Source organism: Nocardia niwae NBRC 108934 = DSM 45340 (assembly GCF_001613465.1).
In the GTDB taxonomy this organism is placed as follows: domain Bacteria; phylum Actinomycetota; class Actinomycetes; order Mycobacteriales; family Mycobacteriaceae; genus Nocardia; species Nocardia niwae.
This window is the reverse complement of sequence record NZ_BDCK01000023.1, coordinates 56277-280922: the sequence shown is the minus strand read 5'-3', so window position 1 is coordinate 280922 and position 224646 is coordinate 56277. Positions and strand designations below refer to the sequence as shown.

General features: G+C 69.4%; 220 protein-coding genes and 1 pseudogene (1 of these 221 cut by a window edge). 129 read left to right on the top strand and 92 right to left on the bottom strand.

Annotation, left to right across the window (positions count from 1 at the left end; translation table 11 throughout):
- Window positions 1-369: 369 nt before the first annotated feature.
- Both NNI01S_RS16275 and NNI01S_RS16270 read right to left on the bottom strand, forming a co-directional pair.
- On the bottom strand, window positions 370-771 hold the full coding sequence (locus tag NNI01S_RS16275) for a nuclear transport factor 2 family protein (protein WP_063020931.1): 402 nt from the start codon (window positions 769-771) through the stop codon (window positions 370-372).
- Window positions 772-836: 65 nt separating this feature from the next.
- On the bottom strand, window positions 837-1805 hold the full coding sequence (locus tag NNI01S_RS16270; RefSeq protein WP_063020930.1) for a helix-turn-helix transcriptional regulator: 969 nt from the start codon (window positions 1803-1805) through the stop codon (window positions 837-839).
- 54 nt (window positions 1806-1859) lie between these two features.
- On the opposite strand from NNI01S_RS16270, the gene NNI01S_RS16265 reads away from it, so the two are divergent.
- The 6 genes from NNI01S_RS16265 (at window position 1860) to NNI01S_RS16240 (ending at window position 9503) form a co-directional block, all read left to right on the top strand.
- On the top strand, window positions 1860-4160 hold the full coding sequence (locus tag NNI01S_RS16265) for an ATP-binding cassette domain-containing protein (protein ID WP_218019212.1): 2301 nt from the start codon (window positions 1860-1862) through the stop codon (window positions 4158-4160).
- Window positions 4161-4263: 103 nt separating this feature from the next.
- A complete protein-coding gene (locus NNI01S_RS16260) occupies window positions 4264-5142 on the top strand; it encodes a glycoside hydrolase family protein (RefSeq protein WP_218019211.1) in 879 nt (292 codons plus the stop codon).
- Between the two features lie 113 nt (window positions 5143-5255).
- A complete protein-coding gene (locus NNI01S_RS16255) occupies window positions 5256-6668 on the top strand; it encodes an L-fucose/L-arabinose isomerase family protein (protein WP_063020929.1) in 1413 nt (470 codons plus the stop codon).
- Between the two features lie 2 nt (window positions 6669-6670).
- Window positions 6671-8152, top strand: a complete 1482-nt coding sequence (locus NNI01S_RS16250) for an FGGY-family carbohydrate kinase (protein ID WP_063020928.1) — start codon at window positions 6671-6673, stop codon at window positions 8150-8152.
- 56 nt (window positions 8153-8208) lie between these two features.
- On the top strand, window positions 8209-8496 hold the full coding sequence (locus NNI01S_RS16245) for a hypothetical protein (protein WP_157114822.1): 288 nt from the start codon (window positions 8209-8211) through the stop codon (window positions 8494-8496).
- Window positions 8493-9503 carry a glycoside hydrolase family 172 protein gene (locus NNI01S_RS16240; RefSeq protein ID WP_063020926.1) on the top strand — a complete coding sequence of 337 codons (1011 nt, stop codon included), beginning with the start codon at window positions 8493-8495 and terminating at the stop codon, window positions 9501-9503. Before NNI01S_RS16245 ends, NNI01S_RS16240 begins: the two co-directional genes overlap by 4 nt.
- Here the strand turns inward: NNI01S_RS16240 and NNI01S_RS16235 are convergent.
- Entirely contained in the window at window positions 9494-9982 is a 489-nt protein-coding gene (locus NNI01S_RS16235) for a hypothetical protein (RefSeq protein ID WP_063020925.1), read from the bottom strand. The genes NNI01S_RS16240 and NNI01S_RS16235 overlap by 10 nt on opposite strands.
- A 77-nt stretch (window positions 9983-10059) precedes the next feature.
- Here NNI01S_RS16235 and NNI01S_RS34560 point away from each other — a divergent pair, with 77 nt between their 5' ends.
- From NNI01S_RS34560 to NNI01S_RS16225, 3 genes are all read left to right on the top strand, one after another.
- Window positions 10060-10206: a hypothetical protein gene (locus tag NNI01S_RS34560; protein WP_157114821.1), complete on the top strand. Its 147-nt coding sequence runs from the start codon at window positions 10060-10062 to the stop codon at window positions 10204-10206.
- The gene (gene xylB, locus NNI01S_RS16230; protein WP_063020924.1) at window positions 10203-11612 is read left to right on the top strand and encodes a xylulokinase; all 1410 of its coding nucleotides are present in this window, start codon (window positions 10203-10205) and stop codon (window positions 11610-11612) included. The genes NNI01S_RS34560 and xylB overlap by 4 nt, the downstream gene beginning before the upstream one ends.
- A gap of 118 nt (window positions 11613-11730) precedes the next feature.
- Window positions 11731-12360: a maleylpyruvate isomerase family mycothiol-dependent enzyme gene (locus tag NNI01S_RS16225; RefSeq protein WP_063020923.1), complete on the top strand. Its 630-nt coding sequence runs from the start codon at window positions 11731-11733 to the stop codon at window positions 12358-12360.
- A 19-nt stretch (window positions 12361-12379) separates the two neighbouring features.
- Here NNI01S_RS16225 and NNI01S_RS16220 read toward each other — a convergent pair whose 3' ends face one another.
- Window positions 12380-13165, bottom strand: a complete 786-nt coding sequence (locus tag NNI01S_RS16220; protein WP_063020922.1) for a helix-turn-helix domain-containing protein — start codon at window positions 13163-13165, stop codon at window positions 12380-12382.
- A gap of 87 nt (window positions 13166-13252) precedes the next feature.
- Here NNI01S_RS16220 and NNI01S_RS16215 point away from each other — a divergent pair, with 87 nt between their 5' ends.
- Both NNI01S_RS16215 and NNI01S_RS16210 read left to right on the top strand, forming a co-directional pair.
- Complete coding sequence (locus NNI01S_RS16215; RefSeq protein WP_063020921.1) at window positions 13253-13636, top strand: nuclear transport factor 2 family protein; 384 nt, start codon at window positions 13253-13255, stop codon at window positions 13634-13636.
- A 158-nt stretch (window positions 13637-13794) separates the two neighbouring features.
- On the top strand, window positions 13795-14139 hold the full coding sequence (locus tag NNI01S_RS16210) for a mycothiol transferase (RefSeq protein WP_063020920.1): 345 nt from the start codon (window positions 13795-13797) through the stop codon (window positions 14137-14139).
- An 82-nt stretch (window positions 14140-14221) separates the two neighbouring features.
- Here NNI01S_RS16210 and NNI01S_RS16205 read toward each other — a convergent pair whose 3' ends face one another.
- Window positions 14222-15892, bottom strand: coding sequence for a 2-isopropylmalate synthase (locus tag NNI01S_RS16205; RefSeq protein ID WP_063020965.1), 1671 nt, complete (start codon window positions 15890-15892; stop codon window positions 14222-14224).
- Window positions 15893-16148: 256 nt separating this feature from the next.
- On the opposite strand from NNI01S_RS16205, the gene NNI01S_RS16200 reads away from it, so the two are divergent.
- From NNI01S_RS16200 to NNI01S_RS16190, 3 genes are all read left to right on the top strand, one after another.
- Window positions 16149-16820, top strand: a complete 672-nt coding sequence (locus tag NNI01S_RS16200) for a FadR/GntR family transcriptional regulator (RefSeq protein WP_063020919.1) — start codon at window positions 16149-16151, stop codon at window positions 16818-16820.
- Window positions 16817-17623 (top strand): ABC transporter ATP-binding protein, encoded by an 807-nt coding sequence (locus NNI01S_RS16195; protein ID WP_063020918.1) that lies wholly within the window; start codon window positions 16817-16819, stop codon window positions 17621-17623. Before NNI01S_RS16200 ends, NNI01S_RS16195 begins: the two co-directional genes overlap by 4 nt.
- Before the next feature lie 128 nt (window positions 17624-17751).
- Window positions 17752-18249, top strand: coding sequence for a hypothetical protein (locus NNI01S_RS16190; RefSeq protein ID WP_063020917.1), 498 nt, complete (start codon window positions 17752-17754; stop codon window positions 18247-18249).
- Window positions 18250-18453: 204 nt separating this feature from the next.
- Here the strand turns inward: NNI01S_RS16190 and NNI01S_RS16185 are convergent, their stop codons facing one another.
- The gene (locus tag NNI01S_RS16185) at window positions 18454-18954 is read right to left on the bottom strand and encodes a hypothetical protein (RefSeq protein ID WP_063020916.1); all 501 of its coding nucleotides are present in this window, start codon (window positions 18952-18954) and stop codon (window positions 18454-18456) included.
- On the bottom strand, window positions 18951-19316 hold the full coding sequence (locus NNI01S_RS16180; protein ID WP_063020915.1) for a hypothetical protein: 366 nt from the start codon (window positions 19314-19316) through the stop codon (window positions 18951-18953). Before NNI01S_RS16180 ends, NNI01S_RS16185 begins: the two co-directional genes overlap by 4 nt.
- Window positions 19317-19337: 21 nt before the next feature.
- On the opposite strand from NNI01S_RS16180, the gene NNI01S_RS16175 reads away from it, so the two are divergent.
- Entirely contained in the window at window positions 19338-19931 is a 594-nt protein-coding gene (locus NNI01S_RS16175; protein ID WP_063020914.1) for a TetR/AcrR family transcriptional regulator, read from the top strand.
- A 10-nt stretch (window positions 19932-19941) separates the two neighbouring features.
- On the opposite strand, the gene NNI01S_RS16170 is transcribed toward NNI01S_RS16175, so the two are convergent.
- Window positions 19942-20592, bottom strand: coding sequence for an HAD family hydrolase (locus NNI01S_RS16170; RefSeq protein WP_063020913.1), 651 nt, complete (start codon window positions 20590-20592; stop codon window positions 19942-19944).
- Between the two features lie 199 nt (window positions 20593-20791).
- Between NNI01S_RS16170 and NNI01S_RS16165 the strand changes: the two genes are divergently transcribed.
- On the top strand, window positions 20792-21469 hold the full coding sequence (locus tag NNI01S_RS16165) for a PaaI family thioesterase (RefSeq protein ID WP_063020912.1): 678 nt from the start codon (window positions 20792-20794) through the stop codon (window positions 21467-21469).
- 232 nt (window positions 21470-21701) lie between these two features.
- Here the strand turns inward: NNI01S_RS16165 and NNI01S_RS16160 are convergent, their stop codons facing one another.
- Genes NNI01S_RS16160 through NNI01S_RS16150 form a run of 3 tightly spaced genes read right to left on the bottom strand, consistent with a single transcriptional unit; the run spans window position 21702 to window position 24814 of the window.
- The gene (locus tag NNI01S_RS16160; protein WP_063020911.1) at window positions 21702-22871 is read right to left on the bottom strand and encodes a sulfotransferase family protein; all 1170 of its coding nucleotides are present in this window, start codon (window positions 22869-22871) and stop codon (window positions 21702-21704) included.
- A 3-nt stretch (window positions 22872-22874) separates the two neighbouring features.
- Window positions 22875-23651: an SDR family oxidoreductase gene (locus tag NNI01S_RS16155; protein ID WP_063020910.1), complete on the bottom strand. Its 777-nt coding sequence runs from the start codon at window positions 23649-23651 to the stop codon at window positions 22875-22877.
- Window positions 23651-24814: a hypothetical protein gene (locus NNI01S_RS16150; RefSeq protein ID WP_063020964.1), complete on the bottom strand. Its 1164-nt coding sequence runs from the start codon at window positions 24812-24814 to the stop codon at window positions 23651-23653. Before NNI01S_RS16150 ends, NNI01S_RS16155 begins: the two co-directional genes overlap by 1 nt.
- Window positions 24815-24898: 84 nt before the next feature.
- Here NNI01S_RS16150 and NNI01S_RS16145 point away from each other — a divergent pair, with 84 nt between their 5' ends.
- Genes NNI01S_RS16145 through cysC form a run of 3 tightly spaced genes read left to right on the top strand, consistent with a single transcriptional unit; the run spans window position 24899 to window position 28575 of the window.
- Window positions 24899-25798: a helix-turn-helix domain-containing protein gene (locus NNI01S_RS16145; protein WP_063020909.1), complete on the top strand. Its 900-nt coding sequence runs from the start codon at window positions 24899-24901 to the stop codon at window positions 25796-25798.
- A 9-nt stretch (window positions 25799-25807) separates the two neighbouring features.
- Window positions 25808-26740: a sulfate adenylyltransferase subunit CysD gene (gene cysD / locus NNI01S_RS16140; RefSeq protein WP_063020908.1), complete on the top strand. Its 933-nt coding sequence runs from the start codon at window positions 25808-25810 to the stop codon at window positions 26738-26740.
- Complete coding sequence (gene cysC / locus NNI01S_RS16135; RefSeq protein ID WP_063020907.1) at window positions 26740-28575, top strand: adenylyl-sulfate kinase; 1836 nt, start codon at window positions 26740-26742, stop codon at window positions 28573-28575. The genes cysD and cysC overlap by 1 nt, the downstream gene beginning before the upstream one ends.
- A gap of 195 nt (window positions 28576-28770) precedes the next feature.
- Here the strand turns inward: cysC and NNI01S_RS16130 are convergent, their stop codons facing one another.
- Complete coding sequence (locus NNI01S_RS16130) at window positions 28771-29196, bottom strand: GNAT family N-acetyltransferase (protein ID WP_245676183.1); 426 nt, start codon at window positions 29194-29196, stop codon at window positions 28771-28773.
- 791 nt (window positions 29197-29987) lie between these two features.
- Between NNI01S_RS16130 and NNI01S_RS16125 the strand changes: the two genes are divergently transcribed.
- Window positions 29988-30497: a helix-turn-helix domain-containing protein gene (locus tag NNI01S_RS16125; protein WP_063020905.1), complete on the top strand. Its 510-nt coding sequence runs from the start codon at window positions 29988-29990 to the stop codon at window positions 30495-30497.
- Between the two features lie 20 nt (window positions 30498-30517).
- Here NNI01S_RS16125 and NNI01S_RS16120 read toward each other — a convergent pair whose 3' ends face one another.
- The 4 genes from NNI01S_RS16120 to NNI01S_RS16105 form a co-directional block, all read right to left on the bottom strand.
- Window positions 30518-31504 carry an FAD-dependent monooxygenase gene (locus tag NNI01S_RS16120; protein WP_084488833.1) on the bottom strand — a complete coding sequence of 329 codons (987 nt, stop codon included), beginning with the start codon at window positions 31502-31504 and terminating at the stop codon, window positions 30518-30520.
- A 4-nt stretch (window positions 31505-31508) separates the two neighbouring features.
- On the bottom strand, window positions 31509-32645 hold the full coding sequence (locus NNI01S_RS16115) for a hypothetical protein (protein ID WP_063020903.1): 1137 nt from the start codon (window positions 32643-32645) through the stop codon (window positions 31509-31511).
- Window positions 32642-33196, bottom strand: coding sequence for a M48 family metalloprotease (locus NNI01S_RS16110; protein ID WP_157114820.1), 555 nt, complete (start codon window positions 33194-33196; stop codon window positions 32642-32644). Before NNI01S_RS16110 ends, NNI01S_RS16115 begins: the two co-directional genes overlap by 4 nt.
- A gap of 278 nt (window positions 33197-33474) precedes the next feature.
- Window positions 33475-34416, bottom strand: coding sequence for a LysR family transcriptional regulator (locus tag NNI01S_RS16105; protein WP_063020901.1), 942 nt, complete (start codon window positions 34414-34416; stop codon window positions 33475-33477).
- Window positions 34417-34491: 75 nt separating this feature from the next.
- Here NNI01S_RS16105 and NNI01S_RS16100 point away from each other — a divergent pair, with 75 nt between their 5' ends.
- Together NNI01S_RS16100 and NNI01S_RS16095 are read left to right on the top strand one after the other, a co-directional pair.
- The gene (locus NNI01S_RS16100) at window positions 34492-36024 is read left to right on the top strand and encodes an MFS transporter (protein ID WP_063020963.1); all 1533 of its coding nucleotides are present in this window, start codon (window positions 34492-34494) and stop codon (window positions 36022-36024) included.
- A gap of 114 nt (window positions 36025-36138) precedes the next feature.
- Window positions 36139-36759, top strand: a complete 621-nt coding sequence (locus tag NNI01S_RS16095; RefSeq protein WP_084488832.1) for an NAD-dependent epimerase/dehydratase family protein — start codon at window positions 36139-36141, stop codon at window positions 36757-36759.
- A gap of 21 nt (window positions 36760-36780) precedes the next feature.
- Here NNI01S_RS16095 and NNI01S_RS16090 read toward each other — a convergent pair whose 3' ends face one another.
- Window positions 36781-37545: a metalloregulator ArsR/SmtB family transcription factor gene (locus NNI01S_RS16090; RefSeq protein WP_063020900.1), complete on the bottom strand. Its 765-nt coding sequence runs from the start codon at window positions 37543-37545 to the stop codon at window positions 36781-36783.
- A 63-nt stretch (window positions 37546-37608) separates the two neighbouring features.
- Between NNI01S_RS16090 and NNI01S_RS16085 the strand changes: the two genes are divergently transcribed.
- Complete coding sequence (locus NNI01S_RS16085) at window positions 37609-38082, top strand: SRPBCC family protein (RefSeq protein ID WP_063020899.1); 474 nt, start codon at window positions 37609-37611, stop codon at window positions 38080-38082.
- Window positions 38083-38348: 266 nt separating this feature from the next.
- On the opposite strand, the gene NNI01S_RS35715 is transcribed toward NNI01S_RS16085, so the two are convergent.
- Window positions 38349-38993 (bottom strand): NUDIX hydrolase, encoded by a 645-nt coding sequence (locus NNI01S_RS35715; RefSeq protein WP_218019210.1) that lies wholly within the window; start codon window positions 38991-38993, stop codon window positions 38349-38351.
- A 104-nt stretch (window positions 38994-39097) separates the two neighbouring features.
- Window positions 39098-40255, bottom strand: a complete 1158-nt coding sequence (locus NNI01S_RS16080) for an epoxide hydrolase family protein (protein WP_063020898.1) — start codon at window positions 40253-40255, stop codon at window positions 39098-39100.
- 259 nt (window positions 40256-40514) lie between these two features.
- Between NNI01S_RS16080 and NNI01S_RS16075 the strand changes: the two genes are divergently transcribed.
- The 12 genes and pseudogenes from NNI01S_RS16075 (at window position 40515) to NNI01S_RS16025 (ending at window position 55699) form a co-directional block, all read left to right on the top strand.
- The gene (locus NNI01S_RS16075) at window positions 40515-43490 is read left to right on the top strand and encodes a helix-turn-helix transcriptional regulator (RefSeq protein WP_063020897.1); all 2976 of its coding nucleotides are present in this window, start codon (window positions 40515-40517) and stop codon (window positions 43488-43490) included.
- A gap of 67 nt (window positions 43491-43557) precedes the next feature.
- Window positions 43558-43715, top strand: a pseudogene (locus NNI01S_RS36540) (cysteine synthase family protein); the annotation flags it as partial.
- A 300-nt stretch (window positions 43716-44015) separates the two neighbouring features.
- Window positions 44016-45809, top strand: a complete 1794-nt coding sequence (locus tag NNI01S_RS16070) for an acyl-CoA dehydrogenase (RefSeq protein ID WP_063020896.1) — start codon at window positions 44016-44018, stop codon at window positions 45807-45809.
- A 46-nt stretch (window positions 45810-45855) separates the two neighbouring features.
- On the top strand, window positions 45856-46467 hold the full coding sequence (locus NNI01S_RS16065; RefSeq protein WP_245676181.1) for a QsdR family transcriptional regulator: 612 nt from the start codon (window positions 45856-45858) through the stop codon (window positions 46465-46467).
- Window positions 46464-47459, top strand: coding sequence for a 1-aminocyclopropane-1-carboxylate deaminase/D-cysteine desulfhydrase (locus NNI01S_RS16060; RefSeq protein ID WP_063020894.1), 996 nt, complete (start codon window positions 46464-46466; stop codon window positions 47457-47459). Before NNI01S_RS16065 ends, NNI01S_RS16060 begins: the two co-directional genes overlap by 4 nt.
- A 236-nt stretch (window positions 47460-47695) precedes the next feature.
- Window positions 47696-48451, top strand: coding sequence for a GntR family transcriptional regulator (locus tag NNI01S_RS16055; RefSeq protein WP_063020893.1), 756 nt, complete (start codon window positions 47696-47698; stop codon window positions 48449-48451).
- Window positions 48452-48679 carry a 4Fe-4S dicluster domain-containing protein gene (locus NNI01S_RS16050; RefSeq protein WP_039797742.1) on the top strand — a complete coding sequence of 76 codons (228 nt, stop codon included), beginning with the start codon at window positions 48452-48454 and terminating at the stop codon, window positions 48677-48679.
- 12 nt (window positions 48680-48691) lie between these two features.
- Entirely contained in the window at window positions 48692-50119 is a 1428-nt protein-coding gene (locus NNI01S_RS16045; RefSeq protein ID WP_063020892.1) for an ABC transporter substrate-binding protein, read from the top strand.
- Complete coding sequence (locus NNI01S_RS16040; protein ID WP_084488829.1) at window positions 50116-50973, top strand: ABC transporter permease; 858 nt, start codon at window positions 50116-50118, stop codon at window positions 50971-50973. The genes NNI01S_RS16045 and NNI01S_RS16040 overlap by 4 nt, the downstream gene beginning before the upstream one ends.
- Complete coding sequence (locus tag NNI01S_RS16035) at window positions 50970-51710, top strand: ABC transporter ATP-binding protein (protein WP_063020891.1); 741 nt, start codon at window positions 50970-50972, stop codon at window positions 51708-51710. Before NNI01S_RS16040 ends, NNI01S_RS16035 begins: the two co-directional genes overlap by 4 nt.
- Window positions 51707-54415, top strand: coding sequence for a fumarate reductase/succinate dehydrogenase flavoprotein subunit (locus NNI01S_RS16030; RefSeq protein WP_063020890.1), 2709 nt, complete (start codon window positions 51707-51709; stop codon window positions 54413-54415). The genes NNI01S_RS16035 and NNI01S_RS16030 overlap by 4 nt, the downstream gene beginning before the upstream one ends.
- Before the next feature lie 150 nt (window positions 54416-54565).
- On the top strand, window positions 54566-55699 hold the full coding sequence (locus tag NNI01S_RS16025) for a MarP family serine protease (RefSeq protein ID WP_245676198.1): 1134 nt from the start codon (window positions 54566-54568) through the stop codon (window positions 55697-55699).
- A gap of 6 nt (window positions 55700-55705) precedes the next feature.
- Here the strand turns inward: NNI01S_RS16025 and NNI01S_RS16020 are convergent, their stop codons facing one another.
- From NNI01S_RS16020 to NNI01S_RS16010, 3 genes are all read right to left on the bottom strand, one after another.
- Window positions 55706-56290 carry an NAD-dependent epimerase/dehydratase family protein gene (locus tag NNI01S_RS16020; RefSeq protein ID WP_063020888.1) on the bottom strand — a complete coding sequence of 195 codons (585 nt, stop codon included), beginning with the start codon at window positions 56288-56290 and terminating at the stop codon, window positions 55706-55708.
- A gap of 537 nt (window positions 56291-56827) precedes the next feature.
- Window positions 56828-57316: a GNAT family N-acetyltransferase gene (locus tag NNI01S_RS16015; protein WP_218019209.1), complete on the bottom strand. Its 489-nt coding sequence runs from the start codon at window positions 57314-57316 to the stop codon at window positions 56828-56830.
- A 52-nt stretch (window positions 57317-57368) separates the two neighbouring features.
- On the bottom strand, window positions 57369-59066 hold the full coding sequence (locus tag NNI01S_RS16010; protein WP_063020886.1) for a GMC family oxidoreductase N-terminal domain-containing protein: 1698 nt from the start codon (window positions 59064-59066) through the stop codon (window positions 57369-57371).
- Between the two features lie 189 nt (window positions 59067-59255).
- Here NNI01S_RS16010 and NNI01S_RS16005 point away from each other — a divergent pair, with 189 nt between their 5' ends.
- The 6 genes from NNI01S_RS16005 (at window position 59256) to NNI01S_RS15975 (ending at window position 63692) form a co-directional block, all read left to right on the top strand.
- Window positions 59256-59885 (top strand): VOC family protein, encoded by a 630-nt coding sequence (locus NNI01S_RS16005; protein ID WP_063020961.1) that lies wholly within the window; start codon window positions 59256-59258, stop codon window positions 59883-59885.
- Between the two features lie 192 nt (window positions 59886-60077).
- Window positions 60078-60716, top strand: coding sequence for an SgcJ/EcaC family oxidoreductase (locus tag NNI01S_RS33615; RefSeq protein WP_084488828.1), 639 nt, complete (start codon window positions 60078-60080; stop codon window positions 60714-60716).
- On the top strand, window positions 60713-61153 hold the full coding sequence (locus tag NNI01S_RS35710) for an SDR family NAD(P)-dependent oxidoreductase (protein ID WP_084488827.1): 441 nt from the start codon (window positions 60713-60715) through the stop codon (window positions 61151-61153). Before NNI01S_RS33615 ends, NNI01S_RS35710 begins: the two co-directional genes overlap by 4 nt.
- Entirely contained in the window at window positions 61150-61590 is a 441-nt protein-coding gene (locus NNI01S_RS15985) for an SgcJ/EcaC family oxidoreductase (RefSeq protein ID WP_063020885.1), read from the top strand. Before NNI01S_RS35710 ends, NNI01S_RS15985 begins: the two co-directional genes overlap by 4 nt.
- Window positions 61590-62213 (top strand): NAD(P)-dependent oxidoreductase, encoded by a 624-nt coding sequence (locus NNI01S_RS15980; RefSeq protein ID WP_063020884.1) that lies wholly within the window; start codon window positions 61590-61592, stop codon window positions 62211-62213. The genes NNI01S_RS15985 and NNI01S_RS15980 overlap by 1 nt, the downstream gene beginning before the upstream one ends.
- A 495-nt stretch (window positions 62214-62708) precedes the next feature.
- Window positions 62709-63692, top strand: a complete 984-nt coding sequence (locus tag NNI01S_RS15975) for an alpha/beta hydrolase (protein ID WP_439956135.1) — start codon at window positions 62709-62711, stop codon at window positions 63690-63692.
- A gap of 163 nt (window positions 63693-63855) precedes the next feature.
- On the opposite strand, the gene NNI01S_RS15970 is transcribed toward NNI01S_RS15975, so the two are convergent.
- The gene (locus NNI01S_RS15970) at window positions 63856-64446 is read right to left on the bottom strand and encodes a TetR/AcrR family transcriptional regulator (protein ID WP_063020883.1); all 591 of its coding nucleotides are present in this window, start codon (window positions 64444-64446) and stop codon (window positions 63856-63858) included.
- Between the two features lie 72 nt (window positions 64447-64518).
- Here NNI01S_RS15970 and NNI01S_RS15965 point away from each other — a divergent pair, with 72 nt between their 5' ends.
- The gene (locus tag NNI01S_RS15965) at window positions 64519-65331 is read left to right on the top strand and encodes a class I SAM-dependent methyltransferase (RefSeq protein ID WP_084488826.1); all 813 of its coding nucleotides are present in this window, start codon (window positions 64519-64521) and stop codon (window positions 65329-65331) included.
- A gap of 140 nt (window positions 65332-65471) precedes the next feature.
- Window positions 65472-66227 carry a ZIP family metal transporter gene (locus NNI01S_RS15960; protein ID WP_063020881.1) on the top strand — a complete coding sequence of 252 codons (756 nt, stop codon included), beginning with the start codon at window positions 65472-65474 and terminating at the stop codon, window positions 66225-66227.
- A gap of 245 nt (window positions 66228-66472) precedes the next feature.
- Here the strand turns inward: NNI01S_RS15960 and NNI01S_RS15955 are convergent, their stop codons facing one another.
- Window positions 66473-67399 carry an AMP-binding protein gene (locus tag NNI01S_RS15955; RefSeq protein WP_063020880.1) on the bottom strand — a complete coding sequence of 309 codons (927 nt, stop codon included), beginning with the start codon at window positions 67397-67399 and terminating at the stop codon, window positions 66473-66475.
- Window positions 67400-67424: 25 nt separating this feature from the next.
- Between NNI01S_RS15955 and NNI01S_RS34540 the strand changes: the two genes are divergently transcribed.
- A complete protein-coding gene (locus NNI01S_RS34540; protein ID WP_157114817.1) occupies window positions 67425-67565 on the top strand; it encodes a hypothetical protein in 141 nt (46 codons plus the stop codon).
- Window positions 67562-68848 carry a PucR family transcriptional regulator gene (locus NNI01S_RS15950; protein WP_063020879.1) on the top strand — a complete coding sequence of 429 codons (1287 nt, stop codon included), beginning with the start codon at window positions 67562-67564 and terminating at the stop codon, window positions 68846-68848. The genes NNI01S_RS34540 and NNI01S_RS15950 overlap by 4 nt, the downstream gene beginning before the upstream one ends.
- 77 nt (window positions 68849-68925) lie before the next feature.
- On the opposite strand, the gene NNI01S_RS15945 is transcribed toward NNI01S_RS15950, so the two are convergent.
- Together NNI01S_RS15945 and NNI01S_RS15940 are read right to left on the bottom strand one after the other, a co-directional pair.
- Window positions 68926-69777, bottom strand: a complete 852-nt coding sequence (locus NNI01S_RS15945; protein WP_063020878.1) for a DMT family transporter — start codon at window positions 69775-69777, stop codon at window positions 68926-68928.
- 3 nt (window positions 69778-69780) lie between these two features.
- Window positions 69781-70299 (bottom strand): MarR family winged helix-turn-helix transcriptional regulator, encoded by a 519-nt coding sequence (locus tag NNI01S_RS15940; protein ID WP_063020877.1) that lies wholly within the window; start codon window positions 70297-70299, stop codon window positions 69781-69783.
- 186 nt (window positions 70300-70485) lie between these two features.
- Here NNI01S_RS15940 and NNI01S_RS35595 point away from each other — a divergent pair, with 186 nt between their 5' ends.
- Together NNI01S_RS35595 and lipB are read left to right on the top strand one after the other, a co-directional pair.
- A complete protein-coding gene (locus NNI01S_RS35595; protein ID WP_063020876.1) occupies window positions 70486-70974 on the top strand; it encodes a hypothetical protein in 489 nt (162 codons plus the stop codon).
- An 89-nt stretch (window positions 70975-71063) separates the two neighbouring features.
- Window positions 71064-71699, top strand: a complete 636-nt coding sequence (gene lipB, locus NNI01S_RS15930; protein WP_063020875.1) for a lipoyl(octanoyl) transferase LipB — start codon at window positions 71064-71066, stop codon at window positions 71697-71699.
- Between the two features lie 50 nt (window positions 71700-71749).
- Here lipB and NNI01S_RS15925 read toward each other — a convergent pair whose 3' ends face one another.
- Complete coding sequence (locus NNI01S_RS15925; protein ID WP_063020874.1) at window positions 71750-72490, bottom strand: oxygenase MpaB family protein; 741 nt, start codon at window positions 72488-72490, stop codon at window positions 71750-71752.
- Entirely contained in the window at window positions 72487-72648 is a 162-nt protein-coding gene (locus NNI01S_RS34535) for a hypothetical protein (RefSeq protein WP_157114816.1), read from the bottom strand. The genes NNI01S_RS15925 and NNI01S_RS34535 overlap by 4 nt, the downstream gene beginning before the upstream one ends.
- Before the next feature lie 600 nt (window positions 72649-73248).
- Between NNI01S_RS34535 and NNI01S_RS15920 the strand changes: the two genes are divergently transcribed.
- The 3 genes from NNI01S_RS15920 (at window position 73249) to NNI01S_RS15910 (ending at window position 75180) form a co-directional block, all read left to right on the top strand.
- Window positions 73249-73443 (top strand): hypothetical protein, encoded by a 195-nt coding sequence (locus NNI01S_RS15920; RefSeq protein ID WP_157114815.1) that lies wholly within the window; start codon window positions 73249-73251, stop codon window positions 73441-73443.
- 225 nt (window positions 73444-73668) lie between these two features.
- A complete protein-coding gene (locus tag NNI01S_RS15915; RefSeq protein ID WP_281180637.1) occupies window positions 73669-74634 on the top strand; it encodes a DUF5996 family protein in 966 nt (321 codons plus the stop codon).
- A 303-nt stretch (window positions 74635-74937) separates the two neighbouring features.
- Window positions 74938-75180, top strand: a complete 243-nt coding sequence (locus tag NNI01S_RS15910; protein ID WP_157114814.1) for a hypothetical protein — start codon at window positions 74938-74940, stop codon at window positions 75178-75180.
- A 71-nt stretch (window positions 75181-75251) separates the two neighbouring features.
- Here NNI01S_RS15910 and NNI01S_RS15905 read toward each other — a convergent pair whose 3' ends face one another.
- Together NNI01S_RS15905 and NNI01S_RS15900 are read right to left on the bottom strand one after the other, a co-directional pair.
- The gene (locus tag NNI01S_RS15905; protein ID WP_063020870.1) at window positions 75252-75803 is read right to left on the bottom strand and encodes a dihydrofolate reductase family protein; all 552 of its coding nucleotides are present in this window, start codon (window positions 75801-75803) and stop codon (window positions 75252-75254) included.
- A 134-nt stretch (window positions 75804-75937) separates the two neighbouring features.
- Window positions 75938-76606: an NADPH-dependent FMN reductase gene (locus tag NNI01S_RS15900; protein ID WP_084488845.1), complete on the bottom strand. Its 669-nt coding sequence runs from the start codon at window positions 76604-76606 to the stop codon at window positions 75938-75940.
- A 108-nt stretch (window positions 76607-76714) separates the two neighbouring features.
- On the opposite strand from NNI01S_RS15900, the gene NNI01S_RS15895 reads away from it, so the two are divergent.
- Complete coding sequence (locus NNI01S_RS15895) at window positions 76715-79942, top strand: AfsR/SARP family transcriptional regulator (protein WP_063020868.1); 3228 nt, start codon at window positions 76715-76717, stop codon at window positions 79940-79942.
- Between the two features lie 96 nt (window positions 79943-80038).
- Here NNI01S_RS15895 and NNI01S_RS15890 read toward each other — a convergent pair whose 3' ends face one another.
- Complete coding sequence (locus tag NNI01S_RS15890) at window positions 80039-80320, bottom strand: hypothetical protein (RefSeq protein ID WP_063020867.1); 282 nt, start codon at window positions 80318-80320, stop codon at window positions 80039-80041.
- Between the two features lie 368 nt (window positions 80321-80688).
- On the opposite strand from NNI01S_RS15890, the gene NNI01S_RS34530 reads away from it, so the two are divergent.
- Complete coding sequence (locus tag NNI01S_RS34530) at window positions 80689-80844, top strand: hypothetical protein (protein ID WP_157114813.1); 156 nt, start codon at window positions 80689-80691, stop codon at window positions 80842-80844.
- A gap of 64 nt (window positions 80845-80908) precedes the next feature.
- Here NNI01S_RS34530 and NNI01S_RS15885 read toward each other — a convergent pair whose 3' ends face one another.
- From NNI01S_RS15885 to NNI01S_RS15850, 8 genes are read right to left on the bottom strand one after another with little or no spacing between them, the layout of a single operon-like run.
- Window positions 80909-81850, bottom strand: a complete 942-nt coding sequence (locus tag NNI01S_RS15885) for an ABC transporter substrate-binding protein (protein ID WP_063020866.1) — start codon at window positions 81848-81850, stop codon at window positions 80909-80911.
- 31 nt (window positions 81851-81881) lie between these two features.
- A complete protein-coding gene (locus NNI01S_RS15880) occupies window positions 81882-82589 on the bottom strand; it encodes a class II aldolase/adducin family protein (RefSeq protein WP_063020865.1) in 708 nt (235 codons plus the stop codon).
- Window positions 82590-82602: 13 nt separating this feature from the next.
- Window positions 82603-83772 (bottom strand): LLM class flavin-dependent oxidoreductase, encoded by a 1170-nt coding sequence (locus tag NNI01S_RS15875; protein WP_063020864.1) that lies wholly within the window; start codon window positions 83770-83772, stop codon window positions 82603-82605.
- Window positions 83769-84869, bottom strand: coding sequence for an LLM class flavin-dependent oxidoreductase (locus NNI01S_RS15870; RefSeq protein ID WP_063020863.1), 1101 nt, complete (start codon window positions 84867-84869; stop codon window positions 83769-83771). Before NNI01S_RS15870 ends, NNI01S_RS15875 begins: the two co-directional genes overlap by 4 nt.
- The gene (locus tag NNI01S_RS15865) at window positions 84866-85891 is read right to left on the bottom strand and encodes an ABC transporter substrate-binding protein (RefSeq protein ID WP_063020862.1); all 1026 of its coding nucleotides are present in this window, start codon (window positions 85889-85891) and stop codon (window positions 84866-84868) included. Before NNI01S_RS15865 ends, NNI01S_RS15870 begins: the two co-directional genes overlap by 4 nt.
- Window positions 85888-86667, bottom strand: coding sequence for an ABC transporter ATP-binding protein (locus NNI01S_RS15860; RefSeq protein ID WP_063020861.1), 780 nt, complete (start codon window positions 86665-86667; stop codon window positions 85888-85890). Before NNI01S_RS15860 ends, NNI01S_RS15865 begins: the two co-directional genes overlap by 4 nt.
- Entirely contained in the window at window positions 86664-87503 is an 840-nt protein-coding gene (locus NNI01S_RS15855; protein ID WP_063020860.1) for an ABC transporter permease, read from the bottom strand. The genes NNI01S_RS15860 and NNI01S_RS15855 overlap by 4 nt, the downstream gene beginning before the upstream one ends.
- A 1-nt stretch (window position 87504) precedes the next feature.
- Window positions 87505-88539: an NrtA/SsuA/CpmA family ABC transporter substrate-binding protein gene (locus NNI01S_RS15850; protein WP_063020859.1), complete on the bottom strand. Its 1035-nt coding sequence runs from the start codon at window positions 88537-88539 to the stop codon at window positions 87505-87507.
- Window positions 88540-88783: 244 nt separating this feature from the next.
- On the opposite strand from NNI01S_RS15850, the gene NNI01S_RS15845 reads away from it, so the two are divergent.
- From NNI01S_RS15845 to NNI01S_RS15835, 3 genes are all read left to right on the top strand, one after another.
- Window positions 88784-89533: an IclR family transcriptional regulator gene (locus NNI01S_RS15845; RefSeq protein WP_063020858.1), complete on the top strand. Its 750-nt coding sequence runs from the start codon at window positions 88784-88786 to the stop codon at window positions 89531-89533.
- A 151-nt stretch (window positions 89534-89684) separates the two neighbouring features.
- Window positions 89685-90512 carry an SAM-dependent methyltransferase gene (locus NNI01S_RS15840; RefSeq protein ID WP_063020857.1) on the top strand — a complete coding sequence of 276 codons (828 nt, stop codon included), beginning with the start codon at window positions 89685-89687 and terminating at the stop codon, window positions 90510-90512.
- 75 nt (window positions 90513-90587) lie between these two features.
- Complete coding sequence (locus tag NNI01S_RS15835) at window positions 90588-90941, top strand: hypothetical protein (RefSeq protein ID WP_063020856.1); 354 nt, start codon at window positions 90588-90590, stop codon at window positions 90939-90941.
- Here NNI01S_RS15835 and curA read toward each other — a convergent pair whose 3' ends face one another.
- Complete coding sequence (curA, locus tag NNI01S_RS15830; protein WP_063020855.1) at window positions 90942-91958, bottom strand: NADPH-dependent curcumin/dihydrocurcumin reductase; 1017 nt, start codon at window positions 91956-91958, stop codon at window positions 90942-90944.
- A gap of 557 nt (window positions 91959-92515) precedes the next feature.
- Between curA and NNI01S_RS15820 the strand changes: the two genes are divergently transcribed.
- The gene (locus NNI01S_RS15820; RefSeq protein WP_063020853.1) at window positions 92516-93319 is read left to right on the top strand and encodes an LLM class flavin-dependent oxidoreductase; all 804 of its coding nucleotides are present in this window, start codon (window positions 92516-92518) and stop codon (window positions 93317-93319) included.
- Between the two features lie 11 nt (window positions 93320-93330).
- On the opposite strand, the gene NNI01S_RS15815 is transcribed toward NNI01S_RS15820, so the two are convergent.
- Window positions 93331-93954, bottom strand: coding sequence for a LysE/ArgO family amino acid transporter (locus NNI01S_RS15815; protein WP_218019208.1), 624 nt, complete (start codon window positions 93952-93954; stop codon window positions 93331-93333).
- Window positions 93955-94028: 74 nt separating this feature from the next.
- Between NNI01S_RS15815 and NNI01S_RS15810 the strand changes: the two genes are divergently transcribed.
- The 3 genes from NNI01S_RS15810 (at window position 94029) to NNI01S_RS15800 (ending at window position 97189) form a co-directional block, all read left to right on the top strand.
- On the top strand, window positions 94029-94910 hold the full coding sequence (locus tag NNI01S_RS15810; protein ID WP_063020852.1) for a LysR family transcriptional regulator ArgP: 882 nt from the start codon (window positions 94029-94031) through the stop codon (window positions 94908-94910).
- A 452-nt stretch (window positions 94911-95362) separates the two neighbouring features.
- Window positions 95363-96112 (top strand): LGFP repeat-containing protein, encoded by a 750-nt coding sequence (locus NNI01S_RS15805; protein ID WP_063020851.1) that lies wholly within the window; start codon window positions 95363-95365, stop codon window positions 96110-96112.
- Between the two features lie 66 nt (window positions 96113-96178).
- Entirely contained in the window at window positions 96179-97189 is a 1011-nt protein-coding gene (locus NNI01S_RS15800; protein ID WP_063020850.1) for a zinc-binding dehydrogenase, read from the top strand.
- Between the two features lie 557 nt (window positions 97190-97746).
- On the opposite strand, the gene NNI01S_RS15795 is transcribed toward NNI01S_RS15800, so the two are convergent.
- A complete protein-coding gene (locus tag NNI01S_RS15795; protein WP_063020849.1) occupies window positions 97747-98643 on the bottom strand; it encodes a Sco1979 family transcriptional regulator in 897 nt (298 codons plus the stop codon).
- 255 nt (window positions 98644-98898) lie between these two features.
- On the opposite strand from NNI01S_RS15795, the gene NNI01S_RS15790 reads away from it, so the two are divergent.
- From NNI01S_RS15790 to NNI01S_RS15775, 4 genes are all read left to right on the top strand, one after another.
- Window positions 98899-99732, top strand: a complete 834-nt coding sequence (locus NNI01S_RS15790) for an SAM-dependent methyltransferase (protein WP_063020848.1) — start codon at window positions 98899-98901, stop codon at window positions 99730-99732.
- 26 nt (window positions 99733-99758) lie between these two features.
- On the top strand, window positions 99759-100226 hold the full coding sequence (locus tag NNI01S_RS15785) for a hypothetical protein (RefSeq protein WP_063020847.1): 468 nt from the start codon (window positions 99759-99761) through the stop codon (window positions 100224-100226).
- A 167-nt stretch (window positions 100227-100393) separates the two neighbouring features.
- Window positions 100394-101323 (top strand): SAM-dependent methyltransferase, encoded by a 930-nt coding sequence (locus NNI01S_RS15780; protein WP_084488824.1) that lies wholly within the window; start codon window positions 100394-100396, stop codon window positions 101321-101323.
- An 8-nt stretch (window positions 101324-101331) separates the two neighbouring features.
- Window positions 101332-102036, top strand: coding sequence for a DUF6081 family protein (locus tag NNI01S_RS15775; protein WP_063020956.1), 705 nt, complete (start codon window positions 101332-101334; stop codon window positions 102034-102036).
- Window positions 102037-102133: 97 nt separating this feature from the next.
- On the opposite strand, the gene NNI01S_RS15770 is transcribed toward NNI01S_RS15775, so the two are convergent.
- On the bottom strand, window positions 102134-102328 hold the full coding sequence (locus tag NNI01S_RS15770; protein ID WP_063020846.1) for a hypothetical protein: 195 nt from the start codon (window positions 102326-102328) through the stop codon (window positions 102134-102136).
- 408 nt (window positions 102329-102736) lie between these two features.
- On the opposite strand from NNI01S_RS15770, the gene NNI01S_RS15765 reads away from it, so the two are divergent.
- Window positions 102737-103033 (top strand): hypothetical protein, encoded by a 297-nt coding sequence (locus NNI01S_RS15765; RefSeq protein ID WP_063020845.1) that lies wholly within the window; start codon window positions 102737-102739, stop codon window positions 103031-103033.
- A 349-nt stretch (window positions 103034-103382) separates the two neighbouring features.
- Window positions 103383-104888, top strand: a complete 1506-nt coding sequence (locus NNI01S_RS15760) for an AIM24 family protein (RefSeq protein ID WP_063020844.1) — start codon at window positions 103383-103385, stop codon at window positions 104886-104888.
- Between the two features lie 15 nt (window positions 104889-104903).
- Here the strand turns inward: NNI01S_RS15760 and NNI01S_RS15755 are convergent, their stop codons facing one another.
- Both NNI01S_RS15755 and NNI01S_RS15750 read right to left on the bottom strand, forming a co-directional pair.
- Entirely contained in the window at window positions 104904-106376 is a 1473-nt protein-coding gene (locus NNI01S_RS15755) for a metallophosphoesterase (protein WP_245676178.1), read from the bottom strand.
- Between the two features lie 89 nt (window positions 106377-106465).
- Window positions 106466-106978 carry a mycothiol transferase gene (locus NNI01S_RS15750; protein ID WP_063020843.1) on the bottom strand — a complete coding sequence of 171 codons (513 nt, stop codon included), beginning with the start codon at window positions 106976-106978 and terminating at the stop codon, window positions 106466-106468.
- 218 nt (window positions 106979-107196) lie between these two features.
- On the opposite strand from NNI01S_RS15750, the gene NNI01S_RS15745 reads away from it, so the two are divergent.
- From NNI01S_RS15745 to NNI01S_RS15715, 7 genes are all read left to right on the top strand, one after another.
- Entirely contained in the window at window positions 107197-107544 is a 348-nt protein-coding gene (locus tag NNI01S_RS15745) for a hypothetical protein (protein ID WP_157114812.1), read from the top strand.
- Window positions 107545-108128: 584 nt separating this feature from the next.
- Complete coding sequence (locus NNI01S_RS15740; RefSeq protein ID WP_063020842.1) at window positions 108129-108683, top strand: DUF8020 domain-containing protein; 555 nt, start codon at window positions 108129-108131, stop codon at window positions 108681-108683.
- Window positions 108684-108923: 240 nt separating this feature from the next.
- Window positions 108924-110126: a sigma-54-dependent transcriptional regulator family protein gene (locus NNI01S_RS15735; RefSeq protein ID WP_063020841.1), complete on the top strand. Its 1203-nt coding sequence runs from the start codon at window positions 108924-108926 to the stop codon at window positions 110124-110126.
- Between the two features lie 103 nt (window positions 110127-110229).
- A complete protein-coding gene (gene adh, locus NNI01S_RS15730) occupies window positions 110230-111747 on the top strand; it encodes an aldehyde dehydrogenase (protein ID WP_063020840.1) in 1518 nt (505 codons plus the stop codon).
- A complete protein-coding gene (locus NNI01S_RS15725) occupies window positions 111747-112148 on the top strand; it encodes a DUF779 domain-containing protein (RefSeq protein WP_063020839.1) in 402 nt (133 codons plus the stop codon). Before adh ends, NNI01S_RS15725 begins: the two co-directional genes overlap by 1 nt.
- A 140-nt stretch (window positions 112149-112288) precedes the next feature.
- Window positions 112289-113698: an MDR family MFS transporter gene (locus NNI01S_RS15720; protein ID WP_063020838.1), complete on the top strand. Its 1410-nt coding sequence runs from the start codon at window positions 112289-112291 to the stop codon at window positions 113696-113698.
- Window positions 113699-113832: 134 nt separating this feature from the next.
- Window positions 113833-114198, top strand: a complete 366-nt coding sequence (locus NNI01S_RS15715; protein ID WP_084488820.1) for a DUF4345 domain-containing protein — start codon at window positions 113833-113835, stop codon at window positions 114196-114198.
- Between the two features lie 13 nt (window positions 114199-114211).
- Here the strand turns inward: NNI01S_RS15715 and NNI01S_RS15710 are convergent, their stop codons facing one another.
- A complete protein-coding gene (locus tag NNI01S_RS15710; RefSeq protein ID WP_063020837.1) occupies window positions 114212-115648 on the bottom strand; it encodes an amino acid permease in 1437 nt (478 codons plus the stop codon).
- A 217-nt stretch (window positions 115649-115865) separates the two neighbouring features.
- Between NNI01S_RS15710 and NNI01S_RS15705 the strand changes: the two genes are divergently transcribed.
- Window positions 115866-117053, top strand: a complete 1188-nt coding sequence (locus NNI01S_RS15705; RefSeq protein ID WP_063020836.1) for a serine hydrolase domain-containing protein — start codon at window positions 115866-115868, stop codon at window positions 117051-117053.
- Between the two features lie 67 nt (window positions 117054-117120).
- Entirely contained in the window at window positions 117121-118113 is a 993-nt protein-coding gene (locus NNI01S_RS15700; RefSeq protein ID WP_063020835.1) for an LLM class flavin-dependent oxidoreductase, read from the top strand.
- A gap of 9 nt (window positions 118114-118122) precedes the next feature.
- Here NNI01S_RS15700 and NNI01S_RS15695 read toward each other — a convergent pair whose 3' ends face one another.
- Window positions 118123-118950 (bottom strand): NADPH-dependent oxidoreductase, encoded by an 828-nt coding sequence (locus tag NNI01S_RS15695; RefSeq protein ID WP_084488841.1) that lies wholly within the window; start codon window positions 118948-118950, stop codon window positions 118123-118125.
- 110 nt (window positions 118951-119060) lie between these two features.
- Between NNI01S_RS15695 and NNI01S_RS15690 the strand changes: the two genes are divergently transcribed.
- Window positions 119061-119816, top strand: coding sequence for a siderophore-interacting protein (locus tag NNI01S_RS15690; protein ID WP_063020834.1), 756 nt, complete (start codon window positions 119061-119063; stop codon window positions 119814-119816).
- Between the two features lie 4 nt (window positions 119817-119820).
- Here the strand turns inward: NNI01S_RS15690 and NNI01S_RS15685 are convergent, their stop codons facing one another.
- The 3 genes from NNI01S_RS15685 to NNI01S_RS15675 all read right to left on the bottom strand — a co-directional run bounded on the left by NNI01S_RS15685 (window position 119821) and on the right by NNI01S_RS15675 (window position 122854).
- Window positions 119821-120555 (bottom strand): HD domain-containing protein, encoded by a 735-nt coding sequence (locus tag NNI01S_RS15685; RefSeq protein ID WP_063020833.1) that lies wholly within the window; start codon window positions 120553-120555, stop codon window positions 119821-119823.
- 31 nt (window positions 120556-120586) lie between these two features.
- Window positions 120587-121531, bottom strand: a complete 945-nt coding sequence (locus tag NNI01S_RS15680) for a GlxA family transcriptional regulator (protein WP_063020951.1) — start codon at window positions 121529-121531, stop codon at window positions 120587-120589.
- Window positions 121532-121615: 84 nt separating this feature from the next.
- Window positions 121616-122854, bottom strand: coding sequence for a NupC/NupG family nucleoside CNT transporter (locus NNI01S_RS15675; RefSeq protein ID WP_435825061.1), 1239 nt, complete (start codon window positions 122852-122854; stop codon window positions 121616-121618).
- A gap of 101 nt (window positions 122855-122955) precedes the next feature.
- On the opposite strand from NNI01S_RS15675, the gene NNI01S_RS15670 reads away from it, so the two are divergent.
- Complete coding sequence (locus tag NNI01S_RS15670; protein WP_063020832.1) at window positions 122956-123153, top strand: hypothetical protein; 198 nt, start codon at window positions 122956-122958, stop codon at window positions 123151-123153.
- A gap of 66 nt (window positions 123154-123219) precedes the next feature.
- On the opposite strand, the gene NNI01S_RS15665 is transcribed toward NNI01S_RS15670, so the two are convergent.
- Genes NNI01S_RS15665 through NNI01S_RS15655 form a run of 3 tightly spaced genes read right to left on the bottom strand, consistent with a single transcriptional unit; the run spans window position 123220 to window position 125952 of the window.
- Window positions 123220-124269, bottom strand: a complete 1050-nt coding sequence (locus NNI01S_RS15665) for an ABC transporter substrate-binding protein (RefSeq protein ID WP_063020831.1) — start codon at window positions 124267-124269, stop codon at window positions 123220-123222.
- Between the two features lie 2 nt (window positions 124270-124271).
- Entirely contained in the window at window positions 124272-125156 is an 885-nt protein-coding gene (locus tag NNI01S_RS15660; RefSeq protein WP_084488819.1) for an ABC transporter permease, read from the bottom strand.
- A complete protein-coding gene (locus NNI01S_RS15655) occupies window positions 125146-125952 on the bottom strand; it encodes an ABC transporter ATP-binding protein (RefSeq protein ID WP_063020830.1) in 807 nt (268 codons plus the stop codon). Before NNI01S_RS15655 ends, NNI01S_RS15660 begins: the two co-directional genes overlap by 11 nt.
- Before the next feature lie 155 nt (window positions 125953-126107).
- On the opposite strand from NNI01S_RS15655, the gene NNI01S_RS15650 reads away from it, so the two are divergent.
- The 7 genes from NNI01S_RS15650 to NNI01S_RS15620 all read left to right on the top strand — a co-directional run bounded on the left by NNI01S_RS15650 (window position 126108) and on the right by NNI01S_RS15620 (window position 134257).
- Entirely contained in the window at window positions 126108-127796 is a 1689-nt protein-coding gene (locus NNI01S_RS15650; RefSeq protein ID WP_174554406.1) for an ATP-binding protein, read from the top strand.
- Entirely contained in the window at window positions 127778-128449 is a 672-nt protein-coding gene (locus NNI01S_RS15645) for a response regulator transcription factor (protein WP_063020829.1), read from the top strand. The genes NNI01S_RS15650 and NNI01S_RS15645 overlap by 19 nt, the downstream gene beginning before the upstream one ends.
- A 133-nt stretch (window positions 128450-128582) precedes the next feature.
- The gene (locus tag NNI01S_RS15640) at window positions 128583-129632 is read left to right on the top strand and encodes a Gfo/Idh/MocA family protein (RefSeq protein ID WP_063020828.1); all 1050 of its coding nucleotides are present in this window, start codon (window positions 128583-128585) and stop codon (window positions 129630-129632) included.
- A gap of 85 nt (window positions 129633-129717) precedes the next feature.
- A complete protein-coding gene (locus NNI01S_RS15635; protein WP_063020827.1) occupies window positions 129718-130617 on the top strand; it encodes a bile acid:sodium symporter family protein in 900 nt (299 codons plus the stop codon).
- Window positions 130618-130644: 27 nt separating this feature from the next.
- Window positions 130645-132321: a serine/threonine-protein kinase gene (locus NNI01S_RS15630; RefSeq protein WP_245676166.1), complete on the top strand. Its 1677-nt coding sequence runs from the start codon at window positions 130645-130647 to the stop codon at window positions 132319-132321.
- An 83-nt stretch (window positions 132322-132404) separates the two neighbouring features.
- Window positions 132405-133199 (top strand): M50 family metallopeptidase, encoded by a 795-nt coding sequence (locus NNI01S_RS15625; RefSeq protein WP_063020826.1) that lies wholly within the window; start codon window positions 132405-132407, stop codon window positions 133197-133199.
- 137 nt (window positions 133200-133336) lie between these two features.
- Window positions 133337-134257 (top strand): DUF5995 family protein, encoded by a 921-nt coding sequence (locus NNI01S_RS15620; RefSeq protein ID WP_063020825.1) that lies wholly within the window; start codon window positions 133337-133339, stop codon window positions 134255-134257.
- A gap of 22 nt (window positions 134258-134279) precedes the next feature.
- On the opposite strand, the gene NNI01S_RS15615 is transcribed toward NNI01S_RS15620, so the two are convergent.
- Window positions 134280-134753, bottom strand: coding sequence for a gluconokinase (locus NNI01S_RS15615; RefSeq protein ID WP_063020946.1), 474 nt, complete (start codon window positions 134751-134753; stop codon window positions 134280-134282).
- Between the two features lie 343 nt (window positions 134754-135096).
- On the opposite strand from NNI01S_RS15615, the gene NNI01S_RS15610 reads away from it, so the two are divergent.
- Window positions 135097-136293 carry a PucR family transcriptional regulator gene (locus NNI01S_RS15610; RefSeq protein ID WP_063020824.1) on the top strand — a complete coding sequence of 399 codons (1197 nt, stop codon included), beginning with the start codon at window positions 135097-135099 and terminating at the stop codon, window positions 136291-136293.
- A 29-nt stretch (window positions 136294-136322) separates the two neighbouring features.
- Window positions 136323-137243, top strand: coding sequence for an LLM class F420-dependent oxidoreductase (locus tag NNI01S_RS15605; RefSeq protein ID WP_063020823.1), 921 nt, complete (start codon window positions 136323-136325; stop codon window positions 137241-137243).
- 38 nt (window positions 137244-137281) lie between these two features.
- Here NNI01S_RS15605 and NNI01S_RS15600 read toward each other — a convergent pair whose 3' ends face one another.
- Window positions 137282-139255, bottom strand: a complete 1974-nt coding sequence (locus NNI01S_RS15600; RefSeq protein ID WP_245676189.1) for a CocE/NonD family hydrolase — start codon at window positions 139253-139255, stop codon at window positions 137282-137284.
- A 233-nt stretch (window positions 139256-139488) separates the two neighbouring features.
- Between NNI01S_RS15600 and NNI01S_RS15595 the strand changes: the two genes are divergently transcribed.
- The 5 genes from NNI01S_RS15595 (at window position 139489) to NNI01S_RS15575 (ending at window position 143591) form a co-directional block, all read left to right on the top strand.
- Window positions 139489-140388: a dienelactone hydrolase family protein gene (locus NNI01S_RS15595; protein WP_063020945.1), complete on the top strand. Its 900-nt coding sequence runs from the start codon at window positions 139489-139491 to the stop codon at window positions 140386-140388.
- A gap of 179 nt (window positions 140389-140567) precedes the next feature.
- Window positions 140568-141620, top strand: a complete 1053-nt coding sequence (locus tag NNI01S_RS15590) for a PQQ-dependent sugar dehydrogenase (RefSeq protein ID WP_245676165.1) — start codon at window positions 140568-140570, stop codon at window positions 141618-141620.
- Window positions 141621-141716: 96 nt separating this feature from the next.
- Complete coding sequence (locus tag NNI01S_RS15585; protein WP_063020821.1) at window positions 141717-142163, top strand: MarR family winged helix-turn-helix transcriptional regulator; 447 nt, start codon at window positions 141717-141719, stop codon at window positions 142161-142163.
- Between the two features lie 2 nt (window positions 142164-142165).
- Window positions 142166-142588 (top strand): organic hydroperoxide resistance protein, encoded by a 423-nt coding sequence (locus NNI01S_RS15580; RefSeq protein ID WP_063020820.1) that lies wholly within the window; start codon window positions 142166-142168, stop codon window positions 142586-142588.
- 16 nt (window positions 142589-142604) lie between these two features.
- Window positions 142605-143591, top strand: coding sequence for an alcohol dehydrogenase catalytic domain-containing protein (locus NNI01S_RS15575; RefSeq protein WP_063020819.1), 987 nt, complete (start codon window positions 142605-142607; stop codon window positions 143589-143591).
- Here NNI01S_RS15575 and NNI01S_RS15570 read toward each other — a convergent pair.
- Together NNI01S_RS15570 and NNI01S_RS15565 are read right to left on the bottom strand one after the other, a co-directional pair.
- Window positions 143579-145138 carry a phytoene desaturase family protein gene (locus NNI01S_RS15570; protein WP_063020818.1) on the bottom strand — a complete coding sequence of 520 codons (1560 nt, stop codon included), beginning with the start codon at window positions 145136-145138 and terminating at the stop codon, window positions 143579-143581. The genes NNI01S_RS15575 and NNI01S_RS15570 overlap by 13 nt on opposite strands.
- 195 nt (window positions 145139-145333) lie before the next feature.
- Window positions 145334-145969, bottom strand: coding sequence for a TetR/AcrR family transcriptional regulator C-terminal domain-containing protein (locus tag NNI01S_RS15565; RefSeq protein WP_063020817.1), 636 nt, complete (start codon window positions 145967-145969; stop codon window positions 145334-145336).
- A 70-nt stretch (window positions 145970-146039) separates the two neighbouring features.
- On the opposite strand from NNI01S_RS15565, the gene NNI01S_RS15560 reads away from it, so the two are divergent.
- The 3 genes from NNI01S_RS15560 (at window position 146040) to NNI01S_RS33595 (ending at window position 148813) form a co-directional block, all read left to right on the top strand.
- Window positions 146040-146996 (top strand): quinone oxidoreductase family protein, encoded by a 957-nt coding sequence (locus NNI01S_RS15560; RefSeq protein WP_063020816.1) that lies wholly within the window; start codon window positions 146040-146042, stop codon window positions 146994-146996.
- 263 nt (window positions 146997-147259) lie between these two features.
- Window positions 147260-147862 (top strand): hypothetical protein, encoded by a 603-nt coding sequence (locus NNI01S_RS15555; protein WP_063020815.1) that lies wholly within the window; start codon window positions 147260-147262, stop codon window positions 147860-147862.
- Window positions 147863-148204: 342 nt separating this feature from the next.
- The gene (locus NNI01S_RS33595; RefSeq protein ID WP_157114810.1) at window positions 148205-148813 is read left to right on the top strand and encodes a hypothetical protein; all 609 of its coding nucleotides are present in this window, start codon (window positions 148205-148207) and stop codon (window positions 148811-148813) included.
- A 253-nt stretch (window positions 148814-149066) separates the two neighbouring features.
- Here NNI01S_RS33595 and NNI01S_RS35705 read toward each other — a convergent pair whose 3' ends face one another.
- Window positions 149067-149519 (bottom strand): alcohol dehydrogenase catalytic domain-containing protein, encoded by a 453-nt coding sequence (locus NNI01S_RS35705; protein ID WP_218019207.1) that lies wholly within the window; start codon window positions 149517-149519, stop codon window positions 149067-149069.
- Here NNI01S_RS35705 and NNI01S_RS35700 point away from each other — a divergent pair.
- From NNI01S_RS35700 to NNI01S_RS15530, 4 genes are all read left to right on the top strand, one after another.
- Window positions 149514-149813 carry a helix-turn-helix transcriptional regulator gene (locus NNI01S_RS35700; protein ID WP_063020814.1) on the top strand — a complete coding sequence of 100 codons (300 nt, stop codon included), beginning with the start codon at window positions 149514-149516 and terminating at the stop codon, window positions 149811-149813. The genes NNI01S_RS35705 and NNI01S_RS35700 overlap by 6 nt on opposite strands.
- Before the next feature lie 69 nt (window positions 149814-149882).
- On the top strand, window positions 149883-150413 hold the full coding sequence (locus NNI01S_RS15540; protein WP_063020813.1) for a class IV adenylate cyclase: 531 nt from the start codon (window positions 149883-149885) through the stop codon (window positions 150411-150413).
- Window positions 150414-150690: 277 nt separating this feature from the next.
- A complete protein-coding gene (locus tag NNI01S_RS15535; RefSeq protein WP_063020812.1) occupies window positions 150691-151194 on the top strand; it encodes a hypothetical protein in 504 nt (167 codons plus the stop codon).
- Entirely contained in the window at window positions 151195-153606 is a 2412-nt protein-coding gene (locus NNI01S_RS15530; protein WP_063020811.1) for a M48 family metalloprotease, read from the top strand.
- A gap of 127 nt (window positions 153607-153733) precedes the next feature.
- On the opposite strand, the gene NNI01S_RS15525 is transcribed toward NNI01S_RS15530, so the two are convergent.
- Window positions 153734-155737, bottom strand: a complete 2004-nt coding sequence (locus tag NNI01S_RS15525; protein ID WP_063020810.1) for a serine/threonine-protein kinase — start codon at window positions 155735-155737, stop codon at window positions 153734-153736.
- 752 nt (window positions 155738-156489) lie between these two features.
- Window positions 156490-157725 (bottom strand): PucR family transcriptional regulator, encoded by a 1236-nt coding sequence (locus NNI01S_RS15520; protein WP_369689670.1) that lies wholly within the window; start codon window positions 157723-157725, stop codon window positions 156490-156492.
- A 125-nt stretch (window positions 157726-157850) separates the two neighbouring features.
- Between NNI01S_RS15520 and pruA the strand changes: the two genes are divergently transcribed.
- The 6 genes from pruA to NNI01S_RS15490 all read left to right on the top strand — a co-directional run bounded on the left by pruA (window position 157851) and on the right by NNI01S_RS15490 (window position 165537).
- Window positions 157851-159488, top strand: a complete 1638-nt coding sequence (pruA, locus tag NNI01S_RS15515; RefSeq protein WP_063020809.1) for an L-glutamate gamma-semialdehyde dehydrogenase — start codon at window positions 157851-157853, stop codon at window positions 159486-159488.
- On the top strand, window positions 159488-160447 hold the full coding sequence (locus tag NNI01S_RS15510; RefSeq protein ID WP_063020808.1) for a proline dehydrogenase family protein: 960 nt from the start codon (window positions 159488-159490) through the stop codon (window positions 160445-160447). The genes pruA and NNI01S_RS15510 overlap by 1 nt, the downstream gene beginning before the upstream one ends.
- Before the next feature lie 123 nt (window positions 160448-160570).
- Entirely contained in the window at window positions 160571-162016 is a 1446-nt protein-coding gene (locus tag NNI01S_RS15505) for an amino acid permease (RefSeq protein ID WP_157114809.1), read from the top strand.
- Between the two features lie 111 nt (window positions 162017-162127).
- Window positions 162128-163537 carry an amidase gene (locus NNI01S_RS15500; protein ID WP_063020807.1) on the top strand — a complete coding sequence of 470 codons (1410 nt, stop codon included), beginning with the start codon at window positions 162128-162130 and terminating at the stop codon, window positions 163535-163537.
- A 141-nt stretch (window positions 163538-163678) separates the two neighbouring features.
- Window positions 163679-164320, top strand: a complete 642-nt coding sequence (locus NNI01S_RS15495) for a GntR family transcriptional regulator (RefSeq protein WP_063020806.1) — start codon at window positions 163679-163681, stop codon at window positions 164318-164320.
- The gene (locus tag NNI01S_RS15490; protein ID WP_174554405.1) at window positions 164320-165537 is read left to right on the top strand and encodes an MFS transporter; all 1218 of its coding nucleotides are present in this window, start codon (window positions 164320-164322) and stop codon (window positions 165535-165537) included. Before NNI01S_RS15495 ends, NNI01S_RS15490 begins: the two co-directional genes overlap by 1 nt.
- Before the next feature lie 25 nt (window positions 165538-165562).
- Here NNI01S_RS15490 and NNI01S_RS15485 read toward each other — a convergent pair whose 3' ends face one another.
- Together NNI01S_RS15485 and NNI01S_RS15480 are read right to left on the bottom strand one after the other, a co-directional pair.
- Window positions 165563-165994: a nitroreductase/quinone reductase family protein gene (locus NNI01S_RS15485; RefSeq protein WP_063020940.1), complete on the bottom strand. Its 432-nt coding sequence runs from the start codon at window positions 165992-165994 to the stop codon at window positions 165563-165565.
- A gap of 95 nt (window positions 165995-166089) precedes the next feature.
- Window positions 166090-166497: a TIGR03668 family PPOX class F420-dependent oxidoreductase gene (locus NNI01S_RS15480; RefSeq protein ID WP_063020939.1), complete on the bottom strand. Its 408-nt coding sequence runs from the start codon at window positions 166495-166497 to the stop codon at window positions 166090-166092.
- Window positions 166498-166672: 175 nt separating this feature from the next.
- Between NNI01S_RS15480 and NNI01S_RS15475 the strand changes: the two genes are divergently transcribed.
- From NNI01S_RS15475 to NNI01S_RS15435, 9 genes are all read left to right on the top strand, one after another.
- Complete coding sequence (locus tag NNI01S_RS15475; RefSeq protein WP_157114808.1) at window positions 166673-167089, top strand: hypothetical protein; 417 nt, start codon at window positions 166673-166675, stop codon at window positions 167087-167089.
- Between the two features lie 465 nt (window positions 167090-167554).
- Window positions 167555-168988 (top strand): sensor histidine kinase, encoded by a 1434-nt coding sequence (locus tag NNI01S_RS15470; RefSeq protein WP_245676164.1) that lies wholly within the window; start codon window positions 167555-167557, stop codon window positions 168986-168988.
- Window positions 168985-169401: a roadblock/LC7 domain-containing protein gene (locus NNI01S_RS15465; protein ID WP_063020804.1), complete on the top strand. Its 417-nt coding sequence runs from the start codon at window positions 168985-168987 to the stop codon at window positions 169399-169401. Before NNI01S_RS15470 ends, NNI01S_RS15465 begins: the two co-directional genes overlap by 4 nt.
- Window positions 169398-169763 carry a DUF742 domain-containing protein gene (locus tag NNI01S_RS15460; protein ID WP_063020803.1) on the top strand — a complete coding sequence of 122 codons (366 nt, stop codon included), beginning with the start codon at window positions 169398-169400 and terminating at the stop codon, window positions 169761-169763. Before NNI01S_RS15465 ends, NNI01S_RS15460 begins: the two co-directional genes overlap by 4 nt.
- Complete coding sequence (locus NNI01S_RS15455) at window positions 169744-170388, top strand: GTP-binding protein (protein ID WP_439956134.1); 645 nt, start codon at window positions 169744-169746, stop codon at window positions 170386-170388. Before NNI01S_RS15460 ends, NNI01S_RS15455 begins: the two co-directional genes overlap by 20 nt.
- Window positions 170385-171656, top strand: coding sequence for a cytochrome P450 family protein (locus NNI01S_RS15450; protein ID WP_063020802.1), 1272 nt, complete (start codon window positions 170385-170387; stop codon window positions 171654-171656). The genes NNI01S_RS15455 and NNI01S_RS15450 overlap by 4 nt, the downstream gene beginning before the upstream one ends.
- A 41-nt stretch (window positions 171657-171697) precedes the next feature.
- Window positions 171698-172888, top strand: coding sequence for a cytochrome P450 family protein (locus NNI01S_RS15445; RefSeq protein WP_084488811.1), 1191 nt, complete (start codon window positions 171698-171700; stop codon window positions 172886-172888).
- Between the two features lie 205 nt (window positions 172889-173093).
- Window positions 173094-173942: a helix-turn-helix transcriptional regulator gene (locus NNI01S_RS15440; RefSeq protein ID WP_063020800.1), complete on the top strand. Its 849-nt coding sequence runs from the start codon at window positions 173094-173096 to the stop codon at window positions 173940-173942.
- Window positions 173943-174018: 76 nt separating this feature from the next.
- Complete coding sequence (locus NNI01S_RS15435; RefSeq protein ID WP_063020799.1) at window positions 174019-174789, top strand: glucose 1-dehydrogenase; 771 nt, start codon at window positions 174019-174021, stop codon at window positions 174787-174789.
- A 3-nt stretch (window positions 174790-174792) separates the two neighbouring features.
- Here the strand turns inward: NNI01S_RS15435 and NNI01S_RS15430 are convergent, their stop codons facing one another.
- A complete protein-coding gene (locus NNI01S_RS15430; protein ID WP_063020936.1) occupies window positions 174793-175785 on the bottom strand; it encodes an NAD-dependent epimerase/dehydratase family protein in 993 nt (330 codons plus the stop codon).
- Between the two features lie 222 nt (window positions 175786-176007).
- Here NNI01S_RS15430 and NNI01S_RS15425 point away from each other — a divergent pair, with 222 nt between their 5' ends.
- Window positions 176008-176601 carry a helix-turn-helix domain-containing protein gene (locus NNI01S_RS15425; protein ID WP_063020798.1) on the top strand — a complete coding sequence of 198 codons (594 nt, stop codon included), beginning with the start codon at window positions 176008-176010 and terminating at the stop codon, window positions 176599-176601.
- Between the two features lie 63 nt (window positions 176602-176664).
- The gene (locus tag NNI01S_RS15420) at window positions 176665-177063 is read left to right on the top strand and encodes an NUDIX hydrolase (protein ID WP_063020797.1); all 399 of its coding nucleotides are present in this window, start codon (window positions 176665-176667) and stop codon (window positions 177061-177063) included.
- Window positions 177064-177085: 22 nt separating this feature from the next.
- On the opposite strand, the gene NNI01S_RS15415 is transcribed toward NNI01S_RS15420, so the two are convergent.
- The gene (locus NNI01S_RS15415) at window positions 177086-177961 is read right to left on the bottom strand and encodes a hypothetical protein (RefSeq protein WP_063020796.1); all 876 of its coding nucleotides are present in this window, start codon (window positions 177959-177961) and stop codon (window positions 177086-177088) included.
- A gap of 376 nt (window positions 177962-178337) precedes the next feature.
- Between NNI01S_RS15415 and NNI01S_RS15410 the strand changes: the two genes are divergently transcribed.
- Window positions 178338-178859: an OmpA family protein gene (locus tag NNI01S_RS15410; protein WP_063020795.1), complete on the top strand. Its 522-nt coding sequence runs from the start codon at window positions 178338-178340 to the stop codon at window positions 178857-178859.
- A gap of 298 nt (window positions 178860-179157) precedes the next feature.
- On the opposite strand, the gene NNI01S_RS15405 is transcribed toward NNI01S_RS15410, so the two are convergent.
- Window positions 179158-179469: a DUF427 domain-containing protein gene (locus NNI01S_RS15405; protein ID WP_063020794.1), complete on the bottom strand. Its 312-nt coding sequence runs from the start codon at window positions 179467-179469 to the stop codon at window positions 179158-179160.
- A gap of 258 nt (window positions 179470-179727) precedes the next feature.
- Window positions 179728-180132: a hypothetical protein gene (locus tag NNI01S_RS33585; RefSeq protein WP_063020793.1), complete on the bottom strand. Its 405-nt coding sequence runs from the start codon at window positions 180130-180132 to the stop codon at window positions 179728-179730.
- A gap of 449 nt (window positions 180133-180581) precedes the next feature.
- Between NNI01S_RS33585 and NNI01S_RS15395 the strand changes: the two genes are divergently transcribed.
- The 4 genes from NNI01S_RS15395 (at window position 180582) to NNI01S_RS15380 (ending at window position 183610) form a co-directional block, all read left to right on the top strand.
- The gene (locus tag NNI01S_RS15395; protein ID WP_063020935.1) at window positions 180582-181742 is read left to right on the top strand and encodes a lipase family protein; all 1161 of its coding nucleotides are present in this window, start codon (window positions 180582-180584) and stop codon (window positions 181740-181742) included.
- A 111-nt stretch (window positions 181743-181853) separates the two neighbouring features.
- Entirely contained in the window at window positions 181854-182180 is a 327-nt protein-coding gene (locus tag NNI01S_RS15390; RefSeq protein WP_063020792.1) for a hypothetical protein, read from the top strand.
- A gap of 43 nt (window positions 182181-182223) precedes the next feature.
- On the top strand, window positions 182224-182466 hold the full coding sequence (locus NNI01S_RS15385; protein ID WP_063020934.1) for a hypothetical protein: 243 nt from the start codon (window positions 182224-182226) through the stop codon (window positions 182464-182466).
- Between the two features lie 82 nt (window positions 182467-182548).
- Window positions 182549-183610, top strand: coding sequence for an NAD-dependent epimerase/dehydratase family protein (locus NNI01S_RS15380; RefSeq protein ID WP_063020791.1), 1062 nt, complete (start codon window positions 182549-182551; stop codon window positions 183608-183610).
- Between the two features lie 61 nt (window positions 183611-183671).
- Here NNI01S_RS15380 and NNI01S_RS15375 read toward each other — a convergent pair whose 3' ends face one another.
- On the bottom strand, window positions 183672-184409 hold the full coding sequence (locus NNI01S_RS15375; protein ID WP_084488809.1) for an IPT/TIG domain-containing protein: 738 nt from the start codon (window positions 184407-184409) through the stop codon (window positions 183672-183674).
- Between the two features lie 134 nt (window positions 184410-184543).
- Window positions 184544-185152, bottom strand: coding sequence for a TetR/AcrR family transcriptional regulator (locus NNI01S_RS15370; protein ID WP_084488808.1), 609 nt, complete (start codon window positions 185150-185152; stop codon window positions 184544-184546).
- 64 nt (window positions 185153-185216) lie between these two features.
- On the opposite strand from NNI01S_RS15370, the gene NNI01S_RS15365 reads away from it, so the two are divergent.
- From NNI01S_RS15365 to NNI01S_RS15355, 3 genes are all read left to right on the top strand, one after another.
- Complete coding sequence (locus tag NNI01S_RS15365; RefSeq protein ID WP_063020789.1) at window positions 185217-186086, top strand: alpha/beta fold hydrolase; 870 nt, start codon at window positions 185217-185219, stop codon at window positions 186084-186086.
- Window positions 186087-186424: 338 nt separating this feature from the next.
- A complete protein-coding gene (locus NNI01S_RS15360) occupies window positions 186425-186826 on the top strand; it encodes a MerR family transcriptional regulator (protein ID WP_063020788.1) in 402 nt (133 codons plus the stop codon).
- Window positions 186823-187689 (top strand): TIGR03619 family F420-dependent LLM class oxidoreductase, encoded by an 867-nt coding sequence (locus NNI01S_RS15355; protein ID WP_063020787.1) that lies wholly within the window; start codon window positions 186823-186825, stop codon window positions 187687-187689. Before NNI01S_RS15360 ends, NNI01S_RS15355 begins: the two co-directional genes overlap by 4 nt.
- Window positions 187690-187721: 32 nt before the next feature.
- Here NNI01S_RS15355 and NNI01S_RS15350 read toward each other — a convergent pair whose 3' ends face one another.
- Both NNI01S_RS15350 and NNI01S_RS15345 read right to left on the bottom strand, forming a co-directional pair.
- Entirely contained in the window at window positions 187722-188222 is a 501-nt protein-coding gene (locus tag NNI01S_RS15350; protein WP_063020786.1) for a flavin reductase family protein, read from the bottom strand.
- Window positions 188223-188563: 341 nt separating this feature from the next.
- Complete coding sequence (locus NNI01S_RS15345; RefSeq protein ID WP_063020785.1) at window positions 188564-189892, bottom strand: MFS transporter; 1329 nt, start codon at window positions 189890-189892, stop codon at window positions 188564-188566.
- A gap of 58 nt (window positions 189893-189950) precedes the next feature.
- On the opposite strand from NNI01S_RS15345, the gene NNI01S_RS15340 reads away from it, so the two are divergent.
- Window positions 189951-190898, top strand: a complete 948-nt coding sequence (locus tag NNI01S_RS15340; protein ID WP_063020784.1) for a pyridoxamine 5'-phosphate oxidase family protein — start codon at window positions 189951-189953, stop codon at window positions 190896-190898.
- Window positions 190899-190932: 34 nt separating this feature from the next.
- Here the strand turns inward: NNI01S_RS15340 and NNI01S_RS15335 are convergent, their stop codons facing one another.
- From NNI01S_RS15335 to NNI01S_RS15295, 9 genes are all read right to left on the bottom strand, one after another.
- Window positions 190933-192162: a cytochrome P450 family protein gene (locus tag NNI01S_RS15335; RefSeq protein WP_063020783.1), complete on the bottom strand. Its 1230-nt coding sequence runs from the start codon at window positions 192160-192162 to the stop codon at window positions 190933-190935.
- Window positions 192163-192171: 9 nt separating this feature from the next.
- The gene (locus NNI01S_RS15330; RefSeq protein WP_063020782.1) at window positions 192172-193434 is read right to left on the bottom strand and encodes a cytochrome P450; all 1263 of its coding nucleotides are present in this window, start codon (window positions 193432-193434) and stop codon (window positions 192172-192174) included.
- Window positions 193435-193637: 203 nt separating this feature from the next.
- On the bottom strand, window positions 193638-194918 hold the full coding sequence (locus NNI01S_RS15325; RefSeq protein ID WP_063020781.1) for a cytochrome P450: 1281 nt from the start codon (window positions 194916-194918) through the stop codon (window positions 193638-193640).
- Window positions 194919-195174: 256 nt separating this feature from the next.
- Complete coding sequence (locus NNI01S_RS15320) at window positions 195175-196404, bottom strand: cytochrome P450 family protein (RefSeq protein WP_063020780.1); 1230 nt, start codon at window positions 196402-196404, stop codon at window positions 195175-195177.
- A gap of 13 nt (window positions 196405-196417) precedes the next feature.
- Window positions 196418-197683: a cytochrome P450 gene (locus NNI01S_RS15315; RefSeq protein ID WP_063020779.1), complete on the bottom strand. Its 1266-nt coding sequence runs from the start codon at window positions 197681-197683 to the stop codon at window positions 196418-196420.
- A gap of 2 nt (window positions 197684-197685) precedes the next feature.
- The gene (locus NNI01S_RS15310) at window positions 197686-198291 is read right to left on the bottom strand and encodes a GTP-binding protein (protein ID WP_063020778.1); all 606 of its coding nucleotides are present in this window, start codon (window positions 198289-198291) and stop codon (window positions 197686-197688) included.
- Complete coding sequence (locus NNI01S_RS15305; RefSeq protein ID WP_039805398.1) at window positions 198266-198616, bottom strand: DUF742 domain-containing protein; 351 nt, start codon at window positions 198614-198616, stop codon at window positions 198266-198268. Before NNI01S_RS15305 ends, NNI01S_RS15310 begins: the two co-directional genes overlap by 26 nt.
- Window positions 198617-198689: 73 nt before the next feature.
- Window positions 198690-199115, bottom strand: a complete 426-nt coding sequence (locus NNI01S_RS15300; protein ID WP_063020777.1) for a roadblock/LC7 domain-containing protein — start codon at window positions 199113-199115, stop codon at window positions 198690-198692.
- Window positions 199115-200467, bottom strand: a complete 1353-nt coding sequence (locus NNI01S_RS15295) for an ATP-binding protein (RefSeq protein WP_245676162.1) — start codon at window positions 200465-200467, stop codon at window positions 199115-199117. Before NNI01S_RS15295 ends, NNI01S_RS15300 begins: the two co-directional genes overlap by 1 nt.
- A gap of 636 nt (window positions 200468-201103) precedes the next feature.
- On the opposite strand from NNI01S_RS15295, the gene NNI01S_RS15290 reads away from it, so the two are divergent.
- On the top strand, window positions 201104-201535 hold the full coding sequence (locus NNI01S_RS15290; protein ID WP_063020775.1) for a type II toxin-antitoxin system Rv0910 family toxin: 432 nt from the start codon (window positions 201104-201106) through the stop codon (window positions 201533-201535).
- Window positions 201536-201544: 9 nt separating this feature from the next.
- On the opposite strand, the gene NNI01S_RS15285 is transcribed toward NNI01S_RS15290, so the two are convergent.
- The gene (locus NNI01S_RS15285; protein ID WP_063020774.1) at window positions 201545-202261 is read right to left on the bottom strand and encodes an SDR family NAD(P)-dependent oxidoreductase; all 717 of its coding nucleotides are present in this window, start codon (window positions 202259-202261) and stop codon (window positions 201545-201547) included.
- Between the two features lie 86 nt (window positions 202262-202347).
- Between NNI01S_RS15285 and NNI01S_RS15280 the strand changes: the two genes are divergently transcribed.
- Window positions 202348-202905, top strand: a complete 558-nt coding sequence (locus NNI01S_RS15280; protein ID WP_063020773.1) for a TetR/AcrR family transcriptional regulator — start codon at window positions 202348-202350, stop codon at window positions 202903-202905.
- Between the two features lie 51 nt (window positions 202906-202956).
- Here the strand turns inward: NNI01S_RS15280 and NNI01S_RS15275 are convergent, their stop codons facing one another.
- The gene (locus tag NNI01S_RS15275; protein ID WP_063020772.1) at window positions 202957-204495 is read right to left on the bottom strand and encodes a DHA2 family efflux MFS transporter permease subunit; all 1539 of its coding nucleotides are present in this window, start codon (window positions 204493-204495) and stop codon (window positions 202957-202959) included.
- Window positions 204492-205427, bottom strand: coding sequence for a 4-hydroxy-tetrahydrodipicolinate synthase (dapA, locus tag NNI01S_RS15270; protein ID WP_063020771.1), 936 nt, complete (start codon window positions 205425-205427; stop codon window positions 204492-204494). Before dapA ends, NNI01S_RS15275 begins: the two co-directional genes overlap by 4 nt.
- 71 nt (window positions 205428-205498) lie before the next feature.
- Here dapA and NNI01S_RS15265 point away from each other — a divergent pair, with 71 nt between their 5' ends.
- Complete coding sequence (locus NNI01S_RS15265) at window positions 205499-206377, top strand: LysR family transcriptional regulator (RefSeq protein ID WP_063020770.1); 879 nt, start codon at window positions 205499-205501, stop codon at window positions 206375-206377.
- A 5-nt stretch (window positions 206378-206382) separates the two neighbouring features.
- On the opposite strand, the gene NNI01S_RS15260 is transcribed toward NNI01S_RS15265, so the two are convergent.
- The gene (locus tag NNI01S_RS15260) at window positions 206383-207039 is read right to left on the bottom strand and encodes an EthD domain-containing protein (RefSeq protein ID WP_063020769.1); all 657 of its coding nucleotides are present in this window, start codon (window positions 207037-207039) and stop codon (window positions 206383-206385) included.
- Window positions 207040-207156: 117 nt separating this feature from the next.
- Here NNI01S_RS15260 and NNI01S_RS15255 point away from each other — a divergent pair, with 117 nt between their 5' ends.
- Window positions 207157-208632, top strand: coding sequence for an MFS transporter (locus tag NNI01S_RS15255; protein WP_084488807.1), 1476 nt, complete (start codon window positions 207157-207159; stop codon window positions 208630-208632).
- Here NNI01S_RS15255 and NNI01S_RS15250 read toward each other — a convergent pair.
- Together NNI01S_RS15250 and NNI01S_RS34525 are read right to left on the bottom strand one after the other, a co-directional pair.
- Window positions 208611-211331, bottom strand: coding sequence for a hypothetical protein (locus tag NNI01S_RS15250; RefSeq protein WP_063020767.1), 2721 nt, complete (start codon window positions 211329-211331; stop codon window positions 208611-208613). The two genes, NNI01S_RS15255 and NNI01S_RS15250, sit on opposite strands and share 22 nt — an antisense overlap.
- Before the next feature lie 522 nt (window positions 211332-211853).
- On the bottom strand, window positions 211854-212012 hold the full coding sequence (locus NNI01S_RS34525) for a hypothetical protein (protein WP_157114807.1): 159 nt from the start codon (window positions 212010-212012) through the stop codon (window positions 211854-211856).
- Between the two features lie 798 nt (window positions 212013-212810).
- Here NNI01S_RS34525 and NNI01S_RS15245 point away from each other — a divergent pair.
- On the top strand, window positions 212811-213887 hold the full coding sequence (locus tag NNI01S_RS15245) for a baeRF2 domain-containing protein (RefSeq protein WP_063020766.1): 1077 nt from the start codon (window positions 212811-212813) through the stop codon (window positions 213885-213887).
- Window positions 213888-213906: 19 nt separating this feature from the next.
- Here the strand turns inward: NNI01S_RS15245 and NNI01S_RS15240 are convergent, their stop codons facing one another.
- The 3 genes from NNI01S_RS15240 to NNI01S_RS15230 form a co-directional block, all read right to left on the bottom strand.
- Window positions 213907-214593 carry a PAS and ANTAR domain-containing protein gene (locus NNI01S_RS15240; RefSeq protein ID WP_063020765.1) on the bottom strand — a complete coding sequence of 229 codons (687 nt, stop codon included), beginning with the start codon at window positions 214591-214593 and terminating at the stop codon, window positions 213907-213909.
- 406 nt (window positions 214594-214999) lie between these two features.
- Window positions 215000-215254, bottom strand: coding sequence for a S1 RNA-binding domain-containing protein (locus tag NNI01S_RS15235; RefSeq protein WP_063020764.1), 255 nt, complete (start codon window positions 215252-215254; stop codon window positions 215000-215002).
- Window positions 215255-215456: 202 nt separating this feature from the next.
- Window positions 215457-216890 (bottom strand): FAD-dependent oxidoreductase, encoded by a 1434-nt coding sequence (locus NNI01S_RS15230; RefSeq protein ID WP_063020763.1) that lies wholly within the window; start codon window positions 216888-216890, stop codon window positions 215457-215459.
- Window positions 216891-217038: 148 nt separating this feature from the next.
- On the opposite strand from NNI01S_RS15230, the gene NNI01S_RS15225 reads away from it, so the two are divergent.
- On the top strand, window positions 217039-217614 hold the full coding sequence (locus NNI01S_RS15225) for a TetR/AcrR family transcriptional regulator (protein WP_063020762.1): 576 nt from the start codon (window positions 217039-217041) through the stop codon (window positions 217612-217614).
- Between the two features lie 177 nt (window positions 217615-217791).
- Here NNI01S_RS15225 and NNI01S_RS15220 read toward each other — a convergent pair whose 3' ends face one another.
- The 4 genes from NNI01S_RS15220 to NNI01S_RS15205 all read right to left on the bottom strand — a co-directional run.
- A complete protein-coding gene (locus tag NNI01S_RS15220; RefSeq protein ID WP_169812975.1) occupies window positions 217792-219375 on the bottom strand; it encodes a carboxylesterase/lipase family protein in 1584 nt (527 codons plus the stop codon).
- A gap of 420 nt (window positions 219376-219795) precedes the next feature.
- Window positions 219796-224070 (bottom strand): type I polyketide synthase, encoded by a 4275-nt coding sequence (locus tag NNI01S_RS15215; protein ID WP_063020760.1) that lies wholly within the window; start codon window positions 224068-224070, stop codon window positions 219796-219798.
- Window positions 224067-224333, bottom strand: coding sequence for an acyl carrier protein (locus tag NNI01S_RS15210; protein WP_063020759.1), 267 nt, complete (start codon window positions 224331-224333; stop codon window positions 224067-224069). The genes NNI01S_RS15215 and NNI01S_RS15210 overlap by 4 nt, the downstream gene beginning before the upstream one ends.
- Before the next feature lie 30 nt (window positions 224334-224363).
- Window positions 224364-224646, bottom strand: partial view of a fatty acyl-AMP ligase gene (locus NNI01S_RS15205; protein ID WP_063020758.1) — the final stretch only. 1385 nt of this gene lie beyond the right edge of the window; the window shows 283 of its 1668 coding nt (coding positions 1386-1668); its start codon lies off the right edge, out of view; the stop codon is at window positions 224364-224366.

The following is a 224646-nucleotide window of genomic DNA, read 5'->3' as shown; positions in this document are numbered from 1 at the left end:
CCATCGCCCCGGGTCATTCCGGAACTTTAGTGAGGCAACTTTTCCAGCTTAGCCCATTTGTTCACCCGATCAAAATCGAGCTCCCGTTCGAGCCAGTGTGATCGTCAGGCGCTCCTCGTCCTACCTCGTTTCCCGGTCCATCCGCTCGGCGTTTCCGCCTTGCTTCTCGGCTCCGGGTCGGTGTCCGTGTCGCTCTGACTTGGAATAAGTTACGCGGCGGATAACGCTTCGTCAAATCGCCTGCCCAGCGCCTCATTTCGCAGGTCAGAGGCGTGCGGGCAGCGCAACGGAGGCTCAAATGACAGAAGTGTGATTCAGACCACCACAAGATCGTTTCCTCCGCTTTGCGACGAAGGCGCCGCCCGGCGATCAGCCGCCCAGTGGAACGCGGCGCGGGACGACCTTGCGATAGGAGATTCGCCAGCCGGCGGGTTCGCGAACCACCACGTCTTCATAGGTCACGCTCCCGCAGCGGCCGTCGGCGGCGATGCCCATTCCCTTGGACAGCACCAGCACTCGATCCGTCTCGCTCGCGGTGACGAGCACATTCGTGACGTGGTGCCCGACCGGATTCGCGTCGCCGAGCGCGAGAGCCGCCTCGCGCAGAGCCGGAATGCCGCGCAATTCGCCGAGGCCGAGGGCGGTGAGGTCGTAGACGATGCCCGGGCTGAACAGCTCGTCCATGCGATCGAGTTCGCCCGCGTCCATGATGTGGCCGTGCCGGGCGATGAGGTCGGTGATGTCGAGGCGGTCTTCCACGGAGAGCGTCATGCGCAGCACCGTAGTGCCGCCTTCGACCTGGGGCGGCCGAATATCCGCAGGCTGCGGCAGTTGTTCTAGCCCGGTTTCCCCGACGCCCGAAGCAATTTGGCGCCGAGCCTGGCGAGCAGGTCTTTCATCTCGCTGGGTTCGACGATCTCGAAGTCCAGGTCCAGATGCGCGATGCGAAGGGCGGTCCACTCCAGCGAATCCGCGGAGGTGCGCAGGACACAGCTCCGCTCATCCAGCGGTTCGATCTCTTCCGCGCGCACGCGGAAGGCTTCGATCAGAGCCTCGGCAGGGGCGTCGACCCGCAGGACCACGTGGCGAACCGGCCTGGAGCGCGCCAATTGGCTGGTCACGAAACCGGCCGCGTCCTCGGCGGGCAGCACGCGGGGCGCGCAGCGAGTTCCGATCGGCCGCGGTGAGGTCAGCCGGTCCACGCGAAAGGTGCGCCAGTCTGCGCGGTCGACGTCCCAGGCCACCAGGTACCAGCGGCGCCCCGCCGAGACGAGGCTGTGCGGTTCGACCAGACGGCCGCTCTCCGCATCGGTCTTGTCGCGGTAGCGGAAGCGGACGCGTTCGCCGTCGCGCGCTGCGGCGGCCAGGGTGACCAGCACCTGGGGATCGATCGTCGGACCGGCGGCCGGTCCGCCGAGCGACACGGTGGTGGTGTCCAGCGCATCGACCCGGCGGCGCAACCGGGACGGCAGGACCTGCTGCAGTTTCACCAGCGCGCGGGCGGCCGATTCCTCGATCCCCGTGATCGCGCCCTGCGCCGCGCCGCGCAGGCCGAGAGTGATCGCGACCGCCTCCTCGTCGTCGAGCAGCAGCGGCGGCAGCGCCACGCCCGCTTCCAGACGGTATCCGCCGATCGCGCCGAGACTGGCCACCACCGGATATTCCAGCTCCCGCAGGCGCTCCACATCCCGGCGCACGGTCCGCACCGTGACGCCGAGCCGCGCGGCCAGTTCGGGGCCGCTCCATTCGCGGCGCGTCTGCAACAGCGAGAGCAGCTGGAGCAAGCGGGCGGCGGTCTGGGTCACGGATCCCAGTATGGCCGCGAAGGAGGACAGAAACCGACCTCATCGGCTCCTAGCGTGACGGTCGTGCAAGCTCATCGAGACACCATCACGATCGTCGGCGCGCGCGAGAACAACCTGCGCGACGTCTCACTGACGATCCCCAAGGGCAAGATCGTTGTCTTCACCGGCGTATCCGGATCGGGCAAGTCGTCGCTCGTCTTCGGGACCGTCGCGGTCGAGTCGCAGCGGCAGCTCAACGAGACCTTCACCTGGTTCATCCGCAACCGGCTGCCGAAATACGAGCGCCCGGAGGCGGACGCGATCGACAACCTGGCGCCCGCCGTCGTCGTGGACCAGAAGCCGATCGGCGGCAATTCCCGCTCCACGGTGGGGACGATGACCGATATCCAGTCGATCATCCGCGTGCTGTTCTCCCGGCACAGCGTGCCGAGCGCGGGCGAAGCGACCCGCTACTCGTTCAACGATCCGCTGGGCATGTGCCCCGCGTGCGGCGGCCTGGGCCAGGTGGTGCGCCCGGACCTGGACAAACTCATCGATCCCGGCAAATCACTCAACGAGGGCGCGATCACCTTCGGGCCGTTCGCGGTGGGAACGTTCCAGTGGCAGCTCTATGCCGAGTCGGGACTGTTCGATCCCGACAAACCGCTGCGGGACTTCACTCCGGAGGAGTGGCAATTGTTCTTGAACGGCAAGGGTTTCCGGGTGCCGCGCAAGAACCGCAACGGCTCGGCGGGAAACAACGCCTACGAAGGCCTGCTGGAGCGGTTCGACCGCCTGTATATCAAGCGCGATCTCGCCGCGTTGTCGGACAAGAACCGGGCGGCGGCCCGAGCGGTGGTCACCGAGGAGGTCTGCCCGGACTGCGGGGGCGCCCGGCTCAACGCCGCCGCGCTGGCGAGCCGGATCGATGGCCTCGGCATCGCCGACTACGGCAGGCTGGAGGTCACCGAGCTGATCGAGGTGCTCGCGGGCCTGGACGATCCGGTGGCTCGCCCGATCGCACAGGCGGCCGTCGCCCGTCTGCGCCGGATCGAGGAAGTCGGGCTCGGCTACCTGTCGCTCGATCGGGAGACCGCGACCTTGTCCGGTGGTGAGGCGCAACGGTTGAAGGTCGTCCGGCATCTGGGCTCCAGCCTCACCGGCATGACCTACATCTTCGACGAGCCGAGTGTCGGCATGCATCCCCGCGATGTGGGGCGGCTCAACACGCTGCTGAGCCGACTGCGGGACAAGGGGAACACCGTGCTGGTGGTGGAGCACTCCCCCGATGTCATCGCCGTCGCCGACCATGTGATCGACATGGGGCCCGGCGCCGGCGCCCACGGCGGACAAGTCGTCTTCCAGGGCACGGTCGATCAACTGCGGGTCGCCCGGACGCCCACCGGTGTGGGCTTGCGACGCGTGCGGCGGGTGAAGGAAGACGTCCGCGAGCCGACCGGTTGGCTCACCGTCACCGATGCCGACGCCTACAACCTCAAAAGTCTGACCGCACGGTTTCCGACCGGTGTGCTCACGGCGGTGACCGGCGTGGCGGGATCCGGCAAGAGCACGCTGGTGTCCGGCGCGTTCGTCACCGCGCACCCGCAGGTCATCGCGGTGAACCAGTCCGCGATCGCCGCATCACGACGTTCCAGCCCCGCCACCTATCTCGGCATCATGGACCCGCTGCGTCAGCTTTTCGCCAAGCAACACGGCGTGCGAGCGGGCTTGTTCAGTTTCAACTCGGACGGCGCCTGCGGCGAGTGCGACGGCGCGGGCGTGATCTTCACCGACCTGGCGTACATGGATCCGGTCACGACGATCTGCCAGACCTGCCACGGTCGCAGGTACCGGGCGGAAGCACTCGCCTACGAGATCCGCGGCGCGTCGATCGCCGACGTCCTGGAGATGTCCGCCGAAGCGGCGCTGGATTTCTGGGCGGAGGACGGGGACCGGCGCATCGGCACGCCGTTGCGGGCGTTGCTGGATGTCGGGCTCGGCTACCTCACCCTCGGCCGCGCGCTCTCCTCGCTGTCCGGCGGCGAGCGTCAGCGCGTCAAGCTGGCCGATCATCTCCAGCGTCGCGGCGACGCCGGGATCTACGTGCTGGACGAGCCGACCACCGGGCTGCACATGGCCGACGTCGACACTCTGGTGGGATTGCTGGACCGGCTGGTCGACGCGGGCAATACGGTGATCGTCATCGAGCACGACCTGGATGTCGTCGCGCGCGCCGACTGGGTGATCGACCTCGGACCCGACGGCGGAAAGCACGGCGGGGAAATAGTTTTCGCCGGAACCCCGGCGGCGTTGCTCGAGGATCGCCGGTCGCTGACCGCGGAGTATCTGCGGCGCAGTGTCGCGGCCCGCGTGTGACCGGCCCTGCACGAAGGAATCGCGGCGGGCGACGCAAGCAGCAGAGATCCACAGATTCGCGCAGGACCGCTCGGGGCGCAGGCTGCGACGGCATCATGAACCTATGACGATGCGGGAGGTGGTTCGGGCGGGGGCTTTCGTGCGGATCTACGACCCGAGCGCCGGTGAATCGAAATCCTGGTACATCAACGACCACACGATTGTTCGCGACGACGCCGGTCGGTGGCATCTTTTCGGCATCACCCATCCGGAGCCCGCCGACCCGTTCGACGAGACCGAGTTCGCCCACGCCGCCGCCGACCGGCTGCACGGGCCGTGGACCAAGCTCGATTGCGCTTTGCGCGTGGACCGGGACTACGGCGAAACGCATCTGTGGGCGCCCTATGTGGTCGGCGCCCCCGGGCAGTACTACATGTTCTACGCGGCGGGCGGCGCCGACCGCACCGCCGCGGCGATGAACCTGGCGACCTCACCGGACCTGTTCCACTGGACCAGATCGCCGGCCGGTCCGCTGTTCTACGACGGCTACGACGCGCGCGACCCCATGGTGGTGCGCGTGGGCGACCAGTGGGTGATGTACTACTGCGCGACCAGCGCCCCGACGGGCGGTCATCACGTCGTCGCCTACCGCACCAGCACCGATCTCGTGCACTGGGGCGAGCGGCACATCGCCTACGCGGACCCGGCGAAAGGCACCGAAGCGGGCAATACCGAATCCCCTTACGTCCTCCGATATGACGGATGGTGGTACCTGTTCATCGGCCCGCGCCCGCATTACGTCGGCACCGACGTCTTCCGCAGTGACAGTCCTTTTCGCTTCCGCATCGGAGACAAGGTCGGCCATGTCGCCGCGCACGCCGCCGAGGTGATCGGCGACGACGGCCGGTGGTGGATCACCAGCGCGGGCTGGGGTCAGGGCGGCGTCCACTTGGCGCCGCTCAACTTTCCGCAGTCACGCGTCGTCAAAACGGTTCCGCGCTAGGCGGACCGGCGCGCCCCGGCGATTTCGGCGAAACGCGTCTGCGGCCCGGTCGCGGCTGGTATCTGTTGATCGAGTCGAACTATCCGATCACCCCACCTACGGGAGGGACCGGCATGGCCCGTATCGGCGTTATCAGCATTTCCGATGGCCGCGACTATGTGCATGCGGGCATCGCCGATTTCATCGCCTCCACCGAGGACCGGCTGGTGGCCGCGCTCGAGGAGGCGGGCCACGCGGTGGTCCGCGGCGCGGCGCCGATCAGCGACAACGCGCTGGCCGGTTCGGTGGCGCGGGCGGTCGCGGCCGCGAGCGTCGATCTGACCGTTCTGCACTATGCGGTGTGGGCGTTCCCGCACTTCACCATGCTCGCGGCGGGCGCGATACCCGGGCCGCTGCTTTTGCTGTCGAATATCGACCCCGTGCAGCCGGGGATGGTGGGCATGCTGGCCGCGGGCGGCGCGTTGGATCAGATCGGCCGCAAGCACAGCAGACTGTGGGGTGACCCGTCCGATCCGGAGCTCATCGAGGCCATCGGTGTGCGCGCGCGGGCCGCGGCCGCCGTATCGGGCTTGCGCGGTTCGACATTCGGGCGCTTCGGGGGGCGGCCGATGGGCATGAACACCGCGGTGGCCAACACCGATCAGTGGCAGCGGCAGTTCGGCATCGACGTCGAGGAAATCGATCAGTGGGAGATCGTGCGGCGCGCCGAGCTGGCCGACGCAGGCGAGGCGCGGGCCGCGCGGGAATGGCTGGAGCGGCATACCGCGGGCGTGCACTACGACGGCGCGAAACTCACACCGCAGGTGCTGGAACGCCAGATCCGCTCGTATCTGGCGGTGCGCGAACTGATCGCCGAATGGCGGCTGGATTTCTCCGGGATCAAGGGGCAGCCCGAACTCACCCAGTATTTCGCCACCATGGATGTCACCGAGGCGTTCCTCAACGATCCCTACGACTGGAACGGCCCGAAGGAACCGCACGTCTGCGCCACCGAAGCCGACATGGACGGCGCGCTGACCATGCAATTGCTCAAGCGGATCGCGGGCACCCCGGTGCTGTTCGCCGACGTCCGGCATCATCACGCCGATCGCGACATCTGGGATCTGTGCAACTCCGGCCAGCACGCCACCTGGTTCGCCGCGCGCAGCGCCGATCCCGCCGAGAACCTGGCGAAGGTGCACCTGTACCCGGAGGTGTTCTTCTTTCCCGCCGGCGGCGCCTCGGTGCACCATCTGGCCGCGCCGGGACAGATGACTCTGGCGCGGCTCACCCGCCTGAACGGCGACTACCGCATGCAGCTGATGCTCGGCGAGTTCGAGGACTACGACCAGCAGACCAACGAAGCGCTGATGAAGCAGTCGACCTGGGAGTGGCCGCACGCGTTCGCCCGGCTGGACGCGCGCGCCGAGGACTTCCTGAACCGCTTCGGCGCCAACCATATCCACGCGGTGCCCGGCGACCATCGGGCCGCCGTGCGCGCGACGTGTGACCTGCTCGATGTCGCCGTGGACGAGTTCACGCGGTGACGATGTTCCTCGGCATCGACATCGGAACCTCGAGTTCCAAGGGCGTGCTCACCGATGCCCGCGGCACGATCCTCGCCAGGGCCGAGCGGCCGCACGAGGTATCCATGCCACACCCCGGCTGGGTCGAGCACGACGCGGAGACCGTGTGGTGGGCCGATTTCGTCGCGCTCGCCCGCGACTTGGTGGCGGCGGCGGGCAAGGCCACGCTCGACGGTCTCGCGGTGTCCGGCATCGGCCCGTGCCTGCTGCCCGCCGACGCGCAGGGCAGGCCGCTGCGCCCGGCCATCCTCTACGGCGTCGACACCAGGGCCGGTGCCGAGATCGCGGAACTGAACACGGAATTCGGCGCGCGGGCGGTGCTCGACCGCGCCGGATCACCACTGACCAGTCAGGCGGTCGGTCCGAAGGCGCGATGGCTGGCCCGGCACGAGCCGGACGTCGCGGCGCGCACCGCGATGCTGTTGATGGCGAGCTCTTTCCTGGTGTACCGCCTCACCGGCCGCTACGTTCTCGACCACCAATCGGCCAGTCAGTGCGTACCCCTGTACGACCTGCGCGCACGTGGGTGGGCGACGGACTGGGCCGAGCGAATCGTGCCGGGCTGGGCGCTGCCGGAGCTGGCGTGGCCCACCGAGATCGTCGGCCGGGTGAGCCCGGACGCGGCGGCCGCCACGGGACTTCCGGCGGGGCTGCCGGTCACCACCGGGACCATCGATGCCTGGGCCGAGGCGGCCAGCGTCGGCGTCCGCGCTCCGGGCGACGCGATGATCATGTACGGCACCACGATGTTCCTGGTGCAGGTGCTCACCGACCCGCGTCCGCATCCCGGTCTCTGGGGCACCTGCGGCACCTGGCCGGGCACGTACACGCTCGCCGCGGGCATGGCCACCTCCGGCGCGGTGACCGATTGGCTGCGCAAGCTCGTGGGCGGGGACTTCACCGACCTCGTCGCGGCGGCGGCCGATGTGCCCGCGGGCAGCCGAGGACTGCTCGCACTGCCGTATTTCGCCGGGGAGCGCACTCCGCTGTTCGACCCGGATGCTCGCGGCATCGTCGCTGGACTCACCTTGGGGCACGGACGGGCCGAGCTCTACCGGGCGGTTCTGGAGGGCATCGCGTACGGGGTGCGGCACAACCTGGAGGCCATGACCGAAGCCGGTGGGCGGGCGGCGCGCCTGGTCGCGGTGGGCGGCGGCACCAAAGGCGGGCTGTGGACCCGGATCGTTTCCGATGTCACCGGGCTGCCGCAGCAGTTGCCCACCGACACCGTCGGCGCGAGCCTGGGCGACGCTCTGCTCGCGGCGGAGGCCGCCGGGGTCGACACCTCCGGGTGGAATCCCGTCGTCGACACCGTGCGGCCGCATCCGGAGTGCGTCACGAAATACGAGCCGTACTACCGGCATTACCGCGATCTGTACGATCGCACGACGAATATCGCGCATTTCCTGGCGGCCGAACAGCACCGCGCGGGCGCGTCTTCCTGAGCACGGATGTCCATGCGACGATGCAGAGTTGGTTCGCGGAACGATACGAGGATTTCATGCCCACGATCACTCAGGCTTTGACCGCAGCCGCGCAGGTGACCCGCTATCCGACGCTGATGGCCTTGCGGGACGGCGTGCCGGTCTACTCCGAGGCGGGCGCTCTGGCCGCGGGCGCGCTGGAAGATCTGGTACAGCGGATTCTCTGGTTCGACATGGACCGGGTTCGCCGGGAACTGGCCCAGCGCGCCGACGACCGGCAACCGGCCGCGGCGGGCGGGGCGGAGACCGTGCGCAGAGCCGGGCTCGCGTCGACCGCGCCCCGATACGGGTGGCCGGGATTGTGACCGCGCCGGGCGGTGAACTGTGGCGGCTGGACGGCACGCGAACCCGGTCGGTCAGCGCCGAGAACCCGACGGGGGCGCCCGGCGCGGGCGCCCGGGCGACCGACGGCACCGGAGCGCATGCGGCGCGACTGCTGGGCCCGGGCTGGAAGGTCTCCCCCTCGATCGCGCTCGCGCACGGCGAAACCGTCACCCTGGCCGACGTTTCCGGCCCCGGAGTGTTCCGGCATTTCTGGTTGACCACCGAACGTTCCGTTCTGCGCGGGTTGACGCTACGGATGACCTGGGACGACGCATCAGGGCCCGCGATCGAGTCGCCGCTCGGTGACTTCTTCTGCAACGGCTGGGGCGAGACGGCCCTGCTGAGTTCGGAGATGGTGGTCGTCGCCCCCGCCGGTGGGTTGAACAGCTACTGGCCCATGCCGTTCCGGCACCGGGCGCGCATCACGCTGGAGAATCGTTGCGGGCGCGAAGTTCCGGTGTACTACCAGGCGACCTACACCGAAGAGGACGTACCGGACGACGCGGGATATCTGCACACGCGATGGACGCATACGGCCGGATTGGGGACTCCGGCCGTGCACACGATCGTCGACACGGTGCCGGGGCCGGGTCGTTATGTCGGCACCTACCTCGCCATCCGCCCCGGCGCCCCGGGATGGTGGGGCGAGGGCGAAGTGAAGTTCTTCCTCGATGGGGACACCGAGCATCCCACTATTTGCGGAACGGGTACCGAGGACTATTTCGGCGGGGCCTGGAATTTCGACCTCGACGGGACATACCGGACATATTCCACGCCCTATCTCGGGCTGCACCAGGTATTGCCGCCGGAGGAGATATACCGCCCGGAGCAGCGGTTCGGCATGTACCGCTGGCACGTGCGCGATCCCATCTGTTTCGAGCGTGAGTTGCGCGTCACCGTGCAGGCCCTCGGGTGGCAGGACGCGGCGACCTATCTGCCGCTGGAGGACGCCGAGGTGGCGACCACCGCCTGGTGGTATCAGGCCTGATCGGGGTAGCCGGCATCCGGCGGGAAGTCGGCCAGCAGTTCGTCGGCGCGTGCCAGCGCCGCGTCCATGCCCGCGGTGAGATCGTCCATCACGGTCAGGCCGTCGAGCAGTCCGGCGAGCTCGTCCTGCACGGCGCGCAGCTCCGCGATCGCCGGGTCGACCGGGAACCACGCGACCGAGTCGCGCCACCACGGATTCTCGGAGAGCCACGCCCACAGCACGTCACGCACCAGCACCGGGTCGGAGGTGTACATCTGGAAGGACTCCGTCGGTGAACCGGACCGGTGCTCCAGCTCGTAGACGCCGTCGGGCAGCAACCGGGCCCTGATTTCGTGCAGGTCGGCGCGGCTGAGCTCGAGCACGGCACGTTCGGGCCCGGCCGGTTCGTCGAGCAGGTCGCCGAGCGCGTCCTCGGTCAGTTCCGGCAGCTGCGTCCCGTCTCCCGTGCGGATACGCACGTCGGTGGGGTCGATGCTCATCGCGCCAGTCTGCCCGATACGGCGACGGAATACCCGAAATGGTCCGGTGCGCGGTGCCAGGGGGCAAGGTGGTCGGTATGGGTGTGCTCCAGACGATCGGACGGTTCGCCGGATCGCGCGGCGGGCTCGTCCTCGCGATGCGGACAGTGTCGTCCGAGGTCTCCGGCGCGCGTCTGCCAGGTATCGGCGAGGCGAGCGGGGTGCGCTCGGGGCGGGCCCGATGACGACGGTGGCGGGAGTCGACAGCTCCACCCAGGCGTGCAAGGTCGTCGTCTGCGATGCCGACAGCGGGGAAGTCCTCGCTCAGGGGCGTGCGCCGCATCCGGAGGGCACCGAGGTCGCCCCGGCGGCCTGGTGGGACGCGCTACAGACGGCGAGCACGGGGCTGTTCGAGGGGGTCGACGCGATAGCCGTCGCCGGGCAGCAGCAGGGCTTGGTCCCGTTGGACGCGGCGGGCATCCCGGTGCGGGACGCGCTGCTGTGGAACGACGTCCGCTCCGCCGACGCGGCGAAGGACTTGATCGCCGACCTCGGCGGCCCACGGGCGTGGGCCGATGCGGTCGGCAGCGTGCCGGTGGCCGGTTCGACCGTCGCCAAACTGCGCTGGCTGGCCGACCACGAGCCGGAACTCGCCGACCGCACCGCACACGTCGTGCTGCCGCACGACTACTTGACCTGGCGGCTCCGGGGCGGCGGGCCGGGACGCATGCTCGAGCCGACCACAGACCGGGGCGATGCCTCCGGTACCGCCTATTGGTCGCCCGCCGACGGCGGATATCGCGAAGACCTGCTCACCATGGCTTTTCGTGGACGTCGTCCGGCCCTGCCCCGGGTGCTCGGCCCGGACCAGCCTGCCGGGCGCACGCCGTCGGGCACACTGGTCGCCGCCGGAACCGGGGACAACGCCGGTGCCGCGCTGGGCTTGGGCATCGCCGACGGCGACGTGGTGGTCTCGCTCGGCACCAGCGGAACGGCCTACGCTCGCACCGACCGTCCCGCCGCCGACGCGTCCGGCGCGGTCGCCGGGTTCGCGGACGCCACCGGCGCGTTCCTGCCGCTGGTCTGCACGCTCAACGCCGCCCGCATCCTGACCTCGACCGCCGATCTGCTGGGCGTGGATTTGCCCACGCTGGAATCGCTGGCCGCGCAGGAGCCACCGGGCGCGGACGGCGTGGTCCTACTGCCTTATCTCGCCGGTGAACGTACACCCAACCTGCCGCATGCCGCGGGCAGCCTGCACGGGTTGCGGCCCGCGGCGATGCGCCCCGGCACGGTGGCCCGCGCCGCCTTCGAGGGGCTGCTGTGCCATCTCGCCGACGCGCTCGACCACCTCACCGAGATCGGCGGGGTGACGCCGCGGCGCGTGCTGCTCATCGGCGGCGCGGCGCGCTCGCGGCTGGTGGCCGCGATCGCCGCGCAGGTCTTCGGTGTCACGGTGACGGTGCCGGAACCAGCCGAGTACGTCGCGCTCGGCGCTGCCCGGCAAGCCGCGTGGGCGCTCAGCGGAGCGTCCCGGCCGCCGTCCTGGCCGTCCTGCTCGATGGCGGAGATTGCGCCGCCGGCCGATACGGCGACCGGACGAGAGATCCGAGCCGAGTACCGGAGGACCCGCCGAGCGCTCTACGGCTGACCACGGTCTGTGCCGCGATCTCCGCTCGGTCCGCCCGCACGCATCGCTGATTTTCGTCGCCGGGTGGCGCCTCGACGCCGTGCGGGGTTGGATCACCTCGTCGAAGAGAGGTGGACGAATGACCGATACCCAGGTGCGAAGGGCGGTGACGGCGGAACGGACGGAACTCGCCGAACTCTTGGCCGGGCTGGATGCCGCGGGCTGGGACGCGCCGACGCTGTGCGCGGGCTGGCGGGTACGCGAAGTGGTCGCGCACATCACCATGCCGTATCGCCTGTCGAATGCCCGCTTCACGCTGGGGATGCTCGCGGCGTTCGGGAATTTCAACCGCATGGCCGACCGCGCCGCCCGGGTGGACGCCGCCACGCTCAGCACCTCGGATCTGCTGAAATCATTGTGGGACAACGTCGATCACCCGTGGCGGCCGCCGGGCGGCGGACTGTCCAACGCGTTGAGCCACGATGTGATCCACGGGCTGGACATCACCGTGGCGCTGGGGCTGGAGCGCCGGGTGCCCGAGGATCGCATGCGCCTGGTACTGGACACGATCGAGCCGAGGACCGTCAAACTGTTCGGCGCCAAACTCGGCGGTGTCGAATTGCGCGCCGACGACCTGGATTTTCGCTACGGCTCCGGCACGGTGCTGTCGGGCAGCGCCCAGGACCTCCTGCTGGTGCTCTGCGGGCGCAAGCTGCCGCCCGGACATCTGACGGGGGAACCCGCCGAGCGGTTCACCATGCCGGAATGATCCGGGCAGGGCGCGGCACTCACCGGTCGGTCGCGGCCGAATCGCGCAGGTAGGCAGCCGTGTCGTCGTCGGCCGGGAAGTACGCCTCGACGGCGACCTCGTCGAGCGTGATGTCGAAGGCCGCGCCGAAGCTCGTGATCGTGCTGAAGAACGCTAGGTCCGCGTCGCGGTGGCGCAGCCGGATCGGCACCGTGATATCCGCCGGATCACTGTCCGCACGGCTCAGGGGGCCATAGGAGCGCAGTTCCTCGTGCAGCGCCGCCAATTCGGGATCCCCGGTCGCCATGACCTGGCGGGCCAGGCGCGGCAGCAGGAACGCCCGGACCTGCTCGAGGTTGCGCAGCCGGGACGCGAATCCGCCGGGGTGCAGGCCCAGCCGCATCATGTTGATCGGCGGTTCGAGCAGTGCCGGATCCACCCCGTCGAAGAACACGCCGACGCAGTCGTTGACCTGCACGAGATTCCAGCGCTGGTCGACCGCCAGCGCGGGATACGGTTCGTGCAGATGCAGCACCCGCTGCACGGCGTCCCGGGCGCGGCGTAAAGCGGGGTCGGACCAGTCGCGGCGGCGGTACTCGGGCGCGTGTCCGGCGGCGAGCAGCACGCGGTTGCGTTCGCGCAGCGGAATGTCCAGCTGTTCGGCCAAATGCAGCACCATGGAGCGGCTGGGTATCGTACGGCCGGTCTCGACGAAACTGACGTGCCGGGCGGAGACGTCCGCCTGGATGGCCAGGTCCAGCTGACTCAGCCTGCGCCGGTGCCGCCACTCGCGCAGCAGCTCGCCGACCGGTCGATCACCGTTCATCGGCCTAGTATCACGATGGCGCGGTCGCGCTCGCCATTACATGCCATGTAATCGACGCCCGGATCCGCTGCTGTCACTCTCGGCGACATGACGAACGACAGCACGGCACTGGACAACAAAGAACTGGCCCTGCGGGGCTTCCGGGAATTCGCGGCGGGCAACATCGATTTTCTGCACACGCTGCTGCACGACGAGTTCCTCGAGCACAGCCCCGGAAACCCCTCCGGTAAGGACGCTTTCATCGAGTACATCGCGCAGGCTCCTGTCGCCGGAGCGAAACTGGAGCTCGCGCGAGTGGTCGCCGACGACGAGTACGTGGTCATGCATTACCGCATGGTCATGCCGGACGAAACCGAGCCCGATCAGGCGGTGGTCGACATCTGGCGCATGGTCGACGGGAAGATCGTGGAGCACTGGGACGTCGTGCAGCCGGTGCCCGAACCCGCGCGGATCCCGCACGGCATGTTCTGACCGCGAACTCGCGCGCCCGGCCGAGCATGCGGCGTTCGGGTCGAGCGGGTGACGTGGATCGCGCCCGACCTCGAACGAACCGCGACGCCGCTGGTCGCCGACGAGCGCACCATGCTGCGGATGGCTCGACCGGCCTCGCGACACCCTGCTGTGGAAGTGTGCGGGGCTCGACGGCGACCAGCTCCGCCGCCGAGCCGTCGAGCCGTCCGCCCATGTCGCTGCTCGGCCTGGTCCGGCACATGATCGAAGTCGAGCGCGGCTGGTTCCGAGGCGCGGCAGAGTGCAAACCGGATGGGGCCTTCGACGACATCACCGACGCCGACCCGGAGGCCGCTTTCGCCGCTTTCCGAGCCGAAGTCGCCCAGGCGGGTGCGGCCGTCGCGGACCCGGCGCAACAGGCACGCGGATCTGTTGCGCGAACGCATCCTTGGGGTCACCGGCACCTGGCAACCACCCGCCCGGGGCGCGGTGCCGCGAGTTCGACCACGCCCCCTCCGACCTGATCCGGTCGAGGCGACGGGCCGCCTGCACCTCGACCGGATTCCTCGTCGCGATCAGCGCCGCCGGATCGGCCGCGTCACGCGATCATGGTCGCGCCGATCGGCCGGCGGCGCGCACGACCGCAGCCAGTGTTGCAGCCGTGGCGGAATCGGCTCGGCCGCAGGACCAGCCGGTGTGGTCGCCGCTGCGGTACTCCAAGTAGGCGATCTCGGATCGGTCGTCGTCCCGGTCGATCGACTGCCGGGTCAGCCCCAGCACCTCGATCGGGTATCCGGCTTCGGACAGCGCTTCGGTCAGCACCGCGAGCGGGCCGCCCGTGCGGCGCGCGCTGTGGGTGACTCCGTCGACGGTCAGCGTGAGCTCGGTGCTCGCCTCGTCGCCGCTGGTGCGCCAGTCTTTCAAGACCAACCACGACGGGTCGTCGAAATACACCGCCTCGAACAGGTCGAGCAGTTCGGCGGCGGTGATCTCGACTCCGGTGTCGTCGGCGAGCGCCTGCACGTGCCCGGCGAAATCGATCTGCAGGCGCCGCGGCAGGTCCATCCCGTATTCGGTGTGCAGCAGGTAGGCGATGCCGCCCTTGCCGGACTGGGAATTGACCCGGATCACCGCGTCGTAGTCGCGGCCGAGGTCGGCGGGATCGATGGGCAGATACGGCACGTGCCAATCCAGTGCGCGCTCCGCCCTGCCCGTCGCGGCGGCCCGAGCCCGATGCTCGGCCATGCCTTTCTTGATCGCGTCTTGATGGGTACCGGAGAACGCGGTGTGCACCAGGTCGCCGACGTACGGGTGACGTTCGTGAATCGGCATGCGCGTGCAGTATTCGACGGTGCGCCGGATCTCGTCGATGTCGGAGAAGTCGATCATCGGATCAATGCCCTGCGCGTGCAGATTCAGCGCCAGCGTGGCGATGTCGACGTTGCCGGTGCGCTCGCCGTTGCCGAACACGCAGCCCTCCACGCGTTGCGCACCCGCGAGCACCGCCAGTTCGGCGCACGCGATGCCGGTGCCGCGATCGTTGTGCGGGTGCACCGACAGGATGACGCTGTCGCGCCGGGCGAGATTGCGGTGCATGTACTCGATCTGGTCGGCGTAGACGTTCGGGGTGGCGACCTCGACGGTGGCGGGCAGGTTCAGGATGACCGGCCGCTGCGCGGTGGCGTCCCACAAGGTCGTCATCCGGTCGCAGATGTCGAGTACGTAGTCGGGCTCGGTCAGGTTGAACACCTCGGGCGAGAACTCGAACCGCACGTTCGGCAGGTCCCTCGCGCATTCCAGTACGGCGCGGCCGCCCTCGAGGATCAGCTCGCGCAGCGCAGCGCGATCCTTGCCGAGCACGATGTCACGCCATGCGGGCGCCGTGGCGGTGTACATGTGGATCACGACGTCGTTGGGGATGCCGCGGATCGAGGCGACGGTGCGCTCGATGAGATCGCGCCGTGCCGGGGTGAAGACGGCGATCGTCACGTCCTCGGGTGCGAGTTCGTCCTCGGCGATGAGCCGGACGAAGTCGAAGTCGGTCTGGGACGCCGACGGGTAGCCGACCTCGATCTCCTTGTAGCCCATGGCGACCAAGAGCTCGAAGAAACGTCGCTTGCGCGCCGGGTCCATCGGTTCGGCGAGCGCCTGGTTGCCGTCGCGCAGGTCGACCGGCACCCACAGGGGCGCCTGCGTGAACCTGGCTTCCGGCCATTTCCGTTGCACGAGTGGGACTGCTATGCGCTGGTGGATATCGCGGTAACGATACGAGGGCATCTGAGAGCGCCGCTGGCGATTCCAGGCCGGAGCCTGATCCGGTATGTCGCCCGCGGGAGTGTCGATGCTGGGAAAAGCGGTGTTCATGGGTCTGCTTCCTGGCCGTTGCGGCCGTCACGACAACGGTGACCGGCCACGACGAAGCCCCACGGCGGGCGGCCGGTCGTTCAGGCCCCGCCGTGGCGGCTAAGGAGAAGCATGGTGCGCATGATGGCTAGACTGTACACGACTCCTCAGACAAGTAGAGAGGTATCGAATGATCTCGCAGGTACGGCGCCATCCGCTGGCCGCGCAGGCGGCGGAGGTGCTCCTGGCCCGCATCCAGGCGGGCGAATGGCCGCTGGGGCACCGCCTGCCCGGCGAGACCACACTCGCCGCCCAGCTCGGCGTCGGACGCTCGACGCTGCGGGAAGCCATCCGAGAGCTGGCCGGAAGAGGCGTGCTGGACAGTCGCCAAGGCGCGGGCGTCTTCGTGACGGCGCTGGAGGCGACCGAGGAGTGGGACGCGGTGCTGCGCCGGGCCGGCATCGCCTCGGTGATCGAAGCGCGCATCGCGATCGAGGCCGAGGCCGCCGCGCTGGCCGCGCAGCGGCGGACCGCCGCCGACCTGCGGGCTGTTCGCCGGGCGCTGGCGGCCAGGGAGGCCAACGGCGAACCGGTGGCCGAGCACGTCGACGCGGACATGGCGTTCCACCGGGCGGTCATCGTGGCCGCCCACAACGACGTGCTGACTCAGCTGTTCGACACCTTCCTGCCCCGGTTGCGTCTGGCGATGATCGACATGCTGAAGATCCGGCCGGTGCCGTCGGAGTCCGCCGATCATGCCGCGCACGAGCGTCTGGCCGACGCGATCGCCGCCCGCGACCCCGCCGCCGCGGCGAAGTACAGCCGAGCCCATCTGACCGCTCTGAAAGAGGCTTTCACGTGACCGACCCGGTGCTCGAACTGACCGACGTGACATTCCGCCGCGACGGCAAGAAGATCATCAACGGGATCTCGCTGACCGTGCACGCAGGCGAACGCTGGGCCCTGCTGGGGCCGAACGGCGCGGGCAAGAGCACGCTGCTCGGCTTCTGCGGCGCGGTCACCTTCCCCACCTCGGGGTCGGTGCGGGTACTCGGCGCGGAACTCGGCCGCGTCGAACTGCAACGGCTGCGCCGCAGCATCGGCCAGGTCAACCCGCGCCACCCGCTGCGCTCTCCGCTGACCATCCGCGAGGTCGTGCTGACCGGCCTCACCGCGACGATCGACGTCCCGCTGCGCTGGACGCCGACACCCGGCCAGCTCGAGCGGGCCGCCGCGATGATCGACACGGTGGGCCTGACCGGGAAGGCGTCGGAGCTCTGGCCCACGCTCAGCCAGGGCGAACGCGGCCGCACACTCATCGCTCGCGCGCTGATCGCCGAGCCCCGGCTGCTGCTGTTCGACGAACCATCCACCGGCCTCGACGTCGCCGCGCGCGAACAGTTGCTCGACACCCTCGACGCCCTGGACCGGACCCACCCCGACGTCGCCTCCATCCTGGTCACCCACCATCTGGAGGAACTGCCGAGCACGACGACCCACGCACTGCTCATCGCCGGCGGTCACGCCGTGGCGTCGGGGCCGGCCCGGCAGACGATCACCACCGAGAACGTCACCGCCGCGTTCGCGCACCCGGTCGAAGTCCGCCACGACGACGGCCGCTGGACCGCACGCGCGGCACGCACACCCTCCGCGTGGCCGCGGTAGACAGCACCCCCCACTCCGCTTCCATCCGGCCCAACCGCACCACGGTGGTAACGCCGCTGTAATCGCCACACCGCAATGGCGTGTGAGCATGCAACGAAATCGTCTACCACCGAAGGGAATACGGTTACGTGTGGCAGCTCTATCGGGCAGTACTGCGCACCGACGACCACCTCGTGCTCGGCTACGTGGACCTGGGGCCGCGGCTCATGGCATACGCCAGGATCGGCCACCACCAGGTCGCAGGGATCGAACGACTGCTCGCCGAGCCCGCCCGGGTGACCTGGGCGGGACGGGACGCGCGCCGGTACGGGAACAAGGAAAACCTCTATCGCACAGTCGGTTCGGTGGCCGCACTGGTACCGCCGGAACACGGCGCCGTCGGCCGGTACCTGCTCAATCACGACCTGCGGATCTTCGTGGACAAAGCGACCGTGCTGGAGAACGAAGCCCGGCATCGCATCCACCCGTTGCCTTTGCTCACCGCCGAGCCCGTACCTGACCCCGGCCGCACGGTGGGCGACCACACTCTCCTCGGCTCCTGGGCACACGCCCTGATCTCGGTGCGCGACACCGTGCCGAAGGGCTTCGAACAACGAAAGTTCGACCTGGTCGAACGCCTCTCCTGAGCGTCGCCGCTCGGCGCCCGCGTGGACGAACTCCGACCCGGTGACCACGGTCGTTGCCGGTCAGCAGCGTCGGCGAAGGCGCGGATGACTGCGCCGGTGCGAATAGTGGCCCGGCGCTGCGATGCCCAGCACCATCAGTCAGGGCGCAGATCAGCAGGTCGATCGGCCGACGCCACCGCCGAGCGTGGCGTGCCCTGGCCAGAACTAAGCCGTCGGCGCGGCGCGGTGTTCGGCTTCGGCGAGTTCTTTCAGCGTCAGCAGTTGCTTGCGCATCATCGGCAGATCACCGAGAGCGAGCGCCGCGGCGACGAGTTTCGGTGCGTTACAGCGGATCCGGACCAGCAGCCGGGTTCCCGTGCCTTCGGGACGCACCGCGTAGGTGACGCACACCTTGTTCGCGAGCAGGGTGATGTGCCTGCCGAGCACGAAGGAGACGAGCTCGAACTGGGACATGAACCGCTGCCCCACCGCCAGTTCGGTGAGCAGCGGGTCGCGGTGGCGCGGACTGCGCTTGCCGAAGTTGTCCAGCAGGTCGTAGCTGTAGGGCGCGATGCGCAATTGACACAGCCAGGCGTAGACGAGGGCGGGCGGCGCGTCGATGCTGATCGCCCGGTCGGCCTGCAGACCGCCGGATTGCCGGTCGTCGCACGGCAGGGGCGCTTCGCGCTCGGCCTCGGTGGCGCCCCACACCGTCCCGGGGATCACGCCGCCGCCGCGATCCGGCGCAGCATCCGGCGCACCACCAGGCGGTGACCGCCCGTTCCCACGACCAGCGCACGGTAGATCCGGCCGTGGAGACCGGGAAAGTCGCCATAACTGCGGGCGCGGACGCGAGTCCGGCTCGGCCCTTGCTCGTCCAGTTCGAAGATCAGCGCGTACTTCGAGAACCAGTGCTGTCCGCGCAGCGCCAAACGGCTCGGCTCGACCACGGACTCGAAGGCGAACCCGGTCGGCGCCGTCGGCTCGTGCGGGTCGTGGCAGACGACTTTCAGCACCGCTTTCCACGCCCGGTCGCGATTCGCGTCGATGGATCTGGCATGCTCATCTATATAGGACAAACGCTCCATATAGAAGGAACGTACTAGTAGATGGCGCCACCCCGCAAGCACGACACCGACGTGATCCTCGACGCAGCACGCTCCCTGGTGCTCGCCGAGGGACCCCGCGCGGCCAGCGTGTCGGCCATCGCCGAGGCCAGCGGAGCCCCGGTCGGCACCCTGTACCACCGCTTCGGAAACCGCAACGGAGTGCTCACCGCGGCATGGCTGCGCGCGCTGCGCCGCTTCCAGGACGGCACCCTCGCCGCCGCGGACCAGCCGGACGCGGTGGAGGCGGGCGTCGGGATGGTCCGGGCGGCCCTGCGGTTCGGGCGCGAACTACCCGACGACGCCAAACTCCTGCTCGAGCTGCGTCCCAGCGACCTGCTCGACGGCGGGCCGGACGCCGAGTTCCGCGCGACCCTGGCCGCCATGAACGCGCCGCTGATCGACCACTTACGCCGCATCGCACATGCCCTGTTCGGCCGGGACGGCGAGCGGGAAATCGATGCGGTCAGCCGCGCGATCGTCGATCTCCCCTATGCGGCGCTGCGCCGTCACGCCAACGCTCCGGAGCTGCCCGCCTGGCTCGAGGACGACCTGACCACCGCCGCCCGCACCCTGCTGACCTCCTACCGTCCCTGACCCGCGCGGGTCAGCCGGTGATCAGCGCGGGAGTGAGTTCGTCGAGGCCGGAGACGACCTTCGCGGCCAGCGCAAGCGCATCCGAGGCGGGCGGGTACTCCGGACGCGGCGCCGCGATCACCCGCATCCCCGCCGCGTGGGCCGAGCGCAGGCCGTTGCTGGAGTCCTCCACGGCCACGCAGTCCGACGGACGCTGACGCAGGAACGTCGCGACCGTCAGGTAGACGTCCGGCGCCGGTTTGCCGCGATCGACCTCCTCGGTGGAGAAGGTGACGGAGAAGTACTCGATCATCCCCGTGCGGCCGAGCACAGCGTCGATGAGCTCGCGGGGCGAGGAGCTGGCCAGCCCCAGCGGCCACTGCTCGCTGATCCGCTGCACGGCCGCGATCGCACCCGGCAGCAGCGGCACGCCCCCGGCGTAGCGCTCGGCCATCCGCGCGATCACGTCTCGGGCGACGGTTTCCGGCGGCTCACCAACCCCGAGTTCGCCGCTGAGATAGGCCGACCATTCACCGGTGCTCATCCCCATCAGCCGCTGCTGGGTGTCGGGCAGCCACCGGCCGCCCTTCTCCGCGACGTACCCGCGCCGCACCTCTTCCCAGACCGGTTCGGAGTCGATCAGTACGCCGTCCATGTCGAACACGACCGCGGTGATACCCATGCGCACAGAGCCTTTCGCCAGCCGAAACGGTCAGAGGTCGCTCGCCGCCGGGTCGCGCGTCCGGCCGCAGGAACCTGTGCCGGTATCGCCAGAAGCAGGCGATATCCGGTCGCGACCCAGCCTAGGCGGTGACCATCCGTGACGACGGACACAGCACCCGCGCGGCGAGCATTCACCGGGCAACCGATAACTTGTTCTTATGAACGAACCGCAGGTCGACGACTCGCTGCCGAGCAAGGAGCACCACGAGGGCGGGTTCCGGCCGATGACCGAGCTGATCGCCGCCCACGAGGCCGCCAAGGACGACATCTCCCGCGGCGGGCCGCACTACGGACAGTTCATCGAGCAGGTGCGCGGCCTGATGGACCGCGTCCGGCTGGCCTCGCCCTCCGACGAGCTGGCGGTCGAGGCGATCGGCGTCCTGAAGGAGCTGAACGACAAGCTCGACGCCGCCCGGGTGGACGAGTGGTCCACGCCCAACTGGACCCGCTTCGACCTGCCGGCCCGCGGCAACATCACCCTGCCGCCGTTCTTCATCGACCACGTCGACCCGCAGCAGGGCGTCGACGCGCGTCTCACCTTCCGCACTTTCCACCTCGGCGGCAACAGCGCCGCTCACGGCGGCCAGATCGCGATCGCCTTCGACGACCTGCTCGGCATGGCGGCTGCGGTGCGCTCCGGCGCGGTGACCAGGACCGCGTCGCTCACCGTGGACTACCGTTCCATCACGCCGCTGAACACCGAGCTGAGGGTGCGGGCGTGGGCCGAGCGGGTGGAAGGGCGCAAGGTCTACGTGCGGGCCACCCTGCACGACGGCGACCGGCTGTGCGCGGAGGCCAAGGGCCTGTTCATCGTGCTCGAGCCCGGGCAGCCCTGACCACTGGCGACCGCGTGCCGCGCTGAGCGCCGCCGGGAATGGCGCGGGGTGCACACAGGCACGGAATGCCCATAGGGCCTGGTTGATTCGCGCTTATCACGGAGGGCCCGGTAGTCGAGCCGCTCGCGAATGCAGCGCGGCCGCGGCTGCACTCGATGCCATCTCGCGTCACATGCCCCCGCTGTCATCGCGGCGTTCGCCGGTCGCATCGCCACCGGCGAGCGCCGACTGATCACCGCCCCGGGAAATGCGCTTCCCGGTACGCGCCGAACCGGGCGTCCACCTGCTCGGCCGTCAACCCGAAATCATCGAGGGTGTAGCGGTGCGCCGGACGCGCTGCGCCCGAGGTGCTCTCCGCGTGCAACGCGGTCATCGCCGCACTCGCCTCGCCGGTCAGCGGCAACCCGAAGTGCCGGTAGATCGACTCCACCGTGCCGATCGGGTCGGCGACGAACTCGTCGTAGTCGACGTCGCAGAACTGCGCCGCGGCGTGGCGCTTGCGGTCGACGAGGAACCGTTCCGCGCCGCGCGCCCACAGATCCAGCTGCGTCGCGCCGACCACCGGACCGCGGAACTTCTCCGACCAGCCCGCCGTCGCCTGCTCGTTCAAGCTGCACACCGACGCGATGATGGTGCGCGGATCGCGGTGCATCTGGATGATCAGCGCGTCCGGATACACCTCGAAAATGGCATCCAGCGCGAACAAGTGGCTCGGGTTCTTCAGCACCCATCGCTTCTGCGCGTCCGGCAGCCCGATCAGCTGGAGATTGCGCCGGTGCCTGCGGTAGGCGGGCGTCCAATCCCGCTCGCGCAGCCACTCGGAATAGGTCGGCAGATAGGCCAGGCACTCGTAGGACACCGACATGGCCGATTGCCGCAGCAGCTGCCAGCACTCCTCGACCTGGTCGGCCGAGATGTGGTGGACGCCCATGAATTCCGGATGCTCCACGTGGTGCTTGTCGTATGCGGCTGCGAGTCGCTGGTAGACCGGGTTGCTCGCCCAGGTCTCGCGCGGCGGGCGCGGTTGCGGCATCTCGGTCAGCCACATCTCCAGCCCCTGGTGCGCGGGGTCGGCGTTGAGCAGGCGGTGCACCGCCGTCGTGCCCGAGCGCGGCAGCCCGGTCACGAAGATCGGCCGGTCGATCGCCACGTCGGCGTGCTCCGGGAACTGCCGCCAGGCGGACTCGCTGAGCAACCGGGCGATCAAAGCGCCGCGCAGGAAGGCGCGATTCACCTTGTTGCCGAACGGGGTGAGTTCGGCGTCCTTGGCATAGGACTCCAGCAGCACCCCGAGTCCCTCGCGGTAGTCGTCGGTGCCGAAATCGTCCAGCCCGACCACCTTGGTGGCGGAGGCGTGCAGGTCGTCGATGGTGCCGACGTCGTCCCTACCGATCACAGTCATCTCCTAGTGGTGGAATTCGCCGGCGTTGACGTCCAGGCACGCGCCGGTGATCGCGCGTGCCATGGCGGACGCGAAGAACACGACCGCGTCGGCGATCTCGTCGGGTTCGGGCAGCTTGCGCAGGTCGGTGGTCTTCGCGGTCTCGGCGTAGACCTCGTCGGGGGTGATCCCGCGTTGCTGCGCCAGATAGTTGAAGTACCACTTCAGGTTGTCGGCCCAGATATAGCCGGGTGCAACGGAATTCACCCGGATGCCCTTCGGCCCCAGTTCGGTGGCCAGGCTCTGGGCCAGCGCGAGCAAACTGGCCTTGGCCATCTTGTACGGCCCGAAGGTCCGCCGCGAGTGGCGCAGCACCGCTGAGTTGATCATCACCACCGAGCCCTTGGTCTCGGCGAGAGCGGGCACGAACAGCCTGGTCAGGCGCAAGGCGGCCAGGACGTTCGTCTCGAAGCCCGCGCGCACCTGGTCCAGGTCGACGTCGGCGAGGTCCACGATGGGCGGGATGGCGAAGGCGTTGTTCACCAGCGTGTCGACCTTGCCGAACGCGCTGTGCGCCGTTTCGACCAGGTTGGCCACCGCCGCCTCGTCGTTGATGTCGGTCCGCACGACCACCGCGCGCCTGCCGAGCTCGGTGATCTCCTTGGCCACCTCGGTCAGCCGCGACTCGGTCCGGGAGGCGAGCACGACGTCCGCGCCCGCCTTGGCGCTCTGCACCGCGATCGCGCGCCCGAGCCCCGGCCCGACGCCGGAGACGACGACTACTTTGTCCTGCAACAACATCAGCCGAGCATCCTCTCCGCCACGGCGACCTGGCGGGCCGCGATCCGGTCGCGCCACTGCTCCGGCGTGACCCGCGCCTGGTCGTAGAACGGCAGGCGATCCGGCAGATCCGCGACGGAGACCAGCTCCACGGTCGGGCCGTCGTCGGGTTTCATCTCCCGCGACAGCCGTTGCCAGCGGAACTGCAGGTATCCCCTGGCGTGCCCGGTGCGCTCGATCCAGTTCGCCAGACCCGGGTCGCGCTCACTGACCACCAGCCGGATCATGCCGTCCGGGTCCACCTGAGCCTGGTCGGCGGTGAGGCTGGTCTGGTGGTTGATGTAGTCAAGCGACAGGTACCACATGCTGCCGAGCTGGAAGCCCTGGTAGGGGGCGTCGGACTTGGGCACCGTGATGATCATGGCCTGGTCGTCGTCCAGGTCGTAGTGGCCGACCGAGGAGAACTGCGTGCTCAATCCGCCCGGGGTCTGCCTCGGCTCGGTGAGCGTGTTCACCGGCAGGTTCAGGTAGAACCACTCCGGGAAGGCGAGGAAGGTCTTCAACCGGGACACCAGCATCTTGCCCGCGACGCCGTACCGCTTGGTCAGCACATCCTTGGTCAGCGGCGGCGGCGCGTCACCGATGCGGTCCACTCGCTGGATGCGGATGGTGCCCGCCTTCTCGGCCGCCCAATCGCTGTGCACCTCCCGGACCACGAGCATCGCCGCGTCGGCGCCCAGGTGCACATAACCGGGGCCCGCTTCGCCCGGCCCGAAGCGGATCTCGTAGGTCCCGTCCGGCCGGATGTCGAGCTCGCGGTCGTCGAAGGCGGTGAGACTGTCGGGCACGTCCACCGGCGAGTAGTTGCCGTTGAGCACCTGGAAGCTCAGGTCACGGGTGGTGCCCCGGGTGCCGGTCACCACGTACTCCGTGTCCGGCCGCAGATAGGAGTGGTAGTAGAGGGTGTCGGGGTTGTCCAGGCCCATCTTGGTGTAGGGCCCGGTGGACATGACGAAGAACGGGAAGTCCAGCTCATAAGCCCAGGCCATCTGCAACGACGCGCGGATGCTGCCCGCCAGATAGTCGTAACCCTCGACGAGGTCCTGTTCGGTGCGGATGTGCGCGGCTCCGGTGATGATCTGCTCGGCGGCGGCGATGGCGTCCGCGAACGGCTGTGTCAGCAAGAGGCTCTCTCCGGTGTTCCAAATATGTACCACTCTGGTACATTTCGATAAGAGCAAGATTAGAACGTGTTCTAGGAGTGGTCAATGGTCAGCCGCCGGTCCGCGCCCACCGCACGCGTGGTGCAGGTCCTGGATTTCTTCGTCGAACAGCGCGGGAAACGCTTCGGCCTCTCCGAGCTCGCCCGCGAGCTCGACCTGGCCAAACCGACATGCCTGGGCATCCTCACGGAGCTGACGGCGGGCGGCTACCTGATGCGCGACGCCGAGACCCGCACCTACGGGCTCGGACCGGCACTGATCGCGGCGGGCCGGGTGGCGCAGGACAGCTTCGCCATCTCCGCGCTCGCCCGCGTCGAGCTGGAGAAACTCTCCGCGCGCTACCACACGACCTGCACCGCCTCCGCGATCGTCGGCGAGCAGATCATGGTGCTGGAGAGCACCGGCCCCGGCCTGGTGAAGGTGGGCGCGGCCTACCACTTCGCACCCCCGGTCGGCCTGATGTACGTGCTCTGGGACACCGACGGAGCGTTCGACGCCTGGCTGGCCAAGCCGCCCGCGGTGCCGCTGCGTCAGGACGAGACGCGCCTGCGCCAGGTCGTCGCCGAATGCCGCGAGCGCGGATTCCTGGTGGAGAGCATGACCACCGCGGGGCGGCGGCTGTACTCGCTACTGGCCGGCGTCGCCGACCGTGATCTGCCTCCCGAGCTGCGCGAACTGGTCGGCGAGCTGGTGACCAGCCTGGGCGAGCGGGTGTATCTCGGCGCGGATCTGCGACCCCGCAAAGAGCACGCCGTGAGCCTGCTCGCTGCGCCCACCTACGACGCCGACGGCAGGCAGAACATGGTGCTCACGATGTACGTCGGCCGCTCCATCACCGGGGCCGAGATCACCCGGCGCGGGGGCGCGCTGGTGGCGGCCGCCGACACGGTGACGACGAACTCGGGCGGACACAAACCATTGACCGACAACCGAAACGTGTTCTAGTTTTGCGGTGTGAGCCAGTACGCGAAGTCGACGGCGAGCACCTACGAGCTGCCCCATCTGGACGCGCTCGAGGCCGAGTCGGCGCACATATTCCGTGAAGTGGCAGCGACATTCGAGCGCCCGGTGTTGCTGTTCTCCGGCGGCAAGGATTCGGTGGTGATGCTGCACCTGGCGGCCAAGGCCTTCTGGCCCGCGCCGCTGCCTTTCCCGGTGCTGCACATCGACACCGGGCACAATTTCGACGAGGTGATCGCCTACCGCGACCAGACTGTCGCGCGCCTTGGCCTGCGGTTGGTGGTCGGGCGGGTGCAGGACGACATCGATGCCGGGCGGGTGACCGAGGAGACCGGGCCGCGCGCCTCCCGCAACCGCTTGCAGACCACCACACTGCTGCGCTCGATCCAGGAGGGGTCCTTCGACGCGGTCTTCGGCGGCGCGCGACGCGACGAGGAGAAGGCCCGCGCCAAGGAGCGCGTGTTCAGTTTCCGCGACGAATACGGCCAGTGGGATCCGCGCAGGCAGCGCCCCGAGCTGTGGAACCTCTACAACGGCAGGCACCGGCCCGGCGAGCACATCCGGGTGTTCCCGCTGTCGAACTGGACCGAGCTGGACATCTGGAGCTACATCGCCGCCGAAGGCATCGAGCTGCCGCCGCTGTACTACGCGCACCGCAGGCCGGTGGTGCAGCGCGACGGAATGTTGCTGGCACACACGCGTTTTCTCGAATTGCTCGATGGCGAGGAGCCGTACGAGGCCACGGTGCGGTTCCGCACGGTCGGTGACGCGACCTGCACCGGCTGCGTGGAGTCCACCGCGGCCACGCCCGCGGAGGTCGTCGCCGAGGTCGCCGCGGCGCGGGTCACCGAGCGCGGCGCCACCCGCGCCGACGACCGCATCTCCGAGGCAGGTATGGAAGACCGCAAACGCGAAGGCTACTTCTGATGACGACCACACTGTTGCGCCTGGCCACCGCGGGCAGCGTCGACGACGGCAAATCGACGCTGATCGGCAGGCTGCTGTTCGACTCCAAGACGCTGTTCACCGATCAGCTCGCCGCGGTGGAGCGCACCAGCCGCGACCGCGGCGACGACTATCCCAACCTCGCTCTGCTCACCGACGGCCTGCGCGCCGAACGCGAACAGGGCATCACGATCGACGTGGCGCATCGCTATTTCGCCACGCCGAGAAGAAAATTCATCATCGCCGACACGCCGGGGCACGTGCAGTACACCCGCAATATGGTGACCGGCGCTTCCACCGCCGACCTGGCGCTGATCCTGGTCGACGCCCGCAAGGGCGTGGTGGAGCAGACCCGCAGGCACGCGTTCCTGGCCAGTCTGCTCGGCATCCCGCACCTGGTGCTGTGCGTGAACAAGATGGATTTGGTCGACTGGTCGCAGGAACGGTTCGAGGAGATCCGCGAGGAGTTCGCGCGATTCGCGTCCAAACTGGACGTCTCCGACCTGACCTTCGTGCCGGTGTCGGCGCTGCACGGCGACAACATCGTGCACCGTGGCGCGAGCATGCCATGGTACGAGGGCACTCCCCTGCTGCACCACCTGGAAGAGGTGCACATCGCCTCGGACCGCAACCTGATCGATGCGCGCTTCCCGGTGCAGTACGTCACCCGCAGCCACGCCCAGGATTTCCGCGGGTACGCGGGCACCGTGGCGGGCGGCGTCTTCAAGCCCGGCGACGAAGTGGCGGTGCTGCCGTCCGGTTTCACCACCACGGTCGAGGCGATCTGGGGGCCGGGCGGTGCGCCGGTCGCGGAAGCCTTTCCGCCGCAAGCGGTCACCATCCAGCTCGCCGACGAGCTGGACATCTCCCGCGGCGACCTGATCTGCCGTCCGAACAACCGCCCGGCCGCGGGTCGTGATCTCGACGCGATGGTGTGCTGGTTCGCCGAGGACGCCCAGCTGACGCCCGGCGCCACCTACACCATCCGGCACAGCACCCGCGCCGCGACCGCCGAGGTGCGCTCGCTGGACTACCGGCTGGACGTCAATACGCTGCATCGCGACGAGCACGCGGAATCGTTGTCGCTCAACGAGATCGGCCGAGTCCAGCTGCGCACCCGGCAACCGTTGCTGTTCGACCCGTACCGCCGCAACCGTGCCACCGGCAGCTTCATCCTCGTCGACGACACCACCAACAACACCGTCGCCGCGGGCATGATCACCGGTCCGAGCCTGCCCTCCACCCGAGTGGTCTGGCACTCCACGGCTGTCGAACGCGACGAGCGCGCCACCCGCGGCCTGACGGTCTGGCTGACCGGCTTGTCCGGGTCCGGAAAGTCCACCGTCGCCGTGGAACTGGAGCGCAGGTTGGTCGCCGGGGGCCGCCCGGCGTTCCTCCTGGACGGCGACAACCTGCGCCACGGCCTCAACTCGGATCTCGGGTTCAGCACGGCCGACCGGGAGGAAAACGTCCGCCGCGTCGGCGAAGTGGCGAAACTGTTCGCCGAAGCCGGTGTGGTCGCCGTGGTTTCACTGATCAGCCCCTACCGCGCCGACCGCGACCGCGTCCGCGCCGCCCACGAAGCGGCAGGCATCCCCTTCCTGGAAGTCTTCGTCGACACGCCACTGTCCGTCTGCGAAGCCCGCGACCCCAAAGGCATGTACGCCAAAGCCCGCGCGGGCGAGATCCGCGGCTTCACCGGCATCGACGACCCCTACGAAGCACCCACCGAAGCCGAGATCGTCCTACGGCCCGACCACGGCGACCCGGCCTCGATGGCCGCGACGATCATCGCCCGGCTGAGTCGGTTGGACTGATCGGGCAGCGGTGACGTGTAGCGAGACCTGTGTGCGGGACGCATCCGAAATCGGTAGTCGACCGAGGTGATGCGTCCCGCTCCGGACGACGGGGCGGCAACTGACGCTGCCCCGCGTCATCCGCGCGGCCGCCGGCGGTACGGCCGCACAGCCGGGTGGTCGCGTGGACGCCTCCGGATCGGCCGTCGAATCCGGTCAGTGGTGGACCGATTCCGCGAACCAGGTGTATTCGAACTCGGGAAGTTCGAAACCTTGCTCGAAACGCGCCGTTCGCGCATCCGTACGCCGGCCGCCGCGCCGCTCGTAGAAAGCGATTGCGGCCGTGTTGGCCTGCAACACCTCGAGATAGACGGCTCGTCCCGGAAACTTGATGGCGGCCCACTCCAGTGCGTGACGCAGTAGCCGCGTGCCGATACCCGAGCGCGTGCGGCCCGGCGCGGCGTGCAGATTGTCCAACAGCACACGACCGTCGGGCGTCGGTGTCGAGTAGACGAATCCGAGCAGTTCCCCGTTCTCTTCGGCTACGAAGAGGCCGGAGGCGGAGGGGTCGGCGTCGAGCCGCCCGCGCCACACCGTCAACCGATCCGCGAGCAACGCACCGTTCAGGAAGCTCTTCGGCATGATGCCCGCGTACGCTGTGCGCCAACTGGCGGCATGCAACTCCGCGATCGATTCCGCGTCCCCGGGTCGGCCGTTTCTTATTCGCATGAGGCCAAGTCTCGTGCCGATAGGGTCACACCGCGAACGAGGCCGCCGGCTCAGCGTGGCCCTCCTTCGTGCGCGGCACTGTCACCAGGTGGCAGTCGGCGTCGGCAGGGGCGGCACGTCACACGTTGTCCGCTGGTTCAGTGAACTACGTCCACGCTGGGAACGACATAGCGAATGCGGTCGGTGTTGTGTGCCTCCGTTCCGAGGTCGACGACCGTCACGTCACCGACCTGTTCGACGAGATCCACGCCGATCTCCACCGGCACCGGATACGCCGAATCCGGTGCCAGATCGTCGGGTGCGCCGAAAATTCACACCTTGTCGATCAAGCTGTGGGTGACACCGTCGGCATCCGTGAACTCGACTTCGATGACACCCGGCTGCGTGTCCGACACCCATCGGACGGCTTTTCCCCAGATAACGGCCATTTCGAAAGTATGCCCTAGGCACCGTCGCAGCGATCGTCACCACAGGTCGCGGCCACTGTCCGCAAGCGAAATGTTAATGCCGACTTCGTGGATCGGCTATCCCCTCCACAGTCGATACACGAAGCCGGCTTTCGGTGACATCTCCGTAATCGGTTCGGATACGAGCGTAGAGCGATAGGATCTGATTGTAAAGCGCTAAGCGTCTAGCCGCTGCGCTCTGATCCTTTACCGGCGGATACCATGTTCGCACGGTGACGGGGCCGAATCGGGAGGTTGGTGGCACAGGTCGTGTCCGGCGAGGGAGATGAGATCAGCGAGGAGCCGACGGAGGACGCCGGCCCCATCGCGCGGCACCTGAATCGGGTGATCGCCGCTGCCCAGCAGCGGGATTCACGCAGCTACTCCAACAAAGACATCGCCGAGCGCTCGACCGGGCTCGGCTATCCGCTGAGCCCGGCCCAGGTCTCGCACATCCGGCTCGGACGAGTCCGCAATCCCAGTTTCCGCACCATCGAAGGGATTTCGGTGGCACTGGGCGTGGACGTGCGGGAATTCCTCGACGGCGCGGCCGCGCAGCAAGCCGACGTCGAATCGCGGCTGGCCGCGGAGCTCTCCGAGGCGGGCGTGGAGGCTATCGGTTTCCGCCTGTCCGAACTCGGCACCTTGAACGAACTCGGCAGATCGACGTTCGGCGCCATAGTCGGCAATATCCTGCGCGATCTCCAGCAGCACGAACTCTATCGCCGACCGGCCGCCCCGAAGGACGACGACAGAACCGAGGGCTGAGTGATCGGCCGTCGCTCGGGTCAGAGCCGCAGATCCGCCGCCGAGACTTTCGGAGCGGGGCCCGGCCGATAGGTCGCCTGCGCGATCGGGCGGCGAACTTCCGTATAGGACTCCAGCGCAGCGGCAATGGAGTCCGCGCTGCGCAGGGTCTTCGCCAAGACGATCGCATCCTCGATGGCGGAGGTCGCGCCGCGCCCCGCCGCGGGCGAAACGGCATGCGCCGCATCGCCGATCAGGACGGTGTCGGCGTTGTGCCAGCTCCCCTCGGGTTCGAGTTCGTACAGTGCGATCGGAACGCTCACCTCGGAACGCTCCAGCACCCGCGCCACCGGGGTGGCCCGCAGCGCGTCGAGGAACACCTCCGGATCGACCGCCGTGCCGGACGCGACGCTCCGCCTGCTGAACCAGAACGAACCATCGCGGTCGTCCCCCACATAGCCCGCTACCCCTTCGGGGTGCGACCAGAAGTGCAGGACGTGCGTCGGGAGCCCGGGCGCCACGACCGGGCAATGACCGTAGCGGATCGATTGGCCGGTGTAGGTGGGCTCTCTGGCATCACCGAGCATGCGCCGCGTGGCCGAACGAGCACCGTCCGCGCCGACCAGCAGATCACCCGTGCGCGAGCCGGGATCGACCCGCGTTCCGTATTCGCACGGGATGTCCGCTTCTTCCAAACCTTCTCGCAACAAGGCCAGGAGATCCTTGCGCCAGATGTGAGTGCTGGACCAGCGATGACCGGGCTCGGTCCGGGCGAAGGAATTCGTTCGCCCGGTGAGCGTGTCGACGGTGCTGACGCCGACGACCGGGAACCCGGCCGCTCTGACCTTTTCGCCCAGGCCGATCTGATCGAGCGCGGTCGACGCCGCGGGGCCGAGGGTGACCCACCCGCCCACCTCGGCAGTGCGCGCCGCGGTTTCATAGACCTGCACCCGCGCACCGACTTTCGCCATCGCCAGGGCCGCGCACGCCCCTCCGACACCGCATCCGATGATCTCCGCTCGAAACATCCGGTCACACCTTCGCCGTGGGCCGAGCCCATTGCCGACGCACCCGAACCATGTTCTCCCCCAGGCCGGCCGCCAAGGCCACGAGCAGTTTGCGGTCGGCGTCGAACGTATCAGCCTGGTCCACGGCCGCGCGGTGCGGTTCGCCGTACAGCACCGGCCGCTCACGGTTGGCCGCGGCGACGCGCTGGAGTTCGCGCGCGTAACCGGAGACGGTGGCAGTCGACGTCGGATCGATCTGCGGGCTGAGCAGCATCAGCGCATCACGAATGTCGACCATCATCGCCTGCCGCCATTCCATGACGGCCGCCAAGGGCTGCCGGACGCGGAAGGCGGGCATCCGCCGTTCCGGAAGAAACCGGGTGATCACGCCGACCGCGAAACGCCACAGCCGCCACAGCAACAGAACGTCACGCAATGCCGCGAGGCCGACGATCACAGCTCGTATCCGCATCACCAAGCCATACCAGGACACACCCAGGAGGAATACGAGCTGCCCGAGATAGACCTCCCACCGCCCGAGCGCGACGAGCGCTCGCGGTGGCCGTACCGATGCCGCGTAGTACCCGAGCTGGACAGTGAAAGTCACCGTGGCGGCGAGCATCGACACCGCGCCTATCGCGGCGAGCACGATTCCGTGGGCCGGTGTCCCCGAGAGCAATCGCAAATAGGCGAAGCAGTAGAAAACGATCAACATCCCGATCGGCAACGTGCTCACCTTCTCGCCGAGATTGAAGCCGACCACGGCGGGGTCGGCGAATCCGTAGGGTCTCGCGCCGGGGCCCGCGACGACCGCGCACACGGCCATGACGACGATCGACGCCGCAAGCGGGATACCCAGCGCGACCAGTATTTTCTTCGTTCGGGCGGTGTGCCGGGAGGCCAGCACGAAGAACGCGACGATGCAGGCCTTGGCTCCCACCAGCAGGACGGTCCCGACGAATTCGTAACCCATCGCGCTCAGCAACCACGGGTCCGGGCGGTTCTGGACGTACTCGCCGAAGGCATATCCGGACGCGAGGAAGAAGAAGGCGCCCACGACCGCGAGAAGAGCGACGTCCTTGTTGCGGCGGTATTGATTCGACTTCCAGATCATGGCGGCGGCGAACGCCGCGATGAGCCACCCGTGCGGTATGTAGATCACAGCCAGCCCATTCTCTCCTGCAACGGCAGTGACAGGTCTTCGGTCCGCTGTAAGGGCCGCAACGCGCGTTGCCGATCGAGCACTCTGCCCACCTCGTACCCCCACCGCGCGAGCAGGTTCGCCGTGTACTCCGCCTCCCATTCTCGCTCCGGAGACATCGCCGAATGGCGGTGCACGTTCTCGGTCTCGTAGTGCCCGGCGATGATGTGCCCGAACTCGTGCCCGATCCCGTGGTCCTGATGCCAGGCGGGTGTCGCCTTCTGATACGCGATGACGTAGGTGTCGGGCGGCGCCGAAAGCTTCAGCGTGATCGCGAAGAAGCAGTCGACCGGCAGCAACTTCTCCTGCAAAAGCACCGTCGCGCCGGTGAATTCGCAATAGCGCTCGATCAGCTGGCGCATGGTCAGCAATTCCCGCACCTTCATGCGCTGGAGCAGCAGGCGGGTGCGATGCTCGACCTCGCGAACCCGCGCGGGACTCGGGACGAAGCGAGAGTTTCCGTCCCGCGCGCTGTCGGCGGACCCCGCCGTGTCACCCGCCAAACGTCTCATGCGCCCGCGCCATACGGAACTCAACAGACCTCACACCCCGCAGCCCGCCCCACCGCCCGACTCTCGGTAACCGGTCCGTCGAACGGTACGAAAAACGATGCCGAGCGCCGCGCCTGATCGACCGTCGTGGTCACAAACCCCCGTGCCCGGCCGGTTCGGCGTTCAAAGTACCACCGCCGCGACCGGACGGCATTGATTCGAATCCCTCTGGCACGCCCTGCATTCGCGTCGATTCGGCTGTCGTGCATCGGCCGAGACTGCTCGGAGGCGACACGGTGTCACTCGGGCGTGCGAACGGCCTCCGCCGATTTCGCGCCGCCCGGCTCGCACAACGCGTCGCGAATGGTGTCGCGCAGCCAGCGCTGGGCCGGATCGGCGTCGAGCCGGGCATGCCAGAGCAGGCGCACTTCGACTTCCGGCAGGTCCGCGGCGAGGGGAAACCAGCGAATGCCCAGGGTGCTGCCGTACTGTTCGGCGAGGCGCTGCGGGACGAGTCCGACGTAACGGCTCGAGGAGACCAGAAGCGCGGCGACAGCGAAGGTCGGGACGACGGCGGCGACGTGGCGTTGCAGGCCCGCCGCGTCGAGCGCATCGTCGAGCGGGCCGCGAGCGCGTCCACGGCGGGAGGCCGAGACGTGGGGATGCCCGCACAGTTGCCGCAACGTCGGGCGACGGCGCCTGCCCAGCGGACTGTCGGCGCGGACGATGCCGACCATTCGCTCCCGGTACAGCACGGCGGTGCGGATGTCGGGAGCCGCGGCGTCACCGACGCCGATGTCGAGATCGACCGAACCGTCGCGCAGGGCCTCGGCGCTCTCGCTGCCCTCCGCGACGAAACGAAGGACCACGCCGGGGGCGAGCGCGGCCGTGGCTTCGACCGCCGTCGTCGCCAAGGTCGCGGCGACGCCGTCATTGATGCGAATGGTGAAAGTGCGCTCCAGCTCGCCGATCGCCATCTCGCGATCGGCGCTGATCAACGCGGACGCCTCGTCGAGCAGTGACCGCACCCGCGGCGCGGTGCGCAGTGCGAACGGAGTCGGAGCCATCCCACGCCCGGCGCGCACCAGGATCGGGTCGTTCATCGCCCGTCGTAACCGGCCCAGCGCCCGGCTGGTCGCGGGGATGGACAGATGCAAGCGCTCGGAAGCCGCCGTGACGCCGCCTTCCCGGAGCAGGGCGTCGAACACCCGCAGGAGGTTCAGATCCAGCTGCTCGGGCATAGTTGCATTCTACGCAAGTATCTATTGTCGAATTTGCGTGGCACGAAGTTCATCGAGATCCCTACCGTCGGGGACATGCCGTTCAATGTCATGCTCCAGGATCGCGCCGCGTCGGCGCGAGCCCCGTCCCGTCCTGCCGCACAGCGTGGTCTGCTCGCGATCATGTGCGCCTGTGTGGTGCTCGTCGTCGGGATGGTCGCCGCGATCAACCTCGCCGTCCCGATGCTCGCCTCGAGCACGCTGCATCCGTCCGCGTCGGCGCTGGTGTGGATCGTCGACACCTACGTGATCGTGTTCGCCTGCCTCGTCATCCCCGGTGGAGCCGCCGGGGACCGCTTCGGGCGCAAGGGAGTGCTGCTCACGGGTCTGGTGCTGTTCGCGGTGGGCGCGCTGATCTCGGCGACGGCACCCGGTGTGGCCCTGCTTCTGGCGGGCCGTGCGATCACGGGTGTCGGCGCCGCCGCCGTGCTGCCCAACACGCTGTCGGTCCTGCTGCACGCCGTACCTGCCGAACGCAAGGGCGCGACGATCGCCACCTGGGCGTCGATGACCGGCATCGGCGGAGTCGTCGGCAACGTCGGCGGCGGGTCGATCCTGTCGGGCGGCTCGTGGCGGTGGTTGTTCGCCGCCGCCGTGCCGATCTCGCTGGTTCTCGCCGCACTCGTGGGACGTATCGCGCCGGTGTCGGCGCGCCATGATCGCCGCCTCGATCCGCTCGGCGCGGTGCTGCTCGTCGGTGCGTCGGTCGCGCTGCTGCTCGGCATCGTCCAAGGGCCGGAGGCGGGCTGGGACAGCGTGGTCGTCATCGCCGGGTTCGCTTGCGCCGCAGTACTGTTCACCGTGTGGACGATCGTCGAACTGAAGGTCGAGCACCCCCTGCTCGATCCACGGTTGTTCCGCGTGCCCGGCCTGCGCAGCGCCTGCCTCGGCATGACGACGGTCTTCTTCGGCATGTTCGCGCTGTTCTATGTCAACGCGTCGTTCCTCCAGTACGGCAAGGGATTCGGCGTTCTGCGAACCGGACTGGGGATTGTCCCGCTGACCGTGCCGATCATCCTCGGCGCACGACACGTCGGACGCCTGTCGCAGCGTATCGGCCTCGACGCCACCACCGCTCTCGCGTTCGGGTTCGTCGGCTGCGGATTGCTCGGGCTGTCCACCGGTGACGCGCGGACGCCCTACCTCGTCTACGCCGCGTGGCTGGTCGTGACCGGAGTCGGCGTGACGCTGGCGCTTCCGACGTTGTCCGGCGCCATCGCCGGTTCGCTACCGCCGGAGCAGGCCGGAGTCGGAGCCGGATTGCAGGCCATCACGCGCGAATTCGGCAGCGCCTTGGGTATCGCGGTCATCGGCACGGTGCTCACCGCACGGTTCGTCGCCGCGCTGCCTCCGGACATCCGCGCCGACCACGATCCGCACACCATGGCCCAGGCGCTCGCCGCGACCGCACCCGACCGCGGCGACGAGGTCGTCGACGCGTTCGTCTCGGGCGCGCAGATGGGGCTGCGGGCGATCGGTGTGACCGTGCTCGTCCTCGGCGGGCTGGTCGTGCTGCAGTCGCTGCTGTCCGGGCGGAGAGTGCCGGTCGCCGTCGGTCGTCCGCGCTGATCGCACAGAGGACGCACGGTCACCCGCCCCACAGAAAACACCGGCGGTCGGATCGGACCGCCGCAGAAGCTGATCCGCGCGATCGGTCGCGGACCTCCACAAAGGCGTATCGACATGCATGTATTCGTCACCGGAGCGACCGGATGGATCGGTTCGGCCGTGGTCGACCAGTTGCTGGAGGCCGGTCACGAGGTCACCGGACTCGCCCGTTCGAGCGACTCGGCCGCGGCGCTGGAGCGGAAAGGAGCCCGGGCGCGGCGCGGCGACCTCGACGATCTCGACAGCATCCGCACCAGCGCCACGGAGGCCGACGCCGTCGTTCATCTCGCCAACACGCACGACTTCGCGAATCCCACCGAGACCAACCGGACCGAGCGCAACGCCGTGCGGGCCATCGGCGACGTTCTCGCGGGTTCGCACCGGCCGTTCGTGCTCGCCTCCGCTCTGGCCCTGCTCGCTCCCGGCCGTGTGGCCACCGAGCAGGACCGCTCACCGGCCCACGGTCTCGATTCCTTGCGCGGAGGCAGCGAGAACCTAGCGCTGGAATTCGTGGAGCGTGGCGTCGGCACGGTCGTCCCTTGTCCAGAGGGCAGTAGGCATGACGTTCACAGCAGGGACCGCGACCTACACCGATTACCCGATCACCGGGACCCGAGTGCCTCGGGAAAACACCACACGCTACCGGTCGGCGTGCGGACAACATGTGCATCACCGCGGGCACCGACCACTCGGTAGCCGAATCAGCTTGTAGCCGAATCAGCTTGTGGCCGAGTTGATGACCTGAGCGAGGGTGTCCAGCAGCTGATTCCAGCCGAAGCGGATGCCGGCCATGGCCGGTTCCGCGCCCGGGATCGGGTCGGACACGTCGACCTGTAGGTCGACGCGGGTGCCGCCGGTGACGCTGGTCAACTCGAGGAGATGTTCGGCCCGGAACAACGGGGTCCCGTTGCCGTCCAGCGGCGACAACTCGAACCGGAGCCGTTCGGGTGGAACGACTTCGAGGTAGTGCCCGGCGCTGGAGTACAGCGCACCGTCGCCCTCTCGGAGCACGATCGACAGGGCGCCCCCGCTGACCGGCCGCAGGACGCAGTCGGCGACCTCGAAATGCGCTGGGTGCCACCACCGGCGCGCCAGATCGGGCGAGGTCCACCACTCCCACACGGTCGCCGGCGGCGCCGACAGCGTCCGATGGAATTCGTGGGCCGACAACGGCTCGGCGGCGATTGCCACCCGGTATTCCGCGAGCACCGACTCCGAGGGATGGTCGACCTCGAATCCCGCCAGCCACTGTCGCAGCTCGCGCAGCGGACCCCGGCGCAGGGCGTAGATGCGGCGCTGCCCGAGCGGTTCCATTACCACCAGGCCCGCGCGCACGAGCGCCTGGAGATGTTTGGTCGTCTGCGGTTGTCTCAGGTCGAGTGCGGTAGCGATCTCGCCGACCGGACGCGGAGCGGCGTTCAGCAACTCCACGATCCGCATGCGGTTCGGTTCGGCCAGAGCGGCGAACAGTGCGGGGTCCATTGACCAAGCATGCCTCCTCAGATATATTCCTTTCAAGGAATACTTCTGACCCAGGAGCACGACATGTCCGAGCAGATCCGCATCGAACGCGACTACCCCGCCACCGCCCAGGTGATCTGGGAACTGTGGACCACCCCGGCGGGCATCGAGAAGTGGTGGGCGCCCGACGGTTTCACCGTCCACGTCGACCAGCTCGACCTGCGCCCGGGCGGCGAACTGGTCTACACGATGACCGCGACCGCCCCCGAGCAGATCGAATTCATGCGATCCGCGGGCATGCCACTGTCGACCGAGTCCCGCAAGACGTTCACCGCGATCGACGGCCCCGACCGGCTCGCCTACACCTCCCTGGCCGACTTCATCCCCGGCGTCGAGCCGTACGAATTCCTCACCACCGTCGAGCTCGAGCCGACCGACGCGGGCGTCCGCGTGGTCATGACCGCCGACGCTATGCATGACGACGTCTGGACTCAACGCCTCACCCAGGGTCGGGAGAACGAACTCGCCAACCTCGCCGCCATCGTCTCCGGCGGTTAGGTTCGGACCGGACAACCGAACCGGGACCAGCAGCGCGGGCAGCTTCGACGCGGCCTTCAACGCACGAAACTGCCAGCTGCATCGCGCGACAGCACACCGCCGCGCTGGGCGACGTCCAGGAAGTCGTCGCGGGTCCCCTTTCCATCGGTGCGTCGGCATTGCAGTGATCCGGGCACTGGACGAATCGGTCGTTGCCGTAGATCACCGGGGCGGCGTCGTCGTACGGGTACAACCGCAGCGGGCCGGTCTGGCCGGTGAGACACGCCCTACGGCAGCGCTTCGCTGCTGTGCGGGCGGGAGGGATGCGGGCGGCGCGGGTACTTGCTCGGCCGCATGCGACCGGTGGTCCGTAAGGTCTCCACCGCCGCGCATTTCCACGAGCATTCGTCCGCGTCGCAGTCGAGATGAACCTGCATGAGGGCGTGCGCATCGCCGGGGCCGAATTCCGGGCCGTCTCTCGGATCTACCGCAGGCCAGCCCAACGGCGGCCAGCCCAGCAGGCACAGTTGTTCATGTGGGTCGAGCGCGCCCCACGCGCGAGGTAGATCTCCTGTGGTTGATCCAGCGTGCCGATGGCCGGTTGATACGTGACCAGATGCTCCGTCGTGCTCTGACGCCAACCGGTCTCTTCTTCGACCTCGGGTGCTGCTGCGGTCGCTATCCTCCGCACCGTCGACGTAACCGCGGGGAAGTTCCCACACCCAGCGGTCGATGATTAAGCGATGCCGGTACATCAGCAGCGCCTCTCGCTTGTCGTTCAGCACCAACGTCATTGCGCATCGCGGCATACGCGCAACGTATTGCGTGAACTCGACTCCGTCGGGTAGCTCCACATCCACGGTCGATAATCGGATGTGGCGGTTATCGTCCACTAGACGCTCGCCGTGGATAGTCCACTGAGCGCGGTTCACCTGCTCGACGTTATCTCTGCATGGTGGGCCGCCAACGAGCATCAGCGGCCGTGGCATGGCGTTGGGCAGGCGGTGACGACCGCCTGCCTGACGACTCCACCGAATCAGCCCAGCGACCGGAAGAACTCGCGGATGTCGCCGATCAGCAGGTCCGGGGCCTCCAATGCGGGGAAATGACCGCCGGAGTAGAACTCCGACCAGTGGGTGATGTTGTGGGCGCGTTCGGCGAAGCGGCGGATGGCGTAGTCGCCGTCCTTGAAGACCGCGACGCCGGTCGGCACGGTGCCCTTCGGTTTCGGGGCGAACATGGTGGCGTCGTGGAAGCGTTCGTAGTACAGGTTCGCGACGCTGCGGGCGGTGTCGGTGAACCAGTAGATGCTCACCGTCGTGAGCAGGCGATCCAGGTCGACGGCCTGTTCGGGCAGGTCGTGGGACTGGTCGGTCCACTCCTTGTACTTCTCGACGATCCAGCCGAGCTGGCCGGCCGGGGAATCGGCGAGCAACTGGGCGATGGTGTTCGGGCGTGAGCCCTTCAGATTCATGTACGCCGAGCCGTCGTCCTGGAACTTCTTCATCCCGGCCAGGCGCGCCTTCTCCGCGTCGGTGAGGGCGGCCATATCTGCTGGGTCGCCGGTCGGGAAGGTGACCAGCGCGTTCACGTGCACGCCGATCACGTGGCCGGTATCGATCCGCGCCAGCGCCGGGGCGATGAACGCTCCATGGTCGCCGCCCTGCACGCCGTAGCGGTCGTAGCCGAGGCGGGCCATGAGCTCGGCGAGCGCCGCCGCGATCCGGCCGTCGTTCCACCCCGCCTCGGTAAGCGGCCCGGAGAAACCGTGGCCGGGCAGCGACGGGATGACCAGATGGAAGGCGGGCGCGTCCGGTGCGCCGTGCGCGGCCGGGTCGGTGAGGGGGCCGATCACGTCGCGGAAGTCGGCCACCGAGCTGGGCCAGCCGTGCAGCAGCAACAACGGGGTGGCGTCCTCCTGAGCCGAACGCACATGCAGGAGGTGCACATTCTGTCCGGCGATGGTTGTGGTGAACTGCGGGTAGGCGTTCAGCTCCGCCTCGACCGCGCGCCAGTCGAACTTGTCGGCCCAGTACCCGGCCAACTCCTTCAAGTAGGCGGTCGGCACACCACGTTCCCACCCGGCGCCGGTCATGTCATCGATCCAGCGCGTGCGAGCCAAGCGCAGCCGAAGCTCCTCCAGCTCGGCCTGCGAAATGTCGATACGAAAGGGACGGATCTCGCTGTTCGTCATGCCACTCATACTTCGCGTAAACAGGCGCCCCCCGAATCACGCAAATTCGCTATTTCCCCCGCCTCACGCCTCCCACCGCCCGCGTTCACGAGTGGCACACCACCGCGGCATCGGCCGAGAAGACCTCACGCTGGTGTGCCACTCGCGGACTTCAACGGGCGGCCGGGCTCTTGCCGGAAGCGCTGATGGCGGCACTCATCCGGCTCCGGCTCGGATTCAGCGGTTGGCGTCGAGTGCGCGGGACGGGCATGATCGCGCGGTGGTCAGCCTTCCGGTAAGCGGCGCCTTCGTCGGGCGGGCCGCCGAACTCGCGGCGTTGCACGACGCCTATCGAAATCCGGCGGTGCATACCGTGCTGCTCGGGGGTGAAGCGGGTATCGGCAAGTCGCGGTTGGTGGCGGAGTTCGGGACGCGGCTCGATGCTCGCACGGCGGTGATGTCGGGACGGTGCCCGGAATTCGGTGCGAAGGGTGTTCCGTTCGCTCCGTTCATCGCGGTCACGCGCGCACTGCTGCGCGACAAGGGCGTGGAGGCGCTCGTCGCGCTGCTTCCGGCGCGACCGGCGCTGGCGCGGTGGCTTCCCGAACTGGCGGCGCGGGCCGGCGCGGCGGAGGCCGGGACCGACAGGATCCGGTTGTTCGGCGAGATACTGACCGTGCTGGAACACTTCTCGATGACCGAGCCGCTGGTGGTGGTGCTGGAGGATCTGCACTGGGCCGACGACGCCAGCCTGGACTTGCTCGCCTTCCTGGTAGCCAACATCGCCGAACCGGATCTGTTCCTAATCGGCACTTACCGGCCCGCCGGTTCCGGGCCGTTGCGCAAACTGGTCACCGGCCTGCGCCGGGACCCGAGTGTCCGGCTGCTCTCGACGGAACCGCTCACCAAGCACGAGGTCGGCAGGCAGCTGGCCGCGCTGCGCGGGACAGAACCGAAACCGGGGACGATCGCGCGCGTCTTCGAACGCAGCAAAGGGGTCCCGCTGTTCGTGGAGGCGCTCGGCCCCGCACCCGAGCACACGCCCGCCGAGCTGTCCGAGCTGTTGCTCGGTCCGCTGTCGGACCTGCCCCATCAGGCCGCATCGGTGCTGCGGCTCGCGGCGGCGGCAGGGTCACCGGTCCGGCACACCGTGCTGGCGGCCGCCTCCGACCTCGCCGAGGAGGCGCTGACCACAGCGTTGCAGCTGCTGGTCGACCGGCAGCTGCTGGTGACCGACGACACCGGTTACGCGTTCCGGCACGTTCTCATCCGGGACGCCGTCTACGCCGACATATTGCCCGTGGAGCGGAAACGATTGCATGGCAGAGTTTCTCGAGCGCTGACCACGCTCCGCGAACGTGATGCGGACGAATGCCCCTCCGGCGAGTTGGCCTATCACGCGTATGCCGCCGGAGAATTCTCATCGGCGCTCGAGGCCGCGTGGGAAGCGGCGGCGGAAGCGGAAAGTATCGGGGCACATCGCGTTCAGGTGCGTCATCTCGACCGAGTGCTCGAATCGTGGAATCGGGTGGCGGAAGCGGCGAGCCGAGTGCACGCCGAGCGGATCGAGGTCGTGGAAGCGGTCGTGGCGGCATGCTATCGGGGCGGCGTCGTCGAGCGCGGGATCGCGGCGGCCGACGAGGCGCTGGCCGCCATCGACGCGGGGACCGACCCGGAGCGTGCCGCCCGTCTGCACTACTACCGCGCGGGACTGCGCAATCAAAGCAGCGGCGGCGGCGAAGACGACCTGCTCGCGGCGCTGGCATGTCTTCCTTCGGACCGGCCGACTCTGTTACGCGGCCAGGTACTCGCCGAACTCGCCGCGGCGCGGGCTTTCAGCGGCGCGGCGGCGACGGCCGAGAACGACGCGCGTGCCGCCGTCGAGGTGGCCGAACAGTTACTGGGTGGCCCACCCGCCCGCGACACCTCGTCGGTCCTGGCGACGGCGCTCCGCCCGCCGGGTGCGATCGAGGAGGCGGCCGGTGCGGAGGGCTCGTCAGCCGGGCACACACGGCGTTCGAGCGACCTCGGCGGGGACCGGAGCGCCGCGTCGCTGTCCGCACGTGCCCACGCCTATCTCGGGCTGGCCACCGCGGACCGTCCGGACGTTGCCATGACCCATTTCGAGCAGGCACATGCCGCCGCGAAGGCCGCGGGAGATCCGGGCGCAGTGCTGACCGTGGTGCTGTGGGAGACGGCGCTGCTGGTCTCGGCAGGCGCCGACGAGGAAGCCATCGCGGCGATCCAGCAGGGGTTGCGCGCCGCGCACGAGAGTTACCGATTCGCCGAGGCCGCGCCGATTCTGCTGGTCAAATGGGCGCAGGCGCTCACCACCCTGGGGCGCTGGAACGAGGCGCTCGAGCTGATCGACGAATCGCTCACCGAGCAGTTGCCCCCGTTGAGCACCGCCGCGCTGCTGCTGTGTCATGCGCGCATCATGCTGGCGCGCGGGGACAACGAGGCCGCGGCGACGAGCGTGGCGACAGCGCAACCGTTACTCGGGAATCGCCAGTGGGCCAGGCAATATCAGATCCAGCTGCACACGGTGCAGACCGAGATCGCGCACGCGGCCGGCAATCCGCAGCGCGCCGCCGAGATCGGCGCGGCGACGCTCACCGCGGACGATCTGACCGCGCACCATCACGAGGCGTGGGCGCTGGCCGATGCGGTGGCCCGAACCCGCTGCGCCCCACTGGTGCTCAACTCGGTGACGGGAAGGCTGCCGGTAACCACCGCGGTCGATGCCGCATACCGGAATTCCTGCCACGCCGTATGCAGTGGCCGTCCCGCCGACTGGGCCGCGGCCGCTTCTTCCTGGCGAACCCTGAGTCGGCCATTCGAGCTGGCGCGCAGCCTGGTCGAATCCGGCGAAGCGGAATTGGCCGCGGGTGACCGTGCGGCAGCGCGCAGCGCCCTGCGGTCCGTTCTCCAGCTCGCGGACGAGTTGGCGGCGGCGCCACTCGCCGCGCAAGCCGGGCAGCTGGCCGACCGCGCCGGGATCGACCTCTCCGCAGCCGGGAACCGGCCCGCCCCGGCCCGACCGGCGAACACCTCCGGCCTGACCCCGCGTGAACTCGACGTGCTGCGCCTGGTGGCCACGGGCGCGAGCAACCGTCAGATCGCGGCCGAGTTGTTCATCAGCGCCAACACCGCCGGTGTGCACGTCTCACGAATCCTCGCCAAGCTCGGCGTGTCCAGCCGCACCGAAGCAGCCGCGACCGCGCGGATACGTGGATTGCTCGTTTCGGAGGGATGACCGGCCACCTTGGGCAACCCGGCCCCGCTCGGCTGCTACAGCTCCGGTAGGTCGACGACCACGCTCGGAGCCGGTCGGGTCGATCGCCTTCGACGGGCCGGGCGGCCCGTACTGGCAGCCGGGCACCGGCACCCGCCGGGCGCTACCATCGGCACCGCCGTCGACAACTCCCTGCTGGACGAGGGCATGAAGGTCACCGATGTGGCGGCCTTCGCGACCGCTCGGCCATGCCCCGGCCGCGAACACCGGCCGGAGCCCGCCGGCCAACGGCCTCACCCACCCCGCCGGACCGCGCGATCAGCCGGCGGCGAAGACGACCTGCTCCGGCGCCGAGAACGCGCGACCGCACCGGGGCGCGCGAGGATTCCGCTCGTGTGGTCGAATCCGAGAACAGCACGGCATGGCCGGCCGATGCCGACGAGGTGGTACCGACAATCATCGTCCCGCGGGGAAGGCACCTGTAGACATCCGGCCGCCGCCCCGTAAGATACAGTAAGTCGAACATGTCTCGAAAGGACGGGCTGAATGCGGTCGACCTTGCTGTCCCGGCGCGATCTCGATTTCCTGCTCTACGAGTGGCTCGACGTCGAGGAGCTGACCAAGCGCGCGCGGTACGCCGAGCACTCGCGAGAGACCTTCGACGCCGTTCTCGAGCTCAGCGAGCAGCTCGCCACCAAGTACTTCGCGCCGCACAACAAGCTCAACGACGCCAACGAGCCCACCTTCGACGGCGAACGCGTGACCATCATCCCGGAGGTGGGCCAGGCGCTGGCCGCGTTCGCCAAGGCCGGGTTGCCCTCGGCCGCAATGGATTACGAACTCGGTGGTGCGCAGCTGCCCACGACCGTCGCGCAGGCGAGCTCCGCCTGGTTCCAGGCGGCCAACCCCGGTACCGCGGGCTACCCGTTCCTCACCGTCGCCAACGCGAATCTGCTCATCGCCCACGGACCCGAGCACGTCGACAAGTTCGTCGCGCCCATGCTCGAGGGCCGTTTCTTCGGCACCATGTGCCTGTCGGAGCCGCAGGCCGGGTCGTCGCTGGCCGACATCGTCACCCGCGCGCAACCGCAGGACGACGGCACGTACCGCCTGTTCGGCACCAAGATGTGGATCTCGGGCGGTGATCACGAGCTCGGCGAGAACATCGTGCACCTGGTGCTGGCCAAGATCCCCGGCGGCCCCGCGGGCACCAAGGGCATCTCCCTGTTCGTGGTGCCCCGCTTCCTGGTCGGCGACGACGGCGCGATCGGCGAGCGCAACGACGTCGCACTGGCCGGGCTCAACCACAAGATGGGCTTCCGCGGCACCGTCAACACGGTGCTGAATTTCGGCGAGGGCCGCTGGACGCCGGGCGGCGCGCCCGGCGCGGTCGGTTACCTGGTCGGCGAGGCGCATCGCGGACTGAACTACATGTTCCACATGATGAACGAGGCGCGCATCGGCGTCGGCCTGGTCGCCACGGCGCTCGGCTACACCGGCTACCTCGAGTCGCTGGACTACGCGCGCACGCGCACGCAGGGCCGGGCCAAGCTCCCCGCCGACCCGTCCGCGCCGCAGCGGCCGATCATCGAGCACGCCGACGTCAAGCGGATGCTGCTGGCCCAGAAGACCTATGCCGAAGGCGCCCTGGCGCTGGTGCTCTACTGCGCGCGACTGGTCGACGAGCAGCGCACCGCCGAATCCGAGGACGAACGCCGCGCGGTCACCCTGTTGCTGGACATCCTCACGCCGATCGCCAAGAGCTGGCCCTCGCAGTGGTGCCTGGAGGCCAACAGCCTCGCCATCCAGGTGCTCGGCGGCTACGGCTACACCCGCGAATACAACGTCGAGCAGCACTACCGGGACAACCGGCTCAACCCGATCCACGAGGGCACGCACGGCATCCAGGGCCTGGACCTGCTGGGACGCAAGGTGACCCAGCAGGGTGGCGCCAGTCTGCTCGCACTCGGATCCCGGGTCGACGCGACCATCACCGCCGCACGCGCGGCGGGTGGTGAGGCGGCCGAGCTCGCCGCTCAGCTGGATTCGGCCTGGCGGCGGTTGGTCGAGGTGACCGCGGGTCTGTTCGACTCGGGTGATATCGAGGCCGCGCTGGCCAACAGCTCGGTGTACCTGGAAGCGTTCGGGCACACCGTGCTGGCCTGGATCTGGCTCGAACAATTCCTCGCGGCCGCGGAGCGTTCCGGCGATTTCTACGATGGGAAGCGGCACGCGGCCCGGTTCTTCTATCGTTTCGAATTACCCAAGACCGCACCGGCGCTGGATCTGCTCGCCCGGCTGGACCGTACTACCCTGCAGATGCGCGACGCCTGGTTCTGAACACACCCCGTTTCGATACACCGTCTCGAAGATGTATCATTCCGCGGTGATCGATTCCAGCCAGCGGACCACTCGCCCTCCCGGCCGACCGGCCTCCGCGACCAGGGAACAGGTCATCGAGCATGCTCGCCGGGCGTTCCTGTCCGGTGAACGGGTGGACATCCAGGCGATCGCCGGACAGCTGGGGCTCAGCCGCGCGTCGGTCTACCGCTGGTTCGGCTCCCGCGACGGGGTGCTCGGTGCGGTCCTGGCCGGGGAGTTCGAGGCGCTGCTCACCCGCGCCGATGCCCGCAGGCGCTCCACCGGAGCGCGGCGCATCCTGGATGTGCTGTACCGGGTCAACCGGTGGATGACCGACAACGAACCGTTCCGGCGCTACTTCGAGAACGAACCGCTGTCCGGGCTGCGCATTCTCACCGCGGGCGACGGACCGGTGCAACCGCTGGTGGTCGGCACCGTCCGCGAGCTGATCATCCGCGCCGCGGAGGAGGACGGCTACACCCCGCCGCTGGAACCGGCGCTGCTGGCCTACGCGCTGGTCCGGCTCGGCGAGGCGTTCCTGTACAACGACAGCGTCGCGGGCATTCGCGGCGACGTCGACCGGCTACACGAGGTCCAGGCGGCGCTGCTGGGCATTCCCGAGGCGACCACGCCATGACCGGGGCGCTGCTGCACGCGCGCTTTCCGGAGGTGGCCGATGCGTTGCCGTTCGTCCGCCTCGGCACCGCTCCCACACCCGTCCGCCGGTACGACCTCGACACCACCGCCGAGCTGTGGTGCAAGGACGAAAGCGTCTACGGCGACGGCGGATGGGGCGGCAACAAGGTCCGCAAGCTGGAATGGCTGCTGCCGGAGGCACGGCGACGCGGTGCGCGCACCATCCTCACGGTCGGCGGCACCGGAACCAATTGGGGGCTCGCCACCGCCCTCTACGGCCGCGCCCAGGGCATCGATACCGCGCTCGCCCTGGTGGACCAGCCGGTCGACGACCACGTGCGCAGGCAACTGCGGCGATTGGAGAACTCCGGCGCCACTTTGTATTTCACGCATACCAAGCTGCGGACGATCCTCGCGGCGCCATGGCTGTATCTACGCGGGGTCCAGGGCGGCAGACGTCCGTACCTCCTGCCCGCGGGCGGCTCGTCGCCGGTCGGCGCCTTGGGATACGTCGAGGTGGCGTGCGAACTCGCGGCACAGATCGCGGCGCACGAGCTGCCCGAGCCGGGCCACATCGTCACCGCGGTCGGATCGGGGGGCACCGCCGCGGGCCTCGCACTCGGTCTGCGCCTGGCCGGTCTGCGTACGCGCGTCGTCGGAGTTGTCGTCAACGACACGCTCCCCCTGGACGCGAAGCACATCGTCCGGCTCGCCGGGCGCACCGAGCGCCTGCTGCGCACCCGCGGAGCACGCTTCGCGCCGACCGCGCTCCGGCCGGAGGACGTCACGATGACCACCGAGTGGCTCGGCCCCGGCTACGGCCACACCACGCCCTCCGCCTTGGAGGCCGCACAGCGCGCCGAACCGGCCGGACTGCGTCTGGAGACCGTCTACACCGCCAAAGCGCTCGCCGCGCTGCTGGCCCTGGACCGGTCCGGCGTATTCGGCGACGGACCGGTGCTGTTTCTCAATACTTACGGTCCGCGACCGTAGATCCGTAGGGCGCGGACCGCGCGACCCCGCTTTCGAATCGCTGTGATCGAAATCCGGCCGGCGGCAGCCGACGTGGCGTATTGCCCGGACAGCCGCGCATATCGCCAGGTCGGGCCGTGCGGCACCCGGCGCAATAACATCCCCTGATTTCTTCCCGCGCCGACGCGGGAAAGCGCGCGGCCACAATCCCGTTATCGTCGCTATTCGTGCAGGTCAGCGATGGAAAGGCGGAGAGAGTGGCAGCGGAACCCACGCCGGTGCGGCAATTGCGCGCCGATCAGGCGCGGCGGGTGGCCGACATCTTGCGCCACCAACTGCACGCGGGCGCGTTCGACGGCGCGCTGCCGAGCGAACAGGAACTCGCCACCGAGTACGGCGCCTCGCGCAACACCGTCCGCGACGCCTTGGCGCTGTTGAAGGACGAGGGCTTGATCGATCGGGCGCCCAAAGTGGGCACCCGGGTGGCCACCCGCAAATACGATCACGGGCTCGACGCGCTGCTCGGCCTGCAGGAGACGTTCAAGGGCCACGGCACCGTGCGCAACGAGGTGCGCGCGGCGATGCACGTCGCCGCGCCGCCCGCCGTCGCGCGCAAGCTCGGCCTGGCCCCGGGTGAGCGCGTGGTCTACCTCGAGCGGCTGCGCTACCTCGCCGATCTGCCGCTGAGCCTCGACCTCACCTACCTGACGCCCGACATCGGCACCGAGGTTCTCGGCCACGACCTCGAGCACACCGACGTCTTCGTGCTGCTGGAACGCATCAGCGGCCACTCGCTCGGCTCGGCCGACCTCGCCTTGGAGGCCGTGCCCGCCGACCCGCACACCGCCTCCACCCTCGACGTCCCCGGCGGCGCGCCGCTGCTGATGCTGGAACGACTGACCCGGCTCGACGACGGCCGCCCGGTCGATCTGGAGTACATCCGCATGCGCGGCGACCGCATCACCATGCGCGGCAGCCTGACCCGCAGCACCCCCGAATGGAAGGTCCTCTAGATGGCACTCGTGAACCAGCGCGCCGACATCCCCGTCACCATCGACGAGTCGCTGTGCATCCAGGGCTGCACGCTGTGCGTCGAGATCTGCCCCCTCGACTCCCTGGCCATCAACCCCGAGAACGGCAAGGCCTTCATGCATGTGGACGAGTGCTGGTACTGCGGTCCCTGCGCGGCCCGCTGCCCCACCGGCGCTGTCACCGTCAACATGCCCTACCTGCTCCGCTGATCTGGAAGACCGATGAAAGTGAAATTCGCCCCCGTCCTGCTCGCCGCCGCGCTCGCGCTCACCGGGTGCTCGCTGGAGCAGAGCGACGACACCCCGGCCGGCACCGTCAAGGTGGTCGTCGGCTACCAATCCAAGACCATCAACACCGTCACCGCGGGCACCCTGCTGCGCGCGCAGGGCTATCTCGAGCAGCGGCTGCAGAAGATCACCGACAACGGCGGGGCGAAATACCAGGTCGAGTGGCAGGACTACGACACCGGCGCGCCGATCACCGCGCAGATGGTGGCCGAGAAGATCGACATCGGCTCGATGGGTGACTACCCGCTGCTGATCAACGGCTCCCGCACCCAGGTGAACGAGCGCTCGCGCACCGAGCTGGTGTCGGTCACCGGGTACAACCCCAAGGGCGCGCTGAACATGGTCGTCGTGCCCAACGATTCGGCGGCCACCGGCATCGCCGACCTGGCCGGGCAGAAGATCTCCGCCAGCGTGGGTTCGGCCGGTCACGGCACGCTGGTGCAGGCGCTGTCGCGGGCCGGGATCGACCCGGCGAAGGGCGTCGAGGTGCTCAACCAGCAGCCGCAGGTCGGCGCGACCGCCTTGGAATCCCGTCAGGTGGGCGCGCTGTCCCAGTTCGTCGCATGGCCGGGCTTGGTCGTCTTCCAGAACAAGGCCAAGCTGCTCTACGACGGCGCCGAACTCGGCGTGCCGACCTTCCACGGCGTGGTGGCCCGGCGCGCCTACGCCGCCGAGCACCCGGAGGTGCTCCAGGCGTTCCTCGCCGCACAGCTGGACGCCACCCAGTTCCTGCAGCAGAAGCCGTTCGAAGCCGCCAAGATCGTCGCCGACGGATCCGGGCTTCCGCAGGAAGTGGTGTACCTCTACAACGGCCCCGGCGGGACGAGTTTCGACACCACGCTCAAGCCGAGCCTGATCGCGGCGCTCAAAGGCGATGTGGCATATCTGAAGTCGATCGGCGACTTCGCGGACCTGGACATCGACCGGTTCGTCGACGACGGGCCGCTGCGCACGGCGTACGCGGAGACCGGGCGCGGCGACTACGACCGTGACCTGGCCGCCACCGCCAACCCGACCCGGGTCACCGGCGCCGACCCCGTCTGCGGTCGAGCCGCGGAGAACCCCGCGCTGGCCGGCGAACTATGGCTGGACGGTGCGCCGCAGCCGCAACCCGCCGCCGACCCGACCTGCCTGCTGCGCGCGGTCCAGGCCGCGAAGGCGCAGGGCAAGACGATCCGCGCGGCCTACGTCCCGGACACCGAGCTGGGCACGCGCTGGTTCGCCGACAAGTCGATCTGGCTGCGCGACGGCGCCGCCTACCTGCCCTTCACCACCACCCCGGCCGCGCAGCGCTACCGCCAGGCGCATCCGTCCGCCACGCCGGTCACCTACGACCAGGCCGTCACGGAAGTACACGGATGACCAGCGAACTCGCCGCGCCGGCAGTGCGGGCCGCGGCCGAACCCGCCGCCACCCGATCGGTGGCCACGCCGGCGTTGCGATCGGCCTGGCGCTCGCGCCTGTTGCGGGTGGCCTCGGTCGCCGCCGCGGTCGGACTGTGGCAGCTGCTCACGGTCAACAACGTGCGGGCGGGCCTGCGTTTCGACACGCTGCCGACCGTCACCGAGATCGTCGCCGAATTCGGCACCCAGCTGCGCGCCGACCAGTACTACCTGGATATCGCGCAGTCGCTGATCCGGATCGTCACCGGCTTCGGGCTGGCCGCGGTGGTCGGCGTGCTCGCGGGCATCGGCCTGGGCCGGTCACGGCTGCTCGCCGACACTTTCGGCCCGCTGGCCGAGCTGGTCCGGCCGATCCCGGCCATCGCCCTAGTCCCGGTCGCGATCCTGCTGTTCCCCAGCGACGAATCCGGGATCGTGTTCATCACCTTCACCGCGTCGCTGTTCCCGGTGCTGGTGAGCACCAGGCACGCGGTGCGCGCCCTGCCAACGATCTGGGAGGACGCTGTGCGCACCCTCGGCGCGTCCCGGCTGGACGTGCTCGCGCGAGTGGTTTTCCCCGGCATCCTGCCCGGCGTCTTCAGCGGACTGTCCGTCGGCGTCGGCGTCGCATGGATCTGCCTCATCTCCGCGGAGATGATCTCCGGCCGTCTCGGCGTCGGCTACCGCACCTGGCAGGCCTACACCATCGTGGACTACCCGGCGGTGTTCGTCGGCATGATCACCATCGGAGTCCTCGGTTTCGCCACTTCGGGGCTGGTCGAGCTGGCCGGTCGCCGCATCACCCGCTGGCTGCCCAGGGAGGTCGAAGCATGACCACAGTGATCGACGCACCGGCATCGACCGGAATGCGCCTGAGCCTCAACGGTGTCCGGATCGCCTACGGCGGCGACCCGGTGCTCGACGAACTCGACCTGTCGATCGCGCCGGGGGAAATCCTCGTCGTGGTCGGCAAATCCGGGTGCGGCAAGTCCACCTTGCTGCGCGCGATCGCCGGACTGCGCGCGCCGGAAGGCGGAGCCGTGCTCGCCGACGGCGACCCGGTCACCGGCCCCGCGGCCGACCGCGCCCTGGTGTTCCAGGACGACGCGCTGTTGCCGTGGCGCACCGTGCGACAGAACATCGAGCTCGCCCTGCGCCTGCGCGGCACGCCCCGCGCCGAACGCAGAGCCACCGCCCTGCATTGGGTGGACGAGGTCGGGCTGACCGGGTACGCCGACTACCTGCCGCGCGACCTGTCCGGCGGCATGCGCCAGCGCGTGCAGCTGGCGCGCAGCCTGGCCGCCGCGCCCCGCGCCGTGCTGATGGACGAGCCGTTCGGCGCACTGGACACCCAGACCAGGGAAACCATGCAGCGCCTGCTGATCCAGACCTGGCGCGCCCACCCCACCACCATCGTCTTCGTCACCCACGACCTCGACGAGGCCCTGCTGCTCGACGACCGCATCGCCGTGCTCGGCGGCGGCACGCTGCGCGCGCTGGTGCCGGTGCCCAGCCCGCGCGAGGCGATCGACCGGTCCGCGACGAAGGCCGAGATCCTGGAGAAACTGTGAACATTCCGCCGCTGTCGGAACGGATTCGGCTGGACTGCGACGTGCTCGTCATCGGCGGCGGCACGGCGGGCACGATGGCCGCGCTCACCGCCGCCGAGCAGGGCGCGAACGTCCTGCTGCTGGAGAAGGCGCACGTACGTCACTCCGGTGCGCTGGCCATGGGCATGGACGGCGTGAACAACGCCGTGATCCCGGGCAAGGCCGAACCGGAGGACTACGTCGCCGAGATCACCCGCGCCAACGACGGCATCGTCGACCAGCGCACCATCTATCAGACCGCCACGCGCGGCTTCGCCATGGTGCAGCGGCTGGAGCGCTACGGCGTGAAGTTCGAGAAGGACGAGTACGGCGAGTACGCGGTGCGCCGGGTGCATCGCTCCGGCTCGTACGTGCTGCCGATGCCCGAGGGCAAGGACGTCAAGAAAGCGCTGTATCGCGTTCTGCGCCAGCGCAAGATGCGCGAGAAGATCCGCATCGAGAACCGGCTCATGCCGGTGCGCGTGCTCACCGACAACGGACGCGCGGTCGGCGCCGCCGCCCTGCACACCCGCACCGGCGAATTCGTAGCCGTCGGCGCGAAAGCGGTGATCCTCGCCACCGGCCCGTGCGGCAGGCTCGGGCTGCCCTCCAGCGGATACCTCTACGGCACCTACGAGAATCCGACCAACGCGGGCGACGGCTACTCGATGGCCTACCACGCGGGCGCGGAACTCAGCGGCATCGAATGTTTCCAGATCAACCCGCTGATCAAGGACTACAACGGCCCGGCCTGCGCGTACGTCGCCAATCCGTTCGGCGGCTACCAGGTCAACGCCGAAGGCGAACGCTTCGTCGACTCGGACTACTGGTCGGGTCAGATGATGGCCGAGGTCAAGCGCGAGATCGAATCCGCTCGCGGCCCGATCTATCTCAAGGTGTCGCATCTGCCCGACGAGACGCTGAGCACGCTCGAAGGCATCCTGCACACGACCGAGCGCCCGACTCGCGGCACCTTCCACGCCAACCGCGGCCACGACTACCGCACCCACGACATCGAGATGCACATCTCCGAAATCGGGCTGTGCAGTGGGCATTCCGCCTCCGGCGTGTGGGTCGACGAGCACGCGCGCACCACGGTGCCCGGCTTGTACGCGGCCGGCGATCTGGCGTGCGTGCCGCACAACTACATGATCGGCGCGTTCGTCTTCGGCGATCTGGCCGGCGCGCACGCGGCGTCCACCCTGGAGGAGCTCGCCGCGCCCGCCGAATTGCCCGAGGACCAGCTGGCCGCGGCCCACGAGCTGATCTACCGGCCGCTACGTCAGCCGGACGGGCCGCCGCAACCACAGGTCGAATACAAATTGCGGCGTTTCGTCAACGACTATGTCGCGCCGCCCAAGACGGCGACCAAACTGGCCATCGCGGTGGAGACCTTCGACCGGATGCGCGCGGAGGTCGAGGGCATCGGCGCGCGCACCCCGCACGAGCTGATGCGCGCGGTGGAGGTGTCGTTCATCCGCGACTGCGCCGAGATGGCCGCCCGCAGCTCACTGACCAGGACCGAATCCCGTTGGGGCCTCTATCACGAGCGCGCCGACCTACCCGAACGCGACGATGTCGAATGGCGATACCACCTCAACCTGCGCAAGAACCCCGACGGGACCATGTCGTTCCTGAAGCGGCCGGTGGCGCCGTACCTGGTTCCCGTGCCCGGGCTCGACGACCTGCCCTCGGCCGATGCCGAGGCGGTGCCGGTGCACCAGCCGCACCAGCTCGTCGGCCGTGCGCCGCACACCGGCGTCGTCGCTGAGCACGACCGGACCGAAGCCGGTTCCGCGCAGCCCGCCACGCCCCCGTCACCCCGAATCGTCGCGCTGCTCGCGCTCGATGAGCCCACCGTCGCCGAATTGTCGGCCTATCTGACGGATCCCGACGCGGGCGTGCGGGCGGCGGCGATCTCGGTGCTGACCGAGCACACGCCGGAGGGCTTCGCCCTCGCCCTGGGTGAGGCGTTGGACGACGAGGCGGCTTCGGTCCGCCGCGCGGCCGCGGCCAGCCTGCGTGAACTCGTCGAGGTGCTGCCTTCGGCGGCGGGACTCGCCGACCGGCTCGGGTCCGCGGATCCCGTTGTGCGGTCCACCGTGATCGATCTGCTGCGCGCGCTGCGGGCGGGCGAAGCCGCGCAGTATCGCGCCGCACTGGCGGACGGGGATCATCGCGTCCGCATCGAGGCGGTCCGCGCTCTGGTCTCGCTGAACGATCGCGACGGTGTCGCCACCCTGGCCACCGACGACAACCGGGAGGTGCGGATCGCGGTCGCTCAGGGTCTGGCCGCCATCGGCGACGGCGGGGCCGAGGTGATCCGTCACCTCGGCGACGACCAGGACCCGCTGGTCCGCGCCGCGGCGCTGACCTCGTTCGCCCAGTTGGGCGCCGCGCCCGCGGACGTCGCCGCGCTGGACGCAGCCCTGCGCCACTCGGCCTGGCAGATCCGGCAGGGCGCGGCCCGCGGACTCGCCGGCGCCGACCCGGATCTCGCGGTGCCGATTCTGGCTGCGGCGCTGCACGACCCGCATCTGGACGTCCGCAAGGCAGCGGTACTGTCGCTGTCGGCGTGGCCGGACCTGCCTGCCGCGCACGACGCGCTGCGCGCCGCGATCGACGACACCGACGCCGATGTGCGCGCGTATGCCCGGCGGGCGCTGGCCACCCAGCCCACGGCGTAGAGCGACCTGGTTGCCGCAGCTCGAATCGCTGATTAGATTAGCGGCTCGACCGTTGCCGACGCGCTAACCAGGGTATAGCCGGGTGGTGACGGTACGGCCGACGAGTCCGTCGCCGTCTCCATCAGCAGCGACGGGAGTGTGGCGTTGACCGTGCCGAACTGGCTGGATCTCGCCGTGCTCGCCGCCCTCGCGGTCGCCGCGGTGCTCGGCTGGCGCCGCGGCGCGATCGTGGGACTGCCCGGTTTCGCGGGTGGCCTGGCCGGGGCGATCCTCGGTGCGGCGGTCTCGGCCGCGTCGCTCGGTCAGCTCCCCCCGGGCGCCGTGCGGCTCCTGCTCGCGCTGACGGTGATCGCCGGAATGGTCGTGTTCGGCGCGGTCGCCGGGCACCGGGCCGGACGAGCCGCGCGCGCGGCGGTTTCCGGCCCGGTCGCGCAGCGCGCCGACGCCCTCTGCGGGTGCCTCGTTCATGCGCTCGCGGTTCCGCTGGTGGTGTGGCTGTTCGCCGGACCGCTGGAATCGGCCGCGCTGGTGCGTGATTCCACGACCGTGCGGACCGTCGACGGCGTCGCGCCGTTCTGGCTGTCCGGACTGTCCGAGGTGCTCACCGGGCCGATCGTGGACGCGGGCATCGGCCGCCCCCTCGCGCCGCCCGATCCGGGCATCGTCGAGGGCCCGATGCCCGCCGAACTGCGGCCGAGCGTACTGCGGGTGCAAGACCTCGCGCCGACCTGCGGCGTGCGCCAATCCGGTTCCGGGTTCGTCATCGCGCCGGAGCGAGTGCTGACCAACGCACACGTCGTCGCCGGCTCCAGCAAGGTTTCCGTCGACACCGCCGCCGGACCGCTCACCGCGGCCGTCGTGCAGTTCGATCCGACCATGGACATCGCGGTGCTCGCCGTCCCCGGTCTCGCCGCGCCCGCCCTCACGGTCGCCCCCCGACCCGCCGCTCCCGGCGCCGACGCGATCGCGCTCGGCTATCCCAGGGGCGGCTCCTACACCGCGTCCGCCACCCGGGTGCGCAGCCGCGCCGCACGCCAGGTGCGCGACATCTACCGCACCGGTCTCGGCGAACGCGAGATCTACACCCTGGACGGCGCTATCCAGCACGGCAATTCGGGTGGGCCGCTGGTCGACCGCGACGGCCGCGTACTGGCCATCGTGTTCGGCGTCGACGAGAACAACAGCAATGTCGGGTTCGCCACGAGCCTGCCCGAGGTGCTCGATCGGCTCGACCACGCGTGGTGGTCCGACCGGCCGGTCGACACCGGCCCCTGTGCCTCCTGACCGGCGTCAGGAGGCGTCAGCGACGATCACCACTCCGCTCGAGGCGTCCAGCAGCGGAATCGTCCGCTCCGCGGCGTCGTCGACGTGCACGCGCGGGTGCGTGGGCAGTTCGGTCTCGTAATAGGTGCCCGGACCGTAGAACTGGCCGTACTTCACCACCACACCGTCGAAGTCGAGCACGGCCGCCTCGTGCTCCTGGATCACCCCGCCCCGGCCCGCGGGCGGTTCCCACGCGATGCTCTGCGCGAGAAAACGTTTCGCTCCGGCCGCCCGCGCGGCGGCGATCAAGTTGCGGGTGCCCTCGGTGCGAATGCGCGCGTTCGCCTCGGCCCGTTCCGGCAGCAGCGCGACGTCGTCCGGCAGGTCGGTCAGCTGATGCATCACCATGTCGGCTCCGAACCGCACCACGGCGGCGGTCAGGGCGTCGGCGTCGTAGACATCGCACACCACCGGTTCGGCCCCCGCCGCCCGCACCTGATCGGCCTTGGCGGCCGACCTGGTCATCCCCGCGACCTCGTGTCCCGCCTCGACGAGCAGCGGAAGCAAGCGGACTCCGATCACGCCGGTCGCGCCGGCCAGGAAGATGCGCACGGTGTTTATTCTGCAGCGCCTGCGGCGCTGCGTGTTCGCGGCCCCCTTGTGGCTCGCGTGTGCGCGCCGGGCCGCGAACGGCGGATGCTCGGTCTCGCTTCGCTCGGAAGACGTGGTCGGGGTGCGCTGGGCGCGCGTGGAGCTGATGGTCCGACACGGTGCATGCGGTCTCGGCTGTCCACGTCAGGTCAGTCGGCACAGGATTGGTCGTGAGAGTGGTTCGAACATTCGTTACGGGCTCCGTCGCGCACGGCCTCCGATCTCCGGTCCATCGGTCTCGCTTCGCTTGAAAGACGTGGCCGGGTGTGCTGGGGGTGTGCGTTCTTCGGTGGCGGACCATCAGGGTCGTCGGGCCCGGGCGGTCATGGAGGGGATTACCGGCGGTCGGGAGCCTGCCTTCGCGCAGGTCGGTCACGTACAGCGCCGGCTTCGGGACTGGAACTTCGGGACCTGCTGCCTGGCCGGTGCCCCCGAACCGGTTCGATCGTCCCCGTCGGGATGGCGGAGGCAGCCGGTCGCGCTCGCGCGGGCATTTGTTCAGTCGCAGGGTATCCAGGCGGTGGCCTCGATGCCGTCCACCGTGTATTCGATGCCGCGCGCGGCCAGCAGACGCAGTACGGCGGTGTTGTCCGTCGTCGTACTCACGAACAGCTTCGTGTAGCCCTCGGCGGTTGCCCGCTCGATCAAGGCGGCGAACACCGCGGTTCCGATGCCGGAACCCCGCCGGGAGCGGCCGATCCATACTCCCGCCTCGGCGGCGCGGGGGTTAATGGGCAGCGGACACAGTCGTGCCGCGCCGATCACCTCGCCACCCACTCGGATGCCGTAGGTCGCCTCCACCGGCGGAGCGGCCAGCGCGCGGCTTCGGTGGAACGCCAGGAAGCGCGCTTCCCGCTCGGTATCCCAGCCGTCGCCGGGCCCCTCGACCGGCATCACCTCGCCCGGCTGCGCGTCCGCCACCGCCGCGTGGAGCAGATCGGTGAGGCACTGCTCGTCGAGCGGTTCGAGGGTGACATGGGCGGGCACAGCGCCGATCCTGTCACCCGGATCGGCCGCGCACTACCGAATTTCCCGCTGCTCAGACCGGTGTGATGGGCAGTCGCAGTGCGCCGGGCGCGGCGACCGGGACGACCGGGTTCTTCGGTTCGATCGGCGCGAGCCTGCGGTAGGTCGTCCCCAGCGGCGGGCGCGGATCGTCCTCGCCCTTGTTCGGCCACAGCGCCATGGCGCGTTCGGCTTGGGCGGTGATGGTCAGCGAGGGATTCACACCCAGGTTCGCCGAAATCGTCGAGCCGTCGGTGATGTGCAGGCCGGAGTACCCGTAGACCCGGTGATACGGGTCGACGACACCCGTCTCGGCCGAGTCGCCGATGGCGCAGCCGCCGATGAAGTGCCCGGTGATCGGGATGTTCATCAGTTCGGTCCAGCCACCCTGCGGCAGACCGCCGATCTTCTCGGCGATCCGCCTGGTCACCTCGTGGCCCTCCGGAATCCAGGTCGGCGGCGCGTCGCCCGCGCCCGGCTTGGTCGTCATGCGCCTGCCGAACACGCCCCGCTTGGTATAGGTGACGATCGAGTTGTCGACGTTCTGCATGACGAGCACCCCGATGATGCGCTCGGACCAGCGGCGGGGGCTGTGCAGCCGAACGAGGTGGCGGCGGTGCGCGATCAGTTCGCGCACGCCCAGCCACCAGCGGGCCTTGCCTTCCTGCCCGTCTACGAGCACGGTGGCCAGCAAACTCATCGCATTGCTGCCCTTGCCGTAGCGCACCGGCTCGATGTGGGTGTGCTCGTTGGGGTGGATGGACGAGGTGATCGCGACGCCCATGGTGAAGTCGGTGTCCTTGCGCAGCGACCGCGCGGCGAGCACCGCTTCGGAATTGGTCCGCGCCAGATGACCCAACCGCGGCGAGACATGCGGCAGGCTGCCGTTCTCCCGCAACCGGTGCAGCAGCTTCTGGGTCCCGAGCGCGGCGGCCGCGAAGATCACCTGGTCCGCGGTGAACGTCCGCGCACGCTTGCGCACCCACCGGCCGGTGCGTTCCGTCCGCACTTCGTAGCCACCCTCCGGTCGCGGCCGCACGTCCGTCACCGTGGTCAGCGGATGCACCGTGGCCCCGGCCTTTTCGGCCAGGTAGAGGTAATTCTTCACCAGGGTGTTCTTCGCGCCGTGCCGACAGCCGGTCATGCATTCACCGCAGTGAGTGCAGGTCGAGCGCGCCGGTCCGGCTCCGCCGAAGAACGGGTCGGCGACCTGCCGGCCCGGCCGGGAGTCGTTGTCCGCGAACAACACTCCGACCGGCGTGCGGCAGTAGCTGTCGCCGATGCCCATATCCTGCGCGACTTCGCGCAGGATCCGGTCGGACGGCGTGGTCGCCGGATTCTCCGTGACGCCGAGCATCCGCTTGGCCTGGTCGTAGTACGGCGCCAGTTCGTCGCGCCAATCGGTGATGTGCGCCCACTGCCTGTCGCGGTAGAACTTCTCCGGCGGCTCGTACAGCGTATTGGCGTACACCAGCGACCCGCCCCCGACGCCGCTCCCGCTCATGATGAAGGTGTCGTTGAGCAAGGTCATCCGCTGGATGCCGTAGCAGCCGAATTTCGGCGCCCACAGGTACTCGCGCAGATGCCAGGAGTTCTTCGCATACTCGTGGTCGGCGAAGCGCCGGCCCGCCTCGAGCACGCCGACCCGGTATCCCTTCTCGGTCGCGCGCAGTGCGGCGACGCTGCCGCCGAAGCCGGAACCGATGACGAGCACGTCGTAGTGGCTGTCCATGCGCTCGAGCGTATGGCGGCAAACCCGCAGGCCGGACGAGAGATACGGACGCGATATCGAGATTTCCGGCCATCTTCCCCCTCGCTCCCGGAAGCGGGCAACCGGCCGGGACCCCCGGTGGTTACTCCCGAGCACACCGGTCAGGAATCGAGAAGCGCTGCCCAATGCCCGGCAATTAGCGTGGCTGGCATGAACCTCACCACTGATCGAACCGCTATCGAATCCGTCATCCTCGAAACGCCCGACCCCGCCGCCGCCGAGGCGTTCTACGCCGCCGCGTTCGAACTGGGCGACCGGGTGCGCGTCCGCGCGTCCGAAGCGCCGACCACCGGATTCCGCGGCTACATCCTGTCGCTGGTGGTGTCTCAGCCGAGCACCGTCGACAGCCTCGTCGGCAGTGCGCTCGACGCGGGCGCGACAACGCTGAAGCCCGCAAAAAAGAGCTTTTGGGGCTACGGCGGTGTCGTCCAGGCGCCGGACGGGGCGATCTGGAAGATCGCGACGTCGTCGAAGAAGGACACCGGCCCGGCGACCCGTGCGGTCGACGATTTCGTGGTCCTCCTCGGGGTCGACGACGTCAAGGCGACCAAGCAGTTCTACATCGACCGCGGCCTGGCCGTGGCGAAGAGCTTCGGCAGCAAGTACGTCGAGTTCACCGCGCCGCCCGCGTCGATCAAGCTGGCGCTCTACGGGCGCCGCGCCGCCGCCAAGGACGCCGGCGTCTCGCCGGAGGGAGCCGGGACGCACCGGATCGCCTTCAACAGCACCGTCGGGGCATTCGCCGATCCGGACGGGTTCGCCTGGGAGACCGCCATCTGAACCCGGTTCCGCGGCCGGTCCGTCCGCTCGGGACCACACCATCCCGAGCCGGCCGGACAACTGTCCTGGCAGCCCCATGGTGTCGGTAAGCGGTTGACACGGACCACCACCCTCCATATTCTCTTCTCCAGCGAAGAGAAATCTTCTTAGAAGATGAATCTTCTAGGCAGATAAAAGTGGAAGGGGTATCCCATGACGTCGGCCATCACCGACACCGAACCGGCCAGGCCGGACAAGAAGCGGCGCCGCACCGTATTGCGCGCGCTCGGGGCCGCCACGCTGACGCTGGGTGTCGTCGCCGGTGGCGGATACCTGTGGCTGAATCAGGCCTCCGGCGTCCACGCCGCAGGCGTCGCCGAGTGCACGCAGGTCACCGCCGACGGCGGCAGCGCCGACGATCTGCGGGCAGTGTGCGAAACCATCGCCACCATGACCGCGGCCTGGGACCGCAACGACGCCGACGCGTTCGGCGCGACCTTCACCGAGAACGCCACCTACACCACGTTTCTCGGCACCCATTACGCGGGCCGTCGTGATTTGACCGAGGCGCACCGCGCGTTGTTCACGGGATTCCTGAAGGGAACCGGACTCGTCGACTCCTTCCTCGGCGTGCGCTTCTTCGGTGACGACGTCGCGATCGTCACCAGCCGTGGCGACCGCTACGAGGACGAGCGCCCGGCGGAGCTGTCCAAGACGCAGACCTACACGCTGGTCCGGGAAGCCGACAGCCGGTGGCGGATCGCGAGTTTCCACAACACGAAGCGGCAGCCGGTCATGGAGCGCGTCTCGTTCCTGTTCGACCCGGCGACGAAGCCGGAAGCCGAACGATGAAGGCCCTGGTGACCGGCGCCAGTGCGGGAATCGGGCGCGCGCTCGCGATAATGCTTGCCGCGCAGGGCTATTCGGTGACCGTCGTGGCGCGCGGAGCCGAGCGGCTCGACACCCTGATCGCCGAACTCGGCGACGGGCACGACAGTCTCACCGCCGAGTCCGAAACCCTCTGGCACGAACAGCGATCACGCGGCGTGCGGGTGCTGGCCTCGTGTCCCGGCGTCACCGCCACTACCTCGCAGACCGCCACCGACGTGCCGCCCTGGCTGATCCAGACGCCCGAGCAGGTGGCCGAACGCGCGCGGAAAGCGTTGTCCGGCGATGCCGGCCCCGTCGTATCCACCAGCCCGCTCAACCGGGCACTCACCGCCGCCTTGCGGCTGTTCCCCCGCCGGACCGCCCTGGCCCTGCTGGCCGATCGAAGGAGAGCACAATGACCGCCACCGACACCGCCGCCATCCGCGCCCTCATCGAGCGCAGCAGGCACGCCTGGAATGCCGGCGACGGCGCCGCCTACGGCGCCTGCTTCACCGCCGACGCCACCGACGTCACCTATGTCGGCACCGTCTACCACGGCGGTGCAGAGATCGGCCGTGCGCACCAAGCCTTGTTCGACAGCTTCCTGAAGGGCACGCGGTTGGCCGTCGACATTCTCGAAATCCGTTGCTATGGAACGGATGCCGCGGTCGTACTGACCCGCGGCGAGTCTTCGAAACGAGAGCCGAGGAAGCTGGGCAAACTCGCCACCTACACCGTCGTCCGCGACACCGACGGGCAGTGGCGCATCGCGGCCGTGCAGAAGACGAAGCGCAAACCGCTCATGGAAGCGGTGTCGTTCCGGTCTCAGCCCGCCACCCGTCCCGCGGTGCACTGATGGCCGCCATCGCGGTTCTCGGCGCCACCGGCCGCACCGGCCGCATGGTGGTCGACCGAGCCCTGGCCCGAGGTCATCGCGTCGCCGCCATCGTCCGCCCGGCCACCACCGCGGCCCCCGCGCGGGGGGCGACCGTCGTCACGGCCGACCCCTGCGCTCCGGGCGCACTGGCCGGAGTGCTCGACGACCACGACGCGGTGATCTCCGCACTCGGCGCGACCGGGCACGGCCCCACCGCCGTCTACTCCACCGCGACCGCCGAGGTCATCGCCGCCGTGCGGCCGGACGCGCGGCTTCTGGTGAGCTCCTCGGCGGCGCTGGACGTTCCGGCGGACGCGGGACCGGGCACCAAGCTCCTCACCGCCGCCCTGCGCGGCGTCATGCGGTATACCTACGCCGATATGACCCGCATGGAAAACCTGCTCGCACAGAGTGATCTGTGCTGGACAGTCGTCCGCCCCACGCGATTGACCGACGCACCCGCAGGCGGCAGGCCGCGCGTCTCGCCGGGTGCGCGCCGGAAAGTCGGGCCGCGCACGGCACGGGCGAACCTTGCCGACTACCTCCTCGACGCCATCTACGACCCGTACACCTACCGGTCCGTGGTCGCCCTCTCGTCCTGATCGCGGCACCACTGAGGTAGGCAAGTGAACCGCCGTGGACTACCCCACCGCGCAAAGAAACGGCGCTGTCCGCACGTGCCCGAAATGCGTGGGGAATCGGGAAGCGGGCATCGAAGGCGTGGGAATCGGATGTGCACGTCGCCTCGAGCGCGTCGTTCCGGAGCGACGGGAGCGGTCGGCGACACGCCGTATCGTCGCGCAGCGCCACAGGCGTGTCGTGAGCAGTTTTTCGGGCTACCATCTGGCAAGGTCGCTCACCGACGTTGCCGGAAGGCAGCACCGGCCGCCCGATACCAGGAGCTGCCCGTACCACTCGGCACGCCGGGTCCGGGCTTCCCACACCTGACTGTGACTGCGCTGGGGACCCGCTTCGGCGCACCTAGGATGTTCTTGCCGATCCCGGGTGCAGCGGACCCGAGTGCCGAGACTGCGACTCGCTCTCGGCGACAAACGAATCGGAATTCCCGGTGACCGAACACGGTAGGAGGTACGCGCGTGGGCGCGGTAGCGCGATCCGGAAAGCAGCGAATCATCAGGAAGGCCGGCGCAGCCGTGGCGGCAGCCGTGTTCATGTCGTCGTTCGGCGCGTCCGTGGCCACCGCCGCGCCGATTCACACGCCGATATCGCGGGCCAGGGCGGGCGGTTACACGGACCTCTCCGTGCCGTCCAGCATGGGACCGATCAAAGTGCAGGTCCAGTGGGCGGCCCGCGGCGGGAGCGCTGCGCTCTACGTGCTCGACGGCCTGCGTGCACCCGCCGACCACAGTCAGTGGACGACCGATACCGACGCCCTGCGCCAGTTCGCGGACGACAACGTCACCCTGGTGTTCCCGGTCGGCGGCCACTCGAGCTTCTACACCGACTGGTACCGCCCGAGCAGTACCAACGGGCAGGAGACGACGTACAAATGGGAGACCTTCCTCACCCGGGAACTCCCCGCCTACCTGCAGCGGTACGGCGTATCGCGCACCAACAACGCCATCGTCGGAGCCTCCATGGGAGGCAACGCCGCCCTCACGCTGGCGGCCCACCACCGCGACCAGTTCCGGTTCGCCGGATCCTTCTCCGGATTCCTGCACCCGACATTCCCGCTCTGGAACGAAGCAATGCGCGCGGCCATGTGGGACGAGGGCAACTTCAATCTCGACGACATGTGGGGGCCGGTCGGCGATCCCGCCTGGAGCCGTAACGACGCCACCGAGCAGGCGGAACTGCTGCGCGGACTGCCGATGTACGTCTCCACCGGCAACGGCCTGCCGGGCCCGCCCGACCTACCTTTCGGCGTCGGCAACACCGTGAACGCGATGGGCCTCGAGACGATGACGACGGCGGCCGCGCAGATGTTCCGGGATCGGCTCGCGGCGCTGGGAATCACCGCCCGCATCGACGTCATGGACGGAACGCACACCTGGCCCTACTGGCAGCAAGCGCTCGCGACGGCGCGCCCGATGATCCTCGACGCGCTCGGCGCACACTGACCGCCTCCCGCCCGCAGGTATCCCGGCGCAATGCGTGACAGCGGGCGGTGATCGCCTCCGCTCGCTCGATATGCCGCACAGCCCGGTGCCCCGGTCGATGCCGTGGACCGTCCGCCGGTGCTCGAACTCCACCAGTTCGTCCGCGACGTTTCCGGTTGGCGACCTAGCTCGACAGCACGCCCGCGACGACCGCGCGCACCGCGCCGTCGAGTGTCTCGCGCCGGGGCGGGCCCGCCTCCCGGTCGGCGAACAGCAGGTGCGCGGTCCCGATCAAAGTCGGGGCCAGGACGTCGACGTCGGCGGTGGCGGTGATCCGGCCGAGGTCGCGTTCGGCGCCGAGGTAGCCGGCGATCATGGCCGTCGCCTCCGCCAGGACCGGGACGCCGGTCGGCCTGGTCCGGCGCAGGCGGGCGCGCAATTCGTCGCGGAAGGTGATCAAGCTGACGACGGCCGTGGTGACCGGTCCGAACACGTCGGTCAACGCGGCGGTGAGCTGCTCGACCACCCCGCCGCTCCCGGCGGATTCGCACAGGTCGGCGGCCCGCCGTTCGATGTCGGCGATACGAGCGCTCACCAATTGCGCGAGGAAGTCGTCGAAGTCGGAGAAGTGCCGGTGCAGTACGCCTTTGGCGCAACCGGCCTCCGTGGTGACCGCCCGGCTGGTCAGCGCGCTCGGCCCGTCTCGCAGCAGGATCCGTTCGGCCGCGTCGAACAGCTGCTCACGCACGTCGCGGAGGGCCACTCCCGTGGGCATACCAGCCTTCCTTTCGAGTCGATCGGGCCCGTCCCGTTGTGGAGTGGGCGCTTGCCCATTTAAGGTGGGCGCATGCCCACTTTACCTTCGCCCGGGGAAACGCCACACCGGCACCGGCAGGTCGCCGAGTCCTTCGGCGTGGACCCCGAACGCTACGACCGCACCAGGCCCGGCTACCCGCAAGCCATGGTCGACCAGATCGTCTCCGCCTGTCCCGGACGCGCGGTGCTGGACGTCGGGTGCGGCACCGGTGTCGAAGCCCGGCAGTTCCGAGCAGCCGGTTGCACGGTGCTGGGCGTCGAACCGGATCCGCGGATGGCGGATTTCGCGCGGCGGCGCGGACTCGAGGTCGATGAGGCGACCTTCGAAGCCTGGGACAGCGGAAATCGCGTCTTCGACGCGGTGATCGCGGGAACGGCCTGGCACTGGGTCGATCCCGTCGCCGGTGCGGCCAAGGCGGCGGAGGTTCTGCGCCCCGGCGGCCTGCTCGCCACGTTCTGGCATGTGTTCCAACTCCCCGCCGACGTGGCGGAAGCGTTCGGCGCGGTGTACCGGCGGGTGGCGCCCGGCTCGCCGTTCAGCGCGCCGCCGAACGTGCGAGCCCTCGATGGGTACCGGCCGATATTCGCCGCAACGGCCGACGGCATCCGGGACAGCGGCCGGTTCGGCGACCCTTCGGAGTCGGGTTTCTCGTGGGAGCGGATCTACACCCGTGACGAGTGGCTCGATCAGCTGCCCACCCAGGGCTCACTCACCCGCCTGCCCCAGGACGCGCTGACGCAAGTGCTCGAGGGCGTCGGCTCCGCGATCGACGCGATGGGCGGCAGTTTCACCCTGCCCTACACGACCGTGGCGATCATCGCGACGCGCACCGGCGCACCCTGACGCCAGGCGGGACGCGGCGGTAGTCGCGCGCCACGACTCCAGCGCCCCGTTTCCGCCCGGGCAGGCGCGGGTAGCTCCGACAGGTGGCCGGCGGCGATCCGGGCCGGCCGACGCGTTCCGAGCAGTGAGGAGACGGTCGGGTGTCAGGGTTGTGGACTGCGGGCGGGTGGGGATTGCTGGCCGGATCCGCCTTGCTGATAGGCGCTTTGGTGGGATTCTTCGCCCGGATCCCGCCGAAGATCGTGGCCGCCGTGATGGGTTTCGGCAGCGGGGTGCTGCTCTCGGCGGTGTCGTTCGAGTTGATCGCCGAGGCGCACGAGCGCGCTGGATTGCCGCCCACCGCACTGGGCGCGGTGGCCGGTGCGGTGATCTACACCGTGGCCAATCTCGCCCTCGCCCGCCGCGGCGCCCGGCACCGCAAGCGCTCGGGCGACCAGCAGCCCAGCGAGTCTGAACAGTCCGGCTCCGGTACGGCCATCGCGCTGGGCGCCCTCCTCGACGGCGTACCGGAGTCCATCGTCATCGGGACGAGCCTGCTCGGCGGCAAAGCCGTCAGCGCCGTCACGGTGGCCGCAGTGTTCATCAGCAACATTCCCGAGGGCTTGTCCAGCGCGGCCGGTATGCGCCGCGCCCACCGCCACCAGCGGTACGTCTTCGGCCTGTGGGGCGGTATAGCGATGATCAGCGGTGTCGCGGCGATGGCGGGTTACGGCCTGCTCGGTGACGCGAAGCCCGCCGTGCCGGCCGCCATCACCGCCTTGGCCGCCGGCGCGATCCTGGCCATGATCACCGACACGATGATCCCGGAGGCGTTCGAAAACGCCCATCTGTGGGTGGGATTGATTACGGTGTCCGGTTTCCTCACCGCCTTCGCCCTGTCCCAGCTCGACCATTAGCGTTGCGTCGCAATCACTTTCGGTACAGACGCCGACTTGACTCGGGCCCCCTCCAGGAGTTGGCGTCGGCCGGCATGACAGCAACATAGATCACCGGATCGGCAACAGCGGCCTGCAAACCGTGCAGCAAGGTGCCGAGATCATCGTGCGCATGGCGCAGGTGGGGCCCGACGGCCCCACCGGTGGCTACTTCGACGCCGCAGGCACCCCTGCCCGGGTGTGCGCCGGGCTGCCGGACCACGGGTTCAGCGCGACGCGACGGATCTGCTGCGCGGTTCCCGTTCTGTCGCCGCCGGTGATCGCATGGCGTGCGCTCGCGCGATGACCTCCTGCAACCCGTATCCGTTGATGATCGGTATCCCGTAGCGGTGTTGGAACCTGGTGCGCAGGTCGACCCGGGCCGGCGCCGCGCAACAGAGGGCGAAGCGCACCGACGAGGTATCCGCCCGCATCCGGCCGGGCAGCTCGGACAGCGCCGCGTACAGGCTCGGGACCGACGAGGAGTAGGTGGGCCGGACCCGCTCGATCCGCTCCAGGAACGACCTCGGGCCCAGGGGGCCCGCCATGGTGGCGCGGCCCCCGACGGCCAGCGGCGACAACGCGCCCAGCAAGATGCCGCATATCTGCGGCATCGGCAGGGTCGACAGACTGTGGTCGGCGTCGGTGAGGGCGAGTACCTTGATCACCAATTGGCACATGGCCCCGAGATGACGGTGGTCGAGCATCGCTCGGTCGCCGCCGCCGTAGGTGATCAGCGCCAGCGCCTCCGCACCGGGCCGCGCCGGTTCGATGACATAGCGTTCGCCCGCGCCGGGCGAGACGACCGGAACCGAGGGGTCGACGCCCGCGGGGCGCGTGGCGGCGACCAGGACCCCGGGACCGGCGTCGGCTATCCGGCGGCCCGCTTCCGCGTCGGCCGCCATCGGGTCGATCACGGCGGCCGCGGCGCCCAGACGCCAGGTTGCGAACAGCGACACCACGAGGTCGACGGCGCCGGGCAGCATGATCGCGACCACGTCACCGGTCGTGACGCCCGCGGTGCGCAGACCGGAGGCGGCCCGCTGGACGGCGGCCAGGAATTCGCGGTTGTTCAGTTCGGTGCCGTCATCGGCGAGGGCAGGTGCGTCCGGGGCGGCTTCGGCGCGACGGTCCGGGAGGGTCGAAAGCGTCATGCGATCTCCTCGGCGTTGGGGTTCGATGACAACGGTAGAAAGCGCGGCCGGGCGCGCCACCGTCGTTCAACGCTCAATTTCTTCGCCGGTGTTGTCGCCGGAGGACAATATCGGCCTCGTGATTCGTCGCAATGGCGTCGACGAGGCAATTACGATCGGCTGGTGACGAATTCTCGTCGCGACCGCGCTGTCGAGATCGACCGTTTTGTCGGTTATATCGCCGCCCGCATGAACGAGCGGGTGACGGACATCAGCGCGAGTATCCATCACGGCCTCGAGGCAGAAATATTCGAATTACGCGCGGACGTCCATACCGTCGATCTGCTCGGGGCCAGCGTGCAGGGCAATGTCTCCACCATGCTGCACGCGCTGCGCCACGACATCCCCGCCGCGCGCATCGACCTGCCCGCGGCAGCCGGCGAGTACACCAGACGGCTGGCCCAGCACGGCGTCCCGCTCAACGCCCTGGTCCGGGCGTATCACGTCGGCCAGCGGCTGGCGACCGAACACGTCTTCGCCGAACTGCAGGCCGCCGATATCGCGCCGGCCGATCGATTCCTCATCGGCCGGGTCATCGCCACGCGGCTGTTCGAGTACCTCGACCGAATGATCCAGCAAGTCGTCGCGGTGTACGAAGGCGAGCGCGAGCAGTGGCTGGAAACGCGCAACAGTGTCCGCGCGCTGGGTGTGCGCGAGATATTGGAGGGCAGGACGGCCGTCGATGTCGACGCCACCACTGAGAAGATCCACTATCCGCTGCGGTGGCACCATTTGGCGTTCATCGTCTGGTATCCCGACCCGGGCGCGCACGGCGACGAACTCGGCCGGTTGCAGCGGTTCGTCCGCGGCTCGGCCGAACCCGCGGGAAGCGATGCGACTCCCCTGTTCGTCGCCGACGATCAACTGAGCGGCTGGGCCTGGCTGCCGTACCGCGCGGCGCAGCCCGGCGCGATCGCAGGGCTGCGCGGTTTCGCGGCCGCGCTGGGCGATGCGCCGCGGATGGCCATCGGCGCGATGGCTCCCGGCGTCGCGGGATTCCGCCGGTCACATCACCTGGCCAAGAGCGCACGCTCGGTCGCGCTGGCGCGAGGAGACGCCGGAGACCGTGTCGTCGCCGCCGGCGATCCCGGATTACCGGTGGCGGCCCTGCTCGGCGGCCAGGGGGCCGAAGTCCGGGAGTGGGTCGGCGAGGTGCTCGGCGACCTGGCCCGCGACACCGACAGCGACGCCCGGCTCCGCGAGACACTCCAGGTGTTCCTGCGCACCGGATCGAGCTACAAAGCGGCCGCCACGGAACTCGGCCTGCACGCCAACTCGGTGAAATACCGCGTCGGCCGCGCCATCGCGCGACGCGGCAAGCCCATCACCGAAGACCGGCTCGACGTCGAACTCGCCCTGGTGATCTGCCACTGGTACGGACCGCCGGCTCCACGACCGGACACGGCGTGAGTTCACCGCGGCTCTCCGTGCTCCGGTCGTGTGCCGCGGGCCCGCTGCGCCTCTCCGGGCGTGCTCAGGGAGCTGCGTCACGATGTGGCGATGACGGTGCTGGCCGCCAAGGCGACCACCAGCCCGACGATCTGGCTGTGGCGCACTTCCTCTTTCAGCGCCGACACGCCCAGGACGACCGGGACGATCGGATACAGCGACGACAACACGACTGCCACGGCCAGGTATTCGGTGCGGGTGGCGTACAGGTAGGACACCAGCGCGGCGGCGGCGAGGACGCCGGAGCACACAGCGGTGCACTCGGCCCGATGACGCGAAACCGCTGCGGTCTCCCCCGTTCCGGCGGCGAGCTTCCAGGCGAGCAGGGCGACGAGAACCACGGCCGCCGCCCGGCCCGCGGTCACCGGCCAGATGCCGGAGGCCGGACCTGCCCGCGCCAGCGCGAGATACTGCACGGCGATGCCGGCACTGGCGATCAGTCCGTCGCCGACGGCGCCTCCCGCGATCGGACCGGTGCCGGTGGCGCCGCCCGCGACCAACCACAGCGCGGGCAAGGCGACCGCGATCCCGGCCCACGCCGACAGCGCCGGATGCTGACCGAGCACCACGGTTCCGATCAGGACCGGCAGCGCGACACCGCCCACGGCGCTGACCGGGACGACCACCGACATCGCTCCGCGACCGATCCCGCGGAACAGGAATGTCATGGCGATACCGGTGCCCACTCCGGATAGCGCTCCCCACGCGAGATCGGCCGCTTCGGGCGCACCCCGGGAGACCAGCGGCGCGGCGAGGACGGTGACGGCGAGCCCGCCGAGCTGACCGAGCAGCGCGACACGCGCGAATCCGACGCGGCGGGACGCGATTCCGCCCAGGAAATCCGACAGGCCGTAGCTCACCGCGGAGACCAGTGCCAGCAATGTGCCCATCGGTCAGGCCCGCCCCTCCCGTTCGGCCCGGCCCACCGGACACACCGCGGATCGCGTGCAGCAGGCGCGGTCGCACAGCCGGCACAACAGATCCGCACTGCCGATCTCCCTGTACAGCCGGGCGAGCAGCTTGTCCAGCAGCTCCGTCAAAGTGTTGCGTTCTTTAGCGTCGAGTGCGGACACCAGCTCGGTCAACGGCCGGGCACGAGCGGCGCTGATACTGCGGGCGGTTGCACTGCCGGTCGAGGTCAAGCGCACTTCCACCGTCCGCCCGGCGCCCGGCGAGCGGCGGGCCAGCCCGGCGGCCTCCAGCGCCTCGACCATCCGGGCGGCCGCGGACTGCGTCAGGCCGACTCGTCTGCCCAGTTCGGTCACGCTGATTCCCGGCGATTGCGCGAGCGTCACCAGGGCGCCCGCGCCACTGCTGCTGACCGCACCGGCACTGTGCACCTCGGCGAGCATCACATCGTTGATCGCGAGCGCCGCCGCGCCGAGCAGGTTCGCCAGCCGATCATCATGCATGACTCATGCATAACATCGACCAGCGGGCGGCTGTCAACCCTCCGCAGCCGGAAGCGACGCGCCGTCGCGGCTCCTGCGGACCGATCAGGAATCGAGAAGTACTGATCACCGGACCTGGCTAGCGTCTTCACCACCGACGCCCACCCGGCGGATCACCGGGAGTTACCCAGACGAAGAGGAGAACTCATGAATTGGAACAAGCGGATCCGGCAGACACACCGGTGGCTGGCCGTCCTCTTCACGGTGATCTTGATCTTCACCGTCGCCGTCCTGGCTCTGCAGGGTCCGGTCTGGATGTCCTACATACCGCTTCCCCCGCTGGCCCTGCTGCTGTTCTCCGGGCTCGGACTGCTCGTCTTGTTCTACCGGACGACACGGCGTGACCGGGCGGCCACGGCCACCTCGCCCCGGCGGATCCAGGTCGCGCGTGCGTCGGGGAACGCACCGCGGGTGCGGCGGCTGCACCGCTGGTCGGGCATCGTATTCCTCGTGACCGTCCTCGCCACATTCGTCGCCTTGGCGCCCGAGGATCCGATCGTCTGGGTGTCCTACCTGCCGCTTTTCCCGCTCGCCGCGCTGCTGTTCTCCGGCCTGTACATGCTGGCGCTGCCGTTCGCCGCCAAGCGCCGCGCCGCGGCGACCGAGCCACAGCCGGGGTTGCCGACCACGCCCTAGTCACCGACCGCACGGCACCATCCGCGTCACGAGGGCGGGGCCGCCGAGCGGAATCCCGGCCATCCGGCCGAGAGCGATATCGTCGAAGCATGCGATCCCGGCCGCTGACTCTGATCCAGGACGATCTCGTCGACTACGACAAGGCCATGGAACGCATGGGCGAATTGGTCGAAGAACGCCACAGCGGCGCACGGCCGGATACGTTGTGGCTGCTGAGCCATCCGCCGGTCTACACCATCGGGCGCAGGACGCCGCTCGATCACCTGCCCGATCCGGCCCACCACATTCCGGTCGTGGAAACCACCCGCGGGGGCCAGCTCACCTATCACGGCCCCGGCCAGCTGGTCGGTTATCTCATCGTCCGGCTCGACTCCGGCGAGGGCGTGGTCGACTACATCCGGGAGGTCGAGTTCCGCCTGATCGAGGCACTCGGCCACATGAACGTCCTCGCGGAACGCCGCGACACCCCGCCCGGCTCGGAACTGCTCACCGGGGTGTGGACCACCCGCACCGCCCGCAAGATCGTCTCCATCGGGATGCGCCAGAGCCGCGGGATCACCAGCCACGGCTTCGCGCTGAACGTGAACGGCGATCTCGAACCGTGGCACTGGGCCGTCGCCTGCGGGCTTCCCGACGTCGACATGACCTCCGTGGCGCGCGAGACCGGGGCAGCCACCATGGACCAGGTGCGCCCGATCGTCGCCGCCGCGTTCGAGGCCGGCTGATCGGTCGGCGCGCCGCGATCACAGGATCTCTTGCAGCACGCTCGCCCGCGTCAGGCGCGCGCCGCCGGCACCAGGCGCGCCCGCGGCGTCAAGGCGCGCATGCTCGTTTTCACGACGTTCGCGTAGGCGGCGGTCGCGGCCCGATCCGTGGGCCGCAAACGGATATCGAGCAGTTCCCGGGTTCGCTCGTGCAGCAGGGTCCGCACCGCGAAGTCGGGAAGCGCGCGGGGCACCCAGGCGTCCGGACGCAGCAGTTCCGGCGCGAGCCTGTCCCCGTCCGGGGTGACGACGAGTTCGGTGGCGCACACGGCGGCCAGGTAATCCTGGAAGTCCGCCCAGGTTCCCGGCATGTGCCGCGCCGAGATCCCGTAGCGCCGGTACCACTCACAGCATTCGGCGTAGAGCGTCTTCTTCTCGTCGAGATCCAATGGGCGAATAAACGTTTCGATGGCCGCGAAGAGGGTGTCGACGTAGGTGGCGTGCTGGAAGAAGAACAGCTCTGGGGTCAAGCCGCTGTAACGCCTGCCCCGGCTGTCGACCCCGTGCACCACCCCGTGCCCGTACAGGATCGCCGGGTGCGGATCGCACAGCGTGTACGCGAGGTAGATCATCCGCGACACGGTCCGCTTCTTGTGCGCCCACAAACTGCTCGGCGCGTGCGCGACGATGGCCGCCGCGACCGACGGGTGCAGGATCTGCAATCCGACCGCGCGGGGCAAGGTCAGGGCGAAACGGCGGTCGCCGAGATAGCGACCGAGCAGGGAATCCCGTTCCAGCGGAGTGGATTTCATTCACGCAGCCTTACCCGCGCGACGACCGGGGCCAGCCTGCGCGGAATCCACCAGTCGCCGGTGCCCGCTATGCGCATGGCGGCGGGAACGAGGACCGTGCGCACGAGGGCGGCGTCGAGGACGATGGTGTACGGGATGCCGCTTCCGCGCACCGCCACCGAAAACTCCGTAGCCGCCGCAATTGAGGAACTCGCGACCGTCGGTGGTCCACAGCCGCGTCCGCTCGGAGCGATGCTTCACCATGCCGCCGAGCAGGCTGCCCAGCTGCGCACGAGCCCTGCCGAGATGCTGCCCGATTGTCCCAGAACCGCGAATTTCGTTGCCATACAACACTTTCCGTGTCATTTTGAGGGCTCCCTCGCATACCTCCGAGAACATGAGAGAGACTAAGTTTCACTCTCTCACAGAGTCAACTCGGACGAGATGCCCGATGCACTGAACGACCGGCCATCAAGGCCGCGAGCTGGTCGGTTGCGACTATCTGTGACGCGGACCACAACCGCAGGTCACAGCAAATTCCCGCCGCCCGGGCGACGCCAACGGAAGCCGGCTGGGACTCCAGCCCCGCGTCGGGGCGCCACCCTCCGTAGGCGGCATTATGCGTTACCAGACGTATCCCAAACGCAGATACCCGCGATGCTGGCACAGCACAGAATCCGCGCGTCGATTCGCGCTGGTCGCCCGGCGTGGGAAGAATGCTCGCAATCGCGAAAGTAATTGTCCGCCTGGGGATAACGCGCCATATGGAGCGGACGGGGATGACTGGAGAAATAACGGTGGTACTGCTGTGGGTGGCGATCGTCGGCATCGTCGTGGTTCTGCTCGGCGGTGCGGCCGCGGCAATGGTGTGGGATCCCGATTCCCGCCGGAGAACCCGGGCCGCCGAGAGGGGCGTCGCGCTGCCGTTGGCGAGCATGCCGCCCGGGGACGACAGGTGGCCGCGCCGGCGCTGACGCGTCCGCCGGCCGCGCGGCAGGCCTTCCCGCCGCATCCGTCGAGCTGATCGGCCCGCCGCGAAGCGAGTAATGTTGCCGGAGAGTTGCTATCCCTGTCGCATGTCGCGCTTCCGAGTGCCCGCGCACCAGGTACGGTGCGAAATACGAGCAACACGCTGGGCCTTCGCGGGCGCTGCGCACGACACTGGCACCGAGAACCCCGAACAAGACGGAGGTGCGGCAGTGACAGAAGCTACGACCGGGCCGTGGCCGGCGTTGCGGGTGGACGATTGGACGCCAACGCGAGAGACGCTGCACATGTGGACGCAGATCATCGGCAAAGTCCGGCTCTCGCACGCTCCGCTGGTCAACCATTGGTGGCAGGTCACCTTCTACGTCAGCCCGAGGGGTCTGACCACCTCCGCCATCCCACACCCGGCGGGGTGTTTCGACATCGAATTCGATTTCCTCGATCATCGGCTGCACATCCGGTCCAGCGACGGCCGCACCCGGCAGGTCGCGCTCGAACCCAAGCCGGTCGCCGCCTTCTACGCCGAAACCGTCGAGGCGCTGGAGGAACTCGGCATTCCGGTGCGGATCCAGGCCAGTCCCAACGAGGTCGAACCCGCCATCCCGTTCGCCGAGGACTACGAGCATCGCTCCTACGACGCGGCAGCCGCCACGTTGTTCTGGCGGCAACTGCTCGCCGCCGATCGCGTCATGCACGAGTTCCGCTCACGCTTCATCGGCAAAGTGAGCCCGGTGCACTTCTTCTGGGGAGCGATGGATTTGGCGTGCACCCGATTCTCCGGCCGGGCGGCTCCGCGACACCCGGGTGGCGCGCCCAACTGCGGCGACTGGGTCATGGTCGAGGGCTACTCGCACGAACTGAGCAGTTGCGGCTTCTGGCCGGGCGGCGGGGCGGAAGGCGCCTTCTACGCCTACGCCTACCCGGAGCCCGAGGGATTCGCCGAGTACCGAGTCGGTCCGCGAGAAGCGTTCTACAGCAGGGAGAACGGCCAGTTCCTCCTCCCCTACGAGGCAGTACGCACGTCCGCGGCGCCCGAGCGTGCGCTGCTCGAGTTCCTCGATACGACCTACGCGGCGGCCGCCGAACTCGGCCACTGGGACCGCGCCGCACTGGAGGCCGACCCGGACCGCTGGCGGCACGAACGCGGGTCGCACCATCGTTACCAGCCACGAAGGTGACCCGCTCCGCCGCGTGAGCGATGGGCGGGGGCCGCACGCGTTCGATCCAGCGGCGGATGAGCCTCCCGTGTGCGTACGACGCGCACTCATGTTTGAGACGCACGCGGCGTGGGTTACCTGAACAACGGCACGTTGTACAGGGCAAGATCGGGTCGGCAACCGCCCCGCCGGATCACCGCTGGTCAGAGCGGCATCTTCCCACTCATGGGAGTGATCGGCGCCATCGTCTCATCAATCAATGTATCGTTATATGACGGCACGTTAATGGACGGGATTAATCTAATGCACAACACGAGCAATCGCGTGACAGTGCGTCGAGTGGTGGCCTCGGCGCTGATCGGTGGGGCGGTCTTCACAGCGGCGGCGGTCGCTGCGCCCGAACCCTCGGTGACCACCACAGCGGACCGCTACTCCCACAACCCCGCCGACAAGCGCGGTTCCGGAGTGGGCGAGCGCGCCAGGAGCAGCAACCACGGTGGCTACCACGGTCGCAACGAGCGTCCGTGCCAGTACACCCCCGAGGGCTACTGCACCGGAGGACGCTGACCCGGATCACTCGCCCCCGCGGCGAGCCGGATCTCCAGGGCGGCCCGAACGGGCCGCCCTTCCGCGTGGCATCAGGCCGCGGCCGGACCGTAGTCCAAGTGGACGACGCCGTTGGCGTAGACCTCCTGTTGTTTGAGCGCGAGCTCGGTGGCGTCGACGCCGTCGCTCCACAGCCGCTTGCCCTTGCCGAGCGCGATCGGGTACACGAACAGGTGCAGGTCGTCGACCAAGCCGTCCGCGAGCAGCGCCCGCACCAGCGTGCCGCTGCCGCTGACGTAGATGGCGCCGTCGATCTCGTCCTTCAGCTTGCGGATGACATCCGCGTCGTAAGCGCCCAGACGGGTGCTGTTGGCCCACTCCGCCTGCGGCTCCCGCGCACCTACCACATACTTGATCGTGTCGTTGAAGAACGGCGCGCCCGGGTCGTCCTCGGCGGTGCGGGTCGACCAGGCCGGGGCGAACATCTCGAAGGTGGTGCGGCCCAGCAGGATCGCCTTCGACGCCGAGGTGATCGCCCCGAGGGTCTCCCCCATCTTCGGGTCGAACCCGTACTCGAAGGTCCAGGACGGATCCTCGAACACCCCGTCGAGAGCGATGAATTCGTGCACTGCGATGGTGCCCATCAGTTTTCCTTTCCGGTACGGCGGTCGCCGGGTGCGGCCGGTCTCGCTGTCGAGAACGACTCTGCTGGCACCGCCTTACGATTTGTTTACGGTCGGTCCGTCACCGGCGCACCGACATGATTCGCGGTTGCTTTCTACCGCACGAACGGCGTCTCGGCCCGTGCCGCGCGCAAGGCGCGCGCCCACCACAAGAGCTGGTCGACGGCGGCGTCGACCGTCTCGTCCAATTCCGCGTCGCGCCGTGGCCAGCTGCCATCGCTCGCGAAGCGCTGCCAGGCCTTGGTGATGGTCACGGTACGCCGGATGAGGACGGCGTTCAGCTCGCCGAATACCGGCCGCAACTGGGCGGCGGCGTGACCGCCGTCGACGTCGCCGCCGTACCCCACCACCGTGACCGGTTTGGCGGCCCACTCCGTGCCGAACCAGTCGATGGCGTGCTTCACCGCGGCCGGGAAGCTGCGGTTGTACTCCGGAGTGACCACGACGAACGCGTCCGCGGCGTCCAGCCGCACGCCGAGAACGCGGACGGCGGGCGGGAGCGGCTCGTCCGGATCGGTCAGCCGATCGGGCAGCCCGGTCGCCGCGAGATCGATCCGGTCCAGGTCCACTCGGCGTCGTTCGAGCCGTCCGGCGAACCAGTCCGCCACCGTGGGACCGAAACGGCCGGTGCGGGTGCTGCCCACGATCAACGCCACCCGCACCGGCCCGGAGGAAGTCGACGCAAGGTCCTCGCAGGCGGTGTGCGTCTGCTCGACTGCGCCTGTGCCGGCACCGGTCCGGGGTGTAGCGGTAGTGGGTTTCATGTCGGGCTCTCTCTCCGCGAGTTCGGTGTCCGGCGTTCCCACTGTGAGCGCACCACCTTCCGATTTGTTTGCGGTCGGCTTCCGGCGCCACTGGCATAGGCTGCGGCCATGCGTTTCGGGGTGCTCGGTCCGTTGACGGCCTGGACGGACATGGGCGCCGTGGTGCCGATTCCGGGGGCCAAGGTGCGGGCGCTACTGGCCGATTTGCTGGTCACCCCGGGCCAACCGGTGCCCGGCGACCGGCTGATCGACGACATCTGGACCGACGGCCCGCCCGGCAATCCGGCGGGCACGCTGGCGGCCAAGGCCTCGCAGCTGCGCAGGACGTTCGAAGACGCCGAACCCGGGGGTCGGGACCTGGTGGTCTCGCCGCCACCGGGGTACCGGCTGGCCACCGCCGACATCGACGCGCAGGAATTCCGCGCGTTGATGGCCTCCGCTCGCTCGGCGACCGATGCGGCCGAGCGGGTCGACGCCCTCACCGCGGCGCTCGCCCTCTGGCGCGGTCCCGCGTTCGCCGATTTCCGGGACGCACCGTTCGCCCAGCCCGCCATCGCCCAGCTCGAGGAGCAGCGTTTGGTGGCGGTGGAGGAGCTGGCCGAAACGCGGCTGTCGCTGGGCGACTACCGGGAGGTCGCCGGCGAGCTCACCGCGTACGTGGCGGCGCACCCGCTGCGCGAGCGGCTCCGTGCCGCTCACCTGCGCGCGCTGTACGGCGCGGGAAGACAGGCCGAGGCACTGGACGGCTACGAGCAGCTGCGCAGGCACCTCGCCGACGAACTCGGCATCGATCCCAGCCCGGAGCTGGCCGGGTTGCAGCGCGCGATGCTGGCACAGGAGCTGCCCTGCGCCGCACAGCCACCGGAAACCGTGGTGGTCCGGCGGCGCAACTCGAACATCCCGGCGCAGCGCACGGAGTTGATCGGTCGCGACGCCGACCTCGCGCAGTTGCGCGACGCCGTCGGCAACGCCCGGCTGGTCACGCTGACCGGTCCCGGCGGGGTGGGCAAGACGCGCCTGTCGCTCGCCGCCGCGGCGGCGCTGACCCACCGCTTCGGCAACGGCACCTGGCTGGTGGAACTGGCCGCGCTGCAACCGACCACGACCGATGGCGCGACGTTTCTGGCGGACGCCGTGGCCGGTGTGCTCGGCATCCGTGCCGCGGACGGCGCCGACCCGACCGCGGTGTTGTGCGAGGCGCTGGCCGACCAGGAACTGCTACTGGTGCTGGACAACTGCGAGCACGTGATAGATCGCGCCGCCGACCTGGCCGAGGAACTGCTGGGCGCGGCCCCCGGGCTGCGCATCCTGGCCACCAGCCGGGAGCCGCTGCGACTGCCCGGCGAAGACGTCGTCGCGCTGCAACCGCTGGAGGTGCCCGCCCGGGACGCGGCGCTCGACGACATCGCCCGAACAGGGGCGGTGCGCCTGTTCGTGGCGCGAGCCCGTGCGGGCGACCGCGATTTCGCGCTCGACGCCGACACCGCCGCGCCGGTCGTAACGCTGTGCCGCAGGCTCGACGGCATACCGCTCGCCTTGGAACTGGCCGCCACCCGGGTGCGCGCGCTGGGGGTGCACGAGATCGTCGCCCGGCTCGATGACCGGTTCAAGTTGCTGGCCACCGGGCATCGCGGCGTGCCACCGCGGCAGCAGACCCTCGCGGCGATGATCGACTGGAGCTGGGGACTGCTGGATGACACCGAGCAGGCGGTGTTGCGCAGGCTCGCGGTGCACGCGGGCGGGTGCACCTTGGCGGCCGCGGAGGCGGTCTGTTCCGCGGGCGACGATCCGGCCGTGGACGCGTCGATGATCGCCGACGTCGTCGGCAGGCTGGTCGACCGGTCGCTGGTGCACCCGGCCGGGCGCCGCTACCGCTTGCTGGAATCGGTCGCCGCGTTCAGTCTCGATCGGCTGGCCGAGGCGGGCGAGTCCGACGCGGTGCACCTGGCCCACCATCGATACCACCTGCGGCGGGCCGAGCGTGCCGAGCCCGAGCTGTACGGCGCCGACCAGCGTCGCTGGTTACGGCGGCTGGACGACGACTCGGCCGATCTGCGCGCGGCGCTGGACGGTTTCCTGCACGCGGGGGACGCGGATCGAGCGCTGCGGATGGTGAACGCGCTCGCCTGGTACTGGCAGCTGCGCGGGCGGCTGACCGAGGCGCGGCGCTGGCTGGACGCGGCGCTGGCGCTGGGCGGCTCGCCGCGCCACCGGGCGCGGGCATCGGCGTGGAGTGTCGGATTCGCCTTCCAGCAAGGTGAATTCGGAGACGGACCCGCCGAGCGCGCAGCGGTGTTCGCCTTGTACGACACGGTGGACGATCCGGCCGGGCGGGCGCGCGCCGAACTGTTCCTCGGGTTCTCCGCGCTGGAGTCCGGCGACGTGCTCGAGCTGGAAGCGCTGCTGCGCAAGGCGCTTCCGGTCTGCGAGGAGCTCGGCGACCGCTGGGGCGTGGCGTCCGCGCATGTGGCGCTGGCCAAGGCGGCGCACAATCGCGTCGACCTCCCGGCACTGGAACGGCACGCGCGCACGGCCGCGCGGCTGTTCGCCGAACTCGACGACCGCTGGGGCCGGCTCCAGGCCGCCGAGTGGCTCGGCGGGCTGGCCGAACTCACCGGTGAACTGGCTTCCGCCACCGACATCCACGCCGAAGCGCTCGGTCTCGCGCAGGAGCTGGAACTGTGGGGGCAAGCGTGCACACACCTGTGCTGGCTGAGCTGGATCGCCATGCAGCACACCGAGTTCGACCGGGCGCGGGCACTCGGCGAACAGGCGCAGCGCATCGCGGCCGAGCACGGGTACGAACCCGGCCGGCTGTTCGCCTCGATCGTGCTCGCGTTCGTCGCGCGGCGTGACGGCCGAGCCGACGCGGCGGAACGTATCCTGCGCGAGTTGCTGGCGCTGCCCTCGGCCGCGGGCGACGAGACTCCGCTGTTCCTGCCGATGCTGCAGGTCGAGCTGGGTTACATCGTGGAGCAGCGTGGCGACCTCGGCACCGCGTGCGAGTTGTTCCTGACCGCGTTCGACGGCGCACAGCGCATCGGCGCGCCCCGCGATACCGCCTTCGCTTTGGCCGCGCTCGCCTCGGCGCTGGCCGCACTGGACCTGCCGGAGGCCGCGGCCCGGCTGCTCGGCGCCGCCGCCGCGGTGCGCGAAGCCAACGGCATCGCGCTGCTGCCCGCCGAACGCCCCGACATCGATCGTCCGGCGAACCTCGCCATCGCGGCACTCGGCGAGCGCGCTTTCGCCGAGCACCACATCGCGGGAACACGATCGGCTCCCGTCGAGGCGCGTGACCTGGCAGCCGAGGCCGTACTCGGAATCGCCGCCCCTTGACGCACACGTGCGGCGCCGCCGCGAGGTGGCGGTTCGGGAAAGACACCGGCCCGACGGTGGACGTCGAGCCGGTGGGTCATGAATCCGAGCGGGAGCTCAGCCGATGATCGCGTTCATGATCGTGCCCGCGCTGGTCGCGACCGCGCCACCGGCCATCGCGCTGGCGACCATCTTCGGCGACTGGAGACTGCCGCCGTTCCATTTCTCCCACGCGAACCGGCCGCCGCCGTAGGTGATCGCCGTGATTCCGGACAACTGCACCAACCAGGTGAAGTAACGGCCCATCTGCATCAGTTTGTCCGCGAGCGGCGGCTCTTCCGCGGTCGGATTTTCGAACTGCTGCGCGATCACGGTGTCGTGCAGCGCGGCGAGAATCATGCTCACGTTCGTGCTCCTTTTCGCATGCCGAGGTGATGCCGGAGACAGATACGAGCGAAAGAACCGCGCCACCGAGGAAGTCCGGCGCGCGACGGGCACTGCGACGCCCACGGCCGCCGATCCGGCGGTCCCGTGTCGTGTCCCGCTTTCCGGACGATCGCGGGAAAGTCGTGACAAGATCAATTGAACCGCACGGCGGGAATGTATTCCCCGCGACACACCGCGCCGCGCATGATCGAACTCACAGCCGCCGGCCCTGCCGGACGAGGCTGCGACCTCTAGGATTTCACTAGGTGCGGGACCGACATGTCGGTGCAGTGCGGCGCCGAACCTTCCGCTGAGATCACCGTGACCGCGGGGAGGGCATAATGCACACCGCTTTCTTGATTCCACTGCTCATCACGCTGTTGATCGTCACCGCGACGGCCATCGTCGCCGGCTACGCCACTGTTTTCGCAGCCTATTGGTGCGAGCTGCGCGCCACCGAAAGACACGGCGGCCGGCCGAATATCTCGCCGCGCTGACATTTCCTCGAACATGCCGGACGGGCCGGGGATCCTTCGTCGCCCCGGCCCGCCGTTCATCCCATCAGACCGTTACGCCGGATTTCGCCGTCACCGTCTCGCCGATCCACGGCAGCACCGCGTCCCGTACCCGCACCGTCCGGGGCAGCAGGCCGTTGGCGGCCAGCAGATCGGCCGCGTGCTGCTGCTCGTCGAGGAATTCCTCGGAAACGGGCTCGATGCCGAAGGGCCTGCCGCGCAGCGCGGCTTCCCACGCGTCCAGGCTCGCGGTTGCGCCGCGGGCTGTGACGTCGTCGACGAAGTATTGCGCGGCCGCGCGCGGGTTGTCCTTGATCCAGGCGTCCGATTGCTGCAAAGCGGTGATGATCGCCGTGAGCGCCGCGGGGTCGCCTTCGGCGAAGTCCCGGCGGGTGAACCACAGCGAGGGGTGGCTGAACAGCGACTCGGTGTCCACGAGCGTCCGCAGTTCGGCGGCCGCCTCGATCGTGGCCAGGCCCGGGTACGCGCCGACCCAGGCGTCCAGGTCGCCGCGCAGCAGCGCCGCGCCGCCGTCGTGCACGTCGATGTCCACCGGCTCGATGTCCTTCCAGGCCAGGCCCGCGCGGTCCAGCGCCAGCAGGGCGAGGGTGGTCTGCCAGGAACCGTGGGCGATGCCGACCCGCTTACCCTTCAGATCCAGCACAGTCTCGATGCCGGAATCGGCTTTGGTGACCAGGCGGCCGTTCTCCACCCGCGGCCCGGAGATGCCGACGTAGACGATGTCGCGCCCGTTGGCCAGCGCCGTCACCGGCGGGGTGAAGCCTGTGCCGATGAAATCGTAGCCGCCCTCGAACAGATGATCGGAGTGCAGCGACGGCAGTCCCGACCTCGGGTCGACCGGCGCCGGGCGGGGCAGGTCGCGCAGGTCGACCCAGTCCACGTCGGGCAACAGGTTCTCCAGGATGCCGCGGTGGCGCAGGACGAACAGGGAATTGTTGTGCGGGAAGTAGCCGACGCGAATGGTCATGATCGCTCCTCGATTCGGATAGGGGTGCCGGTCAGATCAGGCCGCGGCGGCGGGCCTCGTCCGCGAGGCCGGTGCGGCCCCACTGCGCCGCGAGGTTGGACGGATCGAATTCCACCGAGCCGCCGAGGGTTTCGGCGATCGCCTGATACTGCGCGCCCTCCTCGAGCAGCACGACGAACTTCGCCAGCTCCAGCAGCCCCGCGCGGCCGATGACGTTCGCGCCGCCGTTGGCCTCGAAGATCGCGACCAGGTCCGGGTCCTCGACCAGCGTGGACAGGATGAATTCGCCCGCGCCGACGCTGCGGTCGATGTGCGGCGGGATGGCCCTGGACAGGGTGAGCCGCTGCGCGGCCGCGTAACGGATGGGGAGCGTGCGATGGGTCTGCGCCCACCCGCCCAGCCACGGGGTGTGGATGTGCACCACGGAGGTGATCTCCGGATGCGCGCGGAACACCTTGGCGTAACCGGTGACGAACCCGGCGGAGCCCGTACCGGACACCACCTCGCCGTCGAAGGTGGCGATCACCGGCGCGACGGCGCGGTCGTCGGCCCACGGACCCGGTTCGTTCAAGGCGACGGCGATCTCCGCGCCGGGAACGCGCTCGACGAAGTTGACGGTGCCGTTGCCGGATACGGTGCCGGTCTCCCGGAACACCCGGAAGGCCTTCTCGGCGTCGCGGGTCGCGGCGGCGACGAAAGTGGTGACGGACTCCGGCAGCCGGGTCTCGGTGGTGGTCATGGCTTCTCCTGAATCATCGTGCGGGGGAAAGGGATGCGGCGGGGGCCGCCGCGGTGAGCCGGGATCGGCCGAGCAGCGGGAGCACCTCTTCGCCGACGCGGTAGGCCTCCTCCAGATGCGGGTTGCCCGCGAGGATGAACGCGTCGACGCCGAGTTCGACCAGCTCGTCGAGCCGCTGCGCCACCTGCTCGTAGCTGCCGACCAGGCCGAATGCCGGGCCGCCCCGGATCAGGCTGAAGCCGCACCAGACATTGGGCTGGACTTCCAGGTCGCGGTAGCCGGTGATGGTCTCCGGCACCCACCCCTGGATGCGGGCGGCGCCGACGGAATCGCCCTTGGCGGCCCGCTCGGCGGCGCCACGGTCGACGAAAGCCCAGCCCTTCTCGATCTCCGCCCAGGCCGCCTCCTCTGTGTGCCGAGCCAAGATGTCGATACGTACAGCGAATTTCGGTGTGCGGCCGATGTTTTCGGCGTTGGCGCGCACACCGTCGAACTTGGCGCGCAGGTCGGCGAACGGCTCCAGCCAGGACAGGTAGTAGTCGGCGTGCCTGCCCGCGGCCCGCACCGCGGCGGCCGAGGACCCGGAGAAATACACCTCGGGGAACGGCTGCCCGGCCATGCCCGGGGCGAGCGCGGCGCCCTCGGTCCGGAAGAACCGGCCGTCGTGGTCGTAGGGGTCGCCGTCCCACACGCCCCGCAGCACGTCGAGGAACTCGCTGGTGCGGGCGTAGCGATCGTCGTGGGCGACCTTGTCGCCCCACCACAGCTGAGCGGGTCCGCCGCCGCCGCTGATGATGTTGTAGACCAGCCTGCCGCCGGTCGCCCGCTGCAGGCTCGCCGACATCCGCGCCGCCTGCACCGGATGCAGGAAGCCGGGCTGGAAGGCGACCATGAAGCGGTAGGTGGTGGTCTCCCTGGCCAGCGCAGCCGCGACCGCCCACGGATCGTCGGTCACCGGGAACGACGGCAGTAGGCCGCCGAGGAAACCGGCCGATTCCGAGGCCTTCGCCACGGCCGCCATGTGGTCGATGTAGCCGTAGCCGTCGAGGGCGCCGCCACGGATGGCGGGGGCGATATTGCCCGGTCCGTAGCCGTTGGCGTGGCCGCGGTTGTAACGGCGCGGCGTGCGCAGCGACGCGTGGTCGCCCTCCATGCCGATGCGCCAGTAGATGTCGATGGTCATGCGGTTGCCTCCTGCGCGGTCAGCGTTCGGGCGACCGGGTCGGCGAGGAACAACAGATGCTCGCCCACGCGGTGCAGTTCCTCGATGTGCGGGTGCCCCGCCAGCACAACGCTGTCGACACCCGCTTCGGCGTAGGACGAAAGGCGCTGCGCCACTTGGTCGTAACTGCCGACGAGGCCGATGGTGGCGGCGTAGCCGAGGTCGGCGAATCCGGTCCAGCGTCCGTCGCCCAGATCGTGTTCGCGTGCGTCCGGGCCGTCCGGGCGCACCTCACGCCACAGCCGTTCGACGCGGGCCCAGGCCTCGTCCTCGGTTTCCCGCGCGACGACCGGCAGTTCCAGCCCGGCGCGCACCGTCCGTCCCGCCGCGGTCGCGCGCTCCCGCAGAGTGGCGATCGCGGTGCCGACGCCCGCCGCGGTCTCGGTGAAGACGTGCACGTCGCCGTGTTCGGCCGACAGTTCGAGCGCGGCGGCGGAATCGCCGGTCAGGTAGACCGTCGGGAACGGCAACCCGGACAGGATGCCGCGGAAGCCGCCGTCGATCACGTCGTAATACGCGCCTTCGTAGTGGAACCCGGTGCCGGCGAATCCCGCCGAGGGCACCGGGGCGTCGTTCCATACGCCCCGGGCGACGGTGAGGAACTCCGCGGCTCTGGCGTAGCGGTCCGCTCCGGTGACGCGATCACCGCGTGCTCTCGCGTCGGCGGAATCGGTGTCCACGGCCAGTTGCCAGGCCAGGCGTCCGCCCGAAAGGCGTTGCAGGGTGGCGGAGATCTTTGCCGCGTAGACCGGGGTGCCGAAGGCGGGCTGGAACTCGACGACGACGCGGGAGTGCCGGGTGCCGCGCAGCGCACCGCCCGCCACGATCCACGATTCCTCCCCATCCGGGTCGTACGGGGCGAGCACCCCGTCCAGCCCGGCCAGCTCGGCGGCGTCGATGATCTGGGCGAGGTCGTCGAACGGGCCGAAGCGTCCCGGCCGCAGGTCCGTCGCGGGCGTCAGCGGCGCGGGTCCGCCGAATCCGCCGCGATTGCGTTGTCTCCCGGCTGCGTGGCGGCCGTCCCCACGGGAAGGCAAGCGCCACAGGAACTCCGTCATGCGGGGACCTTCCCCGAGGCGACGAGTTCCTTCGCCCGGGCCAGCGGCTCGTGCGCGACCCACGAGTCCAGGTCGAAGTCGGCGGCGAGGAAACCGTGCGCGTACAGGAATTGCTGCTGCGCGCCGATCAGCTCGATCCGCTCCTGCGACAGCGACGGGTGCAGATCCCGGTGGAAGTTCTCGCCGTACGCCGCGATCACGCCCTCCGGGCCGGACAGTGTCTCCCGCTGGAGCACGTCCCGGACACCGGCCAGGTTTCCCGCGGCCCAGTCGGCGGCGCGCAGGCTCTGGGCGAGGAATTCGACGACCACCTCCGGGCGCGACTCCAGCAGATCCGAGTGCACGGTGATCGGGCGCGGCGTGCCGTTGTTCACCCGGAAGCGTTTGGCCTCGGTGGCGTCCAGGTCCACCGCGACGCGCAGGCCGTGCTCCCGCGCGACCTCTTGGGCGCGGGCGCCTTTCACGTAGATGGCGTCCACCTCGCCGCGCAGCAGTTCCCCGACGCCCCAGGTGACGACGCGGCGATTCGCCTGGACTTCGGTGCGCACCTGCGGATCGCGCTCCACGCCGATCTCGACCACGCGCACGTCGGCGAGGGTGTGGCCGCCGAGCCGCAGGGCGTTCGCGAATCCGTGCAGAGCCATCGCGCGGGGGAAGCTGCGCGCCCGGTCCTGGGCCCATGCCGGTACGCCGACGCGCAGCCCGGCCAGCTCGGCGGGCCCGCCGACCGAGGACTCCGGGCCGACCAGGATTGCCTGCGCCTCGTCGATCCAGGTCAAGCCGATCAACCGGGTCGGCGAGCCCTGGGCGCGCGCCGCCAGGGCCGGAACGTTGCCGCCCTCGCGGATCAGTCCGGACAGGTCGTGCAGGAAGTGGTGGCCGGCCAGCTCCGGCCCCGCGTCCTGGAGGACGCCGAACTCGAGCCCCGCTCGCGCGGCGGCGTCGCCGAGCCAGCCGAGGCTGTGCGCGAGCCCGCTCGCGGTGGGCACCGGGCAGCGGGTGTACCAGAGGGTGTCGGTCATGAGGCACTCCTTGCAGCGGTCGTGGTGCGGCCCACGCCGAGTTTCGTGAGGAAAAGGGACTGGTAACGCAAGGTTTCGGGGTCGGCGCGGTCGCGCGGCCGGGCCACGTCGATGTCGACGTCCACGGCGAAGCGCCCCTGGTCCAGGATCAGTACGCGGTCGGCCAGGCGAATCGCCTCGTCGACGTCGTGGGTCACCATGAGCACGGCCGGGCGATGCCGGGCGACCAGATCGCCGACCAGGTCCTGCATCTGCAGGCGGGTCAGCGCGTCCAACGCCGCGAAAGGTTCGTCCAGCAGCAGCAATTCGGGCTCGCGGACGAGGGCGCGGGCCAGTGCCGCGCGCTGTGCCTCGCCGCCGGAGAGCGTGGCGGGCCATTGCCTGGCCTTGCCGTCGAGGTTGACCTCGGCCAGTGCGCGCAGCCCGGCGTCGCGGTTGTGCCGCGAACGGCGCTGCCCCACGATGACGTTCGCCAGCACGCGTTTCGACGGAATCAGCCGCGGTTCCTGGTAGACGGTGGTGCGGCGGCCCGGCACGAGTATCCGTCCCGCGTCCGGCGCTTCGAGGCCGGTGAGCAGGCGCAGCAAGGTGGTCTTGCCGGTGCCGCTCGGCCCGAGCAGGACGACGAACTCACCGCGGCGGATGGTCAGGTCCACGCCGTCGAGCACCGTCTTCGCGCCGAACGACTTGCGCAGGCCGGTGATCGAGACCGCGATCGGTTCCTCCGCCGCGGGCGCGGTGGTCGCCTCGGCTCCGCGTTCGGTGACGGTGGTCATCGGATCGCCACCTGACCACGCCAGGGCATCGCGAAGCGCTCCGCCAACCGGACCAGCCCGTCGAAGACCAAACCGAGCAGCGCGTACAACACGACGCACAGCACCATGTAGTCGGTGCGGTTGTACTCCTGAGCCAGCGTGACCAGATAGCCCACGCCTTCCCTGGTGCCGACCTGCTCGGCCGCGATCAGACCGGTGATGCTGATCGACAGGCACACCCGCAGCGCCATCAGCACGCCGGGCAGCGCCGAGGGCAGGATGACCTCGAGCACCAGCCGCGGGCCGGTCAGCCCGAAACTCCGTGCGGCCTCGACCATCTTGCGGTCGACGTTGCGCACGCCGAGATACGTGTAGGCGTACATCGGTGCCACCGTCGCGACGGCGATGAGCAGCACCTTGTACAGCTCGTCGATGCCGAACCAGGCGATGAACAGCGGCACCAGCGCCAGGAACGGCACCGCGCGCAGGATCTGCATCGTCGAATCGACCAGTTCCTCACCGAGACTCGACAGACCCGACAGGAGGCCGAGCGTCAGCCCGATGGCCACGCCGATGCCGACGCCGAAGGCGGCGCGCACGAACGACGCGGCCGCGAAGTCGAGCAACTGGCCGGTGCCGAGCAGCTCGGTGAACGCCGTCCACACCGCGGGCGGCCCCGCCAGCACGCGCTCGGAGAGCGCTCCGGTCGCGGAGCCCACCCACCAGCCCGCGACGATCAATGCGGGAAGCAGGAACCGCAGCGGCACCGAAAACCATGTGGGCCTGCGCCTCCCGGCGCGGCTACGGGGCGGGGCGAGCTCGGTCGGCACCGGCCCCGCCGCGGCGATCGCCGCCATCTCAGCTGCCCGCCTGGATCGAGGCCAGCTGCTCGGGCGTCAGCCGGGACTTCAAGTCGTAGAAGATGTCGGCGGCGGTGATCTTGCGGGTGATGACGCCGTTGCCGAAGAAGGTGTCCACCACGTCGGCCAGGGCGGTGGCGTCCGCCTCGGTGGGCAGGTGCGGCACCGTTGCCTCGCCGCCCACCCGGTGGGCGTCGGCCAGTCGCGCGCCCGACAGTGCGCGCGGGCCGGTCTTCTCGAAGACATTCTCGAAGTCGGCGGGGTTGGCGCGCTGCTTCGCCGTGAGGTCCTGCAGCACGTCGAGATACTTCGCCGCCACGTCCGGGCGCTGGTCGAGCACCTCGGTGCGGAATACGACGACCGAGTTGTCGTTGGAGCCGATGCTCTTCTCGGTGGCGATCTCGACGCCGCCGTTGGCCTTGGCCTCCTGGTAGGGCACCAGGAACGACGCCCAGCCGTCCACCTTGCCGGTTGCGAACGCCGAGGCGGCGTCCTTCTGCTGCAGCGGCACCCGGGTCACCCTGTCGGCCGGGACACCCGCCTGCGCGAGCGCTTTCAGCAGGATGTACTCACCTTTGGCGGCGGGGTTCACCGCGACGCGCTTGCCGGCCAGATCGGCCACCGAGTGCACGCCCGATTCCGGGGTCACGATGATGCCGCTCTGGTCCTTGCCCGCCGGATCCTGCACCGCGACGATCCGCACGCCGACGTCCTTGGACAGCGCGCCCACCACGGGGCTGAACGCCGCGCCCGAGACGTCGAGTTCCTTGGTGTTGAACAACTTCAGGTTGGAGCTGAAGCCGGGGGTGATGCCGACCCACTCGATCTTCGCGCCGAGCGGCGCCAGCGCCGCGTCGAAGGCGCCGTCGCGCTTGCCGACCGCCAGCGGACCGGAGTTGCCCGGGTCGGCGACCTTGAGCACGAAGGAGGCGCCTGCGCCGGTGTCGCTGCCGGTGTCCGAACCACACGCGGCGACGAGTGCGACGAGGGGAACGATCGCTAGCGCGATGCGCATGAGGGCTTGCCGCCACATCGTGAGGACTCCTTGTCCGAATTGTCGATCAATGCCCTCGCAGAGTAGGGACGACGGAGCGGGGTCACGAGGTAATGCTTTCCGTAGATCGGAAAGCTTGACATATCGAGTCGGCTGTACTGCTCGGTTCTTAAGCGCTTGCTAGGGCTTCCGTCTTGGACCGGAATCGCTGCTTCGTCGAGCTTTTCCAAATATTGGAAAGCACAAACCCTTCGCCTCCCCCAGCTGTGTTACCGTCACATCCGTGGAACCCTCCGGCGTGCAGACCGTCACCCGCGCCCTGTCGGTCTTGGACTGCTTCCGCGACGGCCAGGAGCGCGGCGTCTCGGAGGTTGCGCGGCAGCAGGGTCTCGCGGTCAGCACCACCCACCGGCTGTTGGCCACGCTCGTGCAGGCGGGGTTTCTGGAGAAGAGCGCCGAATCCAGCCGGTATCGCATGGGCGGCGCGCTGGCGGAGTGGGGGCAGATCGCCTACCGCCAGCACCGGATCTATCTCGCCGAGCCGTATCTGGAGCAGCTCGCGGGCACCACCGGAGCCAGCTGCTCGGTCGCCACCCGCCACGGCATCCACGCCGTCCTGCTCGGCACCAGCCGGTGGCGGGAGACCGACGGGCACAAACTGCAGGGCGTGCGCCTGCCGCTGCACGCCAGTGCGCTCGGCAAGGCCCTGCTCGCCTGGTCCGAGGCCACCGACGAGCAACTGCGCGAACTCCCCTACGACGAGGGCACCGAGCGCTCGGTGTCGGGGCCCGGCGAACTGCGCACCGAACTGGTCACCACGCGCGAGCGCGGCTACGCCTACAACGACGAGGAACTCGATCCCGGTTTCCGCACCATCGGCCTGCCCATCCTGGATCCGGCAGGCCGCTGCCGGTTCGCACTCGGCCTGCGCGGCCCCACGACGCTGATGATCCCCGAACGGGTGCCGTTCTTCGTCGAACTCGCGAAGGTCACCGCGCAGGAGATCGCGGCCAGGTTCGCCGCCGCCGACTAAACCCCCGGAAATGGGACGATCCGGTCGAAAGACCGCAGGCGCGGATACGCCACCTTATTCTTGACGCGTAATGCATAGGGCGGGGTCGTCATTCGGAAGGCGACAGCAGTCCGCGTCGGCGAGGGCCGGCGTTGCCTGGGAAGGGAGTCGCATGCCGAACGGTCAAGCGCGGGCGCGCGCCGGGGTCTCGACCAAGCTCGACACGGGCCTCGCGCACGAGGCGCGGGTCTACGACTACTGGCTCGGCGGCAAGGACAACTATCCGGCCGATCGCGCGCTCGGCGACACCGTCGCCATGCACATCCCCACCATCCGCGAGATGGCCCGCGCCAATCGCGCGTTCCTCGGCCGGGCGGTGGGTCATCTCGCCCGCGAAGCGGGCATCGTGCAATTCCTCGACATCGGCACCGGCCTCCCCACCGCGGGCAACACGCACGAAGTGGCCCAGCGGATCGATCCGGCCGCGCGCGTGGTCTACGTCGACAACGACCCGCTCGTGCTCGCGCACGCCCGAGCCCTGATGGCGAGCACACCGCAGGGCAGGATCGATTTCCTGGACGCCGATCTGCGGGATCCGCACGCCATCCTGGACGCGCCCGCACTGGCCGACACCTTCGACCCGGACCGGCCCGTCGCGATCCTCCTGGTGGCGATCATGATGTTCTTCGACGACAGCGAGGATCCGCTCGGTGTCGTCGGCCGGCTGCTGGACGCGGCGCCGTCCGGCAGCTATCTGGTGCTCACCCATTTCACGGAAGATTTCGACCCGCGGGCCACGGCGCGCGCGGTGGCCGCCGCCAAGCAGGCCGGGATCGCGTTCCGCGCCCGCAGCCGCGCGGAGACCGAATCCTTCTTCACCGGAACGGAAATCGTCGAGCCGGGTGTCGTTCCGGTCGATGCCTGGCGTCCGGATGCGGGCGCCGCACCGGCCCAGGAGCGCTCCGCCTGGTACTGGGCCGGCGTCGGGCGTAAACCCTGAGCGGCGTTTGAGCCGCCGCCGTTCGGCAATCCCGTCGGGGAGCCCGGCGGCCGCGGACGGCGAGGTGGTGGACACATGGTCGAAGACGTCGAGAAGCGCTGGCGCGATCCGCGCGGATTCCGCCGCGCGGCGACCTACGTCGCCTCGGTCCTCGCCACCGCCGGGCTGGTCTTCCTGCTCAGCGTGCTGTGGGCCGCGCAGCGCGAGTGCGCGGACGCGGACCGGTTGCTGTGCGACAACGCCGCACAGCTCGCCGTGGTGCTCGGCCCGGCGGTGGTCCTGCTGATCGGCGGCATCGGCGCCTTCGTCGAGACCTATGTGCAGTGGCGCCGCGGCCGGACCTGGCCCATCTGGCAGGGCGCGGGCTGGTTCCTGTTCATCTTGATGGTGGTCTACCTGGGCATCGGCGGCGGCGCGGCCGCCGGGTGATCAGTCGGCGACCCGCACGACGACCTTGCCGAAGTTGCGGCCCTCCAGCATGCCGATGAACGCTTCAGGGGCGGCGGACAAGCCGGACACGACGTCCTCGAGATAGCGCACGCGGCCCTCGGCGACCCACTTCCCCATCTCCCGCAGGAAGTCCGGGTAGAGCTCGCGGACGAATTCGGTCTGGATGAATCCGCGCACCGTGAGGCTCTTGGTCAGGATGCGGCCGTAGAAGGCGGGCAGCCGATCGGGGCCGTCGGGGACATCGGTCGCGTTGTAGTTGGCGATCAGCCCGCAGACGGGCACGCGCGCGTGGGTGTTCAACAGCGGAAAGACCGCGTCGGCCACCGCGCCGCCGACGTTCTCGAAATAGACGTCGATGCCGTCGGGGACCGCCGCCGCAAGCTGCTCGGCGAAATCGGGGGCGCGGTGGTCGAGCGCGACGTCGAAGCCGAGTTCGTTCAAGAAGGCGACCTTGCGCGTGCCGCCCGCGATGCCCACCGTGCGCGTGCCGCCGATCTTCGCGATCTGGCCGACGGCCGAGCCGACCGGCCCGGTGGCAGCGGCGACCACCAGCGTCTCGCCGGGCTGCGGTTTGCCGATCTCGCGCAGTCCCGCGTACGCGGTGAAACCCGGCATGCCGAGCACCCCCAGCGCGGTGGACACCGGAGCCTTGCCCGTATCGAGTTTGCGGACCCCGCGCGCCGGAGTGACGTCATGGGTCTGCCATCCCGAATAGGCCAGCACCACATCGCCTTGCGCGACCGACGGATCGCGGGATTCGAGCACTTCGGCCACGGTGCCGCCGACCATCACCCCGCCGATCTCCACCGGGTCGGCGTACGACTTCGCCGAACTCATCCGGCCGCGCATGTACGGATCCAGCGACAGGTACAGGGTGCGCAACAGCACTTCGCCCTCGGCTGGAGCGGGGAGCACCGCGGTCTCGGTCCGGAAGTTCTCTGGGGTGGGCGCGCCCACCGGCCGGGAAGCAAGCACGATTCGCGTCGACTCGACCATGCGCCCACCCTAGCCGCAAGCGCGGGCGCCGGACGCCCGCGCCCGCCCGTGTCCGGTGGTCACCAGGACGGCGAGCGGTCATACCCGCCACACCGGAGATCGCGCCGTCGTTGACATGCAGCCAGGGATTCATGTCGGTGTCGGTGATGCCGAGCGAGACCGTGTTCACCGTGATCCCACGCGGCCCCAGCGTGTCGGCCAGTCAGCGGCCGAGCACCTGGATGATCCGCAAGCACTCGCCGACCAGTTGATGCTGGTGATGGAGGGCATGTACGCGACGACACAGGCGTTCGGCGCGACCGGCCCGGCCGCGCGAGCACGCTCGGTGATCGAGGTAGCCGATCCGCTCCCACGACACGATCGCACACCCCGCGCACAGCGGACCGGGGGCGAACTGCACTCCGGGGTCGTGAGCGATCGGGGCACAGACCATCGGCCATCCCGCACCGAGTGGCGAAACCAGCTATCCGGCAACGTGTTCGAGATGAGCGTCCGGAACATCGACTCGAGCGGGCGGGACATTGGCGCGGGCGCCGCCGATTCGTAGCGTCGGAACCATGACCTTGGAAATCGGCATCATCCTGCCCACTTCGACGCCTGATCCCGCGCAGCCCATCCTGGGCGACGTGCGCGCCGCCGCCCGCCTCGCCGAGCAGAGCGGCTTGGATTCGGTGTGGTCCACCGACCATCTCGTGGCGAGCGCGCCGATCCTGGACAGCACCGTGGTCCTGGCCACCGCCGCCGCGGTGACCGAACGGATCCGCATCGGCTACGGCGTGCTGTTGCCGGCGTTGCGGCCGGTCGCCTGGGCCGCGAAGCAGATCGCCACGCTGCAGTACGTCTCCGGCGACCGGCTGATCCTCGGAGTCGGCACCGGCAACCCGGCGCACGGGGATATCGGTTGGCGTGCGGCCGGTGCGTCCTTCACCGAGCGGGGCCGCCGCACGGACGAGGCGCTGCGGGTACTGCCCGACCTGGTCACGGGGCGGCCCGCGACCCTCGCGGACGGCACCGAGGTCACCCTGGCACCGGGTGCGACCATGCCGCCGGTGCTGGTCGCGGGCGACGGGGAGCGGGCGCGGCGCCGAGCCGCCGCCTATGCCGAAGGCTGGATCGCCATCGGGCTCGAACCGCACGAGGTCGGCGCCAAGATGGCCGACTTGGCCACCCTCGCCGGAGAATACGGCCGTCCGCCGCTCACTCTGACGGTCGTGGCGCCTGCACTGCCCACCGATCCCGGCCGGGCGGCCGGGCAACTGACCGCCTACGCCGAGGCCGGCGCGACACGTGTCGTCCTCGCCCCGTCCGGGCAGTGGGAGGCGGGCTACGAATTCGCCGCGAAGATCAAAACGCAGCTCTGAGCGCGGCTCTCTCACCCGCCGCACAGCAGCGCCAGCCCGAGGCCGAGCAGCACCGCCGCGATCACCGAATCCAGTACCCGCCAAGCCCGCGGACGGGCGAACAGCGGGCCCAGCAGCCGCGCGCCGAAGCCCAGGGCGGCGAACCAGAGCACGCTGGCCAGCATCGCCCCCGCACCGAGAAACCAGCGATCCGGGCTCGCATAGGTGCTGGCGAAGGAGCCGAGCAACACCACGGTGTCCAGGTAGACGTGCGGATTGAGCCAGGTCAACGCCAGCGAGGTGGCCACCGTCGCGCCGAGTGCCGCGGTGGTCCTCCCGGCGTCGGTGCGCAGTGCCGCGGCGCCGAACGCCCGCCGGGCCGCCAGGATCGCATAGCCGAGCAGGAACGCCGCGCCCGCGTAGCGCGCCACCACGAGCACCGCCGGAGCCGACTCGACGACCACGCCGAAGCCACCGACCCCGGCCGCGATCAGCACGATGTCGGACACCGCGCACACCGTGACCACCGCGTGGACGTGCCTGCCGCTGATCCCTTGCCGGAGCACGAACGCGTTCTGCGCGCCGATCGCAACGATCAACGACAAGCCGAAGCCCAAACCGGAGACGGCGGCCAGCGCCGCGGAGGAAACGCTCACGTCCAGCGACGCTAAGGGCGCGGATCATACCCAGGCAAGCTAAAGATTCTTACGTATCATTAGGCTTTCTTAACATGGATCTGCAACTCGACCAGCTTCGCGCGCTCGACGCCGTGATCACCGAGGGGACATTCGACGCCGCGGCGCGGCGGTTGAGCGTGACGGCGTCTGCGATCAGCCAGCGGATCAAAGCATTGGAAGACGCCGCGGGCCGGATCCTCGTACAACGCACGAAACCCGTGCGCGCCACCGAATCCGGGCTGGCCGTGCTCCGGCTGGCCCGGCAGATCCAGCTGCTGTCGGGAGACACCGCGCGCGAACTCGGCGGCGAGCCCGCCGACGGTCCGATCCGGGTGCCGATCGCGGTCAACGCCGACTCGCTGGAGACCTGGGTGCTGCCCGCGCTCGGCCGCGCGCCGCGCGGCGTGTGCTTCGAGATCCACCGCGAGGACGAGGAACACACCACGCGCCTGCTGCGCGACGGCACCGTGATGGCGGCGATCACCTCGACCGCGCAACCGGTGCAGGGCTGCAAGGTCGAGCGGCTCGGCGCGATCCGCTACCGGCCGATGGCCAGCCCGGAGTTCGCCGCCACCTGGTTCGCCGACGGCGCGACCGCGAAGACGTATGCCGCCGCTCCGGTCGTGCTGTTCGACCGCAAAGACGACCTGCAGGATCGCCTGTTGCGCAGGCGTAGTCGCAAACCGCTGGATCCGCCGCGCCATTACGTGCCCTCGTCCACCGGATTCGCCGAGGCGGTCCGGCTGGGGCTCGGCTGGGGCATGCTGCCCGATCTGCAGACCCGAGACGACCAGGCCAGCGGCCGGTTGGTGTCGATCGATCCGGGAGTCGTCATCGATGTCCCGCTGTACTGGCAGCAGTGGCGGCTGGACTCCCCCACTCTCGGCGCCGTTGCCGCGACCATCGCGGCCGAGGCGGCGAACGTGCTGCGCTGACAACGAGTTTCCTTGTCGGCACCATCTTCCGGTTCGTGACACCGCCGGGCCAGTGGTGCGGGCACCCTGCCCCGGCGGCGCCGTATCCGAGAAGGCGCGACCGTGGGCACGGTAGCACCGCCTGGTTGTTCGGAGCCCCAGGCGAGTTGGATGGGCTACTCGCGGCAACCCGTCCGGCGCGGGCGGATTCGGTGCGAAGGTCGCTGCCGGGCGGTTCGTACTCCCGCGCTGCGCAGCCGGGGTGCGATATCGCGGCGACGGCTCGGCCCACACCGCCAACGCCGACGACAGGCCGGTGCCGGGAAGTGCCGCGGAGCGCATCGCACGACATCAGCGCATCCGAGTACCTCGTAATCCGCCGTATCGGGACGCGGCGGGGTAATTTGATCTTCGCAGGCCGACCACAGCTTCAGCTCCATCCCGCACCCACCCGAGATGCACAGGAGTTCACTTTGGCACGGCACCGTCGCCCGAACCGCTCGCGCACCCGCGGGGCATTCGCCGTCGCGGCAGCGCTCGGCATCCTGCTCACCGGCATCGGACCCGATGCGGCCGCACGCCCGATCGGTCCCTACGACGTCGGCGGGCAGATCGAAGCCGAGTACGACCAGGCCGGCGGGCCGGGGTTCTTCGGTGACCCCGTTACGCCCGAGGCTCCCGCCGCCCGCGGCGGCCGCTATCAGGAGTTCGAGCGCGGCTCCTCCATCTACTGGCACCCCGAGACCGGAGCCCACCAAGTCGGCGGCGCGATCCGCGACAAATGGGGCAACCTCGGCTACGAGGGCGGTCCGCTCGGCTACCCCGTGGCGCGAGAAGGGGCGACGCCGTCGAAACCGGGCAGCTACAGCGTCTTCCAGAACGGATCGATCTACTGGTCCGTCGGCACCGCCGCGCATCAGATCGGCGGCGTGATCCGCGACAAGTGGGGTTCCTACGGCTGGGAGAGCAGCCCGCTGGGCTTCCCGATCACCGACGAATCCGCGGGCCGCGCCGGCAACGGCCGCTACAACCTCTTCGGCGGCGGAGCCATCTACTGGTCCTCGCGCACCGGCGCCCACGTCGTCTGGGGCTCCATCCGGGATTCCTGGGAAGCCGCGGCAGGCGAAGCCGGGCGCTACGGCTACCCCACCAGCGACGAGTACGACTTCGAGAGCGGCAAAGCCCAGGACTTCGAGGGCGGCCGCATCACCTGGTCCCGGTAGCCGGGCCCCGAGGGCCGTCGCGCACGGCATCCGAACCGACCGATCGGCCTGCTGAGGAGTTGAGACATGCTCGCTGGACGACTTTTCCCGCGCGCCGCCGACGGGCAGCGGTTCCGCTTGGAGGACGTGCCGGTGCCGACACCGGGTCCGGGCCAGGTACTGATCGCGGTCGCCGCCGCGGGCGTCTGCCTGTCCGATGTCCACCTCATCGAGGGTGTGCTGTCGCCGATGTACCTGACCGGCGACGCGGTCACCCTCGGCCACGAGGTCGCGGGCACGGTGCACACCCTCGGGCCCGATGTCGACGGCCTGCGGCCGGGCGACCGAGTCTTGCTGCAGGCTGGCGAGATCCGCGACGGCAAGACCTACACCCGGGGCGTGGACTACGACGGCGGCTGGGCGGAATACGCGCTGGCCGCCGCCGACACCGTGGTGCCCATCCCCGACGATTTGCCGTTCGAACAGGCTTGTTTCATCCCCGACGCGGTCTCGACACCGTGGGCCGCGATCACCCGGACGGGCCAGGTCCGGGCCGCGGAGTCGGCGGGCGTATGGGGCGTCGGCGGGCTCGGCGCGCACGGGGTCCAGTTGCTGCGGCTCATCGGCGCCGCGCCGATCATCGCCGTCGATCCGCTGCCCGCGGCTCGGCAGCGCGCCCTCGAATTCGGGGCCGACCTCGCGCTCGACCCCGCCGATGCGGAACTGCCGAAGAAGGTGTACGCCGCCACCGGAGGCGCCGGGCTCGACGCCGCGTTCGACTTCGCGGGCGCCGCGCCGGTTCGCGAACAAGCCGTCGGATGCCTCGCCGACGAAGGACGGCTCGTACTGGTCGGACTCACCGACAAGCCGATCACGATCACGAACGGCACCATCTTCAGCTTCCGGCAACAACAGCTGCGCGGGCATTACGGCTCCGAACCCGATCACGTCCTCGAACTGGTGCGCCTGCGCCGCGCGCATCGGATCGATCTCGCCAAGTCGGTGAGCGCGGTCCTTCCGCTGGCCGAAGCGGAGTCGGCGGTCCACGCTCTGGAGAGCAAGGAAGGCAATCCGATCCGGATCGTGCTGACACCGTGAACTTCCGGCAATCCGGGCACCAGAGCGGTGCGTGACGGCTCCGCCGGCGACCCCAACTCGCGTTGGGGCCGCCGCGGCCGAACCAGCCAGTGCCCGAGCCGATCCTCAGACCCCGACCTCGACAGGGATACTGCCACATCACGGCGGCCGCGTCGCATCGGTGATCGTCCATCGGTACGTACATGCGCGTGTGCATGTGCATTGGCGCCACCGGCCTCGAAAACCCCGAAAATCGACGTGAACCCGCTCGAACAGGTAACAGATGCGCATCAGCCACTGTGCCGCGATACCGAACCGTGATCGATGTTCGCCGTCGAATCGCCGAGTTACGGGTGCTGTCAACGACTTTCACGCCCCGGCAGGGGATTCGATGCGCAGGCTGCGCGCGATACCTCGGGCGAGCCGACCGCCCGGTCCTCTGCCGCATGGCGTCGGCTCCGCCCCGTCAGCCCGCCACACCGCAGACCCGGTGGCGTACCACCCACTCGGCAAACTCCTCGCGTGGCGTCATCGATACGTCCGTCGAGTAAGGACGCCGCTTTTCCGCCGGACGCGTCCTATTCGTCCGAGTGCTTCCCGGTGAGCAGATCGCGTAGAAAATGCACGCTTTCGGCCGGAGACAGCGCCTCCACGCTGAGCCGGTTCATGACCGACATGTACAGCTCGACATCACGCTGCTTGTCGAAGTACAGCGAGCTGGCGAGCTGCTCGGTGTAGACGATGTCGGGCAGCTCGGGTTCCGGAAATCGCAGGATGCTGAACGGGCCGCCAGCGGCGGAGTGCCCGCCCGCCGCGTACGGCAGCACTTGGATCCTGATGCTGGCACGGTCGGCCATCGCGACCAGATGCTCGATCTGCTCACGCAGGACCACCATCCCGCCGACCGGCCTGCGTAGCGCGTTCTCGTCGATCACCGCCCACAGTGTGGGGGCGGCAGCCCGGTAGAGGATCTGCTGGCGGCGCATGCGAATGGCGACGCGGCGTTCGGTCTCGTCGGTGTTGCCCAGCTGGATCACCGCGCGTGCGTAATCGGCGGTCTGCAACAGGCCCGGGACGAACTGCGCCTCGTAGGTGCGGATGGTGGTGGCCGCCTGCTCGAGGCCGATGTAGGTCTCGAACCACGCCGGAAGCAGGTCGCTGTAGTGCTGCCACCAGCCCGGGTCGTTGGCCCGGCGAGCCAATTCGAAGTACGTTTCGCGTTCAGCGGGGTCGACAACGCCGTAGAGACTCAGCAGGTCGTGCAGATCGCGTTCCTTGAACCCGGTCCGGCCCAGTTCCAGCCTGCTGATCTTGGCGTGCGATCCGCGGATGGCGTCGCCCGCGGCCTCCCTGCTGATCCCGCAGCCCTCGCGCAGCTGACGCAACCGGCTGCCGAGCGCTATCCGCAGGACGGTCGGACCGCGTTCCGCCGCAGGGAATTCCGCGTTGTCGCCGCTGTCCTCGTCGTTGCTCATGCAATGCCTCCGGCCGATCGGGGGTTAGACCGCGGGGCCCAGTGCCTCCACCATCACAGCTGTCTGAACGTCGGCTGAAGATCCTACTCGGCCGTACGCCGGCCCCGGCCCCGACGCGGGCGCGTGCCGCGATTCGGGTGCGCATTCATGGATTCGCAAGAGCGCCAACGCAATATGCCGACCGCATTCCCGGGCGAGTCGGGACCGCTGTGCGTAGAGTCGCCCCCGACGGTGGCCATGCGGAGAAGGAGCGCCATGACGTCGGCAGAGGCATCGACCCGACTAGCGGGTGTGGACCCGGACGTGCCCAGCATCGCACGCGTGTACGACTACGCCCTCGGCGGGACGGACTGGTTCGAGTCCGACCGGCGGGTGTACCAGCACCTGAAGAAGGCGGTGCCGCATCAGGACGACGTCGGCGCCGCCAATCGGCGCTGGCTCGAGCGCGCGGTCCGGTACGTCACCCGGTCGGCGGGCGTCGACCAGATACTCGATCTGGGCAGCGGCCTGCCCACGCAGAAGAACACCCACGAGATAGCCCAGGAACTCGGTGCCGAGGTCGCGGTCGTCTACGCGGACAACGACCCGATCTGCGTCGCACGCGGACGGGAACTGCTGGAAGCCAACGAGCGCACCCACTTCCTCGACCTGGACCTGACCCGGCCCGACGAGGTGCTCGACGACCCCGCGGTCAACCATTACCTCGACCTGACCCGGCCGGTGTTGCTGATGCAGTGCGGCACCCTGCATCACGTCGACGACGACCAGGACCCCGCGGGCATCATGCGGCGCTACATCGAGCGGCTCGCGCCGGGGTCCTATGTGATGATCAGCCACTTCTACGATCCGGCCGACGAGAACGAACACCTGCACGCGCTGGCCAGGCTGGCCGAGCGGGCACTGCACGACGAGGGCCTCGGCACCGGCCGGTGGCGCACCCGTGCGCAGATCCAGGCGTTCTTCGACGGACTGGACATGGTCCCACCGGGATTGGTGGAACTGCACGAATGGTGGCCCGGCGGCCCCGCACTGCGCACGCCGTGGCCCGACGAACGTCTCATCCTCGGCGGCGTCGGCCGCAGAAGGTAAGCCCGCCCCCCACCACGGAGCCCGACATGACCTCGAACGACGTGCAGATCACCGATCAGGACATCCAGGACAAGCTGACCGGCGTCCTCGGCTTCACCAGCATCGACCTCGCGACGTCCAAAGAGGGCGTGAACTGGTGCTCCAACGCGTTCTTCGCCGAGCTGGACGGCGATCCGTTCCGCTTGACCCTCGCGCTCGAGTCGGGCGGGCGGACGCTGGAGGGCCTGAGCGCCAATCCGAGCATCGGCGTCAAGGTCGTGCCCGACGGACTCCTCCACCCGTTCGCACAGGGCCTGGGCACGGCCGTGGTGCGCACCGATGCCGGTGAGCGGGAGGAGACCTTCCGGACGCTGTTACGAAAGGAGCCACAGATCGAACCCTTCTTGTCCACACCGATCGAGGCGGTGGTGGTGTACATCGATTGGTGGCGGGTGACGCACGTGCAGGGCGGATGGCTGCCCGGACGGGTGCTGCACCGGCCCGGCGCGTCCTGAGTCACCCGCCCGTGCGTACCGACCGGTTTTGGCAAGCGATCATGGTGGGCACGACCGTTCTCGGTCCACGAATTCAGCACTGGCCGAACGCATCCGCACGGATTGCTCGCCGATTCGGCGGTCTCTAGGCTGGTGAGCCAGGCGACGGAAACTAGAGAGAGGTCTCCATGTCCGATCCCGCTCCCAAGACCGGTGTCCGCGCGCCGGTAGGCGTGGACACGACACGCGCCAGCATCGCCCGCGTCTACGACGCCACACTCGGTGGCAAGGACAACTACGAAGTCGACCGCTACGTGCGCGACAAAGTCGCCGAAGTCGCGCCGCGGCAGAGCGATGTGGCCCGGATGAATCGACGCTGGCTGCACCGCGTGGTGCGCTACCTGGCCGGCACCGCGGGCATCGACCAGTTCCTCGACATCGGCGCGGGACTGCCGACCGTCGGCAACACCCACGAGATCGCGCAGCAGCAGAATCCGCAGGCGCGCGTGGTGTACGTCGACAACGATCCGGTGTGCAACATCCACGGCCGGGTGCTGCTCGAGCGCAACGCGTTCACGCATTTCGTGCCCGCGGACCTGACCGAGCCGGACATCCTGCTGGAGCACTCCGAGGTCACCCCGCACCTCGATCTCACCCGCCCGCTGGCGCTGATCCTGTGCGGCATCCTGCATCACGTCGACGACGACCTGGATCCGGCCGGGATCATGCGCCGGTACATCGATGCGCTCCCGGCAGGCTCCTACGTCGCGATCACGCATTTCTATGATCCCGCCGACGGCGGCGAGGCGCACGAGATGGCCGTCGAGCTGCAACGGCGTTTCACCGAGATGGGTTTGGGTTCGGGCTGGTACCGCACCCGCGAGCAGATCGCCTCGTACTTCGGCGAGCTGGAACTGATCGAGCCCGGACTGGTCGAACTCGACGACTGGTGGCCGATGGGTCCCGCGCTGCGCCCGCGGCTGACCGAGGAGCGTCTGCTGCTCGGCGGCGTCGGCTACAAGTCCGGTTCGTCGAACGGCGTCGTGACCACCTTGCGCCGCCGGGCGACCGACCCCGGCCTATCGAAATCCGCCGTGCGCGACACGGACGAAAGGTGAATGCCGCAATGACCTACGACGACCTGAACGGCCCGGATCTGCGCGCGGACCGGTGGCGCTTCCTGGAAGTCCCGCTCGGCCCGGACCAGACCTGGCGCTACGCCGACCCGGCAGCCCGCACCGAGGTCGGCGAGGGCGCGGTGTCGGTCCGCATCGATGCCTTCACCCGGTCCCACGCCGAAGTCCAGATCCTGGACAACCCGAAACATCTGCTGGTGTCGACCGAGACGTTCGATCTCACGGACGGCCCGCGGACTTTCACGGTGGAGATGGCGGCCGAGAACATCGGCGCCACCGGCGAAGACTACCGGGACGGCTTCGCCGCGTTCAACGTCCTCGATATGAGCAGCGCGCAAGTCTTCGACCTAATCGCGACGAGCAAGCACGCGTACGCGATCCACGAACGGCTTTTCGTGCCGGGCGTCGTCCCCCCGGAGGAGGCGTTCACCCATGTGGTGCACGCGCCGCTGGCCGGGGTCGGTATCAAGCCGGGCGAGTTCCACCGCTACACCGTCACCATCGATCGGGCCGCGGGCACCGCGGGCTGGTACGTCGACGACGCACCGGTGTACACCACCCGTGCGCCGCACCTGCCGGAGACGGTGCAGATCGGTTTCGGCATCATCACCCTGCATCCGATCGAAGACGGGCGCAGCACGTCGCTGCGCGGGCAGGGGCTGCACGCCTCGTGGCGCGACTTCACCGTGGAGTGACCGACAGCGGCACGGTCATTGAAAATGCCGGGTGCCCAGCCGCATTCGGCTGGGCACCCGGTCCTTTCACCGCCCGCGGGCGGCCCGTCCGCGCGGGTCAGACGCTCTCCTTGCGCGGCCACTCGACACTGCGCGGGCGGGCGTACTCGTCCGTCCCGGCGTCACCCTCGTCCATGCCGAACTCGTAGTCGTACTCGTCCGACTCGGTACGACGGCGCGGATCCCACACCATCGCCACGGCCGACACAGCCAGCAATGCGATGACAATGGCCGCGATGACTACATAGAGCAACGACTTCCACCCTCCTGAAGAAAACCGAACAGCACACACCGGTGCCGGATACTCAACGCGCACAGCTTCTTTGACGCCGCAGGCATAGTAAGGCGCAGCACCCGAAACCGGACATTCCGGCACGGGTTACCGGCGGGTCGGTCTCGGATCCGGCCCCAGCGATAGCGCCGACCGATTCACGGAATCGCCCCCGCGAACCTTCAGCGTCGCATAGGCTCAACACCGTCCCGGTGGCTCCGGGACTTCCAGCGCGGCCCAGGCATGCCCAAGCCGACCGCGATCGCTGGTGGTAGCGGTGGGGTTCACCCGATTCGATGAACCTCGCCGTCCCCCACTTCCGGTGAAATCGCAGGGACATTCGCGCGGAATCACCCGCATCCGGCATCCTTCGAGCTACCGTCTTCGGTCATGGACGACATCGAACTGCAGCCACCGACCGTCGCCTCCGCCAAGCAGACCGGCCTGGTCCTGGACATCGCCGCCCTCGACATCCACAACCCCCTCGCCCAGCCCGGCGAGATCACCTACCCGTACGTTCGCTGCACCGACCATCGGGTCCTGCGGCTACCCGAGCCGTTGCACCGATGGGCCACCGAAACCATCGCGCTCAATCACAGCAAGCACGCCACCGGCGCCCTGCCGCTGTTCCCCGGGCAGGTCGAATTCGGCATTCTCGACGGCACCATGTACGCCGAAGTGCTCTGACCCGCATCCGCGACGAAAGCCCGGTCGACCCGGCCGGGCTCACCCGCCGCCGCGGCCGGACGGATCCGCATCGGCCGCATGCCCGGTCGCCGGCGGCGATGACCGGAATCGTCGAGTGGCGGTATCGCACCACCGGCGCCTGTGCCGAGACAGGGACGGCGCCGAGCTGATCGTGTCGACACGCCCCCGCCACGGCGACCGTAGGAGATCGGCGCCGGTCACCGCGCGAAGCGCCTGGTGACTGCACAGACCGGGTACGCCTGTGGCGCGGTTTGCGCACGCACGACACACTGGAGCCCGTGAATCGCATGTCAACCCGACGACGCCGCCGCGGATCGGACGGCCTGCCGTGACCGACCTCGCCCGCGGTGAGAACCGCCCCGCGCCCGGCGATCGGCTGACGGTGACCGTCACCTGCTCGGCTCCCGTCGACGTATCGGCGCTGTTACTGGACTCGGCGGGGCGCGTGCGCTCCGATGCCGATTTCGTCTTCTTCAATCAACCGGTCGCCCCCGGCGTCACCTACCGGCACGGCCAGGGCGCGGGCGACGTGGTGGACATCCAGACCCCGGCATTGCCGGGCGATGTGGACCGCGTCGTCGTCACCGCGAGCCTGGACGGCAACGGGCCGCCCACGTTCGCGTCCGCGGGTTCGCTGCGTGCGACGATCGCCTCCTCCTCGGGGACGCTGGCCTTCCCGATGACGGGCTTGAGCACCGAAACCGCCGTGGTGTGCGTGGAGATCTATCGTCGCGGCGGAGGATGGAAGGTTCGCGCGGTCGGCCAGGGTTACGACAACGGACTGGCGGGCATCGCAACGGCTTTCGGCGTGAATATCGACGACGAGCCCGCCCCGCCGCCCGCTCCGGCTTCCCCACCGGCACATCAGCAGCCCCCGGCGTATCAGCCGGCTCCTCCATCAGCGCAGCAGCCGCCACCGACCTATCAATCGGCTCCGCCACCAGCACATCCGCAACCCCCGGCTTATCAGTCGGCTCCGCCTCCTGCATACCAATCCCCGCCCGCGCCTGCCTACCCACCGCAACCGGCATATTCCGCGCCGGCCGCCGCGGTGCCGCCACCACCGATGCCCTCACCTCAGCAAGGAGCGCTGCCGATGCAGAGCGAACTGTTCGCCCCCAGCCACGCCGAAGTCACCGGTGCGGGCATTCAGAAGCAGGGCGGCAAGATGATCAAGGTGGCCGTCGGCGGCGAGGTCATGGCCCGCGCCGGATCGATGGTCGCCTACCAGGGGGATCTGCATTTCCAGGCGCTCGGTGCGGGCGGGATCGGCCGGGCGATCCAGCAGCGGTTGACCGGCGAGGGGGTGCCGCTGATGAAGGTGTCCGGGCACGGCGACCTCTTCGTCGCCAACGGCGCCGCCGACGTGCACACCATCGACTTGGACGGCACCGACGGCCTCACCATCAACGGCGCCAACGTGCTCGCCTTCGATTCCACCCTGCGCTACGACATCCGGATGGTGCAGGGAGCCGCCGGATTCGCCAGCAACGCCGGATTGTTCAACTGCGTCTTCACCGGCCGCGGTCGCATCGCCATCACCACGCACGGCACGCCGGTGGTGCTCAACGTCGACCAGCCCACCTACGCCGACCCGCAGGCGGCGGTCGCCTGGTCGTCGAGCTTGCAGACGGGCATCAAACGCAACGATTCGTTCGGGTTCGGCCGGCTGATGGGCCGCAGCACCGGCGAGGGCATGACGCTGTCGTTCTCCGGCCGGGGCTTCGTCATCGTGCAGCCGTCGGAGCTGCCGCCCGGCGGATTCGTCGGCGGTACCGGCGGCGGGCAGGAAGCCGGTCAGAGCGGTGGCGTGCTGGGCGGCCTGTTCGGCTGATGCCGGCCGGCGCGGTCAGGCCTGGAGCGAGACGAGTTCCACGACGGTGATGTCCGACGGTGCGCCCACGCGTACCGGCGGACCCCACGCCCCGGCTCCCCGGGAGACGTACAGCTGGGTGTCGCCGTACCGCTCCAGCCCGGCCACGGTCGGATTCGCCAGGCCCGCAAGGTAATTGCCGGGCCAGAGCTGGCCGCCGTGGGTGTGGCCGGACAGCTGCAGGTCGACGCCGTGCGCCACCGCGTCGTCGATCAGCACGGGCTGATGCGCCAGCAGCACGGCGGTGCGGTCGCGGTCGCGGTCACCGAGCGCCTTGCCGAAGTCCGGGCCCTGCCCGGTTCGTGCGCCCTGCACGTCGTTGACCCCCGCGAGGTCGAACCCGGGGAGTTCGGTGCGTGCGTTCGCGAGCAGGTGCATGCCCAGTTCCTGGACGTGCTCCACCCACTGCTCGGCGCCGGAGAAGTACTCGTGGTTGCCGGTGACGAAGAACGCGCCGTGACGGGCGCGCAGCCCGGCCAGCGGCTCGACGGCCGAGCGGAGATGCTCGACGCTGCCGTCCACCAGGTCGCCGACCACGGCGATGAGATCGGGCCGGGTGTCGTTGACGGTGCGTACCACGCGTTCCGCGAAACCGCGCCCCAGGATCGGGCCGAGATGCACGTCGCTGACCACCGCGATACGGAATCCGTCGGCCCCGCGCGGCAACTTCGCCAACGGCACGGCGACGCGCTTGACACTCGGCCCGTCCAGGACTCCGTGGGCGCCGATGCCGACGGTCGTGGCCGCGGCGGCGACAGCGGCGCCGCCCACCATCCGCGAGACGAAAACGCGACGCGGTAGCCGGGTCGGCGAAGGCTCCGGCGCAAGGACGGCAGCGGCCGCGTCGGGGCGGGGCTCCGGTGTGGAACCGTCTCCCGTCGGAGACTTCGACGAAGACCCATTTCCGCCAGGGGACTCCGAGGCGGAATCGGTCCCTGCGAGATATTCCGGGGCGGTCCCTCCGGGAGAACCGGGCGCGGCGCCAACTGTCGCGAGAGGAGTTGCCGCGGTGCCCCTTTCCGCAGCGGACTCCCGCACTGAACCATCTTTCGCGGACTCCGGCACGGAACCGATATCCGCAGGAGAATTCGGCTCCGAGACCTCTCGGCCCCGATCGAACCGGCGCAGCGCCAGGAACCGAATCGGCTCGCCGATCGCCAGCGCCAACAGCAGGTACACGAACAACGCGCCCCACAGATAGCCGGGCCAGGCGATGATCCGGACCACCGCGAACGGAGCAGAAGCAAGCTCCGCCACCGTCGTGCCCAGCAGCAGCAGGGGAGCCGCCAGCAGGATGGCGGTGCCGACGCGCCGCGCGCGCGATCCGGCCGCGGTCGTGTCGCGCACGAGTCGCCGCCAGACATACCAGTGGGCGCCGACCACCGTGAGCACGACGACTCCCACGAGAACGAGCACGGCGACACCGACCAGAACACTCTTCACGACCACGGCGGCACTCTCTGTGAACATTCGGTTTGCGCGGCATCAACTTACGTCACGGCGGCGGACGCACACGGCGGGCGGCTTCCCGATGCCGGTCAGGCCGCCCGTTCCAGCACGCCGCGCAGAAACGCCGCTTGGCCCGCGTGCTGCAGATCGTCCGAGATCACGCTGACCAGCCGCGCACCCAGCGTCACGGGTGGATCCCAACGGATGTCGACGACGCGGTCCAGGTCGCCGTCGCCCAGTGTCCGGACGAAGCGCAGCGTCTGGTCGTGCACCGCGTCGTAGTACCCGGCGAGCAACTCGGCCGATGCCTGGATGACCGCCACATCGGAGGGGCGGTCACCGTAACCGGTCGCCCCTTTGTCCAGCGGCAGTCCGAAGCGGTCGTACCAACCCTGCGCGGTCCAGACCTGCTCCAGGCCGGCCACCTCCGCGATGTGATCGTCTTGCACGCGGGTCAGATGCCAGATCAGCCAGGCGATCGAGTTGGCGCCCGGATCGACCCGGTGGACGAGGGCGTTCTCCGCCAGCCCGTCGACGGCTTCGTGCACCACCTCCTTGATCCGCTCGTAGGCGTCGGTCAGCACATCGGCACTGGTAGCCATCGGTTCGACTCCTTCTCGGGTGGTCTGCTGCCCCGACGGTACCCAGCGCGGCCGCCCGGCACGAGCGACGCGGGGCCGGCCCTGCCGGAAATCTCGGACGATCGCACCACATTGAGTGTGCCGTTATTCAACGGTACGATATACACCGGTGAGATTGGTCGATGGCCATCGAATCGGTCACCGACCGGACGAAGACGTACCGAAGTGAGGAAGTACCGATGATGCACGACGTCGAGACCGGACGCGCCCGGCAAGCGGTCGTCCGCCTGGCGATGATCGCCGCGCTCGCACTGACCCCCGTCGCCGCGGTCGCCGCGCCCGCGATGGCCGCCCCCGCGGTGACCCAGCAGACGGCCGTCACCCAGACGACCCAGGCCGAGGAGATCCACGGCGGCTGGCACCACCGCCACGGCGGGTGGGACCGCGGCGGCTACGGCGGCTGGGGCGGCTACGGCGGCTGGGGCGGTTACGGCTATTGGGGTAGCCCGTTCGGCTACTGGGGCGGCCCGTTCGGCGGCTGGCCCGGCATCGCCTGGCTGCTGCCCGGCACCGGAAGCGCGTTCTGACCAGAAGCGCGCTCGCACAGTCCGCCAGGTGATCTCCGGCTCCGCGCGATCGTTCCGGCACCGCGATCGCCGCTGCGCCCTCGTACGGCGCGATCCCGGAATCACCTGGCTTCTGGCGGATCTCCCGCCACCAGGAGCCCGAGCCGCTCTCCCCCACAAGTGCCGCAACCCCGCAGCGGCCGCGAATTACGCTCGCCCACCGAGCGATCGCCCCGAGCGGAAGAGCAGGCTGTCCCGCGCCGAGCCGACGCGTGGTGAACCCGGCTTCCGGACAGCGCTCGCCTATCCGAGACGCGCCCGTTCTCTCCGTAACCTTCGGAATTCCGCGCAATCCCGCGCACGCGGCCGATCGAATTCCGCACTGCGCAACACAAATCAGCACACATTCTGCAATCCACAGAAACCGGACGCCGGAACATATGCTGTCCGTGCGTAATTCAGGTATGTGATGGCACTGACTTTCCGTGAAATTCGCAGAACGATTGCTTCGGGAAAGCCCTGCGGCCAGAATGGGTGGGGCCGAGAACCGGCATCTTGGGGATCCGTCGGCACTCGTGGCCGACACGACTATGTGGGGAAATACGATGAGAGTCAACAGATTCGCCGCAACCGCCCTGCTCGCGGTCGGGGCCACCGGAATTGCGTCGGGTGTCGCGCACGCCCAGCCCGCGGCACCCGCGCAGGTCAGCGTGCACGGCGTCGAGCAGGGACTCGGTTTCACCTCGGCTCCCGCCGCCGACGGCACCGGGGTGGTCACCACCCTGGACGCGGGGAGCTTCGCGTTGACGTCCGACGCGAGGGCCGTCGAGCTGCGCAACGAAGCGGGACAGGTCGTCGCGACGCTGCCCCTGGCGTTCCAGACCTCCGGCGCGGCGCACGGGCTGGCGCCGGCGATCTCCGATTCCGGCCGCACCCTCACGGTGACGCCGGTGAGCTCGCCCGCCACGACCGAGCGCCTGAACCAGTTCGTCGGTGAGGAAGACACGCTCGCGCGCAAGCAGTACAACGCCGGGATCGGCGCTCTCATCGGCGCGGGAATCGGCGCCGTGATCGGCTTCTTCCTCGGCGGGGTCGGCGCGCTGGTCACCATTCCGATCGGTGCGGGCATCGGGGCGCTGATCGGATTCTCCACGCCGTAATCGGCCGGTCGGTGTGCGGCCGCGCAGGACGACCGCACACCGATCGCCGGTCGCACCGGGATTCCCTGGGAACGCGCACCCTTCACGCACCCGACGCGCAGGGGGAACGCGGCGGTCCGACCGCCGTCCGCCGATTCGTCCAGGCCCGTAGAAGGCAGGCCGAAACGGAATCCCCGGCCGTGCGCTGGGGCATGATGGGAGGGCACGAAGACGATCGGAGCGAAGACACAGGACCGCGAGATGGCACAGCGCAGTTCCCTCTCGCAGCGACGCGCTGCATTGGAACAAGAGTGGTCCCGATGGATACCCGCCGGGACACCGCAGGGTGATTCCGCGCTGCGCAGCGAGGTCGCCCAATCGTGGCTGCGGTCGCTGCGCACGGTCGATCCGGCCTGCGAGTACGCGCCCATCGCCGAAGCCGACGTGGCCGCCCGCTGGGCCGAATCTCCCTTGCGCACGCCGGTTTCCGAGCTGACCGATCAATTGCGCGACATCACCGAAGGCGCGGGGTACGTCGCGGCGATCACCGACGAGACCGGCACCATCCTGTGGTCGCACGGCGGTCCGGTCATGCGCCGCCGCGCCGAACAGGTGAACTTCGCGCCGGGCGGTCGCTGGGACGAGGCGCACATGGGCACGAACGCGCTGTCGCTGGCGCTGCGCACCGATCGACCGCACACCGTGTTCTCCGCCGAGCACCTGGTCGCGGCCTTGCACGGCTGGGTCTGCTACTGCGCGCCGATCCGCGCCGCGGACGGCCGCCAACTGGGCGTGCTCGACCTGTCCACCACCTGGGACCGCGCCCACCCGCTGGCCATGTCCACCGCCCGTACCTTGGTCACCGCCATCGAGACCAAGTTGCAGCATCGCATGACCGCGCCCGGAGTACGGCTGACCTGCCTCGGCGCTGCCCGCCTGATCCGCGACGGCGCACCGGTGCGGCTGCGCCCCAGACACCTCGAGATCCTCGCGCTGCTGGCACTCGAGCCCGAGGGGTTCACCCACGAACGCCTGCATTTCGCCATCTACGGCGACCGGCCGGTCGGCGCGAGCACGCTCAAATCGGAGATGTCCTACCTGCGGCGCGCCACCGGCGGCGACATCACCAGCCGGGTCTATCAGCTGGTGAGTCCACTGTCCTGTGACGCCGTGGACCTGCTCGCGGCGCTCGAAGCGGGCGACACCGCCACGGCCGTCGAGCTGTATCGCGGGCCGCTGCTGCCGGGCTCGGAGACGCCGGGCGTCGTGCAATGGCGCGAGTATCTGGAGGTCGGCGTGCGCACGGCGGTGCTGTCGAGTGGAAACGTCGAGCACGCCCTGCGTTACGGCGAGCGCGTACCGCACGATATCGAGGTCCACGAACACGCGCTGGGTCTGCTGCCCGCGGGCGACGGTCGTCGTGCGCTCGCGGCCGCCCGGCTGCACGCCGCGCTGCGCGACTGAGCGCGCGCCTCAACGTTTCGTCAACCCTCGCGAGGCATAGTGACCCGCATCACGGCCGCTGCGCCGTGTGCTCACGTCCGCAACCAGCGAGGAGTCACCCGCCATGAGCTACGCAAAGCCGGGAACCGAGGGCAGCGTCGTCGAATTCGCCACGCGTTACGACAATTTCATCGGCGGTGAGTGGACCGCCCCGGTCGAAGGCCGCTACTTCGAGAATCCCTCGCCGGTGGACGGCCAGACCTTCTGCGAGGTGGCGCGCTCCTCGGCCGCCGACATCGACCTGGCCCTGGACGCCGCGCATCAGGCCGCCGACGCGTGGGGCGCCACGTCGACCACCGAGCGCGCCAACATCCTGAACAAGATCGCCGACCGGATCGAGGACAATCTCGAGGCGCTCGCGGTCGCCGAGACCTGGGAGAACGGCAAGCCGGTCCGGGAGACGCTGGCCGCCGACCTGCCGCTGGCGGTCGATCACTTCCGCTACTTCGCCGGGGCGGTCCGCGCACAGGAGGGCGGCATCAGCGAGATCGACGCCGACACCATCGCCTACCACTTCCACGAGCCGCTCGGCGTCGTCGGGCAGATCATCCCCTGGAACTTCCCGATCCTGATGGCCACCTGGAAGCTCGCGCCCGCGCTGGCCGCGGGCAACGCGGTGGTGCTCAAGCCCGCGGAGCAGACCCCGGCCTCGATCCTGAAGGTCGTCGACCTGATCGCCGATCTGCTGCCGCCGGGAGTCCTCAACGTGGTCAACGGCTTCGGCGTCGAAGCGGGCAAGCCGCTGGCGGCCAGCCCGCGCGTGGCCAAGGTCGCCTTCACCGGCGAGACCACCACCGGCAGGCTGATCATGCAGTACGCCAGCGAGAACATCATCCCGGTCACGCTCGAACTTGGCGGCAAGAGCCCCAACATCTTCCTGCCCGACATCATGGCCGCCGACGACGCCTTCCTCGACAAGGCCGTGGAGGGCTTCGTGATGTTCGCGCTCAACCAGGGCGAGGTGTGCACCTGTCCATCCCGCGCGCTGATCCACTCCTCGATCTACGACGAGTTCATCGCCCGGTGCGTCGAACGCACCAAGGCCATCGTCAGCGGCAACCCGCTCGACGAAGCCACCATGATCGGCGCGCAGGCCAGCAACGACCAGTTCGAGAAGATCCTGTCCTACATCGACATCGGCCGCCAGGAAGGCGCCGAGGTGCTCACCGGCGGCGGCCCGCGCAAGGTCGACGAGTTCCCCGGCGGCTTCTACGTCGAGCCGACGATCTTCTCCGGCCGCAACGACATGCGCATCTTCCAGGAGGAGATCTTCGGACCGGTAGTGTCGGTGACCACGTTCGACTCCGTGGACGAGGCGCTGAAGATCGCCAACGACACCCTCTACGGACTCGGCGCCGGTGTGTGGACCCGCGACATGAACACCGCCTACCGCCTCGGCCGCCAGATCAAGGCGGGCCGGGTGTGGACCAACTGCTACCACGCCTACCCCGCGCACGCGGCCTTCGGCGGCTACAAGAAGTCCGGCATCGGGCGCGAGAACCACCGCATGATGCTCGACCACTACCAGCAGACCAAGAACCTGCTGGTCAGCTACTCGCCGGACAAGCTCGGATTCTTCTGATGCCCGACCCGGTCCAGCGCGTCGAACTCACCGAGCCCGCGAAAGAACTGCTGCGCCGGCTGATCGAACAGCACGGTCCGGTCATGTTCCATCAGTCCGGCGGCTGCTGCGACGGCAGCTCACCGATGTGCTACCCGCGCGGCGAGTTCCGGGTGGGAGCGTCGGACGTGCTGCTGGGACATCCGGTGGCGGACACGCCGTTCTGGATGAGCGCCGACCAGTACGAGTACTGGCGCCACACCCACCTCACCGTCGACGTGGTGCCGGGACGCGGCAGCGGGTTCTCCCTGGAAGCGCCCGAAGGTGTGCGGTTCCTGATCCGGTCGCGGCTGCTCACCGACGACGAACTCGCCGTCCTCGCAGCCGAACCGCCTCCTACCGGGGCGGATCTGTCGTACTGAGCCGCAGCAGGGGCTGCTCGCCGGAGCACCGGTGAGCAGCCCTTTCCCGGTTCGGTGGACGAAAAAACTCCATGCGGGAATAGCTGGGCAGCGGATACGGTCGTTCGAGGTGGTTAGGTAAGCGAACGAGAGGGGCCGCGGTGGCGACCGAGACTGTGCCGGCGTCCGTAGGGCTCCGATCCGAACGCGGCGCCATCCTCGGCTCGCTGATGCTGGCCACCGCGCTGGTCGCCCTCGACTCGACGGTCATCGCCACGGCGGTGCTCACCATCACCGACAGTCTCGGCGGCTTCGCGCAGTTCCCCTGGTTGTTCTCCATCTATCTGCTGGCGCAGGCGGTGACGGTGCCGATCTACGGCAAGCTCGCCGACACCGTGGGCCGCAAACCCGTGATCCTGTTCGGCATCGCGACGTTCGCGCTGGGGTCGCTGCTGTGCGGCGTGGCGAGCAGCATGCTCGGACTGATCGTCTTCCGCGCGGTGCAAGGCATCGGCGCGGGAGCGATCCAGCCGATGACGATGACCATCGCGGGCGATCTGTACACGCTGTCCGAACGCGCCAGGGTCCAGGGCTATCTGGCCAGTGTGTGGGCGATGTCGAGTGTGGCGGGCCCGCTGCTGGGCGGCCTGTTCGCCGAGTACGTCAGCTGGCGCTGGATCTTTCTGATCAATCTGCCGCTCTCCGCGCTGGCCGGATGGATGCTGGTGCGCCATTTCGCCGAGAGCGCGCCCCGGCGCAGACAGAGCGTCGACTATCTGGGCGCGTCCCTGCTGACGGTCGGCGCGGGGGCGTTGATCCTCGGTTTGCTCGAAGGCGGGCAGGCGTGGGCCTGGTCCTCGCCGGTGAGCATCGGCATCTTCGCGGGCGGGGCGGCACTGCTCGCGCTGTTCGGGCTGGTGGAACGCCGGGTACGGAATCCGATCCTGCCGCTGTGGGTGTTCGGCAGGCGGGTGGTGATCGCGAGCAGTCTGGTGTCGGTGCTGATCGGCGCGGTCGTGCTGGGCGCGACCTCCTACGTGCCGACCTTCACCCAGGGCGTGCTCGGCACCGGGGCGCTGGTCGCGGGACTGACGGTCGGCGCGCTGACGCTGGGCTGGCCGCTCGCGGCGTCCCAGGCCGGAAAGGTGTACCTGCGTTACGGCTTTCGCGCGACGGCCCTGCTCGGCAGCGGTCTGGCGACGGTCGGCGCCGCGAGCACCCTGCTGATCAACCAGCACTCGGCCCTGTGGCAGGTCGCCGCGTCCTGCTTCGTGATCGGCACCGGCATGGGCCTGGTCGCGACCCCGACCCTGATCGCCGCGCAGACCAGCGCCGAATGGACCGAGCGGGGTGTGGTGACCTCGGCCAACATGTTCGCGCGCTCGATCGGCAGCGCGGTGGGCGTCGCGGTGTTCGGGGCGATCGTGAACGCGCGGGTCGGTCACACCGATCACCCGCTGCCCGCCACCCTGGCCTCGGCGGTGCATCTGGTCTTCGTCGCGATCGCGGCGATGGCCGTGGTCATGGTCATCGCCGCGGCGATGATGCCGCGGCGGTCGGCGACCGGCTGACTCCACGACGGTACCGGGACCCCACCGGGGACCGCGGACGACACGACCCGACGCAGCGGGTTTTCGGAAGCGTCCGGCACCGGCCCTGACGCAAGCTGGGCTCTCCGAAACGAACCCGAGATCTGGAGGTCGCAGTGGCACAGGCAGTGTGCGGAATCGTCGGCGTGTTCTTCCTCGGTATGGGCGTCTACGCCCTCGCCGCACCCGCCGCGCTGATCCGGCCGTTCGGCATCCGGCTCACCGAATCGAGCGCACGATACGAAGTGCGCGCCGTCTACGGCGGCTTCGGGCTGGCTATGGCGGCCGTGCTTACGGTCGCCGCCCTCGACCTCGGATCCCTGCGCGGCGGGATCATGGCCGCGGTCGGCGCGGCCCTGGCGGGCATGGCATTCGGCCGGGTGGTGTCGGCGGTGCTCGACGAGCGAGCGGCTTTCTATCCCACCTGGTTCTACTGCGTGGTCGAGGTCGGCGGCGCCGCCGCGCTGTTGCTCGCCGCTTAGCGCACAGCGCGCGTCAGCTGGCGCGCACGGTGCCGGGGGCCGCGTCGGCCGTGCCGAGTTTGCGCAGCGCCAGGTACCCGGCCGACACCAGCGCCGCCCACACGACGCCGACGACGATCGCGGTGCGCCCGCTGTCGCTGAACAGCAGCAGCACGACCACCAGCCCGAGGAACGCCAGCGCCAGCACGGTGGTGTAGGGCGCGGCGGGCAGCCGGTAGTCGCTCGCGGGCAGCTCACCGCGGGCGACCTTGGCCCGGTAGAGCAGGTGGCAGACCAGGATGACGCCCCAGACGAAGATGATGCCGATGGTCGACACCGAGGTGATGTAGGCGAACGCCTTGTCCGGGGAGATGATGTTGACCACCACGCCGATCACCATCGCCGCCGCCGAGGCGATGATCCCGGTGTAGGGCACCGCGTTCGCGCTCAGCCTGCTCAGCCGGGCGGGCGCCTCACCGCGCAGCGACAGGGTGCGCAGCATCCGGCCGGTGGAGTAGATCCCCGAGTTGCACGACGACAGCGCCGCGGTGAGCAGCACGAAGTTGACGATGCCCGCCGCGCCGGGGATGCCGATCTGCTCGAAGACCTCGACGAACGGGCTCTTGCCCGCGTGGAAGTTGCGCCAGCTGGACACCGCCATGATCACCACCAGCGCGCCGACGTAGAACAGGCCGATCCGGAACGGCAGCGTGTTGATCGCCTTGCGCAGGGTCTTGCGGGGCTCCCGCGCCTCCCCCGCCGTGACGCCGACCAACTCCACACCGACGTAGGCGAACAGCACGATCTGCAGCACCAGCAGCGACTGGCCGATGCCGTTCGGGAAGACGCCACCGTCGGCCCACAGGTTGGTGACGGTGGGATCGGGCGCGTGACCGAATCCGAACAGCAGCACGCCGATGCCGAGCAGGATCATGCCGACGATCGCGGTCACCTTGATGGTGGAGAACCAGAACTCGCCCTCGCCGAACAGCCGCACCGAGATCAGGTTGGCGCCGAACATCACCGCGAGCACCACCAGTGCGGTGACCCACGGCGCGATGTCGAACCAATACTCCACGTACTTGCCCGCCACGGTGATCTCGGCCATGCAGGTGGCCACCCACACTGCCCAGTACGACCAGCCGGTCACGAAACCGGCGTAGCGGCCGAGGAATTCGTGCGCGTACTCGGCGAAACTGCCGGAGATCGGCCGGTAGGTCAGCAGTTCGCCGAGCGCCCGCATGATCACGAAGATGGCCAGGCCCGCCGCCAGGTAGGCGAGGATGAGCCCCGGACCCGCCTGCTCGATCGCGCCGCCCGCGCCGTAGAACAGGCCCGTGCCGATCGCGCCGCCGATGGCGATCATCTGGATGGTGCGCGGGCTGAGCCCGCGGGCATATCCTTCCGAGTCCCCGCCGTCCGCCGGAGCCAGCGGTTCCGCGTCCTGGAGGTGCCGGTCGGAGGCTGTCATACTGCGGTCCTTCCCTCGCTGTGCAGCGGCGCCGGTCGCCCGCCGGTGCGCAGGCCACACGATGTCGGATCATCGCACGGCCGGTCCGGCTCAGGGCGTCACGCTACCGCCCCGCCCGTTCGCGCGTCGTCTCCGGGCCGAGGGCGGCGGCTGTCCGGAGCTACCGGTCCGGCGCCGGACATGCCATCATCGGATCTCCTAGCGATGGGCTTCCGTCATGACCGAACTCTCGCCCCGGCGCACGCGACCCGGCCGCGCCGCGCTGCGCACCCTCGTCGTCCTGCTCGCGGTCGTCGCCGTCCTGGTCGGCGCGGCGTTCGCGACGACAGCGATCTTGCACATCCCGGCGCCGCCGACGCTGCTGCGACTGCTGACCGACCCACCCTCGGCGCAGGGAGCGCTGTTCGAGAGCCGGACGGTGGCGGCCTCCCCTGCCCCGCGTCCCTTGCCGAGCGCACCGCGGCCGCTGCCCGGCCGGGTGCCCTGGAAGGGCTCGGCGGTATCGATCGCCGATTTCCTCGACACCACGCACACCAATTCGTTCCTCGTCCTGCGCGGCGGCGTCCTGACCCACGAGTGGTACCGCGACGGCTTCACGGCGAGCACCCGCCAGTCCTCGTGGTCGGTGGTGAAGTCCGTCGTGTCGCTGCTGACCGGCCGAGCCGTCGCCGCGGGGAAACTCGCCGAGGACGACCGCCTGGTACAGATCCTGCCCGAGCTGACCACCGGCGGCGCGTACGACGCCGTCACCATCCGCGATCTGCTCGACATGGCCTCCGGCATCGACGTCGGGGAGAACTACAACAAGTACCTGCCGCTGACCGGTACCGCCCGGATGTATCTCACCGAGGACCTGGACGGATTCGTCCGCGCGCACCGCGGCCTGCGCTTTCCGCCGGGCAGCGCGGGCGAGTACCGCAGCGTGGACACCCAATTGCTGGGCATGGCGCTGGCGCGGGTCGAGGGCCTGCCGCTGGCCGAACTGCTGGAGCGCGACATCTGGGCGCCGATCGGGGCCGAGGACGAGGCGCTGTGGAATCTCGATCGCGCCGGCGGCCAGGAGAAGGCGTTCTGCTGCTTGAACGCGACCGCCCGCGACTTCGCCAAGATCGGCAGGCTGGTGCTGGACGGCGGACGGGTGGGCGACGCGCAGATCGTGCCGCAGGCCTGGATCGACCGCATCCGCGCCCCGGCCCCGCACCGGGTGGGCGAGTGGCCTTACGGCGCGCAGTGGTGGCATCCGACCGGCGGGGACGGCGCGGACCTCACCGCCGTCGGCGTCTACGGCCAGTACGTCTACCTCGACCCGCCCAGCGGCACCGTCGTCGTCAAGCTCAGCGACTACGGCACCACCCAGGACGAGCAGGACACCATCGAGGTGTTCCGCGCGATCGCGCGCGGCTGAGCAGGCCGCGAAATACAGCGGGGACGCATGGCGTTGGCAGTGGAGATCGCCACTGTGGAGGAGACCCATGATCGACGTCCCGCTGTCCGTACTGGATCTGGCGCCGGTGCAGTCCGGCCGCACCGTCGGCGAGGGGCTGCAGGCGACCACCGAATTGGCCAGGCGCACCGAGGCTTTGGGCTACCACCGCTTCTGGGTGGCCGAACACCACAACATGCCCGGCATCGCCAGCTCCGCGCCGAGCGTGCTGCTGGCGCATCTGGCGGCGGCCACCTCGACCATCCGGGTCGGCTCCGGCGGGGTGATGCTGCCCAACCACGCGCCGCTGGTGGTCGCCGAGCAGTTCGGCACCCTGCACGCGCTGCATCCCGGCCGGATCGACCTGGGCATCGGACGCGCGCCGGGCACCGACCAGGCGACTGCCCGCGCGCTGCGGCGGACCGCGGACGGACTGTCGGCGGAATCGTTCCCCCAGGAACTCGCCGCTCTGCTCGGTTACTTCCGGGGCGGCGATCCCGGCGGCATCGCCGCGACCCCGGGGCGCGGCGAGGAGCCGGATATCTGGCTGCTGGGTTCCAGCGGCTACAGCGCCCAGGTCGCCGCGGTGCTCGGACTCCCGTTCGCGTTCGCCCACCACATCAGTCCAGACAACACCGAGCCCGCGCTGGCGCTCTACCGCGAGCACTTCCGGCCTTCGCCGCGCCTGGAGCGTCCGCACGCGATGGTGGCGGTCGCGGCGATCTGCGCGGACACCGACGAGCGCGCCGAGGTGCTCGCCGGGCCACGCGACCTGGCCTTCCTGAACCTGGTGCGGGGCACGCCGCAGGCGCTGGCCACGCCGGAGGAGGCGGCCGCGTTCCGCCCGTCGGAGCAGGAGCGCGTGTTCATCCGGCAGCGCCGGGCCGGGCAGTTGCTCGGCTCGCCGGAGACGGTGCGCGGGCAGCTCGCGGACCTGCTGGAGCGCACCCGGGCCGACGAGCTGATGATCAACACGCTGGTCTACGACATCGACGACCGTGCCCGATCGTTCGAGCTGCTCACCGAGAAGGTCGCGGCCTGAGGCGGCGGATCAGTGCAACCGGAAGCCGTGGTTGGTCAGCGATTCGCGCAGCCGGTGCCTGCCGTTGAGGGCCGCCGCCGAGGCCAGCCGGGCCAGGACGCGTTCGGTCCAGGAATGCGAGAGTTGTTGCTCGGCATAGAATTCCGCGATGCGGGTTTCGTACGCGGCCACGTGCGCCCGCTGCGCGCCCAGATCGTAGGTCTCCAGGTGCAGGACGGCCTCCTGCGGCAGGCGCGGCTTCACCCGCGCGTCCTCGGCCGGGTCGGGATGGCCGACCACCAAGCCGAACACGGCGAAGACCTGCGGCGGCAGGCCGAGTTCGGCGGCGACTTCTTCCGGTTTGTTGCGCAACGCACCGATGTAGACGGTGCCGAGCCCCAGCGATTCCGCCGCCACGACCGCGTTCTGCGCGGCGAGCGCGGCGTCGATGAAGCCGACGTAGCTCGACTCGAGGTAATCCGCGCCCTCCAGCGGCGCGCTCCGGTCGTCGGCGAGCTGACGCAGGCGCGCGAAGTCGGCCGTCCAGACCAGCAGCACGGGCGCCTGGCCGATGTGGGCCTGATCTCCCGCGAGCGCGGCCAAGCGCGCCTTGCGCTGCGGGTCGCGCACCGCGATGACGCTCCAGACCTGCAGGTTCGACGAGGTGGGCGCGGACTGCGCCGCGGAGATCAGCAGGCGCAGGGTGGCGTCGGGCACCGGGTCGGGCAGGTAGCGGCGGACCGAGCGATGCTCGTGCAGCACCTGCAGCACCTGGTTCCACTGCGCGGGTTCGACCGGTCGAGGGTCGCGGTAGCGCTGTTGCACGGCGTGGGTCGGTGTCGGCACGGACTGCGTCATGGGCATCATTCTGTCGCCCGCGCGGCGCGCCGTCAGCGGTTGTCCGCAGGCTGAGCCGAACACAGGTAGGGTAAGTAAGGCAATCCTAATAATGTTTATCGGAGGTTTCCTTGGCACGTCTTCGCACCACCCTCACGGTGCAGCGCACCGAATGGCTCACCCCGCACCTGATCCGGGTGCACCTCGGCGGTCCGGGCTTCGCCGCGTTCCGGCCCAGCGAGTTCACCGACTCGTATGTGAAGTTCATCTTCCCGCAGGACGGGAACGAGGTGCTGCGCACTTATACCGTCCGTTCCGTGGACACCGTCGCCGAGGAGATCGCGGTGGATTTCGTCTACCACGGCGCGGAGGGCATCGCGGGACCGTGGGCGGCCACGGTCGAGCCCGGCGCGACCATCGACCTGTACGGCCCCAACGGCGCCTACTCCCCGCGCCCGGATGCCGACTGGCATCTACTGGCCGGTGACGAGGCGGCCCTGCCCGCCATCGCCGCCGCGCTCGAGGCTCTGCCGGCCGACGCGACCGGGCTGGCGTTCGTGGAGGTCGCAGGCCCGGACGACGAACTGCCGGTGAAGAAGCCGGACGGCGTCGAACTGACCTGGCTGCACCGCGGCGTCCGGTCCCCGGGTGAGGTGCTCGCCGAGACCGTCCGCTCCGCGCCGTGGTCACCCGGGCAGGTTCAGGTGTTCATCCACGGCGAAGCCGACGCGGTCATGAAGGATCTGCGCCGCTACGTCCGCAAGGATCGCGGCGTTCCCGCCCAGTGGGCCGCGTCGATCTCCGGGTACTGGCGCCGCGGCCGCACCGAGGAAGGGTTCCGGGAATGGAAGGCCGAACTTCGGGCAGCCGAGGAGGCCAACGCCTGAACCGTCAATCGCCCCACCCGTTCATCGCCACGATCGCGTCCCAGGTGAGCGCCGGGTATTCGGGGTGATGCTGCTGCAGGATGGCGCCGGCCAGGCTCGCGGGCGGCGCCTTCCGCGGGTTCGCGGCGGCTTGGGCCTCGATCGCGGCGCCGAGCGCGCGGCTGCCGCCCAGCCGCGGATAGGCGGTGTGCACCAGCTCGGCGAAGCCGGGTGGCAGGTCGGCCTGCGCGCCGCCCACGTCGACGCCGATGCCGTCCACGGCGATCCACGTTTCCGGCGGCCTGCGGCGCCGCCAGACCGGCGAGTCGGTGAAACCCGAGGTGTGCGCGGCGACGGCGTCCCAGATCGTGTCCACCCTGGCATCGGTGACGCCGTTGTCCTCGAGGAATCGCGCGGCACGATCGGCGCCGTCGACCTCGAACTTCTGATCACCGGTCGCGCCGTCGGCCAGGCCGATGTCGTGCAGTGCGCAGATGAGGTACATCGTCTCCTCGTCGTAGTCGGCGCCGGGCCGCAGGCCTTGCCGCTCGGCGACCGCGCGACCGAAGAGGAAGCCCCGCGCGCTGTGGTTGCGCAGCATGGGCGAGAGTTCGGCGGTGATGAGTTCGTCGACTTTGCCCGCCAACGAGGTTCGCGGGTGATGTAGCGAAAAAGCCTGTGCCTCGGCAATTTTCGGTGCGGCGGCGATGACACTCGCGGCAATGCCCGCGCTCAGCGCGGCACGACGAGACAGCGACATGGTCGAACTCCTGGTGAGTGAAAGGGTGCGATCAGCGCGCGGGCGCGCGGAAGCGCCTGCGGTAGTCGCTCGGCGAGGCGCCGAGCAGTTCGAGGAAGGTCCGCCGCATCGTCTCCTCGGAGCCGAACCCGCTGCGGCGGGCGACGGCCGCCATCGGCTCGTCGCCGGATTCGAGCAGCGCTTGCGCGGCTTCCAGCCGCGCAAGCTTGACGTAGCGTCCCGGCGTCATCCCGATCTCCTGCCGGAACAGACGGCTGAAGTGACGTTCGCTCAGCGCGGCACGGCCGGCCATAGCCGACAGGCTGTGATCGGCGCACAGATCGGCGATCACCGCGTCGGCCGCGTGCCGCAGGCCCGCGGTGCGCGGTGCCGGAATGCTCGTGCGCACGCTGAACTGCGACTGGCCGCCGGGCCGGTGCAGGAACACGACGAGATGTTTGGCCAGCGAACGGGCGAGGTCCGCGCCGTGCTCCTCCTCCACCAGCGCCAGGGCCATGTCGATGCCCGCGGTGACTCCGGCGGAGGTGATGATCGGGCCGTCGCGCAGATAGATGGCGTCGGCTTCGACCCGGACGGCCGGAAACCGTTGGGCCAGAGCGGTACACGCCAGCCAATGCGTGGTGGCGCGCCGCCCGTCCAGCAAGCCGGCTTCGGCCAGCACGAACGCGCCGGTGCACACCGAGGCCACCCGCCGCGCGGCGCCCGCCGCCACGCGCACCGCGTCCACGAGTTCGCCTGGGACGCGCTCCTCCGGGGGATAGCCAGGCACCAGGAGCGTGTCCACCGCTGCGCTCAGCTCGCTCAACGCGCCATCGACGCCGAGCGGCACACCGACGTCGGTGCGAACCGGCGCGCCGTCGGGCGAGGCGAAGCGGATGCGGCGCCCGGCCCAGTGCAGCACCTGCACGGGCCCGGCGACGTCGAGCATCAGCACCCCGTCCGACACCGCCACCACGACGTCACCGCTTGCCCGCATGCAACCAGTCTCGAGCCGGGGCGACGAGTCCACAAGGACGCCTTCCCCACAGATCCGGACAGACGAATCGAGCGAACGCCGCGCCTAACTCAGGAGACCGACGATGGTGGCGGACACGAAACTGACCAACGTGGCGCCGTAGAGCAGGCGAAGACCGTTGCGAGCGATCACGGTTCCTTGCTTCTCGCTGAGGCTGCGGACCGCGCCGGTGACGATGGCGATGGTGGAGAAGTTCGCGAACGACACCAGATAGGTGGACACGATCGCGACGGTGCGGACGGACAGCCCGCCGTGTTCCCGGTTCAGCTCCTGCATGGCGACCACCTCGTTGGACACCAGCTTGGTGCCCATGAACCGGCCCGCGGCCGCCGCCTCATCCCACGGGACACCGGTCAGCCAGGCGACGGGGGCGAAGAGGCGCCCCATCACATCCTGGAATGTGGTGCCGTGGAACAGCGCGGCGAAGATTCCGTTGATCATGGCCAGCAGCGCGATGAATCCGATCAGCATGGCCGCGACGGTGAAGGCGACCTTGAATCCGACCAGGATGTACTCGGTGAGCATCTCGAAGAACGATTGCCGCTTGCGGCTGTCGGCGATCTCCTCGCCGAGCAGCCGGGCGTCGTCGGCGGCGGTGACGGCGTAGGGGTTGATCAGCGAGCACACCACGAAGGCGCCCAGCATGTTCAGCACGATAGCCGCGATCACGTACTTCGGGTCGATCAGCTGCATGTAGGCGCCGAGAATGCCCGCCGAGACCGTCGACATCGCCGAGGCCGCCAGGGTGTACATCCGCTGCGACGGGATGTCGTCGAGCATGGCGCGCAGCGAGATGAACACCTCGGACTGACCGAGGATGGCGGAGGCGACCGCGTTGAACGATTCGATCTTGCCGAAGCCGCTCACCCACGCCAGCAGCAGACCGAGATATTTGATGATCCACGGCAGCACCCGCAGGTGCTGCAAGATGCCGATCAAGGCGGAGACGAGCACGATCGGCATCAGCACCGCGAAGAGGAAGGCGGGCCCGCTGCTGCCGACCTCGGGCAGGTCGCCGAACACGAACGCCGTGCCCTGGGCGGCGTAGCCGAGGATGTGTTCGAAGGTGTCGCTGATCGCGCGGATCACGGCGCCCCCGATCCCGGTCTTCAGCAGCAGAAAACCGAGTGCGATCTGCAAGATCAGCAAGATGCCGATGCGCGGCAGCCGACCGGCGGCGGCGCGGCGGTCGGTACTGGGCAACCATGCCGCCAGCAAAAAGCACGCCAGGCCGACGAACCCGATCAGATAGTGCACGCGCACCTCGGCTGCGCCGGCGTGCATCGGCTTGTGGGAGCACCTCTCATGTCGGTCTATGGTGCGGTGTCTCCACAGTTGAGAAGATCGCCGGTGGCTAAGGCGCGTTCGACCTCGGGCGCTTCGAGTTGCCGGTCGCCGTCGGCGCGCTGGTCTGGTCGGCCGTCGCGCTGTTCGTTCTGGTCACGCCCACGGATGCCACGGTTCCCGTCGTGATCGTGGCCGGTCTGCTGCTCGTGGGCGTGCTGTTCTTCCTCGCCCTGCTGGCCTTCGACCGGCAGGCGCTGGAAACCGAACCCGGTGACGTGAGCGTCTTCGAACACTGAGCGGAGACGACGCGCCGCCCGGATGCGCCGTGACTTCCGGGCGGCGCGTCGGGGCGCCCGCCACTGTTACTGGCGCGGCGCGCGCAACGCCTCCTCCACGAACTGCGTGGTGTAGGTCTTCGACAGATCGATGCGGTCGCGCACGGGGCGCACGTTCTTCGAGTACTTACCGAGAATCTCCAGCACGTTGCGCGCGCCTTCGGGTTTCATCAGCCCGTCGCCGTTGAACATGCCGATGGAGTCGCGGATCGACTGGACGTAGAGGTCCCTGCCCGCGCTCGCGTATTGCGGCGGCATCTTCGCGGCGATCTCCTCGGGCGTGTGCGTCGCAATCCACTGCAGCGCCTGCACGAACGCGGCGGCGAGTTTGCGCACGATCTCCGGGTGGGCGTCGATCGTCGCGCAACTCATGTACAGCGACGTCGCCGGGTACAGCCCGCCGAGCGCGGCCCGGGTGCCCGCCTCGCTGCGCAGGTCGACCAGGATCCGCGCATCACCGGAGTTCACCATCTGCGCCACCGTGGGGTCGGTGGTCATGCCCGCGTCGATGCCGTCGTGGTTCATCCCCGCGATGAACGTCTGCCCCGCACCGACTTTCACCCGGGTGTAGTCGGCGGTGCTCATGCCGACCTGGCCGGTGAGCGCCTGCGTGAGGAAGTCGGTGGAGGAGCCGAGCGAGGTCACGCCCAGTTTCCTGCCGCGCAGATCGGCGATCGAAGTGATGTCCGGGTCCGCCTTCGACACCAGCTCGACCTCGCCGGGCACGTCGGACATCTGCACCACCGAACGGATGCACTGGTCCTTGGCCTGCAGGTCGATGGTGTGGTCGTAGAACCCGACCACGCCCTGCACGTCGCCGGTGAGCAACGCGGTCTCGGCGGTGGCGCCGGACTGCTCGCCGAGCAGTTTCACATCGATGTCGTTGCGCTCGAAGAAGCCGAGTTGCTGGGTGAGCATGGCAGGCAGATAGATCACCTTCTCCAGCCCGCCCACCATGATGGTGATCTGCGGCCTGCCGTCTGCCATCGGAATGGTGCGGGAGTCCCGGCATCCGGTGGCCGTCAGCAGTGCCACGATCGCGACGGCGACGAGCGCCAGGTGCTTGCGATACCTCATGATCAGATCCCGTGGTTCGACGACGCTTGCGAGGGCCGCCACTTCAGCAACCGGTTCTCCGCCATGCCGATCCCCCATTCGGCGATCAGCGCGATCACGGTGATGACGATCATGCCCGCGTAGATGCCCGCCGAGTCGAACGTGCCTTGCGCGTTGCTGATCAGCAACCCCAAACCTTTACTCGCGCCCGCGTATTCGCCCACGACCGCGCCGATCAGCGCGAAGCCGAAAGCGGTGTGCAGGCTGGACAGGATCCAGGTGGTCGCGCTCGGCAGCACGATCGACACCAGCACCTGCCCACGGCTAGCACCGAGGATGCGGGCATTGTCGATCACATTGCCGTCCACCTCGCGGGCGCCGGTGAACGCGTTGAAGAACACCGCGAAGAACACCAGCACCACCACGGTCGCGACCTTGGAACTCAGTCCGAGCCCGAACCAGATGATGAACAGCGAGGCCAGCACAATGCGCGGCACGGCGTTGAGTGCCTTGATGAACGGCGCGAGCACTTCGGCCCAGTACCGGCTGCGACCGAGCAGCACGCCCAGCACGACGCCGGCCACCGTGCCGATCACGAAGCCGAGCACCGCCTCCTGCACGGTGGTGTAGATCTGCAGCCAGATCGAGCCGAACTGCGTTCCCTCGGTGAACCATTCGACCAGCCGAGCCCAGATCAGCGACGGCTTGGAGTAGAAGAACGGGTCGATCCAGACCGTGGCGGTGAGCTCCCACGCGCCCAGCCACAGCGCCACCAGCGCGGCGCGCAGGCCCCAGGTGCGGATCCGTGCGCGCCGCGCGGTGGTGCGCACCCTGGCCAGGATCTGCTCTTCGGTCTCGTTCTCCACCACGGGCGCGGGGGTGTCGGACACCAGCACGTCATGCGACACGGGAGGCCCCCTTCGCGCGCGCCGCCTCGACCTGATCCCGCAGCGTCTCCCAGATCTCCTGGTAGATGTCGCGGAACTCGGTGGTCAGCCGCACCTCCTCGACACTGCGTGGCCGCGCCAAGCCGACCGGGAAGTCCCCGCAGACGGTGGCCGGGCTCGCGGTCATGACGACCACCCGGTCGGCGAGCACGATCGCCTCCTCCAGATCGTGGGTGACGAAGATGACCGCAGCGTTGGTGCCCGCCCAGACGCGCAGCAGTTCGTCCTGCATGAGCTGGCGGGTCTGCACGTCCAGCGCGCTGAACGGCTCGTCCATCAGCAGGATCTCCGGCTCGTTCACCAGGGTCTGCGCCAATGCCACGCGCTTGCGCATGCCGCCGGACAGTTGGTGCGGGTAGTACTTCTCGAACCCGGCCAGGCCGACCTTGCGCACCCACTCCGACGCCTTCGCGCGCGCCTCCGCTTTCGACGCGCCGCGCAGGCGCGGGCCGAACGCGACGTTGTCCAGCACGCTCTTCCACGGCAGCACCGCGTCCTGCTGGAACATGTAGCCGATGCCGTCCGGGATGCCGTCGACCTCCTTGCCGCGCACCAGCGTCTGCCCGGCCGAGGCCGGTTCCAGGCCGGACACCAGCGACAACGTGGTCGACTTGCCGCATCCGGTCGGGCCGACGACGGCGACGAATTCGCCGGGGCGCACCGTGAGGTTCAGATTGCGTACGGCGGTGTGGATGCCGCCGCCGGTGCCGGGGAAGCGCTTGGTGGCGCTCCGCAGCTCGATGAGTGATTGCGTCATTGCTTCCTACTCCTGCGAGATCGGGTAGGGCGAACGTACGTGGCGCCGGTCACATGCCGGAGCTTGTGCGCACAACCGCCACAAACGCGGGATTCGCAGGTTTTGCGCATTCTGCTCATGCTCCGTGCGCGATGGTCTGCGCCTATGCTGCGGCCATGGCCACTGAGGGCGCGCGGGCCGTGCGATTGCGGACCCAGGTTCTGCTGTCGCAGATCCTGGTCGTCGCACTGACGCTCGGTGTGGCGTTCGCGGTGTTCGGCTACCTCAGCGATCAGCGGCTGCGCGACGCCTACGGTCAGCGGGCGCTGGCCGTCGCGCGCACCGTCGCCGCCGATCCGGTGGTCCGCGCCGAGGTGGCCCGGTACGCGCCGGGCGCGGTCGCCGACGATCCCGGCGTGCGCCGCGACCTCGCGACGGGTCCCCTGGAACGGCTCGCGGTGGACGCCACGCAGCGCAACGGCGCGCTGTTCGTCGTGATCACCGACGACGCGGGCATCCGCCTCGCACACCCGGACGCCGGGCGGCTCGCCGAGCACGTGAGCACCGATCCGTCCGAGGCGCTGGCGGGCCGCGAGGCGATCACCGAGGAACGCGGCACGCTCGGCGACTCGGTACGCGCGAAAGTCCCCGTTCTCGCTCCCGACGCCGACCGGGTGGTCGGCGCGGTCAGCGTCGGCATCGCCACCGACGCGGTGCACGAGCAACTGCTCGATGATCTGCGCACCGCTGGCGGGCTGGTCGCGGTGGCGCTCGCGGTCGGCATCGCCGGATCGATCCTGCTCGCCCGCCGGTGGCGCGGGCTGACACTCGGGCTGGAACCGGACGAACTGGCCGAGTTGGTGCGCGGCCAGGCGGCGGTGCTGCACGGCATCGGCGGGGGCGTGCTCGCCGTCGACGCGTCGTGGCGCACGACGTTCGTCAACGACGAGGCGCGCCGGTTGCTCGGCATCGCGCCGGACATCGGTCGCCCGGTGGACGAGATCGGCCTGACGCCCCGGGTGCTGGAGGTATTCCGCGAACCCGATCAACCACCCGCGTCGGCGACGGTCGGCGCGAACATCGTCATCGTCTCGGCACGCCGGGTCAGCCGCGACGGACGCGATCTCGGCGCGGTGCTCACCGTGCGCGACCGCACCGACGTGGAATCGCTGACCCGGCAGCTGGACGCGGTGCAGTCGATGAGCACGGTGCTGCGCGCGCAGCGGCACGAGTTCTCCAACAAGATGCACCTGGTCAGCGGGCTGCTGCACAGCGGACGCGTCGAGGAGGCAGCGCGCTCGGTCGACGAGCTGGTCGGGGCGGGTCCGCTCGGTCCCGCGACCCCGGGCATCGACGCCATCCACGACGCGTACCTGCAAGCCTTCCTGGCCGCCAAGGCCGCGCACGCCAGGGAGAACGGCGTCGAACTCGTGCTCGGGCCCAACACGTGGGTCGAGGGCGACCTCACCGATCCGGTGGACGTGACCACAGTGCTCGGCAACCTGCTGGACAACGCCATGGAGGCCGTCCGCGCCCAGGACCGGCCGGTGCGGCAAGTGGAAGTAGAACTGGTACAAGAGGATTCGACCTTGCACCTCACCGTCGCCGACAGTGGTGACGGTGTCGCACCCGAGCTGGTGGACACGCTGTTCGCCGAAGGGGTGTCCACCCGCGACGATCGCGGCGTCCCCGGCGGGCGCGGGGTCGGCCTCGCCCTGATCCGCCAGATCGCTCGCGCCCACGGCGGCGACGTGCGCCTGTCGAGTCCCGGCGGCGGGCAGCCACCGCTCACCGGCGCGGAGTTCATCGCCCGCATCCCGGGGGTGCTCGTGGAAAGCGAGGTGCCGTGGCCACGCCGACCCTGACCGTCCTGGTCGTCGACGACGACTTCCGGGTGGCGAACCTGCACGCCGGAATCGTGCAGGCCATCCCGGGTTTCACGGTGGCGGGCACCGCCAACACCCTCGCGGCCGCGCGGGATCTCGTCGCGGCGACGCCGATCGACTTGGCGCTGGTGGACGTCTATCTGCCGGACGGATCCGGGATCGATTTCGTCCGCGAGATCCACTGCGACGCGATGATGCTCACCGCGTCGACCGAGAGCGACGCCGTGCGAGCGGCCGTCGCGGCGGGCGCGTTGGCCTACCTCGTCAAGCCGTTCCCGCACACCGAATTGGCCGCCCGGCTGGCCGCCTACGCCCGCTACCGGCGCATTCTCGCGGTGCCGCAGGTCGACAACGCCCGGATCTCCGCGGCGCTGCACGCACTGCGGCCCGCGGTCACCGCGGGCCCGTCGGCTACGGTGTCATCACCGACCAAAGACGCTGTGCTGCAAGCTGTCCTCGGCGCGGGCACACCGCTTTCCGCGGGTGAGGTGGCGCACGCCATCGGAGTCTCGCGGGCCACCGCCCAGCGCTATCTGGCCGGGCTCGTGGCGAGCGGCACGGTGCGCATGAGCCTGCGCTACGGCGCCACGGGACGGCCGGAACAGGAGTACTCCGCCGGATCGCAAGGATGAGCGTGCGGGGCCGACCGCGCCCGGCGGTGCGCGGTCCCGGCGGGGGCTGTTCATCCCTGCTACGCGGGTGCGTGCGCGGACCGGCGCGAATGTGGCGATGCCCGCCGCAGTCGCCGGGCGGTAGCGTCGGGGCATGAGCATCGTCGAGGTCGCTGTTCTCGGTTACGGCCTGGCCGGGTCGGTTTTCCACGCTCCGCTGATCGCCGCCGAGCCGCGGATGCGCGTCGCGGCCGTGGTCACCTCCTCGGAAGAGCGCGCGACCCAGGCGCGGGCAGAACACCCCGGCGTGCGCGTGGTGCCGCGAGCCGAGGAGCTGTTCGCCGCGCCGGACGGCATCGATCTGGTGGTGGTGGCGACGCCGAACCGCACGCACGCGCCGTTGGCCCGTCAGGCGATGGAGGCCGGACTGCCGGTGGTGGTCGACAAGCCGTTCGCTGTCGCGGTGGACGACGCCGAGGACCTCGTCGATCGTGCGGAGCGTTCCGGCCTGGCGCTGTCGGTCTTCCAGAACCGGCGCTGGGACGGCGACTTCCGGACCGTGCGGGATCTGGTCGAGACCGGGAAGCTGGGGCGGGTGCGGCGTTTCGAGTCGCGGTTCGAGCGGTGGCGTCCGGTGCCGAAAGGGGGCTGGCGAGAGGTCGGCACAGACGAGGACGGCGCGGGCATCCTGCTCGACCTCGGCAGCCACCTGGTGGACCAGGCCCTCACCCTGTTCGGGCCGGTGACCTCGGTGTACTGCGAACTGGACCGGCGGCGCGAACAGATCACCACCGACGACGACGCGTTCGTCGCGCTGACCCACGCCTGCGGCGTCCGCTCTCACCTGTGGATGAGCGCCGTCGCGCCGCAACTCGGACCGCGCTTCCGGGTGCTCGGGTCGGAAGCCGGATACCTCACCTATGGGCTGGACCCGCAGGAGGACGCGCTCCGGTCCGGTCGCCGTCCGGACGAATCCGACTGGGGCACAGTAGCTCCCGACCGCTGGGGCGCACTGGGCGCGGAGCCGGACTTCGCCCCGGTGCCGACCCGGCCCGGCGCGTATCCCGAGTTCTACGCCACGATGGCCGCCGCGCTGCTCGACGGCGCACCCGTGCCCGTCGACCCGCGCGATGCCGTCACCACCCTGCGCCTGCTGACGAAAGCGCGAGAGTCGGCGGCCCTGGGTGTGACCGTCACCGCCTGACCAGGGCTGGCCACCTCCGCCGCGACTCGATAACGTCGGACCCCGGGATCGGCCGGTCCGGCCGCTCGGCGGAGAGGAGACACCAATGGGTGCAACGGTTTTCGCGGTACTGCTGCCGCTCGCGCTGGCCTTGGTGATGTTCGGGCTCGGATTGACCCTGACCACCGCGGATTTCACGCGCGTACTGCGGTATCCGAAAGCCGCGGTGATCGCGCTGGTGTGCCAGATGGTGCTGCTTCCCGCGCTGTGCCTGGGCCTGATCTCACTGTTCGGCCTGGAAGGCGCGCTGGCCGCGGGCATGCTGCTGCTAGCCGCGTCGCCGGGCGGAGCGTCGGCGAACCTGTTCAGTCACATCGCCGGCGGCAATGTGGCGCTGAACATCACGCTCACCGCGATCAATTCGGTGCTCGCCGTGTTCACCATGCCCGTGGTGGTGGCGCTGTCCTACACCTTGTTCCTGGACGGCGAGGGCTCGGTCGGACTGCGGCCGGAGAAATTCGCCCAGGTCTTCGCCATCGTGCTCGTGCCGGTCGCGATCGGCATGGTGGTGCACCGGCGGTTGCCGGAGTGGTCACGCCGGATGCGCGGCGCGGTGAAGATCCTCTCCGTCGTGGTCCTGGCGCTGGTGGTCGCGGCCGGGGTGGGCGCGAACCTGGACACGCTGTCGGAGCACATCGCAGAACTGTCCGCGATCTGCCTGTCCTTCGCCGTGATCAGTCTCGCGGTCGGCTATTTCGTGCCCCGGTTGTTGCGTGTCGAGGCCGATCAGGCGATCGCCTCGGCCATGGAGATCGGGGTGCACAACGCGGCGCTCGCGATCGCCGTCGCCGCTTCGGTGCTGCACAACGACACGATGGCCGTACCGGGCGCGGTCTACGGGGTCCTGATGAACATTCCGGCGGCGATCGCGGCGTATCTGCTGGCCAGGCGGGCGCGGCGGGACGGACCCGCGCCCGCGCCGAGCATGGCGGGCCAGCGGGGGTAGTGAGCTGCGCGGACACGGACGCGCCCGGTGAGTAGCCTCTCGGAGGATCGAGGCGATGTGAAGGGAACCGGCTACGCGATGCAACCGCTCGGCACGAACGATCCGGCTCGGATCGGGGATTACCGTCTGCTCGGCGTGCTCGGTGCGGGCGGCATGGGCCGGGTCTACCTCGGCCGGAACGCGGGCGGGCGCACCGTCGCGGTCAAGGTCATCCGGCCCGACATGATCGACGCCGAATTCCGTCAGCGCTTCCGGCGCGAGGTTGCGGCGGCGCGCCGGGTCGGCGGCGGGTTCACCGCACCGGTGCTCGACGCGGACGTGGACGCCGATCCGCCGTGGCTGGCCACCGGGTATGTGGCCGGATTCGCGCTGGCCGATGCGGTCGACCGGCACGGGCCGCTGACCGAGAACGCGCTGCTCGTGCTCGCGCACGGACTGATCGAGGCGGTCACCGCGGTCCACCGGGCCGGGGTGGTACACCGCGATCTCAAGCCGTCCAATGTCCTGCTGGCCCTCGACGGCCCCAAGGTGATCGATTTCGGCATCGCCCGCGCCGCCGACGCCAGCAAACTGACCACGACCGGAAAAGTCATCGGTTCCCCGGGATTCATGTGCCCGGAGCAGGTGACCGGCGATCCGGTCGGCCCGCCCGCGGACGTCTTCGCCCTCGGCGGCGTCCTCGTGTTCGCCGCGACCGGCCACGGACCGTTCGGCGTCGGCGAGACGATGCAAGTGTTGTGGCGGGTGGTGTACGAGGAGCCGCATCTCGACAACGTGCCCGAACGGCTGCGCCCACTGGTGGCGGCCTGCCTGACCAAGGACCCCGCCGCCCGTCCGACCCCCGACCAGCTGCTCGCCCAGCTCACGGCCCTCGGCATCCCCGAGCGCGGCGGCTGGCTGCCCGCTCCGGTATTGGAGGAAGTCAGCCGCCGCGCGATCGAACTGCTGAACCTGGACTCCGGCCCGTTCGAACGCCAGGGCCCTCCGGTGCCCTCCGATCCGGCGCGCACCGCCGACACCATCGTCGGTTCGGCGCCGTCTGCCGGTTCGCACAGTGATCCAGGACGATCGGCCCCGCCGAAGAGGTGGCAGCCCGGCCCGGCACAGACGTCTTCGGTCGTTCCCGGACACCCGCATCGTTCCGCAACTACGTCTGCCCGGCGGCCCGGTCGCGCCCTGCTCGTCGCCGGCGCGCTCGTCGTCTGCGTCGCGGTCGCCGTCGCCGCTTTCGTGGTCGGCTCCCGGCTACGGCATTCGGACCCGGACGATTCTACGGCGCGCACCACACAGGTCGACGGGAATTTCGCGACGGCCACCGCGACGGAGGCCGGTGACACGAACCCGTCCGGTAGCAATCCGCCCAGCACGACCGTGCCGAAGGCGTTCGTCGGCGAATGGAAAGGCAGCGCCCGCGATGCCTTCGCGTCGTTCGACATCGTGCTCACCATCCGGGAGGGCAGCGTCGGCGAGGAACTCGCGCAGTCGTCGAACACCGGCAAGCGATCCGGTGGACGCTGTGAGCGCGCCGAAACCCTGACCGCCGCCAGTGCGACGGAGCTGAAGTTCGTCGCGCGACTGTCCGGCGGCTCCGCCTGCTTCGACGACGGCTCCGAGACGACGGTCACGTTGCGGCCGGACGGCACGGTTTCCTACAGTTTCACCGCTGTTTTCGGCGATATCGAAGGGGTTCTGTCCAAGAGCTGAGGTGAGCCGGCGCAGCGCGGCCCGCGCCGTGCGCGGGAACGTACGCCCGAGCGCCGTCGTCGGTGGGCGGTTAAGGTGCGGCGGTGGACAGAGCGGAATTCTTCGAGCGCGGCGCCTCCATCGCCGATCGTCTGACGACGACGCAAGCGCAACCGCCGTGGTGGCTGGTGGCGGCCGCCGCCGTGGTGGCGCTCGTGCTGGTGGGTTACACCCCGATCTGGCGGTTGACCCGCAATATCGTCACCATCGCGCACGAAGGCGGGCACGCCCTGGTCGCCTTGCTGACCGGACGGAAACTCAACAGCATCCGCTTGCATTCGGACACCTCGGGTCTCACGGTGTCGAGCGGAAAACCGTACGGCCTCGGGATGATCCTCACCACGATGGCGGGTTACCCCGCCCCGCCGCTGCTCGGTCTCGGGTTCGCGGCGCTGCTGGGCGCGAGCCGGATCACGCTGATGCTGTGGACCGCCATCGCCCTGCTCGCCGCGCTGCTGATCAAGATCAGGAATGTCTACGGCGGTATCACGGTGCTCGGCCTGGGAGCGGTGGTCTTCGTCGTCTCCTGGTTCGGGACGGACACGCTGCAAGCGGGTTTCGCGTATCTGGGCGCCTGGTTCCTGCTGTTCGCCGGGGCGCGCCCGGTGCTCGAACTGCAGCGCAGCCGGTCCCGGCAGCGACGTGCCCGGTATCACGAGGTCGACTCCGACGCCGATCAGCTCGCCCGGCTCACCCGGCTGCCCGGCGTACTGTGGGTTTTCGTGTTCGGCGCCGTCGCCGTGGGTTCGCTGCTGCTCGGCGCGTGGCTGCTCGTCTCCGCCATCGCCGAGGTCTGCCTGCCGGGCGCGCCCTCCGGCTCCTGCTTCGAGGCACGCTGACCGCCGCGCCGCGGTATGGGCTCGGCTAGGCTTCGCTCGTCCTGTGCCATCGCCTCACCCGCGGCCGCGGTACATCGCCGAGCTCACCCACTTCGGCCGTCCCGACCCAGATCGCGATCACGACCCTCGGAGCCAGTATGGCGAGCATCCTCGCGTCCACATCGAGCACGTCTGCCCGGCAAGTGTTTCGGGCATTGGTCTCGGCCGCCACAGTGCTGGTCGCCGCAGTCGCAGTCGGTCCCACCGCACTCGCCGCACCGACCGGCACGGCCTGCGGCACACCTTTGACTCCGGCAGAGACTGCCGCGATCGCGGAACTGTCCGACACCGGAACGCTCACCGGTTCCTCGCTGGGACAGCTCGAGCAGGCCGTCGACCGGCACCGGAAGATCACCCGGATCCTGGTCGGCCACCGCGACCTGCGCGGTGTGTTCGCCCTCGGCCTCGACGCGGTCGAGCAAGCCGCCGTCCTGCCGCTGCAGCGCGACCCCGCGTCGTTCGACGACCCGGAATGGGCGCATCGGATCAGCCTCGAACTGCTGTCGCGGTTCCTGCGCACGGTGCACGCCGAATTCACCGGCGCTCCCGCCGATCCGCACTGGGCGAACTACTTCGCGCTGTCCCGCCGCTGTGCGCTGTCCCCCGCGCGCGTCGCTATGGCCGGTTACAACGCGCACCTGACCGTCGACCTGTCCTATTCGGTCGCCGCCGTGGGCAGCACCGCCGCCAACGCGCGCGACTACTACCGCATCGTCGACGCGATCGCCCAGCAAGGCGCGCTGATCGTGGAGGCGACCAAAGCCGTCTACGGCGGCGACCTCGGGCCGCTGTGGCGCTTCTACTTCGTCGGCGAGGGCTTGGATCTGCTGCTGGGCCGGGGCGTGGCGACCGGGCCGCTGCTCCGGCTGGCCGACGCCGGCGCCAACGTGGTCATCTTCGCGAACGGCTTGGCGATGCGCGATCCGGCCGCCGCGCCCGCCGTCGTCGCCGAGATCGACGCGTTGTGGCGCGGACTCGATCCGGCTTTCCAAGCCCTCTCCGAGATCGGCGCGCTCTAGCGAACGCATCCCGGCGCAGCGCTCACCTGCCCAGCGCCGTCACCGCTTGCCGGATCACCTCCTCGGGCGGTCGTGTCGCATCGACGACATGGCCGCGCTCGTCGGCATCGAGCGGCTCCAAGGTCGCCAGCTGCGCATCGAGCAGACTCGCTGGCATGAAGTGCCCATGGCGCGCGACCAGGCGACGCCGGAGTTCGCCGCGGGGCACCTCCAGATGCAGGAAGAACGCGTCCGAAGCGGACGCACGCAGCCGGTCCCGATACACCCGTTTGAGGGCGGAGCAGGTGACGACGCCTCCCCGCCCGGATCGACCGGCCATCCACGCGGCCAGGGCGTCGAGCCAGGGGGCGCGGTCGTCGTCGTCCAGCGGAGTCCCCGCCGCCATCTTCGCGATGTTCGCGGGCGAGTGGAAATCGTCGCCTTCGGCGTACTCGACGCCGAGCGCCTCGGCCAAAGCGGTGCCGACGGTCGTCTTTCCCGACCCCGACACACCCATCACGACGATCACCGGTACCTGGTGCACTCGAACCTTCTTCCCTCACGGCGGCCGATCAGTTGTGCGCGCGGACTTGTCCTCGGCGACAACCTAGCCGCGGACCACTTCGTCCACCCGTGCAGTGACGATCCCCGCCACCGCGGCTAGATTTCAAATGCCGAGGCCGTGCGCTTTCGCTGCACACGAATACCGTTCCGCAGCAACAAATTTCGAAACAGCACGGAAGACTGGACGGGAAGTACCGAATGTTTGCGATGACGCAAGACACGGACCTGGTCCGACATCCGGACCGCGACCGCACGCGCGCCCGCTGGGTGCCCGGAGGCGGAATCTGAACAGCGGCATGCCATCCACACGCAGCGCCACCGCCTCCGGCGAACTCGTCCCGGCCACCGAGCACATCGTGCGGCACCTGCTCGGCATCATTCCCCGGCGGCACGTCGAGCGCGGGAATCTGCTGCGCGAGGAGATCCGCGCCACCGTCGCGCACTGCGTCGATCTGATCGCGTCCGTCGACCCTGGGCAACCGGCCCGCACGGTCCGCATCTTCGAGGCCGCCACCCGGTGGGCCGGCGTCGGGATTCGCCTGGACACCGTCCAGCATCTCGTCCACGAGGGCTTCCGCCTCTATCTCGACGAGCACCTGCAGCGCACGCAGAGCCCACCGCACGACGACATACGCCGGCTCTTCGACGCACTGCACGCCGTCACCGCGACTGTCTCGCTGGCCTACCTGTCCGCCGCGCCCGCCGTCGACCAGGCGGCGCCGCACGGCGTCGCGGTCGCGTTGCTCAGAGGACATCATCCCGCCAAGGTCTACCGGGAGTACGGCATTGCGGTCGCCGACCGCTACACCGTGCTCGCCGTGGCGGTCGACCGGCCCGGCGAGGAACGTTCCGGCCCCCGCCCCGGAGACGGGCACAGCATCCGGCAGCGCGTGCAGATCTGCCTCGCCGTGCACTGCGGCAGGCACGTGCCCGCGGTCCTCAGCGCGGTCGGCGGGACGGTCCTGGTACCGATGTCGCTGGTCGCCGAGGAGGATCTCGACGGCTTGGCCGCCGCGCTGGCCGCGGCGGTGCCCGCCCCGCTCACGGTGACCGCGCTGGCCGCCGAGCCCGACCGGATCCCCGGTGCGGCCGAGCAGGCCCACGAGCTGCTCGACATGGTCCGGCGCCTGCAGAGCCCGCCGGGCCTGTACCGCTTCGCGGACCTGGCCCTCGAATACCAGCTCACCCGGCCGGGACCGGGACGCGACCGGCTGGCCGCCCTGCTCGACCCGCTGGACGGCCATCCCGAACTGTTCGACACCCTGCGCGAGCACATCCGCAACGACTTCAATCGCCGCCGCACCTCCAGGACGATGTACCTGCATCCGAACACCGTCGACCATCGGCTCAAGCGCATCGGCCGCCTCACCGGCCTGGACACCGCCGCTCCCCACGCGCTCTACCGGCTGCGGGCCGCGGTCATCGCGCGGACTTACCCGCGGCCGCGGGCCCCCGCGCCGCCGGACGAGCGCCGATCTCCGCACCGCGCGTGAGGGCCGGCCCACCGGCTAGGGTCATTGACATGGAACTACGCATCTTCACCGAGCCGCAGCAGGGTGCGAGCTACGACACCCTGCTCACCGTTGCCAAGGCCACCGAGGACTTGGGCTTCGACGCGTTCTTCCGCTCCGACCACTACCTGAGCATGGGCGGCGCCGACGGGCTGCCCGGCCCCACCGACGCCTGGATCACCCTCGCCGGACTGGCCAGGGAGACCAAGCGGATCCGCCTGGGCACCCTGGTCACCGCCGCCACCTTCCGGTTGCCCGGCCCGCTGGCGATCCAGGTGGCGCAGGTGGACCAGATGTCCGGCGGCCGGGTCGAATTCGGCCTGGGCAGCGGGTGGTTCGCCGAGGAGCACGCCGCGTACGGCATCCCGTTCCCCGCCGACAAGTTCGCCCGGCTGGAAGAACAGCTGGCCGTCATCATCGGGTTGTGGGCCACCAAACCCGGCGACACCTTCAGCTACGACGGCAAGCACTACCAGCTCACCGACTCCCCCGCGCTGCCGAAACCGATGCAGGACCCGATCCCGGTGCTGATCGGCGGGCAGGGCGCCACCCGCACCCCGCGGCTGGCCGCGCAGTACGCGAGCGAATTCAACATGCCGTTCTCCTCGATCGAGGACAGCGTGCGGCAGTTCGACCGGGTGCGCGCCGCCGCGGAGGCCTACGGCCGCGACGCCGACGACCTGGTCTATTCCAACGCGCTGGTGGTCTGCGTCGGCGCGAACGACGCCGAGGTGGCGCGTCGCGCCGCGGCGATCGGACGCGAGGTGGACGAGCTGAAGACCAACGGCCTGGCCGGTTCGCCCGCCGAGGTGGTGGACAAGCTCGGCCGGTACGCCGAGATCGGGACGAGCCGCGTCTACTTGCAGATGCTGGATCTGAGTGATCTCGCGCATCTGGAACTGATCTCCGCGCAGGTGCAGGCGCAACTGTGAACTCGCGTGGGTCGCCCGCCCGGGCGGCCCACGCCGGTTCAGCCCAGCGGGCGGTTGGTCGGCACGATGACGAAACTCGGCGCCGACGGATCCAGCTCCAAATGCTGCGGCTTCAGTTCGGTGTTGTTGAGCATGGGCCGGAAGGCCAGCGCCTTGGGCGAATTGCCCGCGAAGACGTCGATCCGCAGCCGGTGGCCGGGTTGCAGCACCGCCTGGGTGGGAATGACCGCGATGTCCAGCGCCACCGGCTGCCCGGGAACGACCGGCCGCACACTGTCGAGGGTGAGCGGATTGAACGGTTCGATCAGGTCGCCGGCCGGGGTGCGGCTGCTCTTCTGCTCGTCGACGGCGCGCAGCGAGGCGGTCAGCTGTCCGGTGGTCAGCACCTTCGAGGACCCGTCGGGCGCGACATCGTTCATCGTGACGCTCCAATAACCGTCGGTGGCGTCGTGCACCGTGTTCAGGTGCACATTCACCGGCCCCGAGATCACCGTGGACTCGGTCATCGGGGCACTGGTGAAGGTCAGGGCATTGCGCTCGGCGATGCGCGAGTCCTTCGCGCACACGTCGACCACCGCGGCCATTCCGGCCGAGCCCTGCGCGGTATCGCGGGAACACGCCGCCGCGAGACCGGGGGCCACGGTCAAGGTCTGCCGCTCGTCGGGGACGTTCATCGTCAGCGACCCGTCGTACACGGCCTTTCCGGCGGTGCCGCTCGGTTCGGCCGACAGATACACGCGGCGATGGTTGAGGTCCTGCTGCGGGAACTGCCCGAGGCTGATCCAGCCGCCGCCCTGTTCCCACACCGTGATCGGGCCGAAATCGCCCAAGCCGTGGTCGACGTCCTTCAGCCACTTGTCGAACCACACGCGCTGCAACACGTCCAGTCGCGGCGGCGCGCCCGGAATCCCTGTTCCCGCCCCCGGATTCGCGTGGTAGGTGTCGCCCACGACCAACTGCTTGCGGCCCGCGGGCAGCGGGATCGCGTTGTACAGCTTGGTCGCGCTGTTGGCGAAGATGTCGTGCCAGCCGCCGTAGACGAAGGTGGGGACGCTGATGCGCTCCGGATGGCCCTCGATGCCGCGCCGGAAATAGCTGTCCTCGTCCAGCGCGTCGGCCAGCGCGGGCGGCACGTGGTCGAGCGAGGGCGTGAGCAGCGCCTGCGCCAGCAGATCGACGTTACTGGCCGGATCGGACATCCGTTCCTGCAGCCACCCCCAGTCGAAGGTGCCCTGCAACATCGACTGCACATCGGGAATCAGTTTCAGCTGGTTGACCGTGCTCAGCCACAGCGGCAGGAACGTCGTCCCCACCCCGCCGCCCGGCGCGACGACGTCACGCATGAGATCGCTGCCCGGTTCCACCGGGAAGATCGCCTGCAACGGCGCCGGGGCGTTCTCGGCGGCGCGCAACTGGTTGATCCCCGAATACGAACCTCCGCTCATGCCGATCCGGCCGTTCGACCACGGCTGCGCGGCCGCCCACTCGATCACCTCGCGGGTGTCGAGTTGTTCCCGCTCGCCGAGAGTGTCCCAGGCGCCCTGGGAGAAACCGGTGCCGCGCACGTCGGCGATCACCTGGGTGTAGCCGGCGCGGATCAGGTTGCGATCGAGCCCGAGCACCGTCTGCACGGTGCCGCCGTCGACCGCGTGCAGCAGATCACCGAAACCGCTGACCGGCGTGCGGGCGAGATTCACGCGGTTGACCATGCGCACGGTCAACGGCTGCAAGCCGGGCACCGCGAGCGCCGTATCGATGAGGTTGGTCATGAGCTTGGTGTAGGGCGTGAGGTTGACGATCGTCGGCAGGGGCTGCTGCTCCACCTCACCGCTCCGCTTCACCGGCCGGTAGACGTTGGCCTTCAGGACGACACCGTCGCTCATGCGGATCGGGACGTCCCAGTCGATGTGCACGTCGGCATACGGCTGTGGGCCGTCGTGCAACGCGGTCCACCGCACGCTGTGGGTGTCCACCGACGGCTCCGCGGCCGCCGGCACCGACACGAATCCCATCGTCGCCAGCACCGCGGCCAAAACCGCCCTGATCGTCGTTCGTCTCACGCCACGCCCCGCTGCCATCTCGCTCCCTCGACCGGTGTGCGGACCGACCATCGATCGCCCGATTGAGCGACAACGTAGCAATCTGCTGGCGAATGCCGTGGGAGGTCCGGTCGGGCCGGTTTGTCGCGGACGAACAGACGATGAACGCCGCGCGCCCACCGACCATCCGGCCTATCGTGGGGCTCATGACGCCCCTGCAGCGCTACCTCGCCGAGGAGATCGCGGCAGATCACGCCGACGGCCTGCTCACCCGGCGGGAGGCACTGTGCAGGCTGGGTCTGCTCGGGCTCGGCGCCACTGCCGCCGCCGCCCTGCTGGCCGCCTGTGCGAGCACCGGGACCGAGATCACCGATTCCGCGCCCTCACCCACGGCGCCCCCGACGCCGCCGGGTTCCGCCGCCGCCCTTCCCACCGCTCCTGTCACCTTCACCGGTCCGGGCGGGGCGCCGCTGCAGGCGGCGTGGGCCGCGGCGCCGCAGCCACGGGGCGGAGTGCTGGTCGTGCACGAGAACAAGGGCCTCACCGACCACATCCGTTCGGTGGCAGGCCGTTTCGCCGGCGCGGGCTACTCCGCCCTCGCGGTCGACCTGCTGTCGGCGCGAGGCGGCACCGCCGCGTTCACCGATCCGGCCGCCGCGACGGCCGAGCTGAGCCGCATTCCGCAGGATCAACTCGTCGCAGACCTGCGCGCCGGGCTCGACGAACTCCAGCGCCGGGTAGCGGGAAAGAAGCTCGGCGTCACCGGTTTCTGCTTCGGCGGCGGCCTCACCTGGCTGCTGCTCGCCTCCGGCCCGTCGCAGCCGGCGGCCGCGACGCCCTTCTACGGACCGTTCCCGGACAACGGCGATCTGTCCGCGTCCGAAGCCGCGGTGCTCGGCGTCTACGCTGCGGCCGACGCACGGGTGAACGCCTCCCGCCCCGCCGCGGAAGCGGCGCTGGCCCGCTCCGGCAATCCGCATCAGATCTTCACCGCTCCCGACGCCGACCACGCCTTCTTCAACGACACCGGCCAGCGATACAACGCCACGGCGGCCACCGAGGCCTGGCGACGCGTATTGGACTGGTACGGAACGTATCTCGGCTGATGCCGACCGAATCGGGCCGTCGCGGCGGAATCCGCAAGCCTCCCCGGAGCTCGGATTCCGGCCGGCGGTCCCGATCGACCGCCCGAGGTCCGCACGCTCGGGAGGTCGGGCGCGCGCGATCGGCTCCGTCCCCCGCGCGCCGCTCGTCCACGGCGATCGCCGCGCTCCTGCTCGCGGCGGTGCTCACCGCTTGCGGAGACGAGAACCCGACCGAGCCGACCGGCACGCCCGCGGTGGCGAGCACCGTCGCACCCAGCAATCCCGCTGGACGGCCCGACCTCGATGCCGCCGGGGAAGTCGCCGCGGACCTCGGCGTGCCGTGGGGTCTGGCTTTCCTGCCGGACGGCTCGGCGCTGGTCTCCGAGCGGGACTCCGGACGGGTCCTGCGCATCGGCGCGGGCCGCGCGCCGGAACAGGTGTATCAGGTACCGGGCGTCACCGCGCGGGGCGAAGGCGGGCTGCTCGGGCTCGCCGTGGCGCCGGATTACGCCGAAAGCCGCTACGTCTTCGCGTATTTCACCGCCGAGACGGACAATCGCATCGTCCGGTTCCGGCTCGACGGGCCGCCGGAGGTGCTGGTCGCCGGCATCGCGAAGGCCGGCAACCACAACGGCGGACGGATCGCGTTCGGACCGGACGGCATGCTGTACGCCGGGACCGGCGACGCCGGGGAATCCGGCCGATCGCAGGATCCGGCGAGCCTCAACGGCAAGATTCTCCGGTTGACGCCGGAAGGTCGCGCGGCTGCGGGAAATCCGTCTCCCGGCTCACCGGTCTACAGTCTCGGCCACCGCAATGTGCAGGGACTGGCGTGGGATCGGGCCGGTCGCCTGTTCGCGGCCGAGTTCGGGCAGAACCGGTTCGACGAGGTCAATCTGATCGAACCCGGCCGCAACTACGGCTGGCCCGACGTCGAGGGCACGGGCGGCGGCGGCCGCGGTTTCACCGATCCGCTGCTGACCTGGACCACCGCGGAAGCCTCACCGTCGGGCATCGCCATCACCGGGGACACCCTGTACGTCGCGGCGCTGCGCGGCCGACGGCTGTGGACCGTGCCGCTCGAGGACGGCCGAGTAGGCGCGCCCCGCGCCGAATTGCGCGATCGATACGGCCGCTTGCGCACCGTCGAGGTCGCGCCGGACGGGGCGTTGTGGCTCACCACCTCCAACACCGACGGACGGGGCGGCCCGCGCGGCGACGACGACCGCGTCCTCCGTTTTCCGGCTCGCTGAGCCCCGCCCGGAAGGCCTCGCCGCCTTCCGCGCTGTGACGAGCACAACGCAGGACTTAGGTTGTGCACAACCAAATTGCTCACTACATTGTTGTTCATGACCGATCACCTCACCCTCGACGAGCAGCTCTGCTTCCCGCTCTACGCGGCGTCCCGGGCGATGACCGCGGTCTACCGTCCGAAGCTGGAACGGCTCGGGCTCACCTACCCGCAGTACCTGGTGATGCTGGCGCTGTGGGAACGCGACGAACGCAGCGTCGGCGATGTCTGCCACGCGCTCGACCTGGATTCCGGCACCCTGTCCCCGCTGCTCAAGCGGCTGGAGGCGGCGGGCTTGATCGAGCGACGGCGGTCGGCGGCCGACGAACGCCGCGTCGACATCAGGCTCACCGACCGTGGGCGCGCCCTGCGCGCCGAGGCGGGCGACATCCCGGCCCAGATGGCCGAGGCCAGCGGGCTGTCCATGGACGAGGTCACCGCGTTGCGCGGCATCCTGCACCGGCTGACCGATGCGCTGAAATCTCAGCTGAACGAAGGAGAGTAGACATGCAGATCCTCTACACCGCCGAGGCCCTGGCCAGCGGCGACGGACGCAACGGCCACGCGCGCAGCACCGACGGCAAGATCGACGTCGACCTGTCGGCGCCCAAGGAGATGGGCGGCGACGGCGAGGGCACCAACCCCGAGCAGCTGTTCGCGGCCGGCTACGCGGCGTGCTTCCATTCGGCGCTGCGCTTGGTCGGCAAGCAGGCCAAGGCGAACATCGACGACTCCGCGGTCGGCGCGAAGGTCGGCATCGGGCCGAACGGCGCGGGCGGCTTCGGCCTGGCGGTTACCCTGGAGGTATCGCTGCCCCATCTGTCCCGGGAGGACGCGCAGGCGCTCGCCGACAAAGCGCACCAGGTGTGCCCGTATTCCAATGCGACCCGCGGCAACATCGACGTCCAGGTCCTTGTCGCCGACGACTGATCGAGAAGGAGCGGATATGCGTGCCGTAGTCATCGAACGATTCGGTGAACCGAAGGACGTGCTGGCCACCGCCGACCGCCCGGTACCGGAACCGGGGCCGGGCGAGGTGCGGCTCGCGCTGATCCTGTCGCCGATCCACAATCACGATCTGGCCATCGTGCGCGGCGTGTACGGCTATCGGCCCGCGTTGCCCGCGATTCCTGGTAGCGAGGCCGTCGCGCGGGTCGATGCGGTGGGTCCCGGCGTCACCGACATGTCGGTCGGACGTCGCGTGACGGTGTCCGGCGCGATCAACGTATGGGCCGAGTACTTCGTGGTCCCCGCCCGCCAGGTCGTCCCGCTGCCCGACACGGTCTCCGACGAGACCGCCGCCCAGTTGCTGGCCATGCCGTTGAGCGCGCTGATGCTCATCGACGACCTGGAGCTGCGGCCCGGCGAGTGGCTGGCGATCAACGCGGCCAACGGTGCGGTGGGCAGGCTGGTGAACGTCTTCGCCCGGCAACGCGGGCTGCACGTGCTGAATCTGGTACGCGGCCCCGGCTCCGTCGCGGCACTGCGCGACCTCGGCTACGAACCGGTGCTGGACACCGAGAGCGAGGGCTGGCGCGACCAGGTCGACGCGGCCACCTCGGGCGCGCCCATCGTCCGGGCCGTCGATCAGGTGGGCGGTCGCGCCGCGGCCGACGAGCTGGCGCTGCTCGCGCCGGGCGGGCAGCTGATCTCCTTCGGCGCGCTCTCGGGTAAGCCACTGACACTCGACCCGGGAAGTCTCATCTTCGGCCAGGCCGTGGTCAAGGGCTTCTGGGGCGCCAAGCGCATCGAGGAGATCGGCGCCGACCAGCGCGGACGGCTCATCGGCGAACTGATCGATCTCGCCGCCCGCGGCGTGCTGCGGCTCGACATCGAAGCCGCCTACCCGCTGGAGGCAGCGGCCGACGCCGCGGTCGCCACCGAGACGCCGGGGCGCGCCGCCAAGATCGCGCTGCGGGCTCAGCCCGCCTGACCGGCGTCGAGCACAGCCATCGCGGCGTTGTGTCCGGGAATGCCGCTGACGCCGCCGCCCCGGATGGCGCCCGCGCCGCACAGGAACACGTTGCGGTGCCCGGTCGCCACGCCCCACCGGGCGGCGGGGTCGGCGGGATCGGCGTCCTCCGGAAGGTAGGGAAAGGCCAGATCCCGGTGGAAGATGTGTCCACCGGGCAGGCCGACTTCGCGTTCCAGTTCGAGCGGTGTCTTCGCTTCGAGGCAGGGCGCGTCGTTCTCGTCCGTCGCCAAGCAGTCCATGATCGGTTCGGCCGATACCGAATCCAGTTGCGCGAGAGTGGCTCGCACGATCCGATCTTTCGCCGCCTCGGGATCGTCGGCGAAGAGTTTCGCACGGGCGTGCAGCCCGAACAGCGTGAGGGTATGCGTTCCCCGCTCGGCCAGTTCCGGAGCGAGGATCGTCGGGTCGGTCAAAGTGTGGCAATAGATTTCGGCGGGCGGCGCCGAGGGGACGCGGCCGATCGCGGCTTCGCCGTAGGCCCGGTCGAGCTGGGCGTACGACTCGCCGATATGAAAAGTCCCGGCGAAGGCCTCCCGAGGATCGACTTCGGCGTCACGCAGACGCGGAAGACGCCGCAGCAGCATGTTGATCTTCACCTGCGCGCCTTCGGGTTTCGGCGGCAGCGGCGCGCCGAGCAATCCGGCGAGCGTGTACGGCGCGACGTTCGCCAAGACGTGCCGCGCTGCGACCTTGCCGTCCGGGTGACCGACTTCCGCTGTTTCGCCGTCGGTTTCGACGCTCGTCACCTCGCACCCGGTGACGATCTCCGCTCCTGCCGCGCGCGCCGCCTCGGCCAGTGCGTCGGTGAGCGCGCCCATGCCGCCGATCGGCACGTCCCAGTCACCGGTGCCGCCGCCGATGACGTGGTAGAGGAAGCAGCGGTTCTGCCGCAGCGACGGATCGTGCGCGTGGGTGAAGGTGCCGATCAGCGCGTCGGTGAGGACCACGCCGCGCACGGTGTCGTCCGCGAAGGTGGATTCGATCGTCTCGCCCAGCGGTCGCTCGAACAGCGCCTCCCAGGTGGCCGCGTCGTCGACGATGTGCCGTAGCGCCTCCTCGGACGGAAGCGGCCGGGTCAGCGTCGGGAAGACCCGCCGAGCCAGCTGCCCCGTGCTCGCGTAGAACCGCTGCCACGCACGGAATTCCCGGTCGGAGCCGGTCAGCCGCGCGAAACTCGCCTCCGTGCGCGCCTGGTCGGACGAGACGAACAGGCCCCCGTCGCCGACCGGCGTGTAGGACGAGACGGTCCGCCGCCGCGTCTCGAACCGCAAGCCCAGATCCGTCACGATCGACCGCGGCAACAGGCTCACCAGATACGAGTACCGCGACAACCGGGCGTCGACGCCCGCGAACACCCGCTCGGACACCGCCGCGCCACCGACATGCGGCTGCCGCTCGAGCACCAGCACCGACCGCCCGGCCCGCGCCAGATACGCGGCGGCCACCAAACCGTTGTGCCCGCCACCGACGATCACGACATCGTAGAAGGAGCGCGTCGGCGTCATCCGTTCTCGATAGCACGAATCGTCGCCGGGCGACAGCGACGCGGCCGACCCGAGCCGAGGCCGAGGCCGAGGCGCCATCCGAGTCGATGCATTCCACAGCCCGATGCATTCCACAGTCCGGGTTTCCGCGCCGCGGCGAATCCCGGGCTTCGCGTGCAGGTCTACCGCCCCGGCCTGGCGACCTGGGCGGAGCCGTCAGCGCAACCTGGCCGCGAGCCCGTCGAGGACGACGCCGAGCTGCCGTTCGAACCTGCTGTCACCGTCGTCGCGGAGGTGCCCGGCGGCCTTGACCAGATCGGCGCCTGCACCCAGCCACTCGTCGCGTTCGACGAGCGAGTACCGGGCCGGGTCGGCGCCGGCCGACTGGCTGCGTTCCTGTTCCTCGATAACGAAGCCGACGACGTACGCGGTGACCAGGTCGAGGGCATCGTCCGCCTCCGCCAGGGAGAACCCGGCCGCGGTCAAGCGCGCGAGCCAGGACTCCTTCGCTCTCACCACGTCGGGGTCGGAGAAGCGCGTGCCGCTGAAGATGCGCGCGCCGTCCCGGTGGCGCAGGTATTCCGCGCGCAAGACGCGGGCGTAGGCGGCTAGGTCGGCACGCCAGTCGGCGCCGGAAGCGATGGCCGAGAGGGCGTCGGTGACGCGGCGCATCACGAACGTGCTCATCTCGTCGAGCAGTTCCTGCTTGTTGCGCACATGCCAGTACAGCGCCGGGGCCTTCACCTGGAGCCGGGAAGCCAGCGCGCGGACGGTGAGCGCGTCCATGCCCTCGTCGTCGAGCAGCTCGAGCGCCGCCGCCACGATCCGCTCCCGGGTGATGCCCTTTGCCACGGTTGACACCTTAACAAAGTTCAGGCAAGGTGAATGACGCGGTAAACCTAACTTAGTTAAGGAGACTGGCATGCGTGCTGCAGTCGTCAACACCCCAGGAGCGACACCGATCTGCGCGGACTTTCCCGACCCGGAACAGCGGCCGGACCGGGCGCCGCTGAGACTCGTGGGCGCGGGTCTGCACCACGTCGTCCGCGGGCTGGCCTCCGGCCGCCACTACGGCAGCGACCACGCCTACCCCCTCGTGCCGGGCGTCGACGCGGTGGCCCGGACCGACGACGGGCGGCTGGTCTACACGGGCCTCGCCCGGGCGCCGTGGGGAACGATGGCCGAACAGCTGGTCACCCCGTTCGAGGTGGAGCTGCCCGCCGGGGCCGATCCGCTCGCGACCGCCGCCGGCGTGAACCCCGCCTTGTCGGGCTGGATGCCCCTGACCACCCACCGCAAGGAGACGGGCGAACTCGGCACCGTGCTGGTGCTCGGGGCGACCGGCCTGTCCGGCGGCCTCGCCGTGCGGGCGGCGATGTCTCTCGGCGCGAAACAGGTCATCGCGGCCGGGCGCGACCACGCGGCGCTGGAGCGACTGCGAGATCTCGGCGCCGTCACCGTTCCGCTCTCGGCCCCCACTCCCGTCGCCGGGGCCACCCTCGCCGCGGTCGTCGCCGAGGCGCAGCCCACGCTCGTGCTCGACTTCGTGTGGGGTCCCGTCGCCGAGGCCACCTTCGCCGCACTGGAGAAGCGCGGCACGGACGACGACCGCACGGCGATCGACTACGTGCAGATCGGCTCGCTCGCCGGAACCGAGGCGGCGTTGCCCGCGGCTCTGCTGCGCGGCAGGCGAATCCGGATCAGCGGCAGCGGCGCGGGCTCGGTTTCGAAGGCCGCGATGATCGCCGAGCTTCCCGATGTCCTCGCCAGGTTCGCCAACGGCACCTTCGACGCGCCGTACACCGACTACCCGCTCAGCCGCGTCGGCGAGGCCTGGGCGCATCGAGGGCGCACCCGTGCGGTCGTCGTCCCGGACTGACCGGGCCGCCGCTCGAGAAGGGAGGAAACGGCGCCATACGGAAATGCCCGGTGGTCGTCGGGCTCGGGATCACCGGCCTGTCGCGGTGATCGGACTGCGGCAGACCGGATGGCACGCGGTTGTCGCCGAACGGGTCCCACCGAAGGCGCTCGGCGCGTTCGCTCTGCCTACGAACGACTTTGGGCTCGGAATATCTGAAACGCCCCATGTTGTTCGTTCGATGACACGATTATGTTGCCGGGGCGGCCGCGGAGGAAGTTGACATGATCGACGGAATGGTTGTCGCCACATACGTGGCTGCGGCATTGGGAGCGACGGGCGGACGGGCCGTGGACCCATCGCTGGATCAAGGATTGACCGCTCTCACCGGCGCGGTCACGCGCGGGCTCGGACGGCGCGCACTCGACGACCTCGATCAGAACCCGGACAGCATGGCAGCACGCCGCCAACTCGCCGATCAAATCGAACGCGCGGCGGCCGCCGACGCGGAATTCGCCGGCGAACTCGCGGCCCTGCAAGCCACGCTCGGCAGGCTGAACGGCGCAACCGTGATCAACACCGCGACCCACGGCAGCCGGATCGTCACCGGCAGCAAAGGCATCACGGCCGGAGGCAGCATTCACAACACCACTTACGACATAGCGTCGGATGAGGATCTGTCCCGAGCTCCGAGCTGGACCAAGGCACTGTTGTGGATCGGCTTGACGTTCGTCGGTATCGGCTTCGTCGGCGGTCTGATCGGCATGTCCCAGGGCGCGTCGGTGTCGGGACAGTTCGATTTGCTGCCGTTCTTCCTCATCGGCGGTGTTCTCATGACCTTCGCCGAACTCGGCGCGAGAACGTCGACGCCCAGACGCCGCCGGTAGGTCGCAACCAGTTCGAACGCTCGGTCGCCCTGCGGTGATCCAGCCGGTCTGTGTTGCGACCAGTGAGATCCGCGGGGAAATTCGAGCTCGTCGCCTGCGGCGGTTTACTGGAAGACTACTGGATCAAGACATTTTCGCCGGTCGGTTGAAAACAAGCCGCCGGTATGGCTTTTGGATATCCACGGTGCGCGATCGTGTCCAACTCCTGGCATTCAGACCGCTAACTCCAGGGCTGGTAACGAATTCGGTGCGATCGATCTTCAGTCGGAATGTATGAAACAACGCCGGTGGCCCGTTCGATGAGATGATTGTGCTGCCGGGGCGGCTGTGGAGGAGACTGACATGATCGACGGAATGGTCGTTGCCGCATATGTGGCTGCGGCGCTGGGGGCAGCCGGTGGACGATTGGTCGACCGATCACTGGATCAAGGACTGACGGCTCTCACCGGCGCGGTCACGCGCCGGCTGGGACGGCGCGCACTCGACGACCTCGACCGAAACCCGGCCAGCATGGCAGCACGCCGCCAACTCGCCGATGAGATCGAACGCGCGGCATCCGCCGACGCGGAATTCGCCCGCGAACTCGCCGAACTCCGAGACCGACTCGACCGGATGAACGGCTCGACCATCATCAACACCGCCACCCACGGCAGCCGAATCGTCACCGGTGGAGATGGCATGACCGCTGGTGACGACGTCTACCACACGACCTACGATTCTCCGGCTCCAGGCGATCTGTCGCGGGCGCCTCTGTGGAGCAGAGTCCTGATCTGGATCGGCACGACGATCGGCGTAATCGGCTGGGCGCTGGCCGGAATCGCGATTGCCCAGCACACCCCGGGCCACATGAACGATGCCACAAACGGTTTCGTGGTCTTCATGATCGGAGTCGGTATCGCGCTGGTGGGTCAATACGGTGCGAGCACGTCGACACCCCGACGGCGGCGATGACGCTGAGCCACCACCGGTGGCGTGGACACCACTCACCGAGTCCACGCCACCGCCGGTCCGCTGCTCGAGGCTAGGCGTTCCACCGCCAGAGCCGACTTCGTAATGCCACCATCCTTGCGCGCCCCACGCGGTCAGGTACGTCTCGGGCAGCGCGGCCAAGACCTGCCAGGGCAACGCGGTGGCGACCGGCATCAGCAGCGAATTCGGCAGCAACGCGTATTCCGCGTAGCCGCCGTCGACTTCCCGGCCCATCTCACCCATCACCGCCGCGACGGCTCGTCCCCTCCGGTAAGCCTGGATCGGTCGACGCCGCCACGATTCCGACGCATTCGATCCCGAGGACACGGGGAAATGTCGCATTCGGCGAATGCCCTTGCCGGGTTCTCAGCTCGGACCGGTTCGAGCCCGCGCCCTTCACCTGGATCAGGCTCCAGCCCTCCCGGACGGGTGGTATCGGCACCTTACGGATCTCCAGCGTCTCGGGACCACCCGGGCGGACAGCCTCCCTGGCCCGCCTCCTGCCGGCCCATCCGGCCGTGTTCACTGCCTCCGCCCTCGCCCGCGAAGCCCTGCTCGGCTTCACGAGTCCACGCGACAGCGACCGCGCCGCGAGCAACCACGACCGCGCCGGGTTGTCCTCGATGAACTCCACGAAGCACCCGAACAGCCGCTGGTCCTGCCGGAACCGCGCGACGACCGGTTGCACGCCCTGGCGCGGATACTGCGCGAGAAGCCCGCCGGCAACAGCTCGCTGACCGAACTCGGACGGACGATCGGAGCCGGCGCCCGCACTCTGAGCAGGCTGCTCCACAACGAACTCGGGATGACCTTCTACGAGTGGCGTAGCCAGCTGCGCATCTATCACGCGCTCGTCCTGCTCGCCGACGGCCACGACACGACGTATATCGCTCACGCGTGCGGGTGGGCCGATCCCAGCAGCTTCATCGCGGCCTTCGCCGAAATCGTCGGCACCACAGCCCGCCGCTACCGAGCAACCTAGGCTCGGATCAGCGGCTCGCCACCCCGGCGCGCCGGACATGTTCGCCGACCGGCCCGGACAGGAGCCAGCTTGCCCATCGAGCACGAAGCCAAGATCCTCGACATCGACCCAGTCGCCGTCGAACAGCACATCCTGGACAAGGGTGGACGCAAACTCGGCGAGCGTTTCATGCGCCGCTACGTCTACGACATCACGCCGGGCGATGAGTCGAAGTGGATCAGGCTGCGGGACAACGGGAACGGGATCACGCTCGCCGTCAAGCAGATCACCGGCGATGCCATCGACGGCACCCATGAAGTCGAGGTGGGCGTCGACGACTTCGCCACCACCAACGCCCTGCTCGAAACGCTGGGCTTCACCGCGAAGTCCTACCAGGAAACCGAGCGGATCAGTTTCGAACTCGACGGCGCGCAACTGGAAATCGACACTTGGCCCCGCATTCCGCCGTACCTGGAGATCGAAGCCGCGACCAAGGAGGAAGTGATCCGGGTCGCCGGGCTGCTCGGCTACACCGAAGCCGATCTCACCGGCGAGAACACGATCAAGATCTACGCACGCCACGGCATCGACCTCGACACCATCCGCGAACTGCGGTTCTGAGCCGTTCACGGCGGATGATGCGGCCTGGTGGAAGCCACCGCGCGCCGATCGCGTTGATGCGACCCACCGGCCGACGAGCGGGTCGTGGTGCTCGGCCGCACGAGCCGGTCCGGGTGCTGCTCGGATTGCGCGCCGGCGGGCCTGGGCGCGGTGGCGGTGCCGGTGTACCCCAACTCGTCACCGAGTTGCCGGAGATCCCCCGACGGCGTGGCAAGGACCGGAAGGTTGTGGCACGCTGTTGGTCTGACTCGATCGTCTTCGCGCAGGGGGAATTTCGGTGAACGAGCCGTCGCAGACGCAGGCCGTCGTCCTGGACCCGCGGGAGGTGCCGTCGGCACGCGCGGTGGCAGCGGCCCACGGCGTCGAGGTGCAGGAGGTCCCGCGGCGCGGAATCGAGCCGGTCACGACCGTGACCCTGCTGCTGATCGGCGCCGCGGCCGCCGTCGGGGCGGTATTGCACATCCTGGAGCAGCGCAAAGGTGGTCAGGTGATCGACCTGCGGCCGGGCGCGCCGAAGGCGTTCTACCGCACCCCGGATGTCGTGTATGGCACCGTCGTGATCGTCACCGTCGACGGCAAGGTGACCGTCGAGGTGAGGGAGCCGGAGGGCATGTTCGGCAAGGTGGTATCCACACTGCCGCAGTTGCTTTCCAGCGGCGGCAGCGCGGAGGAGGTCACTCGGGCGGTGACCGAAAGGTTCGGCGCGGACATCGCGATAGAGACGGCGGATATCGCGGTCGAGACGATCGACGGCGATCCGGCTCCCGAGGGGGGCGCGTAGGTGCACGGTGACGCCCAGCAAGCAGCACAACGGTATTACGAGCAGCTGCGGGCGGCACTGGAGGAGCCCGAGCCCGGCGATCTCGCCGGGGCCGGCCTGGCCGAATTCGAGGTCAGGGCGACGGAACTGCTCGAACGGATCATGCGGGACTACGCGGCCCCGGGGGTCACTCCGGAGCTCCGGGCGGAAGCGGAGCGTGTGGTCGCCCAGTTCATGCGCGGTCGCGCGGGCCGCGACGAGGTCAACGTCGAACTGCTGAGCAGAATCCAGGACCGGATCGAAGCGGCCATCCCGATCATGTTCCCGAACGGCTTGCCCCGGATCGGCGCGCGCCCGTTGGTGCGCCCGCTGCGAACCGGGCAGCTCAATGCCGTGTGCACGCTGACGCCGGGGCGCTCGGATGCCTACCTGGTGCTCGTCGAGGACCAGATGGAGCAGTTCTGGCACAAGCTGAGCGCGGCGGTCGCCTGGGCGATCCCGCGCGGCCCCGTGCACGACGGACATCTGCACGACTATCAGCTCGGTGTGTCCGCTGTGACCGAGCGGATCGAGTCCGATCCGGATGTCCTCGCTCGTTTCGTCGACGCCGTCACCGGTTACGCCGTGACCGGCCGGTTCGATCGGACCGAGTCCTATCCCATGCTGCCTCCGGGCTATCTCAACTTCGCGAACATGTTGGGACAGTCCCTGGAAAACTTCGTGATCGGCCACGAGTACGGGCACATCCTGCTCGGCCATCTGCACAAGACGGCGTCGAGCCGAGGTGTCCTGCCGATCGAGGACGTCGGCACGCTGACCTACTCGTGGAAGCAGGAACTCGAAGCCGACTTCATCGGCATGGGTTTGGCGATCAACTGCACCGACGCATATCCGGTCGAGTTGAGTTTTCTGGGCATCAGCCTGTTCTTCGACGCCTTGGACGTCATGGACCGTGCGGTGTCCCTGCTGGAAACCGGCGACGAGAACGTCCGCCAGCTGGGCTCGCACCCGCCGTCCTCGCTGCGCAGGCGGCGAATGCGGGAGTCGCTCGAGCAGCTGGCTCGCGTCGATGGCACGGACGAGCGGGAGAAGGCCGAACGGTTCCGAGGGGCGCTGAAGAACGCCGAGATCCAGGCGGACGTCGTGCGTCTGCTGTGGGAACGCACGCGACCGCGCCTGCTGGACCTGCGCGAGCGTGGCGTGCGACCCGCCCGCAGCTGGCGAACCATCCCGAAGGAAGCGCCTACGCCCGAGCCTCCGCTCGATCCGGGGTCGCTACCCCCTGACGAAGCCGCGTCGCACTACTACCGGAATCTGCTGGCGCGGACCGACGCTCTGCTCGGCGCCCGCGCTCGAGTCGAGCCGGCCGCTCTGGGAACCGAGCTGGATCGCTTCCTCCGCGTCGAGCGAGCCGACGATCCGCGAGCGGCGACGGTGCATCTGGGTCGCGATCCGCGAGACGTGGGCGACCTGTTCTCCGACGTGCTGGGCTGGACCCAGAGCGCGTTGCAGGCGCAGGTGACCGAATTTCCCCACCCGCTCGTCGGCCACCTCCGGACGGGTCGGCTCGACGCGGTGCTCGCACCCGTGCCGGGCCATTGGGCGACTCGGGGCACCTGCCTGATGCTCGTCGAAGACGAGCTGTCGCTGTTCGCGTTCAAGTTCGGTGCAGCAGTTCTGTCGGCCCTGCCGCAGCGGCGCACCGAGGCGAGCGGTCGAACCAGCTTCACCTTCGACGAGTCCGCCGCGGCCGAGCGATTGGATGCCGAGCCGATGCTCGTCGCGCGCTTCGCCGAGATCGTCAGCGTGTACGCCATGACCGGCAGCGTCGTCGGCCATGCGATCGGCGGGCTGTCGGGCGGTCCGCTCGACTTCGCCGCGGACCTGCGTGATTTCCTCCTCCGTTTCGTCCTGGGCCGGGCGTACGCGCACCTCCTGGTGCACGCCCATGGCGCGACGCCACGCGCGGAAATGCTGCCGGTTCCCGATGTCGAATCCCTCACGTACTCCTGGCAACAGGAGTTCCTGGCCGACGAGATCAGCTTGGGCATTCTCGCGACGGCCGGTTTCACCGACGCCGACAACATCGACTTGGTAGGCGCCTTCCTGGGCATCGGCTTGTACTTCGATGTCGTGGACGTGATGGATCGCGCGTTGTCGGTGCTGGAGACCGGTGCGGAGCGGGCGCGTCAACTCGGTTCCCATCCGCCTCCGGACGTGCGAAAGCAGCGCCTGATCGAGCTGCTGGTGACGAGCGCCGAATCGACACGCCCGCTGACCGGGGTGGCCGAGGCGCAAGGCAGGATCATCCGCCTGTTCTGGGACCGCGCCCGGCCGCGCCTGCTGGAACTGCACCGGCAGGGCGCACGTCCCGCCCCCATGTGGCGGACGATCCCGAAAGAGACGAATGCCGACGCCCCACGCGACCGCTAGAGACATGACCATCCGCTGTTCGCCGGCAAGGTAGTACGGATCGTCAGCGGAGACCGAACGCGTTGGACCGCTGGGGCAGCCGACACCGGGACGAGCGAGCGCCGACGACGACCCGCAGGCGGCGAAGTCAGCCGAAGTACTTGTGGAACCATGCGGTCAGTTCGGCTTCGCTCTTCGGTCCCTGATCCGGGTGATCGGCGCGCAGCGTGCAGAAATGTCCGGCAATCGCGAACTTCTGGTGGATCACGAACAGGCAGCTGGGGCCCAGCGCGGGGTCGGTGTTCGGATAGCAGAAGACGCGGCCGAGGACGTTGCCGTTCTGCCGCCAGGCGTCGTCGCCAGGGTCGCCGGTACCGCAGACATGGCCCGAGAACTGTCCGCGGTTCGCCTCGTACAGATACATCGCCGACTCCTCGTCCGGGAACCCGTAAAACTCCGCGGCGGGGAACCCGGCCTTCGTGCCGCAGCCCAGCACCGCGTCCACAGGGCCGGGCGGCGGGTCGGCATGGCGGCAATTGGCCGGGCCGAAATCACCGGCCAGATGGTTGAGCACCGCACGATCGGCCTGGGTGAAATAGTCGGGATCCCGGGCCATGTCGGAGGTACGGAATCCGAAACCGTTGCGAGCGGCCACATAGTCGCGGTGCGGCTGGTCGGCCGGATCCCAGAGGTACACCGCGGCGGCCAACGCCTGCTCGTCTGTCACCAGCAGTGCCGGACGCGGCGCGGCGGGATCGTCCACCTTGCTCAGGAAACACGATTTGCGGCCGACTTCCGCGCCGTCCCGCAGCATCGGTCCGTCCTGTCCCGGAGGGTCTCCGGGGCAATTGCGTCCCTGCAGGCCGGTGAGCAAGGAGGAGATGTAGCCGCGCAGCTGGTCGACGGTCCGGAACCGCAGGAACCGCGCCGCGGGATCGCTCGCGGCCGGATTCGCGGCACAGAACACCACGGCGGCGGTCGGTGGATCGGGGTTCTCGTGCACACAGTTCGCGCGTTTGTAACCAGAAGGGCCCACCAGTGACAGCAGCTCGATGTCCGGGCCGTCCGGAGCGCTCGCGTCGGGGACGGCGGCGCCGGTGGTGGGCCGGGTCAGCTCCCATCCGAGCAGGCCGAGCACGGCGGCCAGGAGGACCACACCCAGCAACGCGAGAACGCGCAGCACGCGTCGGCGACGGGGTCGCCCGTCGTCGCGGCCGCCCGGCCCGGTCGTCGCGCCGGACCGGTCTGGTGGCGGGCCCGCGGCGGTCGGCGGACCCTTATCCTCCGGCTCCGTCGGCGTCTCCGGGGAGCGGCTCGAGACGACCGCCGCCTGCGCGGCCGCTCCGAGCTCTCCTGCCGTGGCGTAGCGCGCCTGCGGGTCCTTGGCCATGCCGCGCGCGACCACCTCGTCCAATCGGGCGGGCAGTCCGGGGCGGCATTCATGCGGCCGTGGCGGCGGCTCGAACAGGTGCGCGGAGATGATCTGCGCTTCGGTGTCCTTCGGGAAGGGCCGCGAACCGGTGAGGCATTCGTACAGCACGCAGGTCAGGGCGTAGACGTCGGCGGCGGGGGTGACCGCGCGGGAGTGGAACCGCTCCGGCGCCATGTAGTGGAACGATCCGATCGCCGAGCCCGTGCTGGTGAGGCTCTCCCCGGTGGCCGACTGCGCGATACCGAAGTCCACCAGGTAGGCGAAGCCGTCGGGGGTGAGCAGGATGTTGTCCGGCTTGATGTCGCGGTGCACCAAGCCGTCGGCGTGTGCGGCGTCCAGCGCGGCGGCGACCTGCCGGATGATCGCGACCGCCCGCTCCGGCTCCAGTGGGGCCCGCGCGGTGAGCAACGCGCGCAAACTGTCGCCGCCGACGAGGCGCATATCGATGAACAGCCGGCCGTCGATCTCGCCGTAGTCGTGGATCGGGATGATGTGCGGTTCCTGCAAACGCGCCGCGACATGCGATTCGCGCCGGAACCGCTCCCGGAAGACCGGGTCGTCGTGCAGCCGCTCGGGCAGCACCTTCAGCGCGATGGTGCGGTCCTTGACGGTGTCGTAGGCCTCGAACACTTCGCCCATGCCGCCACGACCGATCAGGCGATCCAGGCGATACGGCCCGAATCGCGACCCCACCTCCAGCGTCTGACGTCGCGTCGTCATCTCGTCCTCCGTGACGGGGACCCGGAGGGTGTCCGGCGCGGACCGAGCCGAACGCCTTCCCGGGGCCGTGACCCGGGTTCCTGCGCTCAACTGTAGGCCGCGGCGCACCCCTTCGGCAGGCGTATCGCGCAGCGCGCCGGTCAGCAGCCGATTCGCCGTCGGCGCAGGTCCCGGGCCTGGTGGTGCGGTCAGAGCCGGCCCACGAGTCAGGATCAGCCGATCCGGAACACCCCGCTGCTCGAGGGTGTCGCGACCACCACCTCCAGATCGCGGCATGGACGCGGGGCACCGCTCGGCGAGCCGCCTCGCGGGAGCGGGCGTCCGGAGGCGCCTGCCCGGTCAGGTCCGATCCGCGGTGACGATGGAAAGTCCTGTCGCAGTGCGGTTTCGGATGCTTCGGCGATACGCGCCCGGCGCGGCCGCGAACTCACTGAGCGTTCGACCCGGCCGACTTTCCGAATTCCTTTGTCGCGCGGGGTATCCGATGGCCGGTGGAATCGAGGGATCGCACGCCTGCCTGACCCGGCCAACGCCGGAACGGTGCCGTCGTCGCTACCTTCCCGGTAGGCGGCACCCGTGCCGATCGCATCAAGCGCTGGTGGAGCACGCCGAGTCGGCTGGACACGATCGTCGAAACACCGGGCCGCACGGACTGCGTGTGGTCGACCGCGACACGAGTGCGCCAGGGAGCGGGCAGATTCGGCCGCCGTGGCGGCAGACGATCTCGAACCGCCCCGCCCCACCGTCTCTCGCTACTCGGCCGGGCGTGCACGGCGGTGCAGGGCCAGCTGGATCTCCAGCAGCAGGCGGTCGGCGGGGTCGTCGAGGTTCATGCCGAGGATGTCCTCGACCCGGCGCAGCCGGTAGCGCAGCGTGTTCGGATGCACGCGCAGCGCCGTGGCGGCGTCGCGCACGTCGCCGTGTGCGCGCAGGTAGGTCTCGACACTGTCGCGCAGGCTCGCGGAATGCTTGCGGTCGTAGTCCAACAGCGCGCGCAGCCGCGGATCGTGCAATTCCGCCCGGGCTCCGACGAGATCGAGCACTTCACCGAGCAGCACCGCGGTCCGCGCCTCGGCCAGGGTGGTCACCCGGCGCTGCGACGCGGTCGCGCCGGTGCGGTCCAGGACCCGATCGACTTCCGCGCGCGCCTCGGCCACCCGGCCGAGATCGGGCACCGGGCAGGCGATCGCGGCCCGGAGCGCCAGCGAGTGCCGGCCTTCGAACCCATCGATCAGCTGACGCGCCCAGGCCGTCACTGCCTGCGCGGAACGGTAACCGGGCAGCAGCACGTAGAAGCGGTCGCCGATCGTGGTGGTCACCGAGTCACCGCGAAAAGCCCCCGCACGCAGGCGGAGTACGCCGCCCACCGCGGCGCCCGGCGCCCGCTCGCCCGCCATGGGCGCGAACCCGATCACCGCCGCCGGGCCGGCCGAGTGCAGGTGCAGCGTGTTCGCGACCGCCGCGGCGTCGACCGTGGGCCCGCCCGCGCCGAACAGACGCCGGATCAGCAGCGCTTCGGTGGTCGGCGTGTCGAGGCTTCGGGAGATGAGGCGTGCCGCGATGGCCGCCGCGCCGCGCAGGATCTCGGCCGCGTCCGGGTGGAAGGGCCGATCACCCTGCTGCAGCCAGATCGCGCCGAGCACGCGCGGGCCGCGCGCCTGCGCGTCCGCGGGACGGCGGATCCCGATCACCAGCCTGCGCTTGATGTTCAGTTCGTCGTGCGCGGGCACGTCGACGACCTCGTCGGTGTTACGCAGCCGATCGAACACACCCCACTGCCGCAGCAGACTCAGATACTCCCGCGGGCCCTCCCGGCCGAGAATCGAGCGCACGCGCAACTCGTCGGCGTTCTCATCGGACGCCGAGTACGCGAGCACGTGCGACACCGGGTCCTCGATCGTCACCATCCCGCCCGCGTTGTCCGCGATCATCTGCGCCAGCGCGAACAGGTCGGTCTCCGCGGCGACCTGATCACCCTCCGCGCCCACGTTCCCGTCCTTCAGCCAACTCGACAACACACTTGCCCCATCTTTGTCCGATCGACTCATTCTCCGGGCAGTTTTCCGGTGTTGACTTCCCCCTACCGAAAAATCATCTAACGCCAGGAGGTTCCATGGATGCCGTCGTGTCCCCGCCCCCGCCGGTCAACGAACCGGTGGGCAGCTTCGCGCCGGGCACGGCGGAACGCGAGCGCCTGCGGGTGAAGCTGGCCGAACTCGCCGCGACGCCGACCGACGTCGCCCACGTCATCGGCGGCGCGCACCGGCACGGTTCCGGCGAGCGCATCGCGGTGGTGCAGCCGCACCGGCACGCCGCCGTGCTGGGCACGCTCACCACGGCAGGCCCGGGCGAGGTCCGCGACGCCATCACGGCGGCGAGCGCCGCGGCGCCGGGCTGGCGGGCGCTGCCGTTCGCCGAGCGCGCCGCGATCTTCCTGCGCGCCGCCGACCTGCTGGCCGGACCGTGGCGCGAAACCATCGCGGCGGCAACGATGTTGGGCCAGTCCAAGACGGCCTACCAGGCCGAGATCGACACGCCGTGTGAGCTGGTGGACTTCTGGCGGTTCAACGTGCACTTCGCGCGCCGGATCCTGGCCGATCAGCCGATCTCGTCGCCCGGGGTGTGGAATCGGATGGACTACCGGCCGCTCGAGGGCTTCGTCTACGCGATCACGCCGTTCAACTTCTCCGCCATCGCGGGCAACCTGCCCACCGCGCCCGCGCTGATGGGCAACACGGTGGTGTGGAAGCCGGCCGTCACCCAGTCGGTGGCGGCGTACTGGACGATGAGACTGCTGGAGGCGGCGGGGTTGCCGCCCGGCGTGATCAACATGGTGCACGGCACGGGCCCCGAGGTCTCGCAGGTGGCACTGGCCGACCGCCGGCTCGCGGGCATCCACTTCACCGGGTCCACCGCGACCTTCCGGCACCTCTGGCGCGCCGTCGCGGCGAACCTCGACCACTACGACGCCTACCCGCGCCTGGTCGGCGAGACCGGCGGCAAGGACTTCGTCGTGGCGCACAGCTCCGCCGACCCCGAGGTGCTGAGCACCGCCCTGATCCGCGGCGCGTTCGACTACCAAGGCCAGAAGTGCTCGGCCGCCTCGCGGGCATTCCTCCCGCGCTCGGTATGGAACCGGATGGGCCGCGAGTTCATCGACCGGGTCGGCGCGCTGAGCTACGGCGACGTCACCGACTTCGGCCACTTCGGGGGAGCCCTCATCGATCGGCGGGCTTTCGCCAAGAACGCGGACGCTCTCGCCCGAGCGAAAGCGACCCCCGGCCTGACCATCGCCACGGGCGGTCACGCCGACGACAGCGTCGGCTATTTCGTCGAGCCGACCGTGCTGCTCGGCGACGATCCGGGCGACGAGGCATTCCGCACCGAGTACTTCGGGCCGATCCTGGCCGTGCACGTCTACGACGACTCGGTCCGCGGCTCGTTCGAGTCCACACTCGGCCTGATCGACCGCGGCTCGCCCTACGGCTTGACCGGCGCGGTCATCGCCCAGGACCGCGCGGCGATCGGCACGGCCATGGACCGGTTGCGCTTCGCGGCGGGCAACCTCTACGTCAACGACAAACCCACCGGCGCGGTCGTCGGCCAGCAGCCGTTCGGCGGGTCGCGCGCGTCCGGCACCAACGACAAGGCAGGCTCGGCACAGAACCTGCTGCGCTGGACCTCCGCTCGCACGATCAAGGAAACCTTCGTTCCCGCGACCGACCACCGCTACCCGCACCAGGAGTTGTGATGGCCTTCTCCGGACTGCTGCGGCCCGCCCTGCTGGCGGCCTCCCGTTCCCCGCGCGTGGAGCGCGCGATCACCCGCGCCGCCACCACCAAGAAGCTGGTCGACCGGTTCGTCGCGGGCGAGACCGAGGGCGACGCGGTCGACGCGGCGTCGGCGCTGCTCGGCTCCGGCCGCTGCGTGACCATCGATTACCTCGGCGAGGACACCACCGATTTCGACCATGCCCGCGCAACCGTCGCGCACTACTTGCGGCTGCTGTCGGCGCTGGCCGAACTGCGCGCCACGGACCAGGCGCCGGTGCCGCGGCTGGAGGTGTCGCTCAAGCTCTCCGCCCTGGGGCAGTCGCTTCCACAGAACGGATACGCCATCGCCCGCGAACACGCCTACGAGATCTGCACGGCGGCGAAGGCGGCCGGAGTCTGGGTGACCGTGGACGCCGAGGACCACACGACCACCGACGCGACGCTGTCGATCGTGCGCGAGCTGCGGCTGGACTTCCCGTGGCTCGGCACGGTCCTGCAGGCCTATCTGAAGCGCACCGAGGACGATTGCCGGACCTTCGCCGGCCCCGGATCACGGATCCGGTTGTGCAAGGGCGCATACCGCGAACCCGCGTCGGTGGCCTACCAGAGCCGCTCCGCGGTGGACGAGTCCTACCTGCGCTGCCTGCGGATCCTGATGGACGGCAAAGGCTACCCGATGATCGCCACGCACGACCCGGCGCTGATCGATGCGGCGCTGCGCCACGTATGGGAAAGCGGCCGCAAGTCCGGCGATTTCGAATTCCAGATGTTGCACGGCATCCGCGACGCCGAACAGCGGCGCCTGGCCGCAGCGGGCCACGCACTGCGGGTCTACGTGCCCTACGGAGACCAGTGGTACGGCTACTTCATGCGCAGGCTGGCCGAGCGCCCGGCCAACATCGCGTTCTTCCTGCGCTCCTTCGGCCGCGACCGCTGAGCGGGCGCACGAACTTTATTTTCTTCAGCCGATCGATCTCCCCGTCCCTGTGGTCGTATTGAGGAGCACGAAAGGCGATCTGCTGACCGCCTCGTCGCGTACGCAGTGGACGAAAGGATCACCATGTCCCTCGCGCATTTACGCGCCCAGATGACCCGCCGGAAACCGCTAGGCGAGGTCGAGGACGAAGGCACTCCCGCCGACGAGCAACTGTCCCGGTCGCTCGGATTGTGGCAGCTCACCGCGATCGGCGTCGGCGGCATCATCGGCGCGGGCATCTTCACCCTGGCCGGCGCGGTGGCGCACTCCGTCACCGGACCTTCGGTGTTGATCTCGTTCCTCATCGCGGGCGTGGCCAGCGCCGCCGCCGCGTTGTGCTACGCCGAGTTCGCCGGAATGGTGCCCAAGGCCGGGTCCGCCTACACCTACGGGTACGTGTCGCTCGGCGAGATCGCGGGCTGGTTCATCGGCTGGGATCTGCTGCTGGAGTACATCGCGGTCGCGGCGGTGGTGGCCATCGGCGTCTCCGGGTACTTCAAGTTCCTGCTGGAACAGGTCGACATCATGCTGCCGGACTGGATGCTGGGCGCCGCGGGCACCGGCGAGGGCCACGTCGTCGACGTCTTCGCCATGCTGTTCTGCCTCGGCACGGCGTGGCTGCTCTCCCGCGGTATCCGCAGCGTCGGCCGGTTCGAGACCGTCGCGGTCGGCATCAAGGTCGCGCTCGTCGTGCTGATCATCGTGCTCGGCGTGTTCCACATCGACAGCTCGAACTACACCCCCTACTTCCCGTTCGGCACCGGCGCGGTGTGGACGGGCGCGGCCACCGTCTTCTTCGCCGTGTTCGGCTACGACGCGATGAGCACCGCCGCCGAGGAGTCCACCGAGGGCAAGAAGCACCTGCCGAAGGCGATCATCTACTCGCTGGCCATCGCCATGGTGCTCTACGTCCTGGCCACCCTGGTGCTCACCGGCATGCAGAAGTACACCGAGATCAGTCCGACCAGCGGGTTCTCCACCGCCTTCGAGTCGGTCGGGCAACCGGGCGTGGCGAACATCATCGCGGTCGGCGCCATCATCGGCATCGTCACCGTGGTGCTCACCTTCATGCTCGGCGTCACCCGGGTCTGGTTCGCCATGAGCCGCGACGGGCTGCTGCCGGCGTGGTTCGCCAAGACCCATCCGGTCCGCAAGGTGCCCACCCGGGTGACCTGGATCGTCGGCATCGGCTCGGCGCTGATGGCCGGGTTGCTGGACATCACGGTGGTCGCCGAGCTGACCAATATCGGCATCCTGATGGCGTTCATCGTGGTGTCGGTGGCGGTGATCGTGCTGCGGCGCACCCGCCCCGAGGAGCCGCGCGAGTTCCGCCTGCCGTTCATGCCGGTCGTACCGCTGATCGGGATCGGGTTCTCGCTGTATCTGATCTGGTCGCTGCCCTGGGAGACCTGGGCGCGTTTCGTGATCTGGCTGGTGGTCGGCCTGATCGTCTACTTCGGGTACTCGCGCACGCATTCCGAGCTCGAACGCGGCCGCCAGATCGCGGCGAAGGGCCCCGCGCCCTCCTGACCCGCCCATCGACGGAAGGTTCGCAGGCGCTATCCATTGCGGAAAGGTTGCTCGACTGCATACGGTCGGGAATGCCTGCATCGGCGTCGAGCCCGGAAGGAGCGCGAGCGGATGGATCTGCAAGAGGTGGTCTCATCAGGTGTACTCGAACAGCGGGAGCTGCTCGCCCAAGGCGCGCTGTCCGCGCAGGAGTTGGTCGACGCGACGCTCGACGGGATCGATGCCGCCGCGGACCTCGGCGCCTTCACCCATGTCCTGCGGGAGGAGGCCAGAGCCGAGGCGGTCGAGCGGGACCGGGAACGCGCGGCGGGCGGCCCGGTCGGACCGTTGCACGGAGTGCCGGTCGCGGTGAAGGACGAATTCGACGTCGCCGGTGTGGTGACCAGCTTCGGCACCAGGGCGAACGCCACCCCCGCCGTCGCGGATGCCGAGGTCGTGCGCAGACTGCGCGCGGCCGGGGCGGTCATCGTCGGCAAGACCTCGATGCCGGAATTCGGGCAGTGGCCGTTCACCGAGTCCAGCACCTTCGGCATGGCCCACAATCCGTGGGATCCGAGCCGCTCCGCGGGCGGATCGAGCGGCGGGTCCGCCGCCGCGGTGGCGGCCGGGCTCGTGCCCGCCGCGCTGGGCGGCGACGGTGGCGGGTCGATCCGGATTCCGGCAGCGTGCTGCGGATTGTTCGGGCTCAAGCCGCAACGCGGGCGAGTGCCGCTTTCCCCCAACGAGCACCTGTGGTGGGCGCTGGGCGTCGCGGGGCCGCTGACCCGCGGGGTGCTGGACTCCGCCGTGGTCTTCGACGTGATCCGCGGCAGCACCCCGACCGACCGGTTCCGGGCGACGGAACCGGCGACCTCGTTCGAAGCGGCGGCGCGCGGACCGGCGCGGCCGCTGCGCATCGGCTACAGCGTCAAATCACCGATTCCGGCGGTGCGACCGGATCCGCAGCATGTGCGCGCGGTCCGCGACACGGCGAAACTGCTCGCCGAGCTGGGCCACACGGTGGCGGAGATCAGTCCACGCTATCCGGATTCCACGCACGCTTTCTTCCCGCAGTTCTTCGGCGGCGTGCGCGCCGAATTGGCCGAGGTGGATCATCCGGAACTGCTGGAACGCCGCACCAGACAGACGATCGCGGCCGGCGCCTGGGCGCGCGGGCCGGTCGTCGAGTGGGCGATCCGGCGCGGAGAGGTGGTGCGGCGCAAGGCCGATCGCCTCTTCACCGAGTGTGATCTGCTGCTGACGCCCACCATCGCGATCCGCCCGCCGCTGCTCGGCGTACTCGACGGGGCGAACACGGTGCGCGCGCAGCTCGCCTCCGTTCCGATGGTCGCCTACACCGCGATCTGGAACGTCACCGGCCATCCCGCCGCCTCGTTGCCCGCGGGTGTCGGCGACGACGGGCTTCCGCTGTCGGTTCAGCTGGTCGGCCCAACGAACGGCGAGACGAGAATTCTCCCGATCGCCGCACAACTCGAGCAGGCGCGTCCGCAGCCCCGTCCGGTCATCCACCCGGCCGGATAGCTCCACCCGGGGCTTCCGGCACATCGGGCGCCCTATGGGGCAGGTGCGGCTCGCGTGCGCGCTCTCTTTACGGCAGCGTTGTCGTGTTCCGAAGGCGACCCTCGCGCAAACTCGTCGTTATCACTCGGTAAGATACAACTTGTGTCTAAGACGTATTCATCGGCCGAACACGCCTATCGCGCCGTCAAGGAGCGAATCCTCTCGGGCGCGCTGGCCGGGGGCGAGTTGATCAGCGAGGGGGAGATCGCCGCCGACCTGGGCACCTCCCGCACGCCGGTACGCGAGGCGTTCCTGCGGCTGGAGACCGAGGGCTGGATGAAGCTCTACCCCAAGCGCGGCGCGCTGGTCGTGCCGATTCCGCCGGACGAGGCCGAGCACGTCGCGCACGCCCGCTACGTGGTGGAAACCGCTGCCGTCCGCAGCGCGACCGCGAACGACACCGGCGGGCTGGTCGAGGCGTTGCGTTCTTCGATCGACCGGCAGCGTGAACTGGCCGCCGCGGGTGATCTCGACACGTTCGCCCTCGCCGACACGGACTTTCACCGAACCTATGTCCTCGCGGGCGGCAATCCGCTGCTGTCGGGGTTCTACGACTCGCTGCGCGAACGCCAGCGCCGGATGAACAGCGTCGCGCTGCGCCGCGGTCCGGTCGACATCACCCGGATCATCGAGCAGCACGCGCGGCTGGCCGACCTGGTGGCGGCGGCGGACGTCGACGGATTCGCCGTCGCGCTGATCGAGCACCTGTCCGGCGTGCACCAGCTGGAACTACGAGGCCGGTGATGGCGACACCGACCGTCACCGCGCCCGCCGGCCCGGTCGTCGCGGGACGCTGGCGGGGTGTGGCCGCCGCGATGTTCGCCATCGCCTGGGGCGGTAACGAATTCACGCCGCTGCTGGTGATGTACAAGAACGACGGGCTGGCGGCCACCACCGTCGATCTGCTGCTGTTCTATTACGTGCTCGGCATCGTGCCCGCGTTGCTGATCGGCGGCCCCCTGTCGGATCGGCACGGTCGCCGCGCCCTGCTCCGGCCCGCGCCGCTGATCGCCGCGACCGGATCGCTGCTGCTCGCGTTCGGGTCCGCGGCGGTGCCGCTGATGGCGGCCGGCCGGGTGCTGTGCGGGATCGCGCTCGGGCTGGCGATGGCCGTCGGCGGCAGCTGGCTCAAAGAACTGACGCAACCGCCCTACGGCCCGCAACCGCCCGCGGGCACGGGCGCGCGCCGCTCCGCGATGAGTCTCACCGGCGGCTTCGCGCTCGGCGCCTGCTGCGCAGGCGGGCTCGCGCAATGGGCGCCGTGGCCGCACACCCTGGCGTACCTGGTCGACGTGGGACTGTGCCTGATCACGGCCGTGTGGGTCAGGCGGGCGCCGGAAACCGTCCCCCGGCGGCCGATTTCCGGCCGCCTGCGTGATGACCTGCGGATTCCCGCAGCGGGTCACCGGCGTTTCCGCACGATCGCGCTGCCTGCCGCCCTATGGTTGTTCACCTCCGCCGCGGCGGCGTACGCGGTGCTGCCCGCGCTCGTGGCGCCTCGGGTGGGCACGGCTCCGATCGCGTTCTCCGCCATGGTCTGCCTGGTCACGCTGGGCTGCGGATTCGCCGTCCAATCCGTCGCGCGCCGGATCGACCGGCCGGGCACCGCACGGGCTGCCGCGGCGGCGCTGATCGCGGTGACGATCGGGATGGCACTCGCCGCGCTGGCATCCGGCCTGCTGACCTTGTGGGCGACGGTCGCCGCCGCCGCGGTGCTCGGTGCCGGTTACGGCATCGGCCTGGTGGCCGGTCTGCAAGAGATCGAACGCATCGCCCGCCCGGACGATCTGGCCGGGCTGACCGCCGTCTTCTATTCGGCGAGCTACCTCGGTTTCGGCACCCCGGCCCTGCTGTCGTTCCTGCACGACACCTACGGGCTCGGCTATCCGGCGATGTTCGGGGCAGGCGCGCTCGCGGCAGCCGGGTGCCTGGCTCTGGTGCTGCGCGACTATCGAGGCTGACCGTCGCCGCCGCGCGGCGCGGATCTCATCCCTTCGGCGTCAGCAGAACAAGCGGGATCTCGCGCGTGGTCTTGGTCTGATATCCGGCGTAGACCGACTGCGCGGCGGTGACCCGGGGCCACAGCTGCGCCCGCTCCTGCGCGGTGGCCACCCGAGCCGTCATCGGCTCCTTCGGCCCGCTGCGCACCGACACGACGACGTCCGGGTTGTCGCGCAGATTCAGGAACCACGCCGGGTGGACCGGGTCGCCGCCCCGCGAGGCGACGACGACGTAGGTGTCGCCGTCGACGACCGGGGCCGTGAGCATCACCGTGTGCTGCCGCCCGGATTTGCGGCCGGTGGTCGTGAGTTCGAGCGACGGCATGCCGGCGAAATCGTTGCCCAGCTTTCCGAAGCTGAGCTTCAGCAGGGCGCGATGCACCGTATTCATGGCCTTCAGCGCGAAATTCGAGGGCATGCGATCCTCACGATCGGCTCGACGGGTGGTCCGATTCGCCGTCTCCCGCGGCGGGAGGCGGCGAATCGGACTGTACCCGAACCGGCACGGCTCGCTCAGCTCGCGGACCACCCCGACCAGCGGGCCACCTCGATGGCTATCACCGGGCCGGGTGGCGGCCGTCGCTCGTAGTGGGGATAGCGCGCGGTCAATCGGCGGATCGCTTCCTCCGCCTCGGCGCCGTGGGCGAGGCGGGCGTCACCGTCCGCGCGAGCCCACCACAACTGGGCCCAGTCGTCGTCGTAGCGGTCGACGAGCACGGCGACCGCCGGGTTCGCCGCGATGTTGTCCAGCCGCCGCAGCGCGGTGGTCGTCTTCGGTTTCGCGTCGACGCTGGTGTAGACGATCTCGCCGGCCACGGCGAAGACGATGGGCACCAGATGCGGGCGCAGCCGGGCCGAAATCGTCGCCAACCGCGCGACCGGACTGGTCGCGAATCGTTTGCGGGCCTCCTCGGAATTCAGCAGCACACCCGCCTCCTCGACGTCGTAATCCCGGTGAACCGGGGATCCAGTCGGTTCCGTCCCCTATGCAACCGGACATTTGCCGTGAAATCACGGGGATCGACTACTCCCACGCTACGGTCGAGTCAATGTGTGACCCGTCAAGAGGCTATGTCCCCAGAAGGTGGAGGCGGTCGTGGAAATCGATATCACTGCCCGGCTGAACCTAGCGTTCGAGATGTGGGAGCGCGCGCACGGGCGCCCGCTCGCCGACGATACGGTCGAAACATGGGTGACCGCGGCCGGGTACGACTTGACGCCAGGCCAGCTGGCGAAAGTCCGGCGCGGACAGCTCACCGCGCTGCCGGAGCAGGCCCGCGCCGGCCTCGCGCACGTGTTCGGGCTCGACCCCAGCTATTTCGTCTTCGATCCCGGCCCGGACCGGGCCGACGACGCCGAAGTGATCGCGCACCTGGACAATTCGGCGCTGCGCCGCCTCGGCCAAGCCGTGAACGGCGTGTCGCTGCGCACGCTGCTGTACCTGGAATCCGTCGCCGAAGTACTCCGTGAGGCCGACGGCCTGCCTCCGTGCGAGCAGACCGCACAACTCTGATCGGTCACGACAGCGGCTCGGTTTCGGCCCCCGGCCCAGCAGCCCGGCGGGCCGGCCACACCGCCTCGGCACGCTCACCTCGCACCGCCACGACAACCCGGCGCACCGATAATCTAGATTTCGAATACCGCGCCGGAATACCGCGGCCCGCACGAGCCCGGCCCGCCGATAGTGAATTCCAGGCAAACAGGAATTCGGCAATTCTTTCACCGACCCCGCTCTCGTGGCGCGCTTTTCGGCCCGCACCAGCGTAATCCGAGCATCTACACGGTCCTGGGAATATTCACCCGTACGCCGCTCCTTCGAAATCCGCCCGAGTGGCGCCGCACCGGCCCGCCCGCTATGCTCGGGCCGCGATATTTCGAAACTGCTTGCCGGTCTGCGTATTTGGGGTGGATGGGGCACGCGGAAGGGGGCAATGATGCCATTTCCCGGCCGGTGAGCGCGAGTGCGGAAGTACGGAACTTGTCAGAGTTGAACGCGGCGGCGAGTAAGCCCGTCGAAGACGCTGTCGGCCACCCGAAAACGCCGTACGCGACATTGTCGGCCTGCGTTGTCGCGAGCACGGCCGCCGTCACGGCGGCGGTGTACTACGCACCCGTGGAATTCCGGATCGCGCTCGCGGCCGGTGCCACCGCCGCGGCCCTCGCCCTGTGCGCGGCGGTGACGGCGGCGGTCCACTTCCGCAGGCAAGCCCGGTATGCCCGGCACGTGGCGGTCCGGGCCCGGGACGACCGCGCACTCGCCACCGCGGGCGCGCGGGCCGAGGTCACCGCGGCGACCGCGGCCGTCGCCGATTACCAAGCGCGCGCCGAGACCAGCGAGAGCCGTCGTACCGCGGCCATGGCGGCCTTCGCGGGCGCCGCGGGGCGCATGCAGGCGATGACCACCAGCATGCTGGCGGAGCTGCGCGAGATGGAACACCGCCACGGCGATCCCACCGTGCTCGCCGATCTGCTGCAGCTGGATCACCGCACCGCCCAGGCGGGCAGGCTGGCCGACAGCATCGCCGTGCTCAGCGGCGCGCGATCCGGCCGCCGGTGGGCCAAACCCATTGCCATGGAATCGATTCTGCGCGGCGCGATGGGACGCGTGGCGGGCTATCAGCGGGTGCGGTTGCGCGCGATCGCCGATATCGCTGTCTCCGGGCACGCCGCGGAGGGCATCATGCACACGGTGGCGGAGCTGCTCGACAACGCCTGCAACTTCTCCCCGCCCACCACCGAGGTGCACGTCTACGCCGCCGAGGTACCCGCGGGCGTCATCATCACCATCGAGGACAGCGGGCTGGTCATGAGCGAGTCGGCGCTGCGCCGCGCCGAGGCGGCGGTGGCGGTCACCGGCCCGGGCACCCGCGGCCCGGGCACCCGCGGCGCGGGCGCCGACCTGTCCTCGCTCACCGGGACCAGGCTCGGTCTCGCCGTGGTGGGCAATCTCGCGCGCAAGCACGGGCTCACCGTCTCCTTCCGGCCCTCCGCCATCGGCGGCACCGCCGTGGTCGTCGTGATACCGCGCGATCTCACCACCCGGGTGGAGCGGCCGCAGCCGTCCACCACCACCGGCGCGCTGCCTGTCGCCCGCGGTCGCGCCGCCGCCATCACGCCGCCGGGCCCCGCACACGCCGATCCGGAGCCCGTGACACCCGGCACAACGCGCGCCCCTACCGCCGAGCACTCCTCCACAGGTGCGAGCCCGGTACTGCCCAAGCGGCGGCGAGGCAGCACGCTGGCCGCCGTCCACCCCGATGGGCTCGCCACACCGGAGCCACCCGTGCCGGCGCCTCCCGCGGCACGGCCGGATGCGCTCGGCGCGTTCCAGCGCGCGGTGACCAGGCCCGCGACCGGCAGCGCCGCCGTCCCCTCCCCCGCCCCTTCCATCTCCGTGGAGAACGAACGATGACGACCTCCGAGACCGCCCAGCTGAGCTGGCTGTTGGAACAGCTGCTCACCCGCACGCCGCGCACCAGGCATGCCCTGCTGCTGTCCAGCGACGGGTTGAAGATCTGTCACACGCCCGAACTCACCGTGGACGGGGCCGACCAGCTCGCCGCCATCGCCGCGGGCATCCAGAGCCTCTCGCACGGCGCCTCGGTGGAATTCGGCGACGGCCGGGCCGGGGTACGCCAGTCGATGACCGAGTTCTACGGCGGCATCCTGTTCATCGTCGAGGCCGGGCTGGGCGCGCACATCGCGGTCGTCGCCGACGAGGACGCGGACGCCGGACTGGTCGGCCACAACATGCGCGAGCTGGTGGAACAGCTCGGCGAACACTTGGCGTCGGCACCTCGCTTTCCGGGAGCGGGCGTGTCGTGATCAGGTCAGGCCGCGACGACGACCCCGACCGGCTCTACACGCTGACCGGCGGGCGCAGCAAGCCGGACTCCGACACCTTCGACCTGGTCACCCTGGTGGTCAGCGAGTGCGCGCCGACGCCGGGTATGCAGTCCGAGCACGTCGCGATCCTCGAGCTGTGCCGTGCCCCGACCGCCGTCGTGGAAATCGCCGCCGAACTGCGGATCCCGGTCGGCATCGCCACCATCCTGCTGTCGGACCTGCTGCACGCGGGCAAGGTCACCGTGCGCCCTCCGCATGCCGCCGCACCCGGTTCGCCCTGGCACTCCCTGCCCGACACCACGACGCTCGAGAAGGTGCTCGTTGGACTTCGCAAACTCTGACCCGCGCCCCACCCGCGCGGACGCACCCCTGCATCAGGCGACGACGCGGGGATTGAAGATCGTCATAGTCGGCGGTTTCGGCGTGGGCAAGACGACCATGGTCCGCGCTGTCAGCGAGATCCGCCCCCTCGACACCGAGGCGATCATGACCGACGAGGGGCTGGAGATCGACGATCCCAGTGGCGCGCCGGGGAAGGCGACCACGACCGTCGCCTTCGACTTCGGGCGGATCACCATCGATGACGAGCACGTGCTGTATCTGTTCGGCGCACCCGGGCAGGAGCGATTCCGGTTCCTCTGGGATCGGCTGTTCACCGGCGCGCTCGGCGCGATCGTGCTGGTCGATCCGCACCGGATCGCCGATTCCTGGTACGCCGTGGACCGGCTGGAACACCAGCGCACGCCGTTCGTCGTGGCCTGCAACGACTTCGGCGGCGGGCACCGCCCCGACGAAGTCCGTGACGCGCTGGACCTGGATCCGCACGTGCCGGTGATCGACTGCGACGCCCGCTCCCGCGAGTCCGGCAAGGGCGTCCTCATCACGCTCGTCGAGCACCTCTACTCCCTCGCGCCGGCCCCGGCGGCCCGGCGACCCCTGTTCCCGACTCCGGAGGCCGCGTCATGACCACGCCCGCGCCGAGTTCCACCGACAGCTGCCCCGGCCACACAGCGCCGGTCATGTTGAGCGGCCCGCGTTTCCACACCGACCCACATCAGCTCTATCACGAGATGCGCCGCGAGCACGGCGCGGTGGCCGCCGTCGAGCTGCCCGGCGGCGTGCCCGCCTGGCTGGTCATCGGCTACCGCGAATTGCACCAGGTGACCAGTGATCCCGAGTTGTTTCCGCGCGACGTCGGCCGGTGGAACCAGTGGCCGAACATCCCGCCGGACTGGCCGCTGCTGCCGATGGTCGGGCAGCCGATGCCGTCGATCTATTTCACCGCGGGCGCGGAACACCGCAGACACGTGGCGATGGTGGAGCCCGCGCTGGAGACGGTCGACACCTTCGCATTGCGCCGCACCTGCGAGGACTTGGCCGACCGCTTGATCGACGGGTTCTGTGGCCGGGGCGAAGCGGAGCTGGTCGCCGATTTCGCCGAGCCGCTGCCGGTGCTGGCGCTGGCGCGGGTCCTCGGCTTCCCCGACGAGGACGGACCGCGGCTGGCCTGGACGATGAAGACGCTTGCCGACGGCGGGGCCGACGCCCAGGCCGCCCACCAGCAGTTCGCCGAGCACATGCAGCGCCTGCTGGCGACCAAGAAGGCCGCGCGGGGCGGCGACCTCGTGTCCTGGATGCTCACGCATCCCGGCCCGTTCACCGACCAGGAATACGTCCTGGACCTCATGGCGGTCACCGCCGCGGGGTATCTGCCCACGGCCGACTGGATCGGGAACTCGGTGCGGCTGATGCTCACCGACGACCGGTTCGCCGCCGCGCTCGGCGGCGGGCGCCACAGCGTGGGCCAGGCGATGAACGAAGTGCTGTGGGAGGACACGCCGACGCAGATCCTGGCCGGGCGCTGGGCCGCCCGTGACACGCGGCTGGGCGACAAGGTCATCCGGGCCGGTGACATGCTGCTGCTCGGCCTGGCCGCGGCCAACGCCGATCCGCACGTGCGCCAGCATGTTTCCGACGGCGCCGATCCCGCGCACACCGGCAACAGCGCGCACTTCGCGTTCAGCTACGGCGAATACCGCTGCCCCTTCCCCGCGCAGGAGATCGCCGAGGTCATCGCGCGCACCGGCATCGAGGTGCTGCTCGACCGGCTGCCCGACCTCGACTTGGCGGTACCCGCCCAGAACCTGGTCCGGCGACCGTCGGCGTTCCTGCGCGGCATGACATCCCTGCCTGTCCGCTTCACACCCGTTCGCGCCGTCGGAGGTACCCCGTGAGCAGAGAATGCCCACACGCAACGACCCTTGTCATCGATCCGATGGTCGGCGATCTCGGTGGCGAGACCAGCCTGCTTCGTGCCGCCGGTCCGCTCGCCCGGATCGAGCTGCTCGGCGTGCCCGCCTGGACCGTCACCCAGCACGCGCTGGCCAGGCAACTGCTGGTCGACACCCGGCTGGTCAAGGACATCGGCGCGTGGTCGCTGTGGCAGTCCGGCGCGGTGACCAGGCAGTGGCCGCTGATCGGCATGATCGACGCGGGCCGTTCCATGTTCACCGTCGACGGTCCCGAGCACCGCAGGCTGCGGATCAAGACCACCCAGGCGCTGACCAAACGCAGGCTGGACGCGTTGCGCCCGGCGATCGAGCGGATGACCGCCGAACTGCTGGAGGATCTCGCCGAGGCGGGACGCGACGGCGCGGCGGTCGACTTGAAGACGGTGTTCGCCTATCCGCTGCCGATGCGGGTCATCAGTGAGCTGATGGGAGTGGACCGCGCCGATCATCCGATGCTGCTCGACTGGTACAAGGCGTTCTTCTCGCTGCTCACACCGCAGGACGAACGGCTGCGGGTGATCGACGAGCTGGACGTCTATTTCACCGACCTGGTGCGCAAGAAGGCCGCCGACCCGACCGACGACCTGACCAGCGCCTTCATCGTCGGCGGCGACGACACCGAGCCGCTGACCGAGGAAGAGGTGGTGGGCAACCTGAAGGCGCTGGTGGCCGCCGGGCACGAAACCACGATCGGTCTCATCCTCAACGCCGTGCGCGCGCTGCTGGGGCGGCCGGACCAGTTGAGCGCCATCCGCGCCGGTGACCTCACCTGGGACGCGGCGGTGGAGGAGACCCTGCGCTGGGACAGTCCGGTGACCCACCTGCTGATGCGTTTCGCCACCGAGGACATCGCCGTCGGCGGCACCGTCATCGAGCAGGGCGAAGGAGTGGTCATGTCCTACCGCGCGATCGGCCGCGACTTCGCCGTACACGGCGACGACGCCGACGACTTCGACGTCGCCCGCCCGACCGCCAACCGGCACTTGGCTTTCGGATTCGGCCCACATATCTGCCCCGGCGCGGCGCTCGCCCGCCTCGAGGCGGGAATCGCCCTGCCCGCCTTGTTCACCCGCTTCCCCGATCTGCGCTTCGCCGTGCCGGTCGAACAGATCCGCAACCTCCCGGTGCTCACCCAGAACGATCTCGAATCGTTCCCGGTGTATCTCGGGAACTGATCCGCACGCCGGTTGGTGCCGTGAATACGGTGCGGATCCTCAGCGGCGCCACACCGGCGCGCCCCGCACGAGTGAGTTCCTCCGAACCCGCGGAGCGCGGCTCACGCCGCGGAGGTCGACGTGCCGACGGGACGCCGACGGCACGCACCCGGCCCGCGGTTCTAACTGACCACACGACCCGGCGCACTGATTGTTACGGTGGCATATGGCCAGCGAATCCCCAGCGGCGCCACACCGGCGCGTCCAGCTGCGCGAGTTCCTCCGCACCCGCCGCGCCCGGCTCACACCTACAGACGTCGGCCTGCCGACAGGAGGCCGACGGCGCACACCCGGCCTGCGGCGGGAAGAGGTCGCGTTGCTCGCCGGTGTGGGTGTGTCCTGGTACACCTGGCTGGAACAGGGACGTGACATCACCGTGTCGGCGGAGGTGCTCGACGCGATAGGCACGGCACTGCGCCTGTCCGGGCCGGAGCGGACGCATCTGTATCTGCTCGCCGGTCTCAACCCGCCGCCCGGCCGGACGCGCGACACCGAGGTCACCCCCGAGTTGCGTCGGCTGCTCGACGCGTGGGGTGCGCGGCCCGCGGTGCTGCGCGATCGCTATTGGAATCTGCTCGCGGTCAACGAGGCGGCGCGATCGGTCTTCGGGTTCGGCGATGCCGACCGCAACTGCCTGGTCTCCTTCTTCACCAATCCCCGGTACCGGGGCATGCACGTGGCGTGGGGCGCGATCGCGCCCGCGGTCGTCGCCGCTTTCCGTGCCGACGCGGCGCACGCCCCCGACGACCCCGAGTTCGGCCGGGTGATCGACGAACTCAGCGCCGCGAGCGCCGAGTTCGATCAGCTGTGGGCTCGCCACGACGTGGACGCCGCCGTGCAGGCCGTGAAGGCGGTGCGCCATCCCGACGCCGGTGACCTACTGTTCGACACGACCACCCTCGCGGTGGCCGACCATCCCGGCTGGTTCCTGGTGCTCTACAACCCGCAGCCGGGCACCGGCACCGCGCAACGGGTGGACGACCTGCTACGGCTCGGGCTCGCCACCCCGGCGTGACCCGTAGCCTGGTGGTGCCACACCCAGGTCGACTGGACACTGTTCGCCTGCCGGGACCTTCGGCACGCTGATTCCCATGACGCACAACATCTCCCGATTCGACGGTAAGGTCGCGCTGGTCACCGGCGGCTCGAGCGGCATGGGGCTGGCCGCCGCACGACGGCTGCTCGCCGAAGGCGCGCAGGTGGTGATCACCGGCCGGGACAAGGCGCGGCTGGACGCGGCGGTCGAAACACTGCACGGTGGCGAGCGAGTCACCGCGATCCGAGCCGACGCGGGACGTCTGGCCGACCTCGACGCGCTCGCCGCCGCCCTCCACGACCGGCACGGCCACCTCGACGTGGTCTTCGCCAACGCGGGGGTCGCGTCCTTCCAGCCGAGCGCCGAGATCACCGAGGACGAGTTCGACCGGGTGGTGGACACGAATTTCAAGGGCGTGTTCTTCACCATCCAGAAGGCGCTGCCGCTGCTGTCGGAGCACGCGTCGGTCGTCATCAACGCGTCGTGGACGCTGCATCGCGGCCTGCCCGGCGCCACGCTGTACGCGGCCACCAAGGCGGCCGTGCACAACCTGGCCCGCACGCTCGCCGCGGAGCTGGGCCCCAAGGGGATTCGAGTCAATTCGGTAAGTCCCGGGTACATCCAGACCCCGATGTTCCACGACAACGTCAGCCCCGGCGCGCACGCCGCCGTGCTCGCCGAAGTGGCGAGCCGCCGGTTGGGCACCGCCGACGAGGTGGCCGACGCCGTGGCATTCCTCGCCTCCGCCGAGGCGTCTTACATCAACGGGCAGGATTTGGTGATCGATGGCGGTCTGGTGGCGGCCATTTCCCGGGAGCTGATCTGACCGTCACGTCCGCGAACCGGCTTCGTGCCGCACGGAGTCGACGATCGCTTCACGGATGGGCCGCCAGCGCAGATCGAGTTCGGCCAGCGTGCGGGAGTCGTCGGTCGGCGTGGCGGTGGTCAGCAACCACGCGGCCTCGTAGCTGAGACCCGCGCTGATCGGCAGGAATCGGGCGGCGGCGTCGGTGAGCCGTCCGAGTCCCAGCAGCGCGGCATTCGGCACCGGGATCCGGCGGATACGCTGTCCCACCGCGCCTTCCAGGATGTCCACGATCTCGTCGAACGCCACCATACGGCCGCCGCACAGATAACGCCGTGGCCCGAGACCCGGGCGCATGACGGCGGCGTGCACCGCGGCCACGTCCCGGACGTCGATCATCTGCATCCCACCGCGGATGCGCGGAGCGACGCGGGCCCGCAGGATGGCGCCCCAGCCGTCGGAGGTGATCCCGGCCTGCGCCCCGAGGCCGGGGCCGACGACGCTGGACGGGTAGGTGATCACGACCGGAGCGCCCGCGGCCTGCAACGCCCGCGCGATCCGATCGGCGGCCGACTTGGTGCGGCCGTAGGCACTGCGCCCCGGCGCGGTCGGGCTGTCGGGCGTGATGACCGGATCGGGACTGGGGAACAGTGCGCTGTAGCTGGCGACGTGCACGATCGGGTCCAGGCCGAGCGCGCTAGCGCGAGTCAGGACAGTGGCGGTCGCGTGGACGTTGACCTCCCACATCAGTTGCTCGCGCCGGTTGTCGGTGCCGACCACGCCTGCCGCGTGCAGGACGGCGTCGCATCCGTCGAGCAGAGCCTCGACCGTCTTCGGGTCGCGGATGTCCCCCGGCAGCACCGAGAGCGCTTCGGGCGGGGCGTCGAACATGCCGACGACCGCCGAGATGGATTCGCTGGGATGGACCAGCAGGACGATGCGGTGCCCCGCCCGCAGCAGGGCGGAGACGGTGTGGGCGCCGAGGTAGCCGGTGCCGCCGGTGACGGCGATGCGCAGACCGGTTGCCGGCTGCCTTCCGTCCCCGTCCGCTCCTCGTGTCGCCGTGCCGGTGTCCGCCGGAATGTCCTTCGATCCGCCCATTTCGTTCCTTCGTCATCACGGATTCCGTCGTTCGGTCCACCGGCGCCGCGCCCGCGGCGCACGCGACAATGGCCGCACATCGGAAGCACGAATATAAATTCGATGCCATTGGCATCGTAATTGGGAGCGGGGAGCGGCATGGACGAAACGGCGCGGGAGTCGCAGTCGGCGAGCCGGGCCGTCGGCCGGCCACGGGACGACTCGGTCGAACAGCGGGTGCTGGCGACCGTGCGGGAGATGCTGGTCGAAGGCGGATGGGACGAGCTGAGCGTGCGGGCTGTGGCGGCCCGCGCGGGCGTCGGCCGGGCCTCCATCGCGCGCCGCTGGCAATCGAAGGCCGAACTGGTGCTGCACGCCGTGCTGGGTGAGACGCCAGACTTGGGGCCGTTCGAGGGGACCGATCAGCGGGGGTGGGTCGAGTGGGTACTGCGCGGCAGCCGGGAACTGTTCGCGCGCGGCGATGTGCGCGCCGCGGTTCCGGGGCTGTTGACCGCGCTCGATCGGGACCAGCAGTTGCGCCACCGGCTGTGGAGCGGGTTCAGCGCCCCGGCGGCCGCGCTCTTCGCCGCGGACACCGCATCCCGCGCACAGTCCGAACTGGATGCCAGGGCCGTCATCGCGCTGGCGGCCGGTGCGGCGCTGTTCTTGGAATTCGTCGCCGACGGGGACGACACCGCGCTGATCCACCGGCGCATCGGCGAACTGCTGCACCGCGCCGTACCCGAGCGCTGAGCGGCGGCGATCCGCGCGAAATCCGGTTGACGACCCGTCGCGGTCGCTCAGTACAGTGGGCCGGTGATCCACACCGCCGCGCTGGCCCATGTCCGGGATCGCCGCCTGCTGCAGGCGCGCTCGGTCGGCAAGGACGTCTTCTACATGGCCGGGGGCAAGATCGACCCGGGCGAGACGCCCGAGGCGGCGCTGCACCGCGAGGTTCGCGAGGAACTCGGCGTCGGCGTCGTCACCTGCGACGAACTCGGGGTGTTCCAGGCCGAGGCGTACGGCCACTCCCCCGGTACCCGGCTGCACATGACCTGCTTCACCGCGGAACTCGACGGCGACCCCAGCCCCACCAGCGAGATCGCCGAACTGCGTTACTTCACCGTGAGCGAGTACGCCGCCATGGACCATGTGGCCCCCGGCTCGATGCTGGTCTTCCGCAAACTCCACGAACTCGGCGCGGTCGACTGGTAGTCCCGAGAAGTCCCGGGCCGCGTCACAGGTCGTTGGGCTGCGGACCGCGGAGAAAGCGACCGACGGCGGTCTCGTCCAGGGCGAGCGCTTTGACGATCGACGCCGCGCCCACGATCACCACCGACAGGACGAAAAGCCAGCTGACCGTCGTGAAGGCCAGTCCGAGGGGTCCGAAATGCGCTTCGGCGTTCGCCGTGGTGCGCGGCAGTACCACACGCCCCACCACGTGCATCGCGGTCAAACCGGCGGCAGTGAGCGCTCCGGACACCCACAGCAGTCGTCCGGTCAGCGCTCCCTTGGTGAGCAGGTACGGCGCGGCCGTCCAGACGCATCCCCAGACGACCGCCTCACCCACCAGAGCCAGCGGCCTGCCCGCATAACGGATCTGGGCGAGTTCCCTGGTCTGCCCCACCAGCGCCACCGCGATCGCGACCGCGAGCAGTGCGGCCAGCCAGCGCCACGCATCGCGGGGGCCGAGGGCGGGCACCTTCCACACCGCCGCATAGACACGGGCGAGCGCCCGGGCGAACGACGTGCCGCCCAGCACGACCATGAGCAGTCCGACCACGCCGAACGCGGCCAGCGCCGGATCGGCCGGAGCCGTGCCCGCGTCGCCGCCGAGTGACCCGGAATCGAATCCGAGCTGGTCGTTGATCGCTTCCGCCGCCGCATGCCAGCCACTGAACACCGACGCGGCGATGATCACCGGTAATACGGAGGTGAAGATCTGCGCGGCGAGCACCATCGACCGATCGACGAGCTGGATCTCGGCGAAGCCTTCGATCACCCGGCGCGCGGTGCGGCCTTGGGGCGTACCGCGCAACCATCCGGTCGCGGCCCGGGACCGCGCCAGCGAGACTTCCCGGGCCAGTGCCACGGACAATTTCACCGACCGCACCGTGTTTCACTTCCTCTGCTCACCCGGCCGCCCAGGGGCGGATTCGCGACTGCCCCGCGCCGTCGATGTCGGCTCGTCCCGAACCGGTCATCGCCGGATCAGGCGGAAACCCGCGATTCGCCGAATCGACGCTACGCCGCGCTCGTGGCGACTCGCGCGCCTTCCGGTGACAATTGCGCCGATCGTGACCGAGAAATGCGGCGACCGTGAAAAGACACGCCGGAAGGCGCGCCTGTGCGAGGATCGAATGCGCTGGCACCACCGAGCCGATATTCACGCGCGGGCCCGACCGCGGTCCCGGCTCCGTGCCGGACAATTCCACGCATCCCACCGAATGACGCACAGGGGATTTATCCACCGAAACAGGAGTAGGCAGATGATATCCAGGAAAAGCGTCAGCGGAATCGCCGCTGTGGCCGTCGCGCTGCTCATGACCGCCGCGTGCGGGTCCGACGACAGCTCGGATTCCGCGGCGTCGACCAGTGAACACACCCATCCCATGCGCAGCAGCCTGGCCGCGACCGCGTCGTCGGCCGTGCGCTCGGGCCTGAACACCGCGCAGCAGGTGATCCAGGACGCGATCAACGCGGCGCTTGCCGCCGCGCCGATCACTTTCGACAGCGGCAGCTCCGATCTCAGCGGGACCGACGTCGCCACCATCAAAGCGGTGGCGGTCCCGTTGAAGGGCAACGACGCCGAAGTGGAGATCACGACCTACGCCGAGGCCGCGAACTCCGCGACCGCCGAATCGCTGGCAAAATCCAGGGGTGACAACATCGCGGCCGAACTCGAAGCCGCCGGCGTCGACAAGTCGCGCATCACCGTGAAACCCGAGGGCAACCCGTCCGGGGAGGATGTCAAGGTCGACGAAGCGAAGATCGAGGTGGTCGGCGACTGACCGCCGCCCCCGGGCCGGGCCCGGCCCGGGGGCGCGCGCCTACACGGGGGTGAACCGGGTGGGCAGCGACGCCGAACCGCGGCGTGTCCGAGCGCAATTCGATCTCGCACACCTTTCGCAGCAACACCTCCAGCAGCGCCAGCGGCGCGCCGGGGCAGTAGTGGATGCCGAGGCCGGAGGCGCTTCTCGGCGGCGTTCATCGGCTCGGCCACCGGGCGAATGCCCAAAGACGCGCCGACGCCTGGCTTCTCGCGAAGGCGGATCGGAATCCCGCGACCGGCACGGCGGCCGCTCGCCGTCAGCGAAGTGCGGAACTCGGTATCTCGTCGGCGGTCACCTCTACGTCGTGCCAGAAGGCGACGTGGTCCCTGATCTGCTCCGCCTCGCTTTTCGGCTCAGGGTAATACCAGGCGGCGTCCTCGTTGACGGCGCCGTTGACGTCCAGGGTGTAGTAGCTGGCTTCACCCTTCCACGGACAAGTCGTATGAGTGTCGGAAGGCCGCAGAAACTGCGTCCGGACGGACTCCACCGGGAAGTAGTGGTTGCCTTCGACGAGGACGGTGTCGTCGCTACTAGCCAGAATCTCGCCATTCCACATTGCGGTTGCCATATCGCGATCCTGTCGCGCCCACAGGGTCGAGAGAATGCTCTGTGACAGCCGTATCCCAGTCGGTACAAGGACGTTGCCGTTTCGATTCACCGGCGTGCTTGCGCGCGACCGAACGGAGACCGGCCTGCCGCGCGGGATCGGCCCACCGGCGGATCACCCAGCGGGCAAGACCGGTCAACCCTAGGCAGAGCTGAGCACGGCGCCACGGCGCCTGCGGCGGGGAACTCGAGGCCACCAGGAGCGAACCCGGCGGCCAGGTCATGTTTCGGCGCCGTTCCCCCTCGTGGCGGGAGTACGACGCGCGTGCTCGGCCACCCAGACGCCGACGCCGATCGCCCCGGCGACCGGCCACGACACCAGCCCGGTGACCGCCGCCGCTCCGAGCCCGCCGAAGTAGAGCAGCGACTCCCGATCCGGCGCCCGGTTGCGCACCGCCGTCGTAGCCGAAGAGACGCCGTTCGCCACGGCGCGCGGCCCGGGCGGAAGCGGAATTCGCGCCATCCGCATGCCCACCGTCGGAACCGGGACCCGCAACCGGACGTGTGGGGTCGTCGAGGTGCCCGCTTTCGGCGAGGATTCTGTCTCGGCGGCCGGTACCGCGCGCGCCGGCTCGGCTGATCGGGAGCCGGATTCGCGGACCTTCTGGGCTGATGACTTGGACATGACCGCTCCTTCCTTCGTCCTGAACCTCGTCGCTGTGTATGTGATCCAGCCAAGCCGTGCTCGCGCCGCGTCGCAACCCCTGATCGAATACCTTCGCCCCGCTGTGGCCGTTGCCCGCGCAGCGGGTCGCAGCCGAGTCGTCCGTCTGCGGTTCCCGCTCGCACCACCCCGGAGAGTCATCAATGGCTGACAGATTGCTGAGGTCTGCGATAGCTCGCTTGAACTCGGCAAATTCCGCGAGTTTTGCCGCTGCCAGAAAGTTTTTCACGCATTCCCGACTTAGCCGCTAAGGTCGCTGGTAGTTTGCCGAAAGATGCACTCGGTGCAGAAAACTGGTCGGCGAATGCGACGAACTACCCCTGGAGGTCAAGGTCGTGACTCGTCCGTTTCTACGTTTCCCCGGCGGCAAACGCTTCGGTCCGGTCCGTGTGCTCGGCGCGCTGAGCGGGATGGCACTCGCCCTCCTGCTGGCGACGACGGCCACTGCGGAACCGGTCTATCCACTGCCCGATCCGGACCCGTTCTATGCCGCACCGGCAGATCTTGCGGCGCACAACCCTGGCGACGTGCTGGACGTGCGCGCCCTGCCGCCACTGCCCCTCTTCCCCGGCGCCGCCGTGCGGCTGGTCGAGTTCCGGTCCACCAATTCGCGTGGCGCGCCGATCGCGGCGACCACCACGATCCTCACCCCGCTCGGACATCGGCCCGGCATGCCGCTGCTGTCGTATCAGCACTTCATCAACTCACTCGGCACCGGCTGCGCGGTATCGCACCTGCTCTACCACAACGATTTGAATCTGTCGGCGTCCGCGTCGATGCTGAACGTCCTGCTGGCGCGGGGCTGGAGTATCGCGCTGCCGGATCATCTCGGCCCCCAGTTCGCGCTCGGCGCCGGGCGTTTGGGCGGCCAGATCACGTTGGACGGCGTTCGCGCGGCGAAGCGACTACCCGAACTCGGGCTGCAGAACAGCCCGGCGGCGCTGGCCGGTTACTCCGGCGGTGGCCTCGCCACCGCATGGGCGGCCGCGCTGCAACCGTCCTACGCACCTGATCTGCGGCTCGCGGGCGCGGCCATCGGCGGCGCCCCGATGAATCTGGTGGCGATGGCGCGAGGGTTGGGTTTCGAGCCGCACCCGGCGTTCGGCTTGGCCATGGCAGCCGCGATCGGTCTGGAACGGGAGTACCCGGACCGGGTGCCGATCAGCCAGAATCTCAACGCGCGCGGCCGGGCGCTGCGCGACGCCATGGCCAACAGCTGCACCAACGACATCCTCGCCATCGGAGCAGGCGGCAGCGCGCGCGATTTCGTGGACAGCCCCTCGGTCTTCGACATGCCGATCGCATGGTCGGTGGTGCAGGAGAACAGCGTGGAGCTCTACCCGGGCGCGCCGGAAATCCCGATCTTCGAATGGCATTCGCCGAGTGACCCGCTGATTCCGATCGACGCCATCGACAACACGATCCACCACTGGTGCTCCGCCGGAGTACCGCTGCAGACGCTGCACGTGCCCGACGCCGAGCATCTGACCGCGGCGGTCCTCGGCTCCCCCGCCGTGCTGCCGTGGCTCGAGGGCCGGGTCGTGGGCGCGCCGGCACCCAGCAACTGCTGACACATCCGTACGTCCGCCGACAGCTGGGCGCCGTGGGACGGGGCCGCGTTTCTCCCGACCCGGATTGCGCGCGGATTCGCCGGGTATGCCGCAAGCACAGGAGGTGATGACATGCCGAAGGCTTGGAGCGACAAGCAGGAACGCCAATACGAGCACATCAAGGATTCGGCGAAGTCCCGCGGCGCGAGCACGGGACGAGCGAAGGAGATGGCCGCTCGCACGGTCAACAAGAACCGCGCCCAGTCCGGGCAGTCCAAGACCGCGAGCAAGACATCGACCGACGACAAGTCCCCGCAGCAGCGGGGAGGCCAGCGGTCGCACAGCGGCGCACAAGGGCCGACCCGCGACCAGCTGTACAACGAGGCCAAGAAACGCAATGTCGAAGGCCGCTCGAAGATGACGAAGAAGGAGCTGGCGCACGCGCTCGGACGGGATTGAGCTCGGCGCGCGGCTCGACGACGTAGCAGCGAGAGGAGTGGAGATGGCCGAGCAGCAGGAAACAGGCACCGTCACCGGCACCAGGGACAAGGACTACAACTTGATCTGGTTCGTCGAGGCGTCCCTGGAGAATGCTCTGCGTCTGGACACATTCATCCAGGACGCGGAACGTGACGGAGACAGCGAACTGGTGGAGTTCTTCCGCAAGGCGCAGGCCGACAGCCGCAAAGGCGGCCGGATGGGCAAAGAGCTGCTGTCCAAGCGTCTCGCCAAATCGGATATCTGACATTTCGCGACGATGAGCGGGGAGGGTGGCCGCACGGCCGCCCTCTCGCTGTCGGATCTCACCGCCGAGCCAAGGAGCAGACATGCGCGTCGTCGTGATCGGTGCCACCGGAAACGTGGGGACGAGCCTGCTGGAGACGCTGTCGGCCGAAGCGGGGGTCGGCTCGATCGTGGGGATCGCGCGGCGCGTGCCGGGCAAGCCACGGGAAGGCGTGGAATGGGTGCGCGCTGACGTGCGCACCGACGATCTAGAGGCGCATTTCCACGGGGCCGACGTGGTGGTGCATCTGGCGTGGCTGTTCCAGCCCACCCATCAGCCCATGGTCACCTGGGGCGCGAATGTCGGCGGCACCGAACGGGTGCTGCGCGCCGTGGCCGCGGCGCAGGTGCCCGCCTTGATCTATGCCTCCTCGGTCGGCGCGTACTCTCCGTGCCACGACGACGAGCCGGTGCCGGAGAGCTGGCCGACCGACGGCTGGCCCCCGGCCGCGTACACGCGGGAGAAGGCGTACGTCGAAAGACTGCTGGACCGGTTCGAGGCCGAGAACCCGGATCGCCGTGTGGTTCGCATGCGCCCGGCGTTCATCTTCCGCCGGGAGACCGCCAGCCAGCAGCGGCGTCTGTTCGCCGGACCGCTGCTGCCGAATCGGCTCATCCGGCCCGGCCTGCCGCCGCTGCTGCCGCTGCCGCGCGGGCTGCGATTCCAGGCGGTGCACAGCGACGACGTCGCCCGCGCCTATGCGCTCGCCATCGCGACCGACGCCCGCGGACCGTTCAATCTGGCCGCGGAGCCGGTGATCGATCGCGCCCGGCTGGCCGAACTCTTCGACGCCCGGGTGGTGTCCGTGCCGCCCGCGCTCGTCCGCGCGGCGCTCGCGATGGGCTGGCACGCCCGGGCCCTGCCCGCGGCGCCGGACCTGTTCGACGCGGTGATGCGTCTGCCGATCCTGGACACCGGTCGCGCGCGGGCAGAGCTGGGGTGGACGCCGCGGTTCACCGCGGTCGATGCCCTCCGGCACTTGCTCTCCGGTTTGCGTGCGGGCGCAGGGGCGGACTCGCCTCCCTTGGCGCGCGAAGCGGGCGGACCCTGGCGCTGGCGGGAGTTCGCCTCCGGGGTGGGCGGACGAGAGCTGGGTGTCGGCTAGTCACCCGGCCGAACCCGGATCCCCCTGCGCACCGCGACTGCCTACGGCTGCGGCGTTGCCGTCAGACGTAGGTGAAGAACACGCCGGTGGCGATCCCGCCGGGAGCGGTGACCGTGACCGGCGCAGGACCGAACCCCACCGGGGTGACCGCGGTGATCTGCGTGTCGGAATTCACCGTGAACGAGACGGCCGGAAGGAATCCGAAGAACACGCCCGTGGCCCCGGTGAAGCCGGTTCCGGTGATCGTGACCGCGGTGCCGCCGGTCACGGGACCCGTATTCGGGGTGACCGAAATCAGCGTGGGGACCGACACATACGTGAACGGCACTCCCGGACTCGTGCCGGCCGAATTGCTGACGGTGACCGGAACCGCCCCCGTTCCCGGCGGAGCGATCGCGATGATCAGCGTGCTGGAAATCGCGAAGAAGAACGTGGCGGGGGTGGCACCGAAGTTGACGGAAGTGACTCCGGTGAAGCCGGTTCCGACGATCGAGACCAACGTTCCACCCGTCGCGGGACCGAAATTCGGAATGAGCGAGGCCACCACCGGAACCGGCACGACGTAGGTGTAGGGAACACCATTGCTGGTCCCGTCCGCATTCGCCACAGTGACCTGCACCGTACCGGTTCCCGGTGGAGCGATCGCGGTGATCTGCGTGGTGGAATCGAGCGTGAAAGTCGTTGCGGTCGTGCCGAACCGCACCGTGGCCGGGCCGGTGAATCCGGTTCCGGCGATGACCACACTGTTACCCCCCGAAGTCGGGCCCGTGGTCGGCGTTACAGAAGTGACAGTAGGCATGGCAGTGCCCCCTTTGTTTCAGCGATTGATTCCCTGCGCCGGGGGGTGCTCGACCTTCAGGTAGCCCGGCTGTAACCATTAACGCTCTGAAACCAGTTCTGCGGCAATGCAAATGCGATCCGTTTTGGTCCGTTTTAGTCTGCTTTCGCCGGGCCCGCTATCGGCGCGCTCCGGCCCAGCATTTCCTCGATTCTGGCGCGTAACGACCGGCCCGCCGCGTGCAATGGTTCGGTCGAGCGCAGAGTGCGGCTGAGAACGAAAGCGCCTTCGAGAGCGGCGAGTACGGCGACGATGAACTCGCGGGCGTCGCCAGCGGACAGGCCGCGGCGGACGAAGTAGCCGGCCCCCTCGTCGATCCAGGAGGCGATGACCTGCGCGGCGACTTCGCGGAGCGCCGGTTCGCTGTCGGCGACCTCGCCTGCGACGGTGCCGACCGGGCACATGTTGATCCAGCCGGTCTGCTCGATCTGTTCGGCGGCGGCCGCGAACGCGGCGGTGACCGCTTCGCACAGATCGTCGTGGGCGTCCAGCAGCAGCGGGAGCAACTGGATGTACGCGGCTCCGGATGTCCGCAGCGCGGCGGCGGCGAGCTGCGGCTTCCCTTCGGGGAAGTGGTGATAGAGCGAACCCATCGGAGCGCGGGCGGCGACAGTGATCTGCTTGACGCTCGTTCCCGCGTACCCCTGCGTCCGCATCAGTTCGGCCGTCGCGGTGACCAGGCGTTCGGGGGTGCTGGTTGACATTCTCTCCGTCACCCTCCCAGACTAGAGCAGATACTCTAGAGCGATCGCTCGATCGGAGGCGGATATGGCTGTGATCGAACTTCCGGCAGGCCGGGTGCACTACGTCGAGCGCGGCGACGGACCTCCCGTCGTTCTGCTGCACGGTCTGCTGATGAACCACACGCTGTGGGACGAGGTGCTCGACGCCCTACCCGATGGCTTCCGCTACGTGCTGCCGGACCTTCCCCTCGGCGCCCATCCCCTACCGCTGCGGCCTGGCGTCGACCTGAGCCTGCGCGGCCTGAATCAGTTGATCGCCGATTTCCTCGGCGCGTTGGATCTGCACGACGTGACGCTCGTGCACAGCGATTGGGGCGGCGCGCTGTTTCTCACCGCCTACGGCCTGGACGAACGCGTCGGCAGGCTCATCGTGCTGCCGTGCGAGGCGTTCGACAACTTCCCGCCCGGCCTGCCGGGCAAGATGGCCACCGTCGCCACCGCGCTGCCGGGCGGGATCTCCCTGGCGCTGCGGCAATTACGCGTCCGGTGGCTGCGCCGCTCACCGTTGCTGTTCGGGTGGATGGCTCGGCGTCCGCTGCCCGACGCGCTGGTGCACGGCTGGACCGAACCGGGACTGCGGGATGCCGGGATCCGGCGGGACCTGCTCGCCTACACCAGGTCGGGGTTCCGCAAGCCGGAATTGATCGCCCACACCGAGGCGCTGCGGAACTTCCAGGGAGACGCGCTGATCCTGTGGTCGTCGGCGGGCAAGGTGATGCCGCGCGAGCACGGCCGCAGGCTTGCCGACCTCATCCCGAATGCTCGGCTGGTCGAAATCGACAACGCGTACGTCCTTTCCATGCTCGACCAGCCCGCCGCGGTCGCCGAGGCGATGTCGGCGTTCCTGCTGGAACGCCACACGGCACCGAAGCCGGACCGTGGCCCGGCGCGGTAGCGCTCAGGTGCGACCACCGTCGCCGGTTCCGGCGGCGTCAAAGCACCGGCGGGCTCTCAGGCGGTTGGCCGGTCGCGCGCCGCGTCCGGTGGGGGCCCACTGCAACAGACTGCGTACTGTGCAGAACCACCCGCTCGGCCGTCATCGGATCGACGACGGCCGCCGGGTGATCTTCTCGTTCCCGAAGACGCGGCGGAACGCGTCGGGGCAGGTGCTGCCGTCCCAGGCCATGCGGAGCATGCCCGGTCGATGCGGAGAGCCATCCGGCGCAGATGGCGGTTTGCCTTGACGCCGACGAGAAGGTTTAGCGTGGCGATGACGGAGGCGAAGGAGGACGGATGCGCATCGGCGAACTCGCGCAGCGGGCCGGCACCAGCACGCGCGCCTTGCGGTACTACGAGGAGCACGGTCTGGTGCGGCCCCGCCGCTCCGCCAACGGGTACCGCTCCTACGACGACGTGGAGGTGCTGATCGTGGCGAAGATCCGCGAACTGCTCGGTGCGGGCTTCGACCTCGACGACATCCGCCCCTTCGTCGCCTGCCTGCGGGCGGGCAACGGCTCCGGCGACGTCTGCCCGGACTCGGTCTCCACCTTGCAGCGCAAGCTGGCCGAGGTCGACGAGTACATGGAACGGCTGGCGGACGTCCGCCGACTGCTGAGCGAACGGCTCGCGGCCGCCTGCGAATTCGACCGGATCACGGCGGCCTGCGAGTTCGACCGGCTGGAGCAGCGGCGGTGAGATTCGCGGTCAGCTACAGCACCCCGTTCTTCGGCGTCGACCCGGACCGCCTGATCGGCTACGCCCAGCACGCGGAGCGCTGCGGCTTCGAGGCGATCTACCTGCCCGAGCACGTCGCGTTGTACCCGGGCGCCGCGGTCGGGCCGATGGAGTTCACGCCGACTGTCCCGTTCGCCGATCCGCTGGACGCGCTGAGCTTCGTCGCCGCCGGTACCGAGCGGATCCTGCTCGGCACCGCGGTGCTGCTGCTGCCCTATCACCACCCGGTGGTGCTGGCCAAACGTCTGGCGACGATCGACGTGCTGTCCAAGGGACGGATGCGCCTGCTCACGGTAGGTCTTGGCACCCTGCCCGGCGAGGCGCACGCCGTGGGCGTCGAGTTCGCAACCCGGGGCCGCCGCGCCGACGAGGCCATCGACGTGCTGCGACTGCTGTGGTCCGGCGACGCGGACGGGGTGAGCTTCGACGGGGAGTTCTTCCGGTTCGAAAACCTGTGCAGTTACCCGAAACCCGCTGCGGGCGGCCCCCTGCCGATTCACGTCGGCGGGTCGAGCCGCGCCGCCGCGCGTCGTGCCGGATCCCGCGGTGACGGCTACTTCCCCGGCGGCTTGCTCGGGCCCACCGAACGCGCCGCGCAACTGGAGATCGCGCGCGCTGGGGCGGCCGCGGCGGGCCGGGACCCCGAAGCGTTCGAGTACACCCGCTGGGGATCGATCGACATGCCGGTCGAGCGGGTCGAAGGACTGGCCGCACAGGGCGTCACGCGCATCGTGGTGAGCGCGAGCACCGGCGACCCGGAGCGCGCCCGCGACGAGTTGTCCACCTTCGCCGAACGATTCGATCTTGCGAACGCACTGAGGTAGCACGCGCGCCTGGGTTCGCGCCGGAAACCTCCTCAGACGGTATGGCCCGCAACGAGATCGGCGACGGAGTGGTAGTGCAGTGTCTCCGCGGTGGGCCGCAGCACGGCGCCGTCCTCTGGCTCCAGCAGTATTCCGACGTGATCTCCGAGGTCGTAGCGCTCGCGGATGCGGGCGCTGAACCAACTGGGCACCGTGCTGAGCACCGGAATGCCACTCGGGCCGGAGTGCCAGTCGCAGTGCACGAACTTGTCGATGTCGTCGCCGGTCTCCCCGCCGAAAAGCCGCGCCAGCGATAATTGTTCGCTGCCGAGCAAATGCACCGCGAGCCGGTCGGCGCGCTGGGCGATCCGATAGGTGTGGTTCTTCTTCGACAGCCCGATCAAGAACCGGCGCGGCTCGATGCTGACCTGCGTCGCGAATCCGACGAGACAGCCGGCGCGCCGGCCATCCGCCTGCACGGTGACCAGCAGCACGGGATAGTCCGCCGCCGCGACCACCGCGTCGAACACTGCGGTCCGGTCTTCGGTAGCCATCGGTCCTCCCAGCGTGATGCGACGTCTTCCCCGGATGCCCGCGCGATCGCCGCGCAAACATGCCGGACCGGGCAGCGCTCACCCTACAACCGCGGTGGCAAAGTCGTCTGAGACGCCGACGCCGGCGGGGGTGGGGCGCCCGTACGACGGCCCCTGCAGACCGGCTGTTTCCGGTCCACATCCCGTGGATGATAGTCCACCACAAGGACTTCCGCGCCGACACTGAAAACGCATGGTGGCGGTCGCCACATTGCGAGCGCAGCAGTGCCTTCTGCTGAAGACTCGGTCCGGTGGGTGCGGCGGGTCGCGCTCCGGATCGAGCGGTCAGCGGCGCTCTCGGATTACTGCTCCGCGCTCCGGCGCACGGGAACGTCGCCTGCGCGCCCGCGCAGCGTCAGCACGCCCACGGCGGCGGCGATCATGCACAGCCCCACCACCCAGAGCCCGGCCCGCTGACTTCCCGTCACGTCGGTCAACCCGCCGGTGACGTACGGCGCCACGAAACCGCTCACGTTGCCGATCGAGTTGATCAGCGCGATACCGCCCGCCGCGGCGGCGCCGGACAAGAAGGTGCCGGGCAGGGCCCAGAACGTCGGCAGCGCCGCGAGCACGCCCACCGCGCACACGGTGACCGCGACCATCGCGGCGAAGGGATCGCCGAGGTACAGCGCCACCGGGATCGCGAGGCCGCCCAGCAGCGCGGGCAGCGCGACGTGCCATATCCGCTCCCCGGTCCGGTCGGCGTGCCGGCCCCACCACACCATCACGATCGCCCCGACGAGGTAGGGCACCGCGTTGATCAGTCCGCGCTGCACCACCGAGTACCGGGTGCCGTACTGCTGCTGGAAGCCGTCGATGATCGTCGGCAGGAAGAAGCCCAGCGCGTAGAGGCCGTAGACGATGCCGCCGTACACCAGGGCGAGCCCGAGCACCCGCGGATGGGTCAGCGCGCGGCGCAGCGTCCAGTGGTCGGCGCGCCGCAACGCGGACTGCTCGGCGGCGAGTTCGCCCGCCAGCCAGTCTCGTTCGGCCGGATCCAGCCAGCTCGCCCGCTCCGGACGGTCGGTCAGGTAGAACCAGGTCACCACCGCCAGCGCGATCGCGGGCAGGCCCTCGACCAAGAACATGAACCGCCATCCGCTGAGCCCGAAGATCCCGTCGCCATGTTGGATGATCAAGCTCGACATGGTCGCGCCCAGGGCGGTGGAAATGGGCACCGCGGTCATGAACAACGCCACGATCCGCGCCCGTTGCGCTTGCGGGAACCAGTAGGTCAGATACAGCAGGATGCCGGGAAAGAACCCCGCCTCCACCACGCCCAGCAGGAACCGCAGGACGTAGAGCACAGTGGCGTCGGGCACGAAGGCCATCGCCGTGGCCACCAGGCCCCAGCTGACCATGATGCGGGCGATCCAGCGCCGGGCGCCGAAGCGGTGCAGCGCCAGGTTGCTCGGCACCTCGAGCAGCAGGTAGCCGACGAAGAAGATGCCCGAGGCGAACCCGAAGGCGGTCTCGGTGAGACCGAGGTCGGTCTTCATGCCGCTGGGCCCGGCGAACCCGATGTTCACCCGGTCCAGGTAATTGACGAAATACAGCAGGCCCAGAAAGGGCACCAGGCGAATCGTGACCTTGCGCAACGTCGTGCCGGCCACCTCGGTGGTGGAAACCATCAGCGCACTCTCGGCCCAGGACGGCCACTCCGTCAAGTGCCCGCAGTAAACTCCGCGTATGGCAGTCACCTGGCCGGACGACGTGGACGACGTGCTCGGCGGCGACCTCACCTGCGCCGCCGCCTATGTGACGCCCGCGGGCGGCGCGGTGGTGTCGGCGGTGTCGCCGATCGGGCTGCGCGACCGGACGGCGGGCACGGTGGGTTTCACCACCTCGCTCGGCTTCGGGCGCAAGCTGGAGCGGATGAAGCGGGAACCGAAGGTGGCGCTGGCGTATCACGCGCGTGAGCACGGCATCGGGAACCGGGACAATCCCCGCTTCGTGCTGGTGCAGGGCACCGCGAGTTTCGATCCGACACCCGACCAGGAGGTGCTCGACCGCATCGGCGCCCAGTCCGCGCCCTACCTGGGCGCACCGCGGCGCGGGGTGTTCTGGGACCGGTGGCTGCGCGCGTACTACGCCGATCGAGTGGTCGTCACCGTCGCCGTCGACCGCATCGTCGTCTGGCCGGATCTCGACGCCGCGGGCGCACCCGAAATCCTGGGCGCCGCAATGCCCTCCGCCACCTCTGCGGTGCAGCAGCCTCCCGCGAAGGGCACCGGCCCACGGGTGGACGTAGCCCGCACCGCGGCGCGAGCGGCGAAATTGCCGCATCGCCTGCTCGGCTACCGGCAGGCCGACGGCTATCCGGCGGTCGTCCCGGTGCGGGTGGCCGGGTCGAGCCCGGACGGTGTGCTGTTGACCGTGCCGTCGGTCGTGCCGCAAGGCGGGCGCCGTGCCGGGCTGCTGGCGCACGCGTATCGGTCGCAGCTGATCGGCCTGGAGTCGCGACAGCACACCGGCTGGCTCGAGGTCTCCGGCGCCGAGGCGGTGTACGCACCGCACACCGCGTCCGGGTTCAAAGCGCCGCCGAACAAGACGATCCTGCTGCTCGGCAACGGTTTCCTCGCCCGGCGCGGTCTCGCGAAAGCCCGCAAGACCGGCCGCGTCGACGCGTTGCGCTGACCCCGCGCCTCCGGCCGGAGGCGCGGGTCCGCCGCTAGTCCGCTTGCTCCAGGTACACCGGAAGCCTGGCGTGCCCGTTGGAGATGAAGCTGGACACGCTGCCGAGGTCGGCGGGGTCGGCCGCCAAACGCAGGTCCGGGAAGCGGCGGAACAGCGCGGGTAGCGCGATTTCCGCTTCCATCCGGGCCAGGGGCGCGCCGAGGCAGTGATGCGCTCCGTATCCGAAGGCCAAGTGCTCCTTGGTCGCTCGCCGGACGTCGAACTCGTCGGCGGTGGCGCCGTGCAGTTTCGGATCGCGGTTGGCCCCGGCGTAGGACGCGAGGATCGGCTCGCCCTTGGCGATGCGCAGCCCGTCGATCTCGATGTCATCGGCGGCGAAGCGCAGCGGCAGATGCGCCACCGGCGCCTCGTAGCGCAGCGCCTCCTCGATCACATCCGTCCAGGGCGCACGTCCCTCGGTCACCTCGGCGCGCTGGTCCGGGTGGGTCAGCAGCGCGAAGACGGCCTGATCGAGCAGGTTCACCGTGGTCTCGTGCCCGGCGCTGATCACCAGCAGCAGCGTGTCGATCAGCTCCTGCTCGGTCAGCTGCGAGCCGTCCTCCTCGTCGCGGTGCGAGATCAGCAGGCTGGTCATGTCGTCGCCGGGCTCCTGCCGCCGGTAGGCGACGAGTTCACCGAGGATCCGGTACATCTCCAGATAGTTCGCCTGCGACTGCTCCGGCCCGAGCGACGTGTCGAAGATGCCGTCGACGCAGGTGCGCAAACCGGCGTTCAGGACTTCCGGAACGCCCATCAGCGCGCTGATGACCTGGATCGGCAGCGGGTAGGCGAAGCCTTCCCTGAGGTTCACCGCTTCGCCCGCGGGCGTCGCGGCGAGCTCGGTCAGCAGGTCCGCGGTGATCTGCTCGATCATCGGGCGCATCGCCTGGGTGCGGCGGTGGGTGAACGCGGGCGCGACGAGTTTGCGCAGCCGTCGATGGTCCGCGCCGTACGCGGTGAACATGTTGTTCACGGCGACCCATGGCAACAACGGCCAGTCCTGCGGGATCTCCCCGTTGATGAGCGCAGGCCAGTGCTGCTTGCCATCTTTCGACACCCGGGGATCCGCCAGCAACCGCTTCAGCACGTCGGCGTCGGTGACCGACCACGCCCGCACGCCGCCGGGCAATTCGACCATGGTCACCGGCCCGCGCGCGCGAATTCGCGCGGACTCGCCCTGGATGTCCGCGCCCGCGGGGTCGAGGACTAGAGGTTGTGTGTCCATCAGGACTCCTTAGAAGACGGTCAGCGGAGGGGATTTCGGGAAGACGACCGGCAGGGACACCAGAGCGCGGTGGAACGGGCCGGGCCGCCAGCTCAATCGCTCGGCCGGCACGGCCAGGCTCATCTCGGGCAAGGCGTCGAGAATCTGATCGATGGCGTCCTGGACGACCAGATACGCGGCCGACCGGGCGGGGCAGGCGTGCGGCCCCACGCTCCACGCCAGGTGTGCCCGGCTGTCGGTCCGCTGACCGACGCCGATCGCGGGATCGTTGTTGCAACCCGCCATGCTGATCACCACCGGCTGGTGTGCGGGTAGCCACACATCATCGATGAGGATCGGCTGTCTCGGGTAGCTGACGCAGTAGTTCGCCATCGGCGGGTCGTTGAACAGCACCTCGTCGAGCGCGTCGCGGGTCGAGAGGCTGCCGCCGAGGAAGTCGCCCGCGAAACGCTCGTCGGTGAGCATCAGCAGCACCGTGTTCACGATCAGGTTCTGCATCGGTTCGATACCTGCGCCGTAGAGCGTGATCAGCTGATGGATCATCTCGACGTCGTCGAGCCCCGCTTCGTGCCGCAACAGCCTGGAGGTGACATCGTCGCCGGGTTCCTTGCGCTTGAGCTGCACGAGCTCGAACAGCGCGTCGGAGAGCATCGCGTTGCCTTTGTCCGCGTTGACGCCCTCGAAGATGGCGGCCATACCGGTCGCCACCTGCTGGCCGATATCCGCCGGGCAGCCGAGCATGGCATTGAGCACCGCGAAGCTGAGCGGGAACGCGTACTGGCTGATGAGATCCGCCGCACCGTCCTCGCAGAAGGCGTTGATCAGCGGAACGGCGATCTGCTCGACGGTTCCGTGCAGTGCGTGCAGATCGACCCCGGCGATGCTCGCCACGTTCGCCTGCCGGTAGCGCAGATGTTCCAGGCCCGAACTGCGCAGCGCGTTCTTCCGCCACTCCAGCATCGGCAGGACCGGGCACTCACCCGGGATGTCCTTCTGCCAGGTACGCGGATCGGCCGGGAAATGGTCGGGGTCGTTCAAGATACGCAGCGCGGTGTGGTAGCCGATCACCAAGGTGGCGGGCACCCCCGGCGACAACTCGACCGGGACGAGCGAGCCGTACCGGCGGCGCATTTCACGGTAGGCCTGGTGCGGATCCTCGGCGTATTCCTGCGAGTACAACGAGTAGCGCGGGCCGCTGGTGTCGATCGGCGAACCGTGCCGGACGGGGCACCCGTTCGCGGAGGTGGACGGCGGGAAATGTGGCGTGGTCAAAGACGAAACTCCAGGGGAACGAACAATTCGACGAACGCGATCGCCCGGGCGCGTGCGCGCCGCGACGGCGTGGGTCGACGTGATGCGTGGCGATCGGTGACAGGCCGGCGCACACCCTCATCAGCTGTGTGCACGACGACCTCTGAGCGGCAACCTCCTTCTGATCGGCATACGGCGGTGTCGGCTCGCCGGACGGAGCGCGGCTACGACGCCGAACTCCGCTCCGGCTGAAGGATCGGCAGGGGCGGGGATTCCGGGAAGAGAACCGGCAGGGCGGTCAGCGATCGGTGGAACGGCCCCGGCCGCCAGGTCAGTTCCTCGGCCGGGACGGCCAGCCGCAACTCGGGCAGCGCGTCGAGCAGTTGATCAATGGCATCCTGGGCGATCAGATAGGCCACCGACCGGGCCGGACAGGTGTGCGGCCCGACGCTCCACGCGAGATGCGACCGGTTGTCGGTGTACTGCCCCGTGTGGATCGCCGGGTCGTTGTTGCATCCGGCCATGCTGATCACCACCGGCTGGTGCGCCGGTAGCCAGACGCCGTCGATCAGCATCGGCTGACGGGGGAAAGTCACACAGTAATTCGACAGCGGCGGGTCGGTGAACAGCACCTCGTCCAGCGCGTCCCGGGTCGACAGGCTGCCGCCGAGAATGCCGCCGGCGAACCGCTGGTCGGTGAGCATGAGCCGCATGGTGTTGACGATCAGATTCTGCTGCGGCTCGATGCCCGCGCCGTACAGCATGAGCACCTGCTGGATCATCTCCTCGTCGTCGAAATCGACGGGGTGCTGCAAGATGCGCGAGACGATGTCGTCGCCGGGCTGGGATCGCTTGAGCGCCACCAGGTCGGCCATCGCTCCGGTGAACATCGCGTTGCCCTGCTCGGCGTCCACGCCCTCGAACATCGCCGCGAGCCCCATCGCCGCCCGCTGCCCGATCTCCGGCGGGCACCCCAGCATGGCGTTGATCACCGCGAACGACAGCGGGAACGCGTATTGCGCGATCAGATCCGCCGAGCCGTCCCCGCAGAAGCTGTTGATCAGTGGAACGGCGATCCGCTCCACCGTGTTGCGCAGGGCGAACTGGTCGATCTCCTCGATGCCCGCGACCGTGGCCTGCCGGTACCTGGCGTGCTCCAGACCGGAATTGCGGATCGCGGCCGGACGCCACTCGAGCAGGGGCAGGACCGGGCAGTCACTGGGCACGGTCTGCTGCCACGTCCGCGAATCGGCCGGGAAGTGGTCGGGATCGTTCAGGATGCGCACCGCGGTGTGATAGCCGATCACGAGCGTCGCGGGCACTCCGGGGGACAGTTCCACCGGAACGAGCGAACCGTACCGTCCGCGCATCTCGCGATAGGCACGGTGGGGATCCGCCGCGAAATCGTCCGCGTACAGCGCGACCCGTGGGCCGTCTGCGCCGACCGGTGAGCCGTGCCGGACCGGGCAGCCGCTGGAGGTGGACGAGGACTGTGGGTGGGTCAAAACGTGACTCCAAAGTCGGAACGTTCGACGAGCAGTATGGACACACGACACATCCCGGTCTCGGGATCCGAATTGCCGTGCGAGCGTGGCGAATTCGACCTTACGCCGAATTTTACCGGGGCAGAGCATAACTCGTGCGCCGAACCGGCGCGATCGGGTGGGCCGGCGGGCGCCCGCCTGGGGTGCAACACGTGTCCCCGCGTATCGCGAGCGATACGCGGGGACACGTGTGCGCCGGATATCCCTGCGGCCCGGACTACTCCGCGGCCGCCAGAAAGACCGGCAACTCGGAATGCCCGTTGGAGATGAAACTGAGCACCGTGCCCAGCTCGGACGGGTCGACCGCCAGGCGCATGTCCGGGAAGCGCTGGAAGATGGCCGGAAGAGCGATCTCGGCCTCCAACCTGGCCAGCGGCGCGCCCAGGCAGTGATGCGCCCCGTATCCGAAGGCCAGGTGATCCTTGACCGAGCGGCGCAGGTCGAACTCGTTCGCCGTCGCGCCGTGCACCTTCGGATCGCGGTTGGCCGCCACATAGGACGCGAGGATCGCCTCACCCTTGGGAATACGGATGTCGGCGATGTCGATGTCCTCGACCGCGTAGCGCAGCGGCAGGTGCGCGACCGGCGCCTCGAAGCGCAGCGCCTCCTCCACCACGTCCGACCAGGGGATCCGGCCCGCAACCACGTCGGCACGCTGATCCGCCCGGGTGAGCAGCGCGAAGATGGCCTGATCGAGCAGGTTCACCGTCGTCTCGTGGCCCGCGTTGATGACCAGCATCAAGGTGTCGACGAGTTCCTTCTCGGTCAGCTGCGAGCCGTCCTCCTCGTCCCGGCTGGCGATCAGCACGCTCGTGATGTCGTCGCCCGGCGACTCCCGCCGGTACGCCACGAGTTCGCTGATGAGCCGGTACATCTCGAGGTAGTTGGCCTGCGCTTCCTCCGGCCCGAACGAGGTGTCGAAGAATCCGTCGACACATGTCCGCACGCCGGGGCCCAAGTGCTCGGGCACGCCCATCAGCTCGGTGATGACTTGAATCGGCACCGGATAGGCGTAGCCCTCGCGCAGGTCGACGGCTGTGCCGCGCGGGGTGTCCGCCAGCTGGTCGAGCAGGGCTGCGGTGATCGCTTCGATGCGCGGTCGAAGCGCCACCGTGCGACGGTGCGTGAACGCGGGGGCGACCAGCTTGCGCAGCCGCCGATGCTCGGCGCCGTAGGCGGTGAACATGTTGTCGACCGCCACCCATGGGTGCAGCGGCCACTCCTGAGTGATCTCGCCGTTCATGAACGCCGCCCAGTGCTGCCTGGGATCCTTCGACACGCGGGGGTCGGCCAGAAGGCTCTTGAGCACGACGGCGTCGGTGATCGACCACGCAGGCACCCCGCCGGGCAGTTCCACCAGAGCCACCGGCCCACGCTCGCGCAGCCGCGCCGCTTCGCCTTGGATATCGGAACCGGTCAGATCCAAGACTATCGGCTCTTGCGACATCGGACGCTTCTCCTTACACCATGTTCAACGGAGGGGACTTGGGGAAGACGACCGGCAGGGCCGCCAACGCCCGGTGGAAAGGGCCGGGCCGCCAGACCACTTGGTCCACGGGCACGGCCAGCTGCATTTCGGGGAGAGCATCGAGGAGCTGATCGATGGCTTCTTGGACGACCACCGACGCCACCGACTTCGCGGGGCAGGCGTGCGGCCCGACCGCCCACGCCAAGTGGGAACGGTTGCCGGTGCGGTCGCCGCCGCGGATCGCCGGATCGTTGTTGCAGGCGGCGAGGCTGACCAGGACCGGCTGGTGCGCGGGCAGCCACGTGTTGTCGATGAGGATGGGCTGGCGCGGGTAGGTGATGCAGAAGTTCGCCATCGGCGGGTCGTTGAACAACACCTCGTCCAACGCGTCGCGGGTGGACATGCTGCCGCCGAGAACGTCGCCGCCGAAACGGTCGTCGGTGAGCATCAGCAGCAGGGTGTTGGTGATCAGGTTCTGCTGCGGCTCGATTCCCGCGCCGTACAGGCTGATCAGGTTCGACAGCATCTCCTCGTCGTTGAGATTGGACGAGTGATGGGCCAACCGGGAGGTGACGTCATCGCCCGGCTGCGCGCGGCGCTCGTGGATCAGCTCCATCAACGCCTCGGACAGCATCTGCATGCCCTTGGCCGCCTCGACGGTGTCGAACAGCATCGCCATGCCCGTGGCGACCCGCTGCCCCAGTTCCGTCGAACAGCCGACGATCCGGTTGAGCACCTCGAAGACGAGGGGGAACGCGTACTGCGTCACCAGATCGGCGGATCCGGCCGCACAGAAGGTGTTGATCAGCGGAATGGCGATGCGCTCGACCATCGAATGCACCTCGTGCAGGTCGATGGCGTCGATGCTCGCGGTATAGGCGCCCCGGTAGCGGGCGTGCGCGGCGCCGCTGTTGCGCAGTGCGTTCGGATACCACTCCATCATCGGCCGGATGGGCGAGTCCTCGGGGATGTTCTTCTGCCAGATGCGGGGATCGGCGGGGAAGTGCTCGGGATCGTTGAGGATCCGGACGGCTTCCTGATAGCCGATCACCAGCGTGGCGGGCACACCCGGCGACAGTTCGATCGGCACCAGCGAACCATGGCGCCTGCGCATTTCCCGGTAGACCCCGTGCGGGTCGGCCGCGAAACCCTCCGCGTAGAGAGGAATCCTGGGACCGTCGGTATCGATCGGCGATCCGTGTGCGACCGGGCAGGCGCCGCCGGCTAGGTGCGTCGGGAAGGTCGAGGACTGTGACATGGTCAAACGCGCGACTCCAAACGGTGGAACAAGAATTCGACGAGCGTGATCAACGACCGCAGGCAGGTGCCACGGTCACGCGCGTCCAGTGACGTCAGCGGTGTCCCTGGCTCCAGATCGAGGGCATCGCGAACCTCTTCGAGCGGGTAGGGCCGCGCGCCTTCGAACTGATTGACCGCCACCGAATACGGGACGCCGCGCTCCTCGAGCACCGAGAGAACCTCGTCGGACTTCTCGATGCGGCGGGTGTCGACCAGCACGAGCGCGCCGAGCGCACCGCGGGCCAGCTCCTCCCACAAAGGGACGAAACGCTGCTGGCCCGGAGTGCCGAACAAGTAGAGCGCGAGTTTGGGACTGAGCGTGATGCGGCCGAAGTCCATCGCGACCGTGGTCTGCGATTTGCCGGGCAGCCCCGCCATGTCGTCCACACCGACGCTGGCTTCGGTGATGGTCTCCTCGGTGCGCAGCGGCTTGATCTCCGAGACGCTGCTCACGAACGTGGTCTTGCCGACACCGAAGTTGCCGGCGACCAGCAGTTTCACGGAGCGGGTCACGGTCTCCGGCACGTAGTCGACGGCGCGATCAGACGGCGAGAGCACGGAGCCCATTGAGTACCTCCTCCAGCAGAGCGATCTCCGGCAGGGACTCGGCCGGGGTGGGAGTGACCAGGTGCCCGCCGTCCATGAGATCGGACGCGACGATCTTCACGACGGACGGCGGGAGGTCGAGGTACGCCGCGATCTCGGCGATCGACAGCGCACCTCGACGGCTGCACAGGGCCATGACCCGGCGCGCATCGGGCGACGCGCCGGGGAGTGGATCTTTGGCGGTCAGGACCAAAGTAACCAGGTCCAGCTCGCGAGTGGGACGCGTACGCCCTCCGGTGCGCACATAAGCCCGGACCAGATCCGGGTCGCGCCGCGGCTTGCTCATGACGGCTCCTCGCTCGCGCTCGGCCCCGTGATGCCCAGCGGCGCAGTACCTTTGACTCGCTCGCTGCGCTCGATCATGGCATTTCGCTGCCGTCTACGCGCCTGCGCGGCTGACTGCCGAGCTCACGCCCGACCCGGCCGGCCAGCTCGTTCATCCGGTGGGCGACGAGGCCCACGTCGATCTCGTTGGTGGTCGCGACGCCGAGCAGCGCACCCTCGCCCGCCGCGGTGATGAGGATCATCCCCTGGTCGTACTCGGTCATGTTCTGCCGCACGCCGTTCGCGGAATCACCACAGAACTCGCCGAGCGCCTTGCCGAGCGAGCGCAAGCCGGAAGCGGCGGCGGCGAACCGTTCCGCTTCGTCGCGGGCGATTCCCGCGGAGTGCGCGATCCGCAGGCCGTCGTCGGACAGCAACACCGCGAACCGCACACCCGTGATGTTGAGATCTTCGAGTAGCCAGCCCAGTTTGTTGCTGCTGTCGGTCACGGGTGTGGCCATCAGGATGTCATCCCTTCCGTGTCATCGGATGCGGCGGCGCGGCCGCTCTTGGAGCCGGTATGCCAAGCTGCGGCGACCTCGGGGCGAGCGAGGCCGGGTTCGGTGCGCGGCCCGACCGGGGCGAGCGCGACCGTTCGGCGTCGTCGCTTGGGTAGCCCGCCGCTGGTGATCTCGCTGACCGTCAGCGAGTGCTCGTCCTCGACGGGCTGCTCGCTCGGCGCGTCCTTCGCGGGAACCGTGGCCGGCTCCGGTTTTGCCTCGGTCACGGGCGCCACCTCCTGGACGTTCTGCGGGGTGACCAGCAGCGACTCCGGGATATAGACCATCGCGCGCATGCCGCCGTAGACGTTCGGGCCGTCGATGTAGACGGTGAAACCGTAACGGCGGGCCAGCGCGGCGATACCCGGGAAGCCGACCTTCGGCGACGGGCCGAGCTGGTGGATGTCGACGGGCCGCTCGTGCGCGAGCACCTGGCGGGCTTCCTCCATCTGCTCGGCGTTCATCCGCACGCCCGCGTCATCGATGATGACGGTGACGCCGTGATGACCCTCCTGGAAATTGACGTCCACGTAGGAGGTCGGCGGAGAGTACCGCAACGCGTTGTCCAGCAGGGTCGCCAGCGTGTGCACGAGCGGTTCCACCGCGCGGCTGATCACGACGCGATCGAGCTGGTTGGGCCGCACCCGCAGGTATTCCCGGACGCGGCCGATGGCGCCGCCGACCACGTCGGTCAGTGTCTGCGCGGGCCAGCGGCGGCCGGGCAGACCACCGCAGACGATCACGTAGGACTGCGCCTGACGGATCATCTGCTGCACGGTGTGGTCGATGCGGGTGAGGGTCTCGTACACCGCGTCGTCGCGATGCTCACGCAGCGCGGCGCTCACCACCTGGCTGACGTCCGCGCCGAGGCTGACCACCGAGGTGCCGAACGAGCGGACCGCGGCGCTGGTCGCCTGCCGCGACGCGGCGGCGACCTCGGTGCGCGCGGTCTCCTCGGCGGACTTGATCGCCTGCTGCGCTTCGTTGTTGGTCAGGTCCCTGGTCTCCGAGCGCATCAGGCTCAGATCGTCGGCGTATCGCTCGGAGATCCACCGCAGGATCTGCGCGAGCCGCGAATTCTCCATGCCCGCCTGGACTTCGACCGGGGGCACCTGCGACTCGAACCGCCGGATCGACTCGGCCACCGCGGGTAGCGTGGTGGCGGCGAACCGCTCGAGCGTGTCTTCTGTCGCGCGCTGTTCCCTGGTCAGCGTCTCGACCTTGGCCCGCTGAGCCCTGGCATACTGCACTGCATACAACGCCCCCGCTACGGCGATCACCACAGCGGCGGCGAGGATCCATGAAAGCACCACGGCGATATCTTGATTCATCAGTTCTTTCGTCGTTGACTGGTCTCGAGGAATCGGCCCACTGCCATCCTGCTTCGCTCGCCTTCCCTCGCCTGCCGACCATGAACGGACCGGTCGGTGGGGTCCGCGTCGGAGTACCGGAACCCCGCGACGGCACCGGCACTCACGAGAGCGCCTACCGCATAGTGCCCGCAGGACAGGCGATTACACGTCAATCGCCAACCGCCCGGATCGTGTCCGAACGGTAACCAGAACCCGACCATTCGCACATTAGCAGCATTCCAGAGAAGTCTCTGCCGATCGCATCGACACTTTCCGGATTCCCGGAGCTGGGACGATACGTGCCGCAGATCGCGACATAGCTGCGCAATAATGTTGGGCTGCCATGCAACCCGCGGACCATTTGTCCTGCATACGGGCCCGCGCGCCGGACGAGCACCGGAGGCCGCAGCCACCGGGATCGCCGCCGGAACCGGGGCTCAGCAGGCACAATAGGGATTCACTGACGCGTCAACAAATGTATTGGCGGGTGTTCCAATTCGTTTCCGCGAAGGCGCGTTCGCCTCGGCGGCGGAAGTTCACCCGGACCGGTCCGCCCTCCCGGCCGACCCGGCCACGGGTGCCGGATACCATGCGCCCATGGCAAAGCTGAAGGTCTCGGTCGACGTCCCGATCTCGCCCGAGGAGGCCTGGACGCACACCTCCAACCTCGCCGAACTCGACAAATGGCTGACCATGCACGAAGCCTGGCGCGGTGCGGTTCCCGCCGAGCTGACCGTCGGGACCCAGTTGGTCGGCATCGCCTCGGTGAAGGGCCTGCGCAACCGGGTCACCTGGACGGTGCGGGCCGCGGAGCCGCCGCGTCGCCTGCAGCTGACCGGCGCGGGCAAGGGCGGCACGAAACTGGGACTGCAACTGCTCGTCGCGCCGAAAGGCTCCGGATCCGAGGTCACCGTCGACATCGAACTCGGCGGCGCGCCACTGTTCGGGCCGATCGGCTCCGGCGTGGCCCGCGCGGTCAAGGGCGATATCGAACGTTCACTGGACCGCTTCATCGCCCTTTACGGCTGAACTCGACCGTCAGCCGCCGAGGGCGTCGAAGATCTCTTCGGCCCGGTCGCGTGTGCGGTACATGTCCCACGCGGTTTCGGCCAAGTCGTCCGGATCGAGGGTGTGGCCTTCTGGGCTGCCGAAGCGCGCCGGGTCGGCGGTGACCATGGCGTGGATGTCCCCGCGTTCGACGAGACCGCCGATGGTGAGGGTGCCCGCGTAGAGATTGCGCCCGGCCAGCGCCGCATTGAGGGTGAGCGCGTAGTTGCGCAGCGCGGCGGCGGCGAGGGCGAGGTGGCCGAGCATGGGCATGGGGCGGACGCTGGAGAGGCCCCCGGCGAAAAGCACTGCGCCGTCGCCGCGCTCGAGCATGCCGGGCAGCACGTCGCTCACCACGTCGATCGCGGGCCACACCCATTCGAACGCCGATCGGGCCGCGGCGGCGTCGATATCGGTGATCGGCACCGGATGTTCGGTCGGTCCCGGCCCGTAGTAGACCATTCCGATCGGACCTTCCCGGCCGATGTCGCCGAGCACAGCGCCGAGCCGCGACCGGTCGGTGACGTCCGCGACGTGGGCGGTGGCGTCGATACCGAGTCCAGCCAGGTCCGCCAGGTACGCGGCATGCCGCGCAGCGCTGCGCGAAACCAGCGCGACCCGGAATCCTTCCCGGCCGAAGCGCCGGGCCATCGACATCCCGAGGCCTGGGCCGACACCGACGATCACCGCTGTTCCGTGTTGTGCCATAACCTGCTCCAAAAATATGAGGGCCCCCTCGATTTCATACCGTAGCACGAAATCGAGGGCTGCCTCAGATTTTGTAGAATGATCGGGTGACCAAACCCCTTCGCCGCGACGCCGCCCGCAACCGCGAGAAATTGCTGCGGGAAGCGGCCGAGGTGTTCACCGAGCAGGGCCTCGACGGGTCGCTGGAGGAGATCGCGCGACGCGCGGGGGTCAGCATCGGGACGCTGTACAACCACTTTCCGACCCGCGACCTGCTCATCGACGCCCTCCTGCCGCCCCGGCTGGCGGCGGTGGACGAGATCGCCGCCCGCGCGGCGGCCGAGCCGGACGCGTGGACGGCGTTCACCGGATTCGTGGCGGACCTGCTCGGCAGGTTCACCGCCGATCGCGGGCTGCTCGAGGCGTTCACCGGGCATCATCATCCGGCGGCGGTACAGCTGGCGGAGGCCTGCCACCGCGGGATGTCACACCTGTCCGCGATTCTCGAGCGCGTCCGCGACGCCGGCGCGCTGCGCGCCGACGCGACCGACGAAGACGTCGTCGACTTGGTCTGGGCGCTGTCGCTACTCGGGGAGACCACCGGCTCGCCGTCGTGGCGGCGCTGCCTGGAGATCGTCTTCGACGGCCTTCGCAACCGTCCGTGACAGATGTCCCGGGATGGCCGCACGGACCGGCGATCCCGGGACACGCACCCACTATGCGTGGATAACGGTCGCCGCGTCGGCTGCCTGCGGGTCCTTCGGCTTCGTACGCGGCAGGAAGGACGCCGGGATCAAGGTGAGCACGATCAGCACCAGTGCCACCACATAGGTGTGACTGAACGCGTCGGCGGCCTGCTGCAAACCGGTCTCGACGGTCCCCGGCGGAAGCTGGCTCGCCAGGGCGGGATCGAAGTTCGCCGCGATCGCCGGACGCGCGAGCGGCTGGTTGTTCAGCAGGTTGGTCAGTACCACCGACATCGTCGCCGTGCCGATGGAACCCGCGGTCTGGTTGACGATGTTCATCAGCGTCGACCCGCGCGCCACCTGCTGGTGGGTCAGGGTCTGGATCGCCGCGGTCATGATCGGCATCATGGTGCAGCCCATGCCGAGGCCCATCACGACCAGCGCGCCGATCATCGGCAGATACGAGCTGTCCGCGTCGAGCTGGACGAAGTAGGCGGTGCCGATCGAGATCAGCGTGATACCGACGAGCACGATCTTGCCCGGGCCGATCTTGTCCACGAAACGGCCCGCGATCGGCATGCTGAGCATCGCTCCGATGCCCTGCGGCGCGATGAGCAGACCGGCTTGCAGCGCCGACTCACCGCGCACCTGCTGCAGATATGTCGGCAGCAGCAGACCCGCCCCGAAGAACGCGACGGCGAACAGCACCATCGTGAGCACCGCGAAGGTGAGCGCGCGGTTGCCGAACAGGTGCAGATCGATCAGCGGGTGTTCGGTGCGCAGCGCGTGGAACACGAACGCGACCATCAGCAGCGCGCCGATGGCGGCCGGGATCAGCACCCGCGCCGCGAGCACCGTTCCCTGCTCCGGGATGGAGGAGACGCCGAACAGGAACAGGGCCAGGCCGGGGGAGGCCAGCAGCATGCCGATGAAGTCGAACGACTCCGACGGCTCCGGCTTGTCGCTGGGCAGCACGATGAACGCGAGCACAAGGGCGACCACGCCGATCGGCAGGTTGATCAGGAAGATCCAGTGCCAGCTGAAGTTCTCGATCAGCCAGCCGCCCAGGATGGGACCGCCGATCGGGCCGAGCAGCATCGGTACGCCGAGCACCGCCATCACCCGGCCGACCCGCTGCGGACCGGCGGCATGAGTCATGATCGTCATGCCGAGCGGCATCAGCATGCCGCCGCCGAGGCCCTGGATCACGCGGAAGGCGATCAGGGATTCGATGTTCCACGCCGTGCTGCACAGCAGGGAACCGAGCACGAAGAAGGTGAGCGCCATGATGTACAGCCGCTTGGTGCCGAAACGATCGGCTGCCCATCCGGTCAGCGGGATCACGGTGGCCAGCGCGAGCGTGTACCCCGTCATCGTCCACGCCGCGATGGCGTAGCTGGTGTCGAATTCGCGCTGGAAGGTCGGGATCGCGACGCTGACGACGGTGATGTCGAGAATCGACATGATCGCGCCGAGCACGACCACGCCAGCGACCTTGAAGACGGCCGCGTCCAATTTGTCGGCCGTCGGGTCGGGCCCAGCCGCCTGGGTATCCGGAGGTTGTGTCACCGCTTAAGCGTGGCACCTTCGGGGCCGCAACACCAGTCATTCCCCGTTCCTGTCGCCGGGAATTCCGCGAGCACCGACAACGCCGCTCGGGTCGCGGCCTCGCTCGCGGGGAGCAACGGCAGCCGCACCGCCGGGCTGGGTATACGGCCCTGCGCCGCGAGCACGGCCTTGATCACCGTGGGATTCGGTTCGGCGAACAGCGCCGCCGACAGTACCGCCAGCCGGTGCCCCAGCGACCGCGCCGCGCCGAGCGGTCCGGTGCGCCACGCGGCGACCAGGGCCGCGAACGCCGGAGTGTGCACGGCGGCGGAGGCCGTGATCGCTCCGGCCGCGCCGAGCGCCAGCAGCGCCGGGGCGAACACGTCATCACCGGCCAGCACGGCGAAGTCCGCGGGGCGCGCGCTCATCAGCGCGACGGTCGCCTCGTCGATGGCGCCGACGGCGTGCTTGAGGCCGATGACGCCGGGCAGTTCGGCGAGCTCGAGCAGGGCGCCGAGGCCGAGGGAGAGCCCCGTCCGGTAGGGGATGTGGTAGACCACCAGCGGTACCGGCGCCGCCGCCGCGAGCTCGCGGAAATGCGCGAGCACACCCGCCTCCGAGGGCCGCGTGTAATACGGGACCACGGTGAGGGCCGCGGTGGTGCGCGCATCCAGACCGGCGAGGGCCTCGACGGAAGCGGCCGTCGAGTTCGATCCCACGCCGACGAGCAACGGCGCGTCGTGCGCCCGGCAGACGCGCGCGCAGACGGCGATCACCTCCGCCCGCTCCGCGGCCGTCAGGGTCGCGGGTTCCCCGGTGGTGCCGAGCGCGACGAGGCCGGTCGCGCCGTCGGCGAGCACCTCGTGGGCGAGCCGCTCCAGCGCGTCGGCGGCGAGTGCGCCGTCGGCGGTGAACGGCGTGATCAGGGGGACGAAAAGACCGGCGAGCGTCATGTCAGTCAGCCTGACCGCTGGAAACCGTCAGATCCAGTTCACGTTTCTTCCGCAGACCATAAGGTGAACTGATGCTCGATGTCCGCAAGCTGCGTCTGCTGCGGGAACTGTCGCACCGCGAGACCATCGCCGCGGTCGCGGAAGCTCTCGCCTACACCCCCTCGGCCGTGTCCCAGCAGCTCGCTGCGCTGGAACGGGAGGCGGGTGTGCCGTTGCTGGCGCGCACCGGCAGGCGAGTGACGCTGACCCCGGCCGCCGTGGCCCTGGTCCGGCACACCGAGCGGATTCTCGCGGTGCTCGAGCAGGCCACCGCCGAACTGGCCACGAACCACGCCGAACTGACCGGAACCCTGCGCATCGGAGCGTTTCCCACCGCGGTGCGGACCATCCTCTCCCCCGCACTCGTCGCGCTGAGCACCGCGCACCCGCGGCTGGAACTGCGCGTGACCGAACTGGATCCGGCGCTGGCGCCCGACGCGCTGCGCGCCGAGACACTGGATGTAGCGCTGATCCAGGAGTACGACTACGTGCCGGTCCCGGCCGATCCCGCACTGCACAGCGAGCCGCTGTTCGAGGAGGTCGTCTATCTCGCCGCGCCCGAGGCCGCCTCGCTGTCCGCGCACCGCGACAGTCCTTGGATCGCGAGCACGCCTGGCACGCTGTGCCACACGATGACGGTGCGCGCCTGTGAGGCGGCGGGTTTCACGCCGCGGATCCGGCACCACGCCGACGACTTCGGCACGGTCCTCGCGCTCGTGGCGGCGGGTCAGGGCGTCGCGCTGGTCCCGGAATTCGGGACGCGGGATTGCCCAGGGGGCGTCGTACTCGGCGCGCTGCCGACACGGCGGCGGACCCACCTCGCCTATCGGCGCGGCGCGGGAGACCATCCCGTCGTGCGCGCCGCACGGGTGGCGCTGCGCGAATCGGCCGAGCGCTCCCCCGGCCGCTGAACCACTCAGCGCAGCCGATATCGGCTGGTGGGCACGACATCCAGGTTCCGGTCGCCGCCGAAGGTCGCGACGCTGGCCATCAGCCGTTCGATCCGGCGGGCCAGCTCCGCCGCGTCACCGCCACTGCCGTAGAACGCGTGCGGATCGCCGAGCGCCTCGATCGGGAACAATTCCTCCACGATTCCCGCGATGTCCGGCGCACCGGCCGTGGCGGGCGCGGTCACGACGTTCTGCACATAGCCGAACGTCGCTTGCGTCTCGATGGCGATCGCGGTGTGGCGGTTGCGCCAGCGGTCCAGCCAGTCGGCGTGCGGCAGGTCGTCCGGCTTGCGCAGGAAGGCGATGTTCGACAGACCCGGCGCACGATCGAGCACGGCGGTGACCGGCGGCGGAATCGGCGTCGCCTCCTCGACGTGCCAGCCCGCCACTCGCTCGGCCACGGCGCCCAACGCTCGCTCGGCCGCCTCCGGCCGCGGGTCGCCCGCCCACCAGACGCTCACGACGGCCCGCACCGGCGCCTCGAACGTCGTGATGCGCAGCATCGCCGTCTCGACCGCCGCGTCGGCGATATTCGCCTGCACGGCGGCCGCATCCGGCAGGCGCGCGGCCAGGTCCGCCGCGAGCAGGTCGCCGACGCCCCACAGCGCAAAGATGGTCTTCATTCACAGGCCACTTTCTAGAACACGTTTCACCGTGGCCGCCGAGCCTAGCCGACCCGCGCGGTTGGCCGCCGCGGCTCGGGGTATCCGACCGTCGGACTCGGCGAAGGCAGGTGATCCGTGCGTACCATATCGACCGACATCCCGGCCAGGCTCGATCGTCTGCCCTGGTCGCGGTGGCACTGGATGATCGTGATCGGGCTGGGATCGGTCTGGATCCTCGACGGGCTCGAAGTGACCGTCGTCGGCAGCGTGGCTGCCCGGCTGTCCCAACCGGGCAGCGGCCTGACCATCACGGCCGCACAGGTTTCCGGAATCGCCGCCGCCATGTACGTCGCGGGCGCGGGCTCCGGCGCGCTCTTCTTCGGTTGGCTGACCGACAGATTCGGCCGGAAGAAACTCTTCTTGATCACCCTCGCGGTGTACCTCTTCGCGACCGCGATGACGGCGCTGTCGTTCTCGATGTGGTGGTTCGTCTTCTTCCGGTTCCTCACCGGGTTCGGCATCGGCGGCGAGTACGCGGCCATCACTTCCGCCATCGACGAACTGATTCCGAAGCACTACCGCGGCCGCATCGACATCGTCATCAACGGCACCTACTGGCTGGGCGCCGTCGGCGGGGCGCTGCTGTCCATCGTCGCGCTGAACACCGATCTCTTCGCGCCGAATGTGGGTTGGCGCTTGACCTTCGCGCTCGGGGCCGTCTTCGGTCTGGTCATCCTGCTGGTGCGCAGGCATGTCCCGGAGAGTCCGCGCTGGCAGTTCATCCATGGCCACGAAGACGACGCGGAACGCACCGTCACCGCGATCGAGCAGCGCGTCCGCGCCGATACGCGCACCGAGTTGGCGGATGTGTCCGATCAGCGAATCCGCATCCGGCAGCGCCGGACCATCTCCTTCCGGGAGATCGCGGCGGTGATGGTGCGGCGCTATCCGCGCCGCGGTGTGCTCGGGTTGTCGCTGTTCATCGGGCAGGCTTTCCTCTACAACGCCATCACGTTCAACTACGCGCTCATTCTGTCCAGGTCGTTCGACATCCCGGACGATCGGGTCGGCTACTACTTCGCGGTGCTGTGTTTCGGCAACTTCCTCGGTCCGCTGTTGCTGGGCAAGCTGTTCGACACGGTCGGGCGCAAACCGATGATCGCGGGCAGCTACCTCGGTTCGGCGGTTCTGTTGCTGTGCACCGCATGGCTGTTCGCGGGCGGTCACCTGACCGCGACGACGCTCACGGCTTGCTGGACCGCGGTGCTGTTCGTCGCCTCGTGCGGCGCAAGCGCGGCCTATCTGACCGTCAGTGAGATCTTCCCGATGGAGACCCGCGCCATGGCCATCGCCTTCTTCTACGCGATCGGGACCGTCGCGGGCGGCGTGGCGGGACCGTTGGTATTCGCCGAGCTGACCGCGGACGGCGATCCCGGAAAGACCGCCCTGGCCTTCGTCATCGGCGCGCTCGCCATGTTCGCTGCCGGGCTGGTCGAAGTGGCCTATGGGGTGCGGGCCGAAGGCCGGTCACTGGAGGAATTGGCCGAGCCGCTCAGCGCGACACCGGAGCCGGGCCGCGTCGAGGCCGGTCAGCCGCCGCCGAGCGGATAGGGGCGGCACTGCGCGGTGTCCTCGGCGGTGCCCCGGCCACAGCCGTAGATCATCACGGGTTCGGCGGTGGTCGAGGGATCCCAGATCTGCTCCACGCTGAGCATGCCCACCCACTTGTCGTGCGCCACCCGGCCCGCGTGGGCGCCCTGACTGACCGAGAAGTCCAGCACACCGCTACTGGACTCGATCACCGGATGCCGAGGCAGATCACGCAGCGCGGCCCACACCGCGGCCGCGCTGATCGGGATCGGCTCGGTCCACACGCCGGAGACGGCCGGAGCCAGCGCTTGCACGGCGCGCACGAACAGGCCCACCGCGTCGTAGGTCAGCGCGACCCGCTCGCCCAGCGGATGCAACTGCACGCGCTCGCCCAGCGGTTTGTCCGCTTCGGCGCAGGCGTTCCAGCTCGGGATGTCCGGATCCACGGTGGTGGCGAGGTTGTAGAACTCGACCCTGCTGCGCCACCCCTGCCCCTTGTTCCGGCAGGTCACCAGGCTCGCTTTGGCCACGTAGACGAGCGGGCGCGCGCTGTTGGCCGCCCTGCGCCGGTCCGCGCTGGCCATGAACCGGTTGACCGAATCGTCCGCGATCAACAGCACCCGCCGGTCGCCGCAGGCCTTGTTGAGGCTCTGCAGGAAGTCGGGGAACTCCGAATCCCGGCCGGCGAAGAACAACACCTCGTCGCACGCGTCGATGTTGTCCGGCGCGGTGAAGGCCTCCCGCGAGTCCCAGGAGCCGTCCCAGATCCGGCGCCCGCCCCGGGCGAGGATATGCAGGTCGGCGGCCATGTTCTCGGTGTAGAGATCGGTCGGGTCGGGCCGGTGGTAGATCCGCACGCCGCGTCCGGCCGACCCGGGAAGCCCGTTCAGGTACTGCTCGATCATGTCGGCGATCGCGGCGTTCGGCGGGGCGATCTGGAAGTACAGCGGCGAGGATTTCACCATCTCGTCGGCCGACAGGCTCGGCGCCACCATCGGAAGCCCGAGGCCGGTCAGCGCGTTGATCATGCCCAGCGTCGCGGTGCGGCTCTGGTCGAGCCCGATCGCCCCGACGATGCCCGGTTCGGCGCGGATGAGCGGCGCCAGCAGATCGACGACCTGCGGACCCTGCAGGTTGGCCGGTCCCGTGTTCGCGAGCAGCAACCGGATCAAGGGGATCGTGTCGGGTGTTCGGGCGGCGGAGAGTGTGACTGCTTCGAGCCCGCTGTACTGCGCCAGTGCCAGGCCCTCGATATCCTCGCTCTGCGCCGGGTAATCGCCCGGGACGCCGGTGAGCTGACCGAAATAGACCAGCGTGAACAGCGGCCGCGCCGGCTGCTCCCGGGCCAGCTGCTCGGCCACCAGATTCTGCTTGTACACCCGCCGCTGCACCTCCACCAGGCGGCGACTGCCCGGCTCGTCGCTCGCGAACAGGAAGCCCCGGCCGCCTGTCGCGGGATCGTCCGGGTCATAGGCGCTGAAACCGACGCAGTTGCCGTCCGCGCCGGGAACGACGCGCACCCAATGGTCGGCCGTGGCGGTCGCGCACGCGGGCGCGTCCGCACGCCACGGTCGCCAGGTCGCGAAGCCGGCCGCGGCCAGTGCCAGCACGACCACCAGGAACAAAGCGGTCGCCGACAACGTCCGCCGCGCCCACCACGGCGGCGGCGGCGCCTCGATGCGGCGGAACGGGTCCGGTTCGTCGTCGTTCGGGCTGGTCGCGGGCACCGCGAACCACAGCTGCCAAGCCCGGTGCCGCTGCCGCTGCCGCGCGACGGGCAGCTCGTCCAGCCAGATCTCGTACAGCCGCCGCACCCGATACGCCGGTCGCGCGGTGACGCCCAGCGGCGGCGTCCGCGTGCCCGCCACCACCAGCAGCGGATCATCCTTGCCGGTCTCGTTGCGGACGTCGTTGATCAGGTCCAGCAGCCGTGGACCGGCTTCGCCGTCGAGAGCGCGCAGGACCGCGACCGGATAGGTGGTGCGCCGCGCCGCGCCGATGCCCCACCAGCGCCGCTGGTAGGCGACTCGCAGATCCTCGAGGAACGCGTGCACCAGCAGCTTGGCCAGTTGTTCGCCGTTCTCGTGACGGCGGGCCCCCTCGGTGAGACGGTGCGCGAATCCGAGGAACTGGCTCGACTGTTCCGGCGCCAGATACTGCTGGCGCATGAACCAGCGAAACTCGCGCCCCACCCCGGGAATCCGGCCGCCGGTGCGCGCCCGGAACACCGCCGTGGGTAGCACGACGCGCAGCAACCCCAGCACGATCCGCTGCACCACGCCCACCGTGGCCTCGGCTTCGCCGAGCAACTCCTCGCCCCATCGGCCGAAATCCCGGCGCAGCAGCGACGCCAGTTCGTCGAGTTCGTTGTCGGAGTTCAGCTTGCGGGCCATCAACCACTCGGCCAGCCGGTAGCGCCGGAACGGCAACGGGCGCAGCCGGCCGAAGCGGTCCGCCGACAATCCTTTGCAGAGGTTGTAGAGCAGCCGGCGCACAACGGTGAGCCCCGGCGTCGCGTCGTCGGCTACGGAACTGCCCGCGGGCAACGGGTCGAGAGCATCGACGTCCACGGCCGCGTGCACGGCGCTGCCGAGTGCCGCGCCGAACATGCCGAGACAGGCCTCGACATTCGTCAGATCGCCACACAGGACCACCATCGGCAGCGCCCGCTCCCCCCGCGGCGGCCGTCGTACCAACCAGCGCAGCAGATCCTCGAGCACATCGACTCCCCGAAAGGAGACAGCTCTGGTGCCGGACATGACGCCCCCGTGTCCTCCGCCGAATGTGACCACCCATTCAAGCAGACGCCAAACCCTTTGACAGACAGGCCGCTTGGCTGGAGAAAGCGGAACAGATCGCGGCGACCGGTCATCCGGCACGGCGCGCGAGCCCGATCCGCCGGAGATCACGGTCGGGGCGGGGCGTCATCTCCCCTGCAGTTCAGCGGAACGGGAAATGAGTCTTCGATTTCGCTCGGCTCGAAGTATGTTTCGCGCATGCGTCCGGCGAATTTCCGGCGCGCCTCTTCGGTGTTCGAGCCACGGCAAGCCATTCACGTCGTCGTCGCGTATACGAGTGTCATCGGCTCCGCGTGAAAGTACTTTTGCACGTGCGTTTGAGCGCGACGCCGTGAGAACGCAAATTTACGGCGCCACCGTCACGACCCCATGGCAGGGCCGCGCACGGCATCGGAGTCCATCCGTCCGGCCTTCACGCAGGGCCGGACGACTCCGCCGGTTCGCTCAGTTGTGCCGCGGGTCGGCGGTCGAGGCGTGGGGCCGGGTGATCCGGCGATGAGCCATGACCTCGGCCCACCAGCCGCTGAGCGGGCTGGGGTCGGGCCACACGATCCGATCTCGTTCTTCGTCGTCTGCGACGGGCGCTTCGGGCTTCTCGATCACGATGACATTCCTCTGCGCTGGTGCACGTAGCCGTACACATACTTGCGGAGAGCCCTCGTGTTCGTGCGCACCGGTAGTTCCGCGACAGAGCGCGTCGAAACGGCTGAACATCGAGCAGCGCGGGTTCCTCGCCCCTTTTATCGGACGACCGCGCTGTCGGTCCGATACCTCCAACATTTACCACAGCCGCCATGAAACAAACCGATCTTTTCGGTTCACGATCCGGACACCAACCGGTCGCTTGGTAACATTTGTTGCCGCTGAACAGTGCAAATAGCGGCTCGACCGGCTTTCTTACACGAAACCGAAAAAGGGCACAGTGGCATAACGCAGCGGAACCGGACACCCCCAGACGAACGCCACACGGACCGGCCGGGTCGTCCTGCCTGCGGATCCGGCTGCCCGGACCGAGGCCGAGCCACGCCTGCTCATCGGTTGCCGAGGCCGCCATGACATCAGGATCGGCGGCCGGTACCGCTCGGCAATGCGAGCATGGCCACGATGCCGCCAGGGAGAGCCGTCGCCGAATAGGAGACAGTGCCCGATCCTCCAAACCCTCTCGGCCACAATCGATATGACCGATCCGGCGCGGCCGCGGACCACCCGCGCGAAGTTTTGCGCCCGACTGATTCGGCTCGAGCCACCCGGGTACCCGCCGATTATGGTTCGCCGAGCCGTAGCCATTGGCGCACACGACGGAGTCACCCGGGCGCCCACGCCCACGGACCGGGTGGCGCCCGATGGTTGCCGAAGACCATCGGCGCGGACGTCCATGGCCGACGAAACCAGGTGATACCGATGGCCGACCTCCGCCGGATAATCCGAAAGCACGGCCCCTTCGCCACGGTGTGCTTCGACAGTTCGCAGAACACCGAAGACGCGGCGCGGGAAAACGAGCTGCGTTGGCACTCGATCGACACCGAACTGGACCGCAGTGGTGCGCGCCCGCGCATCCGGCGACTGCTGGCCCAGGCGATCGCGCTGCACCCGCCGCCCCGGGGACGCTGCGGCAGGCTGCTCATCGCCGACGAGACCGAGGTGCTCGCGGACGAACGCTTGCCGCACCCGCCCGCCACCCGGACCGTCCGGGTCTCACCTCTGCCCTACCTGCTGCCGCTCCTGGAAGCGCAAGCGGAGAAGGTGCCGCACGTCGTCGCGCTCGTGGACCGGGTGGGCTCGGAGCTCTACTCACTCGACGGCCACGGCAGCGAAGCGCGGGAAGCCCTGCGCAGTCCCGGCCCTCCCGCGCAGCCGATCCGGCAGGACGACTGGTCGCATCGCACGCTGCGGCAGCGAGTCGAAGACACCACGCGGCGCAACATCCGCGAGTTCGCCGACGAGCTGGACCGGCTGGCCGAGACCGTGGGCGCGGAGGTCGTCGTGCTCGCCGGAGAAGCGCGAGCTCGTTCGGAGTTGCGCGCGGCGTTCGACGCGAAGGGCCGCGACGTCGTCGAAGCCGAAACGGGTTCGCTGATACCGGGTTCGGACCCGAAGGCGCTCGACGCGGAGATCCGCGAGATCCTGCATCGGGTGGTGGTGCAGCGCCACCGCCGGACGCTCGACCGCTTCGCCACCGAGATCCGGCTGCCGGACGGACTGGCGGTGGCCGGACTGGCCGCGACCACGACCGCGTTGCGCACCGCCGCCGTGGAGCGACTGCTGCTCGACCCCGGCGCGCTGGGCGACCGCCTCGTGCTGGCCGGGACCGCGCCCAACCCGCTGCTCGGTCCGGCCGCGAACGGCTCGGCCGGAGAGATGCGCCGCGCCGACGAAGCTCTGCCGGTGGCAGCCCTGGCGATCGGGGCCGAGGTGATGCTGGTGGAGGCCGTGGCCGCCCTGCGCGACGGGGTCGGCGCCGTGCTGCGCGACCGCTAGGACCGAGGCGCGGCGGACCTCACGACTTGGGCACGCGCTCGTGCAGCGTGAGCAGCATGTGGTCGAAGGCCGTCTGCACCGCAGGCGGAGCCGGCGCCAGACCTTCGAGTTCGGCGATGAGCTGGGCGGCGAGGTCGCGCAATTTGACGTTGGTGTCCTGCGAACGCCACTGCAGGACATGGAACGCCTGGTCGGCGTTGATCCGGTAGACCCGCATCAATACGCCTTTGGCCTGCTCGATCAGCGCGCGCGCCTCGAACAGTCGCGGCAGCGTGCCGTCCAGCAGATCCTGGCGTTCCTCGGCGATGGTCGAGGTCAGGTCGACGTAGTAGCCCGCTGTGCCGACCACGGTGCCGTCCTTGTCGGTCATGGTGTCACCCAGCACGAGGACGTGGTGCGGCACGCCGGCGGTGTCGATGATGCGGTGGCGGCTGCAGAAGGGTTCGGCGTTGCGGACCGACTTCTCGATCGCCTCGGCGACGTGATCCCGGTCCTCCGGATGCTTGTGCGCGAGGAGCAGTTCGGTCGTCGGCGTCACCGTGTCGGGCGCGTAGCCGTGCATCGCGGCGACCTCGTCCGACCACTCCCACCGCTGATCGGCGAACCAGAACCGGAAGCTTCCGGTGGCCTGCGGCGTCCCGGCGCCGACCACCCGCGCCACCGTTCCCTCGGCCGTGTCCACGATTCGGTCGCCCGATTCGTCCATCGCGTCGGTATGCTCCTGCCTGCAGCGTCGTCTCGTATATACCGTCGGTAGATGCAGCCTTCCAGACCGCGCTCACCTGCGGTGACGACATCATTTTAGGCCGGTCGAAGCGAGTTTCCGGAGGGGCCGGGCGGACTCCGGGCCGCCGTCTTCCCTTCGGTCGTCATACCGGACCACTGGTTCGCGAACGGCCGATGACAGCGGGGAGCGCACCTGTCTTCTATGCGGTGCACCGGAGCCGCATCCGGGTTGGCGGAAAGGGTTCGCGCCGGCCCCCCAGGCTCCGGACAGCCGGTTTCCGGTACGCCGAACGGAGACGGACGGCCGCCGTGTCCGCGCGGGTGCGGATAGTCTTGGGTATGTGCCGGGGCAGGTGGAGTCTGCCCCGGCACACCCGTGCCGAGCGTTACTCAGCGTGCGCCAGAGCGACCCGCTGTTTCTCGGTATCGATATCGAGAACGCGCACCGTCAGAGTGGCACCGATTTGCGGCTCGGTGGACCACTCGGTTCTGTGCAGCAGCCCGTGCACGCCCGGAGCGACCTCCAAGAACGCGCCGAACGGCGCGATGTGCACGACGGGAGCCTCCAGCACGGAGCCTTGCGTGTGCGCAGCGACGAACTCCGGCCAGCCGCGTTGCGGCGATGATTCCGAAGGGGACATGTGTTCACCTCCTTCCGATGTCCCTGTAGTTCATGGGATTTCGCGAAGAAGGCGGGCGGGCCCCTGGCCCGCCGGATGATCACAGCGCGGCCGGGTAACCGTTCTGTGCGCGGCGTGTCGCCGACCCGGCAGTCATGGCCACGACCTTAACCCAGCTTGTCACGACGGAGCAAGCCCCGGCATTCGGGATAGAGCGAAAAGCTCAGTCCGACGCGATTTTTCGCAGCGCCGCGCCCGGCGCGCCGCCGAGACGGGCGGTGGGTGGTGCGGGCGCCTTACGGCCGAGTTCCCGCAGCGCTTCCACGCCGAGGCCCCCGACACCCCATGCCGCACGGAGCAGGACAGCGGGACGCAGCGCCGTGGCCGGGCCGTCCAGCAGCCCGGCTACTCGCGCTATCCTGCCCGCCACCGCCGCGTCCCGCGCGCCGACCGCCATGGCCAGCCGCGCCAGCGCGCCGAGCGCCGAAGTGCGCAGGCGGTTTTCGGCATCCACGTGCGGCATCGCCGAGTCGAACAGCTTCGTGATCGTCCATGGGTCGTCGATCACCGCGGCGGCGGCGCGGAAGAAGCGACCGGCCAGATCGTGGTCGCCTTCGGCGAGAACGCGGCGCAGTTGCACGGCTTGCAGCGCGGAGACCGTCATGCCCTGGCCGAACGCGGGACTGAAACTGCACACCGCGTCGCCGAGAACCAGCAACCCCAGCGGAAACCGGGACATCCGCTCGTAGCGGCGGCGCTGGTTGGCCCGGTACCGATACGTGCGGACCGCGGTGAGCGGCTCGGCCTCCAGCAGCGCCGCGTGCACATCCGGAGGCGCCACCGAGGCGGCGAACCGCCAGAAGTCATCGGAATCGGTGGGCGGGTGGTCTGTGCCGTAGCCGATCAGGGTGAGGATGTGCATACCGTGCTCCACGGCGAACAGCGCCAATCCCCGGGCTGGATCCTGATTCGCGATCACGATCTCCTTGTCGCGCACGGCGCGAGCCGGAATGCGCACGTAACGGCTGGCGTACATCATGTCGATCCGCACCCCTTCCTCGGCCGGGCGTTCGTAACCCAGCTCGGCGAGCCAGCGATCGAGCGGTCCGTGCCGCCCCAGGCAGCTCACGACCAGATCGGCGCGCACCTCTCGGGGCTCGGTCGTGCCGTCCGGCATGATCCGCACACCCCGCACCCGTCTTCCACTCTTGTCGGCGAGTAGTTCCAGGACTGTGTTGCGGTCGGCCACCTGCACATTCGGCAGCGCTCGGACCCGGGTGCGCACGCGCCACTCCAGCAACGGGCGGCTGGCTTGCAGCAGCGAGTAGCCCCCGTCGGACCGGCGAAGGGTGTGCCCCGCGACGGTCATCCGCATCTCCGTCAACGATCGGCAGGTCACGGCGCCGTCGGTCAGCAGCTCGTCCGTGATGCCGGGAAACAGTTCCTCGAGGATCTGTTTGCCGCGCGCGAGCAGGGCATGCACATGCCTGCCCTGGGGCACGCCGCGGCGGTCGCCCGGGGCCGACAGGTCGTCGCGCTCGATCAGCGTGACCTTCTCGAAGCTGTCGCTGAGCACTCGCGCGGCGAGGAGCCCGCCCATGCTCGCTCCGAGCACCACGGCGTGCCCGCGGTCGGTGTGCTCTGCGGTCTCCGCCATCGCTGCCTCCGGACTCCTCGCCAGATCTCCCGTGGCACGCCTCGCCCGCGCGGTGGAGCCAGGTCAAGCTGTGAGATTTTTCGATAGATTAGTCTCAGTAGTCGACGGTCGGCAACCCGGAACGCCGCCGCACCTAGTACAAAGAGCCATGACTTCCTCCACCCGGTCGTCGGAAACGCTGCTCGACGCGGCGGTAGCACTGATCGCCGAGAGCGGCCTCGACGACCTCACGCTCAGCGCGGTGGCCGAGCGCGCAGGCGTCTCCCGCGCCACGGCTTACCGCGAGTTCGGCGACAAGGACGGCCTCGTCTCCGCGGTGGGGCGCAACGAGATCGGACGGATGGTCGCGGCCGCTTACCGCGAGGTCGACGTCTTCGCGCCTGCCGCGGAGGTGGCCCGCTCCGCCACCCTCTTCGCCCTGCGCTACCTGCGCGAACATGCCGCCTTCGGCTACCTCCGCAGCCAGGAGCCCGCGCGCCTGCTCGACGTCGCGATCACGCACGGCGGCTCGCGGCTGAATCTGGTCGAAACCGTCGCCGCTATCGCGGCGCCGCTGATCGCGGCGCGTGACGACGCGACGCTCGCGCTGTCACCGGTGCAGGCGGCCGAGGTCGTGGTTCGCGCCGTCCTCTCGCACGCACTGATCCAGCGCAGCGCTCTGACGGACGAGCAGATCGCCGATACGGTCGCCCGCGCCGTCACCCGGCTTCCGGACGCCCGGTAGGCACGATCTCGCGCCAACTGAGACCAATATCGAAAATGATCTCACAAATATTCTTGTCGAACCCGAGTCCGAGCCCGCTGCGGCAGGCCGATCGGCGGCCGCGCCGAACCGCCTGCGCCGACCGCACCGAAACGAGCGACGCCACACCTGATCCGGGCCTCTGCTCACGGGCACGCGTCAGCGCTCACGCTCGGCCCAGAACCCGCAGTCGTGCCGTGCGGCGAAATCGTCGATCATGAAACTGCCACTCGCCCGCATGATCAACGCGGGACCGTCGGGGCCCGGTCCCGCCGATTCCGGCCAGGCCGACCACTGCGGCGAGCCCGCAGCGTTCGGGTCGCCGGTATGGGCGAAGGTGGTCCACCAGCGTTGCATCTGCGTGGCGAACGCGGCGGACGCACCGGTCCATGGGATCGGCACGCCCATGAGACCGGAGAACAGATACGGAAGTTCGGCGGAGTGGAAGGCGCCGGGCAGGACGGGGTTCGCGGCGCCGAACGGGGCTTGGTCGAATTCGTACTGCCACAGCGGATGCCCGGCATCGCGAGCGGCGCGGCTGGTGAACAGTGCGGGGCAGGCGAAAAGGCCGTCGGTGACCACCGCGGTCTGGGCGGCAGCCGCCGAGGGGTACCGATCGAGTGGATATCGGGCGAGGACCCGATCGGCGTAGCCGCCGAAGGATTGGCGCACGTAACGTTCGTAGCTCGCCGCGTCCGGAACGTGGCCGCGGGCGTAGTCGGATTCGGCGACGAACAGCGCTCCTTCCGCACTGTTGTTTCCGACGATGAGCGGTCGCTTCCTGGGATCCCCCGCCAGGGCCGCGCCGAGCGTGCGGGTGATGACGACGCCGTCGATGCTGGGCACCCAGATGGGTGTCGGCCCGTCGAATCGGACGCTCGGCGAGTCCAGCAGCGTCGCTTCGGGCAGCGCGCGCAGGCAGGCCAATCGCGTTGCGGCATCGGCGCATCCGACGCTGTCCGCATAGCGCTGCGAACGCTCGAAGGCGTCGTCGCGATCGCCGGGGACGAGAGGTGATTGTGCGCACGAGCCGCTTTGGACGATCGCTTTGGCATACAGATCGTCGGAGCCCGGTGCGGCGAAGTGGGTGCAGACGCTCCCGCCGCCTGCCGACTCTCCGAAGATCGTGACATTGCCCGGATCGCCGCCGAACGCGGGGGCGTTGTCGCGCACCCACCGCAGTGCGGCTTGCTGGTCCTGGATGCCGACCGTCCCGGTGGCGCCGCCCGACTCGGCCGCCAGTTCGGGAAGCGACATGAAGCCGAACGGTCCGAGGCGGTAGTTCGGGACGGCCACGATGACGTCGCCGTCGGCCACCATTCCGGTGGGCGCGTCGTATTGGCTGTTGGAGCCGGTGACGTAGCCGCCGCCGTGGAAGAACACCATGACGGGCAGCGGCCGGGCGGGTATGCGGTCCGGCGCGTACACGTCGATGGTCAGGCAGTCCTCGCTGGTGGGTCCGGTCGGCGGCAGACCCGGGAGGTATCCGTTCTGCGGACACTGCGGCCCGTGATCGCGCGCGGGACGTACGCCGGGCCAGGACGGAACGGGACGCGGCGCGCTGAACCGCGCTGCGCCGCCGGTGGGCGCGGCGAAGGGCACGCCCAGGTATTCGGCTACCCCGCCGGCGGCGCGGCCGGAGATCACGCCGCCGGTCACGGCCGCCTCCAGGGGGGCCGACGCCACCGCGGGCGCCGGAGTGCCCGCGAACCACGAAGCGGTGACGACCGTCAGAGCGATCACGGTTCGCACGATCGAACGAATCATGGCTGCCCCATACCTCCGATGCGGTCGCTACGGTCGGCGGCAAGGCATCCGGCCTCGTCCGCCGCGGTAGCCCGATCGGTTCGGCGTCGCGGTGTGGTCGCGGGCCGGAAACCGACCGGCCGGACGCGACAGGAGCCGAATCGTCGCTGGAACCCTCACCCGGCAGAGCACACGCCCACGACATCCGTCGACTCCTCACCGACTCCGTCGATGACATCCGAACCCTGGCCCGGACAGCGGACACCGCGCACCCGCCCTCATCGTCCGCCCCGCCTCGACAGGTCGCCGCTACCCGACTGATCAGGCGCGATGGCAACCCGGCTGATGCTACAGCGGTCCGGTGCGCGTCATGGTCCACGACGCAGCTGTTCCGATCGGCGACGACCGGACCGGGCGTCAGCTCTCGGCGAGCATCGCCAGCTCCTCGGTGAGGATCTTGATCGTCTCGCGGATCTGATCCTCGGTATGGCAGGCGGTGACGAAGAACCGCAGGCGCGCGAGGTCCTCCGGCACCGCCGGGTACAGGATCGGGTTGACGTTGACGCCGCGGCGCAGCAGGGCGTTCGACAGTTTCAGTGTCTTCAGCGAGTCGCCCACGATGCACGGGATGATCGGTGTGTCGTGGCTGTCGCCCGTGTCGATGCCCGCTTCCCGGGCCAGTCGCAGGAACAGCCGGGAATTGCGGCGCAGACGTTCCAGCAGTTCGCCCTCGGCCCGCAGCTGCCGGATGGCCGCGGCCGAGGCGGCGGCGTTCATCGGCGTCATGCCGACGCTGTAGACGAAGCCCGGCGTCGTGTACTTCAGGTAGCGGATCAGCTCCGCGCTGCCCGCGACGTATCCGCCGCACCCGGCGAGCGCCTTCGACGTCGTCCCGGACCACAATTCGACATCGCCGCGATCGACGCCGAAGTGCTCGCCGATGCCGCCGCCGCCCGCGCCGAGCACGCCGACGCTGTGCGCCTCGTCGATCATCAACAGCGCCTTGTGCTTCTTCTTGACCGCGATGATCGCGGGCAGATCCGGGATGTCGCCGTCCTGGCTGTAGACGCCCTCGATCAGGATCAGCACCCGCCGGTACTGGTGGCGGATCTCGGTGAGCAGTTCGTCGAGGGCGGCGTGATCGTTGTGCGGGAACGGACGCCGGGTCGCGCCCGACAGTTTGCAGCCCTGCATGATGCTGTCGTGGGCGAGGCTGTCGTGGATCACGAGGTCCTCCGGCCCCACCAGGTGTCCGATGATCGTGACGTTCGTGGAGTGGCCGCCGACCAGCGCGATGGCGTCCTCGGTACCGAGCAGGGCCGCGAGTTCGGCCTCGAGCTCGCGGTGCACCGGCTTCTCGCCGGAGAGGATCCGGCTGGCCGAGCACGAGCTGCCGTAGCGGGCCACCGCGTCCTGCACGGCGGCGACGACCGCCGGATGGCCGGACAGTCCCAGGTAGTTGTAGCTCGAGAAGTTGATCGCGGGCGCACCGTCGACCACGGAGGTGTCCCGCGTGATGCCGTCGTTGATCAAGAAGTAGGGGTTGTGCAGGCCGAGCGCTTCGACGGCGGAGAACCGCTCGGCGATCGCCTTCACCTCCGCGAAGTCCGAGATCCGGTACTCCGGCTCGACGGCCGCGCGCCCCGGCTCGGGCGCTTCGGCAGGCATGGGTTCGGCTTGCCGCGCAGCCGGCGCGCCCATCTGGGGCGTGACGTAGGCGATGACGTCACCGAGCGTCGTGGTGGACGTGAACCGGGTCGGGTCGATGGTCGCCGCGGGCAGCTTGCGCACGAGCGCGGCGATCAGATCGGTCAGCATGAGCGAGTCGAATCCCAGGTCGTCGCCGAGGGTCTGGGCATCGCGGAGCCGATCGGCCGGGAACCCGCTCACTCTGGCGAACTCGGCGCGGACGACACCCGCGACGGCTTCCGGGTCGACCGGCAGGTCCGTGCTGGTGGTCCGTGGTGCGACCGCGGGCGCTGCGCCACCCGTTGCCTGCGGGACGAGCTCGGCGGACGGCGCGCCCACCAGGCTCGCCAGTACGGCGTTCTGTTCCCGGAAGAGTGCGATCAACTGGTCCATGGAGGTTTCCTCGGGTGCTGCGGCAGGTGTCGGCGTAGTGCTCGGTTCGAGCCAGAAGCGCTGTTCGGTGGAGAATTCGTAGCCGGGCAGCCGGTGACGGACGCGCTGCGCGGGTTCGTAGAGCCGGTCCCAGTCGGGATCGAGGCCGTCGCGATACAGCGCCGCGACGGTGCGGGCGAACTCGTCGCCGGTCGCGCCCGGCCCCGGGCTGGGCGCCAGGCAGCGCGCCGCGAGATCCGGGCGGGCGCGGCCGACCAACCCGGTGAGGACCCGGCGCGGCCCGATCTCGATGACATGACTGGGCTCGGTGGCGAGCGCGGCTTCGACGGCCTCGCCGAACCGAACGGTGGCGCGGACGTGCTCGGTCCAGTACGCGGCGTCCATCGGCTCGTTCGCCTCGAGCAGGCGTCCGCGCACGGTCGAATAGACGGGCAGAGCCGGTGCGCGGTAAGAGCACTCGCTGGCGACGGCCTCGAACCGCTCCAGCATGGGTTCCATCAGCGGGCTGTGGAAGGCGTGGGAGACCGTGAGCGCCTTCGCGCCCACGCCCCGCGTCGCGAGCGCCTCCCGCACGCGGTCGATCGCCCGGGCGGCGCCGGACAGCACGATCTCCTTCGGTCCGTTGATCGCGGCGATCGCGACCTCGGACCGGTCGGCGAGCAAGCCTGCGACTTCCGCCGCGTCCGCCCGCACGGCGAGCATCGCGCCGCCGGCGGGCAACTGCCGCATCAACTCGCCTCGTGCGACGACGAGCCGGCAGGCGTCGGCCAGGTCGAACACGCCCGCCACCGCCGCGGCGGCGAACTCGCCGATGCTGTGCCCGAGTACCCAGGCGGGACGAACGCCGAGGTCGGCGAGCGACTTCGCTACCGCGTACTGCATCGCGAAGATCGCCGGTTGCGCCAGTTCGGTGCGGTCGATCTCGATGTGCTCGTCGAGCATCAGCTCGCGCACCGAGCGACCGAGCGGGGCCCGCATGGCCTGGTCGACCAGGTCCAGAGCACGGTGGAACAACGGGACGGCCGCGTCCAGCGCGCGCGCCATGCCGGCGAATTGGGATCCCTGCCCGGTGAACATCCAGCCGACCCCGAGCGGGCGCACCAGTCCGGTTTCCGCGCCGTCGCGCAACCGCGCGATCGCGGCGTCACGATCGGCGGCGACGAGGGCGAGCCGGGCGCGACCGGACGACTTGACGCGGTTGCTCGTCCAGCAGAGTTGCGCGAACCGGTCCGGCGAGGCGGCGGCCAAAGCATCGGCGAGGCGATGAGCGTTGCGCCGCAACCCTTCCGCGTCGTTCGCCGAAACCGTCAGCACTCCCCCACCGGACGCCGCGGGCATCTCGGCGGCGGGGGCGCTGCCCAGCACGACATGGGCGTTCGTGCCGCCGATGCCGAAACTGCTGACTCCGCCGTAGCCGGGACCCGCCAGCGGCATGGGCTCGGTGAGCAACCGCAGACCCTGCTGCGTCATCCGCAGCCGCGGGTTCTCCTGGTCGGCGAACCGGGACGGCGGTACGACACCGTGCCGCAGGCTGAGGGCGACCTTGATCAGGCCCGCCACTCCCGCGGCGCCCTCGGTGTGGCCGAGATTGCCCTTGATCGAACCGATGCCGCACGGGCGCACGCGGTCGCGGCCGTGCAGCTGTCCCAGCGCCTTGACCTCGATCATGTCCCCGAGCACCGTGCCGGTGCCGTGCGCCTCGAGGAAATCCACCTGCCCGGGCCGCACCCCGGCGCGCTCGCACGCCTCACCGATCACCTGCTGCTGCGCCCACCGGTTCGGCGCCGTGATGCCGTTGCTGCGCCCGTCGGAATTCACCGCGCTGCCCTTGATCACCGCGTAGATCGGCAGGCCCGCCTTCTGGGCGTCGGCGAGCCGCCGCAGCACGAGCACCGCCACACCCTCGCCGCGCACGATCCCGTCGGCGCTGCCGCTGAACGGCTTGCACCGCGCGTCCGGCGCGGACAGACCCGCCTGCGTGTAGAAGACCCCGACGGCGGGGGTGAGCACGAGGTTGACCCCACCGGCGACCGCTTGGTCGCACTCCCCGGAAGCCAGTGCGCCGCAGGCCAGATGGACCGCGACCAGCGACGACGAGCAGGCCGTGTCGACCGCGACACTCGGTCCCTTGAGATCGAACTGGTAGGACAGCCGGTTGGCGGTCATGAAGTATCCGTTGCCGGAGCCGTGCTGCGGTGTGATCGCGGCGTAGTCGTTCATCTGCAGGTTGGCCCATTCGTTGGCCATCACGCCGACGAAAACGCCGGTGCGCGAACCGGCCTCGCCGCGCGGGTCGAGGGTGGCGTCTTCGAAAGCCCGCCAGGTGGCCTGCAGCAGCAGCCGCTGTTGCGGATCCATCGCCTCGGCTTCCCGCGGGGCGATACCGAAGAATTCCGCGTCGAACGCGTCCGCGTCGTCGAGGAAGCCACCGCTGCGGGTGTTGATGGTGCCGGGGGCACCGGCCGGGTCGTGGAAGTCGGCGGCGTTCCAGCGGCTCGGCGGGACCTCGGAGATCGCGTCACCTCCGTCGAGCAGCAGCCGCCACAATGCGGCCGGATCGGGCGCTTGGGGGAATCGGCAATCGATGCCGACGATGGCGATGTCGGTCATGCGGCCAGGGTGAATTCGTCGGCGATGTACGCGGCGATATCGGCGATGGTGGGGTACTCGAAGACCAGCACCGGGTCGACCTCGAGCGACCAGCGGTCCTCGATCTCGCCGCACAGGCTCACCGCCGAGACGGAGTCCAAGCCCTGCTCGGCGAGCGGGACCACCGGATCCACCTGCTGGGGTAGCCGTTCGGTGTAGTCCGCCACGCGCTCGACGAGCCACTCCTGGATCGTGGCCGGACGAATAATGGTAGTGCTGAACATGTTTCGGCTCCTCGGGCTGGTACGGGTCGATCAGGCGGTCAAGGATCGGCTCAGCGCCGGTTCGAGATCCTCGTGCAGGACACCCACGACGCGGTCCTGGAGAAACGCCTCCCGCATCGAGTTGCGCTGGACCTTGCCGCTGGTGGTGCGGTGCACCGACCGGGGTGGAACGAGAACGACGTTCGGCGCGGGCACGTCGAACCGGCGGGTTACCGCGATCTTGATCGCGGAGGCGAGTTCGGCGAGCGTGGCGTCGCCTTGCAGCACCGTCTTGACACCCTGCAGCACCACAAGTCGTTCCCGGCCGCCCGCG

Excerpts from the sequence above, each read along its gene's own strand:
- NNI01S_RS16205 (WP_063020965.1), bottom strand. The coding sequence starts at position 15,892 with ATGCCCTCGTATCGTTACCGCGATATCCACCAGCGCATAGCAGTCCCA.
- NNI01S_RS15395 (WP_063020935.1), top strand. The coding sequence starts at position 180,582 with ATGGCACTCGCCCTCCTGCTGGCGACGACGGCCACTGCGGAACCGGTC.
- NNI01S_RS15225 (WP_063020762.1), top strand. The coding sequence starts at position 217,039 with ATGACTTCCTCCACCCGGTCGTCGGAAACGCTGCTCGACGCGGCGGTA.
- NNI01S_RS33615 (WP_084488828.1), top strand. The coding sequence starts at position 60,078 with ATGACGTCGGCCATCACCGACACCGAACCGGCCAGGCCGGACAAGAAG.
- NNI01S_RS15955 (WP_063020880.1), bottom strand. The coding sequence starts at position 67,399 with ATGACGCTTTCGACCCTCCCGGACCGTCGCGCCGAAGCCGCCCCGGAC.
- NNI01S_RS15865 (WP_063020862.1), bottom strand. The coding sequence starts at position 85,891 with ATGACCGACACCCTCTGGTACACCCGCTGCCCGGTGCCCACCGCGAGC.
- NNI01S_RS15775 (WP_063020956.1), top strand. The coding sequence starts at position 101,332 with ATGACCTACGACGACCTGAACGGCCCGGATCTGCGCGCGGACCGGTGG.
- NNI01S_RS15575 (WP_063020819.1), top strand. The coding sequence starts at position 142,605 with ATGCGTGCCGTAGTCATCGAACGATTCGGTGAACCGAAGGACGTGCTG.
- NNI01S_RS15785 (WP_063020847.1), top strand. The coding sequence starts at position 99,759 with ATGACCTCGAACGACGTGCAGATCACCGATCAGGACATCCAGGACAAG.
- NNI01S_RS15525 (WP_063020810.1), bottom strand. The coding sequence starts at position 155,737 with ATGACGACGCGACGTCAGACGCTGGAGGTGGGGTCGCGATTCGGGCCG.
- NNI01S_RS35595 (WP_063020876.1), top strand. The coding sequence starts at position 70,486 with ATGAATTGGAACAAGCGGATCCGGCAGACACACCGGTGGCTGGCCGTC.
- NNI01S_RS15305 (WP_039805398.1), bottom strand. The coding sequence starts at position 198,616 with ATGAGCAAGCCGCGGCGCGACCCGGATCTGGTCCGGGCTTATGTGCGC.
- NNI01S_RS15340 (WP_063020784.1), top strand. The coding sequence starts at position 189,951 with ATGGCAGTCACCTGGCCGGACGACGTGGACGACGTGCTCGGCGGCGAC.
- NNI01S_RS16220 (WP_063020922.1), bottom strand. The coding sequence starts at position 13,165 with ATGAACGGTGATCGACCGGTCGGCGAGCTGCTGCGCGAGTGGCGGCAC.
- NNI01S_RS33585 (WP_063020793.1), bottom strand. The coding sequence starts at position 180,132 with ATGTCCAAGTCATCAGCCCAGAAGGTCCGCGAATCCGGCTCCCGATCA.
- NNI01S_RS15585 (WP_063020821.1), top strand. The coding sequence starts at position 141,717 with ATGACCGATCACCTCACCCTCGACGAGCAGCTCTGCTTCCCGCTCTAC.
- NNI01S_RS16110 (WP_157114820.1), bottom strand. The coding sequence starts at position 33,196 with ATGAGACGTTTGGCGGGTGACACGGCGGGGTCCGCCGACAGCGCGCGG.
- NNI01S_RS15375 (WP_084488809.1), bottom strand. The coding sequence starts at position 184,409 with ATGCCTACTGTCACTTCTGTAACGCCGACCACGGGCCCGACTTCGGGG.
- NNI01S_RS15655 (WP_063020830.1), bottom strand. The coding sequence starts at position 125,952 with ATGACGCAATCACTCATCGAGCTGCGGAGCGCCACCAAGCGCTTCCCC.
- NNI01S_RS15610 (WP_063020824.1), top strand. The coding sequence starts at position 135,097 with ATGCCATCCACACGCAGCGCCACCGCCTCCGGCGAACTCGTCCCGGCC.
- adh (WP_063020840.1), top strand. The coding sequence starts at position 110,230 with ATGAGCTACGCAAAGCCGGGAACCGAGGGCAGCGTCGTCGAATTCGCC.
- NNI01S_RS15240 (WP_063020765.1), bottom strand. The coding sequence starts at position 214,593 with ATGGACGAATCGGGCGACCGAATCGTGGACACGGCCGAGGGAACGGTG.
- NNI01S_RS15380 (WP_063020791.1), top strand. The coding sequence starts at position 182,549 with ATGCGCGTCGTCGTGATCGGTGCCACCGGAAACGTGGGGACGAGCCTG.
- NNI01S_RS15920 (WP_157114815.1), top strand. The coding sequence starts at position 73,249 with ATGACTGGAGAAATAACGGTGGTACTGCTGTGGGTGGCGATCGTCGGC.
- NNI01S_RS15665 (WP_063020831.1), bottom strand. The coding sequence starts at position 124,269 with ATGAGGTATCGCAAGCACCTGGCGCTCGTCGCCGTCGCGATCGTGGCA.
- NNI01S_RS15710 (WP_063020837.1), bottom strand. The coding sequence starts at position 115,648 with ATGACAGCCTCCGACCGGCACCTCCAGGACGCGGAACCGCTGGCTCCG.
- NNI01S_RS15695 (WP_084488841.1), bottom strand. The coding sequence starts at position 118,950 with ATGACGCAGTCCGTGCCGACACCGACCCACGCCGTGCAACAGCGCTAC.
- NNI01S_RS15290 (WP_063020775.1), top strand. The coding sequence starts at position 201,104 with ATGGCAAAGCTGAAGGTCTCGGTCGACGTCCCGATCTCGCCCGAGGAG.
- NNI01S_RS15345 (WP_063020785.1), bottom strand. The coding sequence starts at position 189,892 with ATGGTTTCCACCACCGAGGTGGCCGGCACGACGTTGCGCAAGGTCACG.
- NNI01S_RS16050 (WP_039797742.1), top strand. The coding sequence starts at position 48,452 with ATGGCACTCGTGAACCAGCGCGCCGACATCCCCGTCACCATCGACGAG.
- NNI01S_RS15900 (WP_084488845.1), bottom strand. The coding sequence starts at position 76,606 with ATGAAACCCACTACCGCTACACCCCGGACCGGTGCCGGCACAGGCGCA.
- NNI01S_RS15795 (WP_063020849.1), bottom strand. The coding sequence starts at position 98,643 with ATGAGCAACGACGAGGACAGCGGCGACAACGCGGAATTCCCTGCGGCG.
- NNI01S_RS15895 (WP_063020868.1), top strand. The coding sequence starts at position 76,715 with ATGCGTTTCGGGGTGCTCGGTCCGTTGACGGCCTGGACGGACATGGGC.
- NNI01S_RS16145 (WP_063020909.1), top strand. The coding sequence starts at position 24,899 with ATGGTCAGCCGCCGGTCCGCGCCCACCGCACGCGTGGTGCAGGTCCTG.
- NNI01S_RS15680 (WP_063020951.1), bottom strand. The coding sequence starts at position 121,531 with ATGCGGGCAAGCGGTGACGTCGTGGTGGCGGTGTCGGACGGGGTGCTG.
- NNI01S_RS15245 (WP_063020766.1), top strand. The coding sequence starts at position 212,811 with ATGGCCGACCTCCGCCGGATAATCCGAAAGCACGGCCCCTTCGCCACG.
- NNI01S_RS15810 (WP_063020852.1), top strand. The coding sequence starts at position 94,029 with ATGGATCTGCAACTCGACCAGCTTCGCGCGCTCGACGCCGTGATCACC.
- NNI01S_RS16260 (WP_218019211.1), top strand. The coding sequence starts at position 4,264 with ATGACGATGCGGGAGGTGGTTCGGGCGGGGGCTTTCGTGCGGATCTAC.
- NNI01S_RS15235 (WP_063020764.1), bottom strand. The coding sequence starts at position 215,254 with ATGTCCCCTTCGGAATCATCGCCGCAACGCGGCTGGCCGGAGTTCGTC.
- NNI01S_RS15870 (WP_063020863.1), bottom strand. The coding sequence starts at position 84,869 with ATGACGGAGTTCCTGTGGCGCTTGCCTTCCCGTGGGGACGGCCGCCAC.
- NNI01S_RS15265 (WP_063020770.1), top strand. The coding sequence starts at position 205,499 with ATGCTCGATGTCCGCAAGCTGCGTCTGCTGCGGGAACTGTCGCACCGC.
- NNI01S_RS15820 (WP_063020853.1), top strand. The coding sequence starts at position 92,516 with ATGACCTTGGAAATCGGCATCATCCTGCCCACTTCGACGCCTGATCCC.
- curA (WP_063020855.1), bottom strand. The coding sequence starts at position 91,958 with ATGGTCGAGTCGACGCGAATCGTGCTTGCTTCCCGGCCGGTGGGCGCG.
- NNI01S_RS16095 (WP_084488832.1), top strand. The coding sequence starts at position 36,139 with ATGCATGTATTCGTCACCGGAGCGACCGGATGGATCGGTTCGGCCGTG.
- NNI01S_RS15885 (WP_063020866.1), bottom strand. The coding sequence starts at position 81,850 with ATGACCATTCGCGTCGGCTACTTCCCGCACAACAATTCCCTGTTCGTC.
- NNI01S_RS15570 (WP_063020818.1), bottom strand. The coding sequence starts at position 145,138 with ATGACGCCGACGCGCTCCTTCTACGATGTCGTGATCGTCGGTGGCGGG.
- NNI01S_RS15725 (WP_063020839.1), top strand. The coding sequence starts at position 111,747 with ATGCCCGACCCGGTCCAGCGCGTCGAACTCACCGAGCCCGCGAAAGAA.
- NNI01S_RS16120 (WP_084488833.1), bottom strand. The coding sequence starts at position 31,504 with ATGTTTCGAGCGGAGATCATCGGATGCGGTGTCGGAGGGGCGTGCGCG.
- NNI01S_RS16035 (WP_063020891.1), top strand. The coding sequence starts at position 50,970 with ATGACCACAGTGATCGACGCACCGGCATCGACCGGAATGCGCCTGAGC.
- NNI01S_RS15555 (WP_063020815.1), top strand. The coding sequence starts at position 147,260 with ATGATCGACGGAATGGTTGTCGCCACATACGTGGCTGCGGCATTGGGA.
- NNI01S_RS16175 (WP_063020914.1), top strand. The coding sequence starts at position 19,338 with ATGGCGCCACCCCGCAAGCACGACACCGACGTGATCCTCGACGCAGCA.
- NNI01S_RS15880 (WP_063020865.1), bottom strand. The coding sequence starts at position 82,589 with ATGACCACCACCGAGACCCGGCTGCCGGAGTCCGTCACCACTTTCGTC.
- NNI01S_RS15335 (WP_063020783.1), bottom strand. The coding sequence starts at position 192,162 with ATGGACACACAACCTCTAGTCCTCGACCCCGCGGGCGCGGACATCCAG.
- NNI01S_RS15970 (WP_063020883.1), bottom strand. The coding sequence starts at position 64,446 with ATGCCCACGGGAGTGGCCCTCCGCGACGTGCGTGAGCAGCTGTTCGAC.
- NNI01S_RS16070 (WP_063020896.1), top strand. The coding sequence starts at position 44,016 with ATGCGGTCGACCTTGCTGTCCCGGCGCGATCTCGATTTCCTGCTCTAC.
- NNI01S_RS15215 (WP_063020760.1), bottom strand. The coding sequence starts at position 224,070 with ATGACCGACATCGCCATCGTCGGCATCGATTGCCGATTCCCCCAAGCG.
- NNI01S_RS15740 (WP_063020842.1), top strand. The coding sequence starts at position 108,129 with ATGAGAGTCAACAGATTCGCCGCAACCGCCCTGCTCGCGGTCGGGGCC.
- NNI01S_RS15980 (WP_063020884.1), top strand. The coding sequence starts at position 61,590 with ATGGCCGCCATCGCGGTTCTCGGCGCCACCGGCCGCACCGGCCGCATG.
- NNI01S_RS15385 (WP_063020934.1), top strand. The coding sequence starts at position 182,224 with ATGGCCGAGCAGCAGGAAACAGGCACCGTCACCGGCACCAGGGACAAG.
- NNI01S_RS16200 (WP_063020919.1), top strand. The coding sequence starts at position 16,149 with ATGATCTCGCAGGTACGGCGCCATCCGCTGGCCGCGCAGGCGGCGGAG.
- NNI01S_RS15640 (WP_063020828.1), top strand. The coding sequence starts at position 128,583 with ATGAGCATCGTCGAGGTCGCTGTTCTCGGTTACGGCCTGGCCGGGTCG.
- xylB (WP_063020924.1), top strand. The coding sequence starts at position 10,203 with ATGACGACGGTGGCGGGAGTCGACAGCTCCACCCAGGCGTGCAAGGTC.
- NNI01S_RS15320 (WP_063020780.1), bottom strand. The coding sequence starts at position 196,404 with ATGTCGCAAGAGCCGATAGTCTTGGATCTGACCGGTTCCGATATCCAA.
- NNI01S_RS15800 (WP_063020850.1), top strand. The coding sequence starts at position 96,179 with ATGCTCGCTGGACGACTTTTCCCGCGCGCCGCCGACGGGCAGCGGTTC.
- NNI01S_RS15790 (WP_063020848.1), top strand. The coding sequence starts at position 98,899 with ATGACGTCGGCAGAGGCATCGACCCGACTAGCGGGTGTGGACCCGGAC.
- NNI01S_RS16170 (WP_063020913.1), bottom strand. The coding sequence starts at position 20,592 with ATGGGTATCACCGCGGTCGTGTTCGACATGGACGGCGTACTGATCGAC.
- NNI01S_RS15440 (WP_063020800.1), top strand. The coding sequence starts at position 173,094 with ATGGCCAGCGAATCCCCAGCGGCGCCACACCGGCGCGTCCAGCTGCGC.
- NNI01S_RS16080 (WP_063020898.1), bottom strand. The coding sequence starts at position 40,255 with ATGACGAACAGCGAGATCCGTCCCTTTCGTATCGACATTTCGCAGGCC.
- NNI01S_RS15705 (WP_063020836.1), top strand. The coding sequence starts at position 115,866 with ATGACCGAACTCTCGCCCCGGCGCACGCGACCCGGCCGCGCCGCGCTG.
- NNI01S_RS15410 (WP_063020795.1), top strand. The coding sequence starts at position 178,338 with ATGATATCCAGGAAAAGCGTCAGCGGAATCGCCGCTGTGGCCGTCGCG.
- NNI01S_RS15365 (WP_063020789.1), top strand. The coding sequence starts at position 185,217 with ATGGCTGTGATCGAACTTCCGGCAGGCCGGGTGCACTACGTCGAGCGC.
- NNI01S_RS15500 (WP_063020807.1), top strand. The coding sequence starts at position 162,128 with ATGGATCTGCAAGAGGTGGTCTCATCAGGTGTACTCGAACAGCGGGAG.
- NNI01S_RS15230 (WP_063020763.1), bottom strand. The coding sequence starts at position 216,890 with ATGGCGGAGACCGCAGAGCACACCGACCGCGGGCACGCCGTGGTGCTC.
- NNI01S_RS16245 (WP_157114822.1), top strand. The coding sequence starts at position 8,209 with ATGCCCACGATCACTCAGGCTTTGACCGCAGCCGCGCAGGTGACCCGC.
- NNI01S_RS15350 (WP_063020786.1), bottom strand. The coding sequence starts at position 188,222 with ATGGCTACCGAAGACCGGACCGCAGTGTTCGACGCGGTGGTCGCGGCG.
- cysC (WP_063020907.1), top strand. The coding sequence starts at position 26,740 with ATGACGACCACACTGTTGCGCCTGGCCACCGCGGGCAGCGTCGACGAC.
- NNI01S_RS34560 (WP_157114821.1), top strand. The coding sequence starts at position 10,060 with ATGGGTGTGCTCCAGACGATCGGACGGTTCGCCGGATCGCGCGGCGGG.
- NNI01S_RS16180 (WP_063020915.1), bottom strand. The coding sequence starts at position 19,316 with ATGGAGCGTTTGTCCTATATAGATGAGCATGCCAGATCCATCGACGCG.
- NNI01S_RS34530 (WP_157114813.1), top strand. The coding sequence starts at position 80,689 with ATGCACACCGCTTTCTTGATTCCACTGCTCATCACGCTGTTGATCGTC.
- NNI01S_RS16225 (WP_063020923.1), top strand. The coding sequence starts at position 11,731 with ATGACCGATACCCAGGTGCGAAGGGCGGTGACGGCGGAACGGACGGAA.
- NNI01S_RS16045 (WP_063020892.1), top strand. The coding sequence starts at position 48,692 with ATGAAAGTGAAATTCGCCCCCGTCCTGCTCGCCGCCGCGCTCGCGCTC.
- lipB (WP_063020875.1), top strand. The coding sequence starts at position 71,064 with ATGCGATCCCGGCCGCTGACTCTGATCCAGGACGATCTCGTCGACTAC.
- NNI01S_RS16010 (WP_063020886.1), bottom strand. The coding sequence starts at position 59,066 with ATGGACAGCCACTACGACGTGCTCGTCATCGGTTCCGGCTTCGGCGGC.
- NNI01S_RS16130 (WP_245676183.1), bottom strand. The coding sequence starts at position 29,196 with ATGCCGAAGAGCTTCCTGAACGGTGCGTTGCTCGCGGATCGGTTGACG.
- NNI01S_RS15285 (WP_063020774.1), bottom strand. The coding sequence starts at position 202,261 with ATGGCACAACACGGAACAGCGGTGATCGTCGGTGTCGGCCCAGGCCTC.
- NNI01S_RS15780 (WP_084488824.1), top strand. The coding sequence starts at position 100,394 with ATGTCCGATCCCGCTCCCAAGACCGGTGTCCGCGCGCCGGTAGGCGTG.
- NNI01S_RS15675 (WP_435825061.1), bottom strand. The coding sequence starts at position 122,854 with ATGCACGCCGGCGCAGCCGAGGTGCGCGTGCACTATCTGATCGGGTTC.
- NNI01S_RS15450 (WP_063020802.1), top strand. The coding sequence starts at position 170,385 with ATGACCACGCCCGCGCCGAGTTCCACCGACAGCTGCCCCGGCCACACA.
- NNI01S_RS33595 (WP_157114810.1), top strand. The coding sequence starts at position 148,205 with ATGATCGACGGAATGGTCGTTGCCGCATATGTGGCTGCGGCGCTGGGG.
- NNI01S_RS15580 (WP_063020820.1), top strand. The coding sequence starts at position 142,166 with ATGCAGATCCTCTACACCGCCGAGGCCCTGGCCAGCGGCGACGGACGC.
- NNI01S_RS16215 (WP_063020921.1), top strand. The coding sequence starts at position 13,253 with ATGACGAACGACAGCACGGCACTGGACAACAAAGAACTGGCCCTGCGG.
- dapA (WP_063020771.1), bottom strand. The coding sequence starts at position 205,427 with ATGACGCTCGCCGGTCTTTTCGTCCCCCTGATCACGCCGTTCACCGCC.
- NNI01S_RS15360 (WP_063020788.1), top strand. The coding sequence starts at position 186,425 with ATGCGCATCGGCGAACTCGCGCAGCGGGCCGGCACCAGCACGCGCGCC.
- NNI01S_RS15510 (WP_063020808.1), top strand. The coding sequence starts at position 159,488 with ATGGCCTTCTCCGGACTGCTGCGGCCCGCCCTGCTGGCGGCCTCCCGT.
- NNI01S_RS16040 (WP_084488829.1), top strand. The coding sequence starts at position 50,116 with ATGACCAGCGAACTCGCCGCGCCGGCAGTGCGGGCCGCGGCCGAACCC.
- NNI01S_RS16090 (WP_063020900.1), bottom strand. The coding sequence starts at position 37,545 with ATGGACCCCGCACTGTTCGCCGCTCTGGCCGAACCGAACCGCATGCGG.
- NNI01S_RS15370 (WP_084488808.1), bottom strand. The coding sequence starts at position 185,152 with ATGTCAACCAGCACCCCCGAACGCCTGGTCACCGCGACGGCCGAACTG.
- NNI01S_RS15435 (WP_063020799.1), top strand. The coding sequence starts at position 174,019 with ATGACGCACAACATCTCCCGATTCGACGGTAAGGTCGCGCTGGTCACC.
- NNI01S_RS15700 (WP_063020835.1), top strand. The coding sequence starts at position 117,121 with ATGATCGACGTCCCGCTGTCCGTACTGGATCTGGCGCCGGTGCAGTCC.
- NNI01S_RS15855 (WP_063020860.1), bottom strand. The coding sequence starts at position 87,503 with ATGGCGGCGATCGCCGCGGCGGGGCCGGTGCCGACCGAGCTCGCCCCG.
- NNI01S_RS16165 (WP_063020912.1), top strand. The coding sequence starts at position 20,792 with ATGAACGAACCGCAGGTCGACGACTCGCTGCCGAGCAAGGAGCACCAC.
- NNI01S_RS15940 (WP_063020877.1), bottom strand. The coding sequence starts at position 70,299 with ATGCATGATGATCGGCTGGCGAACCTGCTCGGCGCGGCGGCGCTCGCG.
- NNI01S_RS15310 (WP_063020778.1), bottom strand. The coding sequence starts at position 198,291 with ATGGGCTCCGTGCTCTCGCCGTCTGATCGCGCCGTCGACTACGTGCCG.
- NNI01S_RS15685 (WP_063020833.1), bottom strand. The coding sequence starts at position 120,555 with ATGTCGCTGTCTCGTCGTGCCGCGCTGAGCGCGGGCATTGCCGCGAGT.
- NNI01S_RS15850 (WP_063020859.1), bottom strand. The coding sequence starts at position 88,539 with ATGTGGCGGCAAGCCCTCATGCGCATCGCGCTAGCGATCGTTCCCCTC.
- NNI01S_RS16250 (WP_063020928.1), top strand. The coding sequence starts at position 6,671 with ATGTTCCTCGGCATCGACATCGGAACCTCGAGTTCCAAGGGCGTGCTC.
- NNI01S_RS15925 (WP_063020874.1), bottom strand. The coding sequence starts at position 72,490 with ATGAAATCCACTCCGCTGGAACGGGATTCCCTGCTCGGTCGCTATCTC.
- NNI01S_RS15300 (WP_063020777.1), bottom strand. The coding sequence starts at position 199,115 with ATGGCCACACCCGTGACCGACAGCAGCAACAAACTGGGCTGGCTACTC.
- NNI01S_RS16255 (WP_063020929.1), top strand. The coding sequence starts at position 5,256 with ATGGCCCGTATCGGCGTTATCAGCATTTCCGATGGCCGCGACTATGTG.
- NNI01S_RS16005 (WP_063020961.1), top strand. The coding sequence starts at position 59,256 with ATGAACCTCACCACTGATCGAACCGCTATCGAATCCGTCATCCTCGAA.
- NNI01S_RS15745 (WP_157114812.1), top strand. The coding sequence starts at position 107,197 with ATGATGCACGACGTCGAGACCGGACGCGCCCGGCAAGCGGTCGTCCGC.
- NNI01S_RS15605 (WP_063020823.1), top strand. The coding sequence starts at position 136,323 with ATGGAACTACGCATCTTCACCGAGCCGCAGCAGGGTGCGAGCTACGAC.
- NNI01S_RS16155 (WP_063020910.1), bottom strand. The coding sequence starts at position 23,651 with ATGTTGTTGCAGGACAAAGTAGTCGTCGTCTCCGGCGTCGGGCCGGGG.
- NNI01S_RS15425 (WP_063020798.1), top strand. The coding sequence starts at position 176,008 with ATGGACGAAACGGCGCGGGAGTCGCAGTCGGCGAGCCGGGCCGTCGGC.
- NNI01S_RS15210 (WP_063020759.1), bottom strand. The coding sequence starts at position 224,333 with ATGTTCAGCACTACCATTATTCGTCCGGCCACGATCCAGGAGTGGCTC.
- NNI01S_RS15985 (WP_063020885.1), top strand. The coding sequence starts at position 61,150 with ATGACCGCCACCGACACCGCCGCCATCCGCGCCCTCATCGAGCGCAGC.
- NNI01S_RS15860 (WP_063020861.1), bottom strand. The coding sequence starts at position 86,667 with ATGACCACCGTCACCGAACGCGGAGCCGAGGCGACCACCGCGCCCGCG.
- NNI01S_RS15595 (WP_063020945.1), top strand. The coding sequence starts at position 139,489 with ATGACGCCCCTGCAGCGCTACCTCGCCGAGGAGATCGCGGCAGATCAC.
- NNI01S_RS15945 (WP_063020878.1), bottom strand. The coding sequence starts at position 69,777 with ATGGGCACATTGCTGGCACTGGTCTCCGCGGTGAGCTACGGCCTGTCG.
- NNI01S_RS15635 (WP_063020827.1), top strand. The coding sequence starts at position 129,718 with ATGGGTGCAACGGTTTTCGCGGTACTGCTGCCGCTCGCGCTGGCCTTG.
- NNI01S_RS15735 (WP_063020841.1), top strand. The coding sequence starts at position 108,924 with ATGGCACAGCGCAGTTCCCTCTCGCAGCGACGCGCTGCATTGGAACAA.
- NNI01S_RS15875 (WP_063020864.1), bottom strand. The coding sequence starts at position 83,772 with ATGACCATCGACATCTACTGGCGCATCGGCATGGAGGGCGACCACGCG.
- NNI01S_RS15485 (WP_063020940.1), bottom strand. The coding sequence starts at position 165,994 with ATGCCCTCGAATTTCGCGCTGAAGGCCATGAATACGGTGCATCGCGCC.
- NNI01S_RS15490 (WP_174554405.1), top strand. The coding sequence starts at position 164,320 with ATGGCGACACCGACCGTCACCGCGCCCGCCGGCCCGGTCGTCGCGGGA.
- NNI01S_RS15445 (WP_084488811.1), top strand. The coding sequence starts at position 171,698 with ATGGTCGGCGATCTCGGTGGCGAGACCAGCCTGCTTCGTGCCGCCGGT.
- NNI01S_RS15390 (WP_063020792.1), top strand. The coding sequence starts at position 181,854 with ATGCCGAAGGCTTGGAGCGACAAGCAGGAACGCCAATACGAGCACATC.
- NNI01S_RS15260 (WP_063020769.1), bottom strand. The coding sequence starts at position 207,039 with ATGAAGACCATCTTTGCGCTGTGGGGCGTCGGCGACCTGCTCGCGGCG.
- NNI01S_RS15890 (WP_063020867.1), bottom strand. The coding sequence starts at position 80,320 with ATGATTCTCGCCGCGCTGCACGACACCGTGATCGCGCAGCAGTTCGAA.
- NNI01S_RS16105 (WP_063020901.1), bottom strand. The coding sequence starts at position 34,416 with ATGCCCGAGCAGCTGGATCTGAACCTCCTGCGGGTGTTCGACGCCCTG.
- NNI01S_RS16100 (WP_063020963.1), top strand. The coding sequence starts at position 34,492 with ATGCCGTTCAATGTCATGCTCCAGGATCGCGCCGCGTCGGCGCGAGCC.
- NNI01S_RS15560 (WP_063020816.1), top strand. The coding sequence starts at position 146,040 with ATGCGTGCTGCAGTCGTCAACACCCCAGGAGCGACACCGATCTGCGCG.
- NNI01S_RS15750 (WP_063020843.1), bottom strand. The coding sequence starts at position 106,978 with ATGGCTACCAGTGCCGATGTGCTGACCGACGCCTACGAGCGGATCAAG.
- NNI01S_RS15615 (WP_063020946.1), bottom strand. The coding sequence starts at position 134,753 with ATGGGTGTGTCGGGGTCGGGAAAGACGACCGTCGGCACCGCTTTGGCC.
- NNI01S_RS16060 (WP_063020894.1), top strand. The coding sequence starts at position 46,464 with ATGACCGGGGCGCTGCTGCACGCGCGCTTTCCGGAGGTGGCCGATGCG.
- NNI01S_RS34540 (WP_157114817.1), top strand. The coding sequence starts at position 67,425 with ATGACAACGGTAGAAAGCGCGGCCGGGCGCGCCACCGTCGTTCAACGC.
- NNI01S_RS15465 (WP_063020804.1), top strand. The coding sequence starts at position 168,985 with ATGACGACCTCCGAGACCGCCCAGCTGAGCTGGCTGTTGGAACAGCTG.
- NNI01S_RS15650 (WP_174554406.1), top strand. The coding sequence starts at position 126,108 with ATGGCCACTGAGGGCGCGCGGGCCGTGCGATTGCGGACCCAGGTTCTG.
- NNI01S_RS16160 (WP_063020911.1), bottom strand. The coding sequence starts at position 22,871 with ATGACTGTGATCGGTAGGGACGACGTCGGCACCATCGACGACCTGCAC.
- NNI01S_RS15835 (WP_063020856.1), top strand. The coding sequence starts at position 90,588 with ATGGTCGAAGACGTCGAGAAGCGCTGGCGCGATCCGCGCGGATTCCGC.
- NNI01S_RS15965 (WP_084488826.1), top strand. The coding sequence starts at position 64,519 with ATGCCCACTTTACCTTCGCCCGGGGAAACGCCACACCGGCACCGGCAG.
- pruA (WP_063020809.1), top strand. The coding sequence starts at position 157,851 with ATGGATGCCGTCGTGTCCCCGCCCCCGCCGGTCAACGAACCGGTGGGC.
- NNI01S_RS15905 (WP_063020870.1), bottom strand. The coding sequence starts at position 75,803 with ATGGGCACCATCGCAGTGCACGAATTCATCGCTCTCGACGGGGTGTTC.
- NNI01S_RS35710 (WP_084488827.1), top strand. The coding sequence starts at position 60,713 with ATGAAGGCCCTGGTGACCGGCGCCAGTGCGGGAATCGGGCGCGCGCTC.
- NNI01S_RS16235 (WP_063020925.1), bottom strand. The coding sequence starts at position 9,982 with ATGAGCATCGACCCCACCGACGTGCGTATCCGCACGGGAGACGGGACG.
- NNI01S_RS16275 (WP_063020931.1), bottom strand. The coding sequence starts at position 771 with ATGACGCTCTCCGTGGAAGACCGCCTCGACATCACCGACCTCATCGCC.
- NNI01S_RS15600 (WP_245676189.1), bottom strand. The coding sequence starts at position 139,255 with ATGGGATTCGTGTCGGTGCCGGCGGCCGCGGAGCCGTCGGTGGACACC.
- NNI01S_RS15405 (WP_063020794.1), bottom strand. The coding sequence starts at position 179,469 with ATGGCAACCGCAATGTGGAATGGCGAGATTCTGGCTAGTAGCGACGAC.
- NNI01S_RS15840 (WP_063020857.1), top strand. The coding sequence starts at position 89,685 with ATGCCGAACGGTCAAGCGCGGGCGCGCGCCGGGGTCTCGACCAAGCTC.
- NNI01S_RS15505 (WP_157114809.1), top strand. The coding sequence starts at position 160,571 with ATGTCCCTCGCGCATTTACGCGCCCAGATGACCCGCCGGAAACCGCTA.
- NNI01S_RS15765 (WP_063020845.1), top strand. The coding sequence starts at position 102,737 with ATGGACGACATCGAACTGCAGCCACCGACCGTCGCCTCCGCCAAGCAG.
- NNI01S_RS15315 (WP_063020779.1), bottom strand. The coding sequence starts at position 197,683 with ATGTCACAGTCCTCGACCTTCCCGACGCACCTAGCCGGCGGCGCCTGC.
- NNI01S_RS15620 (WP_063020825.1), top strand. The coding sequence starts at position 133,337 with ATGGCGAGCATCCTCGCGTCCACATCGAGCACGTCTGCCCGGCAAGTG.
- NNI01S_RS16085 (WP_063020899.1), top strand. The coding sequence starts at position 37,609 with ATGTCCGAGCAGATCCGCATCGAACGCGACTACCCCGCCACCGCCCAG.